General features: G+C 75.2%; 207 protein-coding genes and 1 pseudogene (1 of these 208 running past the window's edge). 78 read left to right on the top strand and 130 right to left on the bottom strand.

The window, feature by feature from the left end:
• Positions 1-450 carry the final stretch of a non-reducing end alpha-L-arabinofuranosidase family hydrolase gene (locus ACZ3J7_RS11730; RefSeq protein ID WP_465619398.1) on the top strand. It extends 945 nt beyond the left edge of the window, so 450 of the gene's 1,395 nt are visible here — the last part of the coding sequence; the start codon falls outside the window, past its left edge; its stop codon occupies positions 448-450.
• 329 nt (positions 451-779) lie between these two features.
• Here the strand turns inward: ACZ3J7_RS11730 and ACZ3J7_RS11725 are convergent, their stop codons facing one another.
• From ACZ3J7_RS11725 to ACZ3J7_RS11705, 5 genes are all read right to left on the bottom strand, one after another.
• A complete protein-coding gene (locus ACZ3J7_RS11725) occupies positions 780-2,003 on the bottom strand; it encodes an ROK family protein (protein WP_465619362.1) in 1,224 nt (407 codons plus the stop codon).
• 12 nt (positions 2,004-2,015) lie between these two features.
• Positions 2,016-3,335 (bottom strand): sugar ABC transporter permease, encoded by a 1,320-nt coding sequence (locus ACZ3J7_RS11720; protein WP_465619360.1) that lies wholly within the window; start codon positions 3,333-3,335, stop codon positions 2,016-2,018.
• A complete protein-coding gene (locus tag ACZ3J7_RS11715; RefSeq protein WP_465619358.1) occupies positions 3,332-4,108 on the bottom strand; it encodes an ATP-binding cassette domain-containing protein in 777 nt (258 codons plus the stop codon). The genes ACZ3J7_RS11720 and ACZ3J7_RS11715 overlap by 4 nt, the downstream gene beginning before the upstream one ends.
• Positions 4,109-4,191: 83 nt before the next feature.
• Positions 4,192-5,286, bottom strand: a complete 1,095-nt coding sequence (locus ACZ3J7_RS11710) for a sugar ABC transporter substrate-binding protein (protein ID WP_465619356.1) — start codon at positions 5,284-5,286, stop codon at positions 4,192-4,194.
• 972 nt (positions 5,287-6,258) lie between these two features.
• Positions 6,259-6,801: a TetR/AcrR family transcriptional regulator gene (locus ACZ3J7_RS11705; RefSeq protein WP_465619354.1), complete on the bottom strand. Its 543-nt coding sequence runs from the start codon at positions 6,799-6,801 to the stop codon at positions 6,259-6,261.
• Between the two features lie 113 nt (positions 6,802-6,914).
• Between ACZ3J7_RS11705 and ACZ3J7_RS11700 the strand changes: the two genes are divergently transcribed.
• Positions 6,915-7,925, top strand: a complete 1,011-nt coding sequence (locus ACZ3J7_RS11700; RefSeq protein WP_465619352.1) for an NADP-dependent oxidoreductase — start codon at positions 6,915-6,917, stop codon at positions 7,923-7,925.
• 193 nt (positions 7,926-8,118) lie between these two features.
• Here ACZ3J7_RS11700 and ACZ3J7_RS11695 read toward each other — a convergent pair whose 3' ends face one another.
• The 3 genes from ACZ3J7_RS11695 to ACZ3J7_RS11685 form a co-directional block, all read right to left on the bottom strand.
• Positions 8,119-8,721: a hypothetical protein gene (locus ACZ3J7_RS11695; protein ID WP_465619350.1), complete on the bottom strand. Its 603-nt coding sequence runs from the start codon at positions 8,719-8,721 to the stop codon at positions 8,119-8,121.
• 426 nt (positions 8,722-9,147) lie between these two features.
• Entirely contained in the window at positions 9,148-10,269 is a 1,122-nt protein-coding gene (locus tag ACZ3J7_RS11690; RefSeq protein WP_465619348.1) for a LacI family DNA-binding transcriptional regulator, read from the bottom strand.
• A gap of 198 nt (positions 10,270-10,467) precedes the next feature.
• Entirely contained in the window at positions 10,468-13,584 is a 3,117-nt protein-coding gene (locus ACZ3J7_RS11685) for an OmpL47-type beta-barrel domain-containing protein (RefSeq protein WP_465619346.1), read from the bottom strand.
• 628 nt (positions 13,585-14,212) lie between these two features.
• On the opposite strand from ACZ3J7_RS11685, the gene ACZ3J7_RS11680 reads away from it, so the two are divergent.
• From ACZ3J7_RS11680 to ACZ3J7_RS11660, 5 genes are read left to right on the top strand one after another with little or no spacing between them, the layout of a single operon-like run.
• Positions 14,213-15,508, top strand: a complete 1,296-nt coding sequence (locus tag ACZ3J7_RS11680; RefSeq protein ID WP_465619344.1) for an ABC transporter substrate-binding protein — start codon at positions 14,213-14,215, stop codon at positions 15,506-15,508.
• Between the two features lie 11 nt (positions 15,509-15,519).
• A complete protein-coding gene (locus ACZ3J7_RS11675) occupies positions 15,520-16,545 on the top strand; it encodes a carbohydrate ABC transporter permease (protein WP_465619342.1) in 1,026 nt (341 codons plus the stop codon).
• Positions 16,545-17,387, top strand: a complete 843-nt coding sequence (locus tag ACZ3J7_RS11670; RefSeq protein ID WP_465619340.1) for a carbohydrate ABC transporter permease — start codon at positions 16,545-16,547, stop codon at positions 17,385-17,387. Before ACZ3J7_RS11675 ends, ACZ3J7_RS11670 begins: the two co-directional genes overlap by 1 nt.
• A gap of 41 nt (positions 17,388-17,428) precedes the next feature.
• Positions 17,429-18,934 carry an arabinosylfuranosidase ArfA gene (gene arfA, locus ACZ3J7_RS11665; RefSeq protein WP_465619338.1) on the top strand — a complete coding sequence of 502 codons (1,506 nt, stop codon included), beginning with the start codon at positions 17,429-17,431 and terminating at the stop codon, positions 18,932-18,934.
• 35 nt (positions 18,935-18,969) lie between these two features.
• Positions 18,970-20,481 carry a glycoside hydrolase family 43 protein gene (locus ACZ3J7_RS11660; protein WP_465619336.1) on the top strand — a complete coding sequence of 504 codons (1,512 nt, stop codon included), beginning with the start codon at positions 18,970-18,972 and terminating at the stop codon, positions 20,479-20,481.
• Positions 20,482-20,500: 19 nt separating this feature from the next.
• Here the strand turns inward: ACZ3J7_RS11660 and ACZ3J7_RS11655 are convergent, their stop codons facing one another.
• Positions 20,501-20,896 (bottom strand): hypothetical protein, encoded by a 396-nt coding sequence (locus ACZ3J7_RS11655; protein WP_465619334.1) that lies wholly within the window; start codon positions 20,894-20,896, stop codon positions 20,501-20,503.
• Positions 20,897-21,023: 127 nt separating this feature from the next.
• Between ACZ3J7_RS11655 and ACZ3J7_RS11650 the strand changes: the two genes are divergently transcribed.
• A complete protein-coding gene (locus tag ACZ3J7_RS11650; protein WP_465619332.1) occupies positions 21,024-21,653 on the top strand; it encodes a hypothetical protein in 630 nt (209 codons plus the stop codon).
• Here ACZ3J7_RS11650 and ACZ3J7_RS11645 read toward each other — a convergent pair.
• The 6 genes from ACZ3J7_RS11645 to ACZ3J7_RS11620 all read right to left on the bottom strand — a co-directional run bounded on the left by ACZ3J7_RS11645 (position 21,622) and on the right by ACZ3J7_RS11620 (position 27,811).
• On the bottom strand, positions 21,622-22,089 hold the full coding sequence (locus ACZ3J7_RS11645; RefSeq protein ID WP_465619330.1) for a hypothetical protein: 468 nt from the start codon (positions 22,087-22,089) through the stop codon (positions 21,622-21,624). The two genes, ACZ3J7_RS11650 and ACZ3J7_RS11645, sit on opposite strands and share 32 nt — an antisense overlap.
• Positions 22,090-22,123: 34 nt before the next feature.
• Positions 22,124-22,972, bottom strand: a complete 849-nt coding sequence (locus ACZ3J7_RS11640; protein WP_465619328.1) for an SDR family NAD(P)-dependent oxidoreductase — start codon at positions 22,970-22,972, stop codon at positions 22,124-22,126.
• Positions 22,969-23,997 (bottom strand): 3-oxoacyl-ACP synthase III family protein, encoded by a 1,029-nt coding sequence (locus ACZ3J7_RS11635; protein WP_465619326.1) that lies wholly within the window; start codon positions 23,995-23,997, stop codon positions 22,969-22,971. The genes ACZ3J7_RS11640 and ACZ3J7_RS11635 overlap by 4 nt, the downstream gene beginning before the upstream one ends.
• Positions 23,998-24,139: 142 nt before the next feature.
• Positions 24,140-26,845 (bottom strand): acyl-CoA dehydrogenase family protein, encoded by a 2,706-nt coding sequence (locus ACZ3J7_RS11630; RefSeq protein ID WP_465619324.1) that lies wholly within the window; start codon positions 26,843-26,845, stop codon positions 24,140-24,142.
• A gap of 204 nt (positions 26,846-27,049) precedes the next feature.
• The gene (locus tag ACZ3J7_RS11625; RefSeq protein ID WP_465619322.1) at positions 27,050-27,178 is read right to left on the bottom strand and encodes a hypothetical protein; all 129 of its coding nucleotides are present in this window, start codon (positions 27,176-27,178) and stop codon (positions 27,050-27,052) included.
• Positions 27,179-27,256: 78 nt separating this feature from the next.
• The gene (locus tag ACZ3J7_RS11620) at positions 27,257-27,811 is read right to left on the bottom strand and encodes a TetR/AcrR family transcriptional regulator (RefSeq protein WP_465619320.1); all 555 of its coding nucleotides are present in this window, start codon (positions 27,809-27,811) and stop codon (positions 27,257-27,259) included.
• A gap of 163 nt (positions 27,812-27,974) precedes the next feature.
• Here ACZ3J7_RS11620 and ACZ3J7_RS11615 point away from each other — a divergent pair, with 163 nt between their 5' ends.
• Positions 27,975-28,850 carry an NAD(P)H-binding protein gene (locus ACZ3J7_RS11615; RefSeq protein ID WP_465619318.1) on the top strand — a complete coding sequence of 292 codons (876 nt, stop codon included), beginning with the start codon at positions 27,975-27,977 and terminating at the stop codon, positions 28,848-28,850.
• Here the strand turns inward: ACZ3J7_RS11615 and ACZ3J7_RS11610 are convergent.
• Entirely contained in the window at positions 28,747-30,849 is a 2,103-nt protein-coding gene (locus ACZ3J7_RS11610) for a methyltransferase domain-containing protein (protein WP_465619396.1), read from the bottom strand. The genes ACZ3J7_RS11615 and ACZ3J7_RS11610 overlap by 104 nt on opposite strands.
• A gap of 73 nt (positions 30,850-30,922) precedes the next feature.
• The gene (locus ACZ3J7_RS11605; RefSeq protein ID WP_465619316.1) at positions 30,923-31,432 is read right to left on the bottom strand and encodes an FBP domain-containing protein; all 510 of its coding nucleotides are present in this window, start codon (positions 31,430-31,432) and stop codon (positions 30,923-30,925) included.
• 124 nt (positions 31,433-31,556) lie between these two features.
• Here ACZ3J7_RS11605 and ACZ3J7_RS11600 point away from each other — a divergent pair, with 124 nt between their 5' ends.
• A complete protein-coding gene (locus ACZ3J7_RS11600; protein WP_465619394.1) occupies positions 31,557-32,126 on the top strand; it encodes a TetR/AcrR family transcriptional regulator in 570 nt (189 codons plus the stop codon).
• A gap of 117 nt (positions 32,127-32,243) precedes the next feature.
• Here the strand turns inward: ACZ3J7_RS11600 and msrA are convergent, their stop codons facing one another.
• From msrA to ACZ3J7_RS11575, 5 genes are all read right to left on the bottom strand, one after another.
• Entirely contained in the window at positions 32,244-32,750 is a 507-nt protein-coding gene (gene msrA / locus ACZ3J7_RS11595) for a peptide-methionine (S)-S-oxide reductase MsrA (protein WP_465619314.1), read from the bottom strand.
• 149 nt (positions 32,751-32,899) lie between these two features.
• Entirely contained in the window at positions 32,900-33,448 is a 549-nt protein-coding gene (locus tag ACZ3J7_RS11590) for a YbaK/EbsC family protein (RefSeq protein ID WP_465619392.1), read from the bottom strand.
• A gap of 67 nt (positions 33,449-33,515) precedes the next feature.
• Positions 33,516-33,854 (bottom strand): hypothetical protein, encoded by a 339-nt coding sequence (locus tag ACZ3J7_RS11585; RefSeq protein WP_465619312.1) that lies wholly within the window; start codon positions 33,852-33,854, stop codon positions 33,516-33,518.
• Between the two features lie 29 nt (positions 33,855-33,883).
• Positions 33,884-34,087, bottom strand: a complete 204-nt coding sequence (locus ACZ3J7_RS11580; RefSeq protein WP_465619310.1) for a hypothetical protein — start codon at positions 34,085-34,087, stop codon at positions 33,884-33,886.
• 64 nt (positions 34,088-34,151) lie between these two features.
• Positions 34,152-34,526, bottom strand: coding sequence for a VOC family protein (locus tag ACZ3J7_RS11575; protein ID WP_465619309.1), 375 nt, complete (start codon positions 34,524-34,526; stop codon positions 34,152-34,154).
• Positions 34,527-34,827: 301 nt separating this feature from the next.
• Between ACZ3J7_RS11575 and ACZ3J7_RS11570 the strand changes: the two genes are divergently transcribed.
• Positions 34,828-35,553 carry a class I SAM-dependent methyltransferase gene (locus tag ACZ3J7_RS11570; RefSeq protein ID WP_465619307.1) on the top strand — a complete coding sequence of 242 codons (726 nt, stop codon included), beginning with the start codon at positions 34,828-34,830 and terminating at the stop codon, positions 35,551-35,553.
• Positions 35,554-35,599: 46 nt separating this feature from the next.
• Here the strand turns inward: ACZ3J7_RS11570 and ACZ3J7_RS11565 are convergent, their stop codons facing one another.
• The 7 genes from ACZ3J7_RS11565 to ACZ3J7_RS11535 all read right to left on the bottom strand — a co-directional run bounded on the left by ACZ3J7_RS11565 (position 35,600) and on the right by ACZ3J7_RS11535 (position 43,149).
• A complete protein-coding gene (locus ACZ3J7_RS11565) occupies positions 35,600-36,295 on the bottom strand; it encodes a hypothetical protein (protein WP_465619305.1) in 696 nt (231 codons plus the stop codon).
• Positions 36,296-36,432: 137 nt separating this feature from the next.
• Complete coding sequence (locus ACZ3J7_RS11560; RefSeq protein WP_465619303.1) at positions 36,433-37,149, bottom strand: class I SAM-dependent methyltransferase; 717 nt, start codon at positions 37,147-37,149, stop codon at positions 36,433-36,435.
• Positions 37,150-37,208: 59 nt separating this feature from the next.
• Complete coding sequence (locus ACZ3J7_RS11555; RefSeq protein WP_465619301.1) at positions 37,209-38,342, bottom strand: nucleotide disphospho-sugar-binding domain-containing protein; 1,134 nt, start codon at positions 38,340-38,342, stop codon at positions 37,209-37,211.
• 162 nt (positions 38,343-38,504) lie between these two features.
• Positions 38,505-39,416: a 2-hydroxyacid dehydrogenase gene (locus tag ACZ3J7_RS11550; RefSeq protein ID WP_465619299.1), complete on the bottom strand. Its 912-nt coding sequence runs from the start codon at positions 39,414-39,416 to the stop codon at positions 38,505-38,507.
• A gap of 133 nt (positions 39,417-39,549) precedes the next feature.
• Complete coding sequence (gene tpg / locus ACZ3J7_RS11545; protein ID WP_465619297.1) at positions 39,550-40,092, bottom strand: telomere-protecting terminal protein Tpg; 543 nt, start codon at positions 40,090-40,092, stop codon at positions 39,550-39,552.
• 53 nt (positions 40,093-40,145) lie between these two features.
• Positions 40,146-42,497: a telomere-associated protein Tap gene (gene tap / locus ACZ3J7_RS11540; protein ID WP_465619295.1), complete on the bottom strand. Its 2,352-nt coding sequence runs from the start codon at positions 42,495-42,497 to the stop codon at positions 40,146-40,148.
• Positions 42,498-42,696: 199 nt separating this feature from the next.
• Positions 42,697-43,149, bottom strand: coding sequence for a hypothetical protein (locus ACZ3J7_RS11535; protein WP_465619293.1), 453 nt, complete (start codon positions 43,147-43,149; stop codon positions 42,697-42,699).
• 216 nt (positions 43,150-43,365) lie between these two features.
• Here ACZ3J7_RS11535 and ACZ3J7_RS11530 point away from each other — a divergent pair, with 216 nt between their 5' ends.
• Positions 43,366-43,920, top strand: coding sequence for a hypothetical protein (locus ACZ3J7_RS11530; protein ID WP_465619291.1), 555 nt, complete (start codon positions 43,366-43,368; stop codon positions 43,918-43,920).
• 247 nt (positions 43,921-44,167) lie between these two features.
• On the opposite strand, the gene ACZ3J7_RS11525 is transcribed toward ACZ3J7_RS11530, so the two are convergent.
• On the bottom strand, positions 44,168-44,518 hold the full coding sequence (locus tag ACZ3J7_RS11525; protein ID WP_465619290.1) for a 5-carboxymethyl-2-hydroxymuconate Delta-isomerase: 351 nt from the start codon (positions 44,516-44,518) through the stop codon (positions 44,168-44,170).
• 111 nt (positions 44,519-44,629) lie between these two features.
• On the opposite strand from ACZ3J7_RS11525, the gene ACZ3J7_RS11520 reads away from it, so the two are divergent.
• From ACZ3J7_RS11520 to ACZ3J7_RS11510, 3 genes are all read left to right on the top strand, one after another.
• Positions 44,630-45,694 (top strand): SCO2583/SCO2584 N-terminal domain-containing protein, encoded by a 1,065-nt coding sequence (locus ACZ3J7_RS11520; protein WP_465619288.1) that lies wholly within the window; start codon positions 44,630-44,632, stop codon positions 45,692-45,694.
• Positions 45,695-45,908: 214 nt separating this feature from the next.
• Positions 45,909-46,742 carry an ABC transporter ATP-binding protein gene (locus ACZ3J7_RS11515; protein WP_465619286.1) on the top strand — a complete coding sequence of 278 codons (834 nt, stop codon included), beginning with the start codon at positions 45,909-45,911 and terminating at the stop codon, positions 46,740-46,742.
• Between the two features lie 49 nt (positions 46,743-46,791).
• Positions 46,792-49,356, top strand: a complete 2,565-nt coding sequence (locus ACZ3J7_RS11510; protein WP_465619284.1) for an ABC transporter permease — start codon at positions 46,792-46,794, stop codon at positions 49,354-49,356.
• 102 nt (positions 49,357-49,458) lie between these two features.
• On the opposite strand, the gene ACZ3J7_RS11505 is transcribed toward ACZ3J7_RS11510, so the two are convergent.
• The 4 genes from ACZ3J7_RS11505 to ACZ3J7_RS11490 all read right to left on the bottom strand — a co-directional run bounded on the left by ACZ3J7_RS11505 (position 49,459) and on the right by ACZ3J7_RS11490 (position 53,910).
• The gene (locus ACZ3J7_RS11505) at positions 49,459-50,880 is read right to left on the bottom strand and encodes an oxygenase MpaB family protein (protein ID WP_465619282.1); all 1,422 of its coding nucleotides are present in this window, start codon (positions 50,878-50,880) and stop codon (positions 49,459-49,461) included.
• Between the two features lie 263 nt (positions 50,881-51,143).
• The gene (locus ACZ3J7_RS11500; RefSeq protein ID WP_465619280.1) at positions 51,144-51,995 is read right to left on the bottom strand and encodes a DUF4253 domain-containing protein; all 852 of its coding nucleotides are present in this window, start codon (positions 51,993-51,995) and stop codon (positions 51,144-51,146) included.
• Positions 51,996-52,004: 9 nt separating this feature from the next.
• Positions 52,005-52,877: a GNAT family N-acetyltransferase gene (locus ACZ3J7_RS11495; protein WP_465619278.1), complete on the bottom strand. Its 873-nt coding sequence runs from the start codon at positions 52,875-52,877 to the stop codon at positions 52,005-52,007.
• Between the two features lie 85 nt (positions 52,878-52,962).
• Positions 52,963-53,910 carry a phosphotransferase family protein gene (locus ACZ3J7_RS11490; RefSeq protein WP_465619276.1) on the bottom strand — a complete coding sequence of 316 codons (948 nt, stop codon included), beginning with the start codon at positions 53,908-53,910 and terminating at the stop codon, positions 52,963-52,965.
• A 208-nt stretch (positions 53,911-54,118) separates the two neighbouring features.
• Between ACZ3J7_RS11490 and ACZ3J7_RS11485 the strand changes: the two genes are divergently transcribed.
• Positions 54,119-55,165 (top strand): C40 family peptidase, encoded by a 1,047-nt coding sequence (locus ACZ3J7_RS11485; RefSeq protein WP_465619275.1) that lies wholly within the window; start codon positions 54,119-54,121, stop codon positions 55,163-55,165.
• A 46-nt stretch (positions 55,166-55,211) separates the two neighbouring features.
• Here the strand turns inward: ACZ3J7_RS11485 and ACZ3J7_RS11480 are convergent, their stop codons facing one another.
• The gene (locus ACZ3J7_RS11480; protein WP_465619273.1) at positions 55,212-56,165 is read right to left on the bottom strand and encodes an EamA family transporter; all 954 of its coding nucleotides are present in this window, start codon (positions 56,163-56,165) and stop codon (positions 55,212-55,214) included.
• 81 nt (positions 56,166-56,246) lie between these two features.
• Here ACZ3J7_RS11480 and ACZ3J7_RS11475 point away from each other — a divergent pair, with 81 nt between their 5' ends.
• The 3 genes from ACZ3J7_RS11475 (at position 56,247) to metX (ending at position 59,915) form a co-directional block, all read left to right on the top strand.
• Positions 56,247-57,131 (top strand): LysR family transcriptional regulator, encoded by an 885-nt coding sequence (locus tag ACZ3J7_RS11475; protein WP_465619271.1) that lies wholly within the window; start codon positions 56,247-56,249, stop codon positions 57,129-57,131.
• A gap of 310 nt (positions 57,132-57,441) precedes the next feature.
• The gene (locus ACZ3J7_RS11470) at positions 57,442-58,764 is read left to right on the top strand and encodes a bifunctional o-acetylhomoserine/o-acetylserine sulfhydrylase (RefSeq protein ID WP_465619269.1); all 1,323 of its coding nucleotides are present in this window, start codon (positions 57,442-57,444) and stop codon (positions 58,762-58,764) included.
• Complete coding sequence (metX, locus tag ACZ3J7_RS11465) at positions 58,761-59,915, top strand: homoserine O-acetyltransferase MetX (protein WP_465619390.1); 1,155 nt, start codon at positions 58,761-58,763, stop codon at positions 59,913-59,915. Before ACZ3J7_RS11470 ends, metX begins: the two co-directional genes overlap by 4 nt.
• A 37-nt stretch (positions 59,916-59,952) precedes the next feature.
• Here the strand turns inward: metX and ACZ3J7_RS11460 are convergent, their stop codons facing one another.
• Positions 59,953-60,375: a DUF350 domain-containing protein gene (locus ACZ3J7_RS11460; RefSeq protein WP_465619267.1), complete on the bottom strand. Its 423-nt coding sequence runs from the start codon at positions 60,373-60,375 to the stop codon at positions 59,953-59,955.
• A gap of 145 nt (positions 60,376-60,520) precedes the next feature.
• Between ACZ3J7_RS11460 and ACZ3J7_RS11455 the strand changes: the two genes are divergently transcribed.
• Both ACZ3J7_RS11455 and ACZ3J7_RS11450 read left to right on the top strand, forming a co-directional pair.
• Positions 60,521-60,856, top strand: a complete 336-nt coding sequence (locus tag ACZ3J7_RS11455) for a hypothetical protein (protein WP_465619265.1) — start codon at positions 60,521-60,523, stop codon at positions 60,854-60,856.
• Between the two features lie 5 nt (positions 60,857-60,861).
• Positions 60,862-62,091: a glutathionylspermidine synthase family protein gene (locus tag ACZ3J7_RS11450; protein WP_465619263.1), complete on the top strand. Its 1,230-nt coding sequence runs from the start codon at positions 60,862-60,864 to the stop codon at positions 62,089-62,091.
• A 51-nt stretch (positions 62,092-62,142) separates the two neighbouring features.
• Here the strand turns inward: ACZ3J7_RS11450 and ACZ3J7_RS11445 are convergent, their stop codons facing one another.
• Positions 62,143-62,400 (bottom strand): hypothetical protein, encoded by a 258-nt coding sequence (locus tag ACZ3J7_RS11445; RefSeq protein ID WP_465619261.1) that lies wholly within the window; start codon positions 62,398-62,400, stop codon positions 62,143-62,145.
• 251 nt (positions 62,401-62,651) lie between these two features.
• Between ACZ3J7_RS11445 and ACZ3J7_RS11440 the strand changes: the two genes are divergently transcribed.
• Entirely contained in the window at positions 62,652-62,810 is a 159-nt protein-coding gene (locus tag ACZ3J7_RS11440) for a hypothetical protein (protein WP_465619259.1), read from the top strand.
• 27 nt (positions 62,811-62,837) lie between these two features.
• On the top strand, positions 62,838-63,104 hold the full coding sequence (locus tag ACZ3J7_RS11435) for a hypothetical protein (protein ID WP_465619257.1): 267 nt from the start codon (positions 62,838-62,840) through the stop codon (positions 63,102-63,104).
• A gap of 81 nt (positions 63,105-63,185) precedes the next feature.
• On the opposite strand, the gene ACZ3J7_RS11430 is transcribed toward ACZ3J7_RS11435, so the two are convergent.
• On the bottom strand, positions 63,186-66,056 hold the full coding sequence (locus ACZ3J7_RS11430) for an ATP-binding protein (protein ID WP_465619255.1): 2,871 nt from the start codon (positions 66,054-66,056) through the stop codon (positions 63,186-63,188).
• A 258-nt stretch (positions 66,057-66,314) separates the two neighbouring features.
• Between ACZ3J7_RS11430 and ACZ3J7_RS11425 the strand changes: the two genes are divergently transcribed.
• On the top strand, positions 66,315-66,809 hold the full coding sequence (locus ACZ3J7_RS11425; RefSeq protein WP_465619253.1) for a DUF5709 domain-containing protein: 495 nt from the start codon (positions 66,315-66,317) through the stop codon (positions 66,807-66,809).
• A gap of 46 nt (positions 66,810-66,855) precedes the next feature.
• Here ACZ3J7_RS11425 and ACZ3J7_RS11420 read toward each other — a convergent pair whose 3' ends face one another.
• The 3 genes from ACZ3J7_RS11420 to ACZ3J7_RS11410 all read right to left on the bottom strand — a co-directional run bounded on the left by ACZ3J7_RS11420 (position 66,856) and on the right by ACZ3J7_RS11410 (position 69,837).
• Positions 66,856-67,587: a carbon-nitrogen hydrolase family protein gene (locus ACZ3J7_RS11420; protein ID WP_465619388.1), complete on the bottom strand. Its 732-nt coding sequence runs from the start codon at positions 67,585-67,587 to the stop codon at positions 66,856-66,858.
• A 117-nt stretch (positions 67,588-67,704) separates the two neighbouring features.
• Positions 67,705-67,851 carry a hypothetical protein gene (locus tag ACZ3J7_RS11415; protein WP_465619251.1) on the bottom strand — a complete coding sequence of 49 codons (147 nt, stop codon included), beginning with the start codon at positions 67,849-67,851 and terminating at the stop codon, positions 67,705-67,707.
• Positions 67,852-68,508: 657 nt separating this feature from the next.
• Positions 68,509-69,837 (bottom strand): MATE family efflux transporter, encoded by a 1,329-nt coding sequence (locus ACZ3J7_RS11410; protein WP_465619249.1) that lies wholly within the window; start codon positions 69,835-69,837, stop codon positions 68,509-68,511.
• A gap of 556 nt (positions 69,838-70,393) precedes the next feature.
• Between ACZ3J7_RS11410 and ACZ3J7_RS11405 the strand changes: the two genes are divergently transcribed.
• Complete coding sequence (locus ACZ3J7_RS11405; RefSeq protein WP_465619248.1) at positions 70,394-71,398, top strand: GNAT family N-acetyltransferase; 1,005 nt, start codon at positions 70,394-70,396, stop codon at positions 71,396-71,398.
• Between the two features lie 126 nt (positions 71,399-71,524).
• Here the strand turns inward: ACZ3J7_RS11405 and ACZ3J7_RS11400 are convergent, their stop codons facing one another.
• Positions 71,525-72,370, bottom strand: a complete 846-nt coding sequence (locus ACZ3J7_RS11400) for a spermidine synthase (protein ID WP_465619247.1) — start codon at positions 72,368-72,370, stop codon at positions 71,525-71,527.
• Between the two features lie 186 nt (positions 72,371-72,556).
• Here ACZ3J7_RS11400 and ACZ3J7_RS11395 point away from each other — a divergent pair, with 186 nt between their 5' ends.
• The gene (locus ACZ3J7_RS11395) at positions 72,557-73,510 is read left to right on the top strand and encodes an alpha/beta hydrolase (protein ID WP_465619245.1); all 954 of its coding nucleotides are present in this window, start codon (positions 72,557-72,559) and stop codon (positions 73,508-73,510) included.
• A gap of 68 nt (positions 73,511-73,578) precedes the next feature.
• Here the strand turns inward: ACZ3J7_RS11395 and ACZ3J7_RS11390 are convergent, their stop codons facing one another.
• The 4 genes from ACZ3J7_RS11390 to ACZ3J7_RS11375 form a co-directional block, all read right to left on the bottom strand.
• The gene (locus ACZ3J7_RS11390) at positions 73,579-74,646 is read right to left on the bottom strand and encodes an AI-2E family transporter (RefSeq protein WP_465619243.1); all 1,068 of its coding nucleotides are present in this window, start codon (positions 74,644-74,646) and stop codon (positions 73,579-73,581) included.
• A 443-nt stretch (positions 74,647-75,089) separates the two neighbouring features.
• Positions 75,090-75,791 (bottom strand): glycerophosphodiester phosphodiesterase, encoded by a 702-nt coding sequence (locus ACZ3J7_RS11385; RefSeq protein ID WP_465619241.1) that lies wholly within the window; start codon positions 75,789-75,791, stop codon positions 75,090-75,092.
• Between the two features lie 203 nt (positions 75,792-75,994).
• The gene (locus ACZ3J7_RS11380) at positions 75,995-76,408 is read right to left on the bottom strand and encodes a TOBE domain-containing protein (RefSeq protein WP_465619239.1); all 414 of its coding nucleotides are present in this window, start codon (positions 76,406-76,408) and stop codon (positions 75,995-75,997) included.
• Between the two features lie 217 nt (positions 76,409-76,625).
• Positions 76,626-77,921, bottom strand: coding sequence for an ROK family transcriptional regulator (locus ACZ3J7_RS11375; protein ID WP_465619237.1), 1,296 nt, complete (start codon positions 77,919-77,921; stop codon positions 76,626-76,628).
• An 84-nt stretch (positions 77,922-78,005) separates the two neighbouring features.
• On the opposite strand from ACZ3J7_RS11375, the gene ACZ3J7_RS11370 reads away from it, so the two are divergent.
• The 3 genes from ACZ3J7_RS11370 (at position 78,006) to ACZ3J7_RS11360 (ending at position 81,258) form a co-directional block, all read left to right on the top strand.
• Positions 78,006-79,202: an MFS transporter gene (locus tag ACZ3J7_RS11370; RefSeq protein WP_465619235.1), complete on the top strand. Its 1,197-nt coding sequence runs from the start codon at positions 78,006-78,008 to the stop codon at positions 79,200-79,202.
• Positions 79,203-79,484: 282 nt separating this feature from the next.
• Positions 79,485-80,387 (top strand): deoxyribonuclease IV, encoded by a 903-nt coding sequence (locus ACZ3J7_RS11365; protein WP_465619233.1) that lies wholly within the window; start codon positions 79,485-79,487, stop codon positions 80,385-80,387.
• Between the two features lie 76 nt (positions 80,388-80,463).
• Positions 80,464-81,258, top strand: coding sequence for a TVP38/TMEM64 family protein (locus ACZ3J7_RS11360; RefSeq protein ID WP_465619231.1), 795 nt, complete (start codon positions 80,464-80,466; stop codon positions 81,256-81,258).
• 46 nt (positions 81,259-81,304) lie between these two features.
• On the opposite strand, the gene ACZ3J7_RS11355 is transcribed toward ACZ3J7_RS11360, so the two are convergent.
• Positions 81,305-81,661 carry a YrdB family protein gene (locus ACZ3J7_RS11355; protein ID WP_465619229.1) on the bottom strand — a complete coding sequence of 119 codons (357 nt, stop codon included), beginning with the start codon at positions 81,659-81,661 and terminating at the stop codon, positions 81,305-81,307.
• A 153-nt stretch (positions 81,662-81,814) separates the two neighbouring features.
• Here ACZ3J7_RS11355 and ACZ3J7_RS11350 point away from each other — a divergent pair, with 153 nt between their 5' ends.
• From ACZ3J7_RS11350 to ACZ3J7_RS11330, 5 genes are all read left to right on the top strand, one after another.
• A complete protein-coding gene (locus ACZ3J7_RS11350; RefSeq protein WP_465619227.1) occupies positions 81,815-82,378 on the top strand; it encodes a DinB family protein in 564 nt (187 codons plus the stop codon).
• A gap of 398 nt (positions 82,379-82,776) precedes the next feature.
• Positions 82,777-83,175: a cell division protein SepF gene (locus ACZ3J7_RS11345; RefSeq protein ID WP_465619225.1), complete on the top strand. Its 399-nt coding sequence runs from the start codon at positions 82,777-82,779 to the stop codon at positions 83,173-83,175.
• Positions 83,176-83,367: 192 nt separating this feature from the next.
• Positions 83,368-83,922 carry a TetR/AcrR family transcriptional regulator gene (locus tag ACZ3J7_RS11340; RefSeq protein WP_465619223.1) on the top strand — a complete coding sequence of 185 codons (555 nt, stop codon included), beginning with the start codon at positions 83,368-83,370 and terminating at the stop codon, positions 83,920-83,922.
• Entirely contained in the window at positions 83,919-85,505 is a 1,587-nt protein-coding gene (locus ACZ3J7_RS11335) for an MFS transporter (RefSeq protein WP_465619221.1), read from the top strand. Before ACZ3J7_RS11340 ends, ACZ3J7_RS11335 begins: the two co-directional genes overlap by 4 nt.
• 685 nt (positions 85,506-86,190) lie before the next feature.
• Positions 86,191-86,877: a hypothetical protein gene (locus ACZ3J7_RS11330; RefSeq protein WP_465619219.1), complete on the top strand. Its 687-nt coding sequence runs from the start codon at positions 86,191-86,193 to the stop codon at positions 86,875-86,877.
• A 97-nt stretch (positions 86,878-86,974) separates the two neighbouring features.
• On the opposite strand, the gene ACZ3J7_RS11325 is transcribed toward ACZ3J7_RS11330, so the two are convergent.
• Positions 86,975-87,211 (bottom strand): hypothetical protein, encoded by a 237-nt coding sequence (locus ACZ3J7_RS11325; RefSeq protein ID WP_465619217.1) that lies wholly within the window; start codon positions 87,209-87,211, stop codon positions 86,975-86,977.
• 240 nt (positions 87,212-87,451) lie between these two features.
• On the opposite strand from ACZ3J7_RS11325, the gene ACZ3J7_RS11320 reads away from it, so the two are divergent.
• On the top strand, positions 87,452-88,564 hold the full coding sequence (locus ACZ3J7_RS11320; RefSeq protein ID WP_465619215.1) for a right-handed parallel beta-helix repeat-containing protein: 1,113 nt from the start codon (positions 87,452-87,454) through the stop codon (positions 88,562-88,564).
• 43 nt (positions 88,565-88,607) lie between these two features.
• Positions 88,608-89,666 (top strand): methyltransferase, encoded by a 1,059-nt coding sequence (locus ACZ3J7_RS11315; RefSeq protein WP_465619213.1) that lies wholly within the window; start codon positions 88,608-88,610, stop codon positions 89,664-89,666.
• A gap of 65 nt (positions 89,667-89,731) precedes the next feature.
• Here the strand turns inward: ACZ3J7_RS11315 and ACZ3J7_RS11310 are convergent, their stop codons facing one another.
• Genes ACZ3J7_RS11310 through ACZ3J7_RS11275 form a run of 8 tightly spaced genes read right to left on the bottom strand, consistent with a single transcriptional unit; the run spans position 89,732 to position 95,406 of the window.
• Positions 89,732-90,211 carry a hypothetical protein gene (locus ACZ3J7_RS11310; protein WP_465619211.1) on the bottom strand — a complete coding sequence of 160 codons (480 nt, stop codon included), beginning with the start codon at positions 90,209-90,211 and terminating at the stop codon, positions 89,732-89,734.
• A gap of 39 nt (positions 90,212-90,250) precedes the next feature.
• Positions 90,251-90,571: a TcmI family type II polyketide cyclase gene (locus tag ACZ3J7_RS11305; RefSeq protein WP_465619386.1), complete on the bottom strand. Its 321-nt coding sequence runs from the start codon at positions 90,569-90,571 to the stop codon at positions 90,251-90,253.
• 5 nt (positions 90,572-90,576) lie between these two features.
• On the bottom strand, positions 90,577-91,035 hold the full coding sequence (locus ACZ3J7_RS11300; RefSeq protein WP_465619209.1) for an SRPBCC family protein: 459 nt from the start codon (positions 91,033-91,035) through the stop codon (positions 90,577-90,579).
• A 1-nt stretch (position 91,036) separates the two neighbouring features.
• The gene (locus ACZ3J7_RS11295; RefSeq protein ID WP_465619208.1) at positions 91,037-91,291 is read right to left on the bottom strand and encodes an acyl carrier protein; all 255 of its coding nucleotides are present in this window, start codon (positions 91,289-91,291) and stop codon (positions 91,037-91,039) included.
• A gap of 11 nt (positions 91,292-91,302) precedes the next feature.
• A complete protein-coding gene (locus tag ACZ3J7_RS11290; RefSeq protein ID WP_465619206.1) occupies positions 91,303-92,529 on the bottom strand; it encodes a beta-ketoacyl synthase N-terminal-like domain-containing protein in 1,227 nt (408 codons plus the stop codon).
• Positions 92,526-93,791 carry a beta-ketoacyl-[acyl-carrier-protein] synthase family protein gene (locus tag ACZ3J7_RS11285; protein WP_465619204.1) on the bottom strand — a complete coding sequence of 422 codons (1,266 nt, stop codon included), beginning with the start codon at positions 93,789-93,791 and terminating at the stop codon, positions 92,526-92,528. The genes ACZ3J7_RS11290 and ACZ3J7_RS11285 overlap by 4 nt, the downstream gene beginning before the upstream one ends.
• Positions 93,788-94,216: a cupin domain-containing protein gene (locus tag ACZ3J7_RS11280; protein ID WP_465619202.1), complete on the bottom strand. Its 429-nt coding sequence runs from the start codon at positions 94,214-94,216 to the stop codon at positions 93,788-93,790. The genes ACZ3J7_RS11285 and ACZ3J7_RS11280 overlap by 4 nt, the downstream gene beginning before the upstream one ends.
• Positions 94,217-94,269: 53 nt before the next feature.
• Positions 94,270-95,406, bottom strand: coding sequence for a SchA/CurD-like domain-containing protein (locus ACZ3J7_RS11275; protein ID WP_465619201.1), 1,137 nt, complete (start codon positions 95,404-95,406; stop codon positions 94,270-94,272).
• Positions 95,407-95,654: 248 nt separating this feature from the next.
• On the opposite strand from ACZ3J7_RS11275, the gene ACZ3J7_RS11270 reads away from it, so the two are divergent.
• Positions 95,655-97,313, top strand: coding sequence for an FAD-dependent oxidoreductase (locus ACZ3J7_RS11270; RefSeq protein ID WP_465619199.1), 1,659 nt, complete (start codon positions 95,655-95,657; stop codon positions 97,311-97,313).
• A gap of 175 nt (positions 97,314-97,488) precedes the next feature.
• Here ACZ3J7_RS11270 and ACZ3J7_RS11265 read toward each other — a convergent pair whose 3' ends face one another.
• The 11 genes from ACZ3J7_RS11265 to ACZ3J7_RS11215 all read right to left on the bottom strand — a co-directional run bounded on the left by ACZ3J7_RS11265 (position 97,489) and on the right by ACZ3J7_RS11215 (position 112,993).
• Positions 97,489-98,895, bottom strand: coding sequence for an MFS transporter (locus tag ACZ3J7_RS11265; protein ID WP_465619197.1), 1,407 nt, complete (start codon positions 98,893-98,895; stop codon positions 97,489-97,491).
• 91 nt (positions 98,896-98,986) lie between these two features.
• Entirely contained in the window at positions 98,987-99,550 is a 564-nt protein-coding gene (locus ACZ3J7_RS11260) for a hypothetical protein (RefSeq protein ID WP_465619195.1), read from the bottom strand.
• Positions 99,551-99,657: 107 nt separating this feature from the next.
• The gene (locus ACZ3J7_RS11255) at positions 99,658-102,186 is read right to left on the bottom strand and encodes a SpoIIE family protein phosphatase (protein ID WP_465619193.1); all 2,529 of its coding nucleotides are present in this window, start codon (positions 102,184-102,186) and stop codon (positions 99,658-99,660) included.
• 97 nt (positions 102,187-102,283) lie between these two features.
• Positions 102,284-102,934 (bottom strand): TetR/AcrR family transcriptional regulator, encoded by a 651-nt coding sequence (locus tag ACZ3J7_RS11250; RefSeq protein ID WP_465619191.1) that lies wholly within the window; start codon positions 102,932-102,934, stop codon positions 102,284-102,286.
• Positions 102,935-102,983: 49 nt separating this feature from the next.
• On the bottom strand, positions 102,984-104,597 hold the full coding sequence (locus ACZ3J7_RS11245) for an AMP-binding protein (protein WP_465619189.1): 1,614 nt from the start codon (positions 104,595-104,597) through the stop codon (positions 102,984-102,986).
• Between the two features lie 101 nt (positions 104,598-104,698).
• Positions 104,699-105,502, bottom strand: a complete 804-nt coding sequence (locus ACZ3J7_RS11240; protein WP_465619187.1) for an inositol monophosphatase family protein — start codon at positions 105,500-105,502, stop codon at positions 104,699-104,701.
• An 80-nt stretch (positions 105,503-105,582) separates the two neighbouring features.
• Complete coding sequence (locus tag ACZ3J7_RS11235; RefSeq protein WP_465619185.1) at positions 105,583-106,335, bottom strand: maleylpyruvate isomerase family mycothiol-dependent enzyme; 753 nt, start codon at positions 106,333-106,335, stop codon at positions 105,583-105,585.
• 76 nt (positions 106,336-106,411) lie between these two features.
• Entirely contained in the window at positions 106,412-107,575 is a 1,164-nt protein-coding gene (locus ACZ3J7_RS11230; protein ID WP_465619183.1) for an acyl-CoA dehydrogenase family protein, read from the bottom strand.
• Positions 107,576-107,673: 98 nt separating this feature from the next.
• Positions 107,674-109,614 carry an acetyl/propionyl/methylcrotonyl-CoA carboxylase subunit alpha gene (locus tag ACZ3J7_RS11225; protein ID WP_465619178.1) on the bottom strand — a complete coding sequence of 647 codons (1,941 nt, stop codon included), beginning with the start codon at positions 109,612-109,614 and terminating at the stop codon, positions 107,674-107,676.
• 29 nt (positions 109,615-109,643) lie between these two features.
• Positions 109,644-111,242, bottom strand: coding sequence for an acyl-CoA carboxylase subunit beta (locus tag ACZ3J7_RS11220; protein WP_465619176.1), 1,599 nt, complete (start codon positions 111,240-111,242; stop codon positions 109,644-109,646).
• The gene (locus ACZ3J7_RS11215; protein ID WP_465619174.1) at positions 111,239-112,993 is read right to left on the bottom strand and encodes an acyclic terpene utilization AtuA family protein; all 1,755 of its coding nucleotides are present in this window, start codon (positions 112,991-112,993) and stop codon (positions 111,239-111,241) included. Before ACZ3J7_RS11215 ends, ACZ3J7_RS11220 begins: the two co-directional genes overlap by 4 nt.
• 326 nt (positions 112,994-113,319) lie before the next feature.
• Between ACZ3J7_RS11215 and ACZ3J7_RS11210 the strand changes: the two genes are divergently transcribed.
• The 3 genes from ACZ3J7_RS11210 (at position 113,320) to ACZ3J7_RS11200 (ending at position 114,869) form a co-directional block, all read left to right on the top strand.
• Entirely contained in the window at positions 113,320-113,814 is a 495-nt protein-coding gene (locus tag ACZ3J7_RS11210) for a GNAT family N-acetyltransferase (protein ID WP_465619173.1), read from the top strand.
• Between the two features lie 68 nt (positions 113,815-113,882).
• On the top strand, positions 113,883-114,392 hold the full coding sequence (locus ACZ3J7_RS11205) for a hypothetical protein (protein ID WP_465619171.1): 510 nt from the start codon (positions 113,883-113,885) through the stop codon (positions 114,390-114,392).
• Between the two features lie 72 nt (positions 114,393-114,464).
• The gene (locus ACZ3J7_RS11200) at positions 114,465-114,869 is read left to right on the top strand and encodes a hypothetical protein (protein WP_465619169.1); all 405 of its coding nucleotides are present in this window, start codon (positions 114,465-114,467) and stop codon (positions 114,867-114,869) included.
• 29 nt (positions 114,870-114,898) lie between these two features.
• On the opposite strand, the gene ACZ3J7_RS11195 is transcribed toward ACZ3J7_RS11200, so the two are convergent.
• Complete coding sequence (locus ACZ3J7_RS11195) at positions 114,899-115,093, bottom strand: hypothetical protein (RefSeq protein WP_465619167.1); 195 nt, start codon at positions 115,091-115,093, stop codon at positions 114,899-114,901.
• Between the two features lie 413 nt (positions 115,094-115,506).
• Entirely contained in the window at positions 115,507-116,505 is a 999-nt protein-coding gene (locus tag ACZ3J7_RS11190) for a phosphatase PAP2 family protein (RefSeq protein ID WP_465619165.1), read from the bottom strand.
• 143 nt (positions 116,506-116,648) lie between these two features.
• Between ACZ3J7_RS11190 and ACZ3J7_RS11185 the strand changes: the two genes are divergently transcribed.
• Positions 116,649-117,392: a TetR/AcrR family transcriptional regulator gene (locus ACZ3J7_RS11185; protein WP_465619384.1), complete on the top strand. Its 744-nt coding sequence runs from the start codon at positions 116,649-116,651 to the stop codon at positions 117,390-117,392.
• Positions 117,393-117,514: 122 nt separating this feature from the next.
• Positions 117,515-118,279: a glucose 1-dehydrogenase gene (locus ACZ3J7_RS11180; protein WP_465619163.1), complete on the top strand. Its 765-nt coding sequence runs from the start codon at positions 117,515-117,517 to the stop codon at positions 118,277-118,279.
• Positions 118,280-118,326: 47 nt separating this feature from the next.
• Here the strand turns inward: ACZ3J7_RS11180 and ACZ3J7_RS11175 are convergent, their stop codons facing one another.
• The 9 genes from ACZ3J7_RS11175 to tdh form a co-directional block, all read right to left on the bottom strand.
• Complete coding sequence (locus tag ACZ3J7_RS11175; RefSeq protein ID WP_465619161.1) at positions 118,327-118,983, bottom strand: MBL fold metallo-hydrolase; 657 nt, start codon at positions 118,981-118,983, stop codon at positions 118,327-118,329.
• Between the two features lie 50 nt (positions 118,984-119,033).
• The gene (locus tag ACZ3J7_RS11170) at positions 119,034-120,032 is read right to left on the bottom strand and encodes a nucleotidyl transferase AbiEii/AbiGii toxin family protein (protein WP_465619159.1); all 999 of its coding nucleotides are present in this window, start codon (positions 120,030-120,032) and stop codon (positions 119,034-119,036) included.
• Between the two features lie 106 nt (positions 120,033-120,138).
• Entirely contained in the window at positions 120,139-121,038 is a 900-nt protein-coding gene (locus ACZ3J7_RS11165; protein ID WP_465619382.1) for a Gfo/Idh/MocA family protein, read from the bottom strand.
• Between the two features lie 198 nt (positions 121,039-121,236).
• The gene (locus tag ACZ3J7_RS11160; RefSeq protein WP_465619157.1) at positions 121,237-121,635 is read right to left on the bottom strand and encodes a type II toxin-antitoxin system death-on-curing family toxin; all 399 of its coding nucleotides are present in this window, start codon (positions 121,633-121,635) and stop codon (positions 121,237-121,239) included.
• Positions 121,632-121,769 (bottom strand): hypothetical protein, encoded by a 138-nt coding sequence (locus ACZ3J7_RS11155; RefSeq protein ID WP_465619155.1) that lies wholly within the window; start codon positions 121,767-121,769, stop codon positions 121,632-121,634. The genes ACZ3J7_RS11160 and ACZ3J7_RS11155 overlap by 4 nt, the downstream gene beginning before the upstream one ends.
• Before the next feature lie 178 nt (positions 121,770-121,947).
• Positions 121,948-123,468 carry an alpha/beta hydrolase gene (locus ACZ3J7_RS11150; protein ID WP_465619154.1) on the bottom strand — a complete coding sequence of 507 codons (1,521 nt, stop codon included), beginning with the start codon at positions 123,466-123,468 and terminating at the stop codon, positions 121,948-121,950.
• A 109-nt stretch (positions 123,469-123,577) separates the two neighbouring features.
• Positions 123,578-124,498 (bottom strand): LysR family transcriptional regulator, encoded by a 921-nt coding sequence (locus tag ACZ3J7_RS11145; protein ID WP_465619152.1) that lies wholly within the window; start codon positions 124,496-124,498, stop codon positions 123,578-123,580.
• Between the two features lie 309 nt (positions 124,499-124,807).
• The gene (locus tag ACZ3J7_RS11140) at positions 124,808-125,998 is read right to left on the bottom strand and encodes a glycine C-acetyltransferase (RefSeq protein ID WP_465619150.1); all 1,191 of its coding nucleotides are present in this window, start codon (positions 125,996-125,998) and stop codon (positions 124,808-124,810) included.
• Between the two features lie 47 nt (positions 125,999-126,045).
• Entirely contained in the window at positions 126,046-127,077 is a 1,032-nt protein-coding gene (gene tdh, locus ACZ3J7_RS11135; RefSeq protein ID WP_465619149.1) for an L-threonine 3-dehydrogenase, read from the bottom strand.
• A 418-nt stretch (positions 127,078-127,495) separates the two neighbouring features.
• On the opposite strand from tdh, the gene ACZ3J7_RS11130 reads away from it, so the two are divergent.
• Positions 127,496-129,448, top strand: a complete 1,953-nt coding sequence (locus ACZ3J7_RS11130) for a fibronectin type III domain-containing protein (RefSeq protein WP_465619147.1) — start codon at positions 127,496-127,498, stop codon at positions 129,446-129,448.
• A gap of 27 nt (positions 129,449-129,475) precedes the next feature.
• Here ACZ3J7_RS11130 and ACZ3J7_RS11125 read toward each other — a convergent pair whose 3' ends face one another.
• Entirely contained in the window at positions 129,476-130,744 is a 1,269-nt protein-coding gene (locus ACZ3J7_RS11125) for an FAD-dependent monooxygenase (RefSeq protein WP_465619145.1), read from the bottom strand.
• 171 nt (positions 130,745-130,915) lie between these two features.
• Here ACZ3J7_RS11125 and ACZ3J7_RS11120 point away from each other — a divergent pair, with 171 nt between their 5' ends.
• Complete coding sequence (locus ACZ3J7_RS11120; RefSeq protein WP_465619143.1) at positions 130,916-131,851, top strand: TetR/AcrR family transcriptional regulator C-terminal domain-containing protein; 936 nt, start codon at positions 130,916-130,918, stop codon at positions 131,849-131,851.
• A 169-nt stretch (positions 131,852-132,020) separates the two neighbouring features.
• Positions 132,021-133,478 (top strand): serine hydrolase domain-containing protein, encoded by a 1,458-nt coding sequence (locus tag ACZ3J7_RS11115; protein WP_465619141.1) that lies wholly within the window; start codon positions 132,021-132,023, stop codon positions 133,476-133,478.
• A gap of 21 nt (positions 133,479-133,499) precedes the next feature.
• On the opposite strand, the gene ACZ3J7_RS11110 is transcribed toward ACZ3J7_RS11115, so the two are convergent.
• On the bottom strand, positions 133,500-134,696 hold the full coding sequence (locus tag ACZ3J7_RS11110; RefSeq protein ID WP_465619139.1) for a wax ester/triacylglycerol synthase domain-containing protein: 1,197 nt from the start codon (positions 134,694-134,696) through the stop codon (positions 133,500-133,502).
• 330 nt (positions 134,697-135,026) lie between these two features.
• Entirely contained in the window at positions 135,027-135,374 is a 348-nt protein-coding gene (locus tag ACZ3J7_RS11105; RefSeq protein ID WP_465619137.1) for a MerR family transcriptional regulator, read from the bottom strand.
• Positions 135,375-135,438: 64 nt separating this feature from the next.
• Between ACZ3J7_RS11105 and ACZ3J7_RS11100 the strand changes: the two genes are divergently transcribed.
• Complete coding sequence (locus tag ACZ3J7_RS11100) at positions 135,439-135,768, top strand: putative quinol monooxygenase (protein ID WP_465619135.1); 330 nt, start codon at positions 135,439-135,441, stop codon at positions 135,766-135,768.
• Between the two features lie 50 nt (positions 135,769-135,818).
• Here ACZ3J7_RS11100 and ACZ3J7_RS11095 read toward each other — a convergent pair whose 3' ends face one another.
• Genes ACZ3J7_RS11095 through ACZ3J7_RS11085 form a run of 3 tightly spaced genes read right to left on the bottom strand, consistent with a single transcriptional unit; the run spans position 135,819 to position 139,256 of the window.
• Positions 135,819-136,547: a succinate dehydrogenase/fumarate reductase iron-sulfur subunit gene (locus ACZ3J7_RS11095; RefSeq protein ID WP_465619134.1), complete on the bottom strand. Its 729-nt coding sequence runs from the start codon at positions 136,545-136,547 to the stop codon at positions 135,819-135,821.
• Positions 136,544-138,490: a fumarate reductase/succinate dehydrogenase flavoprotein subunit gene (locus tag ACZ3J7_RS11090; protein ID WP_465619380.1), complete on the bottom strand. Its 1,947-nt coding sequence runs from the start codon at positions 138,488-138,490 to the stop codon at positions 136,544-136,546. The genes ACZ3J7_RS11095 and ACZ3J7_RS11090 overlap by 4 nt, the downstream gene beginning before the upstream one ends.
• Positions 138,491-138,533: 43 nt before the next feature.
• Positions 138,534-139,256, bottom strand: a complete 723-nt coding sequence (locus ACZ3J7_RS11085) for a succinate dehydrogenase cytochrome b subunit (RefSeq protein ID WP_465619132.1) — start codon at positions 139,254-139,256, stop codon at positions 138,534-138,536.
• 84 nt (positions 139,257-139,340) lie between these two features.
• Between ACZ3J7_RS11085 and ACZ3J7_RS11080 the strand changes: the two genes are divergently transcribed.
• The 4 genes from ACZ3J7_RS11080 (at position 139,341) to ACZ3J7_RS11065 (ending at position 143,650) form a co-directional block, all read left to right on the top strand.
• The gene (locus ACZ3J7_RS11080; RefSeq protein WP_465619130.1) at positions 139,341-140,258 is read left to right on the top strand and encodes a LysR family transcriptional regulator; all 918 of its coding nucleotides are present in this window, start codon (positions 139,341-139,343) and stop codon (positions 140,256-140,258) included.
• A 41-nt stretch (positions 140,259-140,299) separates the two neighbouring features.
• Positions 140,300-142,156 (top strand): NACHT domain-containing protein, encoded by a 1,857-nt coding sequence (locus ACZ3J7_RS11075; protein WP_465619128.1) that lies wholly within the window; start codon positions 140,300-140,302, stop codon positions 142,154-142,156.
• Positions 142,157-142,220: 64 nt separating this feature from the next.
• Positions 142,221-142,763 (top strand): MOSC domain-containing protein, encoded by a 543-nt coding sequence (locus tag ACZ3J7_RS11070; protein WP_465619127.1) that lies wholly within the window; start codon positions 142,221-142,223, stop codon positions 142,761-142,763.
• A 140-nt stretch (positions 142,764-142,903) separates the two neighbouring features.
• Positions 142,904-143,650, top strand: coding sequence for an SAM-dependent methyltransferase (locus ACZ3J7_RS11065; RefSeq protein WP_465619125.1), 747 nt, complete (start codon positions 142,904-142,906; stop codon positions 143,648-143,650).
• 172 nt (positions 143,651-143,822) lie between these two features.
• On the opposite strand, the gene ACZ3J7_RS11060 is transcribed toward ACZ3J7_RS11065, so the two are convergent.
• Positions 143,823-144,470 carry an HD domain-containing protein gene (locus tag ACZ3J7_RS11060; RefSeq protein ID WP_465619123.1) on the bottom strand — a complete coding sequence of 216 codons (648 nt, stop codon included), beginning with the start codon at positions 144,468-144,470 and terminating at the stop codon, positions 143,823-143,825.
• Between the two features lie 130 nt (positions 144,471-144,600).
• On the opposite strand from ACZ3J7_RS11060, the gene ACZ3J7_RS11055 reads away from it, so the two are divergent.
• Positions 144,601-146,193: a right-handed parallel beta-helix repeat-containing protein gene (locus tag ACZ3J7_RS11055; RefSeq protein ID WP_465619121.1), complete on the top strand. Its 1,593-nt coding sequence runs from the start codon at positions 144,601-144,603 to the stop codon at positions 146,191-146,193.
• 8 nt (positions 146,194-146,201) lie between these two features.
• Here ACZ3J7_RS11055 and ACZ3J7_RS11050 read toward each other — a convergent pair whose 3' ends face one another.
• The 4 genes from ACZ3J7_RS11050 to ACZ3J7_RS11035 all read right to left on the bottom strand — a co-directional run bounded on the left by ACZ3J7_RS11050 (position 146,202) and on the right by ACZ3J7_RS11035 (position 154,104).
• Positions 146,202-149,009, bottom strand: coding sequence for a helix-turn-helix transcriptional regulator (locus ACZ3J7_RS11050; protein WP_465619119.1), 2,808 nt, complete (start codon positions 149,007-149,009; stop codon positions 146,202-146,204).
• 142 nt (positions 149,010-149,151) lie between these two features.
• On the bottom strand, positions 149,152-151,311 hold the full coding sequence (locus ACZ3J7_RS11045; protein WP_465619117.1) for a M4 family metallopeptidase: 2,160 nt from the start codon (positions 151,309-151,311) through the stop codon (positions 149,152-149,154).
• A gap of 254 nt (positions 151,312-151,565) precedes the next feature.
• Complete coding sequence (locus ACZ3J7_RS11040; RefSeq protein WP_465619115.1) at positions 151,566-152,552, bottom strand: formylglycine-generating enzyme family protein; 987 nt, start codon at positions 152,550-152,552, stop codon at positions 151,566-151,568.
• Positions 152,553-152,682: 130 nt separating this feature from the next.
• A complete protein-coding gene (locus tag ACZ3J7_RS11035; protein WP_465619113.1) occupies positions 152,683-154,104 on the bottom strand; it encodes a sulfatase family protein in 1,422 nt (473 codons plus the stop codon).
• 251 nt (positions 154,105-154,355) lie between these two features.
• Here ACZ3J7_RS11035 and ACZ3J7_RS11030 point away from each other — a divergent pair, with 251 nt between their 5' ends.
• The gene (locus tag ACZ3J7_RS11030; RefSeq protein ID WP_465619111.1) at positions 154,356-154,814 is read left to right on the top strand and encodes a PPOX class F420-dependent oxidoreductase; all 459 of its coding nucleotides are present in this window, start codon (positions 154,356-154,358) and stop codon (positions 154,812-154,814) included.
• A gap of 30 nt (positions 154,815-154,844) precedes the next feature.
• Here ACZ3J7_RS11030 and ACZ3J7_RS11025 read toward each other — a convergent pair whose 3' ends face one another.
• The gene (locus ACZ3J7_RS11025) at positions 154,845-155,486 is read right to left on the bottom strand and encodes a hypothetical protein (RefSeq protein WP_465619109.1); all 642 of its coding nucleotides are present in this window, start codon (positions 155,484-155,486) and stop codon (positions 154,845-154,847) included.
• A gap of 170 nt (positions 155,487-155,656) precedes the next feature.
• On the bottom strand, positions 155,657-156,223 hold the full coding sequence (locus ACZ3J7_RS11020) for a sigma factor-like helix-turn-helix DNA-binding protein (RefSeq protein ID WP_465619107.1): 567 nt from the start codon (positions 156,221-156,223) through the stop codon (positions 155,657-155,659).
• Positions 156,224-156,672: 449 nt separating this feature from the next.
• Here ACZ3J7_RS11020 and ACZ3J7_RS11015 point away from each other — a divergent pair, with 449 nt between their 5' ends.
• Positions 156,673-157,416, top strand: a complete 744-nt coding sequence (locus ACZ3J7_RS11015) for an SAM-dependent methyltransferase (RefSeq protein WP_465619378.1) — start codon at positions 156,673-156,675, stop codon at positions 157,414-157,416.
• Between the two features lie 52 nt (positions 157,417-157,468).
• Here the strand turns inward: ACZ3J7_RS11015 and ACZ3J7_RS11010 are convergent, their stop codons facing one another.
• The gene (locus tag ACZ3J7_RS11010) at positions 157,469-158,236 is read right to left on the bottom strand and encodes a GntR family transcriptional regulator (protein ID WP_465619105.1); all 768 of its coding nucleotides are present in this window, start codon (positions 158,234-158,236) and stop codon (positions 157,469-157,471) included.
• A 242-nt stretch (positions 158,237-158,478) separates the two neighbouring features.
• Here ACZ3J7_RS11010 and ACZ3J7_RS11005 point away from each other — a divergent pair, with 242 nt between their 5' ends.
• On the top strand, positions 158,479-159,996 hold the full coding sequence (locus tag ACZ3J7_RS11005; RefSeq protein WP_465619103.1) for an alkaline phosphatase family protein: 1,518 nt from the start codon (positions 158,479-158,481) through the stop codon (positions 159,994-159,996).
• Between the two features lie 157 nt (positions 159,997-160,153).
• Here ACZ3J7_RS11005 and ACZ3J7_RS11000 read toward each other — a convergent pair whose 3' ends face one another.
• The 4 genes from ACZ3J7_RS11000 to ACZ3J7_RS10985 form a co-directional block, all read right to left on the bottom strand.
• A complete protein-coding gene (locus ACZ3J7_RS11000; protein ID WP_465619101.1) occupies positions 160,154-161,326 on the bottom strand; it encodes an 8-amino-7-oxononanoate synthase in 1,173 nt (390 codons plus the stop codon).
• Between the two features lie 322 nt (positions 161,327-161,648).
• Positions 161,649-161,873: a translation initiation factor IF-1 gene (infA, locus tag ACZ3J7_RS10995; RefSeq protein WP_014140224.1), complete on the bottom strand. Its 225-nt coding sequence runs from the start codon at positions 161,871-161,873 to the stop codon at positions 161,649-161,651.
• Between the two features lie 92 nt (positions 161,874-161,965).
• Entirely contained in the window at positions 161,966-162,778 is an 813-nt protein-coding gene (locus ACZ3J7_RS10990; protein ID WP_465619098.1) for a GNAT family N-acetyltransferase, read from the bottom strand.
• 238 nt (positions 162,779-163,016) lie between these two features.
• Complete coding sequence (locus tag ACZ3J7_RS10985; protein ID WP_465619097.1) at positions 163,017-163,370, bottom strand: DoxX family protein; 354 nt, start codon at positions 163,368-163,370, stop codon at positions 163,017-163,019.
• 148 nt (positions 163,371-163,518) lie between these two features.
• Here ACZ3J7_RS10985 and ACZ3J7_RS10980 point away from each other — a divergent pair.
• Positions 163,519-164,371, top strand: a pseudogene (locus tag ACZ3J7_RS10980) (LysR family transcriptional regulator).
• Between the two features lie 30 nt (positions 164,372-164,401).
• Here the strand turns inward: ACZ3J7_RS10980 and ACZ3J7_RS10975 are convergent.
• The 3 genes from ACZ3J7_RS10975 to ACZ3J7_RS10965 all read right to left on the bottom strand — a co-directional run bounded on the left by ACZ3J7_RS10975 (position 164,402) and on the right by ACZ3J7_RS10965 (position 166,519).
• Complete coding sequence (locus ACZ3J7_RS10975; RefSeq protein WP_465619095.1) at positions 164,402-164,914, bottom strand: rhodanese-like domain-containing protein; 513 nt, start codon at positions 164,912-164,914, stop codon at positions 164,402-164,404.
• 125 nt (positions 164,915-165,039) lie between these two features.
• Positions 165,040-165,531 carry a hypothetical protein gene (locus ACZ3J7_RS10970; RefSeq protein ID WP_465619093.1) on the bottom strand — a complete coding sequence of 164 codons (492 nt, stop codon included), beginning with the start codon at positions 165,529-165,531 and terminating at the stop codon, positions 165,040-165,042.
• Positions 165,521-166,519, bottom strand: coding sequence for a class I SAM-dependent methyltransferase (locus ACZ3J7_RS10965; RefSeq protein WP_465619091.1), 999 nt, complete (start codon positions 166,517-166,519; stop codon positions 165,521-165,523). The genes ACZ3J7_RS10970 and ACZ3J7_RS10965 overlap by 11 nt, the downstream gene beginning before the upstream one ends.
• Positions 166,520-166,751: 232 nt before the next feature.
• Here ACZ3J7_RS10965 and ACZ3J7_RS10960 point away from each other — a divergent pair, with 232 nt between their 5' ends.
• Both ACZ3J7_RS10960 and ACZ3J7_RS10955 read left to right on the top strand, forming a co-directional pair.
• Positions 166,752-167,621, top strand: coding sequence for an acyl-CoA thioester hydrolase/BAAT C-terminal domain-containing protein (locus tag ACZ3J7_RS10960; protein ID WP_465619089.1), 870 nt, complete (start codon positions 166,752-166,754; stop codon positions 167,619-167,621).
• Between the two features lie 482 nt (positions 167,622-168,103).
• Complete coding sequence (locus ACZ3J7_RS10955; RefSeq protein WP_465619087.1) at positions 168,104-168,739, top strand: class I SAM-dependent methyltransferase; 636 nt, start codon at positions 168,104-168,106, stop codon at positions 168,737-168,739.
• Here the strand turns inward: ACZ3J7_RS10955 and ACZ3J7_RS10950 are convergent.
• From ACZ3J7_RS10950 to ACZ3J7_RS10935, 4 genes are all read right to left on the bottom strand, one after another.
• Entirely contained in the window at positions 168,721-169,383 is a 663-nt protein-coding gene (locus ACZ3J7_RS10950; protein WP_465619085.1) for a hypothetical protein, read from the bottom strand. The genes ACZ3J7_RS10955 and ACZ3J7_RS10950 overlap by 19 nt on opposite strands.
• A 12-nt stretch (positions 169,384-169,395) precedes the next feature.
• Complete coding sequence (locus ACZ3J7_RS10945) at positions 169,396-169,971, bottom strand: MarR family winged helix-turn-helix transcriptional regulator (protein WP_465619083.1); 576 nt, start codon at positions 169,969-169,971, stop codon at positions 169,396-169,398.
• Between the two features lie 105 nt (positions 169,972-170,076).
• Positions 170,077-170,952 carry a nitroreductase/quinone reductase family protein gene (locus ACZ3J7_RS10940; RefSeq protein ID WP_465619081.1) on the bottom strand — a complete coding sequence of 292 codons (876 nt, stop codon included), beginning with the start codon at positions 170,950-170,952 and terminating at the stop codon, positions 170,077-170,079.
• Between the two features lie 216 nt (positions 170,953-171,168).
• Positions 171,169-171,414: a cupin domain-containing protein gene (locus ACZ3J7_RS10935; protein WP_465619376.1), complete on the bottom strand. Its 246-nt coding sequence runs from the start codon at positions 171,412-171,414 to the stop codon at positions 171,169-171,171.
• A 469-nt stretch (positions 171,415-171,883) separates the two neighbouring features.
• Here ACZ3J7_RS10935 and ACZ3J7_RS10930 point away from each other — a divergent pair, with 469 nt between their 5' ends.
• Positions 171,884-173,353, top strand: coding sequence for an RICIN domain-containing protein (locus ACZ3J7_RS10930; protein WP_465619079.1), 1,470 nt, complete (start codon positions 171,884-171,886; stop codon positions 173,351-173,353).
• A 131-nt stretch (positions 173,354-173,484) separates the two neighbouring features.
• Positions 173,485-175,638: an RICIN domain-containing protein gene (locus tag ACZ3J7_RS10925; RefSeq protein WP_465619374.1), complete on the top strand. Its 2,154-nt coding sequence runs from the start codon at positions 173,485-173,487 to the stop codon at positions 175,636-175,638.
• 106 nt (positions 175,639-175,744) lie between these two features.
• On the opposite strand, the gene ACZ3J7_RS10920 is transcribed toward ACZ3J7_RS10925, so the two are convergent.
• The gene (locus ACZ3J7_RS10920; RefSeq protein WP_465619077.1) at positions 175,745-176,119 is read right to left on the bottom strand and encodes a VOC family protein; all 375 of its coding nucleotides are present in this window, start codon (positions 176,117-176,119) and stop codon (positions 175,745-175,747) included.
• A gap of 137 nt (positions 176,120-176,256) precedes the next feature.
• On the opposite strand from ACZ3J7_RS10920, the gene ACZ3J7_RS10915 reads away from it, so the two are divergent.
• A complete protein-coding gene (locus ACZ3J7_RS10915) occupies positions 176,257-176,937 on the top strand; it encodes a VanZ family protein (RefSeq protein ID WP_465619075.1) in 681 nt (226 codons plus the stop codon).
• Positions 176,938-176,966: 29 nt separating this feature from the next.
• On the opposite strand, the gene ACZ3J7_RS10910 is transcribed toward ACZ3J7_RS10915, so the two are convergent.
• The 8 genes from ACZ3J7_RS10910 to ACZ3J7_RS10875 form a co-directional block, all read right to left on the bottom strand.
• On the bottom strand, positions 176,967-177,839 hold the full coding sequence (locus tag ACZ3J7_RS10910; RefSeq protein WP_465619073.1) for a class I SAM-dependent methyltransferase: 873 nt from the start codon (positions 177,837-177,839) through the stop codon (positions 176,967-176,969).
• 124 nt (positions 177,840-177,963) lie between these two features.
• On the bottom strand, positions 177,964-178,542 hold the full coding sequence (locus ACZ3J7_RS10905; protein ID WP_465619071.1) for a helix-turn-helix domain-containing protein: 579 nt from the start codon (positions 178,540-178,542) through the stop codon (positions 177,964-177,966).
• The gene (locus ACZ3J7_RS10900; protein WP_465619069.1) at positions 178,539-178,730 is read right to left on the bottom strand and encodes a hypothetical protein; all 192 of its coding nucleotides are present in this window, start codon (positions 178,728-178,730) and stop codon (positions 178,539-178,541) included. The genes ACZ3J7_RS10905 and ACZ3J7_RS10900 overlap by 4 nt, the downstream gene beginning before the upstream one ends.
• A gap of 340 nt (positions 178,731-179,070) precedes the next feature.
• Positions 179,071-179,550, bottom strand: a complete 480-nt coding sequence (locus tag ACZ3J7_RS10895) for a macro domain-containing protein (RefSeq protein WP_465619067.1) — start codon at positions 179,548-179,550, stop codon at positions 179,071-179,073.
• 115 nt (positions 179,551-179,665) lie between these two features.
• On the bottom strand, positions 179,666-181,003 hold the full coding sequence (locus tag ACZ3J7_RS10890; protein ID WP_465619065.1) for an FAD-dependent oxidoreductase: 1,338 nt from the start codon (positions 181,001-181,003) through the stop codon (positions 179,666-179,668).
• 37 nt (positions 181,004-181,040) lie between these two features.
• Positions 181,041-181,760 (bottom strand): maleylpyruvate isomerase family mycothiol-dependent enzyme, encoded by a 720-nt coding sequence (locus ACZ3J7_RS10885; protein ID WP_465619063.1) that lies wholly within the window; start codon positions 181,758-181,760, stop codon positions 181,041-181,043.
• The gene (locus tag ACZ3J7_RS10880; RefSeq protein WP_465619061.1) at positions 181,757-182,599 is read right to left on the bottom strand and encodes a fumarylacetoacetate hydrolase family protein; all 843 of its coding nucleotides are present in this window, start codon (positions 182,597-182,599) and stop codon (positions 181,757-181,759) included. Before ACZ3J7_RS10880 ends, ACZ3J7_RS10885 begins: the two co-directional genes overlap by 4 nt.
• The gene (locus ACZ3J7_RS10875; protein WP_465619059.1) at positions 182,596-183,765 is read right to left on the bottom strand and encodes a cupin domain-containing protein; all 1,170 of its coding nucleotides are present in this window, start codon (positions 183,763-183,765) and stop codon (positions 182,596-182,598) included. Before ACZ3J7_RS10875 ends, ACZ3J7_RS10880 begins: the two co-directional genes overlap by 4 nt.
• Positions 183,766-183,874: 109 nt before the next feature.
• Here ACZ3J7_RS10875 and ACZ3J7_RS10870 point away from each other — a divergent pair, with 109 nt between their 5' ends.
• The gene (locus ACZ3J7_RS10870) at positions 183,875-184,651 is read left to right on the top strand and encodes an IclR family transcriptional regulator (RefSeq protein WP_465619057.1); all 777 of its coding nucleotides are present in this window, start codon (positions 183,875-183,877) and stop codon (positions 184,649-184,651) included.
• Between the two features lie 386 nt (positions 184,652-185,037).
• Here the strand turns inward: ACZ3J7_RS10870 and ACZ3J7_RS10865 are convergent, their stop codons facing one another.
• The 3 genes from ACZ3J7_RS10865 to ACZ3J7_RS10855 all read right to left on the bottom strand — a co-directional run bounded on the left by ACZ3J7_RS10865 (position 185,038) and on the right by ACZ3J7_RS10855 (position 188,898).
• Positions 185,038-187,257 (bottom strand): TerD family protein, encoded by a 2,220-nt coding sequence (locus ACZ3J7_RS10865; protein ID WP_465619055.1) that lies wholly within the window; start codon positions 187,255-187,257, stop codon positions 185,038-185,040.
• 91 nt (positions 187,258-187,348) lie between these two features.
• Positions 187,349-188,344 carry a MerR family transcriptional regulator gene (locus ACZ3J7_RS10860; RefSeq protein ID WP_465619053.1) on the bottom strand — a complete coding sequence of 332 codons (996 nt, stop codon included), beginning with the start codon at positions 188,342-188,344 and terminating at the stop codon, positions 187,349-187,351.
• Between the two features lie 65 nt (positions 188,345-188,409).
• The gene (locus ACZ3J7_RS10855; RefSeq protein ID WP_465619051.1) at positions 188,410-188,898 is read right to left on the bottom strand and encodes a MarR family winged helix-turn-helix transcriptional regulator; all 489 of its coding nucleotides are present in this window, start codon (positions 188,896-188,898) and stop codon (positions 188,410-188,412) included.
• Positions 188,899-189,038: 140 nt separating this feature from the next.
• Between ACZ3J7_RS10855 and ACZ3J7_RS10850 the strand changes: the two genes are divergently transcribed.
• A complete protein-coding gene (locus ACZ3J7_RS10850) occupies positions 189,039-189,920 on the top strand; it encodes an SDR family oxidoreductase (protein WP_465619049.1) in 882 nt (293 codons plus the stop codon).
• Between the two features lie 124 nt (positions 189,921-190,044).
• On the opposite strand, the gene ACZ3J7_RS10845 is transcribed toward ACZ3J7_RS10850, so the two are convergent.
• Genes ACZ3J7_RS10845 through ACZ3J7_RS10835 form a run of 3 tightly spaced genes read right to left on the bottom strand, consistent with a single transcriptional unit; the run spans position 190,045 to position 193,309 of the window.
• Positions 190,045-191,043, bottom strand: a complete 999-nt coding sequence (locus tag ACZ3J7_RS10845) for a TIGR03842 family LLM class F420-dependent oxidoreductase (protein ID WP_465619047.1) — start codon at positions 191,041-191,043, stop codon at positions 190,045-190,047.
• A gap of 29 nt (positions 191,044-191,072) precedes the next feature.
• Positions 191,073-192,461, bottom strand: a complete 1,389-nt coding sequence (gene hydA, locus ACZ3J7_RS10840; protein ID WP_465619045.1) for a dihydropyrimidinase — start codon at positions 192,459-192,461, stop codon at positions 191,073-191,075.
• 5 nt (positions 192,462-192,466) lie between these two features.
• Positions 192,467-193,309 (bottom strand): nitrilase-related carbon-nitrogen hydrolase, encoded by an 843-nt coding sequence (locus tag ACZ3J7_RS10835; protein ID WP_465619043.1) that lies wholly within the window; start codon positions 193,307-193,309, stop codon positions 192,467-192,469.
• Positions 193,310-193,589: 280 nt separating this feature from the next.
• On the opposite strand from ACZ3J7_RS10835, the gene ACZ3J7_RS10830 reads away from it, so the two are divergent.
• Positions 193,590-193,922 (top strand): hypothetical protein, encoded by a 333-nt coding sequence (locus ACZ3J7_RS10830; protein WP_465619041.1) that lies wholly within the window; start codon positions 193,590-193,592, stop codon positions 193,920-193,922.
• A gap of 52 nt (positions 193,923-193,974) precedes the next feature.
• On the opposite strand, the gene ACZ3J7_RS10825 is transcribed toward ACZ3J7_RS10830, so the two are convergent.
• The 5 genes from ACZ3J7_RS10825 to ACZ3J7_RS10805 all read right to left on the bottom strand — a co-directional run bounded on the left by ACZ3J7_RS10825 (position 193,975) and on the right by ACZ3J7_RS10805 (position 197,941).
• The gene (locus ACZ3J7_RS10825; RefSeq protein WP_465619039.1) at positions 193,975-194,589 is read right to left on the bottom strand and encodes a TetR/AcrR family transcriptional regulator; all 615 of its coding nucleotides are present in this window, start codon (positions 194,587-194,589) and stop codon (positions 193,975-193,977) included.
• Positions 194,590-194,728: 139 nt separating this feature from the next.
• Entirely contained in the window at positions 194,729-195,178 is a 450-nt protein-coding gene (locus tag ACZ3J7_RS10820) for a hypothetical protein (protein ID WP_465619037.1), read from the bottom strand.
• Between the two features lie 69 nt (positions 195,179-195,247).
• Positions 195,248-195,679 carry a hypothetical protein gene (locus ACZ3J7_RS10815; protein ID WP_465619035.1) on the bottom strand — a complete coding sequence of 144 codons (432 nt, stop codon included), beginning with the start codon at positions 195,677-195,679 and terminating at the stop codon, positions 195,248-195,250.
• A gap of 122 nt (positions 195,680-195,801) precedes the next feature.
• Positions 195,802-197,043 carry an FAD-dependent oxidoreductase gene (locus ACZ3J7_RS10810; RefSeq protein ID WP_465619033.1) on the bottom strand — a complete coding sequence of 414 codons (1,242 nt, stop codon included), beginning with the start codon at positions 197,041-197,043 and terminating at the stop codon, positions 195,802-195,804.
• 133 nt (positions 197,044-197,176) lie between these two features.
• Entirely contained in the window at positions 197,177-197,941 is a 765-nt protein-coding gene (locus ACZ3J7_RS10805; protein ID WP_465619031.1) for an SDR family oxidoreductase, read from the bottom strand.
• Positions 197,942-198,043: 102 nt separating this feature from the next.
• Between ACZ3J7_RS10805 and ACZ3J7_RS10800 the strand changes: the two genes are divergently transcribed.
• Positions 198,044-198,892, top strand: coding sequence for a helix-turn-helix transcriptional regulator (locus tag ACZ3J7_RS10800; RefSeq protein WP_465619029.1), 849 nt, complete (start codon positions 198,044-198,046; stop codon positions 198,890-198,892).
• 75 nt (positions 198,893-198,967) lie between these two features.
• Here ACZ3J7_RS10800 and ACZ3J7_RS10795 read toward each other — a convergent pair whose 3' ends face one another.
• The gene (locus tag ACZ3J7_RS10795; protein ID WP_465619028.1) at positions 198,968-199,705 is read right to left on the bottom strand and encodes a VOC family protein; all 738 of its coding nucleotides are present in this window, start codon (positions 199,703-199,705) and stop codon (positions 198,968-198,970) included.
• 148 nt (positions 199,706-199,853) lie between these two features.
• Positions 199,854-200,603: an NAD-dependent epimerase/dehydratase family protein gene (locus ACZ3J7_RS10790; protein ID WP_465619026.1), complete on the bottom strand. Its 750-nt coding sequence runs from the start codon at positions 200,601-200,603 to the stop codon at positions 199,854-199,856.
• Between the two features lie 287 nt (positions 200,604-200,890).
• Here ACZ3J7_RS10790 and ACZ3J7_RS10785 point away from each other — a divergent pair, with 287 nt between their 5' ends.
• The gene (locus ACZ3J7_RS10785; RefSeq protein WP_465619024.1) at positions 200,891-201,841 is read left to right on the top strand and encodes a beta-ketoacyl-ACP synthase III; all 951 of its coding nucleotides are present in this window, start codon (positions 200,891-200,893) and stop codon (positions 201,839-201,841) included.
• A 27-nt stretch (positions 201,842-201,868) separates the two neighbouring features.
• Here ACZ3J7_RS10785 and ACZ3J7_RS10780 read toward each other — a convergent pair whose 3' ends face one another.
• On the bottom strand, positions 201,869-202,198 hold the full coding sequence (locus ACZ3J7_RS10780; protein WP_465619022.1) for a hypothetical protein: 330 nt from the start codon (positions 202,196-202,198) through the stop codon (positions 201,869-201,871).
• A 202-nt stretch (positions 202,199-202,400) separates the two neighbouring features.
• Between ACZ3J7_RS10780 and ACZ3J7_RS10775 the strand changes: the two genes are divergently transcribed.
• Both ACZ3J7_RS10775 and ACZ3J7_RS10770 read left to right on the top strand, forming a co-directional pair.
• Complete coding sequence (locus ACZ3J7_RS10775; RefSeq protein WP_465619372.1) at positions 202,401-204,893, top strand: DEAD/DEAH box helicase; 2,493 nt, start codon at positions 202,401-202,403, stop codon at positions 204,891-204,893.
• Between the two features lie 25 nt (positions 204,894-204,918).
• Positions 204,919-205,722: an aminoglycoside phosphotransferase family protein gene (locus tag ACZ3J7_RS10770; protein WP_465619020.1), complete on the top strand. Its 804-nt coding sequence runs from the start codon at positions 204,919-204,921 to the stop codon at positions 205,720-205,722.
• 25 nt (positions 205,723-205,747) lie between these two features.
• Here ACZ3J7_RS10770 and ACZ3J7_RS10765 read toward each other — a convergent pair whose 3' ends face one another.
• Together ACZ3J7_RS10765 and ACZ3J7_RS10760 are read right to left on the bottom strand one after the other, a co-directional pair.
• On the bottom strand, positions 205,748-206,167 hold the full coding sequence (locus tag ACZ3J7_RS10765; RefSeq protein WP_465619018.1) for a nuclear transport factor 2 family protein: 420 nt from the start codon (positions 206,165-206,167) through the stop codon (positions 205,748-205,750).
• Between the two features lie 112 nt (positions 206,168-206,279).
• Positions 206,280-207,128 carry a helix-turn-helix transcriptional regulator gene (locus tag ACZ3J7_RS10760; RefSeq protein WP_465619016.1) on the bottom strand — a complete coding sequence of 283 codons (849 nt, stop codon included), beginning with the start codon at positions 207,126-207,128 and terminating at the stop codon, positions 206,280-206,282.
• 118 nt (positions 207,129-207,246) lie between these two features.
• On the opposite strand from ACZ3J7_RS10760, the gene ACZ3J7_RS10755 reads away from it, so the two are divergent.
• The gene (locus tag ACZ3J7_RS10755) at positions 207,247-208,020 is read left to right on the top strand and encodes an SDR family NAD(P)-dependent oxidoreductase (protein ID WP_465619014.1); all 774 of its coding nucleotides are present in this window, start codon (positions 207,247-207,249) and stop codon (positions 208,018-208,020) included.
• Here ACZ3J7_RS10755 and ACZ3J7_RS10750 read toward each other — a convergent pair.
• Together ACZ3J7_RS10750 and ACZ3J7_RS10745 are read right to left on the bottom strand one after the other, a co-directional pair.
• On the bottom strand, positions 207,995-208,414 hold the full coding sequence (locus ACZ3J7_RS10750) for a phosphotransferase-like protein (protein WP_465619370.1): 420 nt from the start codon (positions 208,412-208,414) through the stop codon (positions 207,995-207,997). The genes ACZ3J7_RS10755 and ACZ3J7_RS10750 overlap by 26 nt on opposite strands.
• On the bottom strand, positions 208,411-208,947 hold the full coding sequence (locus ACZ3J7_RS10745) for a TetR-like C-terminal domain-containing protein (protein ID WP_465619368.1): 537 nt from the start codon (positions 208,945-208,947) through the stop codon (positions 208,411-208,413). The genes ACZ3J7_RS10750 and ACZ3J7_RS10745 overlap by 4 nt, the downstream gene beginning before the upstream one ends.
• A 250-nt stretch (positions 208,948-209,197) precedes the next feature.
• Between ACZ3J7_RS10745 and ACZ3J7_RS10740 the strand changes: the two genes are divergently transcribed.
• The 10 genes from ACZ3J7_RS10740 (at position 209,198) to ACZ3J7_RS10695 (ending at position 223,127) form a co-directional block, all read left to right on the top strand.
• On the top strand, positions 209,198-210,208 hold the full coding sequence (locus tag ACZ3J7_RS10740) for a zinc-binding dehydrogenase (RefSeq protein WP_465619012.1): 1,011 nt from the start codon (positions 209,198-209,200) through the stop codon (positions 210,206-210,208).
• A 299-nt stretch (positions 210,209-210,507) separates the two neighbouring features.
• Positions 210,508-210,960 (top strand): carboxymuconolactone decarboxylase family protein, encoded by a 453-nt coding sequence (locus ACZ3J7_RS10735; protein ID WP_465619010.1) that lies wholly within the window; start codon positions 210,508-210,510, stop codon positions 210,958-210,960.
• Positions 210,961-211,013: 53 nt separating this feature from the next.
• The gene (locus ACZ3J7_RS10730) at positions 211,014-211,805 is read left to right on the top strand and encodes a hypothetical protein (protein WP_465619008.1); all 792 of its coding nucleotides are present in this window, start codon (positions 211,014-211,016) and stop codon (positions 211,803-211,805) included.
• A 106-nt stretch (positions 211,806-211,911) separates the two neighbouring features.
• The gene (locus ACZ3J7_RS10725) at positions 211,912-212,859 is read left to right on the top strand and encodes a phosphotransferase (protein WP_465619006.1); all 948 of its coding nucleotides are present in this window, start codon (positions 211,912-211,914) and stop codon (positions 212,857-212,859) included.
• 171 nt (positions 212,860-213,030) lie between these two features.
• Positions 213,031-215,955, top strand: a complete 2,925-nt coding sequence (locus ACZ3J7_RS10720; RefSeq protein WP_465619004.1) for a discoidin domain-containing protein — start codon at positions 213,031-213,033, stop codon at positions 215,953-215,955.
• Positions 215,956-216,138: 183 nt separating this feature from the next.
• Entirely contained in the window at positions 216,139-217,308 is a 1,170-nt protein-coding gene (locus ACZ3J7_RS10715; RefSeq protein WP_465619002.1) for an AAA family ATPase, read from the top strand.
• Positions 217,305-217,805: a bpX5 domain-containing protein gene (locus tag ACZ3J7_RS10710; protein ID WP_465619000.1), complete on the top strand. Its 501-nt coding sequence runs from the start codon at positions 217,305-217,307 to the stop codon at positions 217,803-217,805. The genes ACZ3J7_RS10715 and ACZ3J7_RS10710 overlap by 4 nt, the downstream gene beginning before the upstream one ends.
• Before the next feature lie 127 nt (positions 217,806-217,932).
• On the top strand, positions 217,933-219,645 hold the full coding sequence (locus ACZ3J7_RS10705; RefSeq protein ID WP_465618998.1) for a hypothetical protein: 1,713 nt from the start codon (positions 217,933-217,935) through the stop codon (positions 219,643-219,645).
• Complete coding sequence (locus tag ACZ3J7_RS10700; RefSeq protein ID WP_465618996.1) at positions 219,642-222,515, top strand: bpX6 domain-containing protein; 2,874 nt, start codon at positions 219,642-219,644, stop codon at positions 222,513-222,515. The genes ACZ3J7_RS10705 and ACZ3J7_RS10700 overlap by 4 nt, the downstream gene beginning before the upstream one ends.
• A gap of 120 nt (positions 222,516-222,635) precedes the next feature.
• Entirely contained in the window at positions 222,636-223,127 is a 492-nt protein-coding gene (locus tag ACZ3J7_RS10695) for a nucleotidyltransferase domain-containing protein (protein WP_465618995.1), read from the top strand.
• Positions 223,128-223,289: the final 162 nt, after the last annotated feature.

The raw sequence follows: 223,289 nt of genomic DNA, 5'->3' as shown, positions 1-223,289 counted from the left end.
GGCAGCATCTACCGGGCGAGCATGCCGATCGGCAACTTCCCGGGCAGCTTCGGCTCCTCGTACACCACCGTGCTGACCGACACCGCGAAGAACCTGTTCGAGGCCCCGCAGGTCTACAAGGTCAAGGGCCAGAACCAGTACCTGATGATCGTCGAGGCCCGGGGCGCCACCGAGCAGCGCTACTTCCGCTCCTTCACCGCCACCAGCCTGAACGGTGCCTGGACCCCGCAGGCCGCCACCGAGTCCAACCCCTTCGCGGGCAAGGCCAACAGCGGCGCGGGCTGGACCAACGACATCAGCCACGGCGACCTGGTCCGCAACAACCCGGACCAGACCATGACCGTCGACCCCTGCAACCTGCAGCTCCTCTACCAGGGCAAGTCCCCGAACGCGTCGGGCACGTACGACCAGCTGCCCTGGCGTCCGGGCGTGCTGACCCTGCAGCGCTGACCCGTCCCGCCCCCGCACGCACCGGGCCCCGGCCGTCCATCGGCCGGGGCCCTTCCGCGTGCGGTGCCGGGACCAGTCGCGCGGGGTGAGGTGGAGGACGATGTACTCGTACGCCTGGGAGTTCGGGTCGGTGACGGTGGACTTGACGGTCTTGCCGTCACGGGTCCGCTTGCCGCCGGAGGAGGTGGCGGGGAGGGCGTCGTCGGTCGCGTACGGCCGCCGGCGCGTGGTGGCCCGAGCAGGCCGGTTCCCTGGTCCGCAACGCCGGTCCGGCACTGGCCTTCGACACCGCCCGGCACTGACCGGCCCCCACCGGTGCGGCCGGGCGGCTACCGTCCGGAGAGCCGGGCGAGGGTCTCCAGCGGGCGGGCGAGCACCTCGGAGAAGGCCAGTTCGGCGGCGCCGATCAGCACGGTGTCGTCGCCGAGTTCGCTGACCCGCAGGCGCAGCCGCTCCCGGACGGCGGCGAGGGCGTTGGTGTTGATCCGGCTGCGCACCTGGGCGGCCGAGCCGAGGAAGACGTCCCGGAGGGTGCCGCCGAGGACGACCAGTTCCGGGTCGAGGAGGTTGGCCAGGTTCGCGATGCCGATGCCGAGCCAGTCGCCGACCCGGTGCAGGGCGGCGCGCGCGGTGACGTCCCCGAGGTCGGCGGCGGCCACCACGGACCGGACGGCCTTGGCGCCGGTGTCCCGGCCGTCCCGGCCGGCGGCCTCCAGCAGGGCCCGCTCGCCGGCCTCGGCCTCCAGGCAGCCCCGGGCTCCGCAGCCGCACGGCCGTCCCTGGTGCGGGTTGACGGTCATGTGGCCGATCTCGCCGGCGTACCCGCGTTCCCCGCGCAGGAGTTCGCCGGCGGTGATCACCCCGGCGCCGATCCCGATCTCACCGTGCAGGTAGACGAGGTTGCGGCTGCCGCGGCCGGTGCCCCGGCGGTGTTCGGCGAGCGCGCCGAGGTTGGCCTCGTTCGCGACCAGGACCGGCACCTGGGGGCGGAGCCGCCCGGCGAGCGCGTCGGTGAGCGCCCCGGCGAGGTCGACGCCCTTCCAGCCCGTGTTGGGGGTGAGGCCGATCAGGCCGTCGGGGTGGCGGACCAGGCCGCGGACCGCCGCGGCCACGCCGACGCAGGTGCTGCCGTCGGGGGTGCGGGCCAGCATCTCGCGGGCGGACCCGGCGAGCAGGGCGGCCACCCGGGCGGGGTCCTGCGGCGGCCCGTCGGGCCACGGGTGCGCGCGGCGGTCCAGGAAGGCGCCGCCGAGTCCGACCAGGGCGGCGGAGAGCCGTTCGACGCCGACGTCCAGCGCGAGGACGTGCGCGCGGGCGGGTTCCGGGCTGACGACCAGGGAGGGCCGGCCGGCCCGGCCGGTCTCCTGCGGGAGTTCCTCCCGGACGAGGCCCGCGGCCGCCAGGTCGCCGACCAGGCCCAGGATGGTGCTGCGGTTGAGGCCGAGCCCGGCCGCCAGGACGGCCCGCGAGGTCGGCCCCTCGTAGTGGACGTGGCGCAGCAGCGCGCCCAGGTTGTGCTGGCGGACCTCTTCCTGGGAAGGACCGGCTCTCATCGCGGGTGACCCTCATCGTCGGGCGGTGCGGCGGCGGGACATGGCGTCCACACCGGCGGCCACCAGCAGAACCGATCCCGTGACAGCGTACTTGACGCCGGAGCTGTACCCCATCAGTCCCATGCCGTTCTGGATCACCGCGACGACCAGGCCGCCGAGCACCGCGTCGACCACCCGGCCGCGGCCGCCGAACAGGCTGGTGCCGCCGATGACGGCGCTGCCGACGGCGAGCAGCAGGACGTTGCTGCCACCGGTGTTGGGGTCGACCGAGTTGCCCCGGGAGGCGGCGATGACACCGCCGACGGCGGCCAGGCAGGAGCAGATGACGAAGGCGGCGGTGCGGATGAAGGCGACGTTGATGCCGGCCCGGCGGGCGGCCTCGGGGCTGCCGCCGACGGCGTACACGTGCAGGCCGAAGTTGGTGCGCTGCAGGGTGAAGGTGCCGAGCAGCAGCAGGGCGCCGATCACCGGCACCACCAGCGGGACGCCCTTGAGCGAGCCGACCAAAACGTTGCGGCTGCGTTCCTGGTTGAGCAGGGCCACGGCGGTGGCGCCGAGCACGACGACGGCCCCGATCCGGATGGCGAGCAGCGCCGCGGGGGTCCCGGCCAGGCCGCGGCCGCGCCGGTCGCGGCTGCGGCGCACCTGGAGGACCGCGTAGCCGGTGGCGCAGACCGCCAGCAGCGCCCAGCCGAGGGCGGGGCTGAGGTTGTCGTTGGCGATGGCCAGGACGGTCGGGTCCTTGATCGAGACGTTGGTGCCCTCCTTCAGCAGGATCAGCACGACGCCCTGGAAGCCGAGGAACGCGGCCAGCGTCACCACGAAGGACGGGATGCCGACCTTGGCGACGAGGGTGCCGAGCAGCAGCCCGATGACGGCGCCGGTCAGCACGGCCGCGGCCACCGCGGCGTACCAGGGCCAGCCGTGGTCGGTCAGCAGGATGGCCAGGACGGCGGCGCAGACGCCGCTGGCGTAGCCGGCCGACAGGTCGATCTCGCCGAGCAGCAGGACGAAGACCAGGCCCATCGCGATGGCGATGCTGCCGGCGCTCTGGGTGAGCAGGTTGGCGAAGTTGAGGTCGGACAGGAAGACCGGGCGCAGCAGCGCGAAGAACGCGCACAGCACGACCAGGCCGGCCACGGCGGGCAGCGAGCCGAGTTCGCCGGCGCGGACCCGGTCGAGGTAGCCGCGGCCGAGTTCCGCCAGGCCGGCGCCGGCCGGGTCGGGTCCGGTCGGCCGCCCGGGCCTGTCCGAGCGGTCGGACTTCTTGGACTTCCCGGACCGCTCGGGCCGCTCGGGCCGCTCGGGCTGCTCGGGGGCGAGGGCGGTCATGCGGCGGCTCCCTGGGGGGTCTGCGGGCCGAGGTCGCCGCTGCGGCCCGAGGTGATCAGTTCGACGACCTGGGCGTGCGTCACGTCGGTGGCCTTGACCTGGGCGGCCGTGCGGCCGAGGTAGAGCGCGGCGATCCGGTCGGAGACCGCGAAGACGTCGTTCATGTTGTGCGAGATGAGCACGACGGCCAGGCCGTTGTCGGCGAGTCGGCGGACGAGTTCGAGGACCTGGGCGGTCTGGGCGACGCCGAGGGCGGCGGTGGGCTCGTCGAGGACGACCAGCTTGCTGTTCCACAGCACCGCCTTGGCGATGGCGACGGTCTGGCGCTGGCCGCCGGAGAGGCTGGAGACCTTCTGGCGCAGGGACTTGACGGTGCGCACGGAGAGGCTGCGGAGCGTGGCGGCGGCCATCTCCTCCATGGTGGCGTCGTCGAGGACCAGGCCTCGGCGCTTCTCCCGTCCGAGGAACATGTTCTGGACGATGTCGAGGTTGTCGCACAGCGCGAGGTCCTGGTAGACGATCTCCACGCCGAGCGCGGCCGCGTCGCGGGGGCTGTGCACCTGGACCGGCCGGCCCTCGAAGAGGTAGTCGCCCGCGTCGATGGGGTGGATGCCGCCGATGCACTTGACCAGCGTCGACTTGCCCGCGCCGTTGTCGCCGACGAGGGCGGTCACCTCCCCAGCGCGGGCGCTGAGCGCGACGTCGTGCAGGACTTGGACGGGGCCGAAGGCCTTGTCGATCCCGCGCAGTTCGAGGACCGGTGTCTCTGTCATGGATGGGGCTCCTGGGGGGATGGGCGGGGCGGGCCCCGGCGCGGCGGCCGGGGCCCGCGGGGTGCGGCCGGGCGCGGACGGGGCTACTTGATCCCGGCCTTGGTGCACAGCGCCTCGTACTCGGCGGCGCACAGCTGCTCCCGGGTGACGTAGCCGTCCGCGACGACCTTCTGGACGCTGTCCTTGAAGATCGCCTCGGGCTCCAGCAGCACCGACGGGACGTCCCGGTTGCCGGTCGGGTCGTGCACGGTCGCGCCGGGCTGGCTCTTCTTGCCGTTGGCCAGGTCGACCGCGAGGGCGGCGGCCGCGTCGGCCTCCTTCTTCACCGCCTTGTAGACGGTCATGCACTGGTCGCCCGCCAGGATGTTCTGCAGGCCCTGGACGGTGGCGTCCTGGCCGGTGATCGGGACCTGCCCGTTGCGGTGGTTCTTGCGCAGCACGGCGATGGCGGAGTTGGCCAGGCCGTCGTTGGCCGCGAGCACTCCGGCGACGTCCGGGCGGCTGGTGTACATCTGCTCGAAGATGGTCTGGGCCTGGGCGTTGTCCCAGTCGGGCACCGACTGGTTGGGGCCCTTGACGTACTCGCCGGAGGCGTACAGCGGGTCCAGCACGCCGTTGTAGCCGTTGGCGAACAGGGTGGCGTTGTTGTCGGTCGGGGAGCCGTTGAGCTCGGCGACGACGGGGTTCTTGGCGCCCCCGTCGGCCAGGCACTTCACCAGGCCCTGGCCCTGGAGCTTGCCGACCTGGGTGTTGTCGAAGCTGACGTAGTACTGGGCGGAGCCGCCGAGGGTGAGCCGGTCGTAGTCGATGGTGGCCACGCCCTGGGACTTGGCCTTGTCGAGGACGGCCTTGCCGGTGCCGCTGTCCAGGTTGACGATGACCAGCACGTTCACGCCACTGGTGATCATCTGGTCGGCGATGGTCTGGAAGGCCTGCTTGTCGCCCTCGGCGTTCTGGATGTCGTAGTCCACGCCGGCGGCCTTGAAGGCGGCCGCGAGGTAGGTGCGGTCGGCGGTCTCCCAGCGGACGGACGACTTGCTGTCCGGCAGGATCACGCCGATCTTCGGCTTCTTGCCGCCGGCCGAGGCGCCGTCGGAGCCCGTGGAGGAGCAGGCGGTGGCCGAGCCGAGCAGGGTCGCCGTCAGGGCGGCGGTGGCGAACAGGAGCCCCTTGCGCATGGGCAGGGTCCTTTCGGGGCGTGTCCGGAGCGGGCCGGACGTGCGTGGCTGGGGGGTGGGGAAGGGCGCGGGAACGGGGCGGGGAAGCAGCCCCGGCGCGGTTTGTTGCCCGCCACAACATACGGTCTGGGGAGGGGGCCGCCAAGCCCTCCCGTCCACGTCCGCGGGTAACGATCACATCACCGGCCGACCACCGTCCGGAGTCGGGCAACGAGGTCAACTCGGCCTCCCGGCGCGGGAAATGGAACGCGGCGCCGACCCGTCGGCGGCAAGGGGCACCCCTCCCCGGGGCGACAGGGGAAGGGTGCGGACGGGCCGCCGTCGGGCCGGCGCCGCTCGCACCCGCCGCGGACGGTGTGCGCTGGGGGAGCGGATCCGTCGGCGGCGGGCCCCGGCCCGCTGCCTCACCCTCAGGAGGACGGACCGGGGGTCACCGGCGCCGCGCGCCAGGACAGGGGCGCGCCGACACCGAAATGTTAGCGCTCACAAAACCACTGTCAAGATCCCGACCGCACCGGCGGGCGGGCGGCTTCGTCCGGGCCCCCGCCCGTCGGCCCGGGCGCGTCGGCGACGGTCCATGGCCTCGTGCGGGGTTGGCCGTGGCCCGTGTGCCGTCGGCCCCTGGACCGTGCGCAGCGGGGAGGGCAGCGCGTGCACGGATCACCCCGGAGCGTGGGATCACCGGCCTGTCGCAGGCGGTGGTCGCCGATCCGGTGGCCGAGCCGGAGCCGGTCGACGGGGACCGGATCCCGGCCACGCCGCGCCACCCGCGACGTCCCGGCCCGCCGGTTCGGCCCGGACCGCTCCACCGCCACCTGCGCCGTCGGCAGCGCCCGGCGGGCCGCCGCCCTTCAAGGCGCCTGCCCGCACCCGTCGTTCACGTACCGCGCCCGCCACCGTCCGGGGCCGCGCCCGCGCAGCGCGTCCGCCGGGCCGTCAGTGGCGCTCCCGCGCGGCGCCGCGCCGAGCCCGTCAGGTCAGGACCGCGCTCGCGACCACGGTGAAGAGGTGGTCGGCGAACGGTGCGAACGATCCCTGGTCGCCGAGCCAGGCGAGGGCCGCGACGAGGGCGAACAGTTCCGCGCCGTCGAGGTCGGGCCGGGCCGCGCCGACCGCCTGGGCGCGGGCGAGGAGCCGGGTGCCCGCCGCGCGCGTGGTAACGCAGGAGGCGTGGAGCGCGGAGTCGGCGTCCTCGATGGCGGCCGCCATCAGCTCGATGACGCCCCGGTACTCGCGGGCGACCGCGACGCAGTCGTGCAGCCAGGCGACGAGGGCGTCCTCGGGCGGGTCCGCGGCCTCGAGTTCGGCCGCCCGCTGCGCCAGCGCGTCGAAGCTCTCCCGCAGCAGGGCGTCGAGCAGCGCCTCCCGGGTCGGAAAGTGCCGGTAGAGCGTGGGGAGGGCGACGTCGGCCCTCCGGGCGATGTCGCGCAGGGACGCGTCGGCCCCCTGCTCGGCGACGGCCACGCGCGCCACGGCGAGCAGGTGGTCGCGGTTCTTCCGGGCGTCGGCTCGCACGGGTCCTCCTTTGACATGCGTAGCAGTGCTACTTATATTCGTACCACTGCTACGGATATGCGTAGCGGTGCTACGCCTAGCCTATCCCGCCTGCGGGAAGAGGGAGGACCTCCATGTCGGCGAAGACGATGAGGGCGATCCGGCTGCACGAGTTCGGCGGCCCCGAGGTGCTGCGCTGGGACGAGGTTCCGGTCCCCCGGCCGCGGCCGGACGAGGTGCTGATCCGGGTGCACGCCATCGGCCTCAACCCCCCGGACTGGTACCTGCGCGACGGGATGCCCGGCATCCCTCCCGAACTGAGGCCGCCCGTGGCCCTCCCCGCCGTCCCGGGGTCGGACGTGTCGGGCGTGGTCGCGGCGGTCGGGGCCGACGTGGCGGACTTCTCGGTCGGCGACGAGGTCTTCGGCATGCTCCGCTTCCCGGGCTTCGGCGGCCGCGCGTACGCCGAGTACGTGACGGCGCCCGCCGTCGACCTCGCGCACAAACCGGCCGGCGTCGAGCACGCGCACGCCGCGGGGGCGGCCATGTCGGGGCTCACCGCGTGGCAGTACCTGGTGGAACTCGGGCACGACCACCCGAACCCGCTCCAGGAGGAGCAGCACCGCCCCCGGCCGCTGGAGGCCGGAATGACGGTGCTGGTCAACGGCGCGGCCGGCGGCGTGGGCCACCTGGGGCTGCAGCTCGCCAAGTGGAGGGGCGCGCGGGTGATCGCGGTCGCCTCGGGCCCGCACGAGCGGTTCTTGCGCGAGCTCGGCGCCGACGAGTTCGTCGACTACACCAGGGTCCGGCCCGAAGAGGCCGTCCGCGGTGTCGACCTGGTGCTCGACACCGTCGGCGGGCCCGGGAGCGGTCGCTTCCTGCGGACGCTCAAGCCCGGCGGCGCCCTGTACTACGTCTTCTTCGCCTCCTACGACCCGGCGGAGGTCGCCCGGCTGGGCGTCACCACCTCGGGCACCCAGGTGCGTTCGAACGGCCGGCAGCTCGCGGAGCTCGGCCGCCTGCTCGGCACGGGCGCGCTCCGCGTCGCCGTCGACAGCACCTTCCCGCTCGCGAACGCCCGCGAGGCGCACGAGCGGGCGGCCCGGGGACACCTCCGGGGCAAGATCGTGCTCACCGCCGCGTGAGGGACACCCGCCCGTGAACACCACGACGGGAAGCGCGTCCCCCGCACCGACAGGAGCACCTCGACGACCACCGCGAACCCGGGCAGGAGCCCCGCCATGACGAGGAGTCCCCGTCCGGATCCTCTTCCGACAGCTCGTGACGACGCATCACGCCGACGTGTTCCCAGCCCTTGATCAACTCTGGGGACGGACGCTAGAGCGCGACCAGGCCGGCGAAGCCGACGACTGCCCAGAGCAGGAGGAGCAGGGCCCACGGGGAGGTGCTGCCGAGCAGGCCCAGGAGGGGAGGGCCCGCCCAGAGCGGGAGCCAGACCAGGGCCAACGCCGTCCGTCCCGGACCGGCCCGCCTCAGCGTGGCCACCGTGAGCACGGTCCCCGAGGTCACCACCAGCAGGGCCAGGACCCGGAGCGCGGTGAAGGGCGCCCTGATCCGGTACGAGTGGCCGGTGTGTTCGAGCCGGGCGGCTTCGCCCTTCCAGGACGTGACGTCCACGGTGTCGCCGGTTCGGACCGACGCGTAGAACGCGCCGTCGACCTGGTAGTCCGTCCGGGCCGTTGCCCGGGAGACCGTCAGCGTCCAGGTGTCGCTGTCGTCGGAGGAGACGGCGGGGGTGTACCTCCGGTCCGTGACCAGGCCGCGCTCCGTCACGACGCAGTCGGCCTCCCGGGCGGCTCCGGCGGTGAGCGCGGGCGGGCACGGTGGGGCGGTCAGATCGCCGACCGCCTCGCTCCGCAGGGCGAGGCCCCAGGCGAGCCCGGCCAGCACGACCGCCAGACCGCACAGGACGATCACCACCCGGGCCCGTCCGCTCCACCGCGACGACCGGCGCCACGGGCGGCGGGGGCGCCGCGGTCGCTCCGGCACGGTCCTGACGGGCCGGGGGCGCCCGGCCGGCCGGGGCACCTGCCGGGACGGGGGCGTCGGCCGAGGCGGGGGCGGGGCGGTCATCGCGACGGCTTCCGTCGGCGCGGCCGCGGGGCCGGGACCCCGGTGTCCTCCGGGGCCCGCTGGACGGCGCCGAGCGCTCCGGCATCGGACGGCCGCATCCGCGTACTGGTCAACTCGCCCTCCTCCCGGGCCTGTTGTTCCACCACCGCGCATCATGGCAGGAACCGGGCCGCCCCGGGAGGGGAGCGGCCCGGGAGCGCTTCGAGCAGCCGCCGGTCGGCCCCGGGCGGGGTCGGGCGGAGCCGCAGGCGCCCGGGGGGGTCGGGCTGCCGGTTACCGGTTCGGGCCCGCGCCCGGGGCGCCCGCTGGGCCCGGGCCCGAGGCGTCCGAGAACAGCGCGGCGGTGCTGCCGGCCGAGGGTCGCCGCCCGTCGGCGGTGCTCGTCCGGACCACCAGCTCCGGCCGGACGCTCAGGTGCGCGACCGGGGTGGCGGGTTCGTCGATCAGCCGCAGCAGCAGGGCGATCCCCTCCCGGCCGACGGCGGTGAAGTCCTGCCGGACGGTGGTCAGCGGGGGCGTGAGGTAGGCGCCCTCGGGGAGGTCGTCGAAGCCCGCCACCGCCACGTCCTGGGGGATCCGCACCCCGGCCTCGTGCAGCGCCCGGATGACGCCGAGGGCCATGTGGTCGTTGGCGGCGAACACCGCCGTCGGCCGGGAGGCGGCGCCCCGGCGGAAGGCCCGGGCGACCTCGCGGCCCGCCGCGTGGCCGGAGGCCGGGCTCCAGTCGCCCGCCAGGTGGGCCGGCACCGGCAGTCCGGCGGCCTCCAGCGCGGTGCGCCAGCCCCGCAGCCGCCCCTCCGCCTCGATCCACTCGCCGGGTCCGGCGACGTGCCAGATCCGGGTGTGGCCCAGCGCGACCAGGTGCTCGGTGACCAGCCGGGCCCCGCCGACCTGGTCGACGGCCACGCCCGGCAGGTCGAGGTCGTGCCCGCCCTCGACCGTCACGACCGGGAACGGCTGGGGCAGTCGGGCCAGCGCCGCGACGGTGTGCCGGTGCGGCGTCATCACCACCGCGCCGTCCACGCCCCAACTGCCGAGCCGTTCCAGGGCCTTGGCCAGCGCGTGCTCGGTCAGCTCCTCCAGGCCCACCGACGCCACCAGGTAGTCCTCGCGCCGCGCGGCCCGTTCCAGGCCCGCCAGGATGCTGGCCGGGCCGAACAGGGTGGTGTTCGCGGCGACCACCCCGATCGTCCGGCTGCGCCGGGTCACCAGCGTCCGGGCCGCCGAGTTCGGCCGGTAGCCCAGCTCGGCGATCGCGCTCAGCACCCGTTCCCGGGTGGCCTCGCGGACGTTGGGGTGGTCGCTGAGCACCCGGGAGACCGTCTGGTGCGACACTCCGGCCACCTGGGCGACGTCCGCCATCGTCGGCGGGCGCCGCTCGTCGGTCTCGTCCATCGCTCTCCCGTCCCGCCCGGCCCGGCCGGACACTACCCCGGTGTCCACCCTAGTGGCCGCCACCGGCTGTCAGGCACCCTACCGGCGCGCGCCCGACGCCGTGTCAGGGGTTGCGGGTCCGGAACGCGGCCGCCGGCCGGACGCGGGTGCGTCCGGCCGGCGGGTCGTGCGGCCCGGCGTGCCCGGGCCGGGCCGGGCCTACGGGCGGTCGGTGACCGCCAGCGCGGCGCACTGGCCGGTGGCGGGCCGGGCGGTGTGGTTCACCGTTCCGCCGTCGACGGGGGCGGGGTCGTTCCCGGTGCAGCCCAGCGTGCCGTCGACGCTGTTGCCGGCGAGCAGCGGGGCGCCGCCGGTGTTGCCGGTGAGGGTGAGCGCCCTGGCGAAGGCGTTGCCGACCAGGCTGATCCGGCCGGTGGTGCCGGAGAGCGTGGCGTTCGCGGCGAAGGTGCTGCCCTCGGCCACCACGGTGTCGCCCCGGTGGACGTTCAGCGGTCCGCGGACCAGGCTGTCGACCACGACCAGGACGGCCGTGTCGTCGACCACCGTGACGGTGCCGAGTTCGGCGTCCTCGACGCAGGTCGTGCCGGCGGTGACGACGAGGGCGGCGCGCTGCCGCCCGGTGACGGTGCGGGTGCAGGTCGGCACCACGTCCACGGTCGCGGTGCCGGTCGCGCTGCGGTTGCCGGACCGGTCGGTGGCCCGGTAGGCGACGGTGTGCCGGCCGGGCGCGTCGACGGTGACCGGGCCCGGGTAGGGGCGCCAGTCGCCGCCGTCCAGGGCGTACTCCAGCGGGCCGGGGCCGGAGCCGGTGTCCGCGCCGGTCAGGGTGAGGGTCGCGGAGCCCTCGTACAGGTGGCCCAGGGTGGGGGCGGACAGCCGGGCGGTGACGGTGGGGGCGGTGCCGTCCCGGCGGACGGTGAGGTGGGCCTCCTCGCTGGTGTTGCCCGCGGTGTCGGTGGCCCGGTAGCCGAACCCGGTGGTGCCCTCCGGCAGGTCGACCGGGGTGCGGTAGGGCTGCCAGGGGCCGTCGCCGAGGCGGTACTCGACGCCCGCCACCCCGGAGTCGTCGGTGGCGGACAGCTCGACGGCCACCGGTCCGGTGAACCAGCCGTCCCGGCCGTCGGGCGCGGCGGGGGTGGTGCGCGCGGTGACGGCGGGGGCGGTGCGGTCGAAGCCGAACCGCCAGTCGTCGACGTCGAAGAGCCCGCCGGTGCCGGTGCCCCGGGCGACGAAGAAGACGTCGTGCGTGCCGGTCACCCGGGGGGACAGGTCGGTGCGGACCTCGGTCCAGCCGCCGGCGGCGGAGCCGGGGACGGTCAGCGTGCCGACCAGGGTGCCGGTGGCGTCGGGGTGGTCGAGGCGGACCTCGATCCGGCCGCCGGCCTTCGGCAGCACGTCGGCGGCGAGGGTGGCGGCGCCGTCCGGGCCGAAGTCGACGCCCGCCAGCGCGGTCCACTCGCCGTCGTCGACGTTGGTGAGCTTCTGCTCGCCGCCGCTCTCGGCGCCGACCGGCAGCACCCGGATGCCGGAGGCGGGGTCGTAGGCGTCCTGGATGCCGGAGTCCCAGGCGATCGTCTCGGCCTCGATCCGCCGGTGCGGGTCGAGCGCGCCCTGCTGGGACGGGCCCCGGTAGGTGCCGGTGATCGGGGCGATGCTGCCGTCCGCATTGACCGTCACCCGGTCGATGTGGGTGGAGCGGTAGCCGCGGGGCTTGTCGAGGGAGCCGCCGGCGACCAGTGCCGTCTGCACGGTCTGGGCGTGGTAGGTGATGTACGTGGCGCCCTTGAACTCGAACAGGGCGTGGTGGTTGTTGCCGCCCGCGCCGAAGAAGGAGCCGGGGTTGGCGAAGATCTGGCCCTGGTAGGTGAAGGGGCCCGTCGGGCTGTCCGACACCATGTAGGCGATGTTGCCGTAGCCGATGCTCTGGCCGTCGATCGTGGCGGAGTGGCTGAAGTTGGTGCAGTAGCTGTAGTAGTACTTGCCGTTGATCTTGTTGATCCCGGAGTCCTCGAACACCGCGGGGGCATCGATGGTGACGGCCGGGCCGACCGTGCTGACCATGTCGTCGCCGAGCCTGATCACCCGGGTGCTGCGCGGGTGGTCGGTGCCGCCGGTGGGCACGCCGCCGCCGAAGTAGAGGTAGGCGGAGCCGTCGTCGTCGACCAGGACGGCCGGGTCGAACATCCAGACCACGCCCGCCGTGCCGGGCGTCGCGCCGCTGACCAGCGCCCTGCCGATCGGGTCGGTCCACGGGCCGACGGGCGAGTCGGCGGTCAGCACGCCGATGCCGCCGCCGCTGTTGGCGAAGTACAGGAAGAACTTCTCCTTCCCGCCGACCGTCTTGTGCGCGGCCGCCGGGGCCCAGGAGTTGGCGGCCCACTTCGCGGCGCCGGCCGCGCCGGCCACCTTGACCTGGCCCTCGTTGGTCCAGTTGACCAGGTCGGCGGAGGAGATGACGGTGAGCGTCTTGATCTGCCCGTAGCCGTTGTCCTTGATGCCGCCGGCGGCGTCGTGCTCGTACGACTGGACGACGTCGCCGTTGGCGTCGTACGTCGACCCGTCCGAGGTCAGGTACTCGTACACGCGCCCGTCGTAGACCATCGCCCAGGGGTCGGCCCCGTACTGGTAGTCCATCAGGGGGTTGGCGTTGCCGACGGTCTTGGCCGGCGCGGCGTGGCCGACCGGGCGGGTCGGGCCGGCGTCCGTCTCGGTCAGGGAGACGTCGTCGGCCTTGAAGTCCATCAGGTTGGCGTCCGGGGCGCTCGCCGGGTCCTGGACCCAGGGCGTCTCGACGAAGAGCCGGGCGGTGCCGACGTCCTGTCCGGCCGGGACGGTGAAGGTGCCCTGGACGAGTCCCCACTGGCCGCGGGGCACCGTCGCGGTGCCGAGGTTGGTGTAGGTGGCGCCGCCGTAGTGCATGGTGACGAAGAACTGCTTGGCCGCCGGGGCGGCGGGGTTCTCGTACTTCACCCGCGCGGTGACGGTGTAGCTGTGGCCGGCCCGCACCTTGCCGGAGAGGTCCTGCAGCGGTCCGGAGCCGGTGGTCCTGCGGCCGGTGACGAGCACGGCGGCGGAGCCGGAGTAGGCGTCGGGGGTGAGCGACAGCGCGGCGCCGTCGGTCGGGTTCCCCTGGTTGGCGGACCAGCCGGCGAGGCCGTCCTCGAAGCCGCCGTTGACGATGATCTCGGGGGCGGCGGCCCGGGCGGGGGCCGCCGCGACGACCAGGCCGGGGGCCAGCAGGGCGGCGGCGGCCGCGGCGGCCGCGGCTCTCCGCCGGGCGGCTCGTCGGGTGGGGCTGAGCCAGCGTCTGTACATGAACGTCCTCTGCGGATCGGGGGGTCCGGGCGTGCGGGCACGCCCGGAGCGGGTGGGGTCCGGGCGGACCGCCCCCGTTCGAACCGGCTCGCCCGGGCGTTGCGGAGCCCCCTCCCCCGGGCGTGCCGCGGGCGGACGCCGTGGCGGCGGCCCGGGCGGCAGGCAGGGGGAAGGAAGGGCTCCTCATATTGTTAGCGCTAACAAAGCCTGTCAAGCTCCCCGTCGGCACCGGTCCGCCGGCCGCCCCGGCCACCCCGGCGGCACCGAAACGATCGCCCTCCGATCCCCGCGTCGGCCGCCCCACCCGCACATCTCCCCCGAAAAGCCCCGCCGGCCTCCGGACTTCGAAATATTTCGAGATAAAGCTCCGGCAACAATTCGCAACTTTCGCGAGATATTTCGGAAACAAGTCATTGACGGCGCTCCGTGCCGCGCCCATACTCTCCAGCTATCGAGCCGCCCGTGGCGACCACTCCCACACCGCTCCGGCCGCCGCGTCCGTCACCGCACGCGACCGGGCCCGGAAGCGGGGGCAGCGGTGCTCCACACCACCCGGCGCGCCTCCGCCACCTCGCGCGTTCCTCCCCGGATGCCCTCCGGCCCCCACGACAGAACAGGAAGTCCCACGATGACGAGAAAGACACGCCGCACGGCGGCCGCCGCGATCGCCCTGGGCGTCGCACTCGCCGTCACCGGCTGCGCCGGCGGCGACGGCGGCGGGAGCGGTGGCTCGTCCGACGGCAAGGTCACGCTGACCCTCTGGGAGAACGCGCAGCCCGGCGCGGGCGCCGAGTACTGGAAGGCCTCCGCCGCGGCATACGAGGCCCTGCACCCGAACGTCAAGATCAACATCCAGACGATCCAGAACGAGGACCTGGACGGGAAGCTGCAGACCGCGCTCAACTCCGGCTCCGCGCCGGACATCTTCCTGCAGCGCGGCGGCGGCAAGATGCAGGCCATGGTCCAGGCCGGCCAGGTCCAGGCGCTGGACCTCACCGACGCCGACAGGGCGAACGCGGGCGCGGCGGGCATCGCCGGCTACACGATCGACGGCAAGACCTACGCGATGCCGGTCGACACCCAGCCCGAGGGCATCTACTACAGCAAGGACCTGTTCCAGCAGGCCGGCATCACCGCGCCGCCCACCACCATGGGCGAACTCCAGGACGCCGTGGCGAAGTTGAAGGCGATCGGGGTCGCGCCGATCGCGGTCGGCGCCAAGGACGCCTGGCCGGCCGCGCACTGGTACTACAACTTCGCCCTGCGCGAGTGCAGCCAGGACACCCTGAAGAAGGCCGCCAAGTCGCTGAAGTTCGACGACCCGTGCTGGACCAAGGCCGGCGAGGACCTCGCCTCGTTCCTGAAGGTCGAGCCGTTCCAGCAGGGCTTCCTGACCACCTCCTCGCAGCAGGGCGCCGGTTCGTCCGCGGGCATGATCGCCAACCACAAGGCGGGCATGGAGCTGATGGGCAACTGGAACCCCGGCGTGATCGCCAGCCTGACCCCCGACCAGAAGCCGCTCCCCGACCTGGGCTGGTTCCCCTTCCCGGCCGTACCGGGCGGCCAGGGCGACCCGGCCGCCATCATGGGCGGCCTCGACGGGTTCTCGCTCTCCAAGAAGGCCCCGAAGGAGGCCCTCGACTTCCTGCGCTTCCTGGTCGGCACCGACCAGCAGAAGGCGTACGCCAAGGCCTTCGTCGCCATCCCGGTGAACAAGGAGGCCCAGGCGGGCGTCACCGAGCCCTACAACGTCTCGGCGCTGGAGGCGTTCAACAAGGCCCCCTACTCGGTGCTGTTCCTGGACACCGAGTACGGCCAGAACGTCGGCAACGCGATGAACACCGCCGTGGTGAACCTGCTCGCCGGCAAGGGCGGCGCGGCCGACATCGCCAAGGACACCAACGCCGCCGCCGCGAAGGGCTGAGTGCGCACACGATGAGCAACACCCTGGGTGCTGAGCCGGTCGACGGCCACCAGTCGCAGGGCACGCCCGGAGCCGGGAGCGCGGCCCCGTCCGCGCGCCCGGCTCCGCCGGCGGCGGCCGCCCGCCGCCGGCGCGGCCGTGCCAAGCTGCGGTTCGAGATCGCGGTGCTGTCCGGCCCGGCGATCCTGGTCTTCCTGGCGTTCGTGATCTTCCCGGTGGCGCTGGCCGCGTTCTACGGCTTCTACCGCTGGCACGGCTACGGGCCGCCGACCGACTGGGTCGGGCTGAACAACTACAAGCTGATCCTCACCGACCCGGCGTTCCAGCAGGTGCTGTGGCACACCGGGGTGATCCTGGTGCTCTCGCTGGCCGTCCAGGGCCCGCTGGCGATCGGCCTCGCGCTGCTGCTCAACCAGCGGATCCGCGGCCGCTCGGCCATCCGCATCCTGATCTTCGTGCCCTACGTGGTCTCCGAGGTCATCGTCGGCACCGGCTGGAGCCTGATGCTCCAGAGCAACGGCGCCCTCAACGACCTGCTGCGCCACGTCGGCCTGGGCTTCCTGCAGGCCGACTGGCTGGCCGACCCCGACCTGGCCATCTGGACGCTGCTGGGCATCATCTCGTGGAAGTACATCGGCTTCGCGGTGATCCTGATGCTCGCGGGCCTGCAGTCGATCCCCGAGGAGCTCTCCGAGGCGGCCCAGATCGACGGCGCCTCGTACTGGCAGATCCAGCGCCGCATCACGCTGCCGCTGCTGGGGCCGACCATCCGGATCTGGGCGTTCCTGTCGATCATCGGCTCGCTGCAGCTGTTCGACCTCGTCTACATCATCTGGGGCCCGTACGTGGCGGGCACCGCGGGCACCTCGACCATGGCGATCTACATGGTCGGCCAGGGCCGCAACGCGGGCAACTACGGCTACGGGAGCGCGATCGCGGTCGTGATGTTCCTGATCTCGCTCGTCGTCGCGCTGCTCTACCAGCGCTTCCTGCTGCGCCGCGACCTGCAGGGCGCCATCACCGAAGGAGCCTCCTGATGAGCGTGCGGACCGCCGACCGGCCGCAGAAGTGGGGCAACCCCTTCACCTACTTCGTCGCCCTGCTGTTCATCGGGGTCTGCGTCGCCCCCGTGCTGTACATCGTGCTCGGCGGGTTCCGCACCAACGCGCAGATCAGCACCAGCCCGGCCGGCCTGCCGGAGCCCTGGGTGGTGAGCAACTACCTGAACGTCCTGGAGTCCGTGACGTTCTGGGGCGAGTTCGCCAACTCCCTGGTGGTGGCGCTGGCCAGCACCGTCGGCACCGTGGTCCTCGGCCTGATGGTGAGCTTCGTGCTCGCCCGCTACGACTTCAGGTTCAAGGGGGCGATGTACTCGCTGTTCGCGGCCGGCCTGATGTTCCCGATGGTCATCGCGATCACCCCGCTGTACATCGTGGTCAAGGACCTCGGCCTGGTCGACAACCTGCTGGGCGTGATCGTCCCGCAGATCGCCTTCGGGCTGCCGACGACCGTGATCATCCTGGTGCCGTTCCTGCGGGCCATCCCGAAGGAGATCGAGGAGGCCGCCGCGATCGACGGCACCGGCCGGCTCGGGTTCTTCTTCCGGATGGTGGTCCCGCTGTCGCGCCCCGGCGTGGTGACGGTCGGCATCCTCGGGTACATCGGCAGCTGGAACAACTACGTGCTGCCGCTGTACGTGCTGAACTCGCAGGCCGACTTCACCCTGCCGCTGGGCGTCCAGGCGTTCTCCTCGCAGTACTCCGTGGACACCGCGAAGGTGCTCGCCTTCACCTCGCTCGCCATGCTGCCCGCGATGGCCTTCTTCGCCGCCTTCGAGAAGAAGATCGTCGGCGGCCTCACCGGTGCCGTGAAGGGCTGACCGCGCCCCGCCCCGCACCGACCCGCTGAAAGGACCCCCTCTTGCCCCGCGCCCACATCGAGCTCGACCGCCGGGCCGTCGTCGGCCCCGTCCGCCGCCGCACCTTCGGCTCGTTCGTCGAGCACCTCGGCCGCTGCGTGTACACCGGCATCTACGAGCCGGACCACCCGACCGCGAACGGGGACGGCTTCCGGACGGACGTCGTCGAGCTGGTGCGGGAACTCGGCACCACGACCGTCCGCTACCCCGGCGGGAACTTCGTCTCCGGTTTCCGCTGGGAGGACTCGGTCGGCCCGCGCGAGCGGCGCCCGGTGCGGCGCGACCTGTCCTGGCACTCGCTGGAGTCGAACCAGGTCGGCCTCGACGAGTTCGCCCGGTGGCTCAAGCTCACCGGCTCCGAACTGATGCTCGCCGTCAACGTCGCCACCCGCGGCATCCTGCCCGCCCTGGACCTGCTGGAGTACGCCAACCACCCGTCCGGCACGGCGCTCTCCGACCTGCGGATCGCCAACGGCACGCCGGAGCCGCACGACGTGCGCATGTGGTGCCTGGGCAACGAGATGGACGGGCCCTGGCAGACCGGCTTCATGACGGCCGACGACTACGGCAAGATCGCCGCCCGCACCGCCGCCGCGATGAAGGCCGCCGACCGGGACCTCGAACTCGTGGTCTGCGGCTCCTCCGGCTCCGGCATGCCGACCTTCGGCGACTGGGAGCGCACCGTCCTGGAGCACTGCTACGACCACGTCGACTACGTCTCCTGCCACGCCTACTACCAGGTGCACGACGGCGACCTCGGCTCCTTCCTGGCCTCGGCGCTCGACATGGAGTTCTTCATCGACACCGTGCTGGCGACCGCCGACCACGTCGGGCACAAGCGGCAGTCGAAGAAGCGGATGAACATCTCCTTCGACGAGTGGAACGTCTGGTACCTGGAGGAGCACAAGGCGTCCGACGAGGTCAACGACGAGTGGCGGCACGCCCCCCGGCAGCTGGAGGACGTCTACACGGTGGCCGACGCCGTGGTGGTCGGCAACCTGCTGATGACGCTGCTCAAGCGCAGCGACCGGGTCACCTCGGCCTCGCTGGCCCAGCTGGTCAACGTGATCGCGCCGATCATGACCGAGCCCGGCGGCCCGGCCTGGCGGCAGACCACCTTCCACCCGTTCGCGATCACCAGCCGGCTGGCCTCCGGCGAGGTGCTCCGGCCGGTGGTCGACTCGCCGACCTACCGGACGGCGCGGCACGGCGAGGCTCCCCTGGTCGACGCGGTCGCGACCGTCGACGAGGACCGGTCCGCGGTCTTCCTGGTCAACCGCGACCTGTCCGAGCCGGCCCGGGTCACCGTCGACGTCCGCGGCCTCGGCCCCGCCGCGTCGCGCGTCGTCGAGGCGCTCACCCTCGCCGACGCCGACCCGTACGCGAGGAACACGCTCCACGACCAGCTCCGGGTCGTCCCGACCGCGAACGCCGGCGCCGTCCTCGCCGACGGTGTGCTCACCGTCGAGCTGCCGCCGGTCTCCTGGACCGCCGTCGCCCTCGGCTGAACGACGACCGGCCGCCCTGCGAAAGGACCCGCCCCGTGCGGGCGTACGACAACCCCGTGATCAGCGGGTTCCACCCCGACCCCAGCGTCTGCCGGGTCGGTGACGACTACTACCTGGTCTGCTCCAGTTTCGAGTACGTCCCCGGGCTGCCGCTCTTCCACAGCCGGGACCTGGTGCACTGGCGCCAGCTCGGCAACGTGCTCGACCGCCCCGGGCAGCCGCCGCTGCCCGGCAGCACCGCCTCGCGCGGCCTGTACGCGGCGACGATCCGTCACCACGGCGGCCGGTTCTGGGTGGTGTGCACCAACGTCACCTCGGGCGGCACCTTCGTGGTCAGCGCGGAGCGGCCCGAGGGCCCCTGGTCGGACCCGGTCCGGATCGACCTGCCCGGGATCGACCCGGACCTGGCCTGGGAGGAGGACGGCACCTGCTGGGCCGCCTCCACCGCGCCCGGCATCCACCTCTCCCGGATCGACCCGGTCACCGGCGAGGTGCTGGAGGGGCCCTTCCCCACCTGGTCCGGCACCGGCCTCACGTGGCCCGAGGCCCCGCACCTGTACCGGATCGGCGCCTGGTGGTACCTGCTGATCGCCGAGGGCGGCACCGAACGCGGCCACGCCGTCTCCGTCGCCCGCGCCCGCTCCCCGCGCGGCCCCTGGGAGGGCGCGCCGCACAACCCCGTGCTCTCCCACGCCGGCACCGACCGGCCGGTCCAGAGCACCGGCCACGGCGACCTGGTCACCGCGCCCGACGGCAGCTGGTGGATGGTGCTGCTCGGCACCCGGCCCCGCGGCTTCAGCCCCAACTTCCACGTGCTCGGCCGGGAGACCTTCCTCACCCCCGTGACCTGGGACGAGGACGGCTGGCCGGTGGTCGCGCCCGTGGCGGAACGCGGCCCCGCGCCCGGCGGCGCCTGGCACCCCTTCCCCGCCCCGCCCGCCCGCGACGACTTCGACGCCCCCGTGCTCGCCCCGCACTGGATCTCCCCGCACGCCCGCCCCGACGGCTCCTGGTCGCTGACCGAGCCCCCCGGCCGGCTCACCCTCACCGCCACCGGCCCCACCCTCGACCGCCCCGGCCACACCTTCGTCGGCCGCCGCCAGCAGCACCACGACTGCCGCGCCTCGGTCCGGCTCGACCCGGGCACCGGACGGGGCGGCCTGAGCGTGCGCCTGGACGAGGCGCACCACTACGACCTGGAGGCCGGGGCGGGCGAGGTCCGGGTCGTCGCCCGGATCGGCCCGCTGCGCCAGGTGCTGGCCACCCGGCCGGTGCCGCCGGGCCCGCTCACCCTCACCCTGACGGTCCGCACCACCGACCTGGTGCCCGCCTCCCCCGAACTCGCCGGCACCGAGCCCTTCGGCCCCGACACCCTCGCCTACTGGCTCGGCGACCCCGACGCCCCGGGCGCGCGGCCGCTGGCCGAACTGGACGGGCGCTACCTCTCCACCGAGGTCGCCGCCGGCTTCACCGGACGCGTCATCGGCATGTACGCCACCGAGGGCGCCGTCGCCTTCGACTGGTTCGAGTACCGCCCGGCCGCCTGACCGGCCTGGCCGGCGGGGCTCACGGCGCGGTGGTCCGGGCCGGGGTGGTCGGACGGCGGCCGGTGGTGACCCGCAGGAGGGCCTCCAGGATGCCGGTGCTCTCGGCGGCGGACAGCGCGACCGGGTGCGGGAGCCCGGGCGGGCTGCAGGCGATCTCCAGCAGGACGCGGGCCGCGTCGGCCAGCGCGGCGGCGGCGTGCTCGGCGCGCTCGACGGGGTCGGAGTCGGCGAGCAGGCCTAGCGCGGCGGCGGTGCGGCGCCGTTCGCGGCGGGCCTCGTAGGCGCGCTGCCGGCAGGTCTGGCCGCAGTACTTGGGGCGGGTGCCCCGCTTGCCGGCCGCGGGGGCGGGCTTCCCGCACCAGACGCAGGGGTGCGCGTCCGTCCGGGCGTCGGGGGTGGTGGCGGCGTCGTCCATGCCCTGTTCCAACGCCCGGCGGTCGGGGGCGGGGGCGGCGGCGGGACCGGTTCACCCGAACAGGTGGCGGGTCGTGCGCGCCCCGTGCGCCCTTCCGCCGGGCCCGGCCGTTCCCTACCGTGGTGCCGTGGACAGAGTCCGGGTGGACCGTTCGGACCCCGACGCGGTCGTGCTGGTGCTCCGCGAGGGGGCCGGGCCGCTGCGTTCCGCCGCCCGGCGCTGGCCCCGGGAGGCGCCCTGGTCGCTGCTGGTCGGCGCCCTGCTCGGCCTCCCGGCCGCCGCGGTCCTCCTGCTGGTCGTCGGCGTGGAGCCCGAGCCGCTCTGGGCCGTGGTCGGGGCCACGGCCGCGCTCGGCCTGCTGGTCGGCACCTGCGCGGTCCTGCACGCGGCCTTCCGGGACGTGCGGCAGCTGCGGTTCTCCCCCGCCGCCGCCCCGGACACCCTGACCGTCGTCCGCGGCTCCCGCGCCGACCGGCCCAGGCCGCTCGCGGACGTCCGGCAGGTCTGGATCGAACACACCGTCACCGAGGCGTCCGAGGACGGCTCGACCGTCGCGACCAGGACCGTCCTGCACGTGCTGCCGACCGACGGACGACTGCTGCGGCCCGCCGTGCTGCCGCCGGCGACCGACCCCGCGGCCCTGCTCCGGGAGCTGGAACGGATCCTCGCCCCGGCCGCCGTCCAGGTCGACCTGGTGCGCCGGCGCCGCGTGCGGCACCGGTCGATCACCGGCCACGGCGGCTCGACCGGCGGCTGAGCCCCCTCCGCCCGCCCGGGCCCGGGCCCGCACAGGGGTCAGCGGCGCAGCGCCAGCACGGTGTTGTGCCCGCCGAAGCCCATCGAGTGGCTGAGCGCCAGCCGGGGTCCGGCCCGGCGGGGGCCGCGCCCGTGGTGTGGCCGAGCGCGCCCTTGGCGGAGGTGACGCTGGACGGGGTGCGGGCGAAGAGCTCGCGGATCGCGGCGGCCTCCACCCGGTCGCCCCGCGGGGTGCCGGTGCCGTGCGCGTTGACGTGCCCGACCTCGTCGGCCCCGGCGTCCGCGGCGCGCAGCGCGAGGGCGACGGCCGCCCGCAGGCCGCGCCCGCCGGGGTCGGGGGCGGTGGGGTGGGGGGCGTCGGAGGTGGTGGCCCAGCCGGCCAGGTGGGCCAGGTCGGGGGCGCGGCGGGCGGCGGCGTCGGCGGCCCGCTCCAGCACCAGGACGGCCGCGCGGGTCGTCCGGGGCCTCCGCTCAGGCCGCGAACGGGGAGGGCGGCTTGGGGATGGCCGCGAGTCCGCCGTCCGGGGTGCTCAGTCCGCCGTCGAGCACCAGGGCCTGCGCGGTGACCAGCGCGGAGGCGGGCGAGGCGAGGAACAGCACCGCCCCGGCGACGTCCTCGGGGGTGCCCCAGCGGCCCTGCGGGACGTGGGCCATCAGCCAGCGGGAGACCGCCTCGGTGCCGGACGCGAAGCCGGTCATGTCGGTGGTGATCCAGCCGGGGCAGACCGCGTTCACCCGGATCCCCTCCCGGGCCCAGCCGACACCCAGGCTGCGGGCCAGCGAGATCTGCGCGGCCTTGGTCGCCGCGTACGCGTCCAGCAGCGGGGTGCCCATCACGCCGGACGCCGAGGACATCAGGATCAGCGAGGCCCGTGCGGACGCCGCCAGGTGCGGGTGCGCGGCCCGGCAGAGTTCGGCGGTGACGTTCAGGTTGACGGCGATCACGTACTCCCAGTCCTCCTGGGTGGAGTGCTGGAACGGCACCAGGACGGGGCTGCCGCCCGCGGCGGTGGGCAGCACCCCGGCGTTGTGCAGGACCACGTCGAGGCCGCCGAGCGCGGCGGCCGCCCGGTCCACCACGTCGCCCGGTGCGCCGGGTCCGGCGAGGTCCGCGGCCAGCGGCACGGCGCGCACCCCGTGTCCTTCGGCCTCCTCGGCGGCGCCGCGCAGCGCCGACTCGGTCCGGGCGGTCAGGGCGAGGTCGCACCCGGCGGCGGCCAGCGCCAGCGCGCAGGCCCGTCCGATGCCCCGCGACGCCCCGGTCACCAGGGCGCGGGCCCCGTCCAGCCGGAACGCCCCCGGCAGTGTGCTGGTGCTCATGACGGTTCTTCCTTCCCTTCGATGCGGATTCCCTCCGGGCGCGCGGACCAGCGCAGCAGTGCGCTGCCCCAGGTCATGCCGGCCCCGAAGACGGTCAGCAGGATCAGGTCGCCGGGCTGCAGCAGCCCTTCGGCGTGCGCGGTCGCCAGCGCGTAGGGGGCGCTGGCCGCGCCGATGTTGCCCACCAGGTCGCCGACCACGGTCATCCGGTCGGCGAGGCCCGCCTCGGCGGCGAGCCGCCGCAGCAGGACGGGGTTGGGCTGGTGGGTGATCACGTGGTCGACGTCGTCGACGGTCAGGCCGTGCCGCTCCAGCGTCCGGGCCAGCATCCGCGGGAACGCGTCCCGGATGAAGCGGCTGACCGTCCGCCCGTCCATCCGGATCCGGTGCGCGCCCTGTTCGAGGGTCTCCCGGCTGGCCGGACGCCGGCTGCCGCCGGCCGGGATCAGCACCCGGTCCGCGAGCGTCCCGTCCGAGCCCAGCCGGAACCCGCCCAGTCCGCCGGGCGGGTCGACCGGGCCGAGCACCGTCGCCGCCGCGCCGTCCGCGAACAGCACGGCGGTGGCCCGGTCGGCCGGGTCCAGGAACTTGGAGTACGCCTCCACCCCGACCACCACCGCGAGCATCGGCCGGTCCGCCTCCCGCAGCCAGTCGTGCGCGACCTTCGCCCCGAACAGCCAGCCCGAGCACGCCGCCGACACGTCCAGCGCGACCGCGTTCCGCGCCCCCACCAGCGCCTGCACCCGGCACGCCGTGGCCGGCCCCAGTTCGTCGGGCGTGGACGTCGCGCAGACCAGCAGTCCGACCTGTTCCGCCGTCACCCCCGCCGAGACCAGCGCCCGGTGAACCGCCTGCGCCGCCAGGTCCGACGCCGCCTGCTCCTCCGCCGCGACGTGCCGGCGGCGCACGCCCGTCCGCTCCACGATCCACTGTTCCGTCACGCCCACCGCCGCCGCGACCTCCCCGTTCGCCCGCACCCGCGACGGCACGTACCGCCCGGTGCCCCACACGCCCACTGCGTTCACGACCTGCGCACCTCTCTTTGCTCTGGACCGCGGAGGCCCCTCGGGGGCCCGGGGAACGGCGGGTTCGAGCTGCTGCGCGCCGGGTCCCGCCGGAAAGTCCGTGCTGCTGCGTGCCGTCGGAGGGCGGGAGGCGCCCCTGCCCCTAGCCGATCCCGTCCGGGAACGCGAAGGCCTCCTCGATCTCCTCCAGCCGGGGCAGCACCTCGTCGTAGCCGCGTTCCAGCGCGTTCTCCAAACCCGCCAACTGCCCGGGCGCGAGCGTGCGGTGGCGCAGCAGCGCGCCGGCCGCGCGGTCGGCGGCGCGGAGTGCGGCGAGGTGGCCGAGGGCAGCCGCCGTCCCGTCCGCCGGCAGGGCGGCCCGGATGCGGGCGAGGTCCGCCGCGGCGAGCCCCGCGGCGTACGTCGCGCCGAGGTCGGCGGCCCGGTCGAGCAGCGGGTTCCACACCTCGAAGGGGGTGGCGCCCGCGGCGGTCCGCCCGGTGGTGGCCCGGCGCAGCCAGTCGACCTGGGTGCGCTGGTGCCGGGCGAGGACGGCGGGCCACCACCCGGGGTCGCCGAGGTCGGCGGGGAGCGGCGGGAGCCCGTCCGGGGGCGGGTCGTCCAGCAGGGCGCGGCCGAGGTCGTAGCGGATGAGCCGGCTGTCGCCGCCGGCCGGGTCGAAGGAGCGGGCGAAGCCGTGGTAGCCGGCCAGGCGGTTCTCGTCGGCGAGTCCGGCGTGGCCGCAGCGGCGCTGGCACTCGGCGACGACGCGTTCGGCTTCGTCGGCGCAGTGCGCCTTGTACGCGGAGAGCGGCCGGCTGACGGCGGTCCACGGCGCGTACCCGGCTTCGGCGTCGGCGGTGTCGGACTCCCGGGCGGTGGTGAGCAGTTCGCGGGCGCGGGCGGCGGCGCAGCTGAGCGCGAAGGCGTCGGCGAGGGCGCCGAGCAGGGCGCGCTGCTGGCTGCGGTGGGCGAGCAGGGGGGTGCCGGGGGCGAGGGCGGCGCGGGTCTCGCGGTGGCGGGAGTGCCGGACGGCGAGCACCGCGGCCTGGCGGGCGAGCGCGGCCAGCGCGGTGGGCAGGACGCCCCACAGGTCCTGGCCGACGGCGAGGGTGCGGCGCAGCCGGTCGGCGGGGGTGCGGGGGTCGTGGAGGTGTCCGTGTCCGTCGAGGTGGGCGTCGTCGCGCAGCCAGTGCGCTTCGGGGACGCGGGCGCCGTCGAAGCGGACCCGGTGGTAGCTGAGCGGGAGCGCGCCGACCGGGACGGGCGGGGAGAGGGTGACGCCGGGTCGGGGGCCGTCGTGGTCGGCGAGCGCGACCAGGAAGGCGAACACGCCGCCGTCCCGGCCGGCCGCGTCGACCGCGCGGGCGATCACCACGGCGCCGCGCGGTCCGGGGTACTGGGCGACGCCGCCGAACTTGGCGTCCGCCTCGCCCGGCGTGCGCAGGACGAACTCCCTTCGTTGCGGCCGGAATTCGGCGACCGTTCCGGCGCCGAGGTGGCTGCTCGCGCGGCCGGCCTCGGTGACCAGGTAGCCGATCCGCAGTTCGCCGGCGTCGACGGCGTCGAGTTCCGGGGCGACGTCCTCGGGGTTGCCGGCCAGTCGCAGCAGGGAGCCCTGGGCGAGGACGTGCTGGGTGACCAGCAGCATGCCGAGCCGGGGGTCGGCGACGGTGGCCCAGGCCAGTGCGGCGGCCAGGTCGTCCGGTTCGGCGTGCAGTTCGGCGGCGGTCGGGAGGGCGCGCAGCAGGGCGCGCAGGCGGCGGTGGAGGTAGGCCTCGCGTTCGGCGGGTGCCTCGGCGACCCGGTGGGGGTGGCGGGCCAGGGCGCGGTGCAGGCGGGGCAGGTAGCCGGGGTGGTGGTGGCCGTGCAGCAGTTCCGCCAGGGCTTCGTCCATCCGAACTCCCCTCTCCGTGCGGTGTGGTGGCGTGGTGTCGGTCGGCTGTCCGTCCACCCGGGCGCCGGTGCCGCGCAGGCAGTCGGCGGCGTTGCGGGCTAGTGCGCCGCCGGGCCCGGCCTCGCGGTAGTCGGTGTGGCCGTGGGCGGCGAGCAGGGCGAGGGCGCGGGGCAGGTGGGCGGGGCGGACCAGGCAGTCGGCGGCCCGGGCGGCGAGGTCGTCGCCGGGGGCGTAGCGGCGGCCGGCGACCGCCGAGTAGACCGGTACGGTGAGCGGGCCGATCGGCGGCCCGGCTCGCAGCAGTGCCTCGAACTCGCCGCGCTGTGCTTCGAGTTCGGGGTGGTGGGAGCCGAACGGCAGGCGCAGCCGGACGGCTTGGACGCCCTGGGCGGTGGCGAGCCGTTCGACGGCGGCCAGGTGCTCCGGCGGGCCGCCGAGCACGCACTCGCGGGGGCTGTTGACGCAGCCGACCACCACCCGTCCGCCGCCGGCCCGGGCGGCCAGTTCGGCCGCCCGGTGCTCGCCGCAGCCGACCAGCGCCAGCCGGCCGGGGGCCCGGGCCAGCACCCGGGCCAGGCCGTGCGCGGCGCGCGCCCCGGCGCCGACCGTCCAGGCGCCGGCGGCGGTCAGTGCGGCGAGTTCGCCGAAGCTGACGGCCAGCAGCGCGGCGGGCGGCCCGTGCCGGTCGGCCAGCACCCGGTGCCAGGCCACCGCCGCGCCGTGGTGCGCCAGTTGCTGGACGCCGACCGGTCCCTGCACCAACTCCCTTCCACTGGGCGGGTGTTCACCGAGCAGCAGGTCGGCCAGCGGGGGTGGCGGGTCGGTGTCGGCGAGGAGTTCGGCGGTGGCGTCGATCTCCTCGTAGACGTCCCGCAGCGCGCGGCGCAGGGTGCCGTCCCGGGTGGCGGCCCGGTACAGCGCGGGCAGGGGGAAGTCGCCCTGTCCGGGGAACATGTGAACCGACACGGGCATGACTGCACGCTCCGCAGCAGCGAGGGGGTCGATCAGGGGCGGGCCGCGACGCTCCCGGCCGCGCGCCGACTCCCCCGTGGCGCGGCCGGTCTCGGGCCCGCCACCACAGTGCCCAACCGGTACGTCCACCATCCAGTCATATGACCGGTGAATGTGTTGAAACTTCCGCCGCGGTTGAACCTTCACCTACGATCCGGCGGCCACTCACCAGTGCAGCGCCCAGTAGAGGCGGGCCACCCCCGCCACGATCCAGTCCGACCCGAGCCAGCCCACCCCCACCAGCGCCGCGACCCCCACGAACTGCGCCACCACCACCCGCGTCTCACGCCGCACGATCCGCCCCACCCCTCCCGGAACCCGCTCCGTACACCGCCGAAACCTACCGCCCCCGCGGGAAGCCGCACCCCTCGCTCACCCGGCGATCATCCCGGCCAACGCGAGGTCGAGCAGCCGCTCGGCCTGCTCGGCGGTGTCGTGCTCGCGGGCCCAGGCGGCGGCGTTCATCAGGGTGAACACGTCGGCGCCGGTGGTGTCCCCGCGCAGCGCGCCCGCCGCCCGGGCCCGGTCGACCAGCCGCTCGCCGATCCGCGTCATCCGGTGGCAGGAGTCCAGGAGTTCGTCCGCCCGGGCGGCCAGCGCGGCGGCCAGGCCCTGGTAGGCGGCGGCGTGCCGGACGGCCGCGCGGATCCAGTCGGCCAGGGCGCGGGCCGGATCGGGGTGGCCGGCCAGCCCGTCCCCGTACGCGAACAGTTCCTCGTTGCGCGCCTCCAGCAGCGCGGCGACCAGCGCCGTCCGGGTCGGGAAGTGGCCGTAGAGCGTGCCGGTGGCGACGCCGGCCCGGCGGGCGACACCCTCCAGCGAGGCGCCGGTGCCCTCCTCGCGGAACACCGCGTCGGCCTCGGTCAGCAGCCGTTCGCGGTTGCGCAGCGCGTCGGCGCGCGGTCGGCGGCGGGCGGTCCCGGTCACGTCATCTCCCTTTTCCCGGCGGGCACTTGCACCCGCCTACCCCATCGAGGCATCCTCGACTCACCTCGAAACCGAGGGTGCCTCAGCTTACCGGGGCGCCTTCCGTGCGCCCAACCACCGGACGGGCCGCCGGACCAGCCACCAGACAGGGGAGAAACCCGCCGTGATCCTGCTGACCGGAGCCACCGGTTCGATCGGCCGCCACCTGGTCCGCCGCCTCACCGACCGGGGCACCGAGTTCCGCGCCCTGGTCCGCGACCGGGCCAAGGGCCGCGCCCTCGGCTGCCCGTACGTCGTCGGCGACTTCGACGACCCGGCCTCGCTGACCGCCGCCTTCGCGGGCGTCGACCGGCTGTTCCTGAACGGTCCCGGCGCCGTGCCGGTGGACGGGGAGCAGCCGATGGTCCGGCAGTACACCGCCGCCATCGACGCGGCCGCGGCGGCGGGCGTCGAACGCGTGGTGAAGGTCTCGGTCTGGCACGCCGAGCCGGGCAGCCCGCTCGCCCAGGGCGCGCACGGCGTCCTGGACCGGCGCCTCGCCGCCGCCGTCCCGGGCTGGACGCTGCTCCTGCCCTCCGGCTTCCTGCAGAACCTGCTGCTCCCGGGCGCCTTCGCCCCGGACGGGCGGCTGGTCGGCCGCTACGGCGGCGCGCCCGTCTCGCACCTCGACTGCCGGGACGTCGCCGAGTGCGCGGAGGTCCTGCTGACCGGGGCCGCCCGGCCGGGCGAGTCCTTCGTCCTGACCGGCCCGCAGGCCCTCACCGACCGGCAGCTGGCCGACCGGGTCGCGCACGCCCTGGCCCGCCCGGTCGACCTGCTCCCGCTCACCCCGGACGAGGCGGCCGCCGCCCTGACCGCCCAGGGCCTGCCCGCCTCCTTCGCCGCCGACCTGGCCGTCCTGCTCCGCGAGGTCGCCGCCGGCAGCCTCGCCGAGGTCACCACCGCCGTCCCGGACCTGCTCGGCCGCCCCGCCCGCACCGTCGACGCCTTCCTCGCCGACCACCGGCCGGCCCTCCGCGCGGCCGCCCGACTCCGCTGACCCCCTCCCCGGCCGCCGACTCCGTCCGAACCGGCCCTGCTGACGACCCCTCACCCGGACGGGCGTACGCTGTGCCCCGATCGACCGCACACGAAATGCCGACCGCCGCGACAGGCCACGGGGGCCCGTCCCTGCCGAACGACCGGAGCACCGCACCGTGAAACGTCCCGCCCTCTCCGTGGCCGCCGCCACCCTCGCCACCGGCGCCCTGCTCACCGGCTGCGGCTCCACCCACTCCTCCGCCGGGTCGAACGGCGTCCCCACCTCGCTGAGCAGCGCGCAGCTGGAGGACAGCCGGAAGCTGCAGGAGCAGCGCCGGCAGGCGGAGACCGCCCACGACCAGGCCTTCCCGGCCATCGCCGCGGCCTGCGCGGGCAAGGCCACCACGGTGCCCGACACCGAGTCGTCCAACGGCCCCCAGCCGGAGAACCCCAAGTACGGCGAGAACCACGCGTACCTGAAGATGACGAGGATCACCCCGCTCCAGCAGTGCCGGGGCGACGCGCACGCCTCGCGCGTCGCCGTCGAGGCGGCGAAGGAGGCCCCGACCGGGCCGGAGCAGGCCAAGGCCCTGCTGACCCGCCTCGGCTACCCGGAGGCCGTGGTCGGCCAGACCTCGGACGGCGTGCACTTCTCGTTCTCCGTCCCGGGGGTCGGACCGTGCGTGTCGGGCCTGCTGTCGGCCATGCCGCGGGTCGAGGTGCACGGCGCCTACATGGAGGGCGGCTGCGAGACCCCGAAGGGCGGCCACTGACCCGGCCCCGACCGGAGCGGCGCGGTGCGAGGACGGAGGCCCCGGGACGACGGACGACCCGCTCCTGACGCGGTGACCCGCTGCGCGAGGCGCTTCCGGTCGGGCGGAGGAGCGCGACGAGGCCCGCCTCGCTGGACGGGATCGCCTCCCCGCGTTCGCCGTCCTCCGGGACGCCCGGGCCCTGCCCGCGTGCGGCCACCGCGCCTGGCCGCACCGGACCGCCCGGCTCGGCGTCCTCACCGACCCGGCCCGCGTCCCGACCTCCCGCCGGGTCGCCACCCGGCACTCCGCCCGCCTCCGCTCAGCGGCGGGCCGGGGCCGGCAGGGCGGCGTGCGGGAGGGCCGGCGTGCCGTCCGCGGTGCGGAACTCCTCGGCGAGGCGGACGCATTCGCGCGCGATCCCGGCCCGGACCTCCGGCGTCTGGTGGTGCGGCGGTTCGCCGATGAAGGCGACCCCGCCGGCCGGGCCGGCCCACCACTCCTCGACGGTGGCGCGGTGGTCCCAGCGCTGCGTGCGGCAGTGCGCGCCGGACAGGCCGCCGGCGGCGAGCAGCGCGGTGAGGCCGTCGGGGCTGCCGGTGGCCTGGAGCGCGGCGGGCGGCAGGTGCGCGGGCCGGGCCCCCGGCCCAACTGGCTCTGCCCGGGCGGGGCGGGGGTGGCCCAGGTGGTGGGGGCGAACCAGCCGCCGGGGCGCAGGACGCGGCGCACTTCGGCGACGGCGGCGCCCTGCCGCCCGACGTGGTTGATCACGAAGTTGCCGACCACGGCGTCGAACGTCAGGTCGGCGAAGGGCAGTTCGGGCAGCGTCGCGGCACGCACCTCGACGGCGGGGGCGTTGCGCCAGGCCTCGGCGAGCGTGCCGGGTTCGGCGTCGACGGCGGCGCCCTGCCGCCCGACGTGGTTGATCACGAAGTTGCCGAGCACGGCGTCGAATGTCCGGTCGGCGAAGGGCAGTTCGGGCGGCGTCGCGGCACGCACCTCGACGGCGGGGGCGTTGCACCGGGCCTCGGCGAGCATGCCGGGTTCGGCGTCGACGGCGGTGACCCGGGTGCCCCGACTGCTCGACGCCGCCGCGACGGCGCCCGTCCCGGTGCCGACGTCCAGCACCGCCGTGCCGGGGCCGACCCCGGCGGCGTCGAGCAGTCGGGGCACCGGGTGGGCGCGGAGCCGGGCGAGGCTCGCGGCGTAGGCGGCGGCCCGTCCGGTCCGGATCCGCCGCTCCAGGGCGTCGAACGCGGCGACCACCTCCTCGGTGTCGGTCGCCGCGCCGCCCGGCGCGAAGTCCGCCGTCCGCCCGCCCCTCTCCCCCGGGCGGCGTTCACTCCGCCGACGCGTCGCCCGCCCCGCCGCGCACCTTCGCCAGGAAGCCGGCCAGGTTGCCGCGCATCCGCTCGATCCGCTGCTCCTGGGTCAGCGACTCGTGGATCCGGTTGCCGGTCTCCCGCAGCCCGCGCACGTACAGCGAGCAGGCCAGGTCGCTGCACATGTACGCGCCGACCGAGTTGCCCTGCCGCCCGGCGGGGCCGGCCAGCGGGGCGACCAGCAGCGAGACCCCGCCGGTGTGGGTGGTGACGCACAGCGAGCAGATGCTCCGGCGCGGCTGCCAGGACGCGCCGGAGGAGGCGCGCAGGACGACGGCCTGCGGGCGGCCGTCCAGCTCGGTGACCAGGTACGCCCGGTCGGGGGCCTGCGGGTCGCGCCAGCCGAGGAAGTCCAGCTCCGACCAGGGCTGCTCGGCCAGCTCACGGGGGAGGTTCAGGCGTTTCGCCTCGCCCTTGGAGCAGTTCAGGAACGCGGCACGGATCTCGGGATCGGTCAGCTCTCTCACGAAACACCACGCTAATTTGCCTAAGTCGTTTAGGCAAATGGATAATCTCCTCAGGAAGCCGCAGCAGGCACGAGCAGGCACGAGCAGGTACGAGCAGGCACGACGGAAGGGACGGGTGGACACCGTGGCACGCGCAGGTCTGACCCCGGAGGTACTGGCCCGGGCGGGCGCCGAACTCGCCGACGAGGTGGGCTTCGAGCAGGTCACCGTGACCGAGCTGGCCCGCCGCTTCGACGTGAAGGTGGCCAGCCTCTACTCGCACGTCAAGGGCTCGCACGACCTCAAGGTCCGGATCGCCCTGCTCGCCCTCGCCGAACTCGCCGACCGCGCCACCGACGCCCTCGCCGGCCGCTCCGGCCGCGACGCCCTCGCCGCCTTCGCCGAGGCCTACCGCGGCTACGCCCGCGAGCACCCGGGCCGCTACGACGCCACCCGCTTCCGGCTCGACCCGCAGACCGCCGCCGCCGGCGCCGCCCCCCGCCACGCCCACCTCGCCCGGGCCGTCCTGCGCGGCTACCGGCTCCCCGAGCCCGACCAGACCCACGCCGTCCGCCTGCTCGGCAGCGTCTTCCACGGCTACATCGGCCTGGAGAGCGCCGGCGGCTTCGCCCACACCCCGGTCGACCCCCAGGAGTCCTGGGACTGGATCGTCGACTCCCTCGACGCCCTCCTCCGCGCCCGCGCCACCCACTGACCCCGGCCGCCGTCCGTCCCGCGCCGCTGCCCGCCCCGCGCCGCCGCACCCCGCCCCGACACGCCGACGGCGGCCACCGGAAGAACCGGTGACCGCCGCCCGCCCCCCTGCCCGTTCTCAGGCTCCTTCGCGCACCGGGAGCTTCCAGCCGGGACGCGGGTAGTGGCAGGTGTAGCCGTTGGGGTAGTGCTGCAGGTAGTCCTGGTGCTCGGGCTCGGCCTCCCAGAAGTCGCCGAGCGGCGTCACCTCGGTGACCACCTTGCCGGGCCACAGGCCGCTGGCGTCGACGTCCGCGATGGTGTCGACGGCGGTGGCGCGCTGGGCCTCGTCCGCGTAGAAGATCGCGGAGCGGTAGCTGCTGCCGATGTCGTTGCCCTGCCGGTCCACCGTGCTCGGGTCGTGGATCTGGAAGAAGTACTCCAGCAGCGTCCGGTAGCTGATCCGCTCGGGGTCGTAGACGATCTCCAGCGCCTCGGCGTGCCCGGGGTGGTTCCGGTAGGTGGCGTGCGCGTTCTGACCGCCGGTGTAACCGGTGCGGGTCGACTGGACGCCGGGGAGTTTGCGGATCAGCTCCTGCATCCCCCAGAAGCAGCCGCCGGCCAGGACAGCCCGGTCAGTGGTCATCTCGTACTCACTCCTCGCATGGGGACGTCGACTCGTCCCGCCCGGGGCACCGCCCCGACGGAACCACCCGGTCCAACCACCGGAGCCCGCCCGATGTTCCCGCCCCCTCGCTCCGGCCGGGCGTTGCGGCGGGGGCGGCCCGCCCGGCCTCAGCCGGCCAGTCCCTCCAGCACCTGCGCGCCGGGCAGCGCGGCGGCCACCGCGCCGGGCAGGATCAGCTTGCCGCGCCGCCGGCCGCTGCCGACCAGCACGTACGGGGCGGCGGCGACGGCGGCGTCGATCAGCAGCGGCCAGTGCGCGGGCAGGCCGACGGGGGTGATGCCGCCGTACTCCATGCCGCTCGCGCCGACGGCGGTGTCCATCGGCGCGAACGAGGCCTTGCGCGCGCCCAGGTGGCCGCGCACCGCCTTGTTGACGTCGAGCCGGGTGGTGGCCAGCACCAGTCCGGCGGCGAGCGCGGTCTCCCCGCCGCGCTTCGCGGCGACCACCACGCAGTTCGCCGACGCCTCGGCCGGGACGTCGTACGCGGCGCAGAACACGGCGGTGTCGGCCAGCTCCGGATCGGTGTCCACGTACAGCACCTGCCGGGCCAGCCCGGCGTCCCACCCGCCCAGCAGCGCGGCCACCGGCGGCGCCAGCTCCGCCGCCGCGTCCACCGCCCGCCGCACCTGCGGGAAGTTCCCGAACGGCGCCCGCACCGACTGCTCCACCTGCTGCTCGCTCATGCCCCCGACTCTAGTACCGCCGCACCACCACCCCTCCCCCTCACTCGTCGAGCGCCGCCCGCCACGTCCAGGACCCGCGGCGCGGGCGGCCCGGCAGTTCGCCCCGGCCGGTGCACCAGAGCAGGACGGACGCGGGGTCGCCGGCCGGGGCGTCGGGGAAGAGCCGGGCCAGCACGGCGGCGCAGGGCGCGGGCGGCGGCGTCCAGTCGAGGGCCAGGCCGGTGGCGATGTCGTGGGTGTGCAGCAGCGTCTCGGCGACGCCCATCGCGGCGAAGCCCGCCGGGTCGGTCGGGCCCCAGTGCCAGGCGCGCAGGCCCGGTTCGGCGGCGGCCAGGGCGAGGGCGAGCAGTTCGCCGCAGGCCAGCGCGGTCTCCAGCACCTCGGCGGTGCCGGCCTCCGGACGGACCGTCAGGTCGAAGGGCAGGTAGCGGTCGCCGGGGCGGCCACGACCTGCCCGGCGTAGCCGAGCAGGTCGTGGCCGACGTGGACCAGCGTGTCGCGGCAGCTCCACTCCAGCGGACCGGCCGGGACGCTCCAGTCCCGGCCGAGGTGCGGGGCGAGGACGCCTCGCGCCTCCGCCAGCGCGGCGCGCAGTACCGGGTGATCGCTCATCCGGCCATCCTCGCACCCGCCCTCGGCCGCGCCCCGCGAGTGCCCTGCGGGTGCCGCAAGTGCCCTACAGGTAGGGGCGGGTGATCAGCTCCAGGCCGTGCCCGGACGGGTCGAGCAGGTAGACGCCGCGCCCGCCGTGCTCGGTGTTGGTCTCGCCGGGGCGCTGCATCTGCGGATCGGCCCAGTGGTCGATGCCGCGCTCGCGCAGCAGTGCGTGGGCGCGGTCGAACAGCCCGTCGTCGAGCAGGAAGGCGTAGTGCTGCATCTGGATCTCCACCGGCGGCGCGGCGAACTGCAGCAGGACGCCGTCGGCGAGCTTCAGATTGGTGAACGGGCCCCAGGAGGGGGCCTGTTCGGCCTCCAGCAGCTCGCGGTAGAAGCGGGCGGACGCGACGGCGTCCTTGGAGGCGATGATGGTGTGGTTGAAGGCGGCTGGCACGATCGGGTGAACCTCGTTCCGGGTGTGGTCGGTCTGGGGGCGGTACGCACACTGCTCCCGGGCCTCGGCGGCCCTCGCGCGTGCGGACGCCCTCGCGGCACCCGGGGCGGGGTCAGTCGCCCACCGGGTCGCCGATCCGTGCGTGGCCCATGGCCGTTCCGGTGTTCACCCGCCCCACCGTACGCACCCCCGCCCCCGGCGGCAAACCCTTTTTCGCCGCCCCTCCCCCCGCCGCCCTGGCCCCTCCGCCGGCCCGAAACCCGGGTGCCTCCACCGCCCGTCGCGGGCTACGGTCGCCCGGGTGACCGACGAATGCTTCACGCTGCCCCGCCTCGCGGAGATCTACGACGCGCTCGACCCGGAGCGCGACGACCTACTCCCCTACCTCGCCCTGGCCGAGGAGTCGGGCGCCGCCGAGGTCCTCGACCTGGGCTGCGGCACCGGCGTGTTCGCCCTGCTGCTGGCCGGGCGCGGCGTCCGGGTGGTCGGGGTCGACCCGGCCGCGGCGTCCGTCGCGGTGGCGCGCCGCAAGCCGGGTGCCGAGCGGGTGCGCTGGCTGGTCGGGGACGCCACCGACCTGCCCCCGCTGCGGGTCGACCTGGTCACCATGACGGCCAACACCGCCCAGGCGATCGTCGATCCGGCCGCCTGGCGGGCCACCCTGCGGGGCGTGCGCGGGGCGCTGCGCCCGGGCGGCCGCCTGGTGTTCGAGACCAGGGTGCCGGCCGCCCGGGCCTGGGAGTCCTGGACGCGGGCGGCCTCGCACCGGGTCAGCGAGCTTCCGGGCGTCGGCGCGGTGGAAAGCTGGGTCGAACTGCTCTCCGTCAGCGGCCCGTCGGTCTCCTTCCGCTGGCACTACGTGTTCGCCGCGGACGGCCGGCACCTCACCTCGGACTCCACCCTCCGCTTCCGCGAACGCGCCGAGGTGGAGGCCGACCTGCGCGCCGCCGGCCTCGAACCGCTCGAAGTCCGGGACGCGCCGGACCGCCCGGGCAGGGAGTACGTCTTCCTGGCCCGCCGCCCCTGAGCCCCCGGCCGCCGGAGCCCCCGTCCCCGGCCGTACGGGGGCGGCGTCAGCAGTACCAGTCCGGGCAGTACCGGACGTTCAGGACGGTCGGCGCGGACGCGTCGTGGCGCGGGGCGTGGCGGAGCGGCCGGGCCGGGAGCAGGGCGTGTTCGGGGCCCCGGCGTTCGTGGCCGTCGGCGACGGCGAGCGGGCCCAGGGTGTGGTGCAGGGACGGGGCGGTGGCGAGCAGGTCGCGGAGCGCGGCGCCGTGGTCGCGGAAGGCCGGGGCGGAGCCGGTGACGAAGAGGGTGTGCGCGGCGAGGTCGTAGCGCAGGTGGTCGCGGGCCTCGCGGTGGTGGCGCCGGCGCGCGGCGGCGGGGGCGGTGCCGAAGTCGGCGTCGGGCGTGCGGGTCGTCTGCGGGCGGCCGGGGTCGAGGCGGGCCCGCAGGTGCTTCCACCCGGTGGGCCGGAACTGCAGCGAGTGGTGGGCCAGCACCAGGTCGTACGGGACGCTCCGGTCGCCCAGCGGCGGATTGGCCGGTGCCGGGCGGGTCCGCAGCGGGAGGTGCACCAGGGTGTGCGGGGAGCGGGCCGCGAGCGACCAGGCGGCGAGCAGGCGGGAGAGCCCCGCGCGGTCCGCGTACACGGTGATCCAGAACTGCTCGTCCAGCACCGAGAGTCGCCCCGGCCGGTCCCCGATCCGCACCACTCGGTACGGCCGGCCGCCGGACCGCCCCTGGTGGACCGTCACCCGCTGCTCCATGGCCCTCCCTCCGCGCCCGCCCGCACGGAACCTAGCGGGCGGGACCGCGCCGCGCACCCGGTTCGGGCCGGGACGAGGGGTGGCGGCGCGGCGGCGGGGGGGAGCGGCGGGGGCGGCCCGCGTCGCTCCCGGGACGGTCAGCCGCAGGTGAGGGCGACGACGAACGGGTCGTCCCCGTCCGCCGGGCCCGGGTCGGGGTGGCTGACGGGGTGCCAGGTCGGTCCGGTGAAGCCGGCCGCGCGGGCGGCCTCCTCGTAGACGTCCGCGTCCCAGCGGGTGAAGGACAGCTCGACCGGCGGCTCGACCGGGAACTCCAGGACGAGGGCGGTGCCCCGCGGCACGGGCCGGGCCGCCGTGACCCGGGCCCCGAGGGGCTGGCGGTCCGGGTCGTCCGGGTCGTAGCCGGGGTGGACGGTCACCGCGACCAGCCGGCCCCCGGGGGCGAGGTTGGCGCGGACGCCCCGGAACATGTCGGCCATCCGCCCGGGGTCCTCGGCGTAGTTGAACAGCCAGACGGCCACCGCCGCGTCGAAGGTGCCCAGGACCGGCAGCGCGGCCGCGTCGTACTGGTGGTAGACGGCCCCCGACGGGTTCCGCTCCTCCTCCTGCCGGGCCAGCGCCACCATCGCCGCGGAGACGTCCACGCCCTCGGCCCGCGCGGCGCCGAGCCGTCGGGCCAGCCGGGTGTAGTGGCCGTATCCGCAGGCCAGGTCGAGGACCCGGGCGCCCGCGAGGTCGCCGAGCAGGGCGCGCACCGTGGGTTCCTCGGGCGAGCGGCCGTGGTTCCGCTTGAAGTCGCTGTACCGCTCGCCGATGACGTCGTACTGAGCGGGTTCCCGCCCCTGCGCTGCCATGGAACGCCCTCCTGATCGAATCGGATCGGCTCGAATCGGCTCGCCCGCGCGGGCTCCGCTCATCGCCGGCCGGCCGCGAGTGCCTCCAGCGCGGGGACGGTCGCGGCGGGCGTCGGCAGCGCCTCGTTCTCGGCCCGCAGCCGGGCGGCGGCGGCGCGCAGCGCGGGGTCGGCGACCAGGCGGGTGAGCAGCGCGGCGTCGACGCCGTCGGAGGTGGAGCGGACGGCCGCGCCGGTCGACACCAGGGTGTCGGCGGTGCTGAAGTTGTCGGCGCCCTGGGGCAGCACCAGGTGCGGGATGCCCGCCTGGATGCCGGTGAGCGCGCTGCCGGCCCCGCCGTGGTGGACCACCGCGTCGCAGACCCGCAGCAGTTCGGCGAGCGGCACCCAGGGCAGCGGCTGGACGTTGGCCGGAAGGGCACCGAGGTGGGTGAGGTCGGCGCCGCCGACGGCGAGCAGGAAGTCCGCGTCGACCTCGGCGGCGGCGGCCACCAGGCGGGCGATGGCGTCCACGCCGTCCAGTTCGGCGATCACGGTGCCCAGGGTGACGGCGATCCGCGGCCGGCGGCCGCCGCGCAGCAGGTCGGCGGGGACGGTGCCGCCGCCGTTGTAGGGCAGGTAGCGCATCCGCAGGCCGCCGGGGTCGCCGCCGAGCGAGGCCGGGACGATGTTCAGCGGGGTGCTCTCGGCCGGGCCCGCGACGCCGTGCGCCTCGTAGAGGTCGGTGACGTGTCCGGCCAGCCGGGCCGCCATGTCCAGGCCGGAGCCGAAGCCGAAGTTGTGCAGCACGGCCGGTATCTTCAGCTCGGCGGCGACCAGCGGGGCGGACGCCAGGTAGGAGTCGTGGACCAGCAGGTCGGCGTCCCAGTCGGCGGCGGTGGCGCGCAGTCCGTCCACGGTGGCGCGGGAGGCGTGGGCGAAGGCGGCGGCGGCCATGTCGAGGATCGCGTCCTGGCTCATCTCCGGCCTGGTGTAGCGGAGTTCCTGGCCGGCGGGCGCGACGGCCTCGAACGAGTCGCGCAGCGAGCGGCCGTCCCCGATCTCGACGATCGGGAACCCGGCCTGGCGCAGCCGGTCGACCGGTCCGGGCACGGCGAACAGCACCTCGTGCCCGGCGGCCCGCAGGGCCTGCGCGGTCGGCACCATCGGGAACACGTGGGTCGGCGCGGCCGGCCCGGTGAAGAGTACGCGCACGGTGGTCTCCTGGTCTCTCGTCAGCCGAGTGGAATCACGCGGGCGCGGACGGCGCCCGCCGCCGCTCCCGCTCCATTAACTGACGCCCAGTCAGGAAACCATTCCCGGACGATCGATAATCGGACGTTCTGTCGGAAACCTTGTCGCCGACGGTGTTCCGTGCTAGTCACCGGGGGTGAGCGGCTCGCCCTTCTCGAAGCGCAGCACCCGCTCGCGCAGCAGGCGTTTGGCCCGCGGCAGGAAGGCGCTGCTGGGGCCGCCGACGTGCGGGGTGATCAGCGTGCCGGGGGCGTGCCAGAGCGGGTGGTCGGCGGGCAGCGGCTCCGGGTCGGTGACGTCGAGCGCCGCGCGCAGGCGCCGCGCGGTGAGTTCGGCCAGCAGCGCCGAGGTGTCGACGACCGGGCCCCGGGCGACGTTGACCAGCAGCGCGCCGTCCTTCAGCCGGGCCAGGAAGGCGGCGTCGACGAGGTGGTGGCTCTCCGGGGTCAGCGGGGTCAGCAGCACGACGACGTCCGCGGCCGGGAGCAGCCCGGGCAGTTCGTCGACGCCGTGCACCCGCTCCTCGGGGCGGGCCCGGCGCGCGACCCGGACGATCTCGCACTCGAAGGGCTCCAGCCGGGCGGCGAGCGCGCGGCCGATCGAGCCGTAGCCGAGGATGAGCACCGTCCGGTCGGCCAGGGACTGGTGGAACTCCTGCTGCCAGCGCCCCCGGTCCTGCAGCCGGGTGAAGTGCGGTACGCCGCGCAGCGAGGCGAGGGTCAGCGTCACCGCCAGCTCGGCGGTGCTGGCGTCGTGCAGCCCGCGCGCGTTGCACGCCCGGACGCCGTCCGGCACGTGCGGCAGGACATCGTCCATCCCGGCGGTGAGCGTCTGGACCACCCGCAGCGCGGGCAGCCGCGCGATCACCGGGAGCGCGACGGCGTGCCGCATGTACGGCAGGCAGAAGAACTCCACGTCGCGGAGCGCGTCGGCCGGCGGCACCGGCCCGTCCCCGTCCCAGACCAGGGCGGGGAGGTCGGCGGGCAGACCGCCGATGTCGTCGGGGGCGTACGGGAGGAGGTAGCGGGCGTTCATGCTCCGACCCTAGCCACCCCGCCGGCCGACCGCCGGGTGCGGGGACCCCGCCACCACCCGCGGTGCTCGAACTCCGTCCCTCCCGCACGCCCTTCGCCGGCGGTCGGTCGGCCGGTGTCCCGCGCCCAGGCCGTCAGACTTCCAGTTCGAGCCAGCCGAGGTCGTTGATCTCGGCGGTGAGGCCGTCGGCCCGGCGGCCGCGGTCCTTGAAGTAGTGCTCCTGGAGGCCGGCGGCGAGGATCCGCCGCTGTTCGGCCTCGCTCGCTCCGGCGTCCCGGGCGGCGTACAGGTCGCGGGCGACGTCGCCGGGCAGGTGCTGGGTGATCAGCCGCTCGCGCGGGTCGTCGGTGGAGCCGCCGGCCGCGCTGTACCCGAACCTGGCCTGGATGTGCAGCATGAAGCCCTGTTCCTCGGCCCGGCGGCGGACCCGGCGGCGGACGCCGGGCTGCCAGGTCGCGCGGACGCGCTCCTCGATCCGGCGGGCGGCGTCCGGCTTGGGCGCGATGGTGCCCTTGAGCCAGCGCTGCACGGTGCGCTGGGAGACGCCGAGTTCGGCGGCCACCGCCCGGGTGGAGCCCTTGGCCCGCTTGACCAGGTACCGGACCCGGGCGGGCACGGTGCGCGGGATCGGCCTGGTCCGCTCGACCCGTTCGAGTCCTTCGTCGATCTCCCCCACGGGGCGTCACTTCCTCGTCGCTGTGCCGGAACGTCTCACGGGCCCTCCCCGCCTCACTCGTCGGCGGAGACCAGCCCCCCGGTCTTGATGTGGCGGGCCGGGTTGGCACCGTCGGCGAGCAGCTCGCGGATCTCGGCCAGCGGCCGGCTGCCCTCGAACTTGACGTGCCCGGGCGAGACGCCGAGCCGCAGCGCGCCGGACAGGGTGCCGTCGGGGCGGCGCAGCACGTCCGTCGCGGACGGCCCGGGGGCGGCGAAGACCGCGCAGTCGGAGAGCACGGCGAGCGGCGGGGTGCCGAGTTCGGCGTGCAGCCGGGCGAGTTTGCGGTGCAGGTTGACGGTGGCGGTGTCGACCACCAGGGCGCGCACCAGCGGGTCCCAGGTGGGGCGTTCGAGGGCGGCCCAGCGCTGGCCGGGGCGGTAGCCGAGGCCCCGGGGGCGTTCGCGGAACTTGCCGACGGTGCCCTTCGCGGTCTGCTTGATCGCGCCGAGCACGGCCAGTTCGGCCGGGTCCCCGGTGCCGAGCGCGGCCATCGCGTCCAGGAAGGCGGCCGGGTCCCGGTCGGCCAGGTCGAGCGGGACGCCGAGCGCGGCCATGGTGTCGACGTACGCCTGCCGCAGCCGCTTGTGCCACGGGTCGAGGTACGGGCCGGACTCGTGGCGCAGCCACCCCTCGCTGGGGCGGACCTCGGCGCCGAGCTCGACGGCGTACGCGAGTTTGGCGGTGCTGTACCAGGCGGGGCCGGTGGGCGCGCTGCCGTCCGGGGTGAACGGGTTGGGCAGCAGCGGGTCGAGGACGAGGCCGCTGAGGTCGGCGCGCCAACTGCCGGGCGTCTTCCGGTCGAAGACCGGGTTCAGTTCGTGGACGGGTTCGGAGAGCGGCAGGTTGAGGCGTCCGGCGGCGGCGAGGAAGGCCATGTTGACGTCCAGCCCGACGGCGAACGGCGCGGCCAGCTCCCGTTCGGTGAGCGGGCGGTGCCAGTCCCAGGCCTCGGTGACCAGGACGTCGTCCTCCGCGCGGTCGGCGGCCAGCGGGTGCTCGTCGGGGACTTCGGGCGGCGCGGCGTCGAACGCCCGCGTCCGGGAGCCCTCCACCGGGCCGGACGTCCAGCCGTCGGCGGTGCGGACCGGGCGGGTCGGCGGGCGCAGCGCGGTGACGAGTTCCAGCCCGGAGACGGCGGTGGAGCCGCGCGGGGTGTGCACCCGGCGGGCGTACGTGCCGAGCAGGCGGGCGAGTTCGGGCGCGGCGAGGCCGTCCGGGAGCTTCCAGCCGGCGCCGTCCAGCGCGCCCCACGGCAGCACGCACAGTTGCACGCACTGCCGACGGCCGGCCTCGGGCTCGCGGTGGATCCGGGCCCAGGGGCCGAAGCCGCGCCGGGTGAGCTGCCAGCCCTCCTTCGTCAGCGCCTTGACCTGCTGGTGGGTGTCGGGCAGCCGGCCGAGGCGGGCGACGTACTGGGTCCTCTCGTCGCGGCCGGCGGGCGGCAGGCCGAGTTCGGCGGCGGCGGCGTCGGTCAGCACCAGCAGCGGATCGCCGTCCTTGCCGTGCCGGTGCAGCCGGGCCGAACCGAGGCCCGCCCGCAGCGCCCACTCCAGCAGCCCGGCCAGCGTCCGACCGGTCGGCGGCTCCCCGGCCGTCTCGGCGCCGTCCGCGCCGTACGCCACCAGCCCGCGTCCGTCCGCCGCCACCTCCACCACGGCCAGCGGTCCGGCGGGGAAGCGGGCGGCGGCGGCCCGCGCCCAGTCCTCGCCGTCCTGCTCCCGCCCGTCCCGCGCCGCGGCGGTCCGGGTCCCGGCGGTCCGGGTCCCGGCGGCCCGCGCCCGGGCGGGCGCCGGCTTGGCGGCGGCCCTGGTCGCGGGCGCGGGCGCGGGTGCGGGCTCCGGCTCGGCCGCGGGTGCGGGTGCGGGTGCGGGTGCGGGCGCGGTCACGACGACTGCCGCGGGCGCCGACGCCGGGGGGCGGCAGAAACCGCCGAGGTGCATGGGGCGGCCCTGCGCGCGGTACACCGACGGCTGCCCGCACTGCACGCACGGCGCGGCGTCGGCCATCACCAGCGAACCGTCCGGGTGCTGGTCGAGCATCACCACCTGTTCCACCGGTGCAACAGCGGGCGGCTCCCCCGTTTCCGCTTCCGCTTCCGCCTCGGCTTCCGCGTCCCGCAGCTGCGCGACGATGCCCTCCAGCAGGCGCGCGTACGCGGCACGGCCCTCGCCCTGCGGCTCGCGACGGCCCTGCTCCCAGGCGGTGAAGGTGCTCGCACTGATGCCGAGGGCCTGCGCGGTCTCGGCCTTGCCCAGTCCGTACGCCACGCGCAGGCGTTCGCGTTCGGCGGGTTCGGGCAGCGGGACGGCCCGCCGGGGGCCGGCTCCGAGCAGGGCGCCGACGGCGTCCGGGGTACCGGTCACCTCACGCCCCCTTCGCCCGCGGAACGCCGGCCGCACCGGCCCCGCTCCCGTACCACGCTGCCGGACGGGGGCCACACATCGCGCCGCTGCACCTCTTCTTGCATCCTGCCGAACGGTCGAACTCCCGCCCAACATAGACATCCCCTGAGCTGCGGCACAAGCAAGCCCGGCCACGAGCCGCCTGCGCCGCCCGCCGCGCTCACGCCCCGACGGCGGCGGCCCACACGGGGAACGGCCGGGGTGCCGGCTCGGCCCACTCCTCGCCCTCCGGCAGCTCCTCCGGTTCCGGCGCCTCCGCGGCCTGTTGCGCCAGGTACCCCTCGACGATCGGCAGCAGGTCGTCCGTGGGGTGGTAGGGCCCGTCGAACGGCAGCTCGTCCCGGCCCACCGAGCCGGTGGAGCAGCGCAGTTGGCGGGCCTGCCCGTCGTGCCAGGCGTAGAAGGTGGCGGGCCCGTCGTACGGCAGCTCGGCGACGCGACGCCGGATGCCCTCGGCGGTGGCCCGGAACGCGGCGACCACTTCGGCCGCGGTGGGCGCCGGTTCGTCGTCGGGGCCGATCAGCCAGGTGTTGGTCTCCCACTCCTCCCGCCGGTCGTCGGGGTTGAGCACGAGGGGTTCGTCGGCCACTTCGGCGATCCAGGTCAGCAGCATCCGCCAAGTATGTTCCATCCGCCGGTCGCACCTCTCCCCGGCCCGTCCCCGCCCCGCGTCCGTTCATCCGTTCGTCGGGTGAAACCAGGTGCCCGGCAGTGACACTTCAACGCCAACTCGTCACGCTACGTGCAAATGGCGGCCGCTCGAGTGACGGACCGTCACGAAAGAGGGGCCGCCGCGTACCCGGCCCCTCCGGGTCTCGTTGGGTGGGTCATGAAGAAGATGATCACTTGCGCCTCGGTCGGGCTCCTGCTCCTGGCCGCCGCCACGGGCCCGGCGGGCGCGGCAACCGCCCAGCGCTCCGGCGTCCACCTGGTGCGCGGACAGGGTGTCGCGGCCTGCCCGACCGACGCGTTCTGCCTCTACGAGCACGAGAACTACAACGACCGGGCCCCCGGCCGGATCTGGGTGTTCCAGCAGGAGAAGCGGACCTCCACCCCCCGCCTGGACCTGACCCGCTCCGGGGCGCTCGGGTTCGGCCGCTCGGCGGTGGCCAACGACAAGGACTTCGTCACCATCCGGCTCTCGCCCAACACCTGCTCCACGGTGCACAACCCGGCCCGCGACTGGGAGTACCTGATCTTCCTCCCCGACAGCGGCTACCCCGAGCGCACCGCCCGCGTCCCGGACCTGAGCGCCGCGAAGGGCATCCACCACACCGCGCGCGAGGTGGACGAGCAGGGCCGCCAGATGATCTCCGGCCGCGTCCTCGACCTGGACGACCGGGCCCGCTGCCTGCTCTTCGACGAGTCCACCCCCGGGTTCTGACCTCCGCCACCCACCGCTGACCCGAGCCCTCCGCCCCACCCGGCCCGTCCCCGGGCCACCCCGCGGCCCGCCCACGGCCGCACCCCCGCCCTCCGGGCACGGCCCTCCCGGGCCCTTCCGGCCTTTTCGCCGTCCGCCTCCCCGACCCTGCCGAAACGATTCTTCCGGCCGGAGGGGAGGCAGACCGTCCACCAACCCCGGCTCGTCCCCGGCCGCCCGTCCGGGGACGAGCCGCCCGGGACGGTGCTCACCGCCCCGGGTGGTGGACGAACACGTAGGTCTCCCGGTCGAGTTCGGTGATCTCCACGCCGAACGCGGCGGGCACCCGGACGTACCCGCGCAGCAGCTCCGTCACCCGGGCGGAGAGCGTGCTCCTGGCCTCCGCGCTGCGGCCGGCCAGGATCTTGATCTCCACCAGCACCACGGCGTCCGTCGAGCCGCCGTCACCGACCAGGTGCCGCGCGGCCGGACGCACCAGCGTCTTGCAGTCGTCCACCCGGGTGTCGATCACCTCGGGGATCAACCGGTGGAGCTCCTCGGCGAAGCCCGTGACGTCGAAGTCCAGGCCCGGCGAATGGTCGATCAGGATCTGCGGCACGACGGTCGCCTTCCCCGGACGACGGGCCGCACCGGGGCCCTCCCGGGTCGCCGGCGTCCGTGATCCAGAACATAGCCCCGCGGCGACACTCCCGGCGGGCATACTGGCGCAATGCCCGACCGCCGACCGCCCGATTCCATCGAGCCCCCGGACCCGTTCGAAGGCCTGGTCCTGGACGAGGAGTTCATCCGCGCCGCCACCGTGAGCGAGCCCTCCGCCCGGACCCGGATGCTCACCGAGCGCTGGCGCCACGAACCCCCGGTCGACCCGGGCGGCCGTCGCTGGTCCCCGGGCGGGCGCACCCGCTCCCGGCGCGCCCGCTCCACCGGCCGGCCCGGACGGTTCGGCTCCCGGTTCCGCTCCCTCAGCCGGGGCGAGCGGTGGACGGCCGTGCTCGGAACGCTGATCGTCCTGCTGGTGGTCGGCGGGCTGCTGTTCGGCCCGAACCGGGCGCACACCCCGCAGGTCGCCGCTCCCGGCGCCCGGTCGGGCGGTCCCCAGTCGGGCGGCCCCCAGTCGGGCAGCCCCCAGTCGGGCAGCCCCCGCCCGAGCAGTGAGCGGGCCCTTCCCGGCGGCGGGACGTTCCCCGGCGGCACGTGCGGGCAGTACGGCTACCACCACTTCCCGGTGACCCCCGACTCCCTCTCCGCCCTCCCCGGCGAAACCCCGACCGGCCCCTGGCTGCGCTTCGCCCCCGACGGCTCCCCGCGGCCGGCGGTCACCCCGTCCGGCGGGTTGGAGTTCGACCTGGAGCTCGGCTCCGGCTCGGGCTCCCCGCTGGCGCTCCCCGCGCCGCTGGGCAGCGCCGGCATCGCGGTCGAGATCGAGGGACCGAAGGGGGTGCTGGCCGCCGCCTACGGGCTGCCCGGCACGGTCACCGGCGCCGAGCACACCCCCGACGGCACCGGCTGGCTGGTCGCCGGGAGCGGCACCACCGTCCACGTGGTGCTGCCGGACGGGGCGCTCTGCCGGGGCGCCGACGCCGTGGCCCTGGCCGCCCTCCTGAGTACGGACGCCGGCGCCGGCGACGCCGCCACCGCGCCCTCCGCGTACACCCTCACCGTGTCGGTGGCCGACCCCGAGATCGCCGAAGCGCGCCGCGTCCTGGGGACGCGGTCGCACGGCGAGGTGCTGGCCGTCACCAACCTGCCGCGGGCGGTCGCCAAGCCGGTCTGACGGTCGCCGCCCCCTCCTCCGCTCCCCCGCCTTCCCCGCCTTCCCCGGCCGGGAGGACGGGCCGACCGGGGGGTGGCCGCCGGACGGGGGTGGGGATATCCCCACCTCGTGGTCTCCGGCCGCCTCCATGGTGGTTGAGCTGCGGGTTTCCTAACGTGGGGGGTGTCCCCGGAGCGAGTCCGCCGGGGGCGCCGTCTCCGAGGAAGGCTCCACCATGTCGCCCCGCCTGCGCCGTTCCGCCCACGGTCGGCCCGCCCCGTCCGCCGCCCCCGGGCCCGCCTGGTCGGCCCGGCCCGACACCGGGGTGCCCGCCGTGGAGCTGCGCGCGGTGCGCCGCAGCTACGGGCAGGGCGCGGGGTCGGTGCCCGCCCTCGGCGGCGTCGACCTGGTGCTCGCGGCGGGCACCTTCACGGCCGTGATGGGCCCGTCCGGCTCCGGCAAGAGCACCTTCCTGCAGTGCGCGGCGGGTCTCGACCGGCCGGACGCCGGGCAGGTGCTGCTCGCCGGGCAGGAGATCAGCTCGCTGGGCGAGGACCGGCTGACCAAGCTGCGGCGCACCCGGATCGGCTTCGTCTTCCAGTCCTTCAACCTGCTGCCGTCCTTGACGGTGCTGCAGAACGTGCTGCTGCCCCAGCGGCTGGCCGGTCAGCGGCAGGAACGCGCCCGGGCCCACGAGCTGCTGGCCCGGGTCGGTCTGGGCGAGCACGCCTCGCGCCGCCCGGGTCAGCTCTCCGGCGGCCAGCAGCAGCGCGTCGCCCTGGCCCGCGCGCTGGTCACCCGCCCCGACGTGATCTTCGCGGACGAGCCGACCGGTGCCCTCGACACCCGCAGCGCCCACGAGGTGCTCGGCCTCCTGCGGGACGCGGTGGACGGCCTGGGCGCCACGGTGGTGATGGTCACCCACGACCCGGTGGCCGCCTCCTTCGCCGACCGGGTGGTCTTCCTGGCCGGCGGCATCCTCGCCGGTGAACTCCACCACCCCGACCCGCGCACCGTCGCCGACCGCATGCTCACCCTCTCCACCGCCCCCTCGGCGGCCGCCGCGTGACCGCCACCGCCGCCACCCGCCCCCGCACCCACGCCCTGGAGTCGACCGCATGAGCAACGGACTGGCCCGCGCCGCCGTGCGCTTCCGCCCCGCCTCCTTCGCGGGGACCTTCCTCGCCCTGCTGTTCGCGTCCGCGATCGTCACGGCCTGCGGCGTGCTGCTGCAGACCGGCCTGACCGCGAGCGTCCAGCCCTCCCGGTACGCCGACGTACCGGTCGTGGTCGCGGCCGACCAGCAGGTGAAGGTGACGGTCGGCCGGGGCGAGGACCGGGAGTCCCTCGCCCAGCCCCTGCCCGAACGAGCCCGCCTGGACGCGGGTCTGGCCGCCACCGTGGCCTCCCTCCCCGGTGTCGCCCAGGCCCTGCCGGACTCCGCCTTCCCGGTCTCCGCCGCCTCCCCCGCCTCCTCTTCCGGCCCGTCCGCGCCGCCCGGCCCGTCCGGCCTGTCCGGGCTCACCGGCCGGGGCTGGGCCGCCCTGGGCATCGGCCCGGGCGAGCGGCTCACCGAGGGCCGGGCGCCCGCCGACGGCGAGCTGGTGCTGGACACCACCAGCGCCCGCGCCGCCCACCTCTCCCCCGGCGACACCGTCACCCTCGCCACACCCGCCGGCAGCGCCTCCTACCGGCTCTCCGGCCTTGCCGAGGCGCAACCCGGCTCGCCCACCGCCTGGTTCTCCGACCGCACCGCGGACCGGATCTCCGGGCACCCCGGCCGGATCGACGCCGTCGCGGTGCGACCCGCCGCGGGCACCGACCCGCGCGCCCTGGCCGCCGAACTGCGCCACTCGCTGGGCGGGCGGGCCCAGGTGTCGACCGGTCAGCAGCGCGGCACGGTCGAGCAGCCGGCGCTGCACGAGGCGAAGGCGATGCTGACGGCGCTGGGGGCGTCCTTCGGCGGGGTGGCGACCATGACGGCGGTGTTCGTGGTGGTCAGCACGGTCGCGCTGGCGACCGGCCAGCGGGCCCGCGAGTTCGCGCTGCTGCGCACCATCGGGGCGACGCCCCGCCAGATCCGCCGGTCGATCGCCGCGGAGGCGGTGCTGGTGGCGCCGCTGGCCGCCGCGGTCGGCGTGCTGCCCGGGCTGGCGCTGGCGCGCTGGTGGTTCGACGAGTTGGTCGCCCGGGGCGCGGTGCCGTCGGACGTGGTGCTCGGGGTCGGCCCGCTGCCGGTGCTGGCCGCCGTCGCGGCGTGCACGGTGACGGCCCTGGCGGCCGGTTGGTTCGCGGCCCGGCGCAGTGCCCGGATGCGGCCCGCCCAGGCCCTCGGCGAGGCGAACACCGGTCCCGGCCGTCCCGGTCCGGCCCGGACGGTGACGGGTGCGGTGTTCACGGCGGGCGCGGTGGCGTTCGCGGTCGCCGCGGCCAATCTGACGGGTGCGGTCGCGGCGAACACCGCGCTGGGTGTGGTGCTGTGCTTCCTGGTCGCGGTGGCGCTGCTCGGCCCCTGGCTGGTGCGCGGCGCGGTGGGCCTGCTCGGCGTGCTGCTGCGGGCGGGCGGCGCGCCGGCCTCGCTGGCCGCGGACAACGCCCGGGCCTCGTCGCGCCGGTTGGCTTCGGCGACGGTGCCGATCGTGATGGTGACGGCGTTCTGCGGCACGCTGGTGTTCCTCCAGTCGAGCCTGCAGCACACGGCGGCCGAGCACGTCCGCCAGGGCCTGACGGCGGACCAGGTGGTGACCGCCCAGGCCGGCCGTCCGGGTCTGCCGGTGGGCGCGGTGGAGCGGGCCGGGCAGCTGCCCGGGGTGGCGGCGGCGGTCGGCCTGCGGCCGACCGGGCTGGTGTACCAGCAGTCCGGTGAGCTGGCGACGGCCACCGCGCTGGGGGTGGAGGGCGACCCGGCGGCCCTGCCGTCGGTGCTGGACCTGGGCGTCAGGTCGGGTTCGCTGGCCGACCTGTCCCGTTCCGCGGACACGGTCGCGCTGGACGCCACGCTCGCCGACAGCCTCGGTGTCCGGGTCGGTGAACGGGCCCCGCTCTGGCTGGGTGACGGCAGCAGGGCCGAGCCGACGGTGGTCGCCACCTACAGCCGGGGCCTCGGTCTCGGTGAGGCGCTGCTGCCGGGGGCCACCGTCGCCGCGCACAGCGACTCCCCGTACGTGGCCCAGCTGCTGGTCGCCCGGGCTCCGGGCGCGGACCGGGCGGCCACCGCCGAGGCGCTGTCCGGGCTCGCCCCCGGGGGCCTGTCGGTGACGGACCGGCAGGGGTACGCGGCGCAGGCCGACCGGCAGCGCGAGCTGAGCGGCTGGGCGAACAACGTGATGGCGGGTGTCCTGGCGGGATTCGCGGCGCTGGCCGCCGCCAACACCCTGGTGATGACGGTGCTGGACCGGCGCCGTGAGATCGCCCTGCTGCGGCTGGCCGGCACCACCCGCCGCCAGGTCCGCGCGATGCTCCGCTGGGAGGCCCTGCTGATCGCGGCGATCGGTCTGGTCACCGGCGCCGCGATCGCCTGGACGACGCTCACCCCGATCACCCGGGCGCTGACCTCCGCCTCCCCGCACGTCCCGCTCGGCACGGCCCTCCCGCTCGCCGCGGGGGCCGCCCTGCTCTGCCTGGCGGCCACCGCCCTTCCGGGCCGCGCCCTCCTGCGCTCCCGGCCCACCGCCGCCCGCTGACGGGCCCGGGCCGCCGCACCCCGCGGGCCGTCCTCCCCTTCCCGGGAGGGCGGCCCGCACGGCGTTCCCTCGGCGGGCGGCGGCCGGCCCCGGGCCGCACCGTCATGGTCGGCCCAGCAGTTGCGTCCCGGCGACGCTCTCCGTGCGGGCGGTGAAGAACTCGGTGAACCCCCGCACGAACTCCTCCTCGGTGATCTGTCCGTCCCCGTCGGCGTCCAGTTGGCGGAAGCCGTGGGTCAGTTCGGCCGGGTGGACCCGGGAGCCGCCGAACAGGGTGCGGTACTCCTCGGCGTCCAGCAGTCCGCTGTGGTCGAGGTCGGCGGCCCGGAACATCGCGCGCACGGCGACGTGCAGGCCCTGGTCGAGGTAGGCCGGGTCCCGGTCGATGCCGGCGAGCATCGCGGTGACGAACTCCTCGCAGGAGATCTCGCCGTCGCCGTCGCCGTCCGCGGTGGCCAGCAGGTGGCACCACCAGGCGTCGAAGGCCGCGTACACGGTGGACTCGCCGGCCTGGTCGAGCTCCAGCGGCCAGCAGACGTTGTGCGCCATCGCCTCGAAGTCGGCGGAGGTCAGCCGGCCGTCCCCGGTCTGGTCCATCACCTGGCGGTAGAACGCGGCGATCCGGCCCGGCCGGTTGTCCCGCCGGGTCCGTGGGGCGGGTGCCCGGCGGGGGGCCCCGGCCTGCTGCGGTCGGGCCCGCTCGCCGCTCGGGAGCGTGCGGTAGCGCAGTCGGTCGGGCAGGTGGAGCACCAGCGCGCGGGCCCCGCGGTGGACGAGCCAGGAGAGCACGGCCGCGCCTCGGCTGCGCGGCAGGTCGAACTTGGCTCGGAACTCCGGCGGCAGGTCGGCCAGGGTGAGCGCGGTCAGGAAGCGGGCCACGAGCCGGCGCAGCAGCGGCCAGGCGGGGCGCAGCCGGCCGAGGCGGCGTGGGGCCGGTGCCCGGGTGAGGACGGTGTACAGCATGTCCCGGGCGGCTTCGGTGAGTTCCAGGGTGTCCCGGATGGTGGCGCTGACGTAGCCGGGCACGTCGGCGGCGGTGGGCGGGAGGAGTTCGTCGGGGAGTTTGAGGGCGGCGCAGACCGTGCGGAACTCCGCGTAGAGCCGGTCGAGTTGGGCGGGGCGCAGCGGACGCCCGGCGAGTGCGTGGAGGGCGGTCATCGCCTCGTACAGGGTCACCATCACCCAGACCCGGACGGCGGGGTCAAGCGCGCTGTAGGAACGGCCCTGGTCGTCGACCCCGCCGATCCGGCGGTGGCTGCGTTCGAGTCGTCGGACCTCCCGGTGCAGGGCCTCCTGGTCGGAGAAGAACAGCCGGCGGCCGCTGTCCATGGTGTGTTCGATCCGGCGCCAGGGATGGCTGCGGTAGGTGGAGAGTTGGCCCACTCCGGCGCCGACCGCCGGGTGCGCGTTCTGCAGGACCAGCAGTCGCCAGGCGACCAGGACGATCCGCTGCTCGCCCAGCGTGCGGCGGAGCACCGGGGTCGCACCGGCCCGCTGCGCGCCCGTCCCCCTCGTGTCGGTCATGGTCCGCTCCCCCCTGGGCACGTGGGCCCGGCCCGCACCGCCCGGTCCGGTCCGTCCTTCGTCTTCGTCCTTCGTCCTTCGTCTCGTCGGCAACCCTAGGGGCGGTGGGGGCGGGAACTTCGCGGTGCGGGAGCCAAACCACCCGGTGGGGCGAATCTTCGTGCGATTCTTCGCTCGCGCGGGTGGCGGGCGGTCGAACGGAGTTGACGCTCAGCCGGGGGACGGGGGACGGGAGCGGGCGGGGGACGGCCGCCGGAGACCGGTCAGTCCCACCAGAACGACCACCGCGGGGCGCCGATCAGCTCGGGCGCGTACGCGGTGAGGGTGCCCGCGCCCTGGAAGATGTTGTCCGGGCAGAAGGCCAGGTGCTCGGCGGCGATCCGCAGCGCGGTCCGCTCGTCGACCGGCGGGGCGGCCACGCTCAGTTCCAGGTCCGCGAAGCCGACCTGGACCACCCGGGTGCCGTAGCGGCGCTCCCAGTCCAGCAGGACGGCGGACACCTTGGCGGTGTCGTCCTCGTGGTTGACCGGGCCCGACCAGCCGCAGGCGGTCAGCGCCTGGGCTCCGCCGGCCGCTGCGACCAGGCCGATCCGCAGGTGCGGGTGGAACGCCAGCAGTTCCCGGGCGAGCGCCCGGGCCGCGCCGTCGGGGTCGCCGGTGCGGTCGGCGGCGGGCGCGGTGCCGGGCCAGCCGTCGAGGAACGGGGCGACGGACCGGCCGAGTTCGGACATCTCCTCGGGGTCGAGCGGTTCGCCGTCGGAGTCCACCGTGGTGGAGTACTCCCAGCCGGTGCGCAGCAGCGCGGCCGGGTCGTACCAGTCGGGTTCGCTCGCGGATTCGGGGTCGAGCTCGCCCGTCGCCCAGGGCCGGAACTCCTCGTCCCCCTCCCGCAGCGGTGCGAGCAGCAGCGGCCACAGCCCGCTGCGCGGGTGCGCGCGGTGCAGTTCCTCCCACAGTCCGAGCGGCGCGGGGCCGTCGCTCAGCCAGAGCACGGGGGCCGCGTCCTCCCGGTTCTGCCGGGGGCTGACCAGCCGCCCGGCGGGGAGCAGGTCGGCCACGGTGCTCGGGTCTCCGCTGGGCAGCAGCCGGCCCAGATCACGCTCGGCGTCGGTCATGCGAACACGCTAGCGAGCGCCGGTGACAACCCCCGGCACCGCACCGCCCGCCGCCCCCGGCGTCGCGCGCCCGGCCGGATCCGCGCGGGGGCCCCGGGCGGGGCGCTGCGCGGCCGCGTCCAGCAGCCGGTGCTCCAGGCCGAGCCGTCGGTAGAGCCGGACGGCCGGCCCGTTCCAGCCGTCCACCATCAGCGCCGCGCGCGGCGAACGTCCGAGGATCCCGGTCAGCACGAGTCGGCAGGCGGCCGCCGCGTGCCCGCGGCCGCGCCCGTGCTCGGGGTCGCTGACCACGCCGGCGAGCAGGCCGACGGTCGGGGCGGGCCAGGCGTCGGCGGCGAGGGCGGTGAGCCGTCCCGCTCGGTCGCGGACGCCCGCCCAGGCCCGGGTGCCCGGCCGGTGCGGGTGGGCGTGCGAGGCGGGGAAGTGGCGGTCGATCAGTTCCGCCGCCTCGTCCAGTTCGTCGGGCGCCAGCCAGTGCGCGACGCCCTCGCCGCCGGACGTCGGCGCGCCCTCCCCGGCCGGCGCCGGGACGCCGCCGAGCAGCGGGACGCCGGCCGCGGTGCGCTGCATCCAGCCGAAGCGTCCCTGCGGTTCCAGGTCGTCGCGGCGGGCGCAGAGTTCGGCGAGCAGGTCGGCGTCGCCGAACGGGCGGTAGCCGGGGCCGACGAGCGGCAGCACCTCGTCGAGCAGCGGCAGCAGGTCCGCGACGGGCCCGCGGACGGCGATCCGGTCGCGGCCGGAGAGCGCGGGCGAGGCGACGGCGACGGCCCGCCCGGCGGCCCAGGCGCGGGCGCCGCCGTCCAGGCCCTGGGCGGCCCAGGCCAGTACGGCGTCGTCGTCGGTGGCGGTGCGGAGTTGCTCCTGCGAGGTCAGTTCGAGCACGGAGCCATTCTGCGCGGCGCCCCCGGCCGGCCCGTTCCCGGGCCCCTCCGCACCCCCGCCCGCCGCACTCCCGGGCCCCTCCGCGTTACCGGTCGTACCGCTCCAGGAGCGCCGCGACGTACGTCTCCAGCCGCTCGGCGAGCAGCCGGGGGGTGAGGTCGGCGCGGCCGCTCTCCCGCCAGGGCACCGCGACCTTCTCGGCGTCCGGCGCGAAGGCGAGCGCGTCGAGCAGCCGCCAGTACAGGTGGTCGCGGGGGTGTTCGGCGAGCGTGCCGCCGGCGGCGGTGTAGCGGTCGGCGAAGGCCGTTCCGTGGGCGGCGCCGTGCAGCAGGGCGAGGGCGGTGGCGCAGTGCGCGACGTCGAGGTCGGCGGGGCCCCAGGAGGTCTCCACCCAGTCGACCACGCCGGTGATCCGCAGCGCGGGGCCGTGGCCGGTGAGGAGCACGTTGCCGGGGTGGTAGTCGCGGTGCAGGAAGAGTGGCTGGTGTCCGGGGGCCGGGCGGTCGATGAGGGCGACGGCGCGGGTCCAGAGGGCGGGCCGGGTGGTGGTGGGCGGGACGGCGACGCGTTCGGGTGCCGTCCAGGCCTGGTAGGGGCGCGGCCGGGTCGGGCCGGTGGTGGGGGTGCGGTGGATCGCGAGCAGTTGCCGGGCCATCAGTTCGGCCTGCCGTTCGGCGTCCGCGCCGTCCAGCCGGATCGTGCCGGGCAGCAGCGTCATCAGCAGCGAGGGGTGTTCGCAGCGCTCGGCGCGTTCGTCGACCGCGACCAGGCGGGCGGCGGGCACCTCGCCGGGACCGAGCAGGTCCAGGACGGCCGCCTCCCGGCCGAGCAGTCCCTCGGCGTGCTCGACGAAGAACGGTTCGACGAACGAGCGCAGCACCAGCGTCCGTCCGCCGTTCGGCCCGGCGACCTCGATCCGGCGCATCTCGGAGGTCCAGCCGCCGCGCAGCCTGGTCGCTCCGGTGAGGCGTTCGCCCTGGTCGAGCTGGTCCGAGATCCACGCGGCGGTGCGTTCGCCGATCAGTTCCGTCACATGTGACACCTTACCCACCGCATCCCCGGCCGTTCCGGCGATCGGTCGGCCCGCCCGACCTGACCCACGGTCAACGGCTGCTCCCAGTACGCGGGTTCAGCGGGGGTCGGGAGTGGACGCCCGGGCCGCTTTTCATTACGGTCTGGCTGCAAACCTCTATTCGGACGATCACTCGATCGAATGAGCCCGACCGGAAGAAGGAGCCCCGATGGCCTCGCACCGTCGCCCCAAGCAGCCCAGCCGCACCCGGGTGACCGTGCTCACGGGGGCCGCCGCGACCGCGGTCGCGCTGTCCGCCCAGGTCGGTGCGCAGGCGGCGCCCGCCCAGCCGAACAAGGACGAGGTCAAGGCGCAGGTCGACCGGCTCTCCGAGGAGATGGAGCGGGCGACCGAGAAGTACAACGGCGCCAAGGAGCGCTCCGACCAGCTGCGCCAGCAGGCCGGCCAGCTGCAGGACCAGGTGGCCCGCGGTCAGGAGCAGTTGAACGAGCTGGCCTCGGGGCTGGCGGCGGTGGCCGGGGACCAGTACCGGCAGGGCGGCGTCGACCCGTCGATGCAGCTGATCCTCTCCTCCGACCCGGACGAGTACCTCGCCAAGGCCGCCTCCTTCGACCAGGCCGCCGGCACCCAGGCCGAGACGCTCAAGTCGCTCAAGGAGCAGCAGCGCCGCCTGGACCAGCAGAAGCAGGAGGCCACCGCCGTCCTGGCCGAACTGGACGGCGAGGCCAGGACGCTGAGCGACACCAAGAACGAGGTGCAGTCCAAGCTCGCCGAGTCGCGCCGGCTGCTCAACCAGCTCGGCGCCGCCGACCGCGCCGCGATCCTCGCCGACGAGGGGGGCACCGCCTCCCGCGGCTCCGACCGGGTCGACCTCGCCGCGCTGCCGAAGGCCTCCGGCGCCGCCGCCCGGACCGCCGTCGACGTCGCGCTCGCCCAGCGCGGCAAGCCGTACGTCTGGGGTGCCGAGGGCCCGGGCAGCTTCGACTGCTCCGGGCTGATGGTGTACGCGTACGCGAAGGCCGGCGTGCACCTGCCGCGCACCTCGCAGGAGCAGGCGCGGGTCGGCGGCGGCGTGGGCCGCGACTGGCACGCCGCCCAGCCCGGCGACCTGGTGATCTACAGCGTGCACGGCGCCCAGGACCACGTCGCGCTGTACCTCGGCGACGGCGTCGTGGTGCACGCGCCCAAGCCGGGGGCGCCGGTCCGCACCATGGCGGTCGACGCCCTGCCGATCAGCACCATCCGCCGGGTCTGACCTCCCGGCGCGGCCGGGCGACGGGCCGCTCCGCCTCCCAGGCGGGTCAGGTGCGGGCGGCCGCGCGGCGCTCGGGCAGCTGGCCGGCCACGATCGAGGCCAGCGCCAGCCCGAAGCCCAGCAGTTGCACCGCGCCGAGCGTCTGGTCCAGCAGCAGCGCCCCGAGCACCGCCGCGACCAGCGGCGACAGCAGGCCCAGCACCGCGACGCCGGTGACCGGCAGGCGGCCGATGCCCTGGAACCAGAGCGCGTACGTGAGCAGTCCGCCGACCAGGCCGAGCCAGAGGTAGCCGAGCGCGGCCCGGCCGTCGATCGCCGGGGGCGCGCCTTCGAACAGGAAGGTGACGGGCAGCAGGAACAGTCCGCCGGCGGTGAGCTGCCAGCCGGTCAGCGCGAGCGGGCTGACGCCCTCGGGGCGGCCCCAGCGCTTGGTGAGCGTGACGCCGAGGGCCATCGTGGCGGCACCGCCGAGACCGGCGGCCACGCCGACGGCGTCCAGGGCCGCGCTCGGCCCGATCACCACCAGCCCGACCCCGAGCACGCCCACCAGCCCCCAGCCCAGCCGCCGGAGGGACAGCCGCTGGCGGAGCACCGGCACGGCGAGCAGCGCGACGACCATCGGCTGGGCGGCGCCGAGGGTGGCGGCCACGCCGCCGGGGAGGCGTTCGGCGGCGGTGAACAGCAGCGGCAGGAACAGCCCGATGTTCAGCACCCCGAGCACGGCGGCCTTGCCCCACCAGGTGCCGCGCGGCAGCGTCCGGGTGAGGGCCAGCGCGATCAGCCCGGCGGGCAGGGCGCGCAGCAGGCCGGAGAAGATCGGGTGGCCCGGGGGCAGCAGTTCGGTGGTGACCACGTAGGTGGTGCCCCACACCATCGGGGCCAGCGCGGTCAGCGCGGTGCGGGCCAGGGTGCCGGAGGTGCCGCCGCGGGGCGAACCGGTGGGGGTTCCGGGCGCGTCGAGCGGGCTGACGTTCGCGGTGGTGCCGGTGTTCGCTCTCATGGGAAGCAGTCTGGTCCCGCCCCGATTGATGAGTCCAACACATGTTTGTCAGACCATCGATCTCCCTTCATGATTGATCCCATGGAACTCCAGCAGCTGCGCTACGTCCTCGCGGTGGCCGAGACCCTGAGCTTCACCCGGGCCGCCGAGCGCTGCCTGGTCGTGCAGTCCGCGCTCAGCCACCAGGTGGCCCGGCTCGAACAGGAGCTGGGCGCCCGGCTGTTCGAACGCACCAGCCGCCGGGTCCGGCTGACCGCCGCCGGGGAGGCCTTCCTGCCGGCCGCCCGGCAGTGCCTGGAGGCGGCCGAGCGGGCGGCCGCCGAGGTCGCGGCGGCGGTCGGCGAGGTGCGCGGACGGCTCGCGGTCGGACTGATCTCGACCGTCACCGCGGTGGACATCCCGGTCGGGCTGCGCGAGTTCCGCGGCCGGCACCCGCAGGTGCGGATCAGCCTGCGGGTCGGTGCCAGCAAGGACCTGGTCGAGCAGGTCCGCCAGGGCGCACTGGACGTCGCCTTCCTCGGCCTGCCGACCACCTTCCGGCCGGAGGGCGTCACGGCCCGCGAGCTGGCCCGGGGCCGCCTGGTCGCCGCGGTCGCCCCGGACCACCCGCTGGCCGCCCGGGAGCGGGTGCCGCTGCGCGAGCTGGCCGCCGAGCCCTTCGTCGACCTCCCGCCGGGCACGGCGGGGCGGGCCCAGACCGATCTGGCGTTCGCCGCGGCGGGGCTGGTGCGCGACGTGGCCTTCGAGGTCGACGAGGCCTCCTACATCCCGCGCCTGGTGGGCCCCGGGCTGGCGGTGGCGATGCTGCCCGCCGCGTACGTCCCGCAGCTGACCGGCATCGCGGTCGTCGAGGTCACGGATGCGCCGACCCGGATCGAGACGGTGGTCTGGCCGCGCACCGGGCCGTCCCCGGCGACCGGCGCGTTCCTCGCCCTGCTCCGCATCCCGGCGACGGCCGCCGGCTGACCCACCCCACCCCACCCCACCAGTACGACAATCCGATGATGACCCGTCAGGTCTCCGCCGCATTGCGCCTCGTGTCCCCGCGTTTCCGCTTCCGCGATCCGCTGGCGGGGCGTTCGCGGCCTGTGCTTACCTGACGCCGTGACCGTCCGGCGGCGGCACCGCACCGCCCGTGCGGAGCCCCCCGCAGGTCCGCGCGGGTCCGCACGGGTCCGCACGGGCCCGTCGGCGGCGCCCCTCCCCTGCCCCTCCCGCGTCCGAGCGGCGGCTTCGCCGTGCCCGGGGCGCGCCCGTGATCCCGTACAGGAGCAGCATGTCCGAGCAGAGCCCCGCGGCCGTCCCCGGCTGGTCGTTCGAGACCCGGCAGATCCACGCGGGCGCGCAGCCCGACCCGGCGACCGGGGCGCGGGCGGTGCCGATCTACCAGACCACCTCGTTCGCCTTCCGGGACACCGCGCACGCCGCCGACCTGTTCGCGCTCGCCGAGCCCGGCAACATCTACACCCGGATCCACAACCCCACCACCGACGTGCTGGAGCAGCGGCTGGCCTCGCTGGAGGGCGGCGTGGCGGCGGTCGCGCTGGCCTCCGGGCAGGCCGCCGAGACGCTGGCGCTGCTGACGGTGGCCCAGGCGGGCGACCACCTGGTCTCCTCGGCCTCGCTGTACGGCGGCACCTACAACCTGCTGCGGCACACGCTGCCCCGGTTCGGCGTCGAGGTGAGCTTCGTCGAGGACCCGGACGACCTGGAGGCCTGGCGGGCCGCGATCCGGCCGAACACCAAGGCGCTGTTCGCGGAGTCGCTGGGCAACCCGCGCGGCAACGTGCTGGACGTGCGCGGGGTCGCGGACGTCGCGCACGCCGCCGGAGTGCCGCTGATCGTCGACAACACCGTGCCGACCCCGTACCTGCTGCGGCCGCTGGAGCACGGCGCGGACGTCGTGGTGCACTCGGCGACCAAGTTCCTCGGCGGCCACGGCACCACCATCGGCGGCGTGGTCGTGGACGGCGGCGGCTTCGACTTCGGCGCCGACCCGGAGCGCTTCCCCGGCTTCAACGAGCCCGACCCGAGCTACCACGGCCTGCGCTTCTGGGACGCCCTCGGACCGGGCGCGTTCGCCGCCAAGCTGCGGGTGCAGCTGCTGCGCGACCTCGGGCCCGCGCTCTCGCCGCACTCGGCGTTCCTGCTGCTGCAGGGCGTGGAGACGCTGTCGCTGCGGCTGGAGCGGCACACCGCGAACGCCCTGGAGCTGGCCCGCTGGCTGGAGCAGCGCGACGAGGTCGCGGCCGTCCACTACCCGGGCCTGCCGTCCAGCCGCTGGTACGACGCGGCGCAGCGCTACCTGCCGCGCGGCGCGGGCGCGGTGCTCTCCTTCGAGCTGCGCGACGGCGTGGAGGCGGGGCGGCGGTTCGTCGACGGGCTGGAGCTGTTCAGCCACCTCGCCAACATCGGGGACGTCCGCAGCCTGGTGATCCACCCGGCCTCGACCACGCACAGCCAGCTGGACGCCGAGCAGTTGGTCGCCACCGGGACGGCGCCGGGCCTGGTGCGGCTGTCGGTCGGGCTGGAGAGCGTCACCGACCTGCGGGCCGACCTGGAGGCGGGGTTCCGCTCGGCGAAGGGCGCGTCGTCCTGAACGGCCCGGCCCGGGTCGCCGTCCCGCCCGCCTCCGGGGCCTGGCGGGACGGCGACCCGGTCGGCCGGCGGCACTGGTTCGCGCTGCCCGGGCCGCTCGCCCTGGAGGCGGGCGGCGTCCTGCCGGGAGCCCGGCTGGCGTACCAGAGCTGGGGCACGCCCGCCCCGGACGGCTCCAACGCGGTGCTGGTGCTGCACGCGCTGACCGGCGACAGCCACCTCACCGGCCCGGCCGGGCCCGGGCACCCGACGGCGGGCTGGTGGACGGAACTGGTCGGGCCGGGACGGGCGCTGGACACCGACCGCTGGTACGTGGTGGCGCCGAACGTGCTCGGTGGCTGCCAAGGCTCCACCGGCCCGTCCTCGGCCGCGCCGGACGGACGGCCCTGGGGCAGCCGGTTCCCGTTCCTCACCCAGCGCGACCAGGTGGCCGCCGAGGTGCTGCTGGCCGACGCCCTCGGCATCGACCGCTGGGCGCTGGTGGTCGGCGGCTCGATGGGCGGGATGCGCGCGCTGGAGTGGGCGGTGGCGCACCCCGGACGGGTCGGGGCGCTGCTGGTGCTGGCCACCTCGGCGGCGGCCTCGGCCGAGCAGATCGCGCACGCCTCCGCGCAGTTGCACGCGATCCGCGCGGACCCGGGGTGGCACGGCGGCGACTACCACCACCTGCCGCCGGGCGGCGGCCCGCACCGCGGGCTGGGCCTGGCCCGCCGGCTGGCCCAGATCACCTACCGCAGCGAGTCCGAGCTCGCGGCCCGCTTCGGCCGGGCCCCGCAGTCCGGCGAACACCCGTGGCGGGGCGGGCGGTTCGCCGTCGAGTCGTACCTGGACCACCACGCCGCGAAGCTCGCCCACCGCTTCGACGCGGGCAGCTACGTCGTCCTCAACGAGGCCATGAACGCGCACGACCTCGGCCGCGGCCGGGGCGGCACCGCCTCGGCGCTGCGCCGGGCCGCCGTTCCGGCGCTGGTCGCCGCGGTCGACTCGGACCGGCTGTACCCGCCCGCCCAGCAGGCCGAGTTGGCCGCGCTGCTGCCGGACGCCGACGCGCCCCGGGTGATCACCTCGCCGTACGGGCACGACGGTTTCCTGCTGGAGGCCGCCCAGGTGGCGCCGCTGTTCGCCGAGCTGCTGCCGGCCGGTCGGCACTGAACCACCGGCGCTGAACCACCGGCCCGGGCCTGCGGGTTCAGGCGATCGAGGCGGCCACGATCGCGGCGGCGGCGAGGTTGCAGCTGGCCGACACCCACACCGCCGGGTGCGGTTCGGCGGAGACCAGGACCGTGCCGAGCCGCCCGGGGGTGAGCAGGTCCAGCAGCCAGAAGGCGAGCGCCATCAGCAGCAGGCCGAGGACGCCGAAGCAGAGCGTGGAGAGCAGGCCCTTGCCGAAGTCGTCGTAGGTGTACCGGATCGCGGTGTAGACGATGCCGCCGACGCCGAGCAGCGCCGAGCTGAGCAGCACGGCCGCGTTGCGGTTGCCCTCGGCCCAGATCAGCCGGCCCAGCTTGCCCGGCGTGAGCACGTCGATCAGCAGGTAGCCGAGCAGCAGCAGCACCAGGCCGACCAGGCCGTAGACGGCGGCCGCACCGAGGCCGTGGAGGATGTCGTTCATCTGCGGGGGCTCCCCGGGGGTTCGGGCGGTCGTACGGCCGCACCTCGGTCAAGGATCGGCAAAAGATATCCCACGCCCCTGGCGTCCCGTCAGTTCCCCGGGGTCCCTCCCCTATCATTCGGCGGCACGCGTACGATGATCCGCCATGACACCGCCGCCCTCCTCAGCCGGACCGGACCGGTCGACGCCCGGCTCCCGCCGCCGCTCGGGCTTCGTCGCCCTGGGCATGGTCGGCACCCTCGCGCTGACCCTTTCCGGCTGCTCCTCGTCCACCAAGACGCCCAGCCGCTGCGTCGACCCGGGCACCCTCAAGGTCCTCGACTCGCACTCCTGCACGGCGGGCGGCGCGGGCGCCGGCCAGTGGTACTACTGCGGGTCCGGCGGCACCGTCGCGAGCGGCGGCACCTTCAGCAAGTCCGCCGCCAAGCGCGGCGGTTTCGGCTGCCCCAAGGGCAGCAGCAGCGGCTCGGGCGGGGGCTGATCCGGGTGCGCCGCCACACCATCGCCCCGCGCCCCGACTGGCTGGCCACCGTCGAGTCCCAGGGCCTCGTGTACGCGATGTGCTCCGACCCGTGCAACCAGGGCGGGCCGCACGCCTACTGGGACGAGAGCGCCTACTACGAGTTCTCGCTGCCCGAGGTCGAGGCCCTGGAGGAGGTCGTCGAGGAGCTGCACGCACTCTCGCTGGCCGCCGCCGAACACGTGGTGCGCACCGGCCGGTTCGCCGACTTCGGCATCACCGACCCGCGGCTGGCCGCCGTCGTCGCCGAGTCCTGGCGCCGCCGCGACGAGCAGCCCAGCGTGTACGGCCGCTTCGACCTGGCCTACGACGGCACCGGCCCCGCCAAGCTCTTCGAGTACAACGCCGACACCCCCACCTCGCTGATCGAGGCCGCCGGACCGCAGTGGTTCTGGATGGAGGAGCGCTTCCCCGAGGCCGACCAGTGGAACTCGCTGCACGAGCGGCTGGTCGAGTCCTGGGCGAGCCAGAAGCACCTCCTGCCGCCCGGCCCGGTCCACTTCGCCCACTCCCGCGGCGACACCGAGGGCGAGGACTGGCTCACCACCCTCTACCTGCAGGAGTGCGCCGAACAGGCCGGCCTGCGGACCGTCGGCATCGCGATGGAGGACATCGGCTGGGACGAGCTGTCCGGCCGCTTCGTCGACCTGGAGCACCGCTTCATCCGCTCCGCGTTCAAGCTCTACCCGTGGGAGTGGCTGGTCGACGACGAGTTCGCCGACCACCTGCTGGACGCCGTCGACCTCGGCGGCGGCACCGGCTCCACCCTGTGGATCGAGCCCCCCTGGAAGATGCTGCTCTCCAACAAGGCCCTGCTGGCCGTCCTGTGGGAGCTCAACCCGGGCCACCCCAACCTGCTGCCCGCCTACCTCGACGGCCCGCGCGAACTCGCCGACCCCGGCGGCCCCGGGTACGCCGCCAAGCCGCTGCTCGGCCGGGAGGGCGCCGGCATCCGCATCGTCGAGCCCGACGGCCGCCAGACCCGGCTCGCCGACTGGGCCGGCGACCCGGACCGCTACGGCGCCGAGGGCTACTGCTACCAGCAGTACCACCCGCTGCCCGACTTCGACGGCAACCGCCCCGTCCTCGGGACGTGGGTGGTCGACGGCGAGTCCGCCGGCCTGGGCATCCGAGAGACGGACGACAGCCCCATCACCCACCAGGGCGCCCGCTTCCTCCCCCACCTGATCCGCTGATCAACCGCCCAGCCGTCCCGCCGCTCCGCCCTCCCGCGGCCGCTCCGCAGATCAGCCCTCCGCCGGGGCTCCGGGGCGGCCCGCCCGGGAGCGCTGCGCCGGGATCAGCGGGACGGCCCGGCCGCTCGCGGGCGTCGGCACCGGCACCGGCACCGGGTGCTTGGGGGCGATCCGCGCCAGCGAGGCCAGCCGGGCGCGGCTGGTCTGCCGCTCCACCGTCCCCCGGCAGCGGGAGCGGCCGGTGGCCGACACGTCCGGGGCGGTGAAGTGCTCGGCGGCATAACGGCGGAAGAGTTCACGGCGGGTCATCGAAACCTCCTGGGCGGCCGGGGCCGACGGGCGGCCGTCTTCGGGAACGCCCCAAGCAAAACCCGGTCCGGGCGCCCGAACAATGCGTACTCCCTACCCAACCTCCGGCCCGAACCCTGGGTACCCCGCTCCCCACCGGGCCACTACCCACCCTTCGCCCGCCGCGATGGGTACCACTACGCATTGATCACCCCGTCCGCCCACCGGTTAGCTGGTACCCGTTCCCTCCCACCCCCGACCCGGAGGTCCGGATGACCCGCCGCGAACGCTTCCGCCTGTACGCCAGCGAGCACTTCACCGCCCGCACCGACCAGCCCGCGACCGGTCGCCGCCGCGGCACCGTCGAACGCCAGACCCGCCGGGCCACCCTCACCCGGCTCGCCCGGCTCTCCCACCACCCCCGGACCTGAGAACTGCGCGGCCCCACCATGACCCTCATGACCCTCACCGCCACCGTCCCGGCTCCCCCCGCCGCGCCCGCTCCGCGGCTGCTGCCCGCGGTCGACCCCCCGCTCTGGCTGGTCACCATGCCCACCACCGGCCGCACCGGCGCCCGGGGCGAACAGACCTTCGCCGTCCGCGCCCTCACCCACGCTGACGCCCTCGCCGCGGCCACCACCACCGCGTACGACCACCCGGCCCTCCGCCACCGCCGCGGCGCCCGCATCGACCCGGCCTCGGCCCGCGCCACCCTGCACCACTGACCGGCCGGCCACCGCGGCCCCGCCCGCAGCCTGGCGCCGACCGCACCCCCGCCCGCCGCGCTTCAGGCCACCGGCAGCCCGTCAGCCCTCCGCCAGCGCCTCCGCCACGTCCTTCCGACCGACGCCCAACTTCCGCAGCACGCTGGCCACGTGGTGCTCGACCGTGCGGGGCGACAGGAACAGGGCCTGGGCGATGTCCTGGTTGCTGGCGCCCTGTCCGAGCAGCTCCGCGACCTGCCGCTCGCGCGGCGAGAGCGCCTCGCCGTAGCCGCGCCGCCCCGGCGAGGCCATCCGTCCCAGCCCGAGGTCACGTCGGACGTGCTGGCAGCGGGCCGCGTCGGAGGCCGCCCCGAGCGTGGTGTAGGTCGCTTCGGCGGCGGCCAGCCGCTCGGCCGCAGTCTGCGGGTCGCGGTCGGCGAGCGCCCGCGCCAGCCGCTCCTCCACCCTGGCGACCTCGTAGGGCCGGCCGATGGCACGCCAGGCGTCCCGTGCCCGGCGGTAGGACTCGATCGCCCCACCGGGGTCCGACCCGTCCAGCAGGACGCCCCGGGCCAGGGCGAGCCCCGCGTGCGCGGCCGGCGCGTCCACCCCGTCGAGGGCCTCCTCCGCCTCCTCGATGAGGTGCTGGGCCGCCCCGTCGTTGCCGACGCCCCGCGAGACCTCGACCGCGATCGGCAGCAGCTCCCCGGCCCGGGCCCACGCCCCGGCCTGCCGCAGGATCGCCACGGCGGGCGTCAGCACGAGCGCGGCGGCCTCGGCGCCACGCTCCACCAGCTCCACCCCGCCCAGACCGGCGGCGGCCCTGAGCGCCGCGGTGACCTGCGACTCCCGCTCGCCGTACCGGGCGGCCGACTCGAACTCGGCCCGCGCGAGCGCGAGCCGTCCCCGCGCGGCGGCCATCCGGCCGAACAGCATGGCGCGCTCGACCCGGGCCATCGCCACGTCCGGGTACTCGGCGCCGAGGGCCTCGAACCGCTCCTCCAGCCCCTGCCAGCGGCCGGCCAGGCCGTCCAGGCGCAGCAGGGCGATCCGGCTGTAGCACTCCAGGTAGGAGATCGCCGCCTGCCGGGCCAGGGCGCGGCTCTCGGCCAGCAGCCGTCCGGCCCGCCGGTCGTGGCCGGTCTCCATGGAGATGTCGCCGACGTTGAACAGGGCCCGGGTGGTCTGCCGGACCAGTTCGGGGCTGGAGGCGTCGCGCGGGAGCCGGTCGAGTTCGGGCTGCAGCTCGGGGTCGCCGTCGCGGGCCTGGAAGGTGAGCCGGGTCGCGCGGTAGGCGGCGGCGACCTCCTCGTCGGGTTCGGCCTCCAGGGCCTTGGCCGCCCTGGCCATCCGCTCCCGGGCGGCCGCGCCCGCGCCGTCGCGTTCGTCCATGGCCAGCGCGACCAGGGCCCGGGCCGCGCGGGCGGGCCGGTCGGCGATCAGTTCGTCGGCGGCCTGCTCGATCAGCGCGAAGCCGGCCCGGTCGCCGCCCTGGACGGCGATCCGCAGGCCCAGGGTCAGCCGGACCTCGCCGCGGTCGGCCACCGGGAGCCAGGGGTCGGCGATGATGGTGGTCAGCACCTCGGTGCTGGCCGCGTCGTAGGCGGCGTTCGCGGCCAGCCCGGACAGCGCGCGGGCCGCCCGTCCGCGGCGTTCGGGCGCGAGGTCGGTCTCGGCGAGCAGTTCGCGCAGCAGCGGACCGGCCGCCGCGGTGTCGCCCTGTTCCACCGCCTGCTCGGCGGCCGCCTCGGCGGCCTGCTGCCAGGCGTCCCGGTCGCCGAGGGCGCGGGTGTGCGCGGCGATCCGGGCCAGCGGCTGCGGCTCCCGGCCGCGCAGCGCGTCGATCGCCCGGCGGTGGAGCGCGGAGCGCACCGGGCCCGGTATCCGCCGGTACGCCACCTGCCGGGCGGGCTCCCAGCGGAACGCGTACCTGGCCGGGGCGGGCTCGCTCAGCAGCGCCGCGCGCAGGGCCTCCACCAGTCCGGCGGAGACCTGTTCGGCGGGCAGCGCGGAGACCTCGGCGATGAGTTCCTCGCTGGCGGGCTCGTCCAGCACCGCGGCCGTCTCCGCCACGGCGCGGGCCGCGTCGCCGAGGCCGGTCAGCCGCTCGACCACGGCGTCCCGCAGGCCGCGTGCCAGGTCCGCACCGGCCAGGGCCGCGACGGGGTCCGCCCGCCGCCCGTCCGCGCGCAGGCCCTCCAGGGTCTCCAGGTCCTCGACGACCGCGGCCGGGAGTCCGCCGGACCGTTCGTACAGCGCGCCCGCCAGCGCCGCTGCGGTGCCGGCCGCGCCGCCGGTCGCCGGGCCGGTGCCGACGGCGCTCCGGACCAGCTCCAGCACCTCCGCCTCGTCCAGGGGACCGACCCCGAGCAGTCCTCCGGAGACTCCGGGCGGGCACCGGTAGGCGGCGCCGAGCACGGGCGTACCGTCGGGGAGCTCCTCCGGCCGGTAGGTCACCAGCAGGGACAGGCCCGGGTGCGGGTCCCTGGCCAGCAGCAGCAACAGCTCCCTGGTCGCCCGATCGGCCCACTGCGCGTCCTCGATCAGCAGGACCACCTCGCCCAGGGCGTCGAGCAGCGCCCGCAGGCCCCGGGCCAGCCGGTACCGCTCGTCGCCCCCCGCGCCGGCGGTGTCCTCCGGCAGCAGGTCGGCCAGGTCCGGCAGCCAGGCCCGGAGCACGCCGGTGCTCGGCGGCACCTCGGTGGTCTCCCGCAGGACCGGCCGGCTGCGCCGCAACGCGTCCAGCAACGGACCGTAGGGGGGCGGGTCGGCGAGCGGGTGGCAGCGGCCGGTCAGCACCCGTTCCCGGGGCACCCCCGCCTCCGCCAGCGCCCGTCCGACCAACGCGGACTTCCCGACGCCGGCGTCGCCCTCCACCAGCACCACGGCCGGCGCCGCCCGCACCGCCCCGACCAGCCACGCCACTTCGCGCTGCCGCCCGACGAAACCCGGCGCTCCGCCGTCGTACCTCATCGCCGCACACCCCATCCGCACACCCGACCCGACCCCACGAACCGGCGAGAGCACGCACGTTCCATACGCCCCATCATGCCGTGCCTCCCCGACGCCCCGACCCCCGGCCGCCGCCCCGCCGTCCGCAGCCGCTCCCGGCCCGCTCGCGGGCGCTTCCGCACCGCGCCGTGTTGCGGGGCGGGTGGCTCCCTGGCGAGCATGAAGAAACTGCGTGCGACCTCACCCGAGCGACCCCGAGTGACGAGGACAGGTGCTGTCATGACCGACTGGGACGCCCAGGACCCGGACCCCGCCGAGGACGACGGCGTTCTCGAACCTGCCGACTCGCTGCTCACGGACCGGTTGGACGACGATCCGCTCGACACCGGGATCATCCCTCCGGACGGCTACCAGGGCGCCACCGCGTACGGCACCACGCCGGAGGAGGCCGAGCGCGGGGAGTCCCTGGACCAGTTGCTGGCCGAGGAGGAGCCCGACACCGGTCCCGAGGCGGTCGACGACCGCTGGGCCGACGGCCCCTCGCCGCGGGCCGGCCGCCTGGTCGAGGACGGCATCGACACCGAGGGCACCGACGTCGGCCCGGACTCCGGCGCCGCCAGCGCGGAGGAGGCCGCCGTGCACCTGGTGTACCCGGACGAGGACGCGGAGGCCGAGTTCGACGACGCCGAGCCGGACGAGCCGCTGCGCGAGGCGGTCAGGTTCACCGTGCTCGACGACCTGGCCGACCGGGTGCCCGACGACGACTACCGCTGAGCCGCCCGGCCCTCCCGTTCTCCCGCCCTCCCGGTCCTCCCCGCGCTCAGTCGCGCACCTCCACCACCTCCACCTCCAGGTCCGCCACCAGCAGCCGGGGCCCGCTCTCGTCGGCCTCGGCCAGCACGGTCCCGTCCGGCGCCCACACCGCGCTGCCTCCGCAGCCCGTCCACGGCCCGGCGGAGCCGACGTGGTTGGCCAGTACCACGTACATCCCGGTGGCCTTCGCGATCGCCGGGTGCACGGTACGGCGCTCCTCGCGTCCTCCTCCCGTCCCGTACAGCGAACTCGCGAGGTGGATCCGGCAGCCCCGGGCGGCGTTCCGCGCGGACACCTCCGGGAAGTGGTTGTCGAAGCACGTCGCCAGTGAGTAGCCGACACCGCCCAGCCGGAAACGGCCGCCACCGCTGCCCGGCTCGAACACCTCCCGCTCGTTCTCGTACAGGTGCTCCTTCGCGTACACCGCCAGCACGGCACCGTCCGGGGCGTACACGGTGCTGGCGATCACGGGGCGTCCTCCCGGCCCCGCTGCGGCCCCGTTGACCACCACCGCGATGCCCGTCCCGCGCAGCGGGTCGAGGCGCGGGTCATCCGCCTCGGTCCACCACGCGCGGTCCGCACCGATCCGCTCGGGCACGTACCCGGTGAGAGCCAACTCCGGACAGACCATCACCGCGCTGCCGGCCTCCCGGGCGTCCACCGCCAGATCGGCGATCTGACGCACGTTGGCCTTCACGTCCCCCACCACGCATTCGAACTGGGCCGCCGCCACCCGCACTCGTACCACTCCGGTCTCCTCTCCGCTCCCCACCACGAGGACTGCCCGGACGCTACCGCCCGTGCTCCCCCGACCCGCTACCCGCCCTGTCGCGAACCGCGCCTTCCCGAAACCGCGTCAGCTGCTCCACCAGCCGGTGAGACCGGAGCGCCCCGCAGAACCGGGTGAACGGCCGACCGCTTTCCCACCCATACCGCAGACCGACGCCCGATCGACGGAAACCCGCCGGTGCCGGGAGCGGCCGCCGCCGAACTGCTCGATCATTCCGGCCTCCTGCTGGATGTGGACTCGCACCGCCACGAGCTGACGACCCGGAAGGTGCCCGATCCCTACGGAACCCACACCCGAAAAGAGCGAAAAAACCGCCAAACCATCCATGTGGATATTTATTTCTTCCCACCTGTTCGATACAACCATCCGCCGTCGGAACGGTTTCCCGGAAATAGACGGTCCCCGGGTTTCACCCGGTGATCCGCGTCTGCGGTTCCACCGCCCTCGGCCTCATTAGGGGAAGGGAGGGCGCACCCGGTCCGGCTGCTGCTCCGGCCGTTCACCGCGGAGGACCCGACCTCCTGGTGCACCGACGTGTCCCACCGGCTGCGCACTTCCGGCGACGGCATCCACTTCGCCGTCACCGACGCCGGGTCCGGGCGGTTGTTCGGAACGGTGGGACTCAAGAAGACCGACTGGCCGGCCCGGGTACTGGACCGCGCCGTGGGCGCGTGGCCTGGGCGTGACGGCCGAGGCGACGCGGGCCCTCGGCGAGTGGCTGCTGGGCGAGCAGGGCTTCCAGCAGGTCGCCGAGAAAGCCGGTCTCCAGCGGGAGGGTGTTCCGCAGAACGCCGGCTACGTGCACGCCGGCCGGGTCGACCTCGTCCTCTTCTCCCTGGCGCCCGACGCCGGACCGGCGTCGGGCGGTCTTCACCTGTGCAGGACGAGGAAGCGCGCACTGAACCAGAGCCCGATGAATCCGACGACGTTGCCCGCCGCCATCAGCCTCGACAGGTCTCCGGCGTCGACGGGACCGGGTATCAGGAACGTGGCGCCCAGCATCGCCGCGAAGTAGACGACGTTCAGCAGGAAGGCCGCCCCCGCCCGACCGATCTGCTCCAGGTAGCCGAGCAGGGCGAGCGTCCCCCCGAAGAGCACGAGGGTGGGGCCGACCCAGGCGAAGTACTCGGCCGCGACGGCGGCGGCGGCCCGATCGGTGGTCAGGGCCCGGGCGATCGGCTCGCGCAGCAGGAACGCCGCGGTCCCGAGCAGGAGGTACGGGGGGATCGACAGGCGCAGGGTGGTGACCAGACCGGCGTGGTTGAGCTCCCGTCGGCTCTCACCGGGCCGCAGGGTCACGGCGACCGCCGCGCCCGAGCCGGCGGCCATGGCTATCACCATCAGCAGTCCCACGGCCGTCTGTCCGAGGGCGAACCCCGCGACTTCGGCCGTACCGGCCGAGCGCAGCACCCGCAGGTAGCCGAAGGTCACCGTGGACAGCAGCAGGAACGTGCCCGCCACCGGCGCGCCGAAGCCGAGGAGTTCACGCGCCGCACCCCGGCTGCCGGTGAGCGCGGGCCGGGCCACCCCCTTCCGCTTGAGGACGATCACGACCGCCGCGCCGATGACGCCGGTGGCCGGCAGGCCGCCGATCGGCACGGCGAGCACGCCGAGCCCCGTGACGGCGTGGAGCGCCGTCGTTCCGGCGATGGAGAGCACGGTGAACAGCACGCCCAGCCAGGCCGCCGGGGCGGTGTGGCCCAGCCCGCGCAGGACGCCCGTGCCGAGGTAGGGGACCAGCCCGAGCACGGCGGTCGCGGCCACCGCCACGATGAAGACCAGCACCGAGTGCCGTGCCTCGGGGGCGACTCCGAGGGCGGTGAGGAACGGGCCCGAGGCCGCGAGCACGGCCACGGCTTGCAGTACCAACAGCCCCGCGCCGATGGCGAAGAAGGTCGGTACGGACCGGAGCGCGTCCCGGCCCCGGCCGTGGCGGGCGGCGATGCCGGCGGAGACCTGGGCGGCGACCACCAGCCCTTCCGTCACCGCGAGCACGAGGTATCCCACGGGCGTGTACACGGATCGAACGTAGAGCGCGTCGGGCCCCAGGCGCCCCAGGAAGGCCACCGTCCAGGTCTGCAGCACCAACCCGGCCACCAGGCCGAGCAGGATGGACACGGCGAACCGCCCCGCCGACACGTCCAGCGAAGCGAGCGCCCGTTCCCGGCTCCCGACCGTGCTCGTGATTTCCCCCGTCATGGTTCCCCTCCTCGTCGCGTCGACGTCCTCCGGGTGTCGGAACTGTCGACGCGGACGACCGTAGCCGGACATTTTTATGAATTCAATAATTAAATTTCTCCCGGGGCGCCACTCACCGGAAGCCTCCGCCGGCGCAGCCCGCCGCCGAGCCCGTGCGGGACGACCATCCCCCTTGAGAAGTCGACAAGGTGCCGAGAACGCCTTCGCGCCCTCCTGTCGCTGTCCGATCAGTTACCGCGGCAGGATTCGAAGCAACCCTCTTTCCGGCCAGCAAGGCCTCGATTCACTCCTTCGAGCAGTTCTGCGTAACCGTCGCCCGACCTCGACGGTGCACTCGAAAATCTCCGCCGAATAATAATTTGCAGGCGATCCTCCCCTCTCCTAGTCTTGGGCAGCACCACGTCCCGAAGGGAGTTCCACAATGGTTCCGATAATTCGCGGCCGTTCCACGGCGCCCCCGATCGTCGCGCCCTCCTTCCGGTCCGTCCCCACGCACTAGTGCGGCGGACCGCCACGATCGGGTTCCGCGCCTCCCACCCCTTTCTCCGGAGGCACCGTGATCTTCCGTCCGATCGTTCCGCAGGAAATCAACGCCGTGCTGGCCCAGATCCGGCCCGACCCGTCCACGACGGTCTCCGCCGAGACGGTCCGCGCACGCCTGGCCGACGGCGAGTACCGCCCCGGCTGGATCTGGGTGGCGGAGCCCGCACCGGGCCGGGCCCCGCTGGCCGTCGCCATCTGGTGGGGCAGCCCCACCGATCCCCGTCCGAGCAATCTGGACGCGTTGTTCGCCCGGTCCGACTCGATGTCCGACTTCGTTCCTCCGGGCCGACTGCCCCGCGGTCCCCGACCGACCACCGATCCACGCAGTGCGGTCGCCGCCGCGCTGCTCACCGCCGCCCATCAGGTGTTCGCGGCCGACGGGCTGACGCCGGCACCCGACTACCACCTCTTCCTGCCGCCCGACTGGCGTGACCGCCCCGCGGTCGCCGCTTCGGTTGCGTGGCGTCGTAAGGCGGCGGAGGCGGCGGGCCTGCGTCTGACCGCCGAACGGCTCAGATTCGAGTGGGAGACCGATCGCCCCGTGCCGGCGCTCTCCAGCCGGCTGTTCTTCACTTCGGAGTCCGACGACGAGGTCTTCGTCGACCTCTTCCGCCGGACGTCGCAGAGGAGCCTGGACGCGGCATCCGCCCGGGCGGTCCTCCTGATCGGTGCGGAGGCCCACGCCCGGAGCGAGATCGCCTTCTACCGCTGGGAAATGCCCGGCAAGCGGTCCTGGTGGCGAATAGCGCGCACGTTGACGGGGCGGGCGGTCGGCTTCGCCATCCCCTCACACAACTCCGTCGTACCGGTGGTGGGCCACCTCGGTGTCCTGCCCGAGTTCCGGGGCATGGGGTTCGCCGCCGAAATCCTCGCCGAGACCACCAGGATCCTGACCGCCGAAACCGACGCCGAGGTGATCCGTGCCGAAACCGACCTCTGCAACCACCCCGTGGTCGCCGCCCTCGAACTGGTCGGCTACCGCGACCGCACCCACCGCCTGGTCCTGTCCGCCGTCTGACCGGGGCGGGCGGTCCGCCACCAGCCCGCCCCGGACGGCTTCCAGCTTCCCCGTACGAGAGGAGAACCTCCCATCGGGTACGACTTCCACTGCCGGGCCCCGTCGCACCAGCCCTCCGCCTCCGGCTCACCCCAGCGAGAACGCTCCGCTGGGCGGGGGCGGGGAGTCCTCGGCCGTCTCGTCCGTGACCGGCTCCGCCGCCTGCTCGGGCGTCTCCGTCAGCCTGGCGGGAAACGGGTCGGCGGCGAGCAGACGGGTCAACTCCCCGGTGGGGAGCGGCGCGTCGGAGCCGATCAGCAACACGTTCCCGTAGCGCCGGCCCCGCAGCACCGCGGGCTCGGCCACCAGGCAGACGTGCGCGAACACCGCCGCGACCGTGGCGGCCTGGGCCTTGGCGAACGCGAGCGGCGGGCCGTCCGCCAGGTTCGCCGCGTAACAGCCGCCGGGCCGGAGCGCGGCAGCGGCCCGGCGCACGAACTCGACGCTGGTGAGGTGCGCCGGTGTCCGCGAACCGCGGAACACGTCGGCCACCACCACGTCGAAGCCGGCGACCGCCACGGATGCGAGGGCGGCCCTCGCGTCCCCCACCGTCACGTCGATACCGGAGGGCCAGGGCAGGTGCTCGGCGATGAACTCGGTCAGCGGGCCGTCCAGCTCGACCACCCGCTGCCGCGAACCGGGGCGGGTGGCCGCCAGGTAGCGGGGCAGGGTGAGCCCGCCGCCGCCCAGGTGCAGCACGTCCAGGGGCTCGCCGGGGGCGGCGACCACGTCCAGCAGGTGCGCGATCCGCTGCACGTACTCGAACTCGAGGTGCGTCGGGTCCTGGAGGTCGACGTACGACTGCGGGGTGCCGTCGAGAGTGAGCAACCAGCCGCCCTCGACGTCGATGTCGGGCACCAGCTTCGCGGTGCCCAGCGCCACCCGGCGCTCCACCGGCCGCGGGTCCGCCCCGTCGACGGCGGTGTCACTCACGGCCGGACCTCCGGGAAGCGACGGGACGGAGAACGCTCGACGAAGGAACAGCCATGCGGGCAGCTTAGGCCCCAGCAGGGCGGTCCTCCCAAACGAAGGAGCCTACCGGCCGGTATGGTCGCGGAGGTGGTACCGCCCGGGAGGGTCCGGGGCGGCGCGGCGGAGCAGGGAGCGGATGTGGCTGGCATGGAGTTCCGTGAGGACATCCTGGGTGCCCCGTACGAGGCGGTGGAGCTCCCACTGGTCCCGGACGAGGAGGGGGAGGTCAGCGCCACCCTGGTCCGTCGGCTGGTCGAGGGGTCCCGGCAGGCGGTGTTGTACCTGCACGGCTACAACGACTACTTCTTCCAGACCCACCTCGCGGACCACTTCACGGCGGCCGGCTTCTCCTTCTACGCGCTGGACCTGCGCAAGTACGGCAGGTCGCTCCGCCCGCACCACTCCCCCAACTTCGTGACGGACCTCGCCGCGTACGACGAGGAGTTGGACGAGGCGGTCCGGATCATCCGGGAGCTCGACGGCCACACCCGGCTCCTGGTGAACGGGCACTCGACGGGCGGGCTGGTGGCGGCGCTGTGGGCGGCCCGCCGGACGGGGCGCGGGCTGGTCGACGGCCTGTTCCTGAACAGCCCGTTCCTGTCGATGCCCGCCGGAGCGGCCGTCCGGACCTTGGGCGCCCCAGCCCTCGACGTCATCGGGCGGGCCGCACCGACGCGGAGGCTGCCCGCTCCGCTCAACCCGCACTACGTCCACAGCCTGCACCAGGACCACCGGGGCAGTTGGGAGTTCGATCTCGCCATGAAGCCGGCGGAGGGGTTCCCGATGTTCGCCGGGTGGCTGGCAGCTATCCAGCAGGGGCACCGGAAGGTGCGCCGCGGTCTCTCGGTCGACTGCCCGGTCCTGCTGATGGCCTCCACCGCCTCCACCGTCACCAGCCGGTGGGATCCGGCCCTGATGCACACCGACGCGGTGCTGCGCGCCGATGACATCGCCGCGCTCGCCCCGCGCCTCGGCCGACACGTCACCACCGTCCGGGTGGAGGGCGGGGTACACGACCTGGTCCTGTCGGCCGAACCGGTCCGTACCGAGGTGTTCGCCGAGTTGGACCGTTGGATGGCCGCCTACTTCCCGGCTCCCTGATCCGTCACGCCGGGATCGGCGGTGCCGGCGGGCGCACCGGCAGGTCCGTGCTCCGGCACCGCGGACGCTCAGGATTCGAGCCGGTGGCGCTTTCGGTGGCCACCGGGCAGCCCCGGGCTCTCCACGTCGCCGCGGAGGACGGAGACCACCCCGAGTCCGGCGGCGCTGACCGGCACCGCGAGCAGGGCGCCGATGATTCCGGCGATCCCCGAGCCCGCCACCACCGCGATCATGATGGTGGCGGGGTGCAGTTCGACCGTCCGGCTCTGGATGAGGGGCTGGAGGATGTTCCCCTCGATGGCCTGCACCGCCAGCACCACTCCGAGGGCCCACAGGGCGGTGCCGAGGCCCCCGTTCGCGAGGGCCACCAGGACGGCCACCGTTCCCGAGAGGAAGGCACCGACGAAGGGGATGTAAGCACCCATGAAGACCAGTGCGCCGAGCCCGGCCGCGCCGGGGACCCCCAGGACCAGCAGCCCGATGGAGATGAACGTGGCGTCGATCAGTGCGATCAGGGTGGTTCCCCGCATGAAGCCGGCCATGGCCGTGAAGGCCTGCTGACCGCAGGCGATCACCGTGTCGGCGTGCCGACCGGGGATCAGCTCGTGCATCGCGTCGCCGAAGCGGTGCCCGTCGCGCAGGAAGAAGAAGACCAGCGCGAGGGCGAGCACGCCGCCGGTCAGCAGTTGGGTGACCAGACCGAGTCCGGAGAGGACTCCGTCGGCCAGCGAGTCCACCAGGGTGCTCCCGGAGCCCGAGCTCTCCTTGAGCGCGTACTGGATCTTGTCGCCGAACGGGCCCAGCCAGGAGGCGATGCGGTCGCCCGCCTGCTGGAGGCCGGAAGCGATCTGCGGTGCGCTGTTCACCAGGGAATTGACCAGGAGCGCGATCCCGCCGGTGACCACGAGGACCAGGATCGCGCAGGTCAGCCCGGCCGCCACACCTCGTTTGACACCCCGGCGCACGAACCAGGGCATCACCGGGTAGAGCAGGGCCGTCGCCAGGAGCGCGACCACCATCGGGATGGTCGCGGCCCGCAGTTCCACCACGACGAAGACGGCGAACGCGGCCACGGTGATGAAGAGGATCACCGCCATGGACCAGGCGGCGGCCGACCTGACCGTCGGGGGCAGCATCTGAGCCGGCCGACGGTCGTCCGGGCCGTTGCCGATCGCCACCGGACCGGACGCCGGTCCCGCTACGCCTTCAATCCCCGGGGAGGGAACTCCACTTGGTGTCGTTTCTCGCGAGGGCCCGTTCGGGGCTGCAGTCCGGCCCGGTGTCCGTTCCGGCGGCTGCGGGGGGTCGTCTTCTCCGCCGGGCGCTCCTGGCGTTCCTTCGCCCGCCCGCCCGGCGGGGTCCCGGGCCGCGCCGCCGTCCCGGCTGGGCGTCGACGGACCCCGGCGTTCACCCGGATCCTGCGGATTCGGGGAACCCTCTGCCGTCACCGCCACCTCCACTGCCGTTGTGTCGCCATGATCGTCCAATTTCAACAGACGACGGTCATGGCGCCCTGCAGGAGCTGACGGCGTGGCGCGCCACGCCGAACGTCCGCCCGCGCCCGGACGGCGTCGGCGGGTCAGGGCCGGTGCTGGTCGATCGTGCGGCGCAGCAGGGCGATCCGGTTGGAGGTGAGCGAGTCGACGCCGAGGGCGAGCATCCGCCGCATGGTGCGGCGCAGGTCCACGGTCCAGGTCGCCAGGCCCAGGCCGGCGTCGTGGACGGCGGCCACCAGTCGTTCGTCGACCAGTCCGAAGGGCGGGTTGAGGTAGCTGGGGCGCAGTTCGGCGAGCAGTCGCTGCTTCGGCAGTTGGAGGCGGTTCCAGGTCAGGGAGATCTCCGCGTCGGCGGCGAGTTCGCGCACGGCGAGCATGGCCAGGACCGGGCCGCAGAAGGAGACGCGGTCCGCCATTCCGAGGTCGCTGACGGCCTGCCAGGTGGCGGCGGCCGGGCCGCTGTCGTCCAGGTCGATCATCAACCGGGCGCCCTCCGCGGCGGCGACGGTCTGCAGCGCCTCGGCGAGGGTGGGGATCCGGAGGCCCGGGGAGGCCACTTCCGCCAGCTGGTCGAGTGTCACCCGGCCGATCTGGCGCTGGTCGTTCCAGAGGCGTTCGAGGGTGCGGTCGTGCAGCAGGACGGGCACCCCGTCCCGGGTGAGCTGGACGTCGACCTCGACGGCGTCGGCTCCGGCGACGAGGGCCGCGCTGACCGCCGGCAGGGTGTTCTCGCGGTGCAGGTACGGGTCACCACGGTGGGCAACGGCGCGCACGCGGCTCTTCAACGGAATCGTCCTCTCGCACGGTCGGAACACTCACAGCACTGGCCGTCCCGCCACCGGTCGACCGCAGACCTCCGCATCCTAGGCGGCGTCAGTTCGCGGTCCGTCCCCGACCACCGGTACCGCCCGGACGACCCCGTACCGGGCCGGACCGACACGGGGGCGGGGGCGGGCGGACGGGAGGCTCCGAGCGGCCCGGCTCGGGCTCAGCGCCGTTCGACCACCACGTTGGTCGACTTGATCACCGCGGTCGCGGGCGCCCCGGGGACGAGGCCGAGCTCCTCCGCCGAGTCGCGGCTGATCAGGGAGACCACCCGGAACGGGCCGGCCTGGATCTCCACCTGCGCGGCGACGTCTCCCAGGACGACGGCGGTCACGATCCCGGGGAACCGGTTCCGGGCCGAGGAGCGCCCCTCCACCTCGCCGTTCTCCGGCCGCGCCAGCTCCCGTGCGAACGCCGCGAGTTGCGCACCGGCGATGATCCGGTGGCCGTGCTCGTCGCGCATCGCCGGCAGTCGGCCCGCGTCCACCCAGCGCCGCATGGTGTCGGCGCTCACCCCCAGCATCGCGGCGGCTTCGCCGATGCGGTACGGGTGGACGGGCCGGTCGGACATGACCATCGATGCGACTCCGGGGCGATTCGAGGGGGGAACTGGCAGACCCCGCCATCCTGCCGTACCGGCGTCCCTCCCCACGCACGCCCCACCATCCGCTTCGGCGGGGCGGTGCCGACGGGCGGGCGCGGAGTGGTTCGGTTCCCGCCGGTGGGGCGAGGGGCCGGCTGCGGTGCCTGGTAAGGCGCTCGACCGCGGGGCGGAGGGGCGGAGGAGCGCGGCCTCACTCGCCGCCGAACAGTTCCCGCCGTACCGCGTCCCCGGCGGTGAGGACGGCGCCCGCCAGGACGGCGCCGCCACCCGCGGTGCCGGCCCGCACCTCGGTGGCGAGCGGGGAGAGTCGGGCGAGGTGCCGTTCGACCCGATCTGCCAGTTCAGGGCCGCCCGCCTGTCCGATCTCGCCGCCCAGCACCACGCACCCCGGGTCCAGCACGACGCAGATCGCGGAGGCTCCGACGGCGATCCGCAGGGCCAGTTCGTCCAGGAAGCCGTCGGCGCCGGTCTCGACGGCCCGGCGCACCACGGCTTCGGCCGCAGGCTCCCGCCCCGCACCACGGTCTTCGGCACCCCCCTCGCCGGGAACGTCACCGGCTCCCCGGCCGTCCTGCTCCGTTCCGGCGCCGGGCTGGGGGGTGAGCCCGTGGCGGGCGGCGAGTTCGCAGACGGCCGCGCTCGACACCGTGGAGTGGAAGCCGGCGTCGCACTTCTTCGAGTCCGGCAGTCCGCCGGTTCCGGGCACGGGCAGGAACCCGATCTCACCGGTGCCGCCGGAGGCCCCGCGGCGCAGGCGGCCGTCCAGCACCACGGAGGCGCCGACTCCGTGTCCCAGCCAGATCAGCGCGAAGTCGCGCCTGCCCCGGGCCGCGCCGATGCGGTGCTCGGCGATCCCGGCGAGGTTCACCTCGTTCTCGAGGATCACCTCGGTTCCGGGGCGCGCGCGGAGCGCGGCGAGCAGCTTGGTGTGCCATTCGGGCAGCTTGCCGGAGTTGTTGAGCATGCCGGTCGCCGGGTCGACCAGGCCTGGGGCCCCGACGGCCACGGTGTGCAGTTCGCCGGCGCCGACCTCGGCCGCGGTGGCGAGCAGCGCTTCGACGGTCCGCTCCACCAGCAGGTCGCCGTCTCCCGCACCGGCGTCCGCCCCGCCGCCGCCTCCGGCACCGGGCGCGTGGACGGGCGCGGCGATGGTGGCCGTGCCGAGGGTGCGGCCGGTCAGGTCGGCGACCACCAGGCTGACGCCGGTGGCGCGGATGTCGATGCCCGCGAGGTGCGCGCGGTCGGCGACCAGCCCGTACAGCCTGGCGTTGGGGCCCCGGCGCAGTGCGGCGCTCTCTCCGGCGTGGGCGACCAGGCCGCTGCGCTGGAGGCGTTCGAGCAGGTCGGCGACGGTGGGCCGGGAGAGCCCGGTCAGCGTCCGCAGATCGGATGCGGTGAGCGGGCCCCGTTCGAGCAGCAGGTCGAGGGCGAGCCGGTCGTTGATGGCCCGGGCGGTGCTCGGCGTGGCAGTGCGAGCGGTCGTCATGAGCCTGCATCCTTCCAGAGGTTTCTATCAGGCAGGGTCCCTGATAGTTTATGGCCATCCGACCGACCCAAGGGGGAGCCCGGCATGGGCGAGACTCTCAAGGACGTCCAGCGCGCAAGGGTGAGCGTGGCGCTGGTCTTCGCCGTCCACGGTGCCGTCACCGGCACCTTCGTCACCCGCATCCCGTGGATCAAGGACCACCTCGACCTGAGCCCCGGCCAGCTCGGACTCGCGCTGGTGTTCCCCGCCATCGGCGCGTCGGTGGCGATGCCGCTGGCCGGCCGGATCGTGCACCGGCTCGGCGCCCGGACGGCGCTGCAGGGCCTGCTGACGCTGTGGTGCCTGTCGCTGGCGCTGCCCGCGCTCTCCCCGCACCTGGTGGTGTTCTGCCTGTCGCTGTTCCTCTACGGCGCGACGGCCGGCATGTCGGACGTCGCGATGAACGCGCAGGGCGTCGAGGTCGAGGAGCGGCTCGGTCGGTCGATCATGTCCGGCCTGCACGGCATGTGGAGCGTCGGCGGCCTGGTGGCCTCCGCGTTCGGCGTCCTGGCGGCCCACCAGCACGTGGACGCCCGCGTGCAGTACGCGGTGACCGCGGCGGTCCTGGCGGTGCTCGCCCAGGTGGTGTCCCGCGGGGTGCTGGACGTCCGGCCGAGCGCGGGCGAGGAGGCCCCGCCGAGGTTCGCGCTGCCCCCGAAGGAGGCGCTGGTCATCGGCCTGGTCGGGTTCTGCGCGGTGTTCGCCGAGGGCGCGTCGATGGACTGGAGCGGGGTCTACCTGCGCGACATCACCGGCGCCTCCTCCTCCCTCGCCGCCGCCTGCTTCACCGCCTTCGCCGCCACCATGGCCGCGGCCCGACTGGCGGGTGACGCGGTGGTCCGCCGGCTCGGCCCGGTGCGCGCCGTCCGCCTGAGCGGCGTGGTCGCCACCACCGGCGGCCTGCTGGTGGTGTTCGCGGACACCCCGTACGTGGCCATCCCGGGCTTCGCGCTGATCGGCATCGGCATCGCCGTGGTGGTCCCGCTCGCCTTCGCCGCCGCGGGCCGGGCGGGCAGCAATCCGAGCCAGTCCATCGCCGGTGTCGCCACCATCACCTACACCTCCGGCCTGGTCGCCCCGGCCGTGGTCGGCGGCATCGCGCAGGCCAGCTCGCTGACCGTCTCCTTCATCGCGGTCACGCTGCTGGCCGCCGCGCTGATCCCCGCCGCGACGGCGATGCGCCACCGCAAGTCGACCGGCGCCCCCGTCGCGACCTCCGACTCCCTGGAGCCGATCCACTGACGGACGGCCGGACAATGGGCGGCCGGACGTCCGCCGAGGGGCGCGGGAGATCCACTCCCGCGCCCCTCGGCACGTCCGCACCGAGAACCACCGACCGTCCGCCGCGCGCCGCCCACGGCGCCCGTCTGCCCCGGGACCGCTCCGCCCACCCCTCCGGCAGCCCGTCCGCCTCCCGGCCGTCCTCCCGGCCGACCGCGTGGCAGGCCCCCGCACCGGTGCGCGAGGAGCCCGGCGTCGCACCCGGTGAGCTGCGCCTCCACCCCGCCGTGCGATGCTCCTGGCATGGATTCCGCCCCGCGCAACCCGATCGGCGCCCACGTCCCCGTCGCCGGGAAGGGGCTGGCCGGAACGGGGCTGGCCTACGCGGAGAAGGTCGGGGCGGAGGCGGTTCAGGTGTTCGTCGCCAACCCGCGCGGGTGGGCGACTCCGGCCGGGAACCCCGCGCACGACCTGGCCTTCCGGACGGCCTGCGCCGAGCGGGGCGTCCCGGCGTACGTGCACGCGCCGTACCTGATCAACTTCGGCTCCGACTCGGCGGCGACCCGGGAGAAGTCCGCCGAGTCGCTGACCCACTCGCTGCACCGCTCGGCGGCGATCGGCGCCCTCGGCACGGTCGTCCACACCGGCTCCGCGCTGTGCGGCACCCGCGCGGAGGCGCTCGCCCAGGTCCGGGCCGGGGTGCTGCCGATCCTGGACGGTCTCGACCGGTACGGCGCCGACGCCCCGTGGCTGCTGCTGGAGCCCACGGCCGGGCAGGGCAGCTCGCTCTGCGCCCGGATGGACGACCTCGCCGCCTACCTGGACGCTCTGGACCACCACCCGCTGGTCGGCGTCTGCCTGGACACCTGCCACGCCTTCGCCGCCGGCCACGACCTGGCCGCACCGGGCGGGGTCGACGAGCTCTTCGACGCCCTGCACCGGGCGGTCGGCCCCGGACGACTGCGGCTGATCCACGCCAACGACTCGCAGGACGTCGCGGGCGCCCGCAAGGACCGCCACGAGAACATCGGCGCCGGCCACATCGGCGCGGCCGCGTTCGAGGCACTGCTCGCGCACCCCGCGACCGCCGGTGTCCCGCTGGTCGTCGAGACCCCGGACGGCCGCCACGACCCCGCCCGGGTCGAGGGCGCCCGCCACGCCGCCGACATCGCCCTGCTCAAGCGGCTGCGCCACCCCGCCTCCTGATCCCCCCGTCCCACCGCACCGCCTCCGGACGGACCGGCCGGAGGAGCGGGCCGGACGGACCGGTTAAGCTCCCCGGGTGTCCGCCCCGCAGCTCCCGCTCACACCCGCCGCGTCGACCGTCCCTGCCGCCCCGCCGCCTCCCGGCGAGGTCACCGCGACCGCCGGAGCCGCCGCCGGTCCGGAGGCTCCGGCCGACGGGTCCCGGCAGCCGCTGCGCCGCCCGCGCCGCGGCGCGCTGCTGCGGTTCGGGGCGCTGCTCGCCCTGCTCGCCGCCGCCTCGGCCTCGCTGCTGCTGTGGGACCCGTCCGCCGTGCTGTCGGCCGCCTCGGGGCCGTGGCGGATCCCGATCGCGCTCTTCGCATACGCCTTCAGCACCCTGGTCTTCCTGCCCCGGCCGGCTCTGAACGCGGGGCTGGGGGTGCTGTTCGGTCCGCTGGTGGGCGTGCCGCTGGCGGTCGTGGGGTCGACGGTCGGCGCGGCGGCGGCCTTCGCCCTCGGGCGTTCGCTGGGGCGCGAGGCGTTGCGGCCGCTGGTCCGCGGCAAGGTGCTGTCGGCGCTCGACCGGCGCCTGTCCGAGCAGGGGTTCCGCAGCGTACTGCTGATCCGGCTGTTCCCGGGGGCGCCGTTCCAGGCCGGCAACTTCGCGTGCGCGTTCTCCGGCGTCAGGTTCTGGCCCTACCTGGCGGGCACCCTGCTCGGCGTGCTGCCGTCCACCACGGTGTACGTGGTCGCGGGGGCGAGCGCGAGTTCGCCGACCTCGCCGGCCTTCCTGGTCTCCGCCACGGTGATCGTCGCGATGTGCGCGTACAGCGCCGTCGTGATGTGGCGCTCCCGTCCGCGCCGCGCCGCCCGCTCTCGCTCCCGTTCCTGACCCGGAGCCGTCCCGCCGGGCCCGGCCTGGCGGGGTCCGGCGCGTCCTACCGCTCGACGGCGGGTGACCACTCACCGAGCGACCACAGCACCGCCGTGTTGACGACCATCACGACACCGAGCCCGAGCGCCCACCCGGGCTGCCCGCCGACCGCCAGCAGCGCGACCGCACCGCCCCAGACCAGCAGCTGCACCCCGTACCAGAGGACCGGCGAGTCGCGCACCGGCCGCCGGGGCGCCGCGTAGCGCCCCCACAGCACGACCGCCAGCGCCGGCAAGGCCAGCGCGACCAGTACCCGCAGCACGACCGGCCCGTCCGGCCGGGCCAGGTACCCGCCGATCGCCAGCGCGACCAGTGAGGCCAGTTCGAGGAGCAGGCGCAGCACCAGCTGAGTCCCCGTCACCGCCTTGCGCACGTCCGTACCCGCCCTTCCCCCGTTTCACCACGTCGATGACCGGCTCTTCCTACCACGGCAGCCGCCGCATCCGATCCGCCAGAACGCCCGGTACCGAAAAAGGACTCGCCCGCCCGGTCCGGCCTGCCCCACCATGTCCACATGACGGACACGACTGCGAACGTGAGCACGAGCGCGACCCCGGACCCCACCCCCGCCACCGACCGGGTGAGTCCGCCGTTCGCCGCCGACGAGGCGACCATGCTCGGCTCCTGGCTGGACTTCCACCGGGCCACGCTCGCCCTCAAGTGCGAGGGGCTGACCCCCGATCAGCTCCGCGAGCGCGCCTGTCCGCCGTCCTCGCTGTCCCTGCTCGGGTTGGTGCGGCACATGACGGAGGTGGAGCGCCACTGGTTCCGCCAGGTGCTGTCCGGGCAGACCCTGGACCCGGCCGGCCGCTACTGGACCGAGGAGTTCCCCGACGGCGACTTCGACCTGGTGGACGGGGCCGATCCGGTCGCCGACAGCGCGCTCTGGCAGGCGGAGGTGGCGTTCGCCCGCTCGGCCGCCTCGGGTGTGTCCTTGGACACGGTCGGCGCGGGCCGCTGGCGCGACAACGAGGTGACGCTGCGTTGGATCCTGGTGCACATGATCGAGGAGTACGCCCGCCACAACGGCCACGCCGACCTGCTGCGGGAGCGGATCGACGGCTCCACCGGCGAGTAGCCCGTCCGTCGGCGCACGACTCCTCGCGCGTCCCCCAACCGCCCCCGCCCGCACGGCCCTCGACCCGCACGGCGCCCGGACGCATCCGCACGCCCCCCGGCGGCGACCCGCCACCTGGGAGTGAAGCCGTTACATGATTGTTGACAGCCAGTCAACTGGCGTCGGAACGCCACCGATAGGGTCGTCAGGCGCAACCGTTCACCGGCCGGTCGCGTCGTTGCGGGTGTCCGGGTGACCATGGATCTTCCCCCGCGCCACAACCCGTCCGGTGGTCGCAAGCGGGCACATCCACGGTGATCAGTGCGATACTCGGACAGTTCCAACAAGTGGATGACGTGTCAAAACGACCCGTCGTCCCCCGGGGGACGAGTACGGAACGAGACAGGGAGGCGCGGCTAATGGGAGCACTTCGCGACGAGCACCACAACGGGTGGCTGATGCCTTCCGGTAGCTACCCGGCCGCGATGTACGAGGATCAGTGGGAGGGCGAGGAGACGCTGCCGAGCAGCGTCCAGAACGGCCCCACCAAGATCGTCTCGCTCCGGCCGACCGGCTTCGAGGCCGCCCGCACCGTGGGTGAGCACATCCGCGCCGCCACGCCGGTGGTCATGGACCTCACCGAGATGGACGACGCCGAGGCCAAGCGGATGGTCGACTTCGCCTCCGGTCTGATCTTCGGCACCCGCGGCGGCATCGAGCGGATCGCCCGCCGGGTGTTCCTGCTCACCCCGGCCGACGTCGAGGTGATGGTCATCGACCGCCCGCTCGACGAGTCGGGCTTCTACAACCAGAGCTGACCGGGCCGCCGCACCAGGCCCCGGCTCCACCGCACCCAGGACCCCGCGCCCCGCGCGGGGTCTTCGGCATGCCCGGAACCCGACACCGCTGAACGGCACCACCGCCGGACGGGACCCCTCCCGCACCCTCCCCAATGAGACGCACGCACAAAATTTGAGACATCCATGTCTCAACTGCGCTATCCTCTTCTCATGGCAACCGACCGCGACTCCGTCCTCCAGGCGGCCGTGGGCATCCTGTCCCGGCGCCCGACGGCCCATCTCGACGAGATCGCCCGCGCCGCCGGCATCAGCCGCGCCACGCTGCACCGGATCTTCCCGGGCCGCGAGGCCCTGATCCTGGAGGTGGGCGCCCTCGGCCTGCGCCGCTTCTCCGCCGCGCTCGACACCGCGCGGGTCGAGGAGGGCAACGCCGAGGCCGCGCTGCGCCGCCTGGTGGACGCGGTGGTCCCGGATGCCGCGCTGTGCGCCTTCCTGGCCGGGGAGAACCAGCTGTACGACCACGAGGAGATCAACGACCTCTGGGAGCTCCAGGACGCCCGGGTCCGCGCGCTGTTCCTGCGCGGGCAGCAGGAGGGGGTGTTCCGGGTCGAGCTCTCGGCCGCCTGGCTGAGCGAGGCGTTCTTCGACCTGGTGGCCGGCATCGGCTGGGCCGTGCAGGAAGGCCGGCTCGCCCCCCGCGAAAGCGCGTTCTCGCTCGCCGAGCTGTTCCTCGGCGGTGCTCTACGGAGATCTGATACCCCATGAGTTCCACCCCCGTCGTCCGGTCCGGCCACCGCTGGGCCGGTCTCGGCGTCCTCGTGCTCGCCGTCACCCTGGTGGCGGTGGACGCGACGGTGCTCTCCCTCGCCATCCCCTCGATCACCGAGACCCTCCGCCCGTCCGGCACCCAGCTGCTGTGGATCGGCGACGTCTACTCCTTCGTGCTGGCCGGCCTGCTGGTGTCGATGGGCGCGCTCAGCGACCGGCTGGGCCGCAAGCGGGTGCTGCTGGCGGGTTCGGTCGCGTTCGGCGCGGCCTCGCTGCTGGCGGCGTACGCGCCGGGCCCGGGCTGGCTGGTGCTGGCCCGGGCGCTGCTGGGCGTGGCCGGTGCGACGATCATGCCGTCCACGCTGTCGCTGATCCGCACGCTGTTCCCGGACGCGCGGGAGCGGGCCACCGCGATCGGGGTCTGGGGCGCGGGCGCCGCGGCCGGTGCCGCGCTGGGCCCACTGGTGGGCGGCGTGCTGCTGGAGCACTTCTGGTGGGGTTCGGTGTTCCTGCTGAACCTTCCGGTGATGGTGCTGCTGCTGGTGTTCGGCGCCTGGCTGCTGCCGGAGTCCCGCGATCCGCGTCCGGGCCGGTGGGACGTACTGAGCGTGCTGCTGTCGATGGTCGGCGTGATCGGTGTGGTGTACGGCGTCAAGGAGTTCGCCGTGCACGGCCTTGAGCAGTGGGCGACCCCGCTGGTGTTCGCGCTGGGCGCGGCCGCGCTGGCGCTGTTCGTCCGCCGTCAGCTCCTGCTGGAGACCCCGCTGCTGGACGTCCGGCTGTTCCGGAACGCACGGTTCACGGCGGCGGTGGTGTCCTCGCTGATCTGCCTGATCGGCCTGTCCGGTGTGATCTTCTTCATGTCGCAGTACCTGCAGCTGGTCCGCGGCTACTCCCCGCTGCACGCGGGGTTCGCCGAGATGCCGGCCTTCGTCGGCTCGGTGGCGGGCGGTCTGCTGACGGCCCGGCTGGTGCGGCGCGCGGGCGCCCGCCGGGTGCTGACGGCGAGCCTGTCCGTGATGGGCCTGGGCATCGGCGTGCTGGGCTTCATCCGGGTGGACAGCACCTACCTGCTGCTCGGTTCGTCCTTCCTGGCGCTGGGCACCGCCGAGGGCGTGGTGTACACCCTCTCCTCGGACCTGGTGCTGGGTGCCGCCCCGGCCGACAAGGCGGGCGCCGCCTCGGCCGTCTCGGAGACGGCGTACGAGTTGGGCGCGGCACTGGGCATCGCCCTGGTGGGTTCGGTGGTGACGGCCCTTTACACCGGTTCGCTGTCCGTCCCGGCGGGCGTCGACCCGGCGCTGGCCGCGCAGGCCGGGGAGTCGCTGGGCGGCGCCCAGGAGTCCGCGGCCGCCCTCCCGGCGGGCCAGGCGGAGCAGTTGCTCGCCCACGCGAACAGCGCGTTCGTGCACGGTGTCACGGTCGCGGCCTGGGTCTCGGCGGGCCTGCTGCTGGCGGCCGCCGCCCTGGCGCACCACCTGCTGCGCGACCGGACCGCGACCACACCGCCCGGCCCGGCGGAGCAGCCCCAGGCGGAGCAGCCGACGACCGAGCCCGCCAAGGCGTCCGCGCACCGCTGAGCACCGCCGCGAGGCGCCCCGCCAGGTACGCCACCAGCCGGCCGACGTCGCCAGGGCCGCCCTCGGCGGGGGAAGCGCCGTCGGCCGGGTGCAGCCCGCACCGGGTTCCTGTCGGGGGGCGGCCGGCGGAGCCGGAGGCCGGGGACGGGAGCTCGAAGGCGGGCCCTGGTGGAACGGGCGGCGCGGCGACGCCGCGGTCGGCCGGATCGAGCAGGCCGCGCGACCGGGGAGCCGACCACCCGCACGGTGGCGGGCACGCCCAGCTCCCAGTACTCACCGGGCGGCCCGCAGGTGCCGGGGCCGCAGCGGCAGCGGCAGCGAGGGCGTGCAGGACGGGCGGGAGCGGAGCGCCGCTCCCGCCGCCGCGCCCCGGCCCGGCCGGCGCCGTACGATCCACCGCTCCCCCGCTGCCGCCGCCCTCCCGCTCCGGCCCGCCCGTCCGCCGTCAGCGCGGCCTGCGGCACCGGCGGGCGGGCGCCCGCCCCGCGCATCCCGTCGACCGTGCCGTCGATCTGACGGGCCGTCCGGCTCCCCCAATGGCGCAGCGCCGCTGGCCCCGGGCACCGCCGGGCTCCGACGATGGAGGCGTAGGGCGGACGCATGTCCGGACGCGGGCCGTGGGCCTGCCGGAACGACCGCGGCGCGCACGGGGCCGGCGCGGTTCTGAACGAGAGGGTGCATCGCGATGCGAGACGCGGAGCGGAACGGTTCGGACCGGGGGCTGGTCCGGCAGGGCCGGGTGGAGCCGCCGGGGCGTCCGGAGCGGCGCCCGGGACGGCGCGGCCTGCGGGTGTCGCTGGCGGTGGCCGGCGCGGCCGCCGGGATCGCGGTGGTCGCGGCCTGCGGCGGCACTTCCGGCGAGGACCCGGTGCAGGCGGCGATGTCGACGTTCACGGTCGGGGCGCCGGAGACGGCGAGCTTCTCGGGCGAACCGGCGTCCGCCTTCGCGTCCGCGCACGAGTCGGCGCTGGCCTCGGTGTCGGCGGCGGAGGCCTCCGCCTCGGAGCGCGCCGCCTCGTTCGAGGCCTCGGCGAACGCCCAGTTGCAGGCCACCCGGGCGAAGGCGACCGAGGTGCTGGCGGCCGTCCCGGACGCGGGCAACGCGATGACGGACGTGACGCTGACCGGGGTGCCGAACTCGACCTCCGGCGACCTGACGGCGGCGATCGTCACGGTCACCAACAGCACCCAGGAGACCCGCTCCTACGCGATCCAGGTCGACTTCACCGACAACAGCGGCAAGAGCGTGGACAGCCAGGTGGTCGGCGTGGAGAACCTGGCGGGGGGCGCGACCGCCAATCCGGCGGTGTTCAGCAAGCAGGGCAAGGACGTGAACCTGATCCCGGTGGTGGTGAAGGCCTACCGGTACTGACCGTCCCGGGGCCCCAGCGTCGAGGCGCCCGTACGCCCGCCGGTCGGCGGGGGTACGGGCGCCTCGGTGTCGCGGCCTTCCACCGCGCGGCGGGCGTTCAGTTGACGGACCGGAGGATGACGTCCTCGTAGTCCCAGCCGGGGTCGTCCGCCTCGTCCGGCCGGTCGCCCTCGGCGAGCTCCGCGAGCGGATCGGCGAACGGCTCCGCCAGTGGATCGACCAGCGGATCGGCCAGCGGATCGATCAGCGGGTCGGTGAAGGACTCGCCGAAGTCGAAGGGGTCGGCGGGGAGGGTTCCGGTCTGTTCGGTGGTTCGTCCGTTCTGGGTGTCCATGGCTCCATAGTGGTTCGGTCCGCCGGTGCGGGCCCGGTGCCCGGCCGCAGAGCCCCCCGATCGGGTGTACGGGTGGTACCCGCCTCTCCTTCCGGCCCGGTACCACCCGGTCGGCGGGTGCGGGCAACCCGTGCGCGCGAACCCGGCTGGCCGGGGCCGGGGCGCGACCATAGCTTCGAGGCGGTGGACGGGCCCGCTCGCCGTCCGCGTCCGCGTCTCATGGAAGCCGGCTGCACTTCGATGACTCCTCTCCGCACTCCGGCGCGCCCGCTCGTCCGGGTCGCCGCCGTCCTGCTGTCCTGCGCCGCCTCGGTGCCCGCCGCGCTGGCCGCCGCCCCGGCCGCGACCGCCCCGACCGGGCCGACCGTGTACCGGGTCGCGCCCGGTGGCTCCGTGCAGGCCGCGCTGGACGCGGCCGTCCCGGGCGACGTGGTGGAGCTGGCCGCGGGCCGCTACCCGGGCAGCGTGACGCTCGCCACCGACGGCGTGACCCTGCGCGGCCAGGGCGCCGGCACCGTCCTGGTGCCCGACCCGGCCGACCGCGGCGCCTGCTCGCAGGCCGGCAACGGCGTCTGCGTGACCGGCAGTGCGGACGAGGGGGGCGCGCCGGTGCGCACCCTGTCGGGGGTGGTGGTGGAGTCGTTGACGGTGGCGGGCTTCCCGCGCAACGGCATCGGCGCGGCCGTCACCGACCGGCTGGCGGTGCGCGGGGTGTCGGTGCGGGACAACGGCCTGCAGGGCATCAGTGTCGAGATGTCGACACGCACCACCTTGACCGACAACGAGGCCCGGGACAACGGCCAGGCGGGGATCTTCGTCGCCAACTGGTACGACCGCAAGGGCGGCGCGCTGGAGACCCTGGGCACCGAGGTGTCCGAGAACCGGCTGACCGGCAACCGGATCGGCCTGCAACTGCGCCGGGTCCGCGGGCTGACGGCGGAGGCCAACCTGGTGTCCGGGAACTGCGGCGGCGTGTTCGTGGTCGGCGACGACGGGGTGCCGCGGGCCGGGGCGCTGACCGTCCGGGACAACGTGGTGCGGGCCAACAACCGGTACTGCCCGCCGATCCCGCGGCTCGACTCCGTCCAGGGCACCGGGATCCTGCTGACCGGCACCGAGGACGTCACGGTCTCCGGCAACCGGGTCACCGACCACAGCGGGGCGTCGCCGATGTCGGGCGGCATCGTGCTGTACCCGAGCGCGGTCGGCGCGCCGAACGCCCGCGCCGCCGTCACCGGCAACGCGCTGGACGGCGACCTGCCCGCCGACCTCGCCGACCGGGACCCGCACGGCACCGGGAACGCGTTCACCGACAACGCCTGCCGGGTCTCCGAGCCGGCCGGCCACTGCTGAGGCACCCACTCCTCCCCCCGAGGACCCGACGAAAGGCACACCCATGACCTCCGCCCCGACCACTACCGCTCCCCCGGCCGTCCCGACCGAACCGGCCGTCCCGCCCGCGATGCTGCTGCGCGAGCTGGTGTTCGGCGCCGCCTGCGCGGGCGCCGTCCGGGCCGCCGCCAGCCTGCGGCTGCCCGACGCGCTGCGGGAGGAGCCCGCGAGCCCCGAGGAGCTGGCCGGGCGGCTGGGCGTCGAGCCCGGCCCGCTGCGGCGGCTGCTGCGCGCGCTGGTCTGCTACGAGGTGTTCGCCGAGGACGCCGACGGCCGCTACCGGCACACCCCGCTGTCCCGCCTGCTGCGCGCCGACGAGCCGGGCAGCCTGCGCGACATCGCGCTGTGGTGCACCGAGCCGTGGACCTGGCAGTCCTGGTCCCGGCTGGACGACGCGGTGCGCACCGGGCGCAGCGTGTTCGGCGACGCCTTCGGCAAGGAGTTCTTCCAGTACCTGCACGACGATGCGCCGGAGTCCGCCGCGCTGTTCAACCGGGCGATGACCCAGTCCAGCCGGCAGTCCGCGCAGGACCTGGCCGGCTTCCTGGACCTGACGGGCGTCTCCTCGGTGGCCGACATCGGCGGCGGCCAGGGCCAGGTGCTCGCGGAGCTGATGGAGCGCCACCCCGGCCTGCACGGCACCCTGCTGGACCTGCCGAAGGTGGTGGAGCACGCGGACGCCCGGCTGCTGCCGGGCGGGTCGCTGGCCGACCGGGCCCGGCTGGTGCCCGGTGACTGCCGGGTCGAGGTGCCGGTGCGGGCCGACCTGTACCTGGTGAAGAACATCCTGGAGTGGGACGACGACTCGACCCGCCGGACGCTGCGCAACCTGCGCGCGGCGGCCGCGCCGGGGGCCCGGGTGGTGATCGTGGAGAACCTGGTGGACGACTCCCCCTCGATGCGGTTCACCACCGCGATGGACCTGCTCCTGCTGCTGAACGTCGGCGGCGCCAAGCACACCCAGGGCAGCCTGACCGGGCTGATCGCCGAGTCGGGGCTGCGCCTGGACGCCGTCGCCCCGGTCAACCCGTACCTGCACGCCTTCTCCTGCACCGTGCAGTAAGGCGCGCACGTGGAAGGGGAGGCCCGTCCGGGACGGGCCTCCCCTTCCACGTGCGCGCGGTGCCGTCAGCCCGGGGCGGCGGGGGTGCGGCGCAGGTGGCCGGTGGTGGTGCGGACGCCGGCCTCGTCGAGTTCGGCCGTCGCCCGGGCGGTCCCGGCCGTCCGCCTCGGCGACGGCACGCCCCTCCGCGTCCGGGCGCCGACGGCGCGGCCGAGGCTGCCGCCGGGGAAGCGGAAGTCCGGCACGGCGACGACGCACGGCCGGCCCTCGACCGTCCCGGTGGCATTCGGCACGGCTCCGGACGGCCAGGTGTCGGCGCGGGCCCGTTCCAGGCGTTCGGCGGCGGGCCGGCTGTCGGCGGAGGGCCGGCTGTCGGCGGAGCCGAGCGGGTCGTGCGGGGCGGGCACCGGTCCGGTGCTCTCGGCGGTGCCCGGGTCGAGCAGTCGGTCGAGCCGCTCGGGGATGGTGAGCCGCCCCTGGTGCCCGCGGTCGGAGCACACGTGCGGGGTGCGCGTCCGGTCGGCCGGTTCGGCCCGCTCGGCCACGGCGGCTCCCCTTCCTTGCTGCGTGCGTGCGTACGGGGTTCAGCGGTCCCAGCGGTAGAACTCGTGGGCCATGGCGTCGGCGGGGCCGCGCCAGGTCGCCGGGTCGTAGGCGTCGACGTAGACGGCGAGGCGTTCGCTGACGTCGCGGAACTCGGGGTGGGCGGCGTACCTGGCGACCTCGGGTCCGGCGGGGCGCTCGGACTCGATGAGGTGCAGGTAGACGTCGCCGAACTGGAACAGGCTGCGGCTGCTGACGCCGATCAGGCCGGGCAGGTCGCCCCGGTCGGAGTCGGCGAAGACGCCGGCGATGTGGTCGGCGGTGCCGGGTTTCATCCGGGCGACGATCAGGGTGCGGTGCACGTCGTTCACCGGCCCGCTCCGGCCTGGTGCTCGACCTTGGCGCGGATCAGCTCCATCTGGACCTTGGAGTTCTGGTTGATCCGGTCGGTCATGCCCTGGTCGTCGACGGGGGCGGTGGGCTTCATCGCGAAGTCCTGGACCCAGCGCATGCTGGTGCCCTGCGGGTGCTCCTCGTACTCCCAGCGGATCTCCATGAACTCGAACGGTCCGGGTTCGACCCGGCGGGCCCGGACGGTGAGCTTGTCGCGGTCGGCCTCGCGCTCGGAGACCCAGCTCCAGACCTGGCCGTTCTCGTCGGGGTGCATGGTGAGCCGGAAGCGGACCAGTTGGTCCTGCCGGTCGAGGATCTCGACGGAGGCGTACTCGCTGAACAGCTGCGGCCAGTTCTCCAGGTCGTTGGTGACGTCCCAGACCAGGTCGAGGGGGGCGTCGATGACGACGGTGTTGTCGGTGTGTCCGGGCATCTCAGGCACCAGCCTTCACGGAGGAGTTGACGGTCTGCAGGAACTCGGCGACGGGGCGGCCGAGCAGGTCGGAGGAGTCGAGGGAGACGCCGTAGCGGTTCTCCACGTCGGCGAGGACGCCGAGCACGCCGAGCGAGTCGACGCCGAGGTCGAGGAACATGCAGCCGGGGTCGGCGAGTTCGTCGACGGTCACCGCGACGCCGGCCCGGGTCTTGATCAGGGTGGCGAGTTCCTCGTAGGTGATCTCGGAGGCCATGTCGTGCTCCTTCAGGGGTTGGGGCGACGCAGCAGCAGGGCGGAGTTGGAGCCCATCAGGCCGCGGCTGAGCACCAGGGCGGTGCGCAGTTCGACGGCCCGCGGGTAGCCGGTGACCAGGTCGATGCCGTGGTCGCAGTCGGCGGTGTGCGGGGTGGGCGGGACGAGGCCGTGTTCGAGGGCGAGCACGGCGGCGGCGGTGTCCAGGGCGGGGGCGCCGCAGTGGGCGCGGCCGAGGCCGGCCTTGGGGGCGGTGACGGGGACGCGTCCGGCGTGCTCGCCGAGGGCGTCGGCGAGGGCGAGGGCCTCGGCCCGGTCGGCCTCGGGGACGCCGAGGGCGTCGGCGAAGACCACGTCGACCTCGTCGGGGGCGCAGCGCGCCTCGGCGAGGGCGCCGCGGATCGCGTGCGCGAGTCCTTCGCGGCTGTCGGTCCAGCGGGCGGCGCCGGTGAAGGTCGCGGTGTGGCCGGCGACCTCGGCCCGCGGGCGGGCGCCGCGCCGGCGGGCGGTGCGTTCGTCCTCGACGACGAACATGGCGCCGCCCTCGGCGGGGACGAACCCGACCGCGTCGCTGCCGAACGGGCGGTAGGCGCGTTCGGGGTCGTCGCCGGTGGACAGTCCGGGGTAGCCGAGCTGGCAGACCATCGAGTACGGGGCGACGGGGGCCTCGGCGGCGCCGGCCAGCACCGCGTCGGTGCCGCGGGCGACGGCCCGGGCGGCGTGCGCGAGGGCGTCGAGGCCGCCGGCCTCGTCGGAGGCGACCACGCCGCAGGGGCCCTTGAAGCCGCCGCGGATGGAGATCTGGCCGGTGGAGGCGGCGTAGAACCAGGCGATCGACTGGTAGGGGCCGACGTGGTGCGGTCCCTCGGACCACAGGTGCTGCAGTTCGCGCTGGCCGAACTCGCCGCCGCCGGAGCCGGCCGCGGTGACCACGGCGACGCCGAACGGGTCGTCGGGGTGGTCGGCCAGGTCGGCGTCGGCCATGGCGAGTTCGGCGGCGGCCATCGCGAAGTGCGTGAAGCGGTCGGTCTGGACGAGGTAGCGCGGCTCGACGTAGTCCTCGGCGTCGAAGCCGCGGACCAGTCCGGCGACCTTGAGCGGCAGGTGTTCGCAGCCCTCCCGGTCGATCGGGGCGAGCGCCGAGCGGCCCTCGCACAGGGCCTTCCAGTAGTCGTCGGCGCCGATGCCGTTGGGCGCGACCACGCCGATGCCGGTGATCACCGCGCGGCGTTCGTTCATGCGGCGGCCTCCACCTTGCTCAGCACGACCGCGGACTGGAAGCCGCCGAACCCGCTGCCGACCGACAGCACGTGGCGCAGCGGCAGTTCGCGGGCGGTGCGGGGGACGTAGTCGAGGTCGCACTCGGGGTCGGGCTCGGTGTAGTTGGCGGTGGGCGGGACGACGCCGTGGTGCAGGGCGAGGGTGCAGGCGACGAGTTCGATGGCGCCGATCGCGCCGAGCGAGTGCCCGACCATCGACTTGATGGAGCTCATCGGGGTGCGCCGGGCGTGCCCGCCGAGGGAGCGTTTGACGGCGGCGGTCTCGTGCCGGTCGTTCTGCTTGGTGCCGGAGCCGTGCGCGTTGACGTAGTCGACGGCGTCGCCGGGGAGTCCGGCGTGGGCCAGGGCCCGGTCGATGGCCCGGGACATCTCCAGGCCGTCCTGGGTGAGGCCGGTCATGTGGTAGGCGTTGCCGAAGGTGGCGAAGCCGCCGAGTTCGGCGTAGATCCGGGCGCCGCGCCGCCGGGCGTGCTCCCACTCCTCCAGCACCAGGACGGCGCCGCCCTCGCCGAGGACGAAGCCGTCGCGGCCGGCGTCGAAGGGCCGGGAGGCGTGCTCGGCGTCGTCGTTGCGGGCCGAGGTGGCCTTGATGGCGTCGAAGCAGGCGACGGTGATCGGGGAGATCGGCGAGTCGCAGGCCCCGGCGACGATCACGTCGGCGCGGCCCTCCTCGATGGTGAGGGCGGCGTAGCCGACGGCGTCCAGGCCGGAGGTGCAGCCGGTGGAGACGGTCTGCACGGGGCCGCGGGCGCCGATCTGCTCGGCGACGGCGGAGGCCAGGGTGGACGGGGAGAACGCCCGTTCCAGGTGCGGGGCGGCGGGGGCGTGGTCGACGTCCCAGTGCTCGCCCCGGCCGCTGACCAGCACGTAGTCGCGTTCCAGCCGGGTGGTGCCGCCGACGGCGGTGCCGAGCGAGACGCCGATCCGCCAGGGGTCCTCGCGGTCGGGGTCGATCCCGGCGTCGGCGACCGCCTCGCCCGCGGCGACCAGCGCGAACTGCACGTACCGGTCGTTGCGGGCGGTCTGTTCGGGGGTGAGTCCGTGCGCGGCGGGGTCGAAGTCGCACTCGGCGGCGATCCGGGAGCGGAAGCCCTCCGGGTCGAACAGGGTGATGCCGCGGGTGGCGGTGCGGCCCTCGGTGAGCAGTGACCAGAACCGGGGGACGCCGATGCCGCCGGGGGCGACCACGCCGATCCCGGTCACCGCGACCCGGCGGGTCACGAGGCGGCCCCCGCGGGTTCCGGCGGGCCCGCTTCCGCGGTGGTCTCCTCGGTGTCGACGTGGCCGAGTTCGGGGCGCGGGGCGAGCGGTCCGAGGTGGAAGACCATCCGGGCCTCGGTGGAGCCGACGTTGCGGAAGCGGTGCCGCATCCCGATCGGGATCATCAGTCCCTGGTCGGGCCGCAGCGCCTGGGTGACGCCGTCCAGGTCGACCTCCAGCTCGCCGGAGACCACGAACACGAACTCCTCGGAGTACGGGTGGTAGTGCTCGCCGATCCGGTCTCCCGGTTCGACGATCGCCACGCCCATGAATCCGCTGGTCGCGCCGACCGCCGGCGGGGTGAGCATGGCCCGCAGGTCGCCGCCGCGCTTGCGGTTGGGGGGCGCGTCGTCGACGTGGATGATGCGTGGCATCTCGGTGGTCACGGTGGTCTTCCTCTCGTGGCGGGGCGTGCGGGGAGTGCGGGGTGTACGGGGGGTCAGTCCTCGGCCGAGGTGCGGTCGGTGACGGGGGTGGTGGCGCAGGCGGCGAGCAGCCGGCGCAGGCCCTCGAAGGTGCGCTCGGCGGGCTCGGAGAGCTTGCCGAGGACGGCGGCGGCGCGCGGTCCGGCCAGGCCGAGGGCGGTGGCGGGGTCGTCGGCGGGGTCGCCGAGCAGGTCGACCAGCCGGACCACCAGGTCGTCGTGCCGGTAGACGGTGGCGCGCACCAGCGGGCCGCCGGGGTCGGCGGCGGCGTGCTCGTCCTCCTCGGCCAGCAGCTCGGCGAGGGCCGCGCCGGCGCCGGGGCGGACGGGGTACAGGTAGGCGTGCCGCTGCACCGGGCCGGTCTTGAGCGAGGCGTGGTGGCGGACGGCGGGCAGGGCGGCGCGCTGGAAGAAGTCGCGGGCGGAGAGCGGGTCGTCCAGGTCGCGGTCCTCCTCCAGGTACGGGTTGATCGCCTCCTCGACGGCCCGCACCTCGGGCTGCCGGGCGACGTGCCGCAGCGCGGCGACCAGGTCGCCGGCCACCTCGACGCAGCGCACGATCCGGTTGCCGTGCATGAACAGCGAGGTGCGCAGCAGCCGGGTGGTGTCGTCGACCCGGGCCTGCGGGGAGCGGTAGCCGGCCAGCAGTTCGGCGGCCCTGGCCTCGCTGCCGGGCTTCACGGTGAAGCTGAGCGCGTGCCGCACCACCCCGTCCGGGCCGGGCCGGGGGGTGCCGGGGACGCCGGGGTGGTGCTCGCCGGGGCGCAGCGGCGGGGCGTCGGTGTCGGTGGCGGTGGTGCCGTGGGTCTCGCGCAGCACGGTGTAGCGCTGCGAGCGGTTGTCGCGGACGCAGCCGTGCATCGGCTTGACCATCTCGCGGTGGGCGGGGCTGTCGACCCAGGCCAGGAACGGTTCGGCGCTCTCCCACTCGCTGGTGATCAGCCAGCGGGACGGGTCGTCGATGGACTGGCAGAGCTGGTCGCTGACGTGGCCGGGGACGGCCGAGACCTGGTAGCGCAGCTGCTCGTAGGCGTCCAGGAAGCGGTCCTGGGCGCCTTCGTAGACCTCCAGCATCAGGATGACGCGGAGCCGGCCCGGGGTGGGCCGGTCCGCGCCGGTGGTGGTCTCCTCGGGGGCGGAGAGCAGGGTCATGGTGGTGGGTTCCTGTCGTCGGTTCACGGTTCGCCGGCGAAGGGTCCTTCGCCGCCGCGGGGTGCGGGCCGTCGTCGGCCGGAGCGGTCGGCGGGTGGGGCCCGGTTCGCCCTCGATCGTCAGCGCGGGGCGGGGGCGGCGCGAGAGTTCGCGGCCATCCGGGCGAAGTACCCTGCGTGCCCGTCCGGGACGGGGGATGGATGTCGGGTCTGGCGCGTCCCGCGCCCCGCACGGATGGAGCAGAGCTGATGAACACACAGATGGCGGACCGGGTCCCGGTCCTGATCGCGGGCGGTTCGCTGGTGGGGCTGTCGGCCTCGCTTTTCCTCGGCCGGCTCGGCGTCCCGCACCTGTTGGTGGAGCGGCACGCCGAGACCTCCCGGCACCCGCGCGGGCGCGGCAACAACCTCCGCACCATGGAGCTGTTCCGGGTCGCCGGGGTGGAGCAGGACGTCCGGGCCGCCGCGTCGGTGCTGGCCGGCAACCACGGCATCCTGCAGGCCGAGACGCTCTCCGGCGGCGAGCAGGAGTGGCTGTTCCGGGAGATCGACCCGGGCGGCGGGCTGGCCAGGTTCAGCCCGTCCGGGTGGTGCCTGTGCAGCCAGAACGACCTCGAACCGGTGCTGCTGCGTCACGCCGCCGGGCGCGGCGACGTCCGTTTCAACACCGAGCTGGTCTCCTTCGTGCAGGACGCCGACGGGGTGACGGCGCGGCTGCGGGACCGGGCCACCGGCGAGGAGGACGAGGTGCGGGCCGACTACCTGGTCGCGGCGGACGGGCCGCGCAGCCCCGTCCGGGAGCGGCTGGGCATCGGGCAGTCCGGGCGCGGCGACCTGTTCCACAACGTGTCCGTCACCTTCCGGGCCAAGCGGCTGGCCGAGGTGGTCGGCGACCGGCTGTTCATCGCCTGCTACCTGACCGACCCGGACGGCGCGGGCGCGCTGCTGCCCGTCGACAACCGCGAGGAGTGGGTCTTCCACCTGCCCTGGCACCCGGAGCGCGGCGAGGCCGTCGAGGACTTCACCGACGCCAGGTGCGCGGCCCACATCCGGGCCGCGGCCGGCGTCCCCGACCTGGACGTGGAGATCACCGGCCGGGCCCCCTGGCACGCCGCCGAACGGGTCGCCGACCGGTACTCGGCCGGACGGGTCTTCCTGTGCGGCGACTCCGCCCACGAGATGCCGCCCACCGGGGCGTTCGGCTCCAACACCGGCATCCAGGACGCGCACAACCTGGCCTGGAAGCTGGCCGCCGTCCTCGGCGGCTGGGGCGGACCGCGCCTGCTGGACTCGTACCAGGCGGAGCGGCGGCCGGTCGCCGTGCAGACCGCGGCCCGGGCGGCGGCCCGCTCGGTGGAGCACCAGCACCCCGGCTTCGACGCGGCGCCGGTCGGCGGGCCGCGCACCAACGTCCTCGCGGTGGCGCTCGGCTACCGCTACCCCGAGGGCGCGCTGGTCGGCGCGGACGCCACCGCCGGGGTCGTCCCGGAGCGGTTCGCCGCGACCGGCGAGGTCGGCACCCGGGCCCCGCACCTGTGGCTGCGCGGCCCGGACGGCGAGCGGATCTCCACCCTGGACCTGTTCGAGCGCGAGCCGGTGCTGCTCGCGCCCGCGGCGGGCGGCGGACGCTGGCCGGAGGCGGCCCGGACGGTGACCGGGGAGAGCGGCGTCCCGATCCGCTGCCTGCTGCTCGGCGAGGGCGGCGACTACCTCCCCGAGCCCGTGCCGGAGATCCCCGCCGGCCGCGGACCGGCCGGTCCGGCCGGCTGGCCCGGGGTCTACGGGCTGCGCGAGGGCGGCGCGGCGCTCGTCCGGCCGGACGGGTTCGTCGGCTGGCGCGCGAGCAGCCCGGTCGGCGACCCGGTGGCGGCCCTGCGGGCGGCCGTCCGCGGCGTGGCCGGGCTGTAGCACGAGCGCGTTCAGGGGTTGGGGGGTCAGGGCCGGGAGCGTTCCGCCGTTTCCGGTTCCTGCTCCCCCGCGGCACGCAGCGGCCCGGACCCTGCGGTGGGGCCCGGCGCGCCGTGGCACGAGCCCGCCGTTCCCCGGGCCCCTGACGGGCCCGGTTCGGCTGCCGGGGGGTTGCTCAGTGGCGGGTGGCCGCGGCGAGGGCGAGGAGGACGAAGGCGAGGACGACGGCGAGGCTGAGCTGGAAGGCGGCGGGGTAGTCCGCGGGGGTGTGGAGGTGGGAGAAGAAGGTCGCTCCGACGGTGGCGATGCCGGCGGCGGAGCCGATGCGCTGGGCGGTCTGGAGGACGCCGCCGGCGGAGCCGGCCCGGGCGACGGGGACGTCGTTGAGGGTGAGGGCCTGGTTCGGGGAGACGACCAGGCCGCTGCCGAGGCCGGCCAGCAGGAGCGGGAGGGCGGTGGCCCAGCCGACTTCGGGGCCGTCGAAGAGGTGGACGGCGAGGGCGGCGAGGGCGAGGCCGACGGCGACGGTGGTGAGGCCGACGGCGATCAGCCGGCGGCCGTGGCGGGTGACGAGGCGTCCGCCGACGGTGGAGGCGACCGCGGAGGCGAGGGCGAAGGGGGTGATGGCGAGGCCGGCCTGCAGGGCGGTGTAGTGGCGGCCGGACTGCAGGTAGAGGGTGAAGACGAAGAAGACCGCGGTGAACCCGGCGAAGTAGAGCAGCGAGACCAGCGCGCCGCAGGTGAAGGAGCGGGTGGCGAACAGCCCGGGGTGGACCAGCGGTTCGCGCTGCCGGGCGTACCGGCGCTCCCACCACACGAAGGCGCCGAGGACGAGCGCGGCGCAGGCCAGCAGCAGCCACTTGCGGGCGTCGTGCCACTGCGCCTGGACGAGCGGGAGCAGCAGCAGGACGGTGCCGGTGCCGAGCAGCAGCACGCCGACCGGGTCGAAGTCGCGGCGGGCGCAGGTCGCGGGGGTGGGGGCGGGGAGCAGCCGGTGGGCGAACGGGAGGGCGGCGACGCCGATCGGGAGGTTGACGTAGAACACCCAGCGCCAGCCCTCCGCGGTGCCGAACGCGGCGATCAGCAGGCCGCCGAGCAGCGGGCCGACGGCGGTGGAGAAGCCGATGGTGGTGCCGAGCAGGCCGAACGCGCGGGCCCGTTCGCCGCCGCGGAAGAGCTGCTGGATGAAGCCGGAGACCTGGGGGACGAGGAGTCCGCCGGCCATGCCCTGGAGCAGTCGGGCGACGACCAGCCAGGCCTCCCCCCGGGCGGCGCCGGCCAGCGCGCTGGTGGCGGTGAACAGGGCGAGCCCGGTGAGGAAGACGGGGCGGCGGCCGATCGCGTCGCCGAGCCGCCCGGCCGGGACCAGGACGAGCCCGAAGGCCAGCGAGTAGCCGGAGAGCACCCACTGCAGTCCGGCTTCGGACATGTGCAGGCCGTCGCGCACGGACGGCAGGGCGACGTTGACGATCGACACGTCGAGCAGGGTCATGAACCCGGCGACCAGGCACACCGCGAGGGCCCGCCAGCGGTGCGCCTCGGGGGTCGGGGCGTCGGTCGTCGTGGTGGGCTGGGTGGCCATCGCGGGGGTTCCCTTCCGTCCGGCGTCCAGTCTCGGAGGCGTCGGCGGCGGGAGGCGGGCGGCGCGCCGGGGCCGGTCGGCTGACGCGGGGTCAGGGGGCGAGCGGGACCCGGCGGGCGTCGGCGGCGGCGGGCGGGGTGGCGCCGAGGTCGGTGAGGGTCGCGATGACCACGGAGTCGGGCCCGGACAGCCAGTTGCTGGTCTTGGACTGGACGGTGACGCTCTGGCGCTGCGCGGTGCCGTCGCAGAGCACCTGCGAGGGGGCGGTGCGGGTGGAGCCGAAGGCGATGGTGGCGGGGTCCTCGGGGTCGGGCTGCTCGACCGAGGTGTTCAGCGAGCGGGGCTGGTCGGTCGGCGCGCAGGTGTAGGCGAGGACGACCCGGACCCGTCCCGGCATCCTCGGGTCGATCACGGCCCCGGTGATCGCGACGGCGGTGCGCACCGGCTCGGCGGACGACGACGGCGACGCGGACGGCGACGACGACGAGGACGGCGACGACGACGAGGGGGAAGGGTCGGGGGAAAGCGGGGCGGTCGGCGACGGGCTCTCGGCGGGCGGGTCCGCCGGGGCGGGGGACGGGTCCGGGGCGGGGAGGAGGGCCGCCGCGGCGGCGGTGAGGGCGAGCAGGCCGGCGGCGAGGAGACGGACGGGCACGGGAGGCCTTTCGGTCGACGACGGGGCGTGCTCCGACTGTCCGTCAGTTCGGCCGCCCGGGCGAGCCGTCGCGCCCGGGCGGGTGTCGGGCCCCGGCGGCCCCGCCGTCAGCCCGGCCGGTACGGGAGTTCGATCTCCGCCCAGACCACCTTGCCGTGCCGGGTGGGGCGGCTGCCCCAGCGGTGCGCGAGTTCGCTGACCAGGTGGATGCCGCGGCCGCCCTCGTCCTCTTCGGCGGAGCTGCGCAGCCGGGGCGGCTGGCCGCCGGCGTCGGAGACCTCCAGGGTGAGGGTGCGGTCGCGGAAGATCCGCAGGCGGCGCGGGGCGTCGGCGTGCAGCAGGGCGTTGGTGACGAGCTCGCTGACCACGAGTTCGGCGTAGTCGGTGAGCGCGGACAGGCCCCAGGCGTCCAGGGTGGCGCGGGTGAAGCGGCGGGCGCGGGCGGGCAGCGGGCCCTCGCTGGGCAGCAGCAGGGTGGCGATCCGGTCGGCGGGGACGGGCAGCACCCGCGCCATGATCATGGCGATGTCGTCCTCGGTGCCGTCGGTGACCAGGGTGGAGAGCGCGGCGTCGCAGCTCTCCTCCAGGGTGCGGCCGGGGACGGCGAGGGTGCGGGCGAGCAGGTCGATGCCCTCGTCGAGGTCGCGGCCGCGGCGTTCGACCAGGCCGTCGGTGTAGAGGGCGAAGGTGGCGCCGGGCGGCAGGGTGAACTCGATCGACTCGAAGGTGCCGCCGCCGCCGACGCCGAGCGGGACGCCGGAGGGCAGGTCGACGACGTGCGCGGTGCCGTCGGGGTCGACCCGGACGGGCGGCAGGTGGCCGGCCGAGCAGACCACCACGCTGCGGTCGACGGGGTCGTAGACGGCGCACACGCAGGTCGCGAACTGGCCCTCGCCGATCGCCGAGGCGGTCTCGTCGAGCCGTCCGAGGACCTGCTCGGGCGGCAGGTCGAGGGTGGCCAGGGTGCGGGCGACGGTGCGCAGCTGGCCCATCGTGGCGGCGGCCCGGATGCCGTGGCCCATCACGTCGCCGACCACCAGGGCGACCCGTCCGCAGGAGAGCGGGACGACGTCGAACCAGTCGCCGCCGACCTCGCTGACCACGCTGGAGGGCAGGTAGCGGTGGGCGATCTCCAGGCCCAGGGTGCGGTGGATCTCCTGCGGCAGCAGGCTGCGCTGCAGGGTGAGGGCGGTCTCGCGCTCGCGCCGGTAGAGCCGGGCGTTGTCGATGGCGAGGGCGGTGCGGGCGACCAGCTCCTCGGCGAGCGAGACGTCGGCGGCGCCGAACGGCTCGGGGTTGCGGGTGCGGACGAACTCGGCGCCGCCGAGCACCATGCCGCGGGCGATCAGCGGCACCAGCAGGTACGAGTGGATGCCCGCGGCGACGCCGGAGGCGACCCGGTCGGGGTCGGGGACGAGGCCGCGCAGCACCTCCTCGTCGACGTGCGGCTTGAGCAGCGGGCGGCCGCTGCGCAGGCACTGGGTGTAGACCCGGTGCGGGCCGTACTCGGTGGTCTCGCCGACCGTGTCGGAGACGGTGGTCAGGCCGGAGCCGTACGCCTCGCCGACCGCGACGGCGCGGACCTGGATCGGCCGGCCGGGCTGGATCGGGGCGGGTTCCTCGCCGCGCAGCACCGGCTCCAGCAGGTCGACGGTGGCGAAGTCGGCGAACTTCGGGATGATCGCCTCGACCATCTCCTCGGCGGTGCGCTTGAGGTCGAGGGTGGTGCCGATCCGGGCGCCGGCGGCGGCGAGCAGGGTGAGCCGCTCCTGGGCGCGGGAGGCCCGGGCCTCGGCCTGGAAGCGCTCGGTGACGTCGATGATCGAGGAGGAGACGCCGAGCACCCTGCCGGTGGAGTCCTCCAGCCGGAAGTACGACGCCGACCAGGCCCGGTCGCGGCGCGGGTCGCCGGGGACGCGGCCGTGCGAGCGGGCGTCGACCACCGGTTTGCCGGTGGCGAGCACCTGGCGCATCACGTTCTCGATCTCGGCGGCGTTGATGCCGGGCAGCAGGCCGGAGATCCGCCGGCCCAGGTGCTCCTCGACGCTGAGGCCGTTGATCCGGGCCAGTGCCTCGTTCAGCCGGACGAAGCGCAGCTCGGTGTCGTAGACGGCGAGGCCGATCGGGGACTGGTCGAAGAAGCCGTCCAGGATCGCCAGGTCGGACTCGACCTCGTGCAGCGCGTGGGTGTCGGAGGCGGTGGCCAGCAGCAGGGTGCGGCCGTCGGGGCCGGCGATCGGGTAGGTGTGGAACTCCAGCTCGACGGTGGAGCCGTCGCGGCGGCGGACGGGGTGGGTGCCGGACCAGCCGTGGCCGGCCACCAGCCGGGCGAACCACTCGTCGGCGGCGGCGCGGTCCTGCTCGGGCAGCAGCAGCCGGATCGGGTGGGCGCCGATCGCCTGCGCGGCGGGCCAGCCGGTGAGCGCCTCGGCCTCCTCGCTCCAGTGCAGGATCCGGCCGTCCTGCTGGACCAGCGCGGTGGCCAGCGGGACCAGGCGGTGCCCGGCCAGGCGCGCGGAAGCGGCACCCGCCGCGTCGCGGCTGGGCGTCTGTTCGAACCCGTGCGTGCTCAGTTGGCCACCTGCCCGGTACCTTCCCCGGTTCCACCGGTCGTTCCGGCTTCCACCAGACTGCACGGCCCGTCGCACGCTGGCGACTGGTGGTCGTGCGGGCGGTCGGGCCGAAGAAGGCGAGTCTGCTCGATTCGGACCGGTTCGGGCAAGACTGTGCACCTCAACTGCCGGTCCGCGACCGTCCGGCCGGGTCCTCCCCGCCCGCCAGCGCGGCGTCCAGCAGCCGGGACCACTGGCGGACGACGCCGGCCCGGCGCGGTCCGTCGTCGGTGAGCAGGTTGGCCAGGCCCAGGCCGCGGGCCAGGTCGAGGGTGGCCTGGACGGTCTCCCGGACGCCGGTGGCCGACTCGTCCGCGCCCAGGCACTCGACGGCGGCCCGGTGCGCCTCCCGGCCGACGTGGTTCTCCAGCGCGGCGATCCGGCCGCGCAGCGGCTCCTCGGTGGCGGCGGCCACCCACAGGTGCAGCGCGGCCCGGAACAGCGGGCCGGTGTAGAGCCGGACGATCATCTCCACCACGGCCTCGGTGCGGGCCGGGCCGGACGGCGGCAGCTGCTCGACCTGGGCCAGCACGGCGGCCACCCGCTCGGCGGCCACGTGCTCGACGGCGGCGGCGAACAGGTCCTCGCGGGTGCGGAAGTGGTGCTGGGCCGCGCCCCGGGTGACACCGGCCCGCTCGGCGACCACCAGCACCGTGGAGCCGTTCCAGCCGACCTCGGCCAGGCACTCGACCGCCGCCTCCAGCAGCCGCCGCCGGGTGGCGCGGCTGCGGTCCTGCTGCGGTGTCCGGGCGGCGGGCGGGCTGGTCGTCATCGGCGGCTCCTGGTGGGCGCGTTCCGTTCGGATGGCGGTGTCCCGAATCCTATGGGGCGGTACGGGCGGCGACGGCGGTCCGGGCGGCGCGCTCCCGCAGCTCCCGGCGGAGGATCTTGCCGCTGGGGGACTTCGGCACCACGTCCAGGAACTCCACCTCGCGGACCTTCTTGTACGGGGCGACCCGGCGGGCCACGTACTCGACCACCTCCTGCTCGGCCAGCTCGCAGCCGAACGCGGGCACCACGTACGCCTTGGGGTGCTCGGCGCCGTGGGCGTCGGTGACGCCGATGACGGCGGCGTCGGCGATCCGGGGGTGGGTGAGCAGCAGGGCCTCCAGCTCGGCCGGGGCGACCTGGTAGCCCTTGTACTTGATCAGCTCCTTGACCCGGTCGACGACGAACAGCCAGCCGTCGGCGTCGACGTGGCCGACGTCGCCGGTGTGCAGCCAGCCGTCCCGGTCGACGGTCGCGGCGGTCGCGGACTCCTTGCCGAAGTAGCCGCTCATCACCTGCGGGCCGCGGAACAGCAGCTCGCCGTCCTCGCCGGGGCCGAGGTCGCGGGGCGGGGCGTCCAGCGCGCGGATCCGCAGCTCGGTGCCGGGGACGAGGCGGCCCGCGGTGCCGACCGGCGGGTGCGGGTCGCCGGGCGGGACGACGTGGGTGACCGGGGAGAGCTCGGTCATGCCGTAGCCCTGCAGCAGGTGCGGCAGGCCCAGGCGGCGGGCGCAGGCGGCGGCCAGGGCGGCGTCCAGCGGGGCGGCGGCGGACAGCACGTAGCGGATCGACGACAGGTCGAAGCGGTCCACCAGCGGGTGCTTGGCCAGCGCGAGGACGATCGGCGGGGCCACGTACAGCGCCTCGATCCGGTGGCGCTGGATCGCGGTCAGGAACTGCTCCAGGTCGAAGCGGGGCAGCACGACCACGGTGGAGCGGGCCCGCAGCGGGCGGTTGAGCAGCGCGCTGAGGCCGTAGATGTGGAAGAACGGCAGCACCGCCAGCACCCGCTCGGCCGGGGCCGGGCCGAGCAGGGCGTCGACCTGGGCGAGGTTGGTGGACAGCGAGCGGTGGGTGAGCATCACGCCCTTGGGCAGGCCGGTCGTCCCGCTGGAGTACGGCAGCACGGCCAGGTCGGTGGCCGGGTCGAGGCGGGGCGCGGGTTCGGGGGCGTCGGTGGCGGCCAGCTCGGCGAGGGTGCGGTGGGCCCCGGCGTCCTCCTCGTCCTCGTCGCAGAGGAACACGCCGGCGACCGGGTGCTCGGCGGTGGCCCGGCGGACCACCGGCAGGAACGCGGCGGCGGTGATGATCCAGCGGGCGCCGGAGTCGCGCAGCTGGCCGGCCAGCTCGGCGGGGGTGGCGAGCGAGTTGACGGGCGTGACGGTGGCGCCGGTGCGGGTCGCGCCGTAGAACGCCAGCGGGTAGGCGAGCGAGTTCGGGCTGAGCAGCGCCACCACGTCGCCCTTCGCGACCCCGGCCGCGGCCAGGCCGGCGGCGAGGCGGCGGCTGCCCGCGTCCAGCTCCCGGTAGCTGACGGAGCGCCCGGTCAGCCCGTCCACCAGGGCCGGGCGGTCGGCGTGCTCGCCCGTCGCGCAGTCGCCGAGGACCGCGTCGTGGATCGGCAGGTCGAGCGGGGGGACGGGCGGGTAGTCGCTGTGGAACACCATGCGGGCCTCCGGGCGGCTCGGCGGTCGCGGCCGGCGGGGTGCGGTCGCGCGGTGCCAGCGTGCCGGGGCCGGGCGCGGCGCCACCAGGGCGCGTGACGGGCTTACCGGCGTACGCGGGTGCCCTCCTGGCGGGCCAGCAGGTCGAGCAGCCGGGCGTGGGTGGCGGCGTCGGCGGCGGCGAGCAGGCCGCCGGCGCCGCTGTGCACCGGCTCGCCGCGCAGGTCGGTGACGGTGCAGCCGGCCGCCTCGCACAGGGCGATGCCGGCGGCGAAGTGCACGCTGTCCGCGAGGTGCCCGTCCGTCAGGTAGGCGGCGCGGCGGCCGGCCGCGACCCAGGCCACCGCGAGGGTGGTCGACACCACGCGCGGGCGGAACTCCCGCTCGAAGCCGGCGTCGGTGAGCAGCCGCGCGACCCGCAGCCCGGGGGCGTTCGGGTACGGCGGGTCCAGGTTGAGGTCGACCAGCCGGGAGCCGGCCGACGGCACCAGCGGGGTGTCCCGGCCGTCCCGGCGCAGGTGCGCGGCGGCGCCGTCGGTCCAGTACGTTTCGCCGGTGTACGGGTCGGCGGTGGCGGCGGCGACCGTCCGGCCGTGCTCGCGCAGGGCGACGTTGACGCCCACCAGGTGCGTCCCCACCGCGAAGTTGAGCGTTCCGCAGAGCGGGTCGACCAGCCACTGCCGGGCGGCGGAGCGGTCGCCGCTGCGGCCGCTCTCCTCCCCCGTGAACGCGTCGCCGGGCCGGGCCGCCCGGAGCAGGTCGAGGACGGCCCGCTCGGCCGCCAGGTCGGCGGCGGTCGCGAAGTCGCCCCCGCCCTTCTCCTCCCGCGCGGCCCCCGCCCAGTCGGTGGCCCGCACCACCGCGGCTCCGGCTTCGGCGGCGCGGCGGGCGAGGTCGGCGTCGTGCACGGGGGTCCTTTCGGCGGGCGGAGGGGGCGGGTGAGCGGGGGTCCGGGGAACGGCGGGGTCCTGGCGGGGGCTCCCGGGACCTACTCCTCCGGCTCCCAGTCCCTGAGCTGGTGGAAGGGGACGGTGTCGCCCTCGATCGGGAGGCCGTCGACGGGGATGCGGTTGTAGAGCATGCGGATGAGCTCGGCGGCGGTGCCGCGGATGGTGGCGTCGGGGGTGGCGGGGGTGCGGGTCGCGTGGGCGCCGGCGGCGGAGAGGGCGAGGTACCAGGTGGGGCCGTCGGTGGCCCGGAAGGCGAGGGTGACCGGGGTGTGCGGCCAGGGGACGGTGGTGGAGCAGCAGGTGAGGAGGAACTCCTCGACGGCGTCGAGGGCCACCTCGCGCGGCAGCTCGGCGGGGAGGCCGGCGGTGAGCCGGGCGTCGTAGGTGTGGACGGCCGTCTCGTTGAGGCGGCGGCGGGCGGCCGCGGCGGTGTTCTGCGGGGACTGGGCGAGGGGCCACCACGTCCAGCAGGGGGCGTCGGGGCCGGTCTCGCGGAGGGCGTCGAGGAGCCGGTCGGTGGAGTCGGCGAACCAGGCGATCAGCTCGTCCCGGTCGGTCGGGGCCGGCTCGGTGGGGCGGGGCGGGGGCGTCTCGCCGGCGCCCGCGGTGACGATCGAGGCCCAGAAGCGCTGCCCGTGGCCGAGGTGCTGGGCCAGGTCGTACAGCGTCCACTCGGGGCAGGTGGGGACCTGGACGTCGAGGGCGGGGGCGGCGGCGAGCGCCTCGCGGAAGGCGGCGGAGCGGTCGTCGATGAGGCTCAACCGGGCCGGGAAGTCAAGATCGTTGGACACGGTTGACTGTCTACCACCAAGTCTCCGACGGGTGGAAGCGGTTATTCACGGCGGGCTTTCCACCGGGCGCGCGCGGTCAGTAGGAGCGGGGCAGGCCGAGGGTGTGCTGGGCGACGTAGTTGAGGACCATCTCCCGGCTGACCGGCGCGACCCGGCCGACCCGGGTGGCGGTGAGGAGCGCGGCGAGGCCGTACTCCTGGGTGAGGCCGTTGCCGCCGAGGGTCTGGACGGCCTGGTCGACCGCGCGGCAGGAGGCCTCGCCCGCCGCGTACTTGGCCATGTTCGCGGCCTCGCCGGCGGCGGCGTCCCGGCCCGTGTCGTACAGGTGGGCGGCCTTGCGGGTCATCAGCCGGGCGAGCTCGACCTCGACGGCGCACTGCGCGAGCGGGTGGGCGATGCCCTGGTGGGCGCCGATCGGGCGGTCCCAGACGGTGCGGGTGCGGGCGTAGGAGGCGGCGGTGGCGAGGGCGTGGCGGGCGATGCCGAGGGTGAAGGCCGCGGTCATGATCCGTTCCGGGTTGAGCCCGGCGAAGAGCTGTGCCAGCCCGGAGTCCCGGTCGCCGACCAGGGCGTCGGCGGGAAGCCGGACGTCGTCCAGGAACACCTGGAACTGCCGCTCGGGGGCGGTGAGTTCCATCGCGATGGGCCGGTACTCGAAGCCGGGGCTCTCGCGCGGGACGACGAACAGGGCGGGCCTGAGCCGGCCCGTGCGGGCGTCCTCGGTGCGGGCGACGAAGAGGACGGCGTCGGCCTGGTCGATGCCGGAGACGAACACCTTGCGGCCGGTGAGCAGCCAGTCGTCGCCGTCGCGGCGGGCGGTGGTGGTGATCCGGTGGGAGTTGGAGCCGGCCTCGGGTTCGGTGATGCCGAACGCCATCACGGCGGTGCCGTCGGCGAGTCCGGGCAGCCAGCGGCGCTTCTGCGCCTCGGTGCCGTAGCGGGCGATGACGGTGCCGCAGATCGCCGGGGAGACGATCAGCATCAGCAACGGGCAACCGGCGGCGCCCAACTCTTCGAGGACGATCGCGAGTTCGCCGATGCCCGCGTCCCCGCCGCCGTACTCGGCGGGGAGGTTGACGCCGAGGTAGCCCGCCTTGGCGGCCTCGGCCCAGAGTTCGCGCACGGGCTCCCCGGCGCGGGCCTTGCGCTGGAAGTAGTCGCGGCCGTAGCGGGCGGCGAGCGCGGCGACGGCGGCGCGCAGGTCGTACTGCTCCTGGGTGTCGATCAGCGCTGCGGACATGGCGGGTCCTTCCGGGGAGAGGGGGCGGGTCGGCGGTCGGGGCGGACGGCGGCACGGGCGACGGGTCGGGCTCGCGGGTCAGCGGTCGGGCTGGCGGGTCAGCGGTCGGGGCGGACGACGGCGAGGACGGTGCCGGTCTCGACCTGGCGGCCGACGGTGGCGGTCAGGTCGGCGAGGGTGCCGTCGGCGGGGGCGGTGAGCCGGTGCTCCATCTTCATCGCCTCGATCCGGAGCAGGACCTGGCCGGCGGTGACGCGTTCGCCGGGGCGGGCGTCGATCCGGACGACGGTGCCGGGCATCGGGGCGAGCAGGGTGCCGGGGGCGAGCGGGGCGGTGGGGGCGGGGAGGCGGTCGACGGCGGTGAGGGCGTGGTGCCCGGTGGGGGTGTCGACGAAGATCCGGTCGCCGTGGCGGGCGACCTGGTAGCGGCGGCGCAGCGGGCCGATCGCGAGGTCGACGGAGTCGGGCGTGGCGTGCAGGAGCCGGACGTCCGGGTGGTCGTCGGCGCGCAGGCCGTCGCGGGTGAGGCGGTAGCGGACGTCGAGTTCGGTGCCGTCGGGGGTGCGGTAGCGCTTGGTCTGCGGCTGGGAGGGGAGGTTGCGCCAGCCGGCCGGGAGGTGGCGCAGCGGGCCCCGGCGGTCGGCGGCGTCGGCGAGGGCGGCCGCGAGGGCGGCGAGGGGGGTGGATTCGCGGTCGGGGGCGGTGAGTTCGGCGTGGTGGTCGGTGAGCAGGGCGGTGTGGACGCGGCCGGCCAGGAAGTCGGGGTGGCGCAGGGCGCGGACCAGCAGGTCGCGGTTGGTGGCGGGGCCGTGCAGGCGGGCGCGGGCGAGGGCGTCGGCGAGGCGGCGGGCGGCGGCGGCGCGGGTGGGGGCCCAGGCGACGGCCTTGGCGAGCAGCGGGTCGTAGTGGGCGGTGATCCGGTCGCCGGGGCCGGCTCCGGCGTCCAGGCGTAGACCGGTGGGGGTCGGGAGGGTGGCGAACTCGACGTCGGTGCCCGGGAGTTCGAGGCGGTGGAGGTCGCCGGTGGCGGGCTGCCAGTCGCGGGCGGGGTCTTCGGCGTAGAGCCGGGCCTCGATCGCGCAGCCCCGGACGGGTGGCGGGTCGGCGGGGAGCTTCTCGCCCTCGGCGACGGCGAGTTGGAGGGCGACCAGGTCGATTCCGGTGACGCACTCGGTGACGGGGTGCTCGACCTGGAGGCGGGTGTTCATCTCCAGGAAGGCGAGGCGTCCGTCGGGGGCGAGCAGGAACTCGGCGGTGCCGGCGCCCTGGTAGCCGACGGCGCGGGCGGCGGCGACGGCGGCGGCGTGCAGGCGGGCGCGCAGGTCGGGGGCGAGGCCGGGGGCGGGGGCCTCCTCGACGACCTTCTGGTGGCGGCGCTGGAGCGAGCAGTCGCGGTCGCCGACGGCCCACACGGTGCCGTGGGCGTCGGCGAGGAGTTGGACCTCCAGGTGGCGGCCGGTGGGCAGGTAGGGCTCGCAGAACACCTCGTCGTCGCCGAACGCGGCGGCGGCCTCGGCCCGGGCGGCGGCCAGCGCGTCCGGGAGTTCGGCGAGGGTGCGCACCACCCGCATGCCGCGGCCGCCGCCGCCGGCGGCGGCCTTGACCAGCAGGGGCAGGTCGGCCTCGCCGGGTTCGGGGCCGACGGTGAGGACGGGGACGCCGGCGGCGGCCATCAGGCGTTTGGCGGCGGTCTTGGAGCCCATCGCGGCGATGGCGGCGGGCGGCGGGCCGATCCAGCGCAGTCCGGCGTCGAGCACGGCCTGCGCGAACTCGGCGCTCTCGGACAGGAATCCGTACCCGGGGTGGACGGCGTCGGCTCCGGCGTCGAGGGCGGCGCGGACCAGCAGGTCGGCGCGCAGGTAGGTGTCGGCGGGCGCGGCGCCGGGCAGCCGGACGGCGGTGTCGGCCTCCCGGACGTGCCGGGCGTCGGCGTCCGGGTCGGAGTGGACGGCGACGGTGGCGATGCCGAGGGTGCGGCAGGTGCGCAGGATCCGGCGGGCGATCTCGCCCCGGTTGGCCACCAGCAGTGAGCTGATCATCCGTCAGTTCCTCTTCTTCGCAGGGGTGGTCACATCCGGAAGACGCCGTAGCCGCTGGTGCCCTCGACCGGGCCGCTGTGGACGGCGGACAGGCAGAGGCCGAGGACGGTGCGGGTGTCGCGCGGGTCGATCACCCCGTCGTCGTAGAGCCGTCCGGAGAGGAAGACCGGGAGCGACTCGGCCTCGATCTGCTGCTCGACCGCGGCGCGGATCGCGGCGTCGGCGTCCTCGTCGTAGGGCTGCCCCTTGGCGGTGGCGGCCTGGCGGGCCACCAGCGAGAGCACGCCGGCGAGTTGCTGCGGGCCCATCACGGCGGACTTGGCGCTGGGCCAGCTGAACAGGAAGCGCGGGTCGTAGGCGCGGCCGCACATGCCGTAGTGGCCGGCGCCGTAGGAGGCGCCCATCAGGACGGAGAGGTGCGGGACGGTGCTGTTCGCCACCGCGTTGATCATCATCGCGCCGTGCTTGATGATGCCGCCCTGCTCGTACTCCCGGCCGACCATGTAGCCGGTGGTGTTGTGCAGGAAGACCAGCGGCCGGTGCAGCCGGTTGGCGAGCTGGATGAACTGGGCGGCCTTCTGGGACTCCTGGCTGAACAGCACGCCCTGGGCGTTGGCCAGCACGCCGACCGGGTGGCCGAACAGGGTGGCCCAGCCGGTGGCGAGGCTGGTGCCGTAGTCGGGCTTGAACTCGTCGAAGTCGGAGCCGTCGACGATCCGGGCGATCACCTCGCGCGGGTCGAACGGCACCCGGAGGTCGCCCGGGACGATGCCGAGCAGCTCCTCCTCCGGGTACTTCGGCGGCCGGGGCGAACCGACCGGCTCGGGGCCGGACTTGCGCCAGTGCAGCCGGTGGACGACCCGGCGGGCCAGCCGCAGCGCGTCGGGTTCGTCGAGGGCGAGGTGGTCGGCGAGGCCGGAGGTGCGGGCGTGCATCTCGGCGCCGCCGAGCGACTCGTCGTCGGACTCCTCGCCGGTGGCCATCCGCACCAGCGGGGGGCCGCCGAGGAAGACCTTGGCCCGCTCCTTGACCATGATCACGTGGTCGGACATCCCCGGCACGTACGCGCCGCCCGCCGTGGAGTTGCCGAACACCACCGCCACGGTGGGGATGCCGGCGGCCGACAGCCTGGTCAGGTCGCGGAACAGGGCGCCGCCCGGGATGAAGATCTCCTTCTGGCTGGGCAGGTCGGCGCCGCCGGACTCGACCAGGTTGATCAGCGGGAGCCGGTTGCGCAGGGCGATCTCGTTCGCCCGCAGGGCCTTGCGCAGCGTCCACGGGTTGGACGAACCGCCGCGCACGGTGGGGTCGTTGGCGGTGATCACGCACTCGGTGCCGGCCACCGTGCCGATGCCGGTGACCAGGGCCGCGCCGACCTGGTAGGGGCTGCCCCAGGCGGCGAGCGGGGAGAGTTCGAGGAACGGCGAGTCCGGGTCGAGCAGCAGCTCGATCCGCTCGCGGGCCGGGAGCTTGCCCCGGGCGCGGTGCCGCTCCAGGTACGCGGGGCCGCCGCCGGCCAGTGCCTTGGCGTGCTCGGCGTCCAGGTCGGCGAGCTTGGCGAGCATCGCGGCGCGGTTGGCGGCGTACTCGGGCGCGTCCGGATCGAGCCGGGTGGGCAGGGCGGTCACGGCTGGGCCTCCGGGTCGTCCGGGTGGTGCGGCGGGCGGGGGGCGGGCGGCAGCAGGTGCCGGGGGACGTCGAGGTGGCGGGAGCGCAGCCACTCCCCCAGCGCCTTCGCCTGCGGGTCGAAGCGGTGCTGGGCGGCGACGCCCTCGCCGAGCAGGCCGCGCAGGGTGAAGTTGACCGCGCGGAGGTTCGGCAGCAGGTGCCGCTCGATCTCCAGGTCGGCCGTCTCCGGCAGGAGTTCGCGGAGCCTGTCGGTGGTGAGGGTGTGCGCCAGCCAGGGCCAGCCGGCTTCGCTCCGGGCCCAGACGCCGAGGTTGGCGTCACCGCCCTTGTCGCCGCTGCGGGCTCCGGCGACCAGGCCGAGCGGGGCCCGCCGGGTCGGGCCGGGCGCGGGCGGCGGTGGCAACGGCGGTGCGGGGAGCGGGCGTCGGGGGCCGGTGGCGGTCGGCGGCGGGACGGGGACCTGCTCGCCGGTGGGCAGGTGGGCCCGGTGGTCGACCTCCCTGCGGCCCAACTCCCGTGCCTCGAAGACTCCGTAGGGGCTGGGCCGGGCCGGCGGGGCGGTGAGGTGGAAGCCCGGGTAGCCGGAGAGGCCGAGTTCGACGGCGGCGGCGGTGAGGGCCCGGCCGACCCGGTGCTCCCGCGGGTCGCGGGCGGTGAGCCGCAGCAGGGTGCTGGCGCGTTCCTCGGTGTCGGCGTCCGGGTGCTGGGTGCGGGTCTCGGTCCACTGCAGCCCGGCGGGCGGGTCGGCGGCCAGCGACCTGGTCAACTGCCGCCGCACCAGGGCGGACTTGGCGTCGAGGTCCAGTCCGGTGAGGACGAACACCAGCTCGTTGCGGTAGCCGCCGAGCCGGTTGAGCCCGACCTTGAGGGTGGCCGGCGGGGCCTCGCCGCGCACCCCGTCGATCCGGATCCGGTCGGGGCCCTGCCGGGTCAGCGTCACGGTGTCCAGCCGGGCCGTGACGTCCGGCCCGAGGTAGCGCGCTCCGCCGGTCTCGTACAGGAGTTGGGCCGTGACGGTCTCCACGGTGACCGCGCCGCCGGTGCCCGGGTGCTTGGTGATCACGCTGCTGCCGTCGGCGTGCAGTTCGGCGATCGGGAAGCCGGGGTGGTCGGTGTCGTGCTCGGTGAAGAACGCGTAGTTCCCGCCGGTGGCCTGGGCCCCGCACTCCAGCACGTGGCCCGCGACCACCGCGCCCGCCAGCGCGTCCAGGTCGTCCGGCGTCCAGCCGTGGTGCGCGATGCCGGGTCCGACCACCAGCGCGGCGTCCGTGACCCGGCCGGTCACCACCACGTCCGCGCCGGCCCGCAGGCACTCGGCGATCCCGAACGCCCCGAGGTACGCGTTCGCGGCCAGCAGCGGACGGCTCGGGTCCGCTCCCGTCCAGCCGAACTCCGCCGCCCTGGGCAGGAGTTCGTCGCCGGTGACGTGGCCGATCCGGGCCCGCAGGCCCTGCCGGGCGGCGAGCTCCCCGAGCGCCCCGGCCAGCCGGGCCGGGTTCAGACCGCCCGCGTTGACCACGATCCGCACCCCGAGGTCGAGCGCCTCCGCGAGGCAGTCCTCGGCCTGCCGCAGGAACGTCCGCGCGTAGCCGAGCGCCGGGTCGCGCAGCCGGTCCCGGGCCAGGATCAGCATCGTCAGCTCGGCCAGGTAGTCACCCGTCAGCACGTCCAGCGGCCCGCCCGCCAGCATCTCGCGGAACGCGCCGAACCGGTCACCGTAGAACCCCGAGGCGTTGCCGATCCGCAGCACGGAACCTCCCGACCCCGGTTCTCCCGGGCGTGGTCGACGGCACCGATCGGGTCGGCGCGCGTCCGGTCGCGACCGAGCGTGACAGCAAGTCGGGGACATATCAAGCACACGTGCTTGTTTTCGGCCGGGGGGACGCCCTCCGGCCCGACGGCGCGGGACGGGCCGGGCCGGGCCGGGCCGGGCCGGTTCCGGCGGGGTGGCGGGGCGGCGGGCCGGGCGGGGCGGGTGAACTCGTCGGCCCGGGCGGCGCGTTGGGCCGGGGCGGGCGAGGGCCGGGCGGGGGAAACCGGGGTGACCGCGCGGAGCCGCGCGGCTAGGGTCGGACGGTGCCCGAACTGACGCTGCTGCGCGCCGACCACGCCCCTGCGGTCCTCGCCTTCGAGACGGCCGAGCGCGCGTACTTCGCCGCCTCGGTCCCCGACCGCGGGGACGACTTCTTCGCCCGGTACGCGGAGCGGCACGCGGCCCTGCTGGCCGAACAGGAGGCCGGCGTCTGCGCGTTCCACCTGCTCCTCGCCGAGGACGGCACGGTGCTCGGCAGGTTCAACCTGGTCGACATCGGGAGCGGTAGCGCGACCCTCGGCTACCGGGTCGCCCGGCACGCCACCGGGCGCGGGGTGGCGACCGCCGCCGTGCGCGGCCTCTGCGACCTGGCGGCGACCCGGTACGGGCTGCGCGAGCTGCGGGCGGCGGTCGCCACCGGGAACCCCGCGTCCGGACGGGTGCTGGCCAAGGCGGGGTTCGTCCTGGTCGGCCCCGCCGGGCCGGACGACCTCGGCGGGCAGCCGGGCAGCTGGTACCGCCGCGACCTGGACGGCTGACGACCGGGAGCCGGCCGGCCGTCGGGCACCGGCTGCCGCCCGTCGGCCGGGTCCGCTAGCGTCCGGGCATGTCGTCGACCCGGCGTTCCCCGGAGTCCGTCGCCGCCGAGCGGATGGCGGTGGTCGAGCGGCTCCGCGCCGCGCCCTTCCCGGAAGTGGCCGGGCGGGCCTGGGAGTCGGCGGAGTGGGGCGGACCCGGGTTCCACCTGGCGCTGCTGGAGGAGAGCCGGGATTTCTGGGAGGTCCGGGGTCCGGAGGCCTGGGAGGAGGCGCACCGGGAGATCGAGGCCGCCCGGCAGGCGCTGGGGGCCCTCCTGACGGCCCGCTGGGGCGCGCCGGAGCGCGTGGAGCTCCGGGACCACACCGACGGCACCACCGGTTCGGAGTTCCGCCCGCTCGAACCGCTCGACACCCTGTGCTCCTCGGTCGGCCCGATGTCGGTGTGGCACCTGCCGGGCACCGGCCGCTGGGTGGGCCTGGCGATCGGGCAGGCGGACACGGAGTTCCCGCTCGTGCTGCTGCTCGCCGTCGGCGAGGCACCGGCCCTCGCGTCGAGGTCCCCGACGGGGTGGGCCTGAGCGGCACGGGCGGCGCGCGGACCCGCGCCGGCGGCGGCCGGGCTGTGGGTGGGGTGCGGCATGCTCCACGCCATGCTTCACGTGAGGACGGAACGCGGACCGTCGATGCGCGACCCGGGCCCGGCGGCCCTGAACCGGCTGGTCGCGAACATGCGGCGCGGCGACTCCCACCTGATCCTCGAACGGTTCGGCCCGGACGAGCCGGAGGGCAGCTGGTACGCGCAGGTGCGCCTGCGGGAGAACGGCGTCTACCAGGTGGAGTACCGCGACGGCGTCCCGGCCGAGCACTACCAGACCCTGACGGTCTCGCTCCCCGGGGTGGTCGACGCGCTGCTCGGCTGGTCGTCCGGCGGGACGGCCTGGCGGGCCCGGTTCGACTGGATCAACATCGGGCACTGGTTCGCCGCCGAGTCGAACGGCACGGGCGGCACGGGCGGGGCCGACCGGACGGACGAGGGCGTCCCGCCCGGCTGCTGAGTCCCGTCCGGCGGGACTCGGCAGCCGGGTCAGAGCAGCCAGAGGCCGAAGCCCGCGACCAGGATGCCGGCGGCGATCAGCAGCGGGCCGAGCAGGTGGTCGCGGGGGCGGTCGGTGCCGGGGCGGATCCGGACGGTGGAGGCCAGGCCGAGGCCGGAGAGCAGCAGGCCGACCGGAGTCAGGACCGCCCACAGGGCGGGGACGGCGAAGTGGCCGGAGATCATCGGGTCGTCGGCCGGCCGGCGGGTCGGGGGCGCGCGTCGGGCGCCGCCGGGGCGTGGGGTGCGGCCATGGTGGGTCCTCCTGCTGGGCTCCGCACGACGCTACCCGGGTGCGGAACAAGACTCCGCCACGGATTGGCAAAGCCTTCCCCGCGGCCGTCGGGGCAGGCCGGGGGCGGTGCGGCTGACGGTCCGTCGGCTTCACCCGGGTGGCCGATCGGCGCACACGAAAAAACCACGCGCTTCCCAGCGAACGTCCAGGGACTTCCAGGTTTCCGTTCAGTGGCCGCCGGGTGCCCTCCGGACCTCCGCCCGGTGGCCCCCGGATGGACGCCCGGACGCACGGGGGCCCCGGTCCGGCACCACCTTGCCGGGCCGGGGCCGGGGCCCTTCGGGGCGTGCGGGGCGGTCGGCGCTCAGCCGACCGGGACGGCCGGTTCGGCGGCGGGGACGGCCGCCGCCTCCTTCGCCGTCCGGGCCGCCGCGCGGCGGGCGGTGAGGCGGTTGACCAGGGTGACCATCGCCCAGGCGTAGGCCCAGCCGACCAGGATGTCGATGATGAAGTGCTCGGCGCCGTAGACCAGCGTGAAGGCCATCGCCAGCGGGTACGCGACGAGCAGCGCGCGCAGCACGCGGTTGGCCTTCGGCCAGAACACCAGGGCGATCATCATCGGGTAGGCGGCGTGCAGCGAGGGCATCGCGGCGACGTCGTTGGCGAACTTGCTGCCGTTCTCGAAGATGGTGCCGGCCCGGTGCAGGCCGCTGTTGTCGAGGACGGTGGCGACGATCCGGTTGACGGCCGGCATGTGGTGCTCCAGCGCGGCCAGCCACGGCGGGTCGGCGGGGTAGAGCACGTAGGTGACGAAGCCGATCGCGGTGATCGCCAGGTAGCAGCCGAGGAAGTGCCGGAACCGGGCGTGGTTGCGCTTCCACAGCACGGCGAGGATCACGAACACCGCGAAGAAGTGCGACATGTAGACGGTGACGGCGGCGTAGTCGTACCACTGCGGCTGACCGGGGTGGTAGAGCCAGTCCTGCAGGCGGACGGTCCAGGTCTCACCGAAGCCGAGCACCTCGTCGAAGGCGATCTGCGGTGCGTAGTGCGGCCGCCAGGGCGTGTGCGCGCCGTAGCCGCGCAGCAGGGAGTACACCCAGACCACGCCCATCACCGGGACCCAGTCCCGCAGGACGTACAGCCACCCCTTTCGGCCACCGCTGTGCACGGACGCGGCGACCAGGGCGGCGATCAGCCACAGGAAGACCACGTCGTTGGCGTAGGGCAGGCCGTAGACCGCGAGGTAGCGCCAGAACGCGAGCGCGAACAGGGGCCAGGCGAGGTGTCGGAGCCTGAGCCGGGACAGGAGGTGGAGCGCCAGGGAGCGTGACCGGGCTGCCAGGTGGGACGAGTCGATCATGCGTCACGAAGCTAGCAACCGCGGCTTGGAGATTCCTCCTGCCGCGCGCCGGGGTTCCCAGCGAGTTCCCAGGGGCCACTCGGACGGGTGGGGACCGCCGCCGACTGGTCTAATGCTCGACATTAATAATGTCGAGCATTAATGTGTACGGCATGGAGAGGAAGTCGACGGGTACCCGAAGCACCCCCGCACGAGGCGTCCGCAGGCCGGGCCCGGGGAGCGCCGGCGGTACCGGCAGCAGACGCGGGGCCGACGGCGAGGGCAGTGGCGGCGAAGACGGCGGCAGCTCCACCCGGGCGCGGCTGATCCGTTCCGCCGAGCGGCTGTTCGCGGCGCAGGGCGTGCACGGCGCCCAGCTGCGCGACGTGGTGCGGCAGGCGGGGCAGGCGAACCCGTCCGCCGTGCAGTACCACTTCGGTTCGCGCGAGGGACTGCTGGACGAGGTGATGGCCGAGCGGCAGCGGCGCACCGAACGGGCGCTGGCCGAGCGGCTGCCGCAGCCCGAGGGGCGCTCGCTGGGCGAGCTGCTCGGGGCGCTGGTCGACGCGGAGGCCACCGAGCTGCGCACCGAGCGCGGCCGGGACTGCCTGCGGATCTCCACCCAGGTCAGCCACCGCAGCGGCATCCGGGAGCGGCGCCCGCACGCCGGTCTCGCGGGCACCCTGTACTGGCGGCTGATCCTCGCGCTGGAGACCCCGCTGCTCCCGCTGGCGCCCGAACCGGTCCGGCTGGAGCGGATCGACCTGGCACTGACCCTGATCGGCGCGGCGCTGGCCGAGCGCGCCCGGCAACTGGCCGAGGCCGAGCCGACGCTGAGCGACGACCGCGCGTACCTCGCCGACCTGGTCTCGGTCTGCGCGGGCCTGTTGACCGCGCCGCTCCCCTGAACCGCGAACCGTTCCCGAACCCCGAACCCCGAACCCCGAACCCGAACCTCCCCGCCGGCCGCGGCCGAGGGGGACGCAGCACCGACACACACGCCCACGAGGCGAGCACCGAGGAGCAAGTCATGAGCGAGCTGTCCGGCAAGACCGTCATCATCACCGGCGGGGCCCGCGGCCTGGGCGCGGAGACCGCGAAGCAGGCGGTCGCGGCGGGGGCGAACGTGCTGGTCACCGACGTCCTGGACGAGGACGGCGCGGCGACCGCCGCCGAGCTGGGCGAGCGGGCCCGCTACCGCCACCACGACGTCACCTCGGAGCAGGACTGGGCGGACGTGGTGGCGTACGCGCAGGCCGAGTTCGGGGCGGTGCACGGGCTGGTGAACAACGCCGGGATCTCCACCGGCAGCTTCCTGGCCGACGAGTCGGTGGAGCACTTCCGCCGGGTCCTCGACATCAACCTGACCGGTGTGTTCATCGGCATGAAGGCGGTCATCCCGGCGCTGCGGGCGGCCGGCGGCGGCTCGGTGGTGAACATCTCCTCGGCGGCGGGCCTGATGGGCCTGGCGCTGACCGCGGGCTACGGCGCGTCCAAGTGGGGCGTGCGCGGCCTGACCAAGATCGGCGCGGTGGAGCTGGGCGTGGACCGGATCCGGGTGAACTCCGTCCACCCGGGCATGACCTACACCCCGATGACGGCGTCCACCGGCATCCAGCGCGGTGAGGGCAACTACCCCAACACCCCGATGGGCCGGGTCGGCGAGGCGCCCGAGATCGCCGCGGCCACCGTCTTCCTGCTCTCCGACGCCGCGTCCTACGTCACCGGTGCCGAGCTGGCGGTGGACGGCGGCTGGACCACCGGCCCGACCGTCCGCTACGTGATGGGGCAGTGATCCGGGGCGGCCCTCCGGTCGCGCACCGGAGGGCCGCCGATCCGTCGTCAGCCCAGCAGGGCGGACCCGCCGGGGGCGAGGCGGGCGTAGCGGGTCCCGGTCGCCCGGTCGATCCAGCCGTCGAAGTTCTCGTTGCCGACCTCGCTCAGGTGGGCGTCGTGGATCGGGAAGGTGTGCTCCGGCTCGATCGCGCGCACCATCCCGATCGCCTGCCGCAGGCTCTGCCAGGGGCCGCCGGCCGGCAGCAGCAGCGTCCGCACCTCCTCCCCCGGGCCGTCCGGGACGTGCAGGGAGTCGCCCGGGTGGTAGGTGCCCTCGACCAGGAAGCCGAGGTTCGCGCAGTCGGGGTACCCGTCGATGGTCTCGGCGTGCCGCCCGCCGACCGCGCGGACCTCGAAGCCGCCGGCCGTGAACTCCTCCCCCGTCCGGACGGCGAGCGGCGCGGGCCCGGTGAGGCCGGGGAGCGCGGCGAGTTCGGCCGCGAGCTCCGGGTGGGCGTACACCGCCAGCCCGGGGTCGGCGGCCCGGGCGGCGAGCAGCAGGTCGTCGTCGACGTGGTCGGCGTGCCCGTGCGTGTAGAGCACCGCCCGGACGCCCGCGAAGGCCTCCGGTTCCGTCCAGCAGCCGGGGTCGATCAGGACGGACCGCTCCCCGTCGGACGAGTCGATCCGGACACAGGCGTGGGCGTACTTCGTCAGGCGCATCCGGCCAACGTATCGCCGGGACGGGACCGGGCGCCCCGTTTTTCCCCTCCTCACCCCCCGTCCGCCAGCGGGGCGAGCGCGGCGCGCAGGCGGGCGAGCCAGGCGTTGGCGGTGCCGGTGGCGGCCGGGTGGGCGGCGCGCAGGGCGGCCCAGTCGGCGGGCGGGACGGTGAGGGCGGCCGGCCGGAACGCGCCGGGGTGGCCGGGTTCGCGGGCGAGGACGCGCCGCAGCAGGGCCGGGTCGAGCGTGCCGGCGCAGCGTTCGGCGAGCAGGACGGCGTCGTACAGGTCCTTGGCCCGGGCGCGTTCGCCGTCGGCGTGCAGCCAGAGCAGCTTCCAGGCGAGCGAGAGTTCCCGGCTCGCGGTCCGCACGGTGGTGGTGCCGGTGCCGTCCCCGCGCGGCACGGCCGTCCGGACGGGCGGTTGGGGCATCCGCTCGTCGCGTGCGAAGTCGACGGTCACCTCGCCGTCCTCGCCGCCGTCCGCCGTCCAGCGCAGGGCGACCCGCAGGCCGGGCCGGTCGTGGCCTGTGCCGCGGTCCGCCTCGTGGTCCGTGCCGTAGGCCCAACTGCCGCTGTCCCGTACGGAGTCGGGGTCGAGCCGGAGGCCGGGGGCGATCTGCGGGTGTTCCTCGACGAGTTCGCGGAGCACCGAGTCCGGCCCCTCGTCCTCGGGTTCGGCGGCCGGCACCCAGCTCAGGCCCTCGGGCGGGAGGTGGGCGCGCAGGCCGCGGGTGTCGGAGTCCTCGAAGCGCCACATCTCGTACCCGCCCGCTCCGTGGGCGGCTTCGGGCCACTGCCGGGCGTCGGCGAGGTCGGGCAGGTACGGGTACGGGTCGAGCCCGTCGATCGGGACGAGCGGGGAGGGCGGGACGATCCAGTCGAGGTCGGCGGGTTCGCGGGCGGCCGGGCCGACCCAGGCGGGCAGCACCATGCTGCCGCGCAGCACCAGCACGTCGGCCCACGGCGAGTCGGCGATCAGCGCGAGCAGGTGGTCGAGCACGGCACGCCGGGCGGCGCGCCACTGCGGCGTCCCGCCGTTCACCGTCACCCGTCTCCCCCGGAGTTCACGGAGGAGACGGTAGCGGCCGGGTCGGACACCCGGCCGGTCGAGGGTTCCGTGCGGCGCCGGCCGGGTCGGTCGGGGCCGGGCCGGGTCAGCCGGCGGCGGCCTCGATGCGTTCGACGACGAGTTCGCAGAGTTCGTGGGTGCGCAGGGCGTCGGTGGCGTCCAGGGTCTTGCCGGCCCGGAGGGCGTCGAGGAAGTGCAGGACGACCTGTTCGATGCCGCGTTGGCGGGCGACCGGGACCCAGTCGCCCCGGCGGCGGACGGTAGGCTGGCCCCGGTGGTCGATGACCTCCGCCAGGTTGTGGACCTCGCGCTTGGAGTCGGCGCCGGAGACCTCCAGGACCTCCTCGGTCGAGCCGGAGACCCGGTTCATGATGCCGAGGGCGGTGAAGCCGCGGCCGGCCAGCGTGAGGACGAGGTGCTCGACCAGGCCGTCGCGGACCCGGGAGCGGACGTCGACGTGCTCGATCTCGGCGGGGGCGAGGAAGCGCAGGCTGTCGATGACGTGGATGAAGTCGTCGTAGACCAGGGTGCGGGCGCGCTCGGGGAGGCCCTCGCGGTGCTTCTGCAGCACGATCAGGTCGCGCGGGCGCTCGGCGGCGAGCAGGTAGCCGGGGGCGTGGCGGCGGTTGAAGCCGACCAGCAGGGAGCGGCCGGTGTGCTCGGCGAGGGCGACCAGGCGGCGGGCGCCGTCGAGGTCGTAGGCGAGCGGCTTGTCCACGTAGACGTCGACGCCGCGGGTGAGGAGTTCCTCGACGATCGGGACGTGCTGGTCGGTGGCGGCGTGGACGAACGCGGCGCGGATGCCGGAGTCGATCAGCTCGCCGAGGTCGGTGGTGCGGAACGGGACGCGGTAGGCGTCGCCGATCCGGTCGAGCTTGGCCCGGTCCCGGGTCATCAGGCGCAGGTCGACGCCGGGTTGGGCGGTGAGGACCGGCAGGTAGGCCTTCTGCGCGATGTCGCCGAGCCCGACGACGCCGATCGGGATCGGGGACGTGCTGCGGTCGGTCTCTCGGTCGCTCATCGGCACTCCTGCGAGGGTGGGTGGTGGTCGTCCCTGACCACCCGGCAGCATATGCCAGGGCGTTCGTTGAGCTGTCGGAACGTCCGTGAACGGCCGATTCGCGTCGGTGCCGGAGCGGCCGGGCCCGCCGGGGGCGGCTCCGGCACCGACGGCGGCGGGCCGTCAGCGGGCCGGGGCGGCGCCGAGCATCCGGCGGAAGTCGGCCACCGCGCCGTCGAGCCCGCCCGCGTAGCCGCCCTGGGCGAGCCGCAGCACGAAGGCCACGGCGTCGTCCGGGTGCGGGTCGGCGTACGGCTGCCCGTTGTAGTCGAGGAACAGCAGCATCGACTCGAAGGTGGTGCGCTTGTTCCGGTCGGTGAGGGGGTGGTTGCGGGCGAGGGACTCGCCGAGCGCGACCGCCTTGGTCCACACGTCCGGGTAGGCGTCGGCGCCGAGGACCGAGGCCTGCGGGCGGCCGAGCGCCGACTGCAGCAGCGAGCGCTCGCGCACCGCCGCGGCGTCGCCGACCAGGTGGGCGACGTCGTCCTCGTCGAGGTGGTCGGTGGCGGTGGACGCGTTCACAGGTCGGCCAGCCTCTCCAGCGTCTCGGCGTTCGCCGCCCGGATCCGCGCCACCAGCGCGGCCCGCCGCTCGGCGCGCTGCTCCGGCGCCCAGCCGACGGCCCGCGGATCCTGCTCCTGCTCCTGCTGCTCCACCTCGGCGCATCCTCCCGGCCGGACACGGTTCGTGGGCGGAAGCTAACAGCGGGGAGGGGCTGCGGTCGATCGATTATCCGACGGGACGCGGCGACCGCCGCCCCGGGGACGGCGGCGGTCGCGGACCGGCCGGGCCCCTCGGCCGGGTTCCGGGCCGAGGGGGGTGGTCGGCGTCCGGTCAGGCGGGGTCGGGGCGGCAGGTGAGGTCGCGGTCGGGCAGGGTGCCGGTGGTGAGGAAGCGGTCGGCGGCGGTGACCGCGCAGGACGGGGTGCCGGGGTCGTAGGCGCCGTGGTTGCCGCCGTCGACGGTGACCATCCGGGCCCGCTGGCCGAGCGCGGCGCGCATGCCGAGGGCGCCGGCGTACGGGGTGGCGGGGTCGCGGGTGGTCTGCAGCAGCAGGATGTTCGCGGGGCCCCGGCCGGTGACGCGGACGGCGGGTTCGGCGGGGGCGGGCCAGAACGCGCAGGGCGTGATGTTGGCGCCCATGCCGGCGGAGAGCGGGTGGCGGGCCCGGCTCTCGGTGACGGCGCGCTGGTAGTGCGCGGGGTCGCGGGTGGCGGGGGTGTCGTTGCACAGGACGGCGACGAAGGCGGCGATGTCGTTGTCGGCGGGGACGCCGGGGGTGTCGGCCCTGCTCAGCCACCAGTACGGGACGGGTCCGGTGCCGTCGGCGGCGAGGTAGCTCCACCAGTCGGCGATCTCCGGGAACAGCGCGGTGTGGTAGCTGTCGAGGCGGTACAGGGTGCGCCACAGGTTGCCGTCGACCGGTCCGGCCACCGGGTGGCGCACCGGGGTGCGGTCGAGTTTCGCGCCCAGCGCGAGGTAGTTGGCGCGGACGGCGGCCGGCGTGGCGCCGAAGTGCAGGTCGGCGTCGCGGGCGGCGGCCCAGGCGGCGAAGTCGGCGAAGCGCAGTTCGCCGCCGGCGTCCCAGCCCGCGAGGCGTTCCTGCCAGGTGGTGTTGGGGTCGACGTTGGCGTCCAGGACGAGGCGGTCGGTGCGGCCGGGGAAGAGTTCGGCGTAGACCGCGCCCAGGTAGGTGCCGTAGGAGGCGGCCCGGTAGGAGATCTTCGGTTCGCCGAGGGCGGCGCGGATCCGGTCCAGGTCGCGGGCGGTGTCGGCGGTGGTGAGGTGGCGGACGAGGTCGCCGCCGGCGGTGAGGCAGTCGCGGGCCAGGTCGCGGGCGAAGCGCACGTTCGGGGCGATCGAGCCGTCCGGGGCCGGGTAGGGGAAGACCTGCTGCCAGGGCACCTCGGCGGGGGTGCGTCCGCAGGTCACCGGGGTGCTGTGGCCGACGCCGCGCGGGTCGAAGCCGACCAGGTCGTAGCGGTCGAGCACCTCGCGCGGGTAGCCGGCGGCGGTGGCGCTCGGCAGGTGCAGGCTGGCCACGCCGGGACCGCCGCCGTTGTGCACCAGGATGCCGCGCCGCAGGCCGGGCTTGGCCGTGGACAGCCGGGAGACCGCGATCTCGATGGTCCGCCCGCGCGGCTGCCGGTAGTCGAGCGGCACCCGCACCGTGGTGCAGCGCAGCGCCGGGTCGACCGGCGCCCCGGACGGGTCGGCGGGGCAGTCCGTCCACACCGGCGGCCGGGGGCGTTCCGCGGCGACCGCCTCCGCTCGCGCCGCCGTTCCGGTCAGGGCCAGGGCCAGCGCGAACCCGGCGGCCAGCAGGCGTCCGCCCACTCGTGATCTCGTCCACATGGACTAGACCATAGGGAGGTGAAGGGCCGCGCGCATACCCCTGTGGGGGTATCCGGAACGGGTCGCACACCGAGCGAACGGCTTGTTCGGACGCGGAGTTGACGGCGGGTCAGGCCGGGTGGTCGAGGTGGCCGGCGGCGTCGGCGAGGGCGGTGAGGACGGGGCTGATCAGGGGGTGCCGTTCGGCGCCGGCCCGGGTCGCGGCGAAGACGCGGCGGGTGGCGAGGGCGCTGTCGACGGGGCGGACGGCGACGGCGTCGAGTTCGGTGCCGCGCAGGGCGGAGCGGGGGACGAGGGCGACGCCGGCCCCGGCCGAGGCGAGGGCGGTGACGGCGCGGAAGTCGTCGGAGGAGTGGACGAGGCGGGGCTGGAAGCCGGCGTGTTCGCAGGCGAGCAGGACGACGTCGTGGCAGGGGTTGCCCGGGTAGGGGCCGATCCAGGGTTCGGCGGCGAGGTCGGCGACCGCGACCGGACCGGGGTCGGCGGCCAGCGGGTGGTGCAGCGGGAGGACGGCGTCGAAGGGCTCGGCGTACAGCGGCAGCCGGGTCAGCCGGCGGTCGTCGGGACGGGGGGCGCCGCGGTACTCGACGGCGACGGCGATGTCGGCGCGTCCGTCGAGCAGCATCGGCAGGCTGGCGTCGCCCTCCGCGTCGAGGACGCGGACCCGCAGGTCGGGGGCGGTCACGGCGAGGGCGGTGACCGCGGGGGCGAGGACCAGGGCGATGCCGGTGGCGAAGGCGGCGACGGTGATCTCGCCGGCCGCGCCGGAGCTGTAGGCGGCGAGGTCGGCCTCGGCGCGTTCGAGCTGGGCGAGGACGGCGTCGGCGTGGGCGAGCAGGATCTCCCCGGCGGCGGTGAGCCGGACGCCGCGGCCGGCCCGGACCAGCAGGGTGTGGCCGGTCTCCTGTTCGAGGGCGGCGAGCTGCTGGGAGACCGCGGAGGGGGTGAGGTAGAGCGCGGCCGCGGCGGCGGTCACGGTCCGGTGGTCGGCGACGGCCCGGAGGGTCCGCAGCCGTCGTGCGTCGATCACGGGGTCAATTCTGCCAGCGCGGCGGGGCCGGTCGGGACGCCGGGTGGCCGGGGCGGGGGCGGAGCAGGGGCGGGGGTGGCGCAGGAGCGGGGGTGGCGCGGGGGGGCCGGGGGGGGGCCCCCCCCCCCGGGGGGCGCCCCCCGGGCGGGGGGGGGGGGGGGGCGCGGGGGGGGGGGGGGCGGGGGGGGGGGGGGGGGGGGGGGGGGGGGGGCTCCCCGCGCCGGACGGGCCGCCCCTGGAGGGGGGTGGGGGGTGGCCCGTGGGGGTGGCGCGGTCGAGGGTGCCCGCGCCTGGCCCTGGGGGTGGGGGTCAGGCCTCCAGCGCGGCGCGGGCGTCGACGAACGCGGCGACGGCGCGCTCGACGTCCTCGGTGCTGTGCGCGGCGGAGAGCTGGACCCGGATCCGGGCGGCGCCGTGCGGCACCACCGGGTAGGAGAAGCCGATCACGTAGACGCCGCGCTCCAGCAGCAGCTCGGCGAGGCGCCCGGCCTCGGCGGCGTCGCCGACCATGACGGGGGCGATGGCGTGCTCGCCGGGCAGGATCTCGAACCCGGCCTCGGTCATCCTCGTCCGGAACAGCTCGGTGTTGGCGCGCAGCCGGTCGCGCAGGTCGTCGCCGGTCTCCAGCAGGTCGAGCACGGTGAGCGAGGCGGCGGCGATCACCGGGGCGAGCGAGTTGGAGAACAGGTACGGGCGGGAGCGCTGGCGCAGCAGCGCCACGATCTCGCGGCGGGCGGCGACGTAGCCGCCGGAGGCGCCGCCGAGGGCCTTGCCGAGGGTGCCGGTGATGATGTCGACGCGGTCCGTGACGCCGTGCAGTTCGGGGGTGCCGCGCCCGGTGGGGCCGACGAAGCCGACGGCGTGCGAGTCGTCGACCATGACCATGGCGTCGTAGCGGTCGGCGAGGTCGCAGATCTCGGCGAGCGGGGCGATGTAGCCGTCCATCGAGAACACGCCGTCGGTGACGATCAGGCGGCGGCGGGCGTCCTGGGTGTCCTGGAGCTGCTTCTCCAGGTCGGCGAGGTCGCGGTTGGCGTAGCGGTGGCGGCGGGCCTTGGAGAGGCGGATGCCGTCGATGATGGAGGCGTGGTTGAGGGCGTCGGAGATGACCGCGTCGCGCTCGTCGAGCAGGGTCTCGAAGACGCCGCCGTTGGCGTCGAAGCAGGAGGAGTACAGGATGGTGTCCTCCTGGCCGAGGAACTGGGAGAGGCGCTGCTCCAGCTCCTTGTGGACGTCCTGGGTGCCGCAGATGAAGCGGACGGACGCCATGCCGTAGCCCCAGCGGTCCAGGGCGTCCTTGGCGGCGGCGACCACGGCGGGGTGGTCGGCGAGGCCGAGGTAGTTGTTGGCGCAGAAGTTGAGCACCTGGCCGCCGTTGCCGGAGGTGACGGTGATCTCGGCGGACTGCGGGGTGCCGATGACGCGTTCCGGCTTGAACAGGCCGGCTTCGCGGATCTCGGCGAGGGTGGCGGCGAGGTCGTCGCGGACGTTCTCGAACACGGTGGGTCGCTCCTAACGGCAGGTACGGCGGTCGTGTGCGGTGCGGGTTACAGCGTCGTCCAGTCGAGGATGACCTTGCCGCAGTTGCCGCCGGCGGCCTCGTCGAAGGCGGCCTCGAAGTCCCGGGCGGCGTGCCGGCCGGTGATCACCGGGGAGAGGTCGAGTCCGCCCTCCAGCAGCACGGACATCGCGTACCAGGTCTCGAACATCTCGCGGCCGTAGATGCCCTTGATGGTGAGCATCGAGGTGACCACCCGGGCCCAGTCGATCGGGAAGTCGTCGGCGGGCAGGCCGAGCATGGCGATCCTGCCGCCGTTGGTCATGTTGGCGATCATCGACTGCATGGCCTCGGGGCGGCCGGACATCTCCAGGCCGACGTCGAAGCCCTCGCGCAGGCCGAGCTGGTGCTGGCCGTCCTCGATGGTGTGCCGGGAGACGTCGAGCGCCAGGGTGACGCCGAGCCGGCGGGCGAGGTCGAGGCGGTACGGGGAGACGTCGGTGATCATGACGTTGCGGGCGCCGGCGTGCTTGGCGACGGCGGCGGCCATGATGCCGATCGGGCCGGCGCCGGTGACCAGGACGTCCTCGCCGACCAGCGGGAAGGACAGCGCGGTGTGCACGGCGTTGCCGAACGGGTCGAAGATCGCGGCGACGTCGAGGTCGACGGGGACGCGGTGCACCCAGACGTTGCTCGCGGGCAGCGCGACGTACTCGGCGAACGCGCCGTCCCGGTTGACGCCCAGGCCGATGGTGTTGCGGCACAGGTGGCGGCGGCCGGCCAGGCAGTTGCGGCACTTGCCGCAGACCAGGTGGCCCTCGCCACTGACCAGGTCGCCGACGTTGACGTCCGCGACGGCGGCGCCGACGGCGGCGACCTCGCCGACGAACTCGTGGCCGATGGTCATCGGGGTCTTGATGGTCTGCTGGGCCCAGTTGTCCCACGCGCGGATGTGCAGGTCGGTGCCGCAGATGCCGGTGCGCAGGACCTTGATCAGGACGTCGCCGGGGCCGATCTCCGGTTCCGGGACGTCGGTCATCCGGAGTCCGGGTTCGGCGTTCAGCTTGACGAGTGCCTTCACGGCGAGCGCTCCTGACGCGGGGTTCGGTCGGCCCGCGGGTGGGCGGGCCGGGGGTGGGCGCGCGGTGGACCGCGGGCCCGGCGGGGCGTCCCGGCGTGCGGCGGTCACCGGCCGGGCAGGGTGAAATCTGCCTGGTCACGGCGGGTGCGGTCCATCGAGGAATTCTTAACGGGTGCCACAGCTGGGCTGAACGATCGTGCCCGAGCTGGGCCTGCGGGTGGCTCCCGGCGTGCCGCAAGACACCCGGACGGAGCAGCGGCGCGGGCGGGTCCGGACGCTCCCCGGCGGGCCCTGACGGGGGGTCAGGGCGGTGTCCGCACCTTGACCTAGCCTTGACATAACCAATTGGTCCAGTCCATTTTGTTGTGCGCGCTCCCTACGCACCTCCACACCCCCATCCCCCACTGGAGGTACCCCCGTGCACGCCCCCAACCGCCGCGCCACCGCGGTCGGCGCCGCGGCGCTGCTGCTGGCGACGGCCGCCGTCGCGGCCGTCCCGAGCAGCGCCAGCGCCGCCAACGTCCTGACCAACCCCGGCTTCGAGACCGGCACCCTGAGCGGCTGGACCTGCTCCGGCGGCCTGGGCTCCGTGGTCTCCACGCCCGTCCACGGCGGCTCGAAGGCGCTGGCCGGCGCCGTCAGCTCCTCGGACAACGCCAAGTGCGTGCAGACCGTCACGGTGCAGCCCAGCACCACGTACTCGCTGTCCGGCTGGGTCCGCGGCAACTACGTGTACCTCGGCGTCACCGGCGGCACCTCCACCTGGACGCCGTCCGCGTCCGACTGGAAGCAGCTGACCGTCAGCTTCACCACCGGCGCCGCGCAGACCACCGCCGAGGTGTACCTGAACGGCTGGTTCGGCCAGGGCACGTACTACGCGGACGACATCAGCCTGGACGGCCCCGGCGGGACCACGCCGGACACCCAGGCGCCGACCGTGCCCGGCAACCTGACCGCCACCTCGACGGCCGCCACCCAGGTCTCGCTGTCCTGGGGCGCGTCGACCGACAACGTCGCCGTCACCGGCTACGACGTGTACCGCAACGGCGTGCTGGCCACCACCGTCACCGGCACCAGCGCGACCGTCACCGGCCTGACCGGCGGCACCGCGTACACCTTCACCGTGAAGGCGCACGACGCCGCGGGCAACGCCTCCGGCGCGTCCAACTCGCTGTCGGTGACCACGCCTTCGGGCGGCGACCTGCAGGCGCCGACCGCGCCGACCAACCTGGCGGCCACCTCGACGGCCGCCACCCAGGTCTCGCTGTCCTGGGGGGCGTCGACCGACAACGTCGGCGTGACCGCGTACGACGTGTACCGCAACGGCACGCTGGTCACCAGCGTCACCGGCACCACGGCGACCGTCACCGGCCTGACCGCCTCCACCGCGTACACCTTCACCGTGAAGGCCCGGGACGCGGCGGGCAACACCTCGGGCGCGTCCAACTCGCTCGCGGTGACCACCCCGCCGACCACCACCCCGAGCGGCTTCAAGCAGGCCGCGCCGTACCTGTACAACGGCTGGGGCAACCCGCCGTCCGCGACCACCGTGATGAACGCGACCGGCATCAAGTGGTTCACCATGGCGTTCGTGCTCGCGCAGAACGGCTGCAACCCGACCTGGGACAGCCAGCGCCCGCTGCTGAACGGCGTGGACCAGCAGACCATCAACGCGGTGCGCGCCGCGGGCGGCGACGTCGTCCCGTCCTTCGGCGGCTGGTCGGGCAACAAGCTCGGCCCGAACTGCGCCGACGCGACCGCGCTGGCCGGTGCCTACCAGAAGGTGATCGACGCCTACGGCCTGAAGGCGATCGACATCGACATCGAGAACACCGACGAGTTCGAGAACTACACCGTCCAGGACCGGATCCTGAACGCGCTGAAGATCGTCAAGCAGAAGAACCCCGGCATCAGGACGATCGTCACCTTCGGCACCGCGATCAGCGGCCCGACCGCCCCCGGCAACCGCCTGATCGAGCAGTCCAAGGCGCTCGGCGCGGACATCGACGTCTTCACCATCATGCCGTTCGACTTCGGCAACGCGTCGACCGACATGTACGCCGCCACCATCAGCGCCGCCAACGGCCTGAAGAACAAGCTCAAGTCGGTGTACGGCTGGGACGACGCCACCGCCTACTCGCACCTCGGCCTCTCCGGCATGAACGGTCTCAGCGACACCAACGAGACCACCACCATCGCCAACTGGACCGCGATCCGCGACTGGGCCAACACCAACCACATCGCCCGCCTGGCGTTCTGGTCGGTCAACCGCGACCGCGGCTGCGCGGGCGGCGGCCTGCAGGAGACCTGCTCCGGCATCGCCCAGTCCGACTGGCAGTTCACCTCCATCACGGCCGGCTTCACCGGCTGACGCGCCACCACCCCGACGGCCCCGGTCTCACCCCACGGAGACCGGGGCCGTCCCCGTGCCCGTGCCCGCTCCCGTGTCCGTGTCCGTGTCCGGGGCGTAGTCGGGGAGTTCGACCTCGCCCGCCTTGGCGGCCTGGGCCTCCATCAGGCGGCGCAGCGGCCAGCGGGTCGTCCAGCGCATGGAGGCGGCGCGCAGGCGGATCATCGCGGCGCTGCGGGGGGCGTACCCGGCCACGCCGCCCGGGGGGAGCCGCTGGGCCTTGGCGGCGTAGGGCCGCATCTGCCGCTGGTGGGCGGCGTAGGCGGTGGTGTGGTCGCCGTCGGCGGCGGCGAGTTCGTGGGCGAGGAGGTAGGCGCCGACCAGGGCGAGGCTGGTGCCGAGGCCGGTGAGGGGGGTGGGGCAGCAGGCGGCGTCGCCGATCAGGACGGTCCGGCCGCGGCTGTGGTCGTCCAGGCGGACCTGCCCCATCGAGTCGAAGTGGAAGTCGTCGGCCTCGGCCATCGCGGCGAGCAGGCGGTCGCTCTCCCAGCCCCGGCCGGCGAAGCGCTCGGTGAGCAGGAGCTGCTGGGCGGCGCGGTCGCGGCGGTCGGGGGCGAGCGGGCCGGCCCGGAAGCCGAAGCCGGCCTTGACCTCGCCGGGGAGGCGGCCCGGGCGGGCGGTGACCACCAGGCCGCCGGGGGCGTTGTACATCAGGAACCAGCCGTCGAGGTCGAGGTCGGTCCGGGCGGTGAACCAGGCGGTGTGGCAGCCGAGCGGGGTGACGAAGTCGCGCTCCGGGCCGAAGGCCAGGCGGCGGGTGGTGGAGTGCAGGCCGTCGGCGCCGACCACCAGGTCGAAGCGGCGGGGCGGGGCGTTCTCGAAGGTGGCGTGGACGCCGTCGGCGTCCTCGTGCAGGGCGGTGAGGGTGTCGTCGAAGCGGTACTCGACCTCGTCGGCGGTGGCCTCGTACAGCAGGTCGGCGAGGTCGCCGCGGAGGATCTCCAGGTCGGAGACGATGCCCTCGCCGCCGAAGAGTTCGGTGGGCAGCCGGGCGGTGTGCCGGCCGTGGCGGTCGACCAGGGCGATGCCGCGCTGGTCGACGGCGCGCTCGCGGGTGCGCTCCAGCAGGCCCATCCGTTCGATGACGGTGCGCCCGGCACCGCGCAGGTCGACGGTCTGGCCGCCGGGTCGCGGCGCGGGGGCGCGTTCCACCACGACGGGGCGGAAGCCCTTCCTGCGTAGCCAGTACGCCAGGGCCGGACCGGCGATTCCGGCACCCGAGACGAGGACGTCGGGGTTGGTCTTCACGTTCTCCATGACACCGAACGTACGCCGTACGCGCCGCACCAGGCAAGCCTGTTCCGAAGGCTTTCCGGATTACTGCACTAGTGCACCAGTACGCCGGCCCGGCCACCGGGAGGTGGTGCCGGGAGCGCTTCGGCAGCTAGGGTGGTCTCCCACTGGTGCACTAGTGCGGAGGTGGGGCGGGTGGACCGCTACGAGCAGATCGTGGCCGAACTGCGGGGACGGATCGAGCGCGGCGAACTGCGCCCCGGCGACCGGGTGCCGTCCACCCGGGAGATCACCCGCCGGTGGAACGTGGCGATGGCGACGGCCACCCGGGCGCTGGCCGAGCTGCGCGGCCGGGGCCTGGTGCGGGCCGTGCCCGGCGTCGGCACGGTGGTGGCCGGGGGCGCCCCGGCGGCGGAGCCGGCACCGCGCGCCGCCGGGCGGCAGGTGCCCCGGCGGCCGGGGCCCGAAGGGGTGCTGACGGCGGAGCGGATCGTCGCGGCGGCGATCGCGGTGGCCGACGGCGAGGGCCTGGAGGCACTGTCGATGCGCCGGGTCGCGGCCGAGCTGGACGCCGCCACCATGTCGCTGTACCGGCACGTCCCGGACAAGGACGGCCTGGTGGAGCTGATGATGGACCGGGTCTTCGCCGACGTGGCGTTCTCCGCCGCCGAGACCGGGCTCGACTGGCGGGCCCGCCTGGAGCTGGCCGCCCGCCGCCTCTGGGCGCTGTTCCGCGCCCACCCCTGGCTGGCGTCCGCGCTGTCGGTGACCCGCCCCCAACCGCTGCCCAACGCGCTGCCGTTCGGCGAGTGGGTGCTCGCCGCGCTGGCCGGCGCCGGCCTCGACCTGCAGGACGTGCTCACCGCGTACCTGACCCTGGTCAACTACGTCCGGGGCACCGCGCTCAACCTGGAGCTGGAGGCCGCCGCGGAGGCCGCCACCGGGCAGGACGCCGAGACCTGGATGGACCGGCACGAACCCCGCTACACCGAACTGGTCGCCGCCCACCCGACCTTCCGGCGGCTGAACCGGGAGGGCTACGACTTCGACCTCGACCAGCTCTTCGAGTTCGGCCTGCAACGCCTGCTGGACGGGCTGGCCGTGCTGGTGGCGGAGGCCGGGAAACCGTAGGGCCGGATGCCGCCGGGTGGCGGGCCGCCGAGGGGTGGTGGCGGGTCGCCGGGGGCGGTGGGCGGTCACGGGGGCGTCCCGGCGGGGAAAAGCCGTGGAGCTCCCGTCCGTGGTGTCCGTAGCATGCGCGGGTCCCGCCGAAGTCCCGCTCCCCGGGAGGGAAACCGCCATGTCTGCCCCGCGCCCCCTGTTGCCGCGTTCCGCGCCGTCCGCCGCCGGGGTGTCGGCCCGGGCGGTCGGGGCGCTGCTGGACCGGCTGGCGGAGCTGCCGGTGGAGTGCCACTCGCTGATGGTGGTGCGGCGCGGGCAGGTCGTCGCGGAGGGGTGGTGGGCGCCGTACTCGGCGCACCGGCCGCATCTGCTCTACTCGTTGACGAAGTCGGTGACCGTGCTCGCGGTGGGTCTCGCGGTCGCCGACGGGCTGCTGGCCACGGACGACCGGGTGGTCGACCTGCTGCCCGGGCGCGTCCCGGCGGACGCCCCGGCGCAGGCCCACCGGATCACCGTCCACCACCTGCTGACGATGACCGCCGGGCACGCCGGGGACAGCCTGGACGAGGCCTGGCGGCGGGAGCCCGACGACCTGGTGCGGGGTTTCCTGGGGTTGCCGTTCGACGCGCCGGAGGGGACCCGGCACGTCTACGACAACTCGACCACCTTCCTGCTGGCCCGGATCGTCGAGCGGGTCACCGGCCGGGAGCTGGCGGAGTTCCTCGACGAGCGCCTGTTCGGGCCGATGGGCGTCGAGCCCGCCGAGTGGGACCGGGTGCGCGGCGGCGCGGTGTTCGGCTTCCACGGCCTGCACCTGACCACCGAGGCGGTGGCGGCCCTCGGCGAGCTGCTGCTGCGCGGCGGCGGGTGGGGCGGGCGGCAGCTCGTCCCGCGCGAGTGGGTCGAGCTGGCGACGCGCCGGCACGTGGACTCCGAGCCGTTCGTCGAGGGTGCGGACGATCCCGACTTCTCGTGCGGCTACGGCTACCAGTTCTGGCGGTCCCGGCACGGCTTCCACGCCAACGGCGCCTACGGGCAGCAGTGCGTGGTGGTCCCCGAGCACGAGCTGGTGGTCGCGGTGACCGCGCAGGGCAGGTCACAGACCGTGTTCGACGCCCTGTGGGAGTGCCTGCTGCCGGGTCTCGACCCGGCGGACGGGCCCGACGGTCCGGAGCAGGACGCGCTGCTCGCCGAGCGGCTGCGGCGGCTGTCGCTGCCACCGGTGCCGGGCGCCGCCGGGCCGGGGCGGACGGTCCGCGCGAGGCTGGACGCCGGCGCCGAGGGGTCGGCGCTGCCGGACGGCACGGAGGTCGCCGTCGAACCGGTCGACGGCGGTTGGCGGGTCGGCCTCGGGCCGCTGCCCGGCACCGGGACGGTCCTCGACGTCGAGGTGGGCCACGGCGACTGGCGGGAGGGCGCCCCGCTCGGCCGTCCCGTGGTCGCCACCGGCGGCTGGCAGGACGACGGCCGGTTCCACGCCGACCTGTACGTGATCACCACCCCGCACCGGGTCCGGCTGACCGTCGACCCGGCGGCCGGGACGGCGACGGCGCTCTGGAGCACCCCGCCGCTGACCGGCCCCCGGCTGGAACTGCACCTGCGCGCACCGCTGGTGACTCGCCCGGACGTCCGCTGACCCGACGGCGCACCGCGCCTCCTACCCGTCGTGGGCGAGCAGCAGGGCGGCCCAGCGGTCCGGCACCCGCAGCAGCGCGCCCCGGCCGGGGTCGGCCGCGGCGTGGCAGCGGACCAGCTCGGCGGCCCGGGTGAAGGAGACGTAGGCGGGGAAGCCCGCGAAGGCGTGCACCAGCAGTCCGGCCGCGCGCAGCGGCGCGCCGAAGGCGGTGAGGCCGTCGGGCACGGTGACGCCGCTGACCAGGAGCGGGGTGGTGTCGGCGCGCAGCACGGCCCCGTGCAGCCGGGCGCCGAGCCCCGGGGCGGACCGGTCGGCCAGCAGGGCGCGCAGCGCGTCGCGCCGCCGGGCGGTCCGGGTGGTGGCGGTGCGCCGGGTGACCTCGGCGAGGGCCGCGTCCAGGGTGTCGGCGCGGTGCGGGAGGCGCAGGCGGTGGACGCCGAGCCGGTTGCCGGGCAGGTGCCGTTCGGCGGGGGTGCGGGTCGACACCAGGAGGCCCGCGACCGCGGGGCGCCGGGCGCCGGCGGGGTCGTGTTCGCGGCGCAGGTCGGCGAGGACGGTGGCGAGGGCGGCGAGGGCGACCTGGTGGACGTCGGCGCCGTGGGCGTCGGCGATCCGGCGCAGCACGGGCAGCGGGACGTCGCGGCCGGCGGTTTCGCGGACGCGGTCGGGGCCGGGTGCGGGCGGGGGCGTCCAGGCGCGCGGGCCGGCCAGGGTGCGGACGAGTCCGTACAGGGCGCGGGCGGCGGCCGGGAGGGTCGGCGGGGCGGACGGGTGCAGGGGGGCGCCCTCGGCGGGCGTGTCGGCGAGCAGGGCGGCGGCGGCGTGGGTGGCGCCGACGCCGTCGAGGAGGCCGTGGTGGGTGCGCAGGCAGATCCGGAACCCGTCGGGGCCGGTGATCAGGTGCAGGTCCCAGGGCGGTGGTTCGGTGGCGAGGTCGAACGGCAGGCGGGAGATCCGGTCGGTCTCGGCGTCGAGCGCGGCGCCGTCGGGGGCGTGGGCGGGCCGCAGCCGCGCGCCGGGGTCGGGCGTGGGGCGGAAGGCGGGCAGGGCGGGCACGCGCTCGGCGAGGCGCTGCCGCAGCGCGGACGGCTCGGGGGCGGGGCCGGGGAAGTCCAGCGTGAGGGTGACCACGGGCTGCCGCGGGCCGTCGAGGGCGAGCAGCGCCCGGTCGAGCGGGTTGGGGCCGGGGATCCGGCCGGCGAGGACGGCTCCGGACACGGCTCCGGACGCGGGTGCGGGCGCGGTCACCGCGAAACCTCCGGACGGGCGGGGCCGGAGAGCGGCGGGCGCGACGGGCGCGACGGCGGCGCTGTCGGCGGCGGACAGGACGGCGGCGGACAGGACGGCGGCGGACAGGACGGCGACAACGGCACCCGGACGTCTCCTCGATGACCTCGACGGGCGCCCCTCCGCGCCCGTACCCGGCACCGAGAACCGCCCGGGCCGCCGCCGGGGCACGGCCGGGGCTCCCGGGTCACCCGATCGCCGGGTGCGGCTGCTCCGTCCGGGTCGCCGGCCCGGCCGTGCGGGCCCCGCCGCGCGGCCCGGTCAGGCGGACTGCGGGATCCGCGCGGTGAGGTCGGCCAAGGCGTCGCGGGCGGTGGCGAGTTCGTCGATCCGGGCGTTCAGGTCGGCGAGTCGGGCGTCCAGCCGGCCGCGGACGCAGGGCTGGAGTTCGCCCTCCTCGTAGCAGGGCATCAGTTCGCGGATGGTGCGGCTGGTGAGTCCGGCGGCGAGCAGCGCGCGGATCCGGCCGACCTGGACGGGCGCGTCGGGGGCGTACTCGCGGTGGCCGCCGGGGGTGCGGTGCGCGGTGAGCAGCTCCTGCTGCTCGTAGTAGCGCAGCAGCCGGACCGGGACGCCGGTGGCCCTGGACAGCTCGCCGATCCGCATCATGTAACCCACCCCACACCGCCGCGACTTGAAGCTCACACCGGTGTCACATCCTACGGTTTCCGGCATGACGACGAACCAGCAGGACACGGACGGTACGGGCCCCGACGAGCCGGTGGCGCTCTACGGCTTCCTCACCCCGAAGGAGGGTCACCGCGCGCGGCTCCGGGAGTTGCTGGCCTCGCTGGTGGAGCCCTCGCGCTCGCACCGGGGCAGTCTGGTGTACCGGGTGCAGGAGCAGGAGGACGGCCGCTTCTTCCTGTACGAGCTGTGGGCGAGCCGGGCGGACCTGGCGCTGCACCACGGGACGGCGGTGCTGAAGGACGTGCTGGCGCGGCTTCCGGAGCACCTGGCGGGTGCTCCGGAGGCCTACGAGGGGCGCCTGGTCGGCGAGTGACGGCGGGCCGGGCGGGCGGGGGGCCGGGCGGGGCCGCGGGGCGGCCCCGGTCAGCTCCGCAGGAACTCGCGGTTGAGCCGGGCGATGCCGGTCAGCGGGATGCCCTTGGGGCAGGCGGTGGCGCACTCGCCGGTGTTGGTGCAGCCGCCGAAGCCCTCCTCGTCCATCGTGCCGACCATGTTCCGCACCCGGGTGGCGCGTTCCGGCGCGCCCTGCGGGAGGACGTTGAGGTGGACGACCTTGGCGGCGGTGAACAGCATCGCGGAGCCGTTGGGGCAGGCGGCGACGCAGGCTCCGCAGCCGATGCACTCGGCGTGCTCGAAGGCCAGGTCGGCGGCCTCCTTGGGGACGGGGGTGGCGTGCGCCTCGGGGGCGGAGCCGGTGGGGGCGGTGACGTAGCCGCCGGAGCCGATGATCCGGTCGAGGGCGGAGCGGTCGACCACCAGGTCGCGGACGACGGGGAAGGCGCCGGCCCGCCAGGGTTCGACGTCGATGGTGTCGCCGTCGGCGAAGTGCCGCATGTGCAGCTGGCAGGTGGTGGTGCGTTCGGGGCCGTGGGCCTGGCCGTTGATGACCATGCCGCAGGCGCCGCAGATGCCCTCGCGGCAGTCGTGGTCGAAGGCGACCGGGCGTTCGCCGCGCAGGATCAGTTCCTCGTTGAGGGTGTCGAGCATCTCCAGGAAGGACATGTCGGCGCTGATGCCGGAGACCCGGTACTCGGTCATCTCGCCCGGGGTGTCCGGGCCTTGCTGGCGCCAGATGCGCAGGGTGAGGTTCACGCGTAGCTCCGCTGGGTGGGGTGGACGTGCTCGAAGACGAGCTCTTCCTTGTGCAGGACGGGGGCGGTGCCGGTGCCGGTGAACTCCCAGGCGGCGGCGTAGCCGAACTCCTCGTCGCGGCGGGCGGCTTCGCCCTCGGGGGTGGCGGACTCGGTGCGGAAGTGGCCGCCGCAGGACTCGGCGCGGTGCAGCGCGTCCAGGCACATCAGTTCGGCGAGTTCGAAGTAGTCGACCAGCCGGTTGGCCTTCTCCAGCGCCTGGTTGAGCTCCTCTCCGGTGCCGGGCACCTTGATCCGCCGCCAGAACTCGTCCCGGATCTGCGGGATCCGGGCCAGCGCGCGGCGCAGTCCGGCCTCGTCGCGGGCCATTCCGCACTCCTCCCAGAGGAGTTCGCCGAGTTCGCGGTGGAAGGAGTCGGGGGTGCGGTCGCCGTCGACGGCCAGGATCAGGTTCAGCCGGTCGGCGGACTCGGCTTCCACGGCGGCGAGTTCGGGGTGGTCGGCGGGGACGGCGGGGAGCCTGGTGCGGCCCAGGTAGTCGTTCAGGGTGGGCGGCAGCACGAAGTAGCCGTCGGCCAGGCCCTGCATCAGGGCGCTGGCGCCGAGCCGGTTGGCGCCGTGGTCGGAGAAGTTGGCCTCGCCGATCGCGAACAGTCCGGGGATGGTGGTCTGCAGGTCGTAGTCGACCCACAGGCCGCCCATCGTGTAGTGGATCGCCGGGTAGATCCGCATCGGGACGGTGTACGGGTCCTCGGCGGTGATCCGCTCGTACATCTCGAACAGGTTGCCGTACTTGGCCTCGACGGCGTCCCGGCCGAGCCGGGCGATCGCGTCGGCGAAGTCCAGGTAGACGCCCTGCCCGCCGGGGCCGACGCCGCGGCCCTCGTCGCAGACCACCTTGGCGGCCCGGGAGGCGATGTCGCGGGGCACCAGGTTGCCGAACGCCGGGTAGATCCGCTCCAGGTAGTAGTCGCGCTCGTCCTCGGGGATCAGCGCGGCGGGGCGGGTGTCGCCCTTGGCCCTGGGGACCCAGATCCGGCCGTCGTTGCGCAGCGACTCGCTCATCAGGGTCAGCTTGGACTGGTGGTCGCCGGAGCGCGGGATGCAGGTCGGGTGGATCTGGGTGAAGCACGGGTTGGCGAACAGGGCGCCGCGCCGGTGGGCCCGCCAGATCGCCGTCGCGTTGGAGTTCTTGGCGTTGGTGGAGAGGTAGAAGACGTTGCCGTAGCCGCCGGTGGCGAGCACCACGGCGTCCGCGGTGTACGAGCGGATCTCGCCGGTGACCAGGTCGCGGGCGACGATGCCGCGGGCCCGGCCGTCGACCACCAGCAGGTCGAGCATCTCGGTGCGCGGGTGCATCTCGACGTTCCCGGCGGCGATCTGCCGCGACAGCGCCTGGTAGGCGCCGAGCAGCAGTTGCTGGCCGGTCTGGCCGCGGGCGTAGAAGGTGCGGGAGACCTGGACGCCGCCGAACGAACGGGTGTCGAGCAGCCCGCCGTACTCGCGGGCGAACGGGACGCCCTGCGCCACGCACTGGTCGATGATCTCCACCGAGACCTCGGCCAGGCGGTGCACGTTGGACTCGCGGGCCCGGAAGTCGCCGCCCTTGACGGTGTCGTAGAACAGCCGGCGCACCGAGTCGCCGTCGTTGCGGTAGTTCTTGGCCGCGTTGATGCCGCCCTGCGCGGCGATCGAGTGGGCCCGCCGCGGGGAGTCCTGGAAGCAGAACTGGACGACGTGGTAGCCCTGTTCGGCCAGCGTCGCGCCGGCCGCGCCGCCGGCCAGGCCGGTGCCGACCACGATCACGGTGTGCTTGCGGCGGTTGGCCGGGTTGACCAGCTTCGCCTCGAACCGCCGCCGCTCCCAGCGCTGTTCGATCGGCCCGGCGGGGGCGGCGGTGTCGCCGACCGGGTCGCCGACGGTGTAGTCCGGGTAGCTGCTCATCGGGTCTCCCGCGTCCTTCGCGTTCTGGGTGGTCATCGGGCGCTCACCGGACCAGTCCGGTCATCACGGCGACCGGCACCGACAGGAACCCGGCGGTCAGCAGCAGCGCCAGCGCGTTCGCGCCGAGCTTCAACGCCCGGTCGCGGCGCGGGTTGTTGACGCCCAGGGTCTGCGCGGCGCTCCAGAAGCCGTGCCGCACGTGCAGGCCGAGCGCCAGCATCGCCAGGCAGTAGACCGCGCCCGAGTACCAGGTCGAGAACGAGGCCACGACGTTCTGGTAGGGGTGCCCCTCCTCGGCGGCCGGGTTCACCGTCAGGGTGGTCAGGTCGAGGATGTGCCAGACCACGAACAGCCCGAGGATCACCCCGCCCCAGCGCATCGTCCGGGTCGCGTACGTCGCCTGCCGCCGCCGGTGCGCGTACTTCACCGGCCGGGCCCGCAGGTCGCGCCGGGAGAGCTGGTACGCGGCGGTGCCGTGGGCGACCACGGCCGCCAGCAGGACGAGGCGGGCCAGCCAGAGGAACCAGCCGTGGTGCAGCAGCGGCTCGCCGACGGTGCGCAGCCAGTGCGCGTAGCCGTTGAGGTCGTCCGGGCCGAAGAACACCTTGAGGTTGCCCAGCATGTGGGCGACCAGGTACGCCAGCATGACCAGCCCGCTGACCGCCATCACGGCCTTCTTGCCGACGGAGCTGCGCCACAGCGCGGCGAGGGAGGACGGTTGCCGGCCCGGGGCGGGGGTCCGGTTCGTCCGGGTAGCAGAAGCCATGACCATGACCGTAAGCCGGGCCTGTCGCGGGTGTCCAAGACATGGAAGTGCCGCCCGCGATAGGCACTGCCTATGCTGGCTGGTGTGCAGTTGCAACAGCTCGCCTACTTCGTCGCGGTCGCCGACGCCCGGCACTTCACCCGGGCCGCCGAGCTCAGCCACGTCTCGCAGCCCTCGCTCTCCCAGCAGGTCCGCGCCCTGGAACGGGAGCTGGGCGCCGAGCTGTTCCACCGCGCCCGCTCCGGGACGACCCTGACCGACGCCGGGGAGGCGCTGCTGCCGCTGGCCCGGCGCATCCTCGCCGACGCGGACAGCGCCCGGCGGGCCGTCGCCGAGACGGTGCGGCTGCGCCGCGGCCGGGTGCGCTTCGGCGCGCCGCCTTCGCTCTGCGCCAGCCTGGTCCCGCAGGTGCTGCGCGCGTACCGGGCCCGGTACCCCGGCGTCGACCTGCGGCTCACCGAGGGCGGCTCCGGCGACCTGGTCCGCGACCTGGAGGCCGGCCAGCTGGACCTCGCCCTGGTCATCACCCCCGCCACCGCGCCGCCAGCCCCGCTCGACGTCACCCCGCTGCTGCACGAGGACCTGGTCCTGGTCTCGGCCGACCCGCTCCCCCGCCGCCGCGCCCGGATCACCGACCTGCGCGGCCGGGACCTGGTGATGTTCCGCGAGGGCTACGACGTCCGCGAGAGCACCCTCGCGGCCTGCCGGGCGGCCGGCTTCACGCCCTCCTACGCGGTCGAGGGCGGCGAGATGGACGCCGTCCTCGCCGCCGTCCGGGCCGGCCTGGGCCCCGCCGTCGTCCCCGGCATGGTCGCCGCCAGCTCCGGCCTCCCCGCCACCCCCTTCGCCCCGCCCGGCCTCGGCCGCATCATCGCCCTCGCCCACGGCCGCGACCTGCCGCTCACCCACGCGGCGGCCGCGTTCCGCGAGACGCTGCTCGCCTACCTGGCGGAGGCCGACCGCACCGACACCCTGCCGCCGGGGACGCGCCTGCTGCGGTAGCCGTCGGTACCATGGGCCAACGGTGCGCCGCAGGGGGGAAGTTGACCGAGAACCGGTTCTCCGGTGGGCAGGCCCGGGACGTCATCCAGGCCGGTTCCATCGAACGGATCGACATGTCCGCCGCCACCGCCCCGGCCGTCGACCCCGACGCCCGCCGCCTGGCCGACACCGTCGGCCGGCAGTGGCGCACCGAGGCGGCCGCCCGGGGCCTGTTCGACCCGCTCCCGCTGCCGGTGCCCTGGCGCGCCGAACACCGGCTGGCCGACCACGCGGAACTCACCGGCGCCCCGCCCGAGTGGGCCGCCCCCCGCACCCGCCCCGCCGAGATCGCCGACCTCTTCCTCCGGCTGCCGGAACGCCGCCTGGTGATCCTCGGCAGCGCCGGCTCGGGCAAGACCTCGCTGGCCGTCCTGCTGCTGATCCGGCTGATCGACCGGCTCGGCCCCGAGGACCCCGTGCCCGTCCTCGTCCCGCTCGCCTCCTGGCAGCCCGGCAGACAGCCCTTGCGGGAGTGGCTCGCCGAACGGCTGTCCGCGGACTACCCGGCCCTGCCGGTCGCGCGACTGCTCGGCGAACGCCGCCTGCTCCCCGTCCTCGACGGCTTCGACGAACTGCCCCCCGAACTCCAGGCCGACGCGCTCCGGGCCCTCAACCGCAGCCTGACCCCGGGCGACCCGCTGATCCTCACCAGCCGCGCCGAGGCCTACCGCCGCGCGGCGGAGGGCGCCCGCGTCCTGCACGCGTCGGCGGCCGTCCGCAGCCGCCCGATCCCCGCCGCCGGCGTCGCCGAGGCCCTCCGCCACCACGCCGGCCCGCAGCACCTGGCCCGCTGGCAGCCGGTCCTCGACGAGATCGCCGCCCACCCCGCCGGCCCGGTCGCCCGCACCCTCGCCAGCCCGCTCCTGCTCGGCCTGGCCCGCGAGATCCACGGCCGGGCCGGCGCCGACCCGGCCGACCTGCTCCGCTTCCCCGACCGGCAGGCACTCACCGACCACCTGCTCGACCGCTTCGTCCCCACCGTCGCCCCCGGCGCCGCCCGGTACCTCGGCGGCATCGCCGCGCACGACGAGCCCGACATCGCCTGGTGGCGGCTGCACCGACGGCTGACCGGCCCGCTCCGGGCCCACCGGTGGGCCCGGGTGGCCGTCCCCGTCGTCCTGCTGTCCGCGGCCACCCTGACGGCCCGGCCCGACCCGCTCGTGGACCCCGTCCTCTCCGTGCCGGCGACGGTGGCGGCCGGCGCCCTGTTCGGGCTGAGCATCGGCGGGTACGAGAGCCACATGAGAGCGGGGAGGCCGTCCGGGCCCCCGGCCCGCTCCCCCGCCGGGCGGGTGGCGCGCCTCGCGGCCCTGCTGCTGGCCGTTCCCGCGCTGTACGCCGCCGAGGCGCTCGCCGACCGCTGGGCGCCGGAGCTCTCGCCGGCGGTCCTCGTCGTGAACACCGTCCTCGCCCTGTCCTCGGTCGTCGTCATGATCCTGTTCATCGCCGGCAGTTGGGTGCGGCGGACCGCCCGGTCCGTGACGAACGAGCGGCGGAGCAGCCCCGCCGCGGCGCTGCGCGGCGCGCGCAGACGGGCGGTCAGTTCGGGCGCGTACCTGGGAACCCTGTCGTGCGTGTTCATGACCATCGGCCGGCACGGGCCCGAGCTGGGGGAGGCCGTCCGCTCCGGCCTCTCCCAGGCCGCCCTCGTCGTCCTCTGCAGCCAGTGGGGCGCCTACACCACCGCCCGCCTGGCCCTCGCCGCCGCCGGCCGACTGCCGCTGCGCTACGCGGCGTTCCTGGCCGGGGCGCACCGCCGGGGCATCCTGCGCCAGGCCGGTTCGGTCCACCAGTTCCGGCACCGGTCGCTGCGCGAGCGGCTGGCCCTCGCCGCCGACCGGGGCCCTGCTTCCGGATAGGCATAGGGTGGGCGTACGAACGTCGGTACGAGGGACGCGGGGAACGCGAGGAGAGGTGGGCCGGGTGGCCGGGAGCGTGGTGGCGGTCAGCAGCAGCGAGGGGCACTCGTTCACGAAGCCGAACCGGGACGGGATACGGCTGGTGGCGGGGATCGGGGTCGAGGGCGACGCGCACGCCGGGGTGACGGTGCGGCACCGCTCCCGGGTCGCGCAGGACCCGTCGCAGCCGAACCTGCGGCAGGTGCACCTGATGCACCAGGAGCTGTTCGACGAGCTGGCCGGCGCCGGATTCGCGGTGGCGCCCGGGGAGTTGGGCGAGAACGTGACCACCCGGGGCGTCGACCTGCTGGGGCTGCCGGTGGGGACGCTGCTGCGGCTGGGCGCGGAGGCCGTGGTCGAGGTGACCGGGCTGCGCAACCCGTGCGCGCAGATCGACGACTTCCAGCGGGGCCTGCTCAAGCAGGTGGTGCGGCGGGACGAGGACGGGTCGCTGGTCCGGAGGGCGGGGATCATGGGCGTGGTCCGCTCCGGCGGCGAGGTCCGCCCCGGCGACGGCGTCACCGTCACGCTGCCGCCCGCACCGCACCGCCCGCTCGACCGGGTCTGACCACTCGACCGGGTCTGAGCGCCACCGGGCGCCGCCCCGCGGGCCCGGAGCGGCGGGCCCGCGCCCCTGAGGACTCCCCGAACCCCGACGCCAGGGCCCGACCGACCGGGCCGACCGACCCGACGGAGCGGACACCGACCATGGACCTTCCCCGCATCTTCACCATCCGCGAGAGCGGCCACCGCATCCACAACCCGCTGACCGCGGCCAAGCTCGCCGCGCTGGGCGAAGCGCTCCGCCTCGCCCCCGGCACCCGGGTGCTCGACCTGGCCAGCGGCTCGGGCGAGATGCTCTGCACCTGGGCGCGGGACCTGGGCTTCACCGGCACCGGCGTCGACATCAGCACGCTCTTCACCGAACAGGCCCGGGCCCGCGCGGTTGAACTCGGCGTCGCCAACCGGGTCCGCTTCGTCCACGGCGACGCCGCCGGGCACGTCGCGGACGAACCCGTCGACCTGGCCTGCTGCGTCGGCGCGACCTGGATCGGCGACGGCGTCGCCGGAACCACCGCCCTGCTCGACCGCAGCCTCCGCCCCGGCGGCACGATGCTGATCGGCGAACCGTACTGGCGGCAGACCCCGCCGGACGAGGAGACCGCGCGGGCCTGCCACGCCGCCTCCGCCGCCGACTTCCTGCTCCTGCCGGACCTGCTCGGACACTTCCGCGAACTCGGCTACGACGTCGTGGAGATGGTGCTGGCCGACCAGGACAGCTGGGACCGCTACGCCGCCGCCCAGTGGCTGAGCATGCGCCGCTGGCTCGACCTGAACCCGGACGACGAACTCGCCGCCCGGGTCCGGGAGGAGCTCGACACCGAACCCGCCCGCTACGCGGGCTCCACGCGCGAGTACCTGGGTTGGGGAGCTTTCGCCCTCATGAAGCGCTGACCTCCCGCCCCGGACGGGGCCTCGGTGCCGACCGGGACGGGCGCGTCCGCCGCCCCTGCCGCCTCCGTGGACGACCGGAGGGCGGCCAGCGGCCGCATCCTCGTCCCGGCTCCCCGATCACCGGGTCTCGGTCCCGTCAGCCGCCGGCCGTCGCCGGACTACCGCCCCCCGGTCACGCGCCGGGGCGGGACCAGCCGCGGGCCTCGCCCTCGTCGATGAGGCGGCGGGCGGCCTGCCAGAGGGGGGTGGAGGCGTCGCCGATGACGGACTTGCGGGCGCGGATGTCGTCGGCGGTCACGCCGGGGGTGTGCCAGGTGCCGCCGCGGGCGAGCCAGTTGAGCAGCAGCGGCTGGAGGCGGTCCATGGCCTTGGCGAAGCGGGCTTCCGGGGTCCGGCGGGCCTCGAACTCGTCCCAGTGGGCGCGCAGTTCGCGGGTCTGGTCGGCGGGCAGCAGGCCGAAGAGGCGGTCCGCGGCGGCGGCTTCGCGTTCGGCCTGGTCGAGGGCGCCGGCGGTGTCGTAGAGGGGGGTGTCGCCGGCGTGGATCTCGACCAGGTCGTGCAGCAGGACGAGTCGGACGGTGTGGCCGACGTCGATGGGTTCGTCCGCGTACTCGGCGAGGACGGTGACCATCATGGCGAGGTGCCAGGAGTGTTCGGCGTCGTTCTCGCGGCGGTCGGCGGCGGCCAGCGGGGACTGGCGCAGGACGGTCTTGAGGCGGTCCACCTCGACCAGGAAGGTGAGTTGGGCGCGCAGCCGCTCCTCCAGGCCGTCGGGGAAGGGGGTGCGGTCGACGAGCAGCGGGCCGGTTTCATCGCTCATGGGGTCCATCGTGCCAGGCGGCCGGGGCGGCGGCCCCACCGCGGGTCCACCCCACCCCCGGTGTGGTGCGCCTGCGGAGCTTCACTATGCTCCGGGCTCCACTCTTCCGATCTTCACCAGAGGAACCCCCATGGATCGACGCGGCCTGCTCAAGGCGACCGGTACCGCTCTCGGCGTGTTCGGCGGCGCCCAACTGGTCGGGGCCCAGTCCGCGCAGGCGGTGACGGGCGGCGGGCCGGTGGTGAACGTGCTGGACTACAAGCCGGCCGGCACCGACGACACCACCGCGTTCCACGCCGCGTTCGACGGCAACCCGGGCGCCACCGTGCTGATCCCGCCGGGCACGTACACCCTGACCATGGGGGTGCGGCTGACCGCGGGCACCACGGTGGTCGCGTACGGGGCGCGGATCGTCCGCGGCTCCGACGCCTGTTCGGCGCTGCTGCACAACGTCGACTCGGCCGTCGAGGTGCCGGGGTACAGCGGGCCGGGCCGGATCAGCGTCCTGGGCGGGACGTGGGACATGGCGGGGGCGACGCTGACCCGGCAGACCGACGCGTTCGCCTTCGCGCACGCCGCCGACCTGCTGTTCCGGGACTGCGTGATCGTGAACGTGCCCTCGGCGCACGCGATCGAGCTGAACGCGGTGCGCGGCGTGCGGGTGCTGGACTGCGTCTTCGAGGGCCAGAGCACGGCCTTCGGCAAGGACAAGGAGGCGGTGCAGATCACCGGCGCGACCTCGTCCGCGAACCTGCCCGCGCCGCCGTACGACCTGACCCCGTGCGTGGACGTGCTGGTCTCCGGCTGCACGATGCGGCCCCCGACGGCGGAGGGCTACACCAACTTCGGCGCGCTGTGCGGCGACCACGGCGGCGCGGCGGGCATGCTGCACAGCAACATCCGGGTGGTCGGCAACCGGATCGAGGGCGCGACCGCGGAGGCCGTCCGGGTGGTGGACTGGCAGCGTTCGGTGGTCAGCGGGAACACCATCGAGTCGGCGTTCAACACGGGGGTCGACGTCCGCTCGTTGGCGTCGAACCCGATGGCGGGCCTGCTGGTGCAGGGCAACACCATCACCGGCACCGGCAACGGGGCCTGCCTCAGCGGCGCCGTCACCGTCTCCGGCAAGGCGGCCGCGCCGATCACCGGCCTGGTGGTCAGCGGCAACGCGATCGCGAACACCCAGGGCGAGCACGGCGTGTACGTCGGCTACGCGCCGCAGGCCGTGGTGACCGGCAACACGATCACCCGCACCGTCCGCAACGACAAGGCCAGCAACTGCCAGGCCGTCCAGCTGGACTACTCGCCGGGCAGCGTGCTGTCCGGCAACACCGCCACCGACATCGCCGGCGACGGCCTGTACGTGAACGCCAGTACCGGCAGCCTGGTCAGCGGCAACCGGGTCACCGCCTGCGCGACGCACGGGCTGGCCGCCGGCTCGGACGACCTGGCCGTCCGGGACAACCTGTTCTCCGGGCTGAACACGGACGGCGCGGCGGACAAGTACGGCATCCGGATCGGCGCCAACGCCAAGAACGCCTCGGTGCAGGGCAACGTGGTGCGCCGGAGCGGCGCCGCCCAGGACGCGGCCGCGGCCGTCGCGGTGATGGCGGGCAGCAACGGCACCTGGGTGACCGGCAACGACCTGCGCGGCTGGGGCGCGGCGGCGCTGCTGGACCAGGGCACCGGCACCCTGACGTCCGGCGGCGGCAACCTGTCGTAGCCCGCCGGTCAGTCCCGGTGGCGGGCCAGTTCGGCCCGCCCCCGGACGCCGTACTGGCGGTAGAGGCGGGTCAGGTTGGCCTCGACGGCCTTGACCGAGAGGTGCAGGCGGGCGGCGATCTCCCGGTTGGTGGCGCCGGCCCGGATCAGCGCGAGGATCTGCTGCTGCATGGGGGTGGGGTCGGCCTCCAGCGCGTCGAGGGCGGCGAGGGCCGCGGCGGCGTGCTGCTGCCAGGGCAGGCAGCCGGCCGCGGCGTAGCGGGTGTGGGCCTCCTGGAGGGCGGTGCGGGCGGCGGCGCGGCGGCGGGCGCGGCGCTCCAGGGTGCCGAGGGCGAGGTGGGCGCGGGCGAGTTCGAGCGGGTAGGGGTGGGTGTCGGGGAGCCGTTCGCGCAGCGTGTCGGCGGCCCGGCGGGGGTCGGTGGCGGCGGTGAGGTGGGCTTCGGCGCGGTGCAGGCCGAGGGTGAGGACGTCGCGGCCGAGGCCGGCGGCGCGCTCGCGGGCGTCGGCGAGGGTGGCGGCGGCCTCTTCGGGGCGGCCGGAGAGCGCGAGCGACTCGGCGAGGTCGGCGTCGACCAGGAAGAACGCGGGGTCGGTGAACTCCATCCGGCGCAGCAGGTGCAGGCAGCGGCCGAGGTGTTCGGCGGCGGCCTGGTGGTTGCCGCGGAGGAGTTCGACCCGGCCGCGCAGGCCGTGCGCGTAGGAGAGCCACTCGCGGTCGTGGTCGTCCTCGGCGGCGCGGATCGCGGAGTCGAGGAGCTGGGCGGCGCGGTCGGCGGTGCCGCCGTTGAGTTCGGCGGCGCCGCCCAGGACGCGGGCCGGGCCGGGGCTGGGTTCGATGCGTTCGCGCAGGTCGTGGGCGGCGCGGCCGGCGGCGTAGGCCTCGGTGCAGCGGCCGGCCCGTTCGTAGACGGAGGCGGCGATGTAGAGGACGTTGGCGAGGTCCTCGGTGCGGCCGGCGGCTTCGACCTCGGCGCGCAGGGCCTCGACCTCGGTGACGGCGCGGGGCAGGTCGCCGCTGCGCAGGGCGGCGACGGCGAGGCCTTCGCGGCAGAGCACGGCGGCGGCGGTGGCGGGCCGTCCGGCGGCGAGGCGGCAGCCGCGTTCGAGTTGGGCGAGGCCGAGGGCGGGGTCGGTGAGCAGGGTGAGCGGGGCGCGCTGGGCGAGGAGTTCGACGAGCAGGTCGGGGTCGTCGGCGTGGTCGGCGTGCTTCTCGGCGGTGGCGAGTTCGGCGAGTCCTTCGGCGCGGTCGCCCCGGTGCAGGGCGCGGACGGCGCGTTCCTGGTGGACGGCGGCGGTGAGCGCGGGGTGGCCGCCGGTGTCCTCGGCGGCGGCGGCGAGCAGGGGATCGGCGCCGGGGTGGTCGGGACCGAGCAGGCGGGCGAGCAGCAGGCGGGCGTGCACCCGGACGTCGGCGGCGGGGGCGGCGGCCAGGCGTTCGCCGCAGGCGCGGGCGAGGTCGGGCAGGCCGGCGGCGGCGGCGTTGCGGGCGGCGGCGAGCAGGCGGCGGCCGGCGGTGTCGGGGTCGGGGGTGTGGTCGGCGGCGAGGCGGAGCAGTTCGGCGGCGGTGCCGGGGGCGCCTCGGGTGAGGGCGGTGTCGGCGGCGGCGGCGAGCCGGTCGGCGAGGTCGGGGTCGGGGGCGTCGGCGGCGAGGGCCTGGTGGTGGACCCGTTCGACGGGGTCGGTGGTGAGGTCGGCGAGCAGCCGGTGGGCGGCGCGCAGGTCGGCGGGGTCGGCGGCGGCGAGGACGACTTCGGCGACCAGGGGGTGGCTGAACTGGGGGTGGTCGGGCCGGGGGGTGCCGGTGGGGGCGGGGCGGACGATGCCGTGCCGGCGGGCGGCGGCGAGCGGTTCGGTGACGGTGTCGGGCAGGGCGGTGCCGGGCCGGGCGGCGGCCAGGACGGTCAGCGACTGCCGTGCGGCGTCCGGGAGTTCGCCGAGCCGGGCGGCGACCAGGGCGCGCAGCCGGTGCGGGACGTCGAGCGGGCGGGCGGGGTCGGCGGCGAGCGCGCTCTCGCTGCCGTCGGCGGCCAGCGAGCGGCCCAGTTCCAGGGCGTAGTAGGGGTTGCCGCCGCTGACGGCGTGCACCCGGGTGAGGGTGAGGCCGCTGAGGCGCAGGTCGAGGCGTTCGCGCAGCAGGGCGCCGGTGCCGCGTTCGCCGAGCGGGCCGACGGGTATCTCGCGGGCGGCGGGCGGGCAGAGCGGGCCCATCCCGGGGGCGGCGTCGGCGTGTCCGGTGCCTCCGGTGCCTCCGGTGCCGTCGGTGCGTTCGGTGACGGCGAAGCGGACCTGCCGGTCGGTGAGCCGGCGGGCGGCGAAGGCGATGACCTGCCGGCTGGCCTCGTCGAGCCACTGGGTGTCGTCGAGCAGGACGAGGACGGGGCCGCGCTGGGCGAGTCGGCGCAGCGCTTCGAGGACGGCGACCCGGACGGCGAGCGGGTCGGTGGCTGTGCCGGGTGCGGGGGCGCGGTGCAGCAGGGCGCGTTCGAGGGCCTGGCGCAGGTGGTCGGGCAGGTCCTCGGCGAGGCCGGGGAGGGCTTCGCCGAGCAGGTCGATCAGCGCGAGGTGCGGCAGGTCGGCCTCGGCGGCGGTGGGGCTGCTGCGCAGGACGGTCTCACCCGCCCGTTCGGCGTCCCGGGCGAGGGTGTCGAGCAGCGCGGTCTTGCCGATGCCGGCCGGTCCGTGCAGCAGGACGCCGCCGGTGGCGGCGAGCGCGGCGCGGATCTCGGCGAGCAGGTGGGCGCGGTCGACGAGTGGGGGCTCGGTCGGCTCCGCCGGGATGGTGGCGGGGCCGGCTCCGCCGGGGAGGATGCCGGTCATGGCGGTCAGTGTGCCGCCTCCGAACCGGCTGCGCGAGGGTGTCGCATGAACACGACACCCTCACGACCCGCTGTTAAGTCCCTTTTAAGGCTTGATCATTGGGGACTCCGCCGGGAGCCGCCTGAGTCCCCGACTCCGCTGGTCAGCCGACGCTGACGTCGTCGACCAGGAAGGTGGTCGACAGGTAGGCGTCCTCCTGGCCGGCCAGGGAGATGCTGACGTTCTGGCCGCGGAAGGCGCTCAGGTCGACGCTCTTCTGCACGTACCCGGCGGAGGCGTTGGCGTTCGAGTACGTCGCCAGGGTCTGGCCGTTGACGTTCACCTTCAGGGTGTCGTAGGCGGTGGAGCCGGACTCCTGGGTGGTGACCTTCAGCCAGAGGGTGAGCTTCGGGCTGCCGCTGGACGGCACCGCGACGTTGGACTGCGACAGGGTCTCGGTCGCGGCCGAGCCGTAGCCCATCATCCACGCGTACCAGGTGCCGCCGTGGGCGGACTGCTGGGTCGAGTTGGTGATGTCGTTGGCGCTCTGGGTCCAGCCGGCGGCGCCCTGCTCGAAGTCGCCGTTGGTCAGCGCGTTGCCCGGGTTCGGGTTGCCGGTCGGGGTGGAGGTCGGCGAGGAGGACGGCGACGGGGTCGGCGTGCCGTTGCCCGGGTCGGGCAGCGCGGTGCCGAGCGAGACGGCGGCCCACGCCTTGGAGACGATGTACCGCTCCTGCGAGCCGCTGCCGTACAGGTCGGCGGCGGCCTGCAGGGTGGCGGTGCGCGCCGCGCTGTAGTTGCTGGTGGAGGTCAGGTAGGTCGACAGCGCGCGGTACCAGATCGCCGCGGCCTTGTCCTTGCCGATGCCCGCGAAGCTGTCGCCGTTGCACGGGGTGCCGTTGTGCGACAGCCCGCCGATGGTCTTGGCGCCGGTGCCCTCGGCGGTCAGGTAGAAGAAGTGGTTGGCGATGCCGGAAGAGTAGTGCACGTCCACCGAGCCGGCCCGGCTGCTGTAGCAGGACAGCGAGTTGCCGTCGGCGGCCGGGTTGTCCATCCGGCGCAGGTAGCCGTTGCCCATCCGGAGCTTCTCGCCGATGTAGTAGTCACCGGGGTCGGTGCTGTTGCCGGCGGAGAACTCGACCATGGTGCCGAAGATGTCGGAGGTGGCCTCGTTCAGGCCGCCGGACTCGCCCGAGTAGTTGAGGTTGGCGGTGGCGGCGGTGACGCCGTGGCTCATCTCGTGGCCGGCCACGTCGAGCGCGGTCAGCGGCGTGTTGCCGTTCTGCGAGGAGCCGTCGCCGAACGACATGCAGAAGCACGAGTCGTCGTAGAAGGCGTTCAGCAGCTGGTTGTCGACGTGCACGTACGCGGGGGCGCCGCGGCCGTCGTTGCGGATGCCGCTGCGGTTGAAGGTGTTCTTGTAGTAGTCCCAGGTCTTCGCCAGGCCGTAGGAGGCGTCCACGGCGGCGCTCTCCCGACTGGAGGTCGAGCCGTTGCCCCAGGTGTTGGTCGACTTGGAGAACGCCCGGGCGTTCTGCGCCGGGTTCGACTGCGGGCTGTTGTACGAGTCGTAGACGATCGTGCCGCCGTGCAGCGCGTCGGTCAGCGTGTAGCCGCTGCCGCCCTGGCTGGTCTCGATGGTGACCTGGCCGACGTTGACGCCGTTGCCGCTGCCGGAGACCGTCGGGTTGACCTCGTACTGGTCCAGCACCGCGCCGGTGCCCGCGTCCAGCAGGACGGCCTCGCGGGAGTTGGCGCCGGCCTCGCCCGCGCCGGTGACGGTGTTGCGGTAGGCCAGCACCGGGACCTTGCCGACCGCCCAGACCAGCAGCTGGCTGGTGTCCAGGTTGGTGGTGCGGGCCTGCTTGACGTGCTTGGCGCTGCGGGCGGCGGTGGACGCGGCGTCCTTGTCGGACAGCATCGGGGTGACGCCGTTCAGCTTGATCGCGCCCTGGTGCGCCCAGTCGGTCGAGGTGATCCTGCCGTTCTTGGCCCGGTGCACGACCAGGTCGCCGCCGACCACCGGCAGGCCGCGGTAGGTGCGGTCGTAGCGCACGTGCCGGGAGCCGTCGTTGTCGACCTGCACGTCCTTCGGCAGCAGGCGCTCGTCCGGGCCGAGGCCCAGCGCCTTCGCCACCGCGCCGGTCTCCTTCTCCGCCTGCTCCATCAGCGCGATCCGGCCGACCGTGGTCATCGCCTGCGGTGCGGCGCCGTTCGCGGTGGTACCGCTGGCCAGTGCGGGCGACTGGGAACTCGCGACCATCACGGTGCCCATGGTGAGGGCGGCCGCAACAGCTGCCGCCATGGCGGTCTTGCGGTTCATCGGGTTTCCTCCCACCGAGCCGGGGTTGATGGGGGACGGCCGTGACACCGATGGGGTGTGGCGCCACGGCCGGTTTCAGCTCGGCGGCAGGACGCTAGGACCGCGGACCGCCCCCGCGACATGCCCTCGGCGACTTGGCAAGGGCCGGTCAAGGGTGGTTCCTCCCCTTCCCCGGGGTCCCCTGCCGCCCCCTCTGTCACGACCGGTCTCCGGTCCCGGCCGGTCTCCGGTCCCGGCCCGGTGCCGCCGCAGCCTCAGCGGGCCACCCGGAAGCCGATGTTGCCGCTGGAGCTGTCGGGGGTGTTGGCGGAGCGGGCGGCCAGCCGGTAGCGGTTGCAGTAGGAGGCGTGGCACATGTGGGAGCCGCCGCGCATGACCCGGGCGGTGCCGGTGGGCGGGCCGAGCGGGTCGCGGCGGGTGGCGGGGGTGTCGGGGCGGTGGTGGTCGGGGCTGAAGTGGTCGGCGCACCACTCCCAGACGTTGCCGAGCACGTTGTAGAGGCCGTGGCCGTTGGGGCGGTAGGAGCGGACGGGGGCGGTGGAGCGGTGCCGGCCGGTGTTCCGGGTCGGGAACTCGCCCTGCCAGATGTTGAGCAGCTCCCGTCCGCCCGGGGCGAGTTCGTCGCCCCACGGGTAGCGGGTGCCCTCGCTGCCGCCGCGGGCGGCGTACTCCCACTGCGCCTCGGTGGGCAGCCGGGTCCCGGACCAGGCGCAGTACGCCTGCGCGTCGTTCCAGGAGACGTGCACCACCGGGTGCTGCTGCCTGGCGGCGAAGTCGCTGCCGGGGCCCTCGGGGGTGCGCCAGGCGGCGCCCTCGACGGCCCGCCACCACGGGGTCGCGGCGACCCGCGGGGAGCGGGCCCGCAGCCGGTCGGGCAGGAAGCCCTCGAAGACGAAGCTGGACCCGAAGCGCTCGGCGTCGGTGACGTACCCGGTCTCCCGGACGAAGGACGCGAACTCGGCGTTGCTGACGGTGGTCGCGGCGATCGCGAACGGCCCGAGCACCACCTCGCGGACCGGTCCCTCGCCGTCCCCCGGGATCCCGTCCGGGTCCTCTCCGCCCATCCGGAACGCTCCGCCGGGCAGCTCCAGCAGCCCGCGCCCGGCCCGCGCCGCGGCGGGCGAGAGCACCGGCGCGGGGGCGGGGGCGGGGGCGGGGTCAAGGGTCAGCAGGGGCAGGGACGGCGGGGTCGGCAGGCCGAGGTCGGCGGGCTCGTGCCCGGGGGCGCAGCAGGAGAGCATGGCTGCCTCTTCCTTCAGGGGGCGGTGCGGGGCGGTGCGGGTCCGGCCGGCCGCCGGGGAGACGACCGGCCGGGGTTCGGGGCCCGTACGGGCGGGCCGTAGGGGCGGGCCGTACGGGCGGGCCGTGCGGTCAGGCCGTGCGGTCGGCGGCCAGCGCGGCCGCGAGGGCCGGGATGCCGAGCGCCTGCTCCTGCGCCGGGGTGGCCTGGTACAGCTTGTTGACCAGCTGGTACGGGTCGGCCTCCAGGTCGTAGTACTCGCGGAAGGCGAGCGCCCCGGTGCCGACGGGCCGGCCGTCCGCGTCGGTGTGCAGCTTGTAGTACTCGGTGTACTGCTCGGTCTTCGACAGGTACGAGGCCCAGGTGTGCGGCCGCCCGGCCTGGTGGGCGCCCTGCTCCCAGAACTCGACCAGCAGGTGGTCGCGGCTGTACGGGCCGAGCAGCGAGTGCCCGTCGAGCGCCCAGTCCGGGGTGATCCCGGCGGCCTCCAGGATGGTCGGGGCGAGGTCGATGTTGGCCACGATCCGGTGGTCGGCGGGGCTGCCCGCGCCGAGGCCGCCGGCCGGCCAGGAGACGTAGAACGGCACCTCGACGGACGGCAGGTAGGGCACCGACTTCTTCGACCAGCCGTGGTCGGCCCAGGTGTAGCCGTTGTCGCCGAGGTAGATCACCAGGGTGTTGTCCAGCTGCCCGAGCGCGGCCAGTTTGTCGTGCAGCGCCTGCACGGCGTCGTCCACCGAGAGCAGGGTGCGCAGCTGGCGGGCCCGCAGCTGCCGGCCGGTGGCCAGCGTCCCGGTGGAGTCCTGGATCCACTGGGGCTTGTCGCTGCGGTCGGCCTCGTCGACGGACGGGCGGCCGTTCCAGACCGGGACGGCCGTGTCGGCGTACTTCGGCTCGGGCGTGTTGGGTTCGTGCGAGGCCTTCGGCGCGACGAACGCGAACCACGGGCGCGGGTCGGTGGCGGCCTTGTCGAGGAAGGCCAGCGCGCGGTCGCGGATCACCGAGGTCGAGTAGCCGGGGATGGTGTGGACGGTGCCGTTGTCGTTGTACTGCCCGTCGGCGTAGACCACCGGCGCGGCCAGCAGCCACTCGTCGAAGTGCGGCGGGTTGTCGGCCGGCTGCCAGGCGTTCAGGTACTTGCCGAACAGTCCGGTGCGGTAGCCGGCCTGGTGCAGCGCCCGCTGGACGGTGTCGTGCTGGTCGAGGTTGTACGGGTGGCCGTTGTCGCGGACGCCGTGGTGGTGCGCGTACCGGCCGCTGAAGATCGACGAGCGGGACGGCGCGCACAGCGGCGTGGTGACGTGCCCGGAGGTGAACCGGACGCCGTGGCCGACCAGCCAGTCCACCGTCTTCGGGGTGGCCCACTCGGTCTGTTTGGGCTGGTCGTCGGTGAGGATCACCAGGACGTTCGGCCGGGCCCCCGCCGCGGCGGCGTCGGCGGCTCCCAGGGTCAGCGGCAGCGCGGTCGCGGCGGCCACCGCGGCGGCCCCGGCCAGGAATTCGCGGCGGCCGAGCTTGAGGTGGTCGCGCGGCGGTTCGGTGTTCCGACTCATGGCGTGCGTACCCTTTCGACGGCGGGCGGGAGGGGTGGCGGGCGGAGCGAGTCGGCGGGCGTCCCCGGCCGGGCGGAGCGGTGTGCGGCGCGCTGACCGTGAACCTACGGGCGCCCCGGAGCGGCCCGCAATTGCTTGCGGACAGACAACGCATGCTGTTCACGGGCCCGTTGCAATGTTTCGCACACCGTCGGAACTCCTTTCGGCGTTCCGTCCGGAACATCCGTCCCACCGGTGTCGTTGCCCCCGTCATGACCAAGTCCGCACCGCCCCGCAGGCTCTCCGACGACGCCCTCTCCGACCTGCTCGCCCGGCAGCGCTTCGGCACCCTCGCCAGCGTCCGGCGCAGCGGCCACCCGCACCTGACCACCATGCTCTACAACTGGGACGCGCCCTCCCGCACGCTGCGCTTCTCCAGCACCGCCGACCGCGCCAAGGTCGCCCACCTGCGCGCCGACCCGCGCGCCTCGCTGCACGTCCAGGGCGAGGACGTCTGGTCGTTCGCCGTCGCCGAGGGCGAGGCCGAGGTCTCCGAACCCACCACCACCCCCGGCGACGCGGTCGGCCGCGAACTGCTCGCCCTGCTCCCGCCCGACCTCCGCCCCGCCGACCAGGACGCGTTCTTCGCCCGACTGGTCGCCGAACACCGGGTGGTCATCCGCCTGAAGGTCACCCGCCTCTACGGCACCGCCCTGGACATCACGGCCTGAACCACCGCCGGTCGGCGGGGACGGGTCGGGTCACCGGGCCAGGTCGCGGACCAGGGTGCTGCTGACCTGCGGGAGTTCGCCGTACTCGGGGTCGTCGGAGTCGACCGGCAGTTGGTGGATCACGGCGGCCAGCCGGGGCGGGAGCCTCACGTCCAGGCCCTCGTGGCAGAGGGTGAGGATCTCGGCGAGGACCCCGGCGGGGAGCAGCGCGTCGCGGACGCCCACGACGCACGGGGGGCGGCGGGGGCCGGTGGCCAGGGCCTCGGCCTGGCGGCGCCAGAGTTCGGCGTCGAGGAACTCGCCGAGGCTGCGGTGGAGCAGGCTCAGGCAGGACGCGGCGGTGTAGGAGCCGCCGCCGGCCGCGAACTGCCACCAGAACTGGGCGCCGTCCCGGTTCCGGGCGGCGTGCAGCAGCGCGCCGAGGACGAGGGCGCCCTCAGGGTGGATCCGCCGGTCGTTGACCAGCAGGTCGAGCGAGGCGGCGGCGGTCGGCATCGCCAGCACCAGGGAGGCGGCGAGGTCCAACTCGTGGGCGGCCTGCAGGTTCTCGGACGGGAAGGGGCGCGGGGCCGTCAGCAGCCGCTCCCAGGACACGCCCGCGTCGTCGGGGCGCGGCGGCGCGGGGCGGGTGGGTGTGTGGAGGCCGTCGCTCCCGGCGCTCCCGGTGCTCATCTCGTTCCCCCGTCCGTCCGTCGTCCGTCCTGCCGCGTTCGGTGGTGCCGCGTTCGGTGGTGCGCCGTGCCGTCGTACCGCGTTCCGTCGTACCACGTTCCGTCGTGCGGTGTTGCGCCGTGCGGTGTTCCGTCGTGCGGTGTTCCGTCGTGCCGCGGGCCCGTCACCGGTCACCACTGCTCCCGGCGCTCCCGGTGGCGGCCGCCGACGGCGGTGGCCAGGCGGTCCAGGGCCTGTAGCGCGGTGGAGCGCACGTGGGCCTCGGTGGTGGCCAGGCAGTCGGCGATCTGGGTGTCCGTCAGGCCGAGCAGGTAGCGCAGCACCATGACGTCGTGGCGCCGTTCGGACAGCCCGCACAGCGCAGCGTACATCCGCTCGTGGCCGTCGCCGGTCTCCGGCAGGTGTCGGGCGAGTTCGGCGGCGGCGCGCAGCGTGCCGACCCAGGGCGGGACGGGTTCGGCGGGTATCGCTCCGCCGTCGGTCACCGGGCGCAGCAGGGCGGCGGCGACCTCCTCCTTGAGGATCGTCCAGGCCTGGAAGGCCGGGTACTGGTCGCGCAGGATCCTCGGCCACTCCCGCCAGACCCGGTCCTTCGCGGTCCGCACGGCCTCGCGCGCGGTGGCGGTGTCGCGCAGGCGGACGTCGGCGAAGCCGGACCACGTCCGCTGGTGGGTGTCGCAGAAGGCGTCGAACGTCAGGCGGTGCCGGTCCCCCACTGCCCGGTCGCTCTCGTTCATGCCGCTCCTCCTCCCCGGGCCGTCGGCGTGGCGGCGCGGCGCGGGAACTCGTGTCCCCTGGAGGAACATTAAGGCGCATCAGGTGTCCAGATGCTAATCCGGCACAAGGGGTTTCAAGATCAGACATAAGTCGTTCGACCCGACAAGCTGCCCATCTTCAACTCTGAGCGATCGTGAGCGAAACGGGACCGCTGATGACCGATCCGGTCACGACTGCCACCGAACCCGGCCGACGCCCTTGATTGTTCGTTCGCACGCATGGGCATAGTGGGTGCGACCGGCGGAGGATCACTGGCGTTCAGGGGGAACAGATGGCAGACGCACACGACCCGGCGGTCGAGGCGGGGGGCGGGACGGCGGTCGGAAGGGCAGTCGGGACGGCAGTCGGGGCGGAGGCCGGGGCCGGGGTCGAGGTCAACCTCGACATCCACCTGGCGCACTCCGCGCGGATGTACGACTTCTACCTCGGCGGGACCACCAACTTCCCCGCCGACCGGGAGGCCGCCGGGCGCGCGCTGGCCGTGTTCCCGTACGCCCGGTCCGCGGCCCGCGCCAACCGGGCCTTCATGCGCCGCTCCACCCGGCTGCTGGCCGAGCGGGGCATCCGGCAGTTCCTCGACATCGGCACCGGCATCCCGACCTCGCCGAACCTGCACGAGGTGGCCCAGCGGGTCGCGCCGGACGCCTCGGTCGTCTACGCCGACAACGACCCGATCGTCCTGCTGCACGCCCAGGCGCTGCTGCGCGGCACCGAACAGGGCGTCACCGCCTACGTCCAGGCCGACGTCCGCGAGCCCGAGGCCCTGCTGGAGGCCGCCGCCCGCACCCTGGACTTCGACCGGCCGGTCGCGCTCAGCATGAACGCCCTGCTGCACTTCGTCCCCGGCCGGGCCCACGGGATCACCGAGTACTTCAAGGACCGGCTGCCCAGCGGCTCCGCCCTCGTGATGAGCCACCTCACCCCGGACTTCGCGCCGGACGAGACCGCCCGGCTGATCCAGGTCTACACCGCCGCGGGAACGCCCGTCGCGGCCTGCACCAGCGAGGAGTTCGGCCGCTTCTTCACCGGCTGGGACGTCCTCGCCCCCGGCGTCGTCGCCACCCCCCGGTGGAACCCGTCCCCCGACGACGACACCGAACGGATCAGCGACGCCGGCGCCTCCTGCTACGGGGCCGTGGCCGTCCGTCCCTGAGCCGTCGGCCCCTGTCCTCCCGTCCCCCTGCCCTCCCGTCCCCGGTCCGTCGTCAGTCGGTGGTGGGGGCGGTCAGGTCGAGGGTGAAGCTGAACCGGTCGCCCCGGTAGAGGGTGCGGACGAGTTCGAGCGGGCGTCCGTCGGCGTCCCGGCTGCGGCGGTGCAGCAGCAGCATCGGGAGGGCGGGCGGGGTGCCGACCAGCAGCGCCTCGCGCGGGGTGGCGAGCACGGTCTCGATCCGCTCCTCCGCCCCGGCGAGGTGGACGCCGCGTTCGCGCAGGTACCCGTAGAGCGACCCGGTGGGGTCGAACTCCGCCGCCAGCTCCGGGACCCGGGCCACCGGCAGGTAGGTGGACTCCAGGCCGACCCGCTCCCCGTCGGCGCGCAGCACCCGTTCGAGGTGCCAGAGCGGCTCGCCGGGCGGGACGGCCAGCCGATCCGCCACCGCCGGATCGGCGGGCAGCCGGTCCAGCGCGATCAGGGTGCGGCCGGGGCGCAGGCCCTGCCTGGTGACGCCCTCGGTGTAGCTGGCCAGCGACAGCGGCTGCTCGATCTTGGCCCCGGCGACCACCGTCCCCCGCCCCTGCCGCCGCAGCCGCCCCTCGATCAGCAGGTCCCGCAGCGCCTGCCGGACGGTCGCCCGGGCCACCCCGTACCGCTCCGCCAGCCCGGCCTCGGTGGGTAGCCGCCCGCCGGGGCCCAACTCCGCGATCAGCTCCTCCAGTTCCGCCTTGACCAGGTAGTACTTGGGCACCCGGCCGTGCTCGGGCACCCCCGACCTGACGGGGACGAGGGGGACGCGGGGAGCGGCGTGGTTCACCTCCCCAGCGTAGCGAGCGCCCTCCGCCGGGCCCCCGGCCCGCCCCTCCCCTCTCCTCCCGCTCCTGTCGCTCCCGTAGCTCCCGTCGCCGACGAACCATCACGGAACGGTAACCGGTCTGGACTGAATTTTGACGCTTGTTCATACAACCGTGGATTCGGTGCGGGTTCGCGCTCGCCCGCCCGGCCCATCCTCGGTTGCCGGTGCAACCGCACCGCGTCGCTTTCCCGTTGGGAGCCCCCGTGCGCAACTCCCGTTCCACCATGGCCCTCTCCCTGTCCGCGGCGGCCGTCGTCGCGGCCGCGCTGGTTCCGTTGGGCGGCTCGTCCGCCTCGGCGGCGACCGGCACGTACAACGGCCTGCCGAACGGCAGCAAGCAGGCCAAGACGCTGGTCGTCGGCATCGACGGCACCCGGTACGACAAGCTGGCCGCGGCGGACGCGCCGAACCTGAAGGCACTGATGGCGTCGGGCACCACGGCGACGTCCAACCTGTACGCGAACCCGCTGGCGCCGACGCTGTCCGGACCGGGCTGGTCGACCATCGCGACGGGCGTGTGGCCGGACAGGCACAAGGTGCTGGACAACAACTTCACCGGTTCGCGCTTCGACCTCTACCCGGACTACGCGAGCCGGCTGGAGGCCGCCGACCCGTCGACCTCGACGCTGGTGATCGGCTCCTGGAACCCGATCACGGCCAACGTCTTCAACGGCACCGCCGACCTGCGGATCCCGGAGAGCGAGAACGACGCAAAGACCGCCTCGGACGCCGCCGACTACCTGGCGCACGGCAACCCGGACTCGGTGTTCCTGCACTTCGACGAGGTCGACGAGGCCGGGCACTCGTACGGCGGCGCGTCCGCCCAGTACCTGTCGGCGATCCACGGCGCGGACGCCCTGCTCGGGCAGGTGCTGACCGCGCTCAGGTCCCGCGCCACGTACGCCTCGGAGGACTGGCTGATCGTGGTCACCACCGACCACGGCCACACCGACGCGGGCGGCCACGGCGGCAACAGCGCCAACGAGCGGCAGACCTGGATGGTCCTCAACGGCCGGGGCCAGGCCGCCGGGGCGCGCCGGTACGACGTGAAGCCGGTGGACATCGCGCCGACCGTGCTCAAGCACCAGGGCGCGCCGATCGACCCGGCCTGGGGCCTGGACGGCAAGCCGGTGGACGAGATCGTGCCCGACGAGTTCGACGCGCTGCGGCCGAGCCTGCAGACCCGGGTCGACGAGACCGGCATCGGCTCGACGGTCAAGGGCTTCACCCGCACCCCGCCGGCCGGCTGGACGATCGACAACTCGCGGATGCCCACCGGCGGCGTCACCGAGTGGCGCGGCTGGGCGTTCGCCACCGACGAGTTCTGGACGGCGGCCCAGCTGGGCCAGGGCCGGGAGACCAACGTCCGGGCCCGCAACGTGTTCGCGGTCGCCGACTCCGACGAGTGGGACGACAAGTCGCACGGCACCGGCCAGTTCGACTCGACGCTGGTCAGCCCGGCCTACCCGGTGGCGGGCCGGACGCGCGGCACGCTGTCCTTCGCCACCGACTACAAGGTGGACGGCCCGCAGACCGGCGACGTGTACGTGTCCTTCGACGGCGGCGCCGCGCAGCTGGTGAAGTCCTACCGGGCCGATCTGAACGCGTTCGAGCACCTGGACGTGGCCGTGCCGGCGGGAGCCTCGACGGCCCGGTTCCAGTTCCGCTACACGGGCACCAACTCGGCGTTCTGGACGGTCGACCAGGTCGTCTTCGGCTGAACCGGCTCCGGCCCGGAGCGGGGCGGGCGGGCCCGTCCGGGCCGGGCGGGGCCCATCCGGCCCGGGGCGGGGTGGGCGGGCCCGTCCGGGCCGGGCGGGGCCCATCCGGCCCGGGGCGGGGTGGGCCCGGGGCGGGTCCGACCCGCCCCGGGGCCGCTCAGCGGGTCTTGAGCACCACCTGGACCGCGAAGGCGACCTGTTCGGCCGTCAGGTCGGCGCGGGCGGTGAGCCGCAGGCGCGGGACGCCATCGGGGACGGACGGGGGGCGGAAGCAGCCGACGGCCAGGCCCTCGTCCCGGCAGGCGGCCGCCCAGCGCACGGCGTGCTCGGGGTCGTCGGCGCGGACGGAGACCACCGCGCCGTCGGGGGCGGAGGCGTGCAGGCCGGCTTCGGCGAGCCGGTCGGCGAGTTCGCGGGCCACCCGGAGCGCGTCGGCGGCCCGGCCGGGTTCGGCGCGCAGCAGGCGCAGCGCGCCGAGGGCGGCGCCGACGGCGGCGGGGGCGAGGCCGGTGTCGAAGATGAAGGTGCGGGCGGCGGAGACCAGGTGGCGGATGACCCGTTCGGGGCCGAGGACGACGCCGCCCTGCGAGCCGAGGGACTTGGAGAGCGTCGCGGTGGCGACCACGTCGGGCTGACCGGCGATGCCGGCGGCGGCTCCGGCGCCCGCGCCGCCGGGGCCGAGGACGCCCAGGCCGTGGGCGTCGTCGATGACCAGCGCGGCACCGTGCGCGCGGGCGGCGGCGAGGTGGTCGGCGAGCGGGGCGGCGTTGCCGTCGACCGAGAAGACCGAGTCGGTGACCACCAGGGCACGGGGTTCGGTGCGGGCGGCGAGGGCTTCGCGCACCGAGGCGGGGTCGCAGTGCGCGGCGCGGGCGACCCGGCCCCTGGCGAGGCGGCAGCCGTCGATCAGCGAGGCGTGGTTGTGGGCGTCGGAGACGATCAGGGTGTCGGGGCCGGCGAGCGCGGTGAGGACGGCGAGGTTGGCGGTGTAGCCGGAGGAGAACACCAGGGCGGCCTGGTAGCCGCAGAACTCGGCGAGTTCGCGCTCCAGCGCGGTGTGCTCCTCGGTGGTGCCGGTGACCAGCCGGGAGCCGGTCGCGCCGCCGCCCCAGTGCAGGGCGGCACCGGCGGCGGCGGCGGTGACGGCCGGGTGGCGGGTCAGGCCGAGGTAGTCGTTGGAGGCCAGGTCGAGCACGGGGTCGGCAGCGGGGCGGCTGCGCAGCCGCCTGGTCAGCCCGGCGGCGTCGCGGACGGCCGCGGCCTCGTCCAGCCAGTCGAACACCCGCTCCGGAGCCTCGTCCGCTCCGCTGACCTGCGCGTCTGCCACCATGCCCGGCACTCTTCCATCCGGCGCGCGGCCGGGGCAACGCGCACCGCCCCGATGTGCGGCGTCCCACACTTCGGGGCCTCGGCGAGCGGCGGGCCGACCGGCTCCGGCAGACCCCCGGCGGACGGTTCCCGTCGCCCCGCGCACCTGCTGCCCGACCGGCTGGACGAGGTGGCCGCCGTGCACCTGGTGGAGTGGGGGCCACGAACCGCACCCGCCCCGCCCCGCCCCGCCCGCGCACCGGGTCCCCTCCGTCCACGCCCTTCCGGGCCTGCTGGCGGCGGTGTCCTGAACGGCGGCGCGGGCGGGACGGCCTGGCGGGGGGTCAGTTGCGGTAGCGGAACAGGATGCGTCCCCTGGTGAGGTCGTACGGGCTGAGCTCGACCAGGACGCGGTCGAACGGGAGGATCTTGATGTAGTTCTTGCGGATCTTTCCGCTGATGTGGGCCAGTACCTGGTGGCCGTTCTGCAGCTCGACCTTGAAGGTGGCGTTGCGCAGGCATTCGAGGACGGTGCCCTCGAGTTCCAGGCCCTTCGCTACTCGTGGCAAGGGTGGTCTCGATTCTCTGGTGGGAGGAAGGGGTGTATGTCGGGTGCGCCGGGCGGGGCCGCCCGCTCTCGGACGGCGCCGCCCGGTGGCGGTCAGTGGTGGATCAGTTGCAGGACGTGGCCGACCCGCTGCGCGCCGAAGCCCTCGAAGAGGGCGGTGGCGGCGGCGTGGGACTGGTCGATCTCGGCCCGGGCGGTGGCGGTGCCGGACTCGTGCAGGGTGTGCAGGGCGTGCGCGAGCAGGGTGCGGCCGAGGCCGTGCCGCTGGTGGGCGGCACGGACGGCGAGCAGACCGATCCGGGCGGGGCCGCGGTGACCGCGGACCACTCGGACCAGGCCCGCGTACCGGTCCTGGTGCACGGCGACGGCGTACAGCGAGGGGTCGATGAGAGTGTCCCCCGGAGGGGCGGGTCGAACCTCCGCGGGCATGGTGTGCCAGCCGGGCCCGGCCGCGACCTCGGCTCGGATCTCGCGGTCCAGCGCCCGCAGCCGGTCCTCGTCGGCCGTCCCGGCGGGCAGGACGCGCACGCCCGGGGCCGGGTTGGGCGCGTCGACGGCGGTGGACAGGACGTACTCCCACTCCCGCCGCTCGGGAACGAAACCGACCCGGCCCCAGCGGGCGGCCGCGTCGGTGTCACCGCCCTCGACCAGGGTGCGCAGCGGGGTGGCGGGGAGGGCGGCGAGCATCGCGGCGGCGAGCGGTTTGAAGGCCGCGTCGTCCCAGACGTCGATGCTGACGAAGTGTCGGTGGTCGGGGCGGACGGAGACGTCGGCCTGGCCGACGACCACGTCGTCGGCCAGGGCCTGCCACCGGGTCTCGTCGACCCGGGCGACCTGCACGGCGCTGGCGCCGCTACCGATACCGCTACCGGTGCCCTCAGTGCTGCTGGTGCTGTCAGTGTTCATGGCTTTCGCCTTTCGGGAGTGCCTGTGCCTGCGTTGTCACGCGGGCGCTCCCGACGACAGCTGTGTCAGTCGTTGCACCGTGGGGAAGGGGGGAGCACCCGCCTGGATCCTGCTCTCATGGGGGAACTCACCTCCTCGTTTCCGTTCACGGCGATCCGAACAGTAGCAACCTCCGGCCGCCCCTCCAACTCATTTGTTCTCCGACGTCCTCCTGCCCCCCTGCTCCTCTGACGGCGGCTCAGAGTGCCAGCGCGAGGCACCCGGCCGCGGCGGCGAGCAGGGCGAGGTTGAGGCCGATCCGCCGGTCCCCGCCGGTCAGGTGGACCGGTATCGCGCCCAGTTGCAGCAGGACCAGCCCGGCTGCGGCGGCCGGGGCGAGCCGGTCGGCGGTACCGGTCAGCGGGGGCAGCAGCAGGCCCGCGGCGCCGAGCAGTTCGACCGCGCCGAGGGCGCGCAGCGCGGGCCGCGGGACGCGGTCGACCCAGGCCATCATCGGGCGCAGCCGCTCGGGGTCGCGCAGCAGTTTGAGCGCGCCGGCGTAGGCGTAGAAGAGGGCGAGCAGGCCCGCGAGGGCCCAGTAGGCGATGTCCATGGTTCCCGTCCGTGCGTGGGCCCGTCCGGCCGGGCCCGTCGTGGAGCGTCGGCCGCACCGGCCGTGCCCCCATGAGTCCACCGCCGGGGTCGGGCGGCTGTCCAAGACCCGTTCCGCACGGCCGATACCGGATGGGTATCGTCGCAGCGTGGAGCTACGGACCTTGCGCTACTTCGTGGCGGTCGCCGAGGAACTGCACTTCGGCCGGGCCGCCCGCCGCCTGCACATCAGCCAGCCGCCGTTGAGCCGGGCGGTCCGGCGGCTGGAGGACGACCTCGGCGCGCCGCTGCTGGTCCGTTCTCCTGCCGGGGTCGCACCTCACGCCGGCGGGCGCGGTGCTGCTGGCGGAGGCCCGGGAGCTGCTGGCCCGGGCCGACCGGGTCCGGGCCAGGGTCGACGCGGCCGCCGGGCGGGCGGGCCTGACGGTCGGCATCCTGGGCGACGGCACCGATCCGGGCGTAGCCCGGCTGGCGGCCGCGTTCCGCCGCGACCACCCCGGCGTGGACGTGCTGGTCCGGGAGACCGACCTGACCGATCCGACCTGCGGGCTGCGCGCGGGGCTGGTCGACGTCGCGCTGACCCGGGCGCCGTTCGACCCGGACGGTCTGGCGGTGCGGGTGCTGCGGGCCGACCCGGTGGGGGCGGTGCTGCGGGCGGACGACCGGCTGGCCCGCCACGAGCGGCTGCGGCTGGCCCAACTGGCCGACCGGCGCTGGTTCAGTTTCCCGCCGGGCACCGATGCCCGCTGGCAGTCGTACTGGCACGGCGGCGTCCCGCGCGAGGGCCCGGTGGTCCGGGGCGTCCAGGAGTGCCTGCAGGCCGTCCTGTGGAGCGGGACGGTCGGACTGGCCCCGCTCGGCCACGAACTGCCCGCCGAACTGACCGTGGTCCCGCTGGTCGACCTGCCGCCGAGCCGGGTGGTGGTGGCCTGGCCGGCAGGCCGTACCGATTCGCTGCTGCACTCCTTCGTCAAGGCCGCGACTGCCGCGTACCGCCCCTGACGCCTGCCCGAACGCCCGTCCCGCCGCCCCTCAGCAGGCGCAGGAGATGCCCGAGCGCGGGGCGGTCAGGTCGTCGATCGGCCGCTGCTCGCTGCCGGCGGCGGTGTCGTAGGCGAAGCCCTCGCGGGCCCAGTACTCGAAGCCGCCGAGCATCTCCTTGACCCGGTAGCCGAGCCGGGCGAAGGCCAGCGCGGCCCGGGTCGCACCGTTGCAGCCGGGGCCCCAGCAGTAGGTGACCACGGTCAGCGCCGGGTCGATGCTCCCCGGGGCGAGCTCGGCGACCCGCGCAGTGGGCAGGTGGACGGCCCCGGGAATGTGCCCTTGGTCCCAGGCCGCCTTGCTCCGGGTGTCGACCACCACGACCCCAGGCACTCCGGCCGACAGGTCAGCGTGGACGTCGGACACGTCCGCCTCGAAGGCGAGCCGCGCCGCGTAGTGGGCGGCGGCCTCGACCGGGTCCGCGGCGGGGACGTTCAGGACGGCACTGGCGACCGGGGTGGGGGCAGCGGTGGCGGCAGGGGTGACGACGGTGGTGGCGGACATGGGGGTTGCCTCGTTTCTGGTGGTGCGGCGGCACGGAGTCCGGCGGGCCTTCCGGGTCTCCCGGCCGGTGGCGACGACCTCGAGTCTTCCGCTTCGCCCACCCCTTCCACGAGTGGCGTGAGCGCCTACGACCGCCAAGATCCCGCCAGGCCCGCTGCCGCTCCGCCACCGCCCCACCGGGCGCAGGCCCGTTCGAGCTCGGCCAGGTACTGCCGCGCCTCGAAGCGGACCTCCTCGACGACCCGGTCGTCGGGCCCGGGGTACGTCAGGTCGCTCCAGACCACCGTCCGCCCCCGGAGCCGCATCCGGAACCCGACCGTCGCCCCCGTCGCCGTCTCCGCGACCTCGACGGTACGGGCGTGGTCGGTCGGCCAGAGCGGGCCGCCGGGACGGAGCAGCCGTTCCGGCGGGGCACCGAACGCGTTGGCGTCGCTGCGGGTGATCAGGTCGAGGCCGTCCACGAAGAGGTACGTGTGGGTGGCCGCACACTGGGGCGGCCCCGGGCAGACACCGATCAGCAATGTGCTGACCGGTAGCGTGCCGACCGGCCTGCGGGCCCGGCGGTCGTCGCGGCAGCCGTCGTCGCCGCCGCCGGCGTGCGGGGGCTTACGCGGCATCGGGCGCAGGGGCGGTCGTCGGGTGGGAATCCGCGCCCGCCGGGGCCCGGTAGACCAGCAGGTAGCGCCAGAAGAGCAGCCGCCGCATCCTGACACCGGGCAGCAGTTCGGCGGCCTCCAGCCGCGTCCGCGCGTAGGTCATCGTCGGCGGGGTGACTGGCGCCCGCACCGCGTCCGGGCCGATCGGACGAGCGCCTCGGGATTGTTCGGCGAGCGCGACGGCCGCGCGCACGGCCGCGTTGACGGGAACGGCGGCCAGGCTCCACAGCCAGTCCGTGCGCGACTTCTCCGGGTAGCAGCCGAGGACGACCAGCACCCCGCCCGGGGCCAGTGTCTCCCGCAGCACCCGGACGGTCTCGAACGGCATGTGGTGCAGGCTGGCCAGACAGCAGACGAAGTCGTAGTGCCCGGAAGGCAGTTCGGCCCGGGTGATGTCCTCGCACCGGAACCTTGGCATCGGCCCCTCCGTGGCGGACGTCACCGCCCGGGCCGCCTCGATCGCCTCCGCCGAGGGGTCGACGGCGTCCACCTCCACTCCCCGAGCCGCCAGCCGCCGCGCGAAGCGACCCGTCCCGCAACCGACGTCGAGCGCGGTCCGGGCACCTGCGGGGAGGTGTCGCAGCAGCAGGCGGTGGTAGTGATCGTTGTGGTCGAAGGACATGGCGCCGACCCTGTCACAGCCCTGCCCCCTCGACAGCGTTGTTTCGCGGATCCGCAGGCTCCACCCCGCTCGTGCGGCGATCAGGCCGCGAAGCAGGAAGCCGTGCGACCCGACCGCCGCGGTGTCAACACCGGCGGAACCTGACAGGCCGGTCAACGGCCGCCTCCCTTCCAGGAGCGAGACCAGACCCACGGGCTTCACCGTCCGGCCCAGTGTCAGCCGCCGCAGCACGGTGGCGCTCCGCCCGGGGTCGGCCGCGCCGGGCCGTCGCAGGTGGTCGGCCGCGTCACCGTCGGTGTACACCAGCAGGCTCGCCCGGCCTCCCATGGCCCTCCTCTTGCCGACGCGCGCCCACTCCACCACTACGTCTGCCAACTGGCCGTATCGGCCCCAGTCCTGGCCTCCCTTGCGCTCCCGGAGGCCGTTCGCACGGGCGGTCACCACCCGCCGCGCCCCGCGACGAGGGCCCGTCCGCTCCCCGCCGCCCGGTCGGCGCTTGCCCGGCGCGCGGAGGGCGGGTGAGGGTGGGGGCCGGAGCTGACGGAGGGGAGTCGGACGGATGGAGATCGTCGAGCGCGCGGTGACGGTGCCCTGGGAGGGGTGGCGGTGCACGCCTGCGGGCGGGAGCGATGTCGGGGTGGTGGTGCTGTCGGGGTCGAGCGGGCGGGTGGAGCTGGCGCGGGCCCGGGTGCTGGCCGAGGCTGGGTTCGACGTGCTGACGTTCCGCTGGTTCGGTGGGCCGGGGCAGCCGCCCGGGGTGTGTGAAGTCCCGTTGGAGACCTTCACGGCGGCGGTCGACCTGTTGCGGGCGGAGGGCGCACGGCGGATCGGCTTCCTCGGGACGTCGAAGGGTGCGGAGGCCTCCTTGCTGACTGCCGTACACGACCAGCGGGTGGACGCGGTGGTGGCGCTGGCACCCACCTCCTTGGTGTGGTGCAACGTGGGACCGGGCGCGGACGGTGCGAACCGCCCGCTCCGTTCGAGTTGGACGTGGCGTGGGCAGCCGCTGCCGTTCGTTCCGATGGACGAGACGTGGACGCCCGCCGAGCCGGAGAGCGCCCCGGTCGCCATCCGGGGCTGGTACGAGCAGAGCGAGCGGACGTTCGCCGACGCGCTGCCCGCTGCGGAGATCCCGGTGGAGCGGGCCCGCGCCGACCTGTTGCTGGTCGCGGGCGGCGCGGACGCGATGTGGCCCTCACTGCCGTTCGCCGAACGCCTGCGCGTCCGGCGCGAAGCCGTCGGCGCCTCCGTCCGCCTGGTCACCGACCCGGAGGCCGGCCACCGGCTGCTGCTGCCCGGCGAGTCACCGCTGCCTCCGTCTCCGGTCTTCGACCACGGCGGCGGCCCGGAGGTGGACGCCCGCCTGGGCGCGGCGGCCTGGCCGCACGTTCTCGCCGTGCTCGGCGGCGGGCTGCCGCACACGAACTGAGCGACTGAGGCCGCATCAGCCCCCGCCGTCCGGACGGCGAGCCAGCAGAGCCCGCCAGTGGACCGCCCCCGCACGCGGGTGGCCGAGGCCGGACCGCCGCGGGCGCTCCTACGGGACGCCGACCGTTCACCAGTGCCGGTGGGCATGCCCGGGTTCGCATGGACCTCGGGGGCCGACAACAGGGACAACACCCGACGGAACTCGGATGCCAGACGGGTGGTGAGCCACCGCGCCGCGCCGAGCCACTTCTTCTTCACGCTGACAAGGGTTCGCATGCCCTCAAAGTAGTCAGCCGCGCATTCGCTGTCTCTGGAGGCAGGTTCCGTCTTTTCGGTGAGGCTGGCTGCACCGAAAAGACGGAACCTGCCTCCAGAGACAGCAGCTCGGCGATCAACGAATCTTGGATGCGACGGACACCGGGCCGGTAGATGACCCTGGCTGACCGCCGATTTTGACGAGACATCAGGAGATCGGAGGAGTACATGGCTGCGAACATGCTCGCGGTGTGCTGGGGTGCCGCTTCGGCGGCGGCGGGTGCAGCGGCCTCGTCCTGGCGGGCGCTGGATTCCGTGCTACGCCCGTACACGCGGCACCGGCTGCTCGGCCGGCGGCAGTTGGAGTCGCGGCCACGGCCCCGGCCGGGCGCGCGGATCCTGACGGTAGGACCGGGCACGAGGCTGGAGTCCCTGCGGACGGCACCGCGCTCGGGCCCGACCGAACGGCTTGACGTGCTCGACGTGCAGCAGGAGGCGCACGGCCACGCGATGGCCCGGGTCGGCCAGGAGGGCGGTGGCGGCATCCCCCCGGCCGGGGCGGACGCCAGCGCCCTGCCGTTCCCGGACGGTGCGTGCGACACGACGCACCTGGCAGCGGCCCTGAACGAGTCCTCTGATCCGGAACCGTCTTCGGAGGAACCGCGCCGGGTGGGACGGCCCGGCAGGCGGGTGATGGTCGGCGGGCGCTCCGACCTCCACCGGGTCCGCCGCGCCCACAGTGCCGGCCTGCGCGTGACGGAGTCGAGCGGTCCCCCGATCGCCTGTTCCGTCTCTCTGAAGCCGCGCCGCTCCGCACGGTCCCACGACGCCCCGCCCGTGGAGGCTCACATACCGGTCGGGTAGCCGATCTCCGCGATGTCCCGGGCGAGTTCGGGGAGTTCGATGTCTGGGTTCAGCGCCCGCACGACCTCCGGTGTGAGCGGCCGCAGGGCGTACACGTGGCGGACGGCGTCGAGGTCGGTGTCAGCTTCGTAATATTCCTCCGCGAAGCCCTGGTACGCCTCGGGGCTGCCGTCCAACAGCAGCTCGAACAGTCCGGCGGCACCGCCGTCGTCCGGCCCGGGCACGGGGCTCCCCATGCGCCAGGCGGCGTCGGTCGTCTGGCGCCAGAAGCACACCGTGGCTTCCAACACCCCGTCCTCGTCACAGAAGGCGGGCTCCTCGGCCTGCTTTCGAAATACCTCCGGCATCCCGTCGAGCAGCCCGGGCCACAACTCCGCCGCTCCCCGTCCGTACCGGCTCAGGCCGGATTCGTGGTCGAACCCGCGGGCGAAGGCCCCGGCCGCCGTGAAGACGATCGAGTACGCGTTCCCGCTGCCGTCGCGCATCGAGGCCATCACCTCCCCGGGCGCCCAGTGCGAGTCGCACGAGTAGTACCTGTCCCCCCAGTCAGGGCTCAGGACGGCGTCCAGCATCGCGAGCGCACGGCAGCGCTCCAGGACGACCGGGGTCTCGGGCAGGCGGCGGATCAGATCGGCGACGTTCATCCGCTCATTCGATCATCCCGCGCCGACGCCTCCGGCGCCGTCCGCGGTGCCCTGCTCGTAGGCGGCCATGGTGCGGACGAACAGGGCGCGCTCGGCGGGGGTGAGCGGAGTGAAGGCGGCCTGCCAGGAGGCGGAGCCGTTGGCGAGCCAGCGTTCGATCGCGGTACGGGTGTCGGGGTCGGCGGTCAGCGAGACGATGGTGCGTCGCCGGTCGGCCGGGTCGGGGCTGCGATCCAGGACGCCCTGGCGGGCGAGGTCACCGACCATCAGGCTGGCGGTGGTGTGGGCGACTTCGAGGCGTTCGGCGAGCGCGCCGACCGGCATCGGGCCGTCGAAGACCAGGTAGGCCAGGAGCGACAGGTGCCGGGGGGCGAGCTGGAACCCTGCCAGCGCCTCGGGCACAGCGGTCCGCTTGACCCGGGCGGCGACACGGGGCATCAGCAGCAGCATCGCCCGGACGGCGTCGTCCGCGCTGAGGCCTTCCGGGTTCGCGGTGCTTCCGTCGGCCGCCGCGCCGCCTCCACCACCCGGCGCACCCTCACCTCCGCGCGGGTAGCCCTCGACACGGGGGGCGGACGGGCCGGTCATGCGCCCTCCCGGTCGGTACGCGTCGTCGGTACGCGTCCCGTCGGTACGCGTCGAGGTCCGGCCCGCCTGGGCAGCGGGCCGGACCTCACCGTACCGGACCTCCGGTCAGCGCTCCGGGTGCGGGGCGGACACGGCGAGCAGGTGTTCCTCCTCGTAGGCGAAGTGCGCCTCCAGCCCTTCGGTGAGCCGGTCGAGTTCGGCGCGCAGGGTGGCGGGGCCGGTAGCCGGGTCGTCGGGGTCGTCGGGGGCGGCGAGGTGGGCCTCGAAGCGGGCGAGCGCGTCGGCGACGGTGCGGTGGTCGGCACGCAGCCGGGTGATCGCGGGGGTCAGCTGGGGGTAGCGGCGTTCAAAGGCGGTGAAGGCGCCCTCCTCGCGGATGTGGTGCATGTCGAGTCCGTAGCAGAAGCTCAGGCAGCGTTCGCGCAGTTGGGCGGCCAGGTCGGGGCCGGGAGCCGGGTCGGCACCGTCCAGGCGGGCGCGCAGGTCGGCGAGTTGGCGGCGCAGGTCCTCGTGGTGGAGCCGGAGGCCGGCGACGACTGCGGCGGGCAGTCCGGGGTCGCCGGTCAGGTCGAGCGGGTGCAGGGCGATCACCGGGATGTCCCGGTCGGCCCGGTCGGCGTACTCGGCGAAGGCGGGGAAGCGGCGGGCCTGTTCGGCGTACTGGCGGGCGCGTTCGTCCGGGGCGAGTTCGACGGGGCGGACCGACTGGGCGACGATCCCGCCCTCGCCGTCGGGCAGTTCGACGGTGCCGCCGCCTGCGGCGAGGACGTTGTGGTACCAGAGCGGGTGTTCGGTGGCACCCCCGTTGGAGCCGAACACCAGGTAGCGTCCGGCGTCCTCGCGGTAGGCCAGCGGGGTGGTGCGCGGGCAGCCGGTGCGCCGGCCGGCGGCGGTGAGCAGCAGCAGGTCGGGAAACCCCTCGACCCTTCCGCCGTTCGCCCGGAACTCTGCGATGACCTGTCGGTTGAAGTCCTCGGCCATGGTGCTGTGCCCTCCCCATTCCCCGTGACGCGCCCCGACGCAGCACGGCGCAGCACTGCGTGGCGCGTCGCGACACTGCATCGCACTGCACGGTCCGATGCGTGCGGCATCCTGCGGTGCGGCGCGCCGTCGTCGTCGATTTACATTTGCAAGCAAATACAATCTAGGCACGTCCCGCCTCGGCGGTCAACAGCACCCCACCCCGGCGCGCCGCCGTCACCCCTCCGCCACCTCCACGATCACCAGCGTGCCGCGGCTCCCGGGGCGGACGGCGTGCGCGGCGCCCGCCGCGACCACGTACAGCTCCCCCGCGCGGACCGTCAGCGGCACTCCGTCCACCTCCAACTCCAAGCGGCCGTCCAGCACGAGCAGGGCCTCGTCCGCGTCGTGGCGCTCCACCGCCAGCGGCAGTTCGTCCATGCGCAGCAGCTTCACGCAGGCCGCTCCCACCCGGCCCAGCATGCGCGACTTCCACGCCAGCGGCAGTTCGGCGGCGACCCCCACCAGGTCGAACGGACTCACGGCACACTCCTCCCCGCGAGGCGCCAGGGCCCCGCGCACCAGGTTTCGACGGATGTCCGGAAGCTATCCGGCCGGGCACCCGAAGTGGTCGACCGTTTGGCAAAAACCCGCGCCGAGCGAATCCGAACCACCGCTCCACCCGCCCCGGCCCACCATCGCTTCGCTCCGATCCGCTCCGCACACGGCCTTCGAGTCCTGTACGCACGGGGGTTGACGTGACCACGCGGGCACCCCTAACTTCACGTCTTGAAAAAGGTCCAGACCAAAGCCGGCAGGGCTGCTGGCCACCACCACTGTTCCCCCGTCAGGGGACGCTCCGCCCTGCCCGGACCGCTCCGGACGCTCCCTCAGGCATCGCTTCGCGTTCACTTCATGAACGAGTGAACGTTCTCCCCCACGAGGAGCCGCCTTGATCCGCACCCGTTCCCGCGCCGGTCTCCGCCCCCGGGCCGGCGCCCGCGCCCTCCTGCGCGCGACCGCCGCCGCCGTCACCCTGCCCGCCACGGTGGCCGGCCTGCTGGTGGCCGGTGCAGGCCAGGCCTCGGCCGCCGCCAACGCCGGGCCGGGCTTCCCGGCGCACTACGCGGCGCCGTACCTGGAGACCTGGAACTCGCCGAACACCCTGGCGGACGCCCGCAACAGCGGCGGGCTGAAGTACGTCACCCTCGCCTTCGTGATCAGTGACGGCAGCTGCAACGCCACGTTCAACGGCAACACCGCCATCACGGACGCCGGTTGGACCAACGCGATCAACGCCCACCGGGCGGCCGGCGGCGACGTGATCGCCAGCTTCGGCGGCGCCGCCGGCACCGAGCTGGGGCAGGCGTGCGGCAGCGTCTCCGCGCTCCAGACGCAGTACAAGCGGGTGGTGGACGCGCTCAACCTGACCAGGATCGACCTGGACATCGAGGGCGGCGCGCTGAACGACACTGCTGCCAACGACCGCCGCAACCAGGCGCTCGCCGCGCTCCAGCAGGCCCAGGCGGCGGCGGGCAAGCGGCTGGACGTCAACTACACGCTGCCGGTCAGCCCTTCGGGTCTCGAATCCAACTCGATCAGCCTGCTGAACAACGCGAAGAGCCGCGGTCTGACCGTCAACGCCGTCAACATCATGACGATGGACTACGGTCCGGCGATGGACATGGGCCAGGCCGCGATCAGTGCCGCCAACGGCCTGCACACCCAGCTCGGCCAGATCTGGACGTCCAAGACCTCCGAACAGCTGTGGGCGATGGAGGGCAACACCCCGATGATCGGGGTCAACGACACCCAGGCCGAGGTGTTCACCACCGCGAACGCGCAGACCCTGGAGTCCTTCGCCGCGTCCAAGGGCATCCAGCTGCTCGCCTTCTGGGCGGTCGGCCGCGACAAGGCCTGCGCGTCCAGCGGCACGCTCTCCGACAGTTGCAGCGGCACCCCGCAGTCGGCGTACCAGTTCTCGAGGACCTTCAACGCGATCACCGGCGGCTCCACCACCCCGCCGCCGAGCGGCGGCCGCACCGGGCAGATCACCGGCTACGGCGGCAAGTGCGTGGACGTGGCGGCCGCGAGCTCGGCCAACGGCACCGCGGTCCAGCTGTACGACTGCAACGGCACCGCCGCCCAGCAGTGGACGGTCGGCACCGACGGCACGATCCGCGCGCTCGGCAAGTGCCTGGACCTGACCTCGGGCGGCACCGCCAACGGCACCCAGGCACAGCTGTACGACTGCAACGGCACCGGTGCCCAGCAGTGGCAGGCGCAGTCGAACCGGACCCTGGTCAACCCGGCCTCCGGCCGCTGCCTGGACGCCACCGGCCCGTCCTCCGCGAACGGCACCCGGCTGCAGATCTGGGACTGCTTCGCCGGCGCCAACCAGCAGTGGAACCTCCCCGCCTGAGCACCCGCCGTCCCCGGACCCCGTGTCCGGAGAAAGGAGCAACCCCCGTGCGCAGCAGAAACAGCACCACCCTCAGCACCCGCGCCAACAGCAGTAGCAGCAACAGCAGCGGTAGCAGCAGGCTCCTCCCGCTGACCGCGGCCGTCGGCCTGCTGGCCTCCTCGGCGGTGCTGCTCTCCCCCGCCCCCGCCGCACTGGCCGCCGTCCCGAGCGGGGCGACCACGCTGGTGGCGCAGAACTCCGGCAAGTGCGTGGACGCCGCCGCGGCCGCCACCGCCGACGGCACCGCCGTCCAGCAGTACGCCTGCAACGGCACCACCGCCCAGCAGTGGCAGGTCCAGGACCTCGGCAACGGGTACGTCCGGATCAACAACCAGAACGACACGTCGAAGGCGTTGGACGTCACCGGCGTCTCCACCGCCGACGGCGCCAAGGTCCAGCTGTGGACGTACGGCGGCGGCCTGAACCAGCAGTGGCAGGCGGTCGCCGAGGCGAGCGGCGCCTACCACTTCGTCAACCGCAACAGCGGCCGGTGCCTGGACGTGCCGAGCGCCTCCACCGCCGACGCGGTGCAACTGCAGCAGTACGCCTGCAACGGCACCGCCGCGCAGTCCTTCACCTTCGGCAGCACCGTCACCAACCCGCCCGGCACGCCCGACTTCGGGCCGAACGTGACCGTCTTCGACCCGTCGACGCCCGCCGCGACGATCCAGGCCAAGCTGAACGCGGTCTTCGCCCAGCAGGAGAGCAACCAGTTCGGCACCCAGCGCCAGGCACTGCTGTTCAAGCCGGGCAGCTACGGCGTGGACGCCAACGTCGGCTTCTACACCCAGGTCGCGGGCCTCGGCCTGTCCCCCGACGACGTGACGATCAACGGCGCGGTGCACGCCGAGGCCGACTGGTTCCAGGGCAACGCGACGCAGAACTTCTGGCGCTCGGCCGAGAACCTGTCGGTCAACCCGACCGGCGGCACCGACCGCTGGGCGGTCTCCCAGGCCGCGCCGTACCGCCGGATGCACGTGCGCGGCAACCTGCAGCTGGACGACGGCGGCTGGTCCTCGGGCGGCTTCGTCGCCGACTCGAAGATCGACGGCCAGGTCCGCTCCGGCTCCCAGCAGCAGTGGCTGTCGCGCAACGCGCAGTGGGGGAGCTGGACGGGCTCCAACTGGAACATGGTGTTCGTCGGCGACGTCAACGCGCCCGCCAACTCCTTCCCCAACCCGCCGTACACCACCGTCAACCAGACCCCGGTGGTGCGCGAGAAGCCCTTCCTGTACGTCGACGCCGCGGGCGCCTACAAGGTGTTCGTCCCGGCACTGCGCTCCAACAGTTCCGGCACCAGCTGGGCGGGTGGCGCGCAGCCGGGCAGTTCGCTGCCGATCGACCAGTTCTTCATCGTGAAGCCGGGCGCCACCGCGTCCGACGTCAACGCCGCGCTGGCGCAAGGCAAGAACCTGCTGTTCACCCCTGGCGTCTACCACCTGAACCAGCCGCTGAACGTCAACCGCGCCGACACCGTGGTGCTCGGCCTCGGCCTGGCCACCCTCGTTCCGGACAACGGCGTCACCGCCGTGAACGTCGCGGACGTGGACGGCGTCAAGCTGGCCGGTCTCCTGATCGACGCCGGGACGGTCAACTCGCCGGTGCTGATGCAGGTCGGTGCGGCGGGCTCGTCCGCCGACCACTCGGCGAACCCGACCTCGCTGCACGACGTGTTCTTCCGGATCGGCGGCGCGGGCGTCGGCAAGGCGAGCCAGTCGCTGGTGGTCAACTCGAACAACGTGATCGGCGACCACATGTGGCTGTGGCGGGCGGACCACGGCAGCGGTGTCGGCTGGACCAGCAACACCGCCGCCAACGGACTGGTCGTCAACGGCGGCAACGTCACCATGTACGGCCTGTTCGTCGAGCACTACCAGCAGACCCAGGTGATCTGGAACGGCAACAACGGCCGCACGTACTTCTTCCAGAACGAGCTGCCGTACGACCCGCCGAACCAGGCCGCCTGGATGAACGGCTCGACCCGTGGCTACCCGGCCTACCAGGTCGCGTCCGGCGTCACCGCGCACGAGGCCTGGGGCCTGGGCTCCTACGCCTACTTCAACGTCAACCCGGCCGTGGTGGAGGACCACTCCTTCGAGGCCCCGAACCGCACGGGCGTGCGCTTCCACGACATGGTGACCGTCTCGCTCGGCGGCACCGGCACCATCGCCCACGTCATCAACTCGACCGGCGGCCCGTCCAACTCGGCCACCAACGTGGCCAACCTGGTCGCCTACCCGTAGGCCCGGTCCCCACCGGAGAAGACCGGGGCCGCCCCTCCGTGCGGGAGGGGCGGCCCCGGCACGTTCCCCGCGCACCGGACGGCAGCGGGTGGCCTTCGGACGGCGTTCAGCCCCGCTCGGCCGTGCTGCGCAGGACGCAGAACTCGTTGCCCTCCGGGTCGGCCAGCACCGCCCAGCCGGTGCCGTCGGGGTTGCGGCGGTCGGCGACCAGGGTGGCGCCGAGGGCGAGCAGGCGGTCGACCTCGGGGTCGCGGGCGGCGTCGGGGCGCAGGCAGAGGTGGACCCGGTTCTTGACCGTCTTCGGTTCGGGCACCTGATTGAAGTACAGCACCAAGCCGCCGTCGGCGAGTTCGACCTGGGTCTCCCGGTCGCCCGGCGCGCTGTCCGGGTCGACCGGGCGGCCGGTGACGGCGCTCCAGAAGCGGGCCAGTGCGAAGGCGTCCGCACAGTCGATCGCGACGTTCTGCACTACTGAGACCATGCCCGGGAGTCTCCCCCACCGACGCGCCGGAAGGCGAACGCGGCACACCGGACCGGCACCGGGCGGACCGGCATGGTGGCAGCGCCCCGGGGTATCCGGTGCGGGCAGGGCACCGGGACCGGAGGATCGGACGCACGATGGGGAGGGCCACGACGGTGGGCAGCGGACGGACGGCGGGCGTCGAGCAGGGGAAGCCGGTGCCGGTCGGCACCGGCCGGGCGGACGGGAGCGCCCACTGGTGGCACTTGAAGCACTGGCGGTCCCGGGGAACCGGTCCCGCACCCGTGTCCGCGCCCGAACCCGACGCCGCGCGGACGGAGCGGGCGGAGCGGACGGAGCGGGCCAAGCCGCCGTTCCTGCACCGGCGGGGGCCGCTGTCCGTCGCCGTCCGGTGGCTGGTCCTGCTGGCCGGCTTGGTACTGACCGTGGTGTTCGCGGTCGGGCTGGCCCGGGTGACGCTGGTGCCGGTGCCCGGCGCGCGGAACCTGGTGCACCCCAACTTCCACCTCGGGGCCTCGCTCCGGGCCTACCTGGACCAGCCCGCCGTCCGGGCCGCGGTCCAGCAGGTCGGCGGGAACGTCCTGCTGGGCGTGCCGTTCGGCGTGCTGCTGCCGGTGCTGTTCCCCCGACTGCGCAGTGTGCTGGCCGCGACGGCGCTGACCGCGTTGGTGATGGTCACGGTCGAGGCGGCGCAGGGCCTCCTGGTGGAGGGCCGGGCCTTCGACGTGGACGACGTGGTGCTCAACACCCTCGGCGCCCTGCTCGCCCACCTCCTGGTGGGCCGCCGGATCGGCCGCGCCCTGTACGCGCGGCCCTGATCCCCGCGGATCCCCGCGCGTCGGGTGCATCAGCGGCGGGCGGCCCAGACCTGGCGTTCGGTGCGCACCGCGAGGTCCGGGCGCAGGGCGATGCTGTCGGGGCCGTCGGCGTCGGTCAGGCGGTCCAGGGCGGCGAGGTCGGCGGGGTCGAGGTGGTCGGCGGCGGCGGTGCGGATCCGGCGCAGGCCGGCCAGGGCGTAGCGGCCGACCGAGGGGTGCTCGGTGGTGGCGACGTCGACGGTGACGGTGCGTTCGCCGGTGACGGTGAAGCCGGCGGCGGTCAGCAGCGGCCCCCAGTCGGCGCCGCGGTGCGGGACGTGCTCGGCGTGCAGGAGGTCGGTGACGGCGTGGCAGCGCTCCTCCAGGCCGGGGCGCTCGGCGGGGGCGTCGGCGGGCAGGAAGCGCGGGAAGCCCGCCAGCTCGACCAGGGCGAACAGGCCGTGCGGCGCGAGCAGGTCGCGGACCCGGCGCAGGGCCTGCCCGGGGTCGGCCATGTGGTGCATCGAGGCGGACGCCCAGACCAGGTCGGGGGTGCCGAGCTCCGGCCAGCGGTCGGCGTCCAGGTCGGCCTGCACGGTGGTGACCCGGTCGGCGAGGCCCAGCGCGTGGGCCTTCTCGCGCAGGCGCTGCAGGTGGCCGGGCGAGGTGTCGACGGCGGTGACCCGGGCCCCGGGGAAGCGGCGCAGCAGCGCGAAGGTGCCGGCGCCGGTGCCGGCCCCGAGGTCGACGACGTGCCGGGGTTCGGCGTCCAGCGGTAGCCAGTCGGTGATCGCGGCGAGGTGGTCGGCGAGCACCTCGGCGTCCAGGTCGAGGACCTCGGCCAGTTCGGCGTCCTCCTCGGCCGCGTGCGCGTGGGGGTGGACGTCGGTGTGCGGGTGGGTGTGGGAGTGCGGGTGGCTCATGGATCCACCGTACGGGCGGTATGCGCGTGGAGCACGTGCCCTCCCGGAAAGCGCAAGAGAGCGCCGTATCCGTATGCGGCAGGCGCAAGCCACCGTCAGTCGGGCCCGGTGGTCGGGCGGGCCGTCAGCAGTTGCGCGGGCCGGGGTCGGGGCGGTGGCCTCGGCGGGCGTCGCGGTCGAAGATGCCGAGGACCTCGCACGGGCCGCCCTCGGCGCCGATGGCGTGCGGCATCATCGTGGGGAACTCGGCGGCCTGGTGGGTGGCGAGGCGGATCCGGCGGTGGCCGAGCATCAGGATCGCGGTGCCGGAGAGCACGACCAGCCACTCCCGGCCGGGGTGGGCGCGCATCCGGGCCGGGTTGTCGGGCGGCGGTTCGGTGATCCGCTGGCGCACCACGCTGATGCCGGGGTCGCCCTTGACCGGCCAGCGCATGGTGCCGTGCGGGCCGTCGACGGTCGGGTTGACCACCACGTCCTCGGCGGCGGTCTCCACGAGCTGGTCGAGCGTGGTGTCCAGGGCCTTGGCCAGGGTGACGAGTTGGTCGAGGGCGAGGCGGCGCTGCCCGTTCTCGATCCGGCTCAGCGAGGACTGGCTGAGGTTGGCGCGGGCCGCCAGCTCCTCCAGCGACCAGCCCTGGGCGACCCGCAGTGCGCGGATCCGCTTGCGGACCAGTCCGTCCAGGTCACCGGGGTCTTCCGTCATACCCGGCATCGTAAGGGGCGTCGGAGCAGGTCGGGGCCGGCGTGGGCGAGGACGCGGTCGGCGCGGTCGGCGTCGACCAGGCAGGACAGAACCTGCTGGTGCAGGCCGCCGAGCCGGTCCCGGACGGTCACCTCCACGTGGGCATCCTGGATCGCCGCGAGGGCGGGCCCGGTGAACCGGGCGAGCACGCTGCGGCTGTCGCCGACGAGGGCGGCGTCGGCGCCGAGGGAGGTGAGGCGGTAGTCGTGGCGGAGGTCAGCCCGCGCTGCGCCCCGGCCGCGATGATGCCGGTGCTGGTGACGCCACCGGGGGTGGTGGGCTCACGAAGGAGTCGAGGCAGTACCCGGACGAGACCACCACGCCGCGCCGGGCAGCCGCCGGGACCGCGGTCAGGGCCGCTCGGCCAGCTCGGTCAGGTTCCGTCGGACCATGGTGTCGCACTCCGCGTCCCGCCGAGCGGTCCGTCGGGGAAGGGCTCCGACGATGGCGAGCACGGACGAGGAGGGGCGCGGCGGGAGGGGGCCGGGGTCAGTGGTCGTAGACCGTGACCGGCACGCCCTGCGCGCTGAGTCGTTCGGCTATCAGCGGTTCGACCCGTTCCCACCTGCCGCCGGCCAGGCCGCAGCCGATCCGCGGCATGTGCACGGAGGCGCCGAGCCGCAGCGCCTCGGGGGCGAGCTTGGCGAGCGCGGCGTCGATCGCCTCGTAGCGGACGGGGACGCCGGTGGAGCGGCCGGTGCGGATGCCGCGCTGGCCGACCAGGTTGGCCACCCACAACTGCGGCCCGACCTGGACGAGTTGCAGCGCGCCGAGGCCGAAGTCGTTGCCGGCCCGCTCCCGGTGCCAGCGGCGGAACGCGGCCTCCGGCTCGGGCCAGCGGCGGGAGAGCGCGAGCACGAAGCCCTTGCCCCAGCCGCCGAGGTCGTTGCACACGTGCGCGATGATCCGCGCGCCCTTGCCCTGCGGCGCCGTGGCGTCGCCCCGCAGGTAGGTGATCGTCTCCGCCATGCGGGCATCCTCGCAGCCACCGCCGACAGCACGCGGAGCACGTGCCCCTGCACCGGTGGCGGCCGGACGGCTGCGGACGCCGGCGTACGGGCAGCGGCGCGCGGGCGGGCGACGCTCAGCGGGCCGCCGGCTCCTCCGCCCGGGTGCCCGTGGGCTCCGCCACCCGTGCACCCGTCAGCGGGACCGGGGTGAACATCGGCGGCTCCTGGTCCGGTTCGAGCGCGGTCGGGCCGTAGATCCAGTCGGTGAACGCGTAGTCGTCGACGGCCCGTTCGCGCAGGACGGCGTTGCGCCGGAGGCGGGCCTCGCCCTCCAGGTGCCACAGCTCGCCCCAGCTCCGGGCGGTGGTCTGGACGCGTCGGCAGTGCTCGACCCGGACGGCCTGGTACGCGGCGAGCACGGCGTCCCAGCACGGTGCTCCGCCGGGTGCCCCGTCCGCCGCCCCGCCCGGTGCCCCCTCCGTCGCCCCGTCCGGCGCGGCGAGCCGGGCGTGGTGTTCGGCGAGCACCCAGCCGTCCTCGATCGCCATGACCGCGCCCTGCGCCATGTACTGCAGCGGCGGGTGGGCGGCGTCGCCGAGCAGCGCGATCCGGCCGTGCACCCAGGTCTCGACCGGGTCGCGGTCCATCATCTGCCACCAGCGGTCGCGCCACATCAGCGGGATGCCGGCCCGGACGGTGTCGCAGGTCGCCTCGAAGGCGGTGTCCAGTTCGTCGGGGGTGCCCCAGTCCGGGTCGCCCGCCTTGGCCTTCGGCGACTCGAAGACCGCGACCTGGTTGAACATCTCGCCGCCGCGCAGCGCGTACTGGACGAAGTGGCAGCGCGGGCCGACGTACACGGTGACGTCGCGCTCGGCGATCCCGTTGGCGCGGGCCCGCTCGATCGGGACGGCGGCGCGGTAGGCGACGTAGTCGGAGCTGACCACTTCGTCGCCGACCAGCTTGGCCCGGGCCACCGAGTGCAGCCCGTCGGCGGCGATCACCAGCGGGGCCTCCTCGGCGGTGCCGTCGGCCAGCAGCACCCGGGCGCCGGTGTCGGTGTGCTGGTAGTCGACCACGGTGCGGTCGGTCAGCAGTTCGACGTCGGCCCGTCGGCAGGCCCGCAGGAAGATGCCGTGCAGGTCGCTGCGGTGGATCACCAGGTACGGGTGGCCGTAGCGCCGTTCGAGGTCGCTCAGGTCGAGCCGGGTCAGTTCGCGGGCGTCCAGCGCGTCGCGCATCACCATGTGCTCGGGAGCGACGCCGAGTCGGCGTGCCTCGTCCAGCAGGCCGTAGTCGGCCAGGATCCGGGTGCAGTTGGGGGCGATCTGCAGTCCGGCGCCGACCTCCCCGAACTCCTGCGCCCGTTCCAGCACGCGCACCCGCAGCCCGCGCCGGGCCAGCGCGAACGCGGCCGCGAGGCCGCCGATGCCGCCGCCGACGACGAGCACGTCGGGGGTGAGGGGAGGGTTCATGGGGTGCTCCTTCACGTCGTGGGGGTGTGCGGGAGGGTCACAGCCAGGGGCCGAGGTCCGGGGCGCCGTCGATCTGCTGACGGCCAGTCAAGTAGCCGGTGATCAGGGGTAGTTCGGCGGTCACGATGGCCGGCTCGCCGTCGCCGGGCAGCGTCCACTCCGCTCCCCCGTCCGGGGTCCGCAGGACGAGCGCCGGGCCGGGTGCGGCCGCGCGCTTGGCGAGGACGTCCTCGGTGAGGGCGGCCAGGAACCCGGCCGGGAGGTCGGCGAAGCCGGTGCCGGCGGCCAGGTCGACCGCGTGCACGCAGGCCTCGCGGGCACGGAGCCACGGGAGTTGGGCGGCGGTGACGGTGCGGCCCTGGGCGGTGACGACCGGGGCCCGCCACTGCTCGGGGGTGAGCGCATCCAGGGCGGCGGCCAGCCGTCGCGCGGACTCCCGCACCCGGGCGGTGAGTTCGGCGGCCGGGAGGGTCCGGCCGCGTTCGATGCCGGCCAGCCGCTCCTCCGGGGAGGCGTACATCGGGGTGGGTTCGCCGGTCGCGGCCCAGTGCACCAGGTTGCCGAGCGCGTCCGCGTTGGCGGCGAGGTGGGCGGCCAGGTGGGCGCGGGTCCAGCCGGGCAGCGAAGTGGGGGCCGCGTACTCGGCGGGGCCGAAGGAGTCGGCGGCGGCCAGGAAGAGCCCGGTGCCGAACGCCGCCCAACCGCGCGCGTCCTCCGGCGTGCGGGGGCCCGCCTGGGCCCCCCTCCCGGCGCTCACGCGGCGCCGCCGTCCCGGACGACCCGGTTCTCCAGCCGGCCGAGGCCCTGGATCTCGGTGACCACGGTCTCGCCGCCGCTCAGGTAGCGGGCGGGCTTGCGGGCGTGGCCGACGCCGCCGGGGGTGCCGGTGGCGATCAGGTCGCCGGGGTTGAGCCGGACCACGGTGGAGACGTACTCGACCAGGGCGACCGGGTCGAACAGCAGGTCGCCGGTGGTGTCGGACTGCACGGTCTCGCCGTCGACGGTGAGCGTGACGTCGAGCACCGGGCGGACGCCGCCGGGCAGTTCGTCGGGGGTGACCAGGAACGGGCCGACCGGGGTGGTGGAGTCCCAGGTCTTGCCCTGGAGCCACTCGCGGGTCCTGAACTGCCAGTCGCGGCAGGTGACGTCGTTGAGCACGGTGAACCCGGCGATCGCGGCCTCGGCCTGCTCGCCGCGGGCGCGGCGCACCGACCTGCCGATGACGACGGCGAGTTCGACCTCCCAGTCGAACTCGGCGGTCTCCTCCGGGCGGAGGATGTCGTCGCCCGCGCCGATCAGCGAGTCGGCGAACTTGGCGAACAGGGTGGGGTGTTCGGGCAGGTCGCGGCCCATCTCCTGAATGTGGTTGCGGTAGTTGAGGCCGACGCACACCACCTTGGAGGGGCGGGGCACCACGGGCGCGAAGTCGGCTCCGGCCAGCGGGTGGGTGGGGCCGGTCGCGGCGGCGGCGATCCCGGCCCAGTCGTCCTGGGCGAGCAGCGCGCCGAGGTCGGGGTGGCCGAGCTCGGTCAGGGTGTCGCCGTCGAGCCGGACGGCGCGGGTGGTGCCGCCGGTGCGGAGGGTGGCGAGCTTCATCGGGTGGTTCCTTCCGGATGGGTGCGCTGCAGCCGCAGGGCTTCGAAGATCGGGGCGTCGCCGAACTGGAACAGGTCGAGCGCGCCGGAGTCGGAGTCGGTGGCGCCGGCCTCGGAACGGGCCGAGAACGGCTGCCAGGAGGGGACGGTGAACAGGTCGCCGCGGCCGACCGTCCAGGTCCGCTCGCCCACCGTGACGGTGCCGGAGCCGTCGAAGACCTGGTAGACGGACGAACCGGTCTCCCGGACGGGGGCGGTCTCGGCGCCGCGGGCGATCCGGTGCACCTCGGCCCGGATGGTGGGGAGCACGTCCCGCGCGGTGGCCGGGTCGGTGAACCGGACGGCGGCGTGGCCGGGCTCCACCGTGCCGCCGAACCCCTCGGCCTCCAGGGCGAGTTGGTCGTCCAGCGCGCGGTCGGTGTGCTCCCAGCGGTAGGCCAGCAGCGGGCTGCCGGGGCCGGGGCGGCCGGCCGCCAGCGGGCGCAGGCCGGGGTGGCCCCAGAGGCGTTCGGAGCGGGAGCGGTCGGGCGTGGTGCGCTCGGCGGCGGAGATCTCGTCCCGGCCGAACTCGAAGAACTGGGTCTCGCCGGCGTACTGGAACGGGATGTCCAGGCCGTCGATCCAGGCCATCGGCGCGTCGGTGGCGTTGTGGTGGGCGTGCCAGTTCCAGCCGGCCTGCGGGAGGAAGTCGCCGCGCCGCATCGCGACCGGGTCGCGGCCGACCACCGTCCACACCCCCTCGCCCTCGACGACGAAGCGGAAGGCGTGCTGGCTGTGGCGGTGCTCGGGGGCGTCCTCGCCGGGCATCAGGTACTGGATCGCGGCCCAGAGCGTCGGGGTGGCGAACGGGCGGCCGCCCAGCGAGGGGTTGGCCAGCGCGATCGCCCGGCGCTCGCCGCCGCGCCCGACCGGGACCAGCTCCCCGGCACGGGCGGCGAGTTCGCGCAGCTTCTGCCAGCGCCACAGGTGCGGGGCGGCCTGCGAACGGGGGTGGGCGGGCATCAGGTCGCCGATCTCGGTCCACAGCGGGACGAGCAGCTCCTGTTCGAAGCCCCGGTAGAGCGCGTGGAGCGCCGGGGTGACCTCGGGCTGCCCGTCCGCGGCGACGGCCTGGAGCCGGACCGGGGAGCCCGTTGCGGTGTCTGGGGCGGTGGTGGACTCGATCACGGGCTCAGCGTGCCGCGTCCCGCCCAGGAGAACAGGTAGATTCTTCAGAGCAGAACGATGGCCGCCCAGCCACCGCCCGGCCGCGGACCGGCCGCAGGAGGAGCGCACCGTGGACAAGCCGCTGAAGACCCCGCCGCCCTACCCGATCGCCAGCGTGGACCACGCGCTGCGGGCCGCGACCATGCTGCAGATGGAGGGCGGGGCGACGGTCTCCCAGGTGGCCGAACGCCTCGGCGTGGCCCGCTCCACGGCGCACCGGATCCTCGGGATGCTGGTGTACCGGGACTTCGCGGTGCAGGGCGAGGACCGGGTCTACCGGGCCGGGCCGGTGCTGGAGCTGGCCGCGCACTCGCGCTCGCTGGTCTCCCGGCTGCGCCCGGCCGCGCTGCCGCACCTGCGCCGGGTGGTGGACGTGCTGGACGAGACGGTGAACCTGACCGTCCGGGCCGGTGACACGGCACGGTTCATCGCCAGCGTGGAGTCGACCCGGGCGCTGCGGGTGGGCTCGCGCGAGGGCATGGTCTTCCCCGCGCACCGCACCACCGCCGGACTGCTGCTGCTCGCCGAGCTCTCCCCCGAGCAGCTGGAGGAGGTCTACGCCCCCGAGCGCTACCGGGACCGCCCCGGCGAGCGGCCCGACCTGCCGCAGCTGCGCGCCGAGCTGGGGAGGCTGCGGCGCGGCGGCTTCGCCGTGAACCGGGAGCGCTCCGAACGCGGCCTGACCGCCGTCGGCGTGCCGGTCCGGGACGGCGCGGGCACGGCGGTGGCCGGCCTGTCGGTGTCGATGCCGAGCGTGCGCTACGACCCGCACCGGCTGCAGTCGCTGGTGGCGGTGCTGGAGACGGCGGCGCGCGCGCTGGAGGCGGACCTCGCCGAACGGCCCTGAGCCGCGCCCCTCCCCGCGCACGACGAGAGCCGGGGCGCCCCGTCCCGGGGCGCCCCGGCTCGAAGTCGGCGGCGAGGAGGGCGAACGGGCTGATTTCATCAGGAAAGGAGAAGGAAGCCCGTCCATGGCCTCGCCTGCCGCACACGCTAGCAGCGCCGCCGGACCCCGGTCACCCGATTTCCCGGACCGCACCCGGCGGCCCGAAGTGGACGGCGAGGAGGGCGAGCGGGCCGCGTTTTGCAGACGGTGGAGAAGGAGGCCCGCTCATGGCCTCGCCTGTGCCGCAGGCTAGCACCCGCCGCCGCCCGACGGACACCCGCCGCCGCCCGGCGAACACCGACCGCCCACCACGCACCACTCACCACGCACCGCCCGCCACCGGCCGCTCAGGCCGGGATCAGCTCGCGCAGGTTCTCCGGCGTGATCACCCGCGAGCCCTCCGGCAGGCCCTCGGGGCGGTCCAGGCCGAGGTAGGTGACCGGGCCGTCCGGCGCGGGGCCGTTCCAGGGGAGCAGTTCGGCGCCGTTGGCGACCATCAGGCCGACCAGGTGGCGGACCGTCAGGTACTCCCGCCCGGTGCCGGCCCGCAGCAGGTCGGCTACGGTGACCCGGTTGCCCTCGACCCGGTTGCCGACCGGCTCGCCGCGCAGGTACACGTGCAGCCAGCGGGCGTACCACGCACCGTCCGCCCGCCGTTCGAACACCAGCGGCAGGGCGACCCGTCCGGCGCCCCGCAGGTCGGACTTCATCCGGACGGTGCGCGGCTCGAACGGGCGGCCCTGCTGCTCGTCCTCGCGCAGCATCCAGCCGAAGAACGACTCCTCGACGTCCTGAAAGCCCTCGCCCGCGTACACGTTGACCTGCGGCACGATGAACGCACCGGGCACCTTCGCCAGGTGCAGGTTGATGAACTCCGAGGCGCCGTCGGGCGCTTCGACGACGTCGCCGGAGTGCTCGCCGGCGACGGAGCTGAGTTCGGTGTACGACAGCCAGGTCGGGTTGTCGTACGACTCGTCCAGCATCAGCGCGGACAGGTCGAAGTCGGTGCGCAGTTCGCGCTGCTTCCAGTGGACGAAGAAGCGCAGCAGCTCGCCCCGGACGGGCTGCAGCGAGCCGCGGGGCAGCACGCCGAAGCCGGCGGCGCTCGCGTTGCCGCTGAGCGGGAGGGCGACGTCCAGGAGGTCGGGGTCGACCAGCAGGCGCGGCGGGTCGGCGGGCAGGCGGCGGGCGGTCTCGGCGTCCAGCGCGGCGGTGAGGCGTTCGCGGGCGGCGGCGGGCAGCGGCGGGCGCAGGTCGTCGGTGACGTGGCTGCGGGCGTCCCGGTTGACGAAGACCCGCCGGTCGGTGCCGCCCCCGGCCCGGTTGTGCAGGTGCTCGCGCAGCGAGAGCAGCAGGCGGCCGGACGCGGCGGGCAGCGCGCGTTCGGCGGCGGCGGTGACGGCGTCCCGCTCGGGGTCGGTGCGGGCCTCGCGCAGCAGTCGGTCCAGGGCGCGCAGCAGCTTGCCGGGCGCGGCGGCGGCCAGCAGTTCGGCGGCGGCGCCGGCCTCCCCGGCGGCGAGCAGTTCCTCGACCCGGCCGTCCACGCCCTGGGCGCGCTGCTCGCCGCGGGCGACGGCGAACACCCGGGCGGCGTGCGGCCACTTCGGGTACTCGTGCGGGTGCAGGCGCTCGCCGAGCCGCTTGAACCGCTCGCGGTGGCGCAGCACGTCGGCGAGCTTGCCGGGCGCGGCGGCCACCAGTCCGTCGAGGGCGGCGAGCAGGGCGCGGCGGACCGGGCGCGGCAGCGGGCCGAACCTGGTCGGGGCGGCGAGCGTGACGTCGCCGCCGGCCAGCGCGCAGGCGGTGCGCAGCACGTCGGTGACGGTGTCCGCGAACAGCGGGCCCGAACCGGCCTCCAGCCGGGCGGCGTCGAGCACGGCCCGGTTCTCCCGGACGGGTACCTCGGCGGGCTGCGGGCCGTCCGCGCAGTGCCGGGCGAGGGCGGCCAGGTCGCGCAGCGCCTCCGCGCCGAGCGGGGTGGTGCTGCCGGCCAGCGCCAGGTAGAGCGCCTCCGCCTCCCGTTCGGGGGTGTCGCCGAGGTGCAGCACCGTGATCCGGTCGCCCGCTCCGGCGATCAACTCCTCGTGTGCGGCGAGCAGTTCCTCGTACCCGTGCCGGTACCTGCCGTAGCCGGGCAGGGTCAGCAGGTCGAGCCCGTCGAGCCGGGCCTCCCCGGACTCCGCCGCCTCGTCGGCCCCGGTCAGCTCGGCCAGCAGCCCGCGCCAGAAGTCCTCGGTGTCGGGCACGCCGTGCGGGAAGTCCACGAAGTACGTGTTGTGCCGCACGTGGTCGCCGAGCAGTTCCCGGACGGCCGCCAGCCCGTCCTCGGCCAGCTCGCGCACCCGCTCGGCCGGCAGCTCGGAGAGCCGCGCCAGCAGCTCCCCGGACAGCTTGAACCCGGCGGACATCAGCGCGGCGTCGAACTGCCGCGCCACCACCGCCCCTTGCCCGACCCGCCCCGGCTCGCTCGCCCCGGCCGCGTCCAGCGGCACGGGCAGGCGGCGGGTGCGGCGGACGACCAGCGGGACGACCGGCGGGACGACCGGGGAGGTGAGATCACGCGACATGCCCCGCATGCTCGCAGACCCCCTCCCCCGCCCGCACCCCGGTTTCCCGGCCGCCGCGCGTCCTCCCGCCTCGCGCCCGCCTCACCCCGCCTCACCCCGCGGCGCGCAGCGCGCGGGCCGTCCAGGCGAGGGCCGGGGCCGGGTCCTCGGGCGGGGGCCAGCCGTTGACCACGGCGAGCAGTTCGACGTAGCGCTGCCGCAGCGGGTCGGCGGCCCGGTCGAGTTCGGCGGCCAGGTCGCGGCGCAGCGCGAGGTCGTCGGGGCGGCCGGTGTCGCGGGCCCGGCGGGCGGTCAGCGCGGCGCGGACCACGGCGGCCTCCGGCCCTTCGGGCGGCAGGCCCGCGGCGAGGGCGGGGGCGGCGAGCTGCCGGGCGAGGGCGGCGGTGCCGGGACGGGGCACGCCGCCGCCGGTCCCCGCGTGCTCTTCGACGGCGCGGCGGAGCGAGGCCCGGAGGTCCGGGTCCTGGGCGAGTTCAGCGAGTTGGGTCCAGGCCCGCAGCTGCCGGGCGTCGGCGTCGGCGGCCGGTTGGGGGGTCATCGAGTGCCGGATCCCGGCCCGTTCCGATCCGGCCGTGCCGAACGCGTGGTCGAGGAACTCCTCGACCACCCGGTGGCGTTCGTCCCGGGCCAGTCGTTCCAGCCGCTCCAGTCGTTCCATCGCTTCCTCCTGCTCTCCGCCGCCCACGCCGCCGTCCGGACCGCAGCCCGTACCGCCGTCCGCAGCGCCGCCCACGCCGCCGCTCGCGTCCTCGGCCGCACCCGCGGCAACGGCCAGCAACACGGCGTGCCGCAGTCGGAGCGTCCGGATCCGCGCGGCCACCGCGTCGGCGTGGACCGCGGCCACCTCGGCCAGCGAACGGCCCTGTTCCAGCACGTCACGGACGGTGCCGAGGTCGAGCCCGAGCTCCCGCAGGGTGCGCACCAGCCCGAGCCGCGCCACCGCCGCCCGGTCGTACCGCCGGTGTCCGGCGGCAGTGCGGCGGCTGGGGGTGACCAGTCCCCGGTCGGAGTAGAACCGGATGGTCTTGACCCCCAGCCCGCTCCGCCGAGCCAGTTCCCCGATCGAGTAGTCGCCGTCGCCGTCCATGCCCCCACCCTGGCACCTCCCCCCGCGGGAGCTTCAAGCCCCGCGGGCAACCGCTTCGGCCGCCGTCACGGGCGACGGTCCTTCAGGCGGTCCAGGGAGTCGACGTACTTGAGCATCAGGCGGGCGAAGTCGAGGCGTTCGGTGTCGGACCAGTCGGCGGTGATGTACTCGAACGCGGAGCGCTGGTGGCGGCGGAAGCGGTCCATCAGTTCGGCGCCCTGGGGGCTGAGGTGCAGGACGGTGCGGCGGCCGTCGTGCTGGGAGGCGGCGCGGAGCAGGTAGCCGGCCTTGATGTTGTCGGTGACCATCCGGCTGGCGACGGAGGGGTCGACGGCGAGGAGTTCGGCGATCGCGCCGACGGTGACCTCGGCCTCGGAGTCGCGGGTGTGCTCCAGGACGAGGTTGAGCACCAGGGTGCGGCTGAGGTCCTTGGCGGAGATGGGGTGCTCGACGTCCAGCAGCGAGGTGCGGCGCAGCTTGCCGAAGGCGGGGCCGACGGCGTCCAGCAGTTCGTCGGCCGTGGGGTGCGGCCAGTGGGCCTCGTTCTTCGTCATGCACCCATGGTAGGTGCGTGAAACGGGACAGGTGCGCAAGGGAACGCATAACCGTGTTGCCCATCAATTGCATGCATGACAGCATGCATGTGCGGGACGGCACACCGGCCGCCCGCCCGCTTCTCTCCTCGGGGGTTCCCATGACCGTTCTCGTCACCGGTGCGCGCGGCCAGGTCGGCCGCGCCGTCCTGGAGCGGCTGCACGCCGCCGGCCGTCCCGTCCGCGCCGCCAGCGCCCGTCCGGCCGAGCTGGCCGTCCCCGCCGGGGTGGCGGGGGTGGAGCTGGTGCTGAACCGGCCCGACACCTTCGCGGCGGCGCTGGCGGGCGTCCGCCAGGTGTTCCTGTACCCGGAGCCGGCGGGTGTCGACGAGTTCGCCGCGGCCGCCCGGGCGGCCGGGGTGGAGCACGTGGTGCTGCTCTCCTCGGCCTCGGTGCTCTCGCCGGACGCCGAGAGCGACCCGCTGGGCGCGCACAACCTGCGGGTGGAGCGGGCGCTGGCCTCCGCCGGTCTGCCCGCCACCCTGCTGCGGGCGGACGCCTTCGCGAGCAACGCGCTCGGCTGGTCCCGGACGATCGCCGCCGGGCTGCCGGTCGAACTGCCCTACCCGGAGGCCAGCCTGGCCCCGGTCCACCCGGCGGACATCGCCGACGTCGCGGTCGCCGCGCTGACCGCCCCGTCGGTGCCGGGCCGGGCACCGGCCGCCCCCGGGCCGCGCGGCCGCGCCGTCACGCTCACCGGCGGGCAGCGGCTGACGCTGCGCGAGCAGGTGGGCGTGCTGGCCGAGGTGCTGGGCCGGCCGGTCCCGGTCGAGACCGTGACCCGGGCCGAGGCCGAGCGCCAGCTGGGCCGTTTCATGCCCGCCCCGCTGGTCGGCTCGCTGCTCTCCTACTGGGCCGCCGCCAGCGCCGCCCCGGCGGTGATCGGCGAGACCACCCGCACCCTGCTCGGCACCCCGGAGCGCACCTTCCGCCAGTGGGCGACCGAACACGCGGCCGCCTTCCGCACCGCGGCCGAGTCCTAGCCCGCAGCCGACTCCGCAGGCCGGCCCGACTCCGCAGCCCAGCCCCAGCCCCAGCCCGACTCCGAGCCCGAGTCCGAGTCCGAGTCCGTCTGACGGGAGGAACCACCGGCCCGGCGGCGGGCGCTCAGGCCAGCGCCGGGATGACGTGCTCCCCGTACGCGTCGATGACGGCCTCCCGGGCGTCGTGCATCGCGTACACCGCGAACTGGTCGACGCCGAGGTCGCGCAGCGCGCGCAGCTTCTCGACGTGGGCGGCGGCGGGGCCGAGCAGGCAGAAGCGGTCGACGATGGCGTCGGGGACGAAGTCGGTGGAGGGGTTCCCGGCCCGGCCGTGGTGGCTGTAGTCGTAGCCGTGCCGGTCCTTGACGTAGGCGGTGAGCTCCTCGGGGACGAGGCCGGAGTGCTCGCCGTAGCGGGCGACCAGGTCGGCGACGTGGTTGCCGACCATGCCGCCGAACCAGCGGCACTGTTCGCGGGCGTGGTCGAGGTCGTCGCCGACGTAGGCGGGGGCGGCGACGCAGACGGTGACGGCGGCGGGGTCGCGGCCGGCCTCCTCGGCGGCCCGGCGGACGGCCTTGACCATCCACTCGGTGAGGTAGGGGTCGGCGAGTTGCAGGATGAAGCCGTCGGCCTTCCGCCCGGCGAGGGCGAGCGCCTTGGGGCCGTAGGCGGCCATCCAGACCGGCAGCTTCCCGTCCTTGACCCAGGGGATCCGGATCGGCTTGCCGTCGACCTCGGCCTCCCGGCCCTCGGCGAGGTCGCGGATGGCGTCGACGGCGGCGCCGAGCCGGGCGAGCGTGTTGGGCCGGCGCCCGGCCACCCGCATCGCGGAGTCGCCGCGGCCGATGCCGCAGACCGTCCGGTTGCCGTACATGTCGTTGAGGGTGGCGAAGGTGGAGGCGGTGACCTCCCAGGTGCGGGTGCCCGGGTTGGTGACCATCGGGCCGACCCGGAGGCGTTCGGTGTGCTCCAGGACGCGGCTGTGGATGACGAAGGGCTCCTGCCAGAGCACGGCGGAGTCGAAGGTCCAGCCGTGGCTGAACCCGGCCCGTTCGGCGCGGCGCATCAGTTCGACGACCTTGGCGGCCGGCGGGTCGGTCTGCAGGACGAGTCCGAAGTCCACGGCGGGAGGCTCCTCGCGGGAGAGGGGTGTCAGAGGTACTGGCAGGTGGAGCGGGGCAGGAAGGCGCCGTGCCCGGGGCGGCCGAGGTAGTCGCCGCGGTCGAGCAGCACCTCGCCGCGGGAGAGCACGGTCTCGACCCGGCCGGTGACGGTGCGGCCCTCGTACGCCGAGTAGTCGACGTTCATGTGGTGGGTGGCGGCGGAGAGGGTCTGCACGGCGTGCGGGTCGTAGACGACCAGGTCGGCGTCGGAGCCGGGGGCGATGGTGCCCTTGCGCGGGTACAGGCCGAACATCCGGGCGGGGGCGGCGCAGGCGAGGTCGATCCAGCGGCGGCGGCTGATCCGGCCGTCGACCACGCCCTGGTGCAGCAGGTCCATCCGGTGCTCGACGCCGGGCAGGCCGTTGGGGATCTTCGAGAAGTCGCCCCGGCCGAGTTCCTTCTGGCCCTTGAAGCAGAACGGGCAGTGGTCGGTGGAGACCACCTGGAGGTCGTCGGTGCGCAGGCCGCGCCAGAGCGCCGCCTGGTGCTCCTTCGGGCGCAGCGGGGTGGAGCAGACGTACTTGGCGCCCTCGAAGTCGGGTCCGGCGAGGTCGTCGGTGGAGAGGAACAGGTACTGCGGGCAGGTCTCGCCGAAGACGGGCAGGCCGAGGTCGCGGGCGGCGGCGAGTTCGGCGAGCGCCTCGCGGGCGGAGACGTGCACCACGTACAGCGGCGCGCCGGCCACCCGGGCGAGCTGGATCGCCCGGTGGGTGGCCTCGGCCTCCAGCAGCGCCCGGCGGACCTCGCCGTGGTGCCTCGGGTCGGTCTCGCCGCGTGCCAGGGCCTGTTCGACCAGGACGTCGATGGCGGGGCCGTTCTCGGCGTGCAGCATGGTGAGCGCGCCGACGTCGGCGGCGCTCTGCATGGCGCGCAGGATCTGGCCGTCGTCGGAGTAGAAGACGCCGGGGTAGGCCATGAACAGCTTGAACGAGGTGACGCCCTCGCCGACCAGGCCGGGCAGTTCGCGCAGCACGGCCTCGTCGACGTCCGAGACGATCATGTGGAAGGCGTAGTCGACGGCGCAGTTGCCGTCGGCCTTGGCGTGCCAGGCGTCCAGTCCGGCGCGCAGCGAGGAGCCGCGGGTCTGGACGGCGAAGTCGACGATGGTGGTGGTGCCGCCCCAGGCGGCGGCCCGGGTGCCGGTCTCGAAGGTGTCGGAGGCGCGGGTGCCGCCGAACGGCAGCTCCATGTGGGTGTGCGCGTCGACGCCGCCGGGGACGACGTACTTCCCGCTCGCGTCGAACACCTGGTCGGCGCTCCAGCGCTGGCTGCCGGGCAGGGCGAGCGCGACGACCCTGCCGTCCTCGACCAGCACGTCGGCGTGGGTCTCCTCGGCGGCGGTGACGACCAGTCCGCCGGTGATCGCGGTCCGGGCCATCGCGCTCAGGCCCCGGTCAGCGGGCCGTAGGCGTCCGGGCGCCGGTCCCGGTAGAACGCCCACTGCTGGCGGACCCGGTCGATCAGCCCGAGGTCGAGGTCGCGGACGACGAGCTCCTCGCGCTTGTCGGAGGCGACCTCGCCGACGAACTGGCCGCGTGGGTCGACGAAGTAGCTGGTGCCGTAGAAGTCGTCGTCGCCGTACTCCTCGACGCCGACCCGGTTGATCGCGGCGACGAAGTACTCGTTGGCGACGGCGGCGGCGGGCTGCTCCAGCTGCCACAGGTAGGCGGACAGGCCGCGGCTGGTCGCCGACGGGTTGTAGACGATCTCGGCCCCGGCCAGGCCGAGCGCCCGCCAGCCCTCCGGGAAGTGCCGGTCGTAGCAGATGTACACGCCGACCCGGCCGACGGCGGTGTCGAACACCGGCCAGCCGAGGTTGCCGGGCTTGAAGTAGTACTTCTCCCAGAAGCCGTGCACCTGCGGGATGTGGTGCTTGCGGTACTTGCCCAGGTAGCTGCCGTCGGCGTCGATCACGGCGGCGGTGTTGTAGTAGAAGCCGGCCCGCTCGATCTCGTACACCGGGGCGACGATCACGATGCCGAGCTCCTTCGCCAGCGCCCGCATCCGCCGCACGGTGGGACCGTCGGGGACGGGTTCGGCCCAGGCGTAGTGCTCGGGTTCCTGGACCTGGCAGAAGTAGGGGGCGTTGAACACCTCCTGGAAGCCGATGATCCGGGCGCCCTGCCCGGCGGCGTCCCGGGCGGCCCGCTCGGCGGCGGCCAGCATCGATTCCTTGTCACCCGTCCACGCGGTCTGGAACAGGGCGGCCCTGACGACACGACTCATGGCCGTCTCCTCGGCTCGGAGGCGCAAAGGCCCGGCTGGAAGGAGCGCCGTAGCGCTGTAGACCGTTGAGACTAGGAGCTCTGCGGCGCACGGGTGGGTGCCACGCGGGGGCGGGGGATAAATCGGTCCGGCGGAATGCGTCGATCGCGCGATGCCGTGCCCGGCCCGGCCGGTGTGCACTGGTGGTGCGGACCGGACACCAGGCCGAGGGGGCGCGGATGCGGGAGGTACCGGACGGGGGCCCGGAGCCCTGGCTGGACAGCGTCGAGATCGCCGGGCTGTGGCCGGTGCGGGAGGCGTACGTGGGGGCGGTCGCGTCCCGCGCGAAGGTCCGCACGCACCGGAGCGGCGGCGGGAGCCGGGCTCGTACGGGGCCGCGCCGACCCACCACCACTACCACCCGGAGGACGTGCGGCGGGTCGCGGCGGACATCGCGGCGGGCCGGATCGACGTCCCGGCGCCCTGGCGCAGCGACAGCCCCGAGGGGCGGCGGGCCGGGTTCCGGGCGAAGCTCCGGTTCCGGCTGACCTGTTCGGTCGTGCTGCTGTTCTTCCTGCTGGTGTTCGGCGTCGCCGTGCACGGCGTGCTGTTCCCGGATCCGACGACGCCCTGACCGGCCCCGCCCCAGGACGGCGGCCCGGGGCGGGTGAGCAGCCCGCAGCGGGTCAGCAGCTCGCGGCGGGCAGCAGCCGGTCCAGGGCGCGGCGGGTGCGGGTGGCGGCGAGCGGGTCGCGGAGGAGTTGCAGGGCCTGGTTGAGCGCGAGGTAGATGCCGGTCAGCTCGTGGACGACCTGCTCCGGGTCGGTGTCGGCGGGCAGTTCGCCGGCCTGGACGGCGAGCCGGACCTCGCCCGCCAGGCGGCGGCGCCAGACCATCAGCAGCCGGGCGACGTTGCGGCGCACCGGGCCGTCGTGGGCGTCGAACTCGACGGCGGCGGTGGTGAACAGGCAACCGCCGGGGAAGATCTCGCGGGCGTGCTCCAGGTAGTCGATCCAGCTCTGGCAGACGGCCCGCAGCCGGCACAGGCCGGGCCGGACCGCCTCGGCCGGGTCCCAGACGAGCGCGGTGAAGAGGGCGGAGGCCCGTTCCAGGGTGGCCAGTTGCAGGGCCTCCTTGGTGCCGAAGTGGCCCAGCACGCCGGCCTTGGAGAGGCCGAGGTCACCGGCCAGCCGCCCGATGGTCAGGCCTTCCAGTCCGTCGACCGAGGCGAGGGCGACGCTCCGGTCGATGATCCGGGCCCGGGTGCGGCGGGCCTCCGCCACGGTGCTGCGCGGGCTCATCGGTCCTCCTCCGCGGTCCGCGGTCCGTTCCGCCGGTGTTCCGCCGGTCCGTTCCGTCCGGGTGCGTCCTGTCCCGCCCCCAGGCCTGGAATCCTACGACGCGCGGCGGCCCGGGACGGTGCGGGCGGGCGGGGCCCGGTCAGTCCGTCGCCTTCGTCAGCAGGTAGCCGCCGCAGGGGGCGTCGACCTCGGCGGCGTAGGCGCACAGGGCGGGCCGCCCGTCCCTGCGGACCGAGACCAGGACGAGCCGGGAGGAGTCCGTTCCGTCCGGGCGCCGGAGGAAGCCGAGTTCGACCGAGGTGTTCGGGGCGTTGCCGCCGTCGCCCAGCCGCCACCGGCCGTCCAGGCTCTCCGGGGCCGGGCGCAGGCCCGTCCCGGCCGGGGCGGCGTTGGTCGAGAACCTGCCGTCGGCCCGCAGGACGAGCGTGACGCCGTCGGCCGACTCCCAGCGGCCGGCCAGTTCCCCGGTCGACAGCCCGGGGCCGCTGACCGGCGGGCGGAAGCAGCACCGGTCGACGGCGTCGCAGGTGGCCGGGAGGAGGGCCAGGCAGGTGCCGAGGGCGGCGGTCACGAACAGGGCTCTTCGCACGTCGGAGACTCCGTTCCGTTCAGGGGCGGGTGGTCGGCCGGCCTGCGGGCGGTCGGCCGTTCGACCGGGTCAGCCGTTCGACCGGGTCAGCAGGTCGGCCAGGAACAAGGCCCCCCACCCGAGGGCCGCGACGGCCGCCGGGAGGCCGACCAGCAGCAGGCGGAGCCCGGGCTCGGGGCGCGCCAGCGTCCCCGCCGCGACCAGGGCGAGGGCGGGGACGGCCAGGACGAACAGTCCGAACAGGGCGCCGAGCACCGAGAGGACGAGGACGATCCAGCCGATGACCGGGCAGACGAAGCGGAAGGAGTTCTCCTGCCGGGCGGTCAGCGGCAGGGCCAGCAGCAGTACGCCGACCAGCAGGGGGCCGAGGTCGTCCGAGCCGCCGGGCGAGCACAGCACCGAAACCGCCCCGAGCAGCGCGGACAGCACCGCCAGGACCGCCAGCCACCGGGCCGGCCCGGGCACCGGCCAGTCCTCCTCGGAGCCCCGCACCCCGCCCACCCCCGTCATTGAACACGTTCAAATGAACGGGAAGAACGTACCAGAACCCTCGCTCCCGCCGACACCCCTCCCGACGCCCCTCCCGGTCCGACTCCAGGACCGGCCGCCGAAACGGCGGCCGGTCAGCGGCCCGCCGCCGCGAGGTCGGCCAGCACCTCGCGGGCCGCCCGCGCCCCCGAGGCCAGCGCGCCCTGCACCGAGCCGGTCGCCCGGTGGTCGCCGCACACGTAGCGGCCGGGCGCCCACCGGCTGGTGCGGGTGAGCGGGTGCGGGGCGGGCATCGCGGGGAGGGCGGCGGGGATCCGGTAGGCGGCCAGCGGCTCCCACGCCGAGGTGTCGCAGCCGTACAGCTCCGCCAGCCGGGCGCGCACCGGTCCCTCCTCGGCCGTCGTGCCGAGCACCGACGTCGACACTAGCGACAGCCCCCGGGGCGCGCAGTCGGGCACCACCTCGGAGAGCACCACCGAGTTCAGCAGCCCGCGGTCGCCGTCGACCAGGAGCGTCGGCTCGGCCAGGGGGCTGCGCTCGGCCGCGTGGTAGAACGTCGTCACCCCGTGCCCGGGCGGGACCGCGAGGCCGGGCAGCAGCCGGGCCGCCGCGGCCGCCTCGGTGGCCACCACCACGCGGCGCGCCCCGACCTCCCGGCCGTCCGCCAGCAGCACGCCCTCCCCGTGCACCCGCTCCACCCGGGCCTCCAACTCCAGCGTCCCCGGTGGCAGCAGGGCGGCGAGGGCCGCGGGCACCGCGCCGATCCCCGCCGCGGGCAGGGTCAGCGTGCCGCGGACCATGCTGCGCCAGTACAGGTGGAGGACCCGGCTGGAGGTGGCCAGTTCGTCCTCCAGGAAGATCCCGGCCAGGAACGGGCGCAGCACCCCGTCGAGAGTCGCCGACGAGAGGCCCGCCCGGCGCAGCGCCGCCGCCGCCGGCACGTCGCGCCCCCGCCGCAGGGCCGCGGCGGGCAGCAGCGCGTCCCGGGCGGTCAGGGCGGCGAGCACGGCCGCGTCCCTGGCGGGCAGGGCCCGGCCGGTCAGCAGGTCGCCCGCCTGGCCGGGCCGGCGGGTGGGGTCGACGAGCCGGCGCCGGCCGGCCGAACCCGCCAGGACGAAGCCCGGGGTGAACGGGCGCAGGCGCAGCGGGCGCAGGTCGAGTCGGCGGCGCACCTGCGGGTAGGCGGTGTTGAACACCTGGAAGCCCCGGTCCAGCCGGAAGCCGTCGCGCGGGTCGGTGCGCATCCGTCCGCCCACCGCGTCCGACGCCTCCAGCAGGCGCACCCGCCGTCCGGCCGCCGCGACGTCCAGCGCGCAGGCCAGGCCCGCCGCCCCGGCGCCGACCACCACCACGTCCACCGCACCGTTCGCGTCCACCGCGTTCCTCCTCGCCGCCGGGGCTGCGTCCCGTCGACGGATTCGGAGCCGGACCGGCGAGCGGATGGGTCCCGGCACCGGCCACGGCCCTGGCATCGGGGAGCGCGGCGGTACCGGCCGGGGAGCGCGGCGCCTACTGCGCGTGTCCTCCGGCGGGGTTGAGGGCGGCGACGACCTGGTCGTAGTCGCCCCGGGCCTCCCCGTGGCGCAGGAACTTCACCCGCTCGACCAGGATCTCCTTCGCCTCCGGCCGGCTCTCGATCAGGCCGACCACCTCGGCGGTGAACTCCGCCAGCGGCATGGCCGTCTCGCTCTCCTCGTGCCCGGGCATCAGGGCGGTGCGGACGGCCGGCGGCACCAGTTCGACGACCTTCACGGAGGTGTCGGCGAGCTGGAGCCGGACGGACTCGCTGAGCATGTGGACGGCGGCCTTGGTCGCGTTGTAGGTCGGCGTGATCTTCAGCGGGGCGAACGCCAGGCCGGAGGAGACGGTCATGATGGTGGCGTCCGGCTGCTCCTGGAGGTGTTCGACGAACGCCGCGATGAGCCGGATCGTGCCCAGGAGGTTGGTGGTGACCATGGCCTCGGCGTCGGCCAGGAAGGACGCCGGGCGGCGCCAGTCCTCGGGGGTCATCACGCCGGCCATGGTGACCAGGACGTTCAGCCCGGGGTGGCGGGCCAGGACCTCCTTCGCCGCCGCCTGGACGCTCGCCGGGTCGGCGGCGTCGACGCGCACGGTGTCGACGCCGGGGTGCTCGGCGGCGATCCGCTCCAGCAGGTCGGCGCGCCGGCCGCCCACCACGACGGTGTTGCCCTTCTCGTGCAGCGCGAGGGCGAGGGCCAGGCCGAGGCCGCTGGTGGCGCCGGGGATGAAGACGGTGTTTCCGGAGATGTTCATGGCTCCGACTATCGGCCTCCGTCGCGGGCGGCGGCAGAGACCGGTCATCGGGGGACCGCCGGTCCCTGGCTGAGCCGCGGCGGCCGGACCACAATCGGACCCATGGACCGCACCGCACTCGCCGACTTCCTGCGCCGCCACCGCGAAGCCCTCCGGCCGGAGGACGTCGGCCTGCCGCAGGGCGCCCGCCGGAGGGCTCCCGGCCTGCGGCGGGAGGAGGTCGCCTCGCTCGCCGTGATGTCGACCGACTACTACACCAGGCTGGAGCAGCGGCGCGCGCCCCAGCCCAGCGAGCACATCCTGGCCTCGCTCGCCCGGGCGCTGCGGCTGACCGGCGACGAGCGCGACTACCTGTACCGGATCGCCGGGCACAACGCCCCGGCCGCGCGGTCGGCCTCCCCGCACGTCGCCCCCGCGCTGCTGCGGGTGCTCGACCGGCTCGCCGACACGCCGGCGCTGGTGCTGAGCGACCTGGGCGAGACGCTGGTGCAGAACGGCCCGGCCGCCGCGCTGTTCGGCGACGCCTCGCACCTGACGGGGTGGGCCCGCAGCGCCGTCTACCGCTGGTTCACCGACCCCGCCGACCGCGCCCGCTACCCCGAGGACGACCGCGACCGGCAGAGCCGCGCCCAGGTCGCCGGCCTGCGCGCCGCCTACGGCGTGCACGGCCCGCACTCCCGGGCGGGCGAACTGGTGCGGGTGCTGAGCAGGGCGAGCGCCGAGTTCGCCGACCTGTGGGCGCGCCACGAGGTCGCCCGGCGCTTCGAGGACCACAAGACCCTCGTCCACCCCGAGGTCGGGCCGATCGAGGTCGACTGCCAGGCCCTGTTCACCGAGGACCAGTCCCAGGTCCTGCTGGTGCTCACGGCCGCGCCCCGCAGCGAGAGCGAGGAGAAGCTGCGCCTGCTCGCCGTCCTGGGCCACGACCGCTTCGCCCCCGCACCGCGCTGACCCGCCCGCGACCCGCTGCCGGACCGTGCCCCGGGGGCCGGGGCCGTACGTACCCCGGGGGCCGGCGGCTGGGGCTCAGCGCGGGCTGAGGAGGCAGAACTCGTTGCCCTCCGGGTCGACCAGGATCCTCCACGAGATCGAGGACTGGTCGATGCCGGGATCGGTGGCGCCCAGGGCGCGCAGCCGGGCTTCCTCTCCCGCCGGGTCGTCGTCGGGGTAGGGGGCGACATCGAGGTGGACGCGGTTCCACCCGCTCTTGCGGTCGGGGGTGCGCACGAACTCCAGGTAGGGGCCGACGCCCTGGGCGGAGCGCAGGGAGGCGTGGTCGTCGGCGACCTCGTGCACCGTCCAGTCCGTCGCCCCGCCCCAGAAGCGGGCCATCGCGCGCGGGTCGGCGCAGTCGACCACCACCGCGGCGACCGGTCCGGTGTCCCGGTAGGTGGGGCGGGGTTCCAGGACGCAGAACTCGTTGCCCTCCGGGTCGGCCATGACCGTCCAGGGGACGTCGCCCTGGCCCACGTCGGCGAGGGTCGCGCCGAGGCCCCGCAGGCGCGCGACCGACTCCGCGTGGTGGGCGGCCGAGGTGGTGGCCAGGTCGAGGTGCACCCGGTTCTTCGCCGTCTTGGGTTCGGGGCGGGCGACGATGTCGATGCAGACGGCCGTGGGGGCGGGGTAGTGGAAGCCCACGGGTTCGAGGTTCGTCACGCCGGGTCCCTCGCTGTCGACGCCCCAGCCGAGCGCCTCCGCCCAGAACCGGCCGAGCGCGGAGTCGTCCCGGGCCTTCATGTTGACCTGCACGAGTCTTGTCGCCATGCCGTGCATCCTAGGACTCCTCCCGGAGCCGGAAGGACGTGGTCGAACTCCGCCGGGACGGCCGACTCCGAGGTCCCCCCGACCACCACGGCCGGCGGCCGGGTGGTCCCGGCCGGGTCGGGGGTGTCGCTCACGGGTGGCCGTGCGGTCAGGGCCGGAGGTGCGGGAGGGTGAACTCGGGCAGGGCGTAGGGGCCGGCCTGGGGTGCCGCCGGGTCGGTCGGCAGGTCGGCGCCGGGGATGTCGGCGGCGTGCGGTTCGGCGTCGTCGAGGGGTGTGTAGTCCAGCACCGTCGGATCGGGGAGTTCCCAGAAGCGGCGGGTGTTGGCGGAGACGGCGTACACGGTGGCGAAGCGGGTGGAGGGCGGGGCGCTCAGCGCGGCCCGGACGTATCCGACGGCGTCGCGCGGGCTGAGCCACGTCGACAGGTGCCGGGGCTCGGTCGGGACGGGCTCGAAGCTGCCGATGCGCAGGCAGATGACGGACAGGCCGAACTTGTCGGCGTAGAGCCGCCCGAGGGCCTCGACGGCCGCCTTGCTCACGCCGTACAGGCCGTCGGGCCGTACGGGCTCCTGCGGCCCGGTGAGGTGCCCGACGGGGTGGAAGCCGCCCACGCGGTTGCTGCTGGCCAGCACCACCCGCCCGGTGCCCGCGCGGCGCGCCGCCTCCAGGACGTGGTGGGTGCCGAGCACGTTGGCGTCGAGGAGGTCCGCGAGCGGCGCTTCGTCCGGCACCCCGCCCAGGTGGAGCACCCGGTCGGCGCCCGCCAGCGCCGACTCCACGGCGGCCGCGTCGCGCAGGTCGACGGTGCGCACGTCCTCGTTGTCGGCCTCCGCGCGCAGCGGCACCCGGTCGAGCAGGAGCACCCGCGCCGCCTCACCTCGAAGCGCCTCGCGCACGACGGAACCGATCCTCCCCGCCGCGCCCGTCACCGCTACCGTCCCCAGCCGCACTACGCCTCCCCGGGTGGTCTCGCCCTCCGCATCCTCGTCGCCGGACCGCCACCGATCAAGTCCCGGCCCGCGGGAACGACGGCTCCCGGGGATCACCGTGGCCGAGCGCCACCGAGATCCCGAGCGGTACCGTCCGCCCCTCGGCCCAGCCTTTAGCTTCCGATCGGTCGGTTGCTATATTCCAGGCCGTCGCGCCCGGCACCGGTCGGGTGCCGCCGTGGAAGGGGAACGCCATGCCCGGAGTCCGGATCGCCGCTCTCGGTCACCACCAGCCCAGCCGGGTGCTCGGGAACGACGAGCTGGCGACGATGGTGGACACCGACGACGAGTGGATCCGGCGGCGGACCGGGATCGTGACCCGCCGGATCGCCGGGGCGGACGAGTCGGTGACGGACCTGGCCACGGCGGCGGCCGCGAAGGCGCTGGCGACGTCGGGGCTCGACCCGGCGGAGATCGGGCAGGTGACGGTGGCGACCTGCAGCGCGGTGGACCGCTGTCCGTCGATCGCGGCGCAGGTCGCGGGCCGGCTGGGGATCCCGTCCGCCGTGGCGTTCGACCTGAACAACGGCTGTGCGGGCTTCTGCACCTCGCTGTCGGTGGCGAGCCACTCGCTGCTCGCGGGGGCGGCGAAGCACGCGCTGGTGATCGGCGCGGAGAAGATGTCCGACCTGGTCGACTGGACGGACCGGCGCAGCTGCATCCTGCTGGGCGACGGCGCGGGCGCGGCGGTGCTGTCGGCGACGGAGGGGGCGGGCAGCGCGGTCGGGCCGGTGGTGTGGGGTTCGGACCCGTCGCGCTCCAGCGCGGTGCGGCTGGTGGACGAGTGGCACCCGCGGTTCGAGCAGGACGGCCAGGCGGTGTTCCGCTGGGCCACCACCGAGCTGCCCGCGCTGGCCGAACAGGCGTGCCGGGCGGCCGGGTTGAGCCCGGCAGAGCTGGACGGGGTGGTGACCCACCAGGCGAACCTGCGGATCATCGAGTCGCTGGTGCAGCGGCTCGGCCTGTCCGAGGACGCGGTGATCGCCCGGGACGTGGTGGACTCCGGCAACACCTCGGCGGCCTCGGTGCCGCTGGCGCTGGCGAAGCTGGTGGAGCGCGGCGAGCTGCGCCCGGGCGCCCGGGTGCTGCTGTTCGCGTTCGGCGGCGGCCTGTCCTGGGCCGGCCAGGTGGTCACCTGCCCGTGAGGCCGGCCCGGGACCGCCGGTGCGGGCTCAGCAGCGGGTGCAGGTGATGGTGAGCGCGATCGTGTCCGGCGGCGGCGGGGAGTTCAGGTACGGGGCGATCCAGCCCGCGAAGCCCTCGCCGCCCTCGATCGGGCCGTAGTGCCAGCGCTGGTTGGGCGCCAGTGGGGTGCCGTCGCCGTTGGCGATGTGCGGGTCGCCGGCCGTCCAGCCCTGGGGGCAGCGGGCGACGACGCCGCTGGAGGAGCCGACCGCGGTGACCGTCTCGACGTTCGGGTCGGCCGCGGCGGCGGCCGGTCCGGCGGCCACCGCCGCCAGGGCGGCGGCGGCCAGCCCGAGCCCGAGAATGCGCTTGCGCATGGAGGTCCTTCCGTGCGTTCGCCGCCCCCGTCGGTTCGGGGGCGATCGACCCGCATCATCTCCGTCACGCACCGTGTCCTACCGGATGCCGGGGGCAACCACTCGTTCGGTCGGAGCGCGGAGGCGAACGGTGGTGCGCGCGCGAGCTTTGCCCGCGGTGATCGAGTGCGGGCAAGATAGCGGGGTGACCCTCCTGGACCTGATGCCGAAACCCGCCACGCCCGACTCGCTGTTCGAGACCTTCGCCGAGTGGGCGTCGGATCGCGGCATCACCCTCTACCCCGCCCAGGAGGAGGCGCTGATCGAGCTGGTCTCCGGGAACAACGTGATCCTGGCAACCCCGACCGGGTCGGGCAAGTCCCTGGTCGCGGCGGGCGCGCACTTCGCCGCGCTGGCCGAGGGCAAGCGGACGTTCTACACCGCGCCGATCAAGGCGCTGGTGTCGGAGAAGTTCTTCGACCTGTGCAAGGTCTTCGGCACCGAGCAGGTCGGCATGATGACCGGCGACGCCTCGGTGAACCCGACCGCGCCGATCATCTGCTGCACCGCCGAGGTGCTGGCCCAGATCGCCCTGCACGACGGCCCGCGCGCCGACATCGGCCAGGTCGTGATGGACGAGTTCCACTTCTACGCCGAGCCGGACCGCGGCTGGGCGTGGCAGATCCCGCTGCTGGAGCTCCCGCAGGCGCAGTTCCTGCTGATGTCGGCGACCCTCGGCGACGTCCGCCGCTTCGAGGAGGACCTGACCCGCCGCACCGGCCGCCCGACCACCGTCGTCCGCTCGGCGACCCGTCCGGTGCCGCTGTTCTACGAGTACCGGCGCACCAGCCTGCACGACACGCTGGAGGAGCTGCTGAACACCGGCCAGGCGCCGGTGTACGTCGTGCACTTCACCCAGAAGGAGGCGGTGGAGCGGGCGCAGTCCCTGATGAGCATCAACATGTGCTCCAAGCAGGAGAAGGACGCGATCGCCGACCTGATCGGCAACTTCCGCTTCACCACCAAGTTCGGCCGCAACCTGTCCCGGTACGTGCGGCACGGCATCGGCGTGCACCACGCGGGCATGCTGCCCAAGTACCGCCGCCTGGTGGAGCGCCTCGCGCAGGCCGGCCTGCTGAAGGTGATCTGCGGCACCGACACCCTGGGCGTGGGCGTGAACGTGCCGATCCGCACGGTGCTGTTCACGGCGCTGTCCAAGTACGACGGGCAGCGGGTGCGGATCCTGCGGGCCCGCGAGTTCCACCAGATCGCCGGGCGCGCGGGCCGGGCCGGGTTCGACACCGTCGGCCAGGTGGTGGCGCAGGCGCCGGAGCACGTGGTGGAGAACGACCGGGCGCTGGCCAAGGCCGGCGACGACCCGAAGAAGCGCAAGAAGGTGGTCCGCAAGAAGGCCCCGGACGGCTTCGTCTCCTGGACCGAGGAAACGTTCGAGCGCCTGATCGGGGCGGATCCGGAGCCGCTGGTCTCCCGCTTCAAGGTCAGCCACGCGATGCTGCTGTCGGTGATCGGCCGCCCGGGCAACGCCTTCGACGCGATGCGCAAGCTGCTCACCGACAACCACGAGGACCGGGCCGCCCAGCGCCGCCACATCCGCACCGCGCTCGCCATCTACCGCTCGCTGCGGGAGGGCGGCGTGGTCGAGCAGTTCGACGAGCCGGACGCCGAGGGCCGCATCGCGCGCCTGACCCTCGACCTGCAGGAGAACTTCGCGCTCAACCAGCCGCTGTCCACCTTCGCGCTGGCCGCCTTCGACCTGCTCGACCCGGAGTCGCCCTCGTACGCGCTCGACGTGGTCTCGGTGGTCGAGGCGACCCTCGACGACCCGCGGCAGATCCTCGCCTCGCAGGAGAACAAGGCGCGCGGCGAGGCCGTGGCCGAGATGAAGCGGGACGGGATCGAGTACGAGGAGCGGATGAACCGGCTCCAGGAGATCACCTACCCGAAGCCGCTGGAGGAGCAGCTCGGCCACGCGTACGAGGTGTACCGGCGGGCGCACCCGTGGATCGGCGACCACCCGCTGCGGCCGAAGTCCGTGGTGCGCGACCTGTACGAGCGCGCGATGACCTTCACCGACTACGTGGGCTTCTACGAGCTGGCCCGCACCGAGGGCATCGTGCTGCGCTACCTGGCGGGGGCGTTCAAGGCGCTGGAGCAGACCGTCCCGGACGACATCAAGACCGACGACCTGAAGGACGTCATCGCCTGGCTCGGCGAGCTGGTCCGGCAGGTCGACTCCTCGCTGCTGGACGAGTGGGAGGCGCTGGCCAACCCGACCGAGCCGGAGGCCGCCGAGGTCCGGATCGAGGACAAGCCGGCGCCGGTCACCGCCAACGCCCGGGCCTTCCGGGTGCTGGTCCGCAACGAGCTGTTCCGCCGGGTCGAGCTGTGCGCGCTGGAGCACTACGACGCGCTGGCCGAGCTCGACGGCGAGGACGGCTGGGACGCCGACCGCTGGGCCGACGCGATGGACGGCTACTGGGAGGAGTACGACGACCTCTTCACCGGCCCGAACGCACGCGGCCCGAAGATGCTGCTGATCGAGGAGGTCGAGGACGAGGGCCTGTGGCGGGTCCGGCAGATCTTCGACGACCCGAACGGCGACCACGACTGGGGCATCTCCGCCGAGGTCGACCTGTACGGCTCGGACGAGGAGGGCCGCGCCGTCGTCAAGGTCACCTCGGTCGGCGCGCACTGACGCCCCGGTGCGCCCGTACGGTGCCGTGACGGACGAACTGGTGCGCGTGCCGCCGGAGGCCCGGGCGCGGCTCGCCGTCCGGTTCGGGGGCGCGGCGGACGGCTGGTGCGACGGGCTGCCCGCCCTGGTGCGGGAGCTCGCCGGCCGGTGGGGGCTGGAGGTGGTCGCGGCGGGCGGCGGCGGGACGTCGCGGGTGTTCCGGTGCCGGCGCGGCGGCGGGACGGTGTGGCTGAAGCTCACGCCGGAGCCCGCGATCGCCCGCGAGGAGGCCGAGGCGCTGCGCCGCTGGGCGGCGGTGCCCTCGGTCGTGCCGCTGCTCGCCGCGGACCCGGCCGCCGGGGCCCTGCTGCTGGCGGACGTCCGGCCCGGTGAGCCGCTGCGGCGGCTCGGCTGGCGTCTGCCCGAAGTCGCCGCCCTGCTGCGGGACTTGCGCGCCCCCGTCGGGCCGGCGGCGGGTTCGGTGCTGCGGCCGCTCGCCGACCGGGTCGGCTTCCTCTTCGACCTCGCCGAGCGCCGGGGCCGGCCCGCCCCGGCCGGACGGCGGGCGGCCGCCCTGGCCCTCGCCTCCGACGGCCCGACCGCGCTCGTCCACGGCGACCTGCACCCGTCCAACGTCCTCGCCGGGCCCGGCGGCCGCCCGGTGGCGATCGACCCCCGCCCGTCCTGGGGCGACCCGGACTTCGACGCGGTCGACTGGGTGCTGGCGGGCCCCGCCGGCCCGGGCGCCCCGGGCGACCCGGACCGGCGGATCGCCGAGCTGGCCGCCCTCGTCCCGGGCCTCTCCCCCGAGCGGCTGCACGCCTGGTGCCGGGTCCTGGACGGGCTCTGACGCGTCGTCGCGCGGTGACGGGGGCTCAGCCGGCCCGGCCGCCCGCGTCCATGTAGTCGCGGACGTGGACGATCAGCCCGTCCCGGACCCGCAGCACCAGCAGGCCGGGCACCGCGAACGCGCCCCGGCCGCCCGCGATCTCGCCCCGCACGACCTGCTCCACCACCAGCACCTCGGGGTCGGTCGACACGTGCAGCGCGCGCTCCTCGACCTCGGTCGGCCGGGCCGGGCTCGCGCCCCACGCCGCGCCGTACCCGGCGCGCACCGCCTCCCGGCCCTCGTAGCGCTCCGGGAACCCGGGGAAGCGGAACGGGAACTCGTGCACGGCGTCCGGCGCGTAGAGGTCGGCGAGGGCGTCCGCGTCGAGGTCGAGCATCGCCCGGCGGTAGCGCGCCAGCACGTCCCGCGGGGTGCGGTCGGACGGGGCGGGGGCGGTGGCGGACATGGTGAACTCCCGTGGCGGGTGGGGTGGTCGGTGTGCCGACGAGCCTACTGCGGGCGGCGCCGGGCCGGGCCGGATTCCGGATCGGAGGGCCCCGGCGGCTCCGGCCGGGGCGTCACCAGGTGGGGCCGGCGGTCGCCGTCGCGGCGGCGAAGACCTCGCGGGCCCGGCTGCCGGGCGGGGCGAGGCAGGCGAAGACGTGGCGGCCGGGCTCGGGCAGCGCGAGGACGGTGTACTCCAGGACCTCGGCGTCCAGGGCCGGGTGGTCGACGTGCAGGCGGCCGGGGCCCGGCGGTCCGGCCCGGTGCTGCGACCAGAGCGCGGCGAAGGCCGGGCTGGCGGCGGAGAACCGGCCGACCAGGTCGGCGAGCGCCCGGTCGGCGGGGCGGTCGGCGTGGTGGGCGCGCAGCGAGGCGACCAGGTCGGCGCCGATCGACCGGTCCGGGGCGTGGTTGTCGGCGCTACGGGAGCCGTACGGGCAGCAGAACACCTGCCAGAGCAGGTTCCGCTCGTGCGGGGGCCGCCGGGCGGGCTCGGCCATCAGCAGCGCGGCGGGCCGGTTCCAGGCCAGCAGGTCGAAGGTCGGGCCGGTGACGAACGCGGGCGCGGCGTCCAGCGTGTCGAGCAGCGCCAGGGTGCTCGCCGGTACGGCGGCCCGGGCCGCCCGGTCGCCCTCCCGCTCGCGGACGGGGCGCGCGCCCGCCAGCCGGTGCAGGTAGGCCCGTTCGGCGTCGGCCAGGTGCAGCGCGTCCGCGATCCCGTCCAGCACCGGCCCGGTCGGCACCCGCTGCCGGCCCTGTTCCAGCCGGGCGTAGTAGTCCGGCGAGATCCCGGCCCGCGCCGCGACCTCCTCCCGCCGCAACCCCGGCGTGCGCCGCCGCCCGCTCGTGACGACACCCGCCTCGGACGGCGCCAGCCGGGCACGGCGGGCGCGCAGGAACGCCCCCAACGGAGTCTCGGACATGCCCGCCACCCTCCCACACCCGCCGGGACCCGACCAGGACCTGCCGGGTCCTGGTCGGGCGGTCCCCGGTGCGGGTGGCCGCTGGTGGGGTGCGGCGGGGGAGAAGAGCCTTGGGGGCATGGGACTTCTGGAGGACAAGGTCACGATCGTCACCGGTGCGGGGCGCGGCATCGGGGCGGCGGCCGCGCGGCTGTTCGCGCGGGAGGGGGCGGCGCTGGTGCTGGCGGCCCGGAGCGGGGACGAGGTGGCGGCGCTGGCCGCCGAGCTGCGGGCCGGCGGGGCGCGGGCGGTGGCGGTGGCGGTGGACCTGACCTCGGCGGCGGGCGCGGACCTGTTGGTGGACGCGGCGCTGGAGGCGTACGGCCGGCTGGACGCGGCGTTCGACAACGCGGGCAACGGCCTGCCGCCCGCACCGCTGGCCGAGCGCGCCGAGGACGACTGGGACGCCGTCCACGCGCTGAACCTGCGCGGCACCTGGCTGTGCCTGCGGGCGCAGTTGGCCGCGCTGGTGGCGGGCGGCCGGGGCGGGTCGATCGTGGTCAACTCGGGGGTGGGGGCGCTGGTCGGCGGGTTCGGGGACGGGGTGCAGCAGGCCGCGAAGCACGGGCTGACCGGTCTGGTCCGGGCGGCGGTGGCCGACTACGCGCCGCTGGGCATCCGGGTCAACGCGGTGGCGCCGGGCGTGGTGCGCACCCCGGGGACGGCGGACTTCTTCGCGCTCGGCCCGGCCTTCACCGACCTGGTGGCCCGCTCGACCCCGCTGGGCCGCCCGGCCCGGGACGAGGAGGTCGCCGAGGCCGCGGCCTGGCTGCTCAGCGACCGCGCCTCGTACGTGACGGGCGTGACGCTGCCGGTGGACGGCGGCATCACCGCGACCCGCCGCTTCGACTGAGGCCCGGCGCGGGCGGCGGCGGCGGGCGGGCGGGGGGGCGGGTGGTGGCGACCACCAGGGCGTGGTGGACGCGTGCGGCCTGGGCGGCGGCCGAGCCGGGGACGCGGGCGCGCTCGCGGGCGGCGGCCTCGGCGGGGTCGCAGCGGACGCCGGCCCAGAGCACGTCGAGGCCGTCCGGGGCCTCGCGCCGGCGCTGCCGGGAGGCGGCGGCGAGGAACACGTCGGCGACGACCGGTGCGCCGGGCCGGACGGTGGCGGCGGTCCCGGCGGCCCGGGCGGGGGTTCCGGCCGGAGGGCCTGGAGCACCCGCGCGAGGCCGCTCTTCCCGCTGCTGGAACCGCCGTCGAGCACGATCGGCCGGGTGTTCGCCCGCCCCACCCCGACGGCCCGTCAGCGCGGGGCGAGGCCGTCCAGGACGAGGTCGACCAGGGCGTCGGTGAAGGCGGGGGTGACGGGTTCGCCGAGCAGCAGGTGGCGGGCGAAGAGCGGGCTCATCAGGGCTTCGACGGCGGCCCGGGGGTCGGCGTCGGGGCGGATCTCGCCGCGGTCGGCGGCGCGGCGCAGCAGGTGTTCGGCGCGCTCCAGGCGGTCGGCCCAGTAGGCGTCGCGTCCGCTGCGGGTCTCGGCGGTGGCGGGGGCAATGCTCAGCTGCAGCAGGGCGGGGCCCTCGGGGGTGTCGAGGAAGGCGGCGAGGGCGGTGAGCATCCGGCGCAGGTCCTCGCGCAGGCTGCCGGTGTCGGGCAGCGGCACGGCCTGGTCGGCGTAGTCGGCGAGGGCCTCGCGCAGGAGGTGTTCGCGGGTGCCCCAGTTCCGGTAGACGGAGGTCTCGTGGACGCCGGCGGCGGCGGCGATCGCGGCGACGCCGGCCGCGTCGAGGCCGCCCTCGGCGAGCAGGCGGACGGTGGCGTCGAGCACCGCCCGGCGCATCGCGGCGCCGCGCCGGCGCAGCGGGGCGGCGGCCGTCCGTGGCTGGGGCTGCGGCTGGGACTGGAGTTCCTCTGGCACCCCACGAGCGTAACGCAGGCCGTCTTGCGTTGCCCCGGGTCGCGACGTACCCTCGACAACGCAAGTCACCTTGCGATAGCCCCCCGACCGGAGGGCGTCGCGATCGATCGGCGATGAGGCCGACGACGGCCCGCCCACCTGCCCGCCCGCCGTCGACCGGAGAGGAACGACCATGGCCACGATGCGTGCCGTCCGTCTGCACGTGCCCACCCGCACCCTGCGCGTGGAGGAGGTGGAGCGCCCGGTTCCCGGTCCGGGCCAGGTGCTGGTGAAGGTGGAGGCGGCGGGCGTCTGCCTGTCGGACGTCCACCTGATCGACGGTTCGCTGACCCCGCTGTACCTGCCCGGCGAGAGCGTCACGCTGGGCCACGAGGTCGCGGGCACGGTCGCCGAGCCCGGTCCCGACGCGGGCCGCTGGCAGGCCGGCGACCGGGTGGTGCTGCAGGCCGGCGAGAAGCGCGACGGGATCACCTGGACGCGCGGCGTCGACTACGACGGCGGCTGGGCCGAGTACGCGCTGGCCCGCGCCGACACGCTGTTCGCGCTGCCCGACACCATCCCGTTCGAGCAGGGCTCGATCATCCCCGACGCGGTCTCCACCCCGTGGGGCGCGGTCACCGCGACCGGCGCCGTCCGCCCCGCCGAACCGGTCGGCGTCTGGGGCGTGGGCGGCCTCGGCGCGCACGGCGTCCAGCTGCTGCGGGCGATCGGCGCCAACCCGATCGTCGCCGTCGACCCCGCCCCGGCCGCCCGCGAACGCGCCCTCGCCTTCGGCGCGGACCTCGCCCTGGACTCGGCCGACCCCGAACTGGCCGCGAAGATCGGCGCGGCCACCGGCGGCACCGGTCTGGCCGCCGCGTTCGACTTCGCCGGCGTGCCCGCCGTCCGCGAGCAGGCGCTGAAGGTGCTCGGCGCGCACGGCCGGCTGGTGCTGGTCGGCCTGACCGACCAGCCGCTGACGGTCGCGAACAGCATCCGCTTCTCGTACCTGCAGCAGCAGGTCCTCGGCCACTACGGCTCGGAGGACGCCGCCGTCCCCCAGCTGATCTCCCTCGCGGCGGGCGGCCGACTGGACTTCTCCCGCTCGATCAGCGGCGTCCTGCCGCTGGAGCAGGCCGCCGAGGCCGTCGAGCGGCTGCACACCAAGCAGGGCGACCCGATCCGGCTGATCCTCAAGCCCTGACGGCTCCGTCCACCGCCGGGCGGGGGGGGGGGGGGGGGGGGGGGCCCCCCCCCCCCCCGGCCCGCCCGCCTCGGACGACGTCGAACTCGTTGCCCTCCGGGTTCCGCAGCACGGTCGCGCCCGGGCCCGCCGGGAACCCCCGGGCCCGGGCGGGCCGCTCGGTGCCCCACCGCCGCGCCCCGATGGGCGACGCCCTGGTCGGCGGGGCCGGGCCGACCGGACGGCCTTGCCTTGGAGTGCGCTCCAACTCCTAGGGTCGTCACCGTCCGCACCAACCGGCCGCCGCCAGGGAGCCCGCGATGACCACCACGACCACGACCGCCACGACCACGACCGCCACCGACGTCCCGACCACCCGTCAGGAGCGTTTCGCCCACGGCCTGGAGGTGCTCGGCCGGATCGACGGCGACGCCGGGACGGCCGTCCTCGCCGCGCTCGCCGACGTCTCCCCCGAGCTGGCCCACCAGGTCGCCGCCTGGGGCTTCGGCGAGATCTACGACCGTCCCGGACTGGCGCCCCGGGACCGGCAGTTGGTCACCCTCGGCATGCTGACCGCGCTCGGCGGCTGCGAGCCGCAGCTCCGGGTGCACGTCAACGCCGCGCTGAACGTGGGCCTCAGCCCGCAGGAGATCGTCGAGTCCCTGCTGCACAGCGCCGTCTACTGCGGTTTCCCGCGCGCCCTGAACGCCACCCTCGCCGCTGGGCAGGTCTTCGCCGAGCGCGGCCTGCTGCCGGTCGTCCCGGCCGCCTGAGGGGCCGCGACGACGGCAACCCGCCTGTGGGCGGGGGCCGTTACAGTGCGGCCATGACCGACACCACCACCACCGCCGCGGGTCCCGACTGGGACCGTCGGCTCTCCGACGGCTTCGCCGTCCTGCTCGGGCGGCCGCTCGACGCGTACGACCCGGAGGCCGTGTACGCGGCCGAGATCGACGGGAACCTGCTGTACGAGACCGGGTTCCGGACCGATCCGGCCTGGGTGCGGCCCGCCGCGCTGCGCGGGGCGGAGGACGTGCCGGGGTTCTGGGTGTTCGACGCGGCGCGGGAGGTGCCGCGGTTCGACGCGAGCCGGTCGCTGTTCGACTTCTCGGGGCCGGGGCGGGCGACGCTGCCGGCGGGGTTCGCGGCGGCGGTCGAGGCGGCCTGCCTCCGGCCGTCCCTGGTCCGGGGCGCGGACCTGGCGCCGCTGGTGGAGGAGCACGGGGTCGACCTGACGGACCCGGCGTTCGCGGGGTCGTGGTCGGTGTCCTTCGCCCGGCTGGTCTCGGACGGGACGCTGTTCGGGGCACTGGTCGCCGTGCTGCAGACCGGTCGGGGGCCGGAGGAGCTGCTGGAGTTCGAGTTCGATCCGGAGGACGAGGTCGAGGAGTCCTGGCTGGCGGGGCTGGCCGGGGTGGAGCACCCGGAGCTGCGACACCACCTGGCGTTCTTCTGCACCGAGGGCGAGGCGGGCCTGATGCCGGTCGCCGCCGGGGAGCGGGCGCACCCGCTGGCGGCGGACGACTGCGCGGAGCTGGCCGGCTGGGAGGACGGGCACGGGCAGGTCGAGCTGCGCGTCGTCCGGCTGAGCGAGCGGGTGGCCGGGCCGCGCCGCTGAACCGCCGAACACCACCGAACCACCGGACCACCGAACGCCGCCGAACGCCGCCGAACGCCGCCGAAAACGGTTCGCCAGGCCCCGGGCGGCCCTGGATGCTCGTCGCATGACACTGCACGAGGACGAGGTGGCGGCGGACGCGGCGACGGTCCGGGCGCTGCTGCGCGAGCAGCGCCCGGAGTGGGCCGGGCTGCCGGTGGCGGCGGCGGGGGCGGGCACCGACAACCGGATGTTCCGGCTGGGCGCGGAGCTGCTGGTGCGGCTGCCGCGCACGCCGGGGACGGCGTCGGCGCTGCGCAAGGAGCGGCGCTGGCTGCCCGAGCTGGCGCCGCACCTGGTGCCGTACGCGGTGCCGGAGCCGGTGCACGAGGGGGTGCCGGGTGAGGCGTTCCCGCTGCCCTGGTCGGTGTACCGGTGGATCGAGGGCGTGCCGCCCGGCCCGGAGTCGGTGCGGGACTGGGCGGCCCTGGGCACCGCGCTGGCCGGGGCGGTGCGCGCGCTGCACGCCGCGCCGGTGCCGGACGAGGCGGCGCGGGAGGGTCTGGAGTGGTACCGGGGCGGGGAGTTGGGGCCCTGTGACGCGTGGGTGGGCCGGTACTTCGCGGAGCTGGAGGCGGCGGGCGGGGCGGGCCTCGACCCGGAGCGGCGGGCCCGGCTGGCCGGGGTGTGGCGGGAGGGGCTGGGGCTGCCCGCGCCGTCCGGTCCGGTGGTGTGGCTGCACGGCGACCTGAAGCCGAGCAACCTGCTGGTGCGGGACGGGGTGCTGCACGCGGTGATCGACTTCGGCGGCCTGTCGGTGGGCTTCCCGGACGCCGAGCACGCCCCGGTGTGGGACCTGCCGGTGGCGGCCCGGCGGGCGTACTGGCGGGCGGCGGGGTTGGCGCCGGAGACCTGGCGGCGGGCCCGGGCCTGGGCGGTGGCGGTGGGGGTGGCCGGGCTGTCGTACTACCGGGAGAGCGATCCGGCGTTCGCCGCCGAGTGCCGGTCGCGGCTGCTGGCGGTGCTGGACGGCGCCGGGGAGGCCGTGTCGGAGGAGGCCGCGACGGGCGGGTGACCTGCCGGCAGGCGGCGCTGCAATCACGTTTCGTCGCACCTTGGCAGCTGATCTTGCGTCAATCTGTATCTTTTTTGCACTCACCCGTGGACTTCCTGCTGCGCCGAGCCCTACGCTCGGCACGCCCGGCCACCACCCGGGCCTTCCCCCATGCAGGAAGCACGGTCACCCATGCTGAATCCCCCCACCCGCGCCAGGCGGACCGTCGCCTCGCTGGCCACCCTCGCGCTGGGCGCCGGCGGCCTGTTGGCGGTGACGTTCGTCAACGCCGGCACCGCGCACGCCGCCGCCGTCCCCGCCCTGTCGCCGCTGGCCGTCCCGGGCCGGGGCGCGAGCGTCCCGTTCATCGAGCAGGAGGCCGAGTACGCGGCCACCAACGGCTCCGTGGTCGGCCCGGACCGGCAGTACGGGCACCTGGCCTCCGAGGCCTCGGGCCGCCAGGCCGTGACCCTCGACTCGGTCGGCGAGTACGTCGAGTTCACCCTCACCGCGCCCGCCAACTCGATCGACTTCCGCTACAGCCTGCCGGACTCGGCGGACGGCAGGGGCCGCGACGCCTCGATGGACCTGCTGGTCAACGGGCAGAAGCTGAAGAGCGTCGACGTGACCTCCAAGTACAGCTGGTACTACGGCGGTTACCCGTTCAACAACAACCCGGGCGACAGCAACCCGCACCACTTCTTCGACGAGACCCGCACCCTGCTGGGCAGCACCTACCCGGCCGGGACGAGGATCCGGCTGCAGGTCTCCTCCACCGCGCAGTCGCCGGCCTTCACCGTCGACCTGGCCGACTTCGAGAACGTCGCCCCGCCGATCGGCAAGCCGGCCGGCGCGATCGACGTGGTCGCGGACTTCGGCGCCGACCCCACCGGCGCCGCCGACTCCACCGCCAAGTTCCAGGCCGCGGTCAACGCCGGTGCGGCGCAGGGCCGGACGGTCTACATCCCGCAGGGCACCTTCACGCTGTACGACCACGTGGTGGTCGACAAGGTGACGCTGGCCGGCGCGGGCCCCTGGTACAGCGTGCTGGGCGGGCGCGACCCGGTCAACCGCAACCGGGCGGCCGGCATCTACGGCAAGTACGTGGCCGGCGGCGGCTACGGCGGCGGGATCCGGCCGCAGGAGGCGGGCGGCCCGAGCCAGAACGTCACGCTGAAGGACTTCGCGATCATCGGCGACGTGCGCGAGCGGGTCGACGACGACCAGGTGAACGGCCTGGGCGGCGCGATGTCCAACTCCACGGTCGACAACCTGTGGATCCAGCACACCAAGGTCGGCGCCTGGATGGACGGTCCGATGGACCGCTTCACCATCAAGAACAGCCGGATCCTCGACCAGACCGCGGACGGCGTCAACTTCCACACCGGCGTGACCAACTCGACGGTCACCAACACCTTCCTGCGCAACACCGGCGACGACGGCCTGGCCTCCTGGCCGGAGCGGGTGCCCAACACCAACGACAGCTTCACCCACAACACCGTGGTGCTGCCGATCCTCGCCAACAACATCGTCACCTACGGCGGCCGGGACTTCACCATCTCGGACAACGTGATGGCCGACACCATCACCAACGGCGGCGGCCTGCACATCGCCAACCGCTACCCGGGCGTCACCTCCGGCAACGGCACCGCCGTCGCGGGCACGATCACCGCCGCCCGCAACACCCTCGTCCGCACCGGCAACAGCGACTACAACTGGCAGTTCGGCGTCGGCGCGATCTGGTTCGACGGCCTGAACGAGCCGATCACCGGCGCGACCATCAACGTCACCGACACCGACATCCTGGACAGCTCCTACGAGGCGATCCAGACCATCGAGGGCGGCGTCACCGGCGTCAACCTGACCAACGTGCACATCGACGGCGCGGGCACCTACGCGATCCAGGCGCAGGCCAACGCCCAGATGCGGTTCACCAACGTCACCGCGAAGAACATCGCGCAGGCCGCCACCCCGATCCACAACTGCGTGGGCACCGGCTTCCAGATCACCGACGGCGGCGGCAACTCCGGCCTGACCGGCTCGACCTGCACCGGCCAGTGGCCCGCGCCGGTCTGGACGTACAACGGCGTTCCGGTCGGCGGCGGTTCCACCTCCTCGCCGAGCCCGAGCCCTTCCACCTCCGCCTCCCCCTCGACCCCGGCCTCGCCGTCCCCGTCCCCGTCGTCCACCTGCCCGAGCGGCACCGGTAACCTCGCGCAGGGCCGCCCGGCCACCGCCTCCGGTACCAACGCCGGGCTGGGCGCGGGCAACGCGGTCGACGGTGACGCCAACAGCTACTGGGAGAGCGCCAACAACGCCTTCCCGCAGTGGATCCAGGTCGACCTCGGCTGCGCGACCAGCCTGACCAAGGCCGTCCTGAAGCTGCCCCCGGCCACCGCCTGGGCCGCCCGCACCGAGACCCTCACCGTCCAGGGCTCCACCGACGGCACCACCTTCACCACCCTGGTGGGCTCGGCCGGCTACACCTTCGACCCGGCCACCGGCAACACCGCCACCGTCAACCTCCCCGCCACGCCCACCCGTTACCTGCGACTGACCGTCACCGGCAACACCGGCTGGCCCGCCGCCCAGCTCGCCGAACTCCAGCTGCTCGGCGGCGGCACATCCTCGCCGTCCCCGTCCACCTCGGCCTCGCCGTCCCCGTCCCCCTCCGCGTCGTCCACCTGCCCGGCGGGCAGCGGCAACCTCGCCCAGGGCCGCCCGGCGACCGCCTCCGGCACCAGCCAGACCTACGGGCCGGGCAACGCGGTCGACGGTGACGCCAACTCCTACTGGGAGAGCGCCAACAACGCCTTCCCGCAGTGGATCCAGGTCGACCTGGGCTGCGCGCGCGCCCTCTCCAAGGCCGTGCTGAAGCTGCCCCCGGCCACCGCCTGGGCCGCCCGCACCCAGACCCTCACCGTCCAGGGCTCCACCGACGGCACCACCTTCACCACCCTGGTGGGCTCGGCCGGCTACACCTTCGACCCGGCCACCGGCAACACCGCCACCGTCAACCTCCCCGCCACGCCCACCCGTTACCTGCGACTGACCGTCACCGGCAACACCGGCTGGCCCGCCGCCCAGCTCGCCGAACTCCAGCTGCTCGGCGCCTGATACCCGGTCGCCGTCCGGACCCCGGCCGGGCCGGGAGCCCCCGTCGGGCTCCGGACGGCGGCCGCCCCCACCGCCCCCGCCCGGTCACCACGACCGGACGGGGGCGGCTCCCGTCCGCCCGCGGCTCGGCGGTGATCGAATCGGATGGTGCGCCCCGCGCGGGGGCACGTACACTCCGGCCTCGTGACTGAGCTCTGGGACGCGGACCTGACGGCCGACGCGAAGCGGATCGGCGAGGCGGTCGCCGTCGCCGGCGCCGGGATGGTGGACCGCGAGGTGCTGGCCGAGGTGGTGGCGCTGTGCGCCGTCGCGGGCGAGCACCTGCTGGTGGTGGGCGCGCCCGGCACCGCCAAGTCCGAGGTGGTGCGGCGGGTCGCCGGGCAGCTCGGCGGGCGCTACTTCGAGTACCTGCTCGGCCGGTTCACCGAACCCAACGAGCTCTTCGGCTCCGTCGACCTGGCCCGGCTGCGCGAGGGCCGGGTCGAGTACGAGACCGGCGGCATGCTGCCGGAGGCCGAGTTCGCCTTCCTGGACGAGGTCTTCCTCGGCTCCACCGCCGTCCTGAACACCCTGCTCGGGCTGCTGAACGAGCGGGTGTTCCGGCGCGGCGCGACCGTCCTGGACAGCCCGCTGCGGATCTGCGTCGGCGCGGCCAACAGCCTGCCCGAGGACCCCGCGCTGGAGGCCTTCGCGGACCGCTTCCTGGCCCGGCTGTTCGTCTCCCCCGTGCCGGACGACCGGCTGGAGGAGCTGCTGGAGGCGGGCCGCCGCCCCGCGCCCGCGCTGCCGGACGGCCCGGGCCTGGTCGCGGTGCTCGACCGGCTGGCCGCCGCCGCCCGCCGCTGCGCGCTCGCCCCGGTCACCCCCGTACTGGCCACCGCCGTCCGCCGGCTGCGCGCCGCCGGCGTCCCGCTCGGCGACCGGCGGGTGGTCCGGGCCCAGCGCCTGGTCGCCGCCGCCGCGACGCTCGACGGGCGCACCACCGCCTCCGAACGCGACCTGTGGGTGCTGCCGCTGATCGCCCCGACCGCCGACGCCCAGGCGCTGGCCCGGGACACCCTCACCGACCTGGTCGGCGCGGCCGCCAACCGGGGCCTGGCGTACGCCGCCGAGGAGCTCTCCCGCGGCCCGCTGGCCCGCGCCGGACGGCTGACCCGGGTCGGCACCGCCCTGCTCGCCGAGATCGCGGCGGCCCCGGAGACCTCGGCGGCGCCGACGGCACCGGGCTCCGGCGACCGGCGGCTGCGACTGGAGGCGACCCTGCGGGAGATCGACGCCTCCTTCGAACCCGCTGACCTGCCCGCGGAGTTGGCCGCCGTCCGGACCCGGCTGGTCGCGGCGGTCCGGCCGTGACCAGCCGGGTCCGGACGGCGGGCGGGCCCGCCGCCCCGGTCGCCCTGCGCTGGGAGCACCGCGAACCGCCGCTGCCCGCCGCCGCGGTGGCGGGCCTGGGCTCGGCCGCCGCCGCGCTGGCCGCGGCCGCCCGGGAGCGGCTGGCCGCCGGTGCGGCGCTGCGCGCGGCGGCGACGACGGCGCAGGAGGCGGACGAGCCGGTGCTGGTGGTGCTCGGCGACCCGGCCGACCTGCCGTGGGCCGAGGGCGTCCGCTATCTGGGCTGGGACGACGGCGTCCTCGTCCCGACCACGGCCCGCCCGCTGCCGTCCCCCGCCCTGTGGCGCGACGCGCTGGCCGGCACGGCCCTGCCGCCCCTCGCCGACCCCCTGCTCGTCCTGCTGCCCCCGGGTCTGGCCCTGCTCACCGAACTCCCGACCCGCACGGCCGTGTTCACCCCCCTTACTGCCCCGGAGACCGCTCCGGAGACCGCTCCGGAGACCGCTCCGTGCCCGTGAACCCGCCCGCACCCGCGACGGCGAACGTGCGAACCCCGGCACGGACGCGGGCACGGGCGCGAACGCTGCCCGCCGACGCGACCGCACCGACCACGTCCACCACCCCGCCCGCCCCGGAGCCCGCCCCGTGAACCCGGTCCCGACCGCCTCGTCCCGCCCGACGTCCGCCGCCGCCGGCCTGCTGCCGGAGGCACTGGCGCCGTGGGCGGCCGGGCTGTCCGCGCTGACCCGGGCGCTGGCGGTGGCGCTCGGGCCGCTGGTGCTGGGGATCGACGCGCTGGTCGGTGCGGAGCAGCCGCGGGCGGCGGTGCGGGGCGAGCCGGACGGTTACGGCGGGTTGGGTCGGCGGGGGCGGCCGGAGCAGCTGCGGCCGGCCGAGTGGCTGCTCGCCGACGAGTGGCCGGAGGAGTTCGCCCGCCGCCACCTGGAGGGTGAACTGCTGTACGTGGCGCCGGAGTTCCGCGAGGATCCGGTCACCGGCCGGGTGGTCGCACTGGTCGACGCCGGACCGTTGGCGGCCGGGCCGGCCCGGCTGGTGCAGCTCGCCGCGCTGGTCGTGCTGCACCGGAGGGCGGCGGCCCGGGGCAGCGAGCTGGTGGTGCGGGTGCTCGGCGCCCCGGCCGAGGAGGAACTCTCCGGTGAGCTGCCGGAGTTGCTGCCGCGCTGGCGGAAGGCGCGGAGCGCCGTCGCGCCGGACGCCGCCTCGGTGGCCGAGGCCCGCGCGGCGCTGGACGCCCCGGACGAGGCCTGGCTGCTGACCACGCCCGCGCTCGCCGCACGGCTCACGCCCCCGCTCCCCCGCACGCTCACCGCCGAACCGGCCGGCTGGGGCCCGTCCGGGGCCCGCTCGGTCCGGCTCGCCCTCGGTTCGGCCGTCTCCGAACTCCCTTTGCCGGAGACCGGGTTGGCGGTCCGGGCGCTGCGCGGCGGGGAGTTCCGGCGGCGGCCGGAGCAGGTGTCGCACACGGTGCCGACGGCCCGGCTGCCGGTCTTCACCGGCCTGTCGCCGACCCTGCTGAGCCGGGGCAGGGAGGTGGGCCGGCTGGTCGCCACTCGGGTCCGCCCCGACGGCAACGGGCAGCCCGGCCGACCCCGGATCCACGGTTTCGGCCTGCCGGTGCTCGCGGCGGCCCGGGTCGGGAAGCGGCTGATGGTGCTGGTGGACGGCGGCGTCGACCTGCGGCTCAAGCTGGTCGGCAGCCCGCCCGCCGAGCCCGTCCCGACCTCGATCGACCGGGCCCCGTTCGGCCTGGACCCCGCCCGGCTGGACGCCCTGCTGTCCGCCCCGGTGCTGCCGCTGCTCTGGCGGGACGGCGCGCTCGCGCTGCCGCTCGCGGGCCGCTGGTGGTCGATCGCGGCGGACGGCGGTGTCCGGGACGACGGCCCGGCCGGCGAGGGGACCGACGGCGGCCCGGCGGGCTTCAGGTGGGCCCGCGAACCCCGGCTGTACGAGGGCGACCCGGCGGTGGTGGACGCGCGGGCGCCGCACCGGCTGTACGCCCGCGACGCGGTCGCCTGGTCGCACGACGGCGTGGAGTGGCTGCTGGCCGCCCCCGGGCGCCACGCCCTGCGGGCGGTCGTCCCGGCGGGCTCCGAGGCGATCGGCCTGGTCCGGCAGGGGCACGGCCTCGCGCTGGTCACCTGCTCCACCGCCGGAGTCCTGGTCCGCAGCGTCCGGACGGACGGTTCCCGGACGCTGAGCCGGCTCTCCGGCGGCAGCGTCCACCCCTCGGTCCACCCGGCCCTGCCGCTGGTCGCGGCCGAACCGCGCCCGGGACAGGTCGTGGTCGGCGACGCCTTCACCGGCCAGCTCCGGATGATCATCGGGAGCGACACGTGAACGACACCGCCGCCGGCCGCCACCGGGTCTCGGTCGAGGCGGCGGGCTTCCTGCTGGACGTCCCGCTGCTGGGGGCGGAGGAGGCCGCCGCGCGGGTGCTCCTGCTCTGGCGGGACGGTGCCCGGCTGAGCGAACTCCCCTGCGGGTCGTGGTTGTTGCAGCTGCCCCGGCCGGTCTCCGCACGGGCTGACCGGGCGCCCGGACTGCCGCTGCTGGCCCGTTCGGGGGGCCTGGTCTCGTTCGACCTGCCGGAGGCCGCGTCGGATCCCACCGGCGCACCGGCGGTGGCGGCCGGGGAGTTGCTGGTGCTGCGCGGCGGTCGGCCGGAGCGGCACCGGCTGACCGCGCTGCCGCCGGTGGCGCCCGCCCGGTGGCTCGACCTGTCGGGCCTGGTGGTGCGCCGCCTGGAGCCGTCGGCGGCGGCCGGGCCCGAGCCGGAGCCGGTGGTGGAGGCACTGCTCGCACCGCCCCGGTCCGACCTGCGGGTGGCGGCCGGGATCCGGCCGGTGTCGCAGCGGCTCCGGCGGCTGCGGGGGGACCGGCCGGCGGGTCCGCTCTCCCGGAAGGGCCCGCTCGGCCCGCCCGGGGCGGTCCGGGCCGGTCGGTCGGGCCGGTGGAGCGTGTCCTCGGCGTTCCTGCTGGCGGCGGTGCTGTTCGTCCTGTTCGGGTCGTCCGCCGTCCTGTTCGGCGCCTCCCGCACCGTGGCGCAGGTGGTCGGCGGCGTCCTGGCCGGGCTCGGGACCACCCTCGCGGTGGTCGCCGAACTCCGCCGGCTCCGGGCCCCCGCGAGCGGTACCGGCACCACGGGCACCACCGGCACCGGCCGCGCCTCGGACCCGGCCGCCGCCACCCGCCCCCGCGTCGGCCGGGCCCACCGCACCCTGCGCAAGGCGCTGAACGGCGCGCTGGCCGCGCTCGCGCTGCGCACGCCCGCCACCGCCCGGGTGGTGCACGGCCGGCAGGCGCGCTACCTGCGCGAGCTGACCGCCGCGTTCCGGCAGCGCCGCTGGGAGGACGCGCTGCGCGACGCGCTCGCCCTCGGCGAGCGGTCGCCGGCGGGCCGGGACTCCTGGCTGACCCTGGCGCTGCCGACCCGGCGCACCGGCGCGCTGCGGGCCGCGACGCGGCGCGGATCGGGCGGGGCGGTCTCCGCGCTCTCCGGTCCGAACGTCCACCAGCACCTGACCGCGCTGTACCGGGCGGCGGCCGAGGCGCTGGAGCGCGAGGGCCGGATCGACGAGGCCGCGTTCGCCCTCGCCGACCTGCTGGGCCGTCCGTCCGAGGCGGTCGCGCTGCTGGAGCGGCACGGCCGCCACCGGGACGCGGCCGTGCTCGCGGAGGGCCGGGGCCTGGATCCGGAGCTGGCCGTCCGGCTGTGGTGGCTGGCGGGCGAGCGGGAGCGGGCCGTCCGGCTGGCCGAGCGGCACGACGCCTTCCCGTCCGTGGTGGCGCGGCTGGGCGCGGTCGACGCGGACGCGGCGCGCGGGCTGCGGACGGCGTGGGTGCGTTCCCGGCAGGCGGCGGGCGACCGGCTGGGCGCGGTCGAGGCGGCCTGGCCGGACGAACGGCTGCGTCCGCTGGTGGTGGCCGACCTGCGGGACGGGGTCGCGCTCGGCGGAGTGGTCCGGGCCCGATCGCTGGCGTACCTGCGGGCGCTCGACGCGGGTGAGCGGGTGGCGCCGATGATCCGGACCCTGCTGGCCGGGGACGAGCCGGAACTGCGGCTCCAGCGCGGCGAGTTCGCGGCGACGATGGCCGGGCTGCCGGGCGGCTCGCCGGCCCTGGACCGGGAGCTGGCCACGGCCGCGGCGCTGGCGGTGCTCCGGGACGGCGGGTTCGGGGAGCGTCCCGAGCACACCCGGCGGCAGCTGTTCGGGGCCCTGCTGGAGCGCGCGGACCCGCTGGTGGTGGCCGACCTGCCCCCGCTGCCCGACCGTCCGGCCCAGCCCGGCGGGCTGGGCACGGTGCACGCGGACCGGCTGCCCGGCGGGGCCCGGCTGCACGACGCGGCGGCCCTGGAGTCCGGCGCGGTGCTGGTCGCCTGCGGGCAGGCGGGCGTCCGGCTGCTGACCCCGGACGGGCGCACCAAGGCCCGCTGGAGCACCCCGGCGGACCGGCTGGTGCTCGCCGACCACGGCGGCGCCGCGCTGCTGGTCGCCCGCTACGGGGACGTCCGCGAGATCGCCCGGCTCGACCTGGCCACCCGGACGGTGCGCCCCTGGGCCACCCTGCGCGGCGCCGAACCGCTGCCGTCCTTCGACGGCCGGCTGCTCACCGTGGTCGAGGACGACGCCCTCGCCGTGTACGACACGCTGGCCGCCCGACCGACCGTCGTGTGGCGCGAACTCGGCCACGGCGCGGACCTGTTGGGATCACCGGCCCGCACCCCGGGGAGTTTCGCGGCGCTGGTCGCCGAACACCCCCTGCTGGAGCGGTGGCGCTGGGACGCCCCGGGCTGGCAGCTGCGCTCCCGGCACGGGCTGGACGCCCCGGTCCGGCCGCTCCCCCGCGTCCTGGCCGAGGGCAGCCTGCTCTCGATCGATCCGGAGGCCGGCGAGCTGGTCCGCTCCGGCGAGGACGTCGTCTCCCGCCGCCCCCTCTCCGGCCCGCCGGAGTCCTCCGTCCTGCTCTCCGACGGCGACCTGTACGCGCTGGCGACCGCCGAACCGGGCGGCACCGCCCTGGACCTGGGCCTCGGCCCGAGCCTGCTGGTCCGCGCCGTCCTGCGCTTCCCGTCCGCCACGCCGGACGACCTCTCCCTGCGCCACCACGCCGGCCTCGCGACCGTCCACCACCGCGACGGCCGCCTGATCGCCCTGGCCGCCGACGGCTCCCGCCTGCTCGCCAACCTCCGCCTCCCCGCCGAGTGACCCCCCGCCGGGACGGGTGGCGGCGGGCCGCCCTCGCACCGGTCGGCAAAAAACCGACGGATCCGCGCAAATTTTACTAGCATCCCTCGTTGGAAAGTCGAGCTGGAGGGGAGTGCGCCCATGCGGGACGCGGACGTGCTGGAGGTGCTGGACGCGCTGCGGGCGGCCGGGGCACAGGTCTGGATCGCCGGCGGCTGGGGCGTCGACGCCCTGCTCGGGCGGCAGACCCGTCCACACCGGGACCTGGACCTGCTGCACCGCCGGGAGCAGGAGCCCACCGCGCTGGCGGCGCTGGCGGCGCTCGGCTTCGCGGAGCGGACCGACCTGCGGCCGGTCAGGTTCGTGCTGGCGGACGACCGGGGACGGGAACTCGACCTGCACCCGCTGGAGTTCGGGTCGGATGGGGACGCCCGCCAGGAGTCGCACGAGCCCGGCCGGCCGTTCCACTACCCGGCCGCGTGCTTCGTCACGGGGACGATCGGCGGGCGGGAGGTGCCCTGCCTCTCCGTGGCGCAGCAGGTGTTCTTCCACCAGGGGTACGAGCCCGCCGAGCGGGACCGGCGGGACATGGCCCGGCTGCGGGAGGCGTTCGGCGTCGAGACCCACTTCTGAGCCGGGGCCCGCTTCCGCGCGGCGGCCGGGCCTCCGCGCGGCGGTCGGGCCTCCGCGCGGCGCTCAGACCTCCAGGCGTCGTCCGCCCCCCCCCCGGCGGGGGCGGCCCACGGCCCCGGCGGCCCCCGGCGCGACGGCGGCCCCGCGCCGCCCCCCGCAGCG

The sequence above is a fragment of the Kitasatospora sp. NPDC015121 genome, from assembly GCF_055562955.1.
The sequence above is the reverse complement of the archived record's forward strand: the minus strand, read 5'-3'. Positions and strand labels throughout refer to the sequence as shown.

What these genes read in the sequence shown, in the direction of transcription:
- ACZ3J7_RS11480 (WP_465619273.1), bottom strand. Translation starts at nt 56,165, where the DNA reads ATGAGAGCGAACACCGGCACCACCGCGAACGTCAGCCCGCTCGACGCG.
- ACZ3J7_RS11125 (WP_465619145.1), bottom strand. Translation starts at nt 130,744, where the DNA reads ATGGAGAACGTGAAGACCAACCCCGACGTCCTCGTCTCGGGTGCCGGA.
- ACZ3J7_RS11675 (WP_465619342.1), top strand. Translation starts at nt 15,520, where the DNA reads ATGAGCAACACCCTGGGTGCTGAGCCGGTCGACGGCCACCAGTCGCAG.
- ACZ3J7_RS11430 (WP_465619255.1), bottom strand. Translation starts at nt 66,056, where the DNA reads ATGAGGTACGACGGCGGAGCGCCGGGTTTCGTCGGGCGGCAGCGCGAA.
- ACZ3J7_RS11510 (WP_465619284.1), top strand. Translation starts at nt 46,792, where the DNA reads ATGAGCAACGGACTGGCCCGCGCCGCCGTGCGCTTCCGCCCCGCCTCC.
- ACZ3J7_RS11325 (WP_465619217.1), bottom strand. Translation starts at nt 87,211, where the DNA reads ATGGACACCCAGAACGGACGAACCACCGAACAGACCGGAACCCTCCCC.
- ACZ3J7_RS11350 (WP_465619227.1), top strand. Translation starts at nt 81,815, where the DNA reads ATGACGGACACGACTGCGAACGTGAGCACGAGCGCGACCCCGGACCCC.
- ACZ3J7_RS11020 (WP_465619107.1), bottom strand. Translation starts at nt 156,223, where the DNA reads ATGAACGAGAGCGACCGGGCAGTGGGGGACCGGCACCGCCTGACGTTC.
- ACZ3J7_RS11640 (WP_465619328.1), bottom strand. Translation starts at nt 22,972, where the DNA reads ATGAGCACCAGCACACTGCCGGGGGCGTTCCGGCTGGACGGGGCCCGC.
- ACZ3J7_RS11715 (WP_465619358.1), bottom strand. Translation starts at nt 4,108, where the DNA reads ATGACAGAGACACCGGTCCTCGAACTGCGCGGGATCGACAAGGCCTTC.
- ACZ3J7_RS11015 (WP_465619378.1), top strand. Translation starts at nt 156,673, where the DNA reads ATGTACGACTTCTACCTCGGCGGGACCACCAACTTCCCCGCCGACCGG.
- ACZ3J7_RS11275 (WP_465619201.1), bottom strand. Translation starts at nt 95,406, where the DNA reads ATGACCCTGCTCTCCGCCCCCGAGGAGACCACCACCGGCGCGGACCGG.
- ACZ3J7_RS11030 (WP_465619111.1), top strand. Translation starts at nt 154,356, where the DNA reads ATGACCAAGTCCGCACCGCCCCGCAGGCTCTCCGACGACGCCCTCTCC.
- ACZ3J7_RS11520 (WP_465619288.1), top strand. Translation starts at nt 44,630, where the DNA reads ATGCCCGACCGCCGACCGCCCGATTCCATCGAGCCCCCGGACCCGTTC.
- ACZ3J7_RS10950 (WP_465619085.1), bottom strand. Translation starts at nt 169,383, where the DNA reads ATGAACGTCGCCGATCTGATCCGCCGCCTGCCCGAGACCCCGGTCGTC.
- ACZ3J7_RS10805 (WP_465619031.1), bottom strand. Translation starts at nt 197,941, where the DNA reads ATGAACATCTCCGGAAACACCGTCTTCATCCCCGGCGCCACCAGCGGC.
- ACZ3J7_RS10795 (WP_465619028.1), bottom strand. Translation starts at nt 199,705, where the DNA reads ATGGCGACAAGACTCGTGCAGGTCAACATGAAGGCCCGGGACGACTCC.
- ACZ3J7_RS11700 (WP_465619352.1), top strand. Translation starts at nt 6,915, where the DNA reads ATGTCGGCGAAGACGATGAGGGCGATCCGGCTGCACGAGTTCGGCGGC.
- ACZ3J7_RS11460 (WP_465619267.1), bottom strand. Translation starts at nt 60,375, where the DNA reads ATGAACGACATCCTCCACGGCCTCGGTGCGGCCGCCGTCTACGGCCTG.
- ACZ3J7_RS10780 (WP_465619022.1), bottom strand. Translation starts at nt 202,198, where the DNA reads ATGCGCAAGCGCATTCTCGGGCTCGGGCTGGCCGCCGCCGCCCTGGCG.
- ACZ3J7_RS11265 (WP_465619197.1), bottom strand. Translation starts at nt 98,895, where the DNA reads ATGGCCACCCAGCCCACCACGACGACCGACGCCCCGACCCCCGAGGCG.
- ACZ3J7_RS10960 (WP_465619089.1), top strand. Translation starts at nt 166,752, where the DNA reads ATGGAGATCGTCGAGCGCGCGGTGACGGTGCCCTGGGAGGGGTGGCGG.
- ACZ3J7_RS11375 (WP_465619237.1), bottom strand. Translation starts at nt 77,921, where the DNA reads ATGACGACCGCTCGCACTGCCACGCCGAGCACCGCCCGGGCCATCAAC.
- ACZ3J7_RS11065 (WP_465619125.1), top strand. Translation starts at nt 142,904, where the DNA reads ATGGACCTTCCCCGCATCTTCACCATCCGCGAGAGCGGCCACCGCATC.
- ACZ3J7_RS10730 (WP_465619008.1), top strand. Translation starts at nt 211,014, where the DNA reads ATGACCGACACCACCACCACCGCCGCGGGTCCCGACTGGGACCGTCGG.
- ACZ3J7_RS11340 (WP_465619223.1), top strand. Translation starts at nt 83,368, where the DNA reads ATGGCAACCGACCGCGACTCCGTCCTCCAGGCGGCCGTGGGCATCCTG.
- ACZ3J7_RS10855 (WP_465619051.1), bottom strand. Translation starts at nt 188,898, where the DNA reads ATGACGAAGAACGAGGCCCACTGGCCGCACCCCACGGCCGACGAACTG.
- ACZ3J7_RS11470 (WP_465619269.1), top strand. Translation starts at nt 57,442, where the DNA reads ATGTCCGAGCAGAGCCCCGCGGCCGTCCCCGGCTGGTCGTTCGAGACC.
- ACZ3J7_RS11335 (WP_465619221.1), top strand. Translation starts at nt 83,919, where the DNA reads ATGAGTTCCACCCCCGTCGTCCGGTCCGGCCACCGCTGGGCCGGTCTC.
- ACZ3J7_RS11270 (WP_465619199.1), top strand. Translation starts at nt 95,655, where the DNA reads ATGAACACACAGATGGCGGACCGGGTCCCGGTCCTGATCGCGGGCGGT.
- ACZ3J7_RS11025 (WP_465619109.1), bottom strand. Translation starts at nt 155,486, where the DNA reads ATGAGCACCGGGAGCGCCGGGAGCGACGGCCTCCACACACCCACCCGC.
- ACZ3J7_RS11580 (WP_465619310.1), bottom strand. Translation starts at nt 34,087, where the DNA reads ATGAGCGATCACCCGGTACTGCGCGCCGCGCTGGCGGAGGCGCGAGGC.
- ACZ3J7_RS11395 (WP_465619245.1), top strand. Translation starts at nt 72,557, where the DNA reads ATGGAGTTCCGTGAGGACATCCTGGGTGCCCCGTACGAGGCGGTGGAG.
- ACZ3J7_RS10800 (WP_465619029.1), top strand. Translation starts at nt 198,044, where the DNA reads ATGGACCGCACCGCACTCGCCGACTTCCTGCGCCGCCACCGCGAAGCC.
- ACZ3J7_RS10735 (WP_465619010.1), top strand. Translation starts at nt 210,508, where the DNA reads ATGACCACCACGACCACGACCGCCACGACCACGACCGCCACCGACGTC.
- ACZ3J7_RS11290 (WP_465619206.1), bottom strand. Translation starts at nt 92,529, where the DNA reads ATGAACGAACGCCGCGCGGTGATCACCGGCATCGGCGTGGTCGCGCCC.
- ACZ3J7_RS11680 (WP_465619344.1), top strand. Translation starts at nt 14,213, where the DNA reads ATGACGAGAAAGACACGCCGCACGGCGGCCGCCGCGATCGCCCTGGGC.
- ACZ3J7_RS11500 (WP_465619280.1), bottom strand. Translation starts at nt 51,995, where the DNA reads ATGACCGACGCCGAGCGTGATCTGGGCCGGCTGCTGCCCAGCGGAGAC.
- ACZ3J7_RS11090 (WP_465619380.1), bottom strand. Translation starts at nt 138,490, where the DNA reads ATGAGCAGCTACCCGGACTACACCGTCGGCGACCCGGTCGGCGACACC.
- ACZ3J7_RS11200 (WP_465619169.1), top strand. Translation starts at nt 114,465, where the DNA reads ATGCTTCACGTGAGGACGGAACGCGGACCGTCGATGCGCGACCCGGGC.
- ACZ3J7_RS10785 (WP_465619024.1), top strand. Translation starts at nt 200,891, where the DNA reads ATGCCCGGAGTCCGGATCGCCGCTCTCGGTCACCACCAGCCCAGCCGG.
- ACZ3J7_RS10740 (WP_465619012.1), top strand. Translation starts at nt 209,198, where the DNA reads ATGGCCACGATGCGTGCCGTCCGTCTGCACGTGCCCACCCGCACCCTG.
- ACZ3J7_RS11205 (WP_465619171.1), top strand. Translation starts at nt 113,883, where the DNA reads ATGTCGTCGACCCGGCGTTCCCCGGAGTCCGTCGCCGCCGAGCGGATG.
- ACZ3J7_RS11725 (WP_465619362.1), bottom strand. Translation starts at nt 2,003, where the DNA reads ATGAGAGCCGGTCCTTCCCAGGAAGAGGTCCGCCAGCACAACCTGGGC.
- ACZ3J7_RS10990 (WP_465619098.1), bottom strand. Translation starts at nt 162,778, where the DNA reads ATGAACACTGACAGCACCAGCAGCACTGAGGGCACCGGTAGCGGTATC.
- ACZ3J7_RS10825 (WP_465619039.1), bottom strand. Translation starts at nt 194,589, where the DNA reads ATGAGCCCGCGCAGCACCGTGGCGGAGGCCCGCCGCACCCGGGCCCGG.
- ACZ3J7_RS11390 (WP_465619243.1), bottom strand. Translation starts at nt 74,646, where the DNA reads ATGCTGCCCCCGACGGTCAGGTCGGCCGCCGCCTGGTCCATGGCGGTG.
- ACZ3J7_RS11550 (WP_465619299.1), bottom strand. Translation starts at nt 39,416, where the DNA reads ATGAACGCCCGCTACCTCCTCCCGTACGCCCCCGACGACATCGGCGGT.
- ACZ3J7_RS10905 (WP_465619071.1), bottom strand. Translation starts at nt 178,542, where the DNA reads ATGACGGAAGACCCCGGTGACCTGGACGGACTGGTCCGCAAGCGGATC.
- ACZ3J7_RS10765 (WP_465619018.1), bottom strand. Translation starts at nt 206,167, where the DNA reads ATGTCCGCCACCGCCCCCGCCCCGTCCGACCGCACCCCGCGGGACGTG.
- ACZ3J7_RS10745 (WP_465619368.1), bottom strand. Translation starts at nt 208,947, where the DNA reads ATGCGCCGGGCGGTGCTCGACGCCACCGTCCGCCTGCTCGCCGAGGGC.
- ACZ3J7_RS11380 (WP_465619239.1), bottom strand. Translation starts at nt 76,408, where the DNA reads ATGGTCATGTCCGACCGGCCCGTCCACCCGTACCGCATCGGCGAAGCC.
- ACZ3J7_RS11475 (WP_465619271.1), top strand. Translation starts at nt 56,247, where the DNA reads ATGGAACTCCAGCAGCTGCGCTACGTCCTCGCGGTGGCCGAGACCCTG.
- ACZ3J7_RS11370 (WP_465619235.1), top strand. Translation starts at nt 78,006, where the DNA reads ATGGGCGAGACTCTCAAGGACGTCCAGCGCGCAAGGGTGAGCGTGGCG.
- ACZ3J7_RS11000 (WP_465619101.1), bottom strand. Translation starts at nt 161,326, where the DNA reads ATGGTGGCAGACGCGCAGGTCAGCGGAGCGGACGAGGCTCCGGAGCGG.
- ACZ3J7_RS10985 (WP_465619097.1), bottom strand. Translation starts at nt 163,370, where the DNA reads ATGGACATCGCCTACTGGGCCCTCGCGGGCCTGCTCGCCCTCTTCTAC.
- ACZ3J7_RS10760 (WP_465619016.1), bottom strand. Translation starts at nt 207,128, where the DNA reads ATGTCCGAGACTCCGTTGGGGGCGTTCCTGCGCGCCCGCCGTGCCCGG.
- ACZ3J7_RS10720 (WP_465619004.1), top strand. Translation starts at nt 213,031, where the DNA reads ATGCTGAATCCCCCCACCCGCGCCAGGCGGACCGTCGCCTCGCTGGCC.
- ACZ3J7_RS11345 (WP_465619225.1), top strand. Translation starts at nt 82,777, where the DNA reads ATGGGAGCACTTCGCGACGAGCACCACAACGGGTGGCTGATGCCTTCC.
- ACZ3J7_RS10775 (WP_465619372.1), top strand. Translation starts at nt 202,401, where the DNA reads ATGCCGAAACCCGCCACGCCCGACTCGCTGTTCGAGACCTTCGCCGAG.
- ACZ3J7_RS11425 (WP_465619253.1), top strand. Translation starts at nt 66,315, where the DNA reads ATGACCGACTGGGACGCCCAGGACCCGGACCCCGCCGAGGACGACGGC.
- ACZ3J7_RS11410 (WP_465619249.1), bottom strand. Translation starts at nt 69,837, where the DNA reads ATGACGGGGGAAATCACGAGCACGGTCGGGAGCCGGGAACGGGCGCTC.
- ACZ3J7_RS10850 (WP_465619049.1), top strand. Translation starts at nt 189,039, where the DNA reads ATGACCGTTCTCGTCACCGGTGCGCGCGGCCAGGTCGGCCGCGCCGTC.
- ACZ3J7_RS11225 (WP_465619178.1), bottom strand. Translation starts at nt 109,614, where the DNA reads ATGATCAGCTCACTGCTGGTGGCCAACCGGGGCGAGATCGCCCGCCGG.
- ACZ3J7_RS11315 (WP_465619213.1), top strand. Translation starts at nt 88,608, where the DNA reads ATGACCTCCGCCCCGACCACTACCGCTCCCCCGGCCGTCCCGACCGAA.
- ACZ3J7_RS10920 (WP_465619077.1), bottom strand. Translation starts at nt 176,119, where the DNA reads ATGGTCTCAGTAGTGCAGAACGTCGCGATCGACTGTGCGGACGCCTTC.
- ACZ3J7_RS11560 (WP_465619303.1), bottom strand. Translation starts at nt 37,149, where the DNA reads ATGGCAGCGCAGGGGCGGGAACCCGCTCAGTACGACGTCATCGGCGAG.
- ACZ3J7_RS11105 (WP_465619137.1), bottom strand. Translation starts at nt 135,374, where the DNA reads ATGATGCGGATCGGCGAGCTGTCCAGGGCCACCGGCGTCCCGGTCCGG.
- ACZ3J7_RS10940 (WP_465619081.1), bottom strand. Translation starts at nt 170,952, where the DNA reads ATGGCCGAGGACTTCAACCGACAGGTCATCGCAGAGTTCCGGGCGAAC.
- ACZ3J7_RS10965 (WP_465619091.1), bottom strand. Translation starts at nt 166,519, where the DNA reads ATGGGAGGCCGGGCGAGCCTGCTGGTGTACACCGACGGTGACGCGGCC.
- ACZ3J7_RS11195 (WP_465619167.1), bottom strand. Translation starts at nt 115,093, where the DNA reads ATGATCTCCGGCCACTTCGCCGTCCCCGCCCTGTGGGCGGTCCTGACT.
- ACZ3J7_RS11365 (WP_465619233.1), top strand. Translation starts at nt 79,485, where the DNA reads ATGGATTCCGCCCCGCGCAACCCGATCGGCGCCCACGTCCCCGTCGCC.
- ACZ3J7_RS11505 (WP_465619282.1), bottom strand. Translation starts at nt 50,880, where the DNA reads ATGACCGACACGAGGGGGACGGGCGCGCAGCGGGCCGGTGCGACCCCG.
- ACZ3J7_RS11415 (WP_465619251.1), bottom strand. Translation starts at nt 67,851, where the DNA reads ATGATCGAGCAGTTCGGCGGCGGCCGCTCCCGGCACCGGCGGGTTTCC.
- ACZ3J7_RS10755 (WP_465619014.1), top strand. Translation starts at nt 207,247, where the DNA reads ATGGGACTTCTGGAGGACAAGGTCACGATCGTCACCGGTGCGGGGCGC.
- ACZ3J7_RS10910 (WP_465619073.1), bottom strand. Translation starts at nt 177,839, where the DNA reads ATGAGCCACCCGCACTCCCACACCCACCCGCACACCGACGTCCACCCC.
- ACZ3J7_RS11685 (WP_465619346.1), bottom strand. Translation starts at nt 13,584, where the DNA reads ATGTACAGACGCTGGCTCAGCCCCACCCGACGAGCCGCCCGGCGGAGA.
- ACZ3J7_RS10935 (WP_465619376.1), bottom strand. Translation starts at nt 171,414, where the DNA reads ATGCTGGGCCGGGTGGGAGCGGCCTGCGTGAAGCTGCTGCGCATGGAC.
- ACZ3J7_RS11720 (WP_465619360.1), bottom strand. Translation starts at nt 3,335, where the DNA reads ATGACCGCCCTCGCCCCCGAGCAGCCCGAGCGGCCCGAGCGGCCCGAG.
- ACZ3J7_RS10890 (WP_465619065.1), bottom strand. Translation starts at nt 181,003, where the DNA reads ATGAACCCTCCCCTCACCCCCGACGTGCTCGTCGTCGGCGGCGGCATC.
- ACZ3J7_RS10915 (WP_465619075.1), top strand. Translation starts at nt 176,257, where the DNA reads ATGGGGAGGGCCACGACGGTGGGCAGCGGACGGACGGCGGGCGTCGAG.
- ACZ3J7_RS11230 (WP_465619183.1), bottom strand. Translation starts at nt 107,575, where the DNA reads ATGTCCGCAGCGCTGATCGACACCCAGGAGCAGTACGACCTGCGCGCC.
- ACZ3J7_RS11060 (WP_465619123.1), bottom strand. Translation starts at nt 144,470, where the DNA reads ATGAGCGATGAAACCGGCCCGCTGCTCGTCGACCGCACCCCCTTCCCC.
- ACZ3J7_RS11445 (WP_465619261.1), bottom strand. Translation starts at nt 62,400, where the DNA reads ATGACCCGCCGTGAACTCTTCCGCCGTTATGCCGCCGAGCACTTCACC.
- ACZ3J7_RS11485 (WP_465619275.1), top strand. Translation starts at nt 54,119, where the DNA reads ATGGCCTCGCACCGTCGCCCCAAGCAGCCCAGCCGCACCCGGGTGACC.
- ACZ3J7_RS11100 (WP_465619135.1), top strand. Translation starts at nt 135,439, where the DNA reads ATGACGACGAACCAGCAGGACACGGACGGTACGGGCCCCGACGAGCCG.
- ACZ3J7_RS10880 (WP_465619061.1), bottom strand. Translation starts at nt 182,599, where the DNA reads ATGAAGCTCGCCACCCTCCGCACCGGCGGCACCACCCGCGCCGTCCGG.
- ACZ3J7_RS11320 (WP_465619215.1), top strand. Translation starts at nt 87,452, where the DNA reads ATGACTCCTCTCCGCACTCCGGCGCGCCCGCTCGTCCGGGTCGCCGCC.
- ACZ3J7_RS11050 (WP_465619119.1), bottom strand. Translation starts at nt 149,009, where the DNA reads ATGACCGGCATCCTCCCCGGCGGAGCCGGCCCCGCCACCATCCCGGCG.
- ACZ3J7_RS10955 (WP_465619087.1), top strand. Translation starts at nt 168,104, where the DNA reads ATGGCTGCGAACATGCTCGCGGTGTGCTGGGGTGCCGCTTCGGCGGCG.
- ACZ3J7_RS10835 (WP_465619043.1), bottom strand. Translation starts at nt 193,309, where the DNA reads ATGAGTCGTGTCGTCAGGGCCGCCCTGTTCCAGACCGCGTGGACGGGT.
- hydA (WP_465619045.1), bottom strand. Translation starts at nt 192,461, where the DNA reads ATGGCCCGGACCGCGATCACCGGCGGACTGGTCGTCACCGCCGCCGAG.
- ACZ3J7_RS11055 (WP_465619121.1), top strand. Translation starts at nt 144,601, where the DNA reads ATGGATCGACGCGGCCTGCTCAAGGCGACCGGTACCGCTCTCGGCGTG.
- ACZ3J7_RS10970 (WP_465619093.1), bottom strand. Translation starts at nt 165,531, where the DNA reads ATGCCGCGTAAGCCCCCGCACGCCGGCGGCGGCGACGACGGCTGCCGC.
- ACZ3J7_RS10975 (WP_465619095.1), bottom strand. Translation starts at nt 164,914, where the DNA reads ATGTCCGCCACCACCGTCGTCACCCCTGCCGCCACCGCTGCCCCCACC.
- ACZ3J7_RS11530 (WP_465619291.1), top strand. Translation starts at nt 43,366, where the DNA reads ATGAAGAAGATGATCACTTGCGCCTCGGTCGGGCTCCTGCTCCTGGCC.
- ACZ3J7_RS11190 (WP_465619165.1), bottom strand. Translation starts at nt 116,505, where the DNA reads ATGATCGACTCGTCCCACCTGGCAGCCCGGTCACGCTCCCTGGCGCTC.
- ACZ3J7_RS11435 (WP_465619257.1), top strand. Translation starts at nt 62,838, where the DNA reads ATGACCCTCACCGCCACCGTCCCGGCTCCCCCCGCCGCGCCCGCTCCG.
- ACZ3J7_RS11150 (WP_465619154.1), bottom strand. Translation starts at nt 123,468, where the DNA reads ATGTGGACGAGATCACGAGTGGGCGGACGCCTGCTGGCCGCCGGGTTC.
- ACZ3J7_RS10725 (WP_465619006.1), top strand. Translation starts at nt 211,912, where the DNA reads ATGACACTGCACGAGGACGAGGTGGCGGCGGACGCGGCGACGGTCCGG.
- ACZ3J7_RS10895 (WP_465619067.1), bottom strand. Translation starts at nt 179,550, where the DNA reads ATGGCGGAGACGATCACCTACCTGCGGGGCGACGCCACGGCGCCGCAG.
- ACZ3J7_RS11245 (WP_465619189.1), bottom strand. Translation starts at nt 104,597, where the DNA reads ATGGTGTTCCACAGCGACTACCCGCCCGTCCCCCCGCTCGACCTGCCG.
- ACZ3J7_RS11455 (WP_465619265.1), top strand. Translation starts at nt 60,521, where the DNA reads ATGACACCGCCGCCCTCCTCAGCCGGACCGGACCGGTCGACGCCCGGC.
- ACZ3J7_RS11035 (WP_465619113.1), bottom strand. Translation starts at nt 154,104, where the DNA reads ATGAGTCGGAACACCGAACCGCCGCGCGACCACCTCAAGCTCGGCCGC.
- ACZ3J7_RS11440 (WP_465619259.1), top strand. Translation starts at nt 62,652, where the DNA reads ATGACCCGCCGCGAACGCTTCCGCCTGTACGCCAGCGAGCACTTCACC.
- ACZ3J7_RS11175 (WP_465619161.1), bottom strand. Translation starts at nt 118,983, where the DNA reads ATGCGCCTGACGAAGTACGCCCACGCCTGTGTCCGGATCGACTCGTCC.
- ACZ3J7_RS11690 (WP_465619348.1), bottom strand. Translation starts at nt 10,269, where the DNA reads ATGGACGAGACCGACGAGCGGCGCCCGCCGACGATGGCGGACGTCGCC.
- ACZ3J7_RS11115 (WP_465619141.1), top strand. Translation starts at nt 132,021, where the DNA reads ATGTCTGCCCCGCGCCCCCTGTTGCCGCGTTCCGCGCCGTCCGCCGCC.
- ACZ3J7_RS11250 (WP_465619191.1), bottom strand. Translation starts at nt 102,934, where the DNA reads ATGACGACCAGCCCGCCCGCCGCCCGGACACCGCAGCAGGACCGCAGC.
- ACZ3J7_RS11710 (WP_465619356.1), bottom strand. Translation starts at nt 5,286, where the DNA reads ATGCGCAAGGGGCTCCTGTTCGCCACCGCCGCCCTGACGGCGACCCTG.
- ACZ3J7_RS11045 (WP_465619117.1), bottom strand. Translation starts at nt 151,311, where the DNA reads ATGAACCGCAAGACCGCCATGGCGGCAGCTGTTGCGGCCGCCCTCACC.
- ACZ3J7_RS10695 (WP_465618995.1), top strand. Translation starts at nt 222,636, where the DNA reads ATGCGGGACGCGGACGTGCTGGAGGTGCTGGACGCGCTGCGGGCGGCC.
- ACZ3J7_RS11330 (WP_465619219.1), top strand. Translation starts at nt 86,191, where the DNA reads ATGCGAGACGCGGAGCGGAACGGTTCGGACCGGGGGCTGGTCCGGCAG.
- ACZ3J7_RS11515 (WP_465619286.1), top strand. Translation starts at nt 45,909, where the DNA reads ATGTCGCCCCGCCTGCGCCGTTCCGCCCACGGTCGGCCCGCCCCGTCC.
- msrA (WP_465619314.1), bottom strand. Translation starts at nt 32,750, where the DNA reads ATGACCACTGACCGGGCTGTCCTGGCCGGCGGCTGCTTCTGGGGGATG.
- ACZ3J7_RS11085 (WP_465619132.1), bottom strand. Translation starts at nt 139,256, where the DNA reads ATGGCTTCTGCTACCCGGACGAACCGGACCCCCGCCCCGGGCCGGCAA.
- ACZ3J7_RS10865 (WP_465619055.1), bottom strand. Translation starts at nt 187,257, where the DNA reads ATGTCGCGTGATCTCACCTCCCCGGTCGTCCCGCCGGTCGTCCCGCTG.
- ACZ3J7_RS11630 (WP_465619324.1), bottom strand. Translation starts at nt 26,845, where the DNA reads ATGCCCGTGTCGGTTCACATGTTCCCCGGACAGGGCGACTTCCCCCTG.
- ACZ3J7_RS10945 (WP_465619083.1), bottom strand. Translation starts at nt 169,971, where the DNA reads ATGACCGGCCCGTCCGCCCCCCGTGTCGAGGGCTACCCGCGCGGAGGT.
- ACZ3J7_RS11300 (WP_465619209.1), bottom strand. Translation starts at nt 91,035, where the DNA reads ATGCCCGGACACACCGACAACACCGTCGTCATCGACGCCCCCCTCGAC.
- ACZ3J7_RS11670 (WP_465619340.1), top strand. Translation starts at nt 16,545, where the DNA reads ATGAGCGTGCGGACCGCCGACCGGCCGCAGAAGTGGGGCAACCCCTTC.
- ACZ3J7_RS11295 (WP_465619208.1), bottom strand. Translation starts at nt 91,291, where the DNA reads ATGGCCTCCGAGATCACCTACGAGGAACTCGCCACCCTGATCAAGACC.
- ACZ3J7_RS11535 (WP_465619293.1), bottom strand. Translation starts at nt 43,149, where the DNA reads ATGCTGCTGACCTGGATCGCCGAAGTGGCCGACGAACCCCTCGTGCTC.
- ACZ3J7_RS11565 (WP_465619305.1), bottom strand. Translation starts at nt 36,295, where the DNA reads ATGGAGCAGCGGGTGACGGTCCACCAGGGGCGGTCCGGCGGCCGGCCG.
- ACZ3J7_RS11655 (WP_465619334.1), bottom strand. Translation starts at nt 20,896, where the DNA reads ATGGACGACGCCGCCACCACCCCCGACGCCCGGACGGACGCGCACCCC.
- ACZ3J7_RS11180 (WP_465619163.1), top strand. Translation starts at nt 117,515, where the DNA reads ATGAGCGAGCTGTCCGGCAAGACCGTCATCATCACCGGCGGGGCCCGC.
- ACZ3J7_RS10860 (WP_465619053.1), bottom strand. Translation starts at nt 188,344, where the DNA reads ATGGACGGCGACGGCGACTACTCGATCGGGGAACTGGCTCGGCGGAGC.
- ACZ3J7_RS11040 (WP_465619115.1), bottom strand. Translation starts at nt 152,552, where the DNA reads ATGCTCTCCTGCTGCGCCCCCGGGCACGAGCCCGCCGACCTCGGCCTG.